The following is a 194,030-nucleotide window of genomic DNA, read 5'->3' as shown; positions in this document are numbered from 1 at the left end:
TATCTGGCGTTGACTTTTGGCACGCTGTTGAGTTCTCAAGGAACGGAAGCTTCCTTCGAGACCGTTTCACCGGCCCCTCCGGGCTTTCCCTTCGTGTTTCCCAGCTTACCGGATCCTCCGGCCGATTCATAATCGGCCGTTTCCCGCTCAGCATTTCGAATTCTGGCGCACCAAAATTCGCCCCACTGGAGGGGTGGACGTAGGTAGTTGGGGTGGCCGCCTGCGGTCGGAAGCGGTGTGAACCACATCTCCGGGCCGTTTTGGCGACTCGGACTACGTTACGCACGCCCGGCGGCCGAGTCAAGCTCGGCCGCCGTTCAAACGTGTTTTTCCGGCCACGTCCCGCCGGAGTCCGGTCGTACCGCGGTCCGGGCGGGGTTCAGCGGACCTCGACGGCCGCCAGGTTGCGCTTGCCGCGACGCAGGACGAGCCAGCGGCCGTGGATGAGGTCGTCCCGCGTGGGCGTGGCGTCCTCGTCCGTGACCTTCGCGTTGTTCAGGTAGGCCCCGCCCTCCTTGATGGTGCGGCGGGCGGCCGACTTGCTCGGCACCAGTTCGGTCAGGGCCAGCAGCTCGGCGATCGGGGCCGGCTCCGTCACCTGGGCGCGGGGCAGCTCGCTGAGGGCGGCGGCCAGGGTGGGCTCGTCGAGCTCGGCGAGATCGCCCTGGCCGAAAAGCGCTCTTGAAGCGGCGATGACGGCCGCGCACTGGTCGGCGCCGTGGACGAGGGTGGTCAGCTCCTCCGCGAGGGCGCGCTGCGCCGTGCGGGCCTGCGGGCGCTCGGCGGTGAGCTGCTCCATCTCCTCCAGCTCCTCCCGGCTGCGGAAGCTGAGCATGCGCATGTAGGTGGAGATGTCACGGTCGTCCTGGTTCAGCCAGAACTGGTAGAAGGCGTAGGGCGTGGTCATCTCGGGGTCGAGCCAGACGGCGCCGCCCTCGGTCTTGCCGAACTTGGTGCCGTCCGCCTTGACCATGAGCGGGGTGGCGATGCAGTGGACGTCGGCGCCGGGCTCCAGCCGGTGGATGAGGTCGAGGCCGGCGGTGAGGTTGCCCCACTGGTCGCTGCCGCCCTGCTGGAGGGTGCACCCGTAGCGCCGGTACAGCTCCAGGAAGTCCATGCCCTGGAGCAGCTGGTAGCTGAACTCCGTGTAGCTGATGCCCTGCTCGGACTCCAGCCGGCGGGCGACGGCGTCCTTGGTGAGCATCTTGTTGACCCGGAAGTGCTTGCCGATGTCGCGCAGGAACTCGATCGCGGACAGCCCGGCCGTCCAGTCGAGGTTGTTGACCATGAGGGCGGCGTTGTCGCCCTCGAAGGAGAGGTAGGGCTCGATCTGGTCCCGCAGCCGGCCGACCCACGCGGCGACCGTCTCCGGGTCGTTCAGGGTGCGCTCGGCGGTGGGGCGGGGGTCGCCGATCTGGCCGGTGGCGCCGCCGACGAGGGCGAGCGGGCGGTGCCCGGCGAGCTGCAGGCGGCGCACGGTGAGGACCTGGACGAGGTGCCCGACGTGCAGGCTGGGCGCCGTCGGGTCGAAGCCGCAATAGAAGGTGACGGGACCGTCCGCGAGCGCCTTGCGCAAGGCGTCCTCGTCGGTGGACAGCGAGAAGAGCCCGCGCCACTTCAGGTCGTCGACGATGTCCGTCACGGCTTCGTGTCTCCTTGGTTCTGCTGTTGGCCGCGCCGAGCTGCTGCTCCGCGCCCTGGCAGGCTACCGCCGCTTGCGCGGGGCGTGCGCGCGGTAAGGGCTCACGGTGGGGTCGCCGTCGATCCAGTAGCGCCAGGGGTGGGCGGCTCCGGCGCCGCCGACGCCGGTGCGCGGGCCGGTGCGGACGGCGGCGGGGTCGGGCGGGGTGCCGGTGAGGATGCGGAAGGGGCCGCCGGGGGCGCAGGCGTCGGCGCCGTTGAGGGCGCGGTCGACGCAGAGGGCGGTGGCGAGCCGGGCCGGGCCCTGGGCGAGGTCGCTGTCCTTGCGCGAGGTGGGGCGGTGCCGGCGGGCGAGGTCGGCGCCGGTGGTGACGCGGCCGGCCCGCAGCAGGATTCCGGCGGCCTTTCCGGCGGGGCCGCAGACGAGGTTCAGGCAGTGCCACATGCCGTAGGTGAAGTAGACGTAGGCGTGGCCGGGCGGGCCGAACATCACGGCGTTGCGGTCGGTGCGGCCGCGGTAGGCGTGCGAGCCGGGGTCGTTGGGGCCGTCGTAGGCCTCGACCTCGGTGAGCCGCAGGTGGATCGGGCCGTCGTCGGTGGTGCGGACGAGGACGCGGCCGAGGAGGTCGGGGGCGATCTCCAGGACGGGCCGGTCGAAGAACGTGCGGTCCAGGGGGGCCTGCTCGGGTGCGGCGATCACGGTCCGGAAGCGTACCGGAGCGGGGTGGAACCACCCCGGGGTGCGCTGCGTTCGTAGTGTTCGCCAAGATCTGTGCACGACACGGCAAAGCGAAGGGGCTGGGTGTCCGTTATGGGCTTCAGGAAGATGATGGCGAGTCTGGGCGCGGGTGGGGCGTCGGTGGAGACCGAGCTGCACGGGGCGGACGTGACGCCGGGCGGGGTGATCCACGGGGAGGTGCGGATCGAGGGGGGCTCGGTCGAGCAGCGTATCCAGGGGCTGTCGGTCGGCCTCCAGGCCCGGGTCGAGGTGGAGACGAAGAACGCGCAGGGCGAGGACACCGAGTACCACCAGAACATCGAGTTCCACACGCAGCGGATCGGCGGGGAGTTCGAGATCCAGCCGCGGGCGGTGCACACGGTGCAGTTCGCGCTGGAGGTGCCGTGGGAGACGCCGGTGACGATGTTCATGGGGCGGCAGCTGACCGGGATGAACGTGGGGGTGACGACGGAGCTGCAGATCGCCCGTGCGGTCGACAAGGGCGACCTGGACCCGGTGAACGTGCATCCGCTGCCGGCGCAGGAGGCGCTGCTGGACGCCTTCGGGCGGCTGGGCTTCCGCTTCCACAGCGCGGACCTGGAGAAGGGGCACGTGCACGGGACGCGGCAGCGGCTGCCGTTCTACCAGGAGATCGAGTTCAAGGTGCCGGAGCAGTACCGCGGGCTCAAGGAGGTGGAGCTGACGTTCGTCGCCGACGGCAACGAGATGGACGTGGTGCTGGAGATGGACAAGAAGGGCGCCTTCACCGGCGGCGACACGCACCGCTCCTTCGTGATGAACATGCAGTCCTTCGATCACACGGACTGGGCGGACTACCTCCATCAGTGGCTGGCCGAGGTGGGAGCGAAGCGGAACTGGTTCTAGGGTTCTACGCTCGGACCGCAGGTTTGAAGTGCGAGACCGACGTGATCGAATCGAGAGGTGTCGAGGTGTCCGAGCAAGCGCGGCGACCGCTCCCCCATGACTTCCACCCGCAGGTGCCGGAGTTCACCGTCGTGAGCGACGAGATGACGCACGGGGGCGTGCTCCCGGACGCGCAGGTCCACGCGGAGGGCAACGTCTCGCCGCACCTGCGCTGGGAGGGCTTCCCGGCGGAGACCAAGAGCTTCGCCGTGACGTGCTACGACCCGGACGCGCCGACCGGCAGCGGTTTCTGGCACTGGGTGCTCTTCGACATCCCGGCGTCGGTGACGGAGCTGCCGCACGGCGCGGGGTCGGGGGACTTCCCGGGGCTCCCCGACGGCGCGGTGCACGCCCGCAACGACTACGGGACGCGGGACTTCGGCGGGGCGGCGCCGCCGCCCGGGGACGGCCCGCACCGGTACGTCTTCACCGTCTACGCGGTCGACCAGGAGAAGCTGGGCGCGGACGCGGGTGCCTCGCCCGCGGTCGTGGGCTTCAACCTGCGTTTCCACACGCTCGCACGGGCGGCGCTGATCGCCGAGTACGAGGTGTCGGGCGGCTGAGCGGCCGCAACCGCCGGCTGCGGTGAGGCCGGTCGCGGCCGGCGGTTAATGCGTTGCACTCCGCGGTCGCCCCACCGCACAGTGGTGGGTGCCCGGTTCGCCCGCGCCCCCGGTCATGCGCCCGGCGGCCCGGCTCGGACAGGGCGGGCCGGCACCGTTCCCACGGGGGCGGCGGGGTGTGGCGCTGGGCGGTACCACGCGCCCCCCGCCGCCTGCCGGGCCCCGGTCGTCCGGACCGGGTGCCCGCGTCGGCCGGTGCGCTCCGGATGCCGGGGATCCACCTCCTCACGGCGTCCGGGGCGCGGCCTTTCCGGGCGTTTCGCGGGGCGTTCCGTTTCTTTGCCGGTGAAGTGTTCCCCGGCTCTTTCCCGTGTTCCCGGTCCGCGGTCGTCTCCTGTTCCCCGAGGGGAAATTGCGTTGTCCGTGCGGGGAACGCACGGGCACAGTGGAGCCACTTCGCCGGAGCGGCGGAGCGGAGCCGGGAGGTGGGCGGGAATGCGTGAGACGCTGGTGCTGAATGCGAGTTTCGAGCCGCTGTCGACGGTGTCGCTGCACCGCGCGGTGGTCCTGGTGATGCAGGACAAGGCCGTCGTCGAGCAGGCGCATTCGGGCCTGCGCTTCCGTGCCGCCCAGGTGGACATCCCGGTGCCGCAGGTGATCCGGCTGTGCCGTTACGTACGGGTGCCCTTCCGACAACGGGCCGCGTGGTCGCGGCGCGGGGTGCTGGTGCGTGACCGCCACCGGTGCGCGTACTGCGGGCGGCGGGCGACGACCGTCGACCACCTGGTGCCGAAGTCGCGCGGCGGCACCGACACGTGGCTGAACACGGTCGCGGCCTGCTCCGAGGACAACCAGCGCAAGGCGGACCGCACACCGGAGCAGGCCGGGATGCGGTTGCTGGCGCAGCCGTTCGAGCCGACGCCGGCGGACGCGCTGCTGCTGGCGCTGGGCGTACGGGACCGGGCGGGGCTGCCGGAGTGGCTGGCCCGTACGGCGTGAGCGCGTGACGGGGGACACGGGGCGGCCGGGCCTGCCGGGGACGGCGGGGCCGGCCGCCTGCGTGTGCGCCGCTACTTGAGGATGAGCTGGACGATGGCCGCGGTGCCCACGACGACGATGAGGCCGCGCAGCGCGGCGGGCGGCAGCCGGCGGCCGACGCGGGCGCCGATGAGGCCGCCGATGGTCGCGCCGGCGGCCACGAGCCCGACCGCGGCCCAGTCCATGTCGGCGACGAAGATGAAGAGCACGGCGGCGACGCCGTTGACCATGGCGGCCAGTACGTTCTTCAGGCCGTTGATGCGCTGCAGTGTCTCGTCGAGCAGCAGGCCCATGAGGGAGAGGTAGAGGACTCCCTGGGCGGCGCCGAAGTAGCCGCCGTAGACGCTGGCGAGGAACATGCCGACGGCGAGCAGCGGGCCGCCGTGCGTGGGGACGGTGGTGCCCTGGCGCTGCCGGCGGGCCTGGACGGCGCGGCTGAGCCGGGGTTGCAGCACGACCAGCACCAGGGCGGCGGCGATGAGGACGGGCACGATGGCGTGGAACGCCTTCGAGGGCAGGGTCACCAGCAGGACGGCGCCGGTGGCGCCGCCGAGCAGGGCGACCAGGCCGAGGCGGATCAGCCGCTCGCGCTGCCCGGTCAGTTCGCGGCGGTAGCCGATGGCGCCGGTGACCGAGCCGGGGACGAGGCCGAGGGCGTTGGAGACGTTGGCGGTGACCGGGGACAGGCCGACGGCGACGAGGACCGGGAAGGTCAGCAGGGTCCCGGAGCCGACGATGGTGTTGATGGTGCCGGCGCCGACGCCTGCGGCGAGGACGGCCAGCGCTTCCAGAGGGGACATGGGGATCTCCGTGGTCGGTGCGCCTCCTCCCCGCCGGTTGGCCCGGTCGAGGGGGGCGCTGTGATCATGTCACAGCGCGGCGCCGCCGTCAGGGGGTGTTCCGTTCCCTGGCGGCCCGGCCGTACGGGCTGGTGTCAGTCCTTGTCGAAGGGCGCGGCCTCGCGGCGGGGTGCCGGGGTGGTGGCGCCCTGGCCGCCGTTGCCGCCGTTCCCGTTGCCGGGGACGCCGGGGAGGTTGACTATGCCGCCGAGGCCCTTGAGGGCGTCGTTGAGCTCGCTGGGGATGATCCAGAGCTTGTTGGCATCGCCCTCGGCGATCTTCGGGAGCATCTGGAGGTACTGGTAGGCCAGCAGCTTCTGGTCCGGGTCGCCGGCGTGGATGGACTCGAAGACGGTACGGATCGCCTGCGCCTCGCCCTCGGCGCGCAGCGCGGCGGCCTTGGCCTCACCTTCGGCGCGCAGGATCTGCGACTGCTTCTCGCCCTCGGCGGTGAGGATCTGCGACTGGCGGACGCCTTCGGCGGTGAGGATCGCGGCGCGCTTGTCGCGGTCGGCGCGCATCTGCTTCTCCATCGAGTCCTGGATGGAGGTGGGCGGTTCGATGGCCTTGAGCTCGACGCGGTTGACGCGGATGCCCCACTTGCCGGTGGCCTCGTCGAGGACTCCGCGCAGCGCGGCGTTGATCTCCTCGCGGGAGGTGAGGGTGCGCTCCAGGTCCATGCCGCCGATGATGTTGCGCAGCGTGGTGACGGTGAGCTGCTCGATGGCCTGGATGTAGCTGGCGACCTCGTACGTCGCGGCGCGGGCGTCGGTCACCTGGTAGTAGATGACGGTGTCGATGTTGACGACCAGGTTGTCCTGGGTGATGACCGGCTGCGGCGGGAAGGGCACGACCTGCTCGCGCAGGTCGATGCGGTTGCGGATGGTGTCGATGAAGGGCACCACGATGTTCAGCCCGGCGCTGAGGGTGCGCGTGTAGCGGCCGAAGCGCTCGACGATGGCGGCGCTGGCCTGCGGAATGACCTGGACCGTCTTGATGAGTGCGATGAAGACGAGCACCACCAGGATGATCAGGACGATGATGATGGGCTGCATGTCCACTCCCCGCACCGGTTGCCGGCGGAAATACCGTGTGACTCCAGTAACTGCGACATGATCGATCTTGGCAGAGCCGCCGCCCGCCGCGGGCCGGTTCGGCGAATTCCCGGCCCGTGGACGGCGGTCGCCCCGCCGGTGCCGTCACATGACGACGGCGGTCGCCCCGTCGATCTCGACGACGTCGACGTGCTCGCCCGGGTCGAAGACACGGCCCTCCTCCAGCGCGCGCGCCGACCAGACCTCTCCGGCGAGTTTGATCCGGCCGTCGGTGCCGCTGTCGACCCGTTCCAGGACGACGGCCTGCCGTCCCTTGAGCGCGTCGATGCCGCTGCGCTGGCCGGCGTGCTGCCGGTTGCGGTAGGCCAGCGGCCGTACGAAGACCAGCAGGGCCACGGAGATCACCACGAAGGTGATGACCTGGGCGACGATCCCGCCGCCCATGCCCGCCGCGGCGGCGCCGCCGAGCGCGCCGACCGCGAACATGGCGAATTCCGGCATTGCCGTGATCACCAGCGGGATGCCGAGTCCCACTGCGGCTATCAGCCACCACACCCATGCGTCCACAGGTCAATCGTAGGGCCCTGGCCGGTGGTTGGGGCAGTACGCGTCGGTGAAAGGCGGGTGCGGGACGTGCGCCGGGTGCGTGCGACGGCGCACGGCCGGGGTCAGGACAGCGGGAGACCGGCGGCGGTGAAGCGGTCGCCGCGGCGCTCGACGACGAGCGGGAGGCCGAAGCACAGGGAGAGGTTGCGGGACGTCAGCTCGGTCTCGATGGGGCCGCCGGCGACGACCTTGCCCTGCCGGATCATCAGCACGTGGGTGAAGCCGGGGGCGATCTCCTCGACGTGGTGGGTGACCATGATCATGGCGGGTGCGATGGGGTCGCGCGCGAGCCGGCCCAGGCGGCGCACCAGGTCCTCGCGGCCGCCGAGGTCGAGGCCGGCGGCGGGCTCGTCGAGCAGCAGCAGTTCGGGGTCGGACATCATCGCGCGGGCGATCAGGGTGCGCTTGCGCTCGCCCTCGGAGAGGGTGCCGAACCGGCGGTCCAGGAAGTCGTTCATGCCGAGGCGGTCGAGGAAGGCGCGGGCGCGGTCCTCGTCGACCTTCTCGTAGCCCTCGTTCCAGGTGGCGGTCATGCCGTAGGCGGCGGTGAGCACGGTCTGCAGGACGGTCTGCCGGCGCGGCATCTTCTCGGCCATCGCGGCGCCCGCCATGCCGATGCGCGGGCGCAGCTCGAAGACGTCGACGCCGCCGAGCTTCTCGCCGAGGACCGAGACGGTGCCGGTGGTCGGGAAGAGGTAGCTGGACGCGACGTTGAGCAGGGTGGTCTTGCCCGCGCCGTTGGGGCCGAGGATGACCCAGCGCTCGCCCTCCGCGACCGACCACGAGACGTGGTCCACCAGAGCGCGTCCGTCGCGGACCACGGATACGTCCACCAGCTCCAGCACATCGCTCATGAGCGCGTTGTCTCCCATTGCAGTCTCGTGATCCCGGTGGTGCCGCTCCGGCACGTCCGCGGAGGTGACCCTCGGGAGAAAACTTACGCCACCGCACGACCGGTCCAGTCCATAGGCTGGGGGCATGCTTGATGAACCACGTTCAGGGCGGCTCACCGCATGGGGAAATGCCCTGCTTGCCGGACTTGCCGCCCCCGACGACGTCGCCCAGCGGATCGTGGCGGGCGACGCGGTGCACCGCATGGCGGACCTGCCCGGGGAGGACGGCCCGGTGGGCCTGACGCTCGGCCTGGGCCGGCTGCGGGCACTCGGCGTGACCGGGCTGCGGCTGGCGCTGCCGGTGGCCGGGCACCCGCTGGGGCTGAGCGGGCCGCCGGACTTCAACGACCTGGCGCTGGAGGCGGGCGAGGCGGTGCTGACCGCGGGCGCGGTGCCGCTGGGCCTGGTGCCGCAGGTGCACGAGGCGGGCCCGGCGGGCGACGTGCACGTCGAGGTGGAGTGGCGGTGCCGTCCGGTGCGGGACGCGCCGCCGGCCGACGTGCCGTCGCTGGGCGAGGCCGAGCGGGAGCTGGCCGAGGCGCTGCGGGACGCGACGGCGGCGCTCACGGCGCTGGACGTGGCGGGCGCCGGCGGGCCGGCCGCGCACGCGGCGCTGGAGGCCTACCGGGCGCGGGCGGAGCGCGGCCGGGAGGTGCTGGCCCCGGGGTACCCGCCGCGGGCGGTGCGGGTGCTGGAGCTGGCGCAGCGGGTCGGCGCGCTGGTGGAGATCGCCGGCGGCGGGCACGGCGCGGCGGTGAGCGCCTCGCAGATCGCGGCGCGCGCGGACCTGCTGCGGCCGGTGGAGCGCACGGCGCGGCGCGCGCAGGTGGCGGCGTACAACGCGTACGTGGAGGAGGCGGAGCGGCGGCGCGGCTGAGCCGTACGCGACAGGTCAGCTCCCGACGCCGTTGCGTACGGCCCACAGGGCGGCCTGGGTGCGGTCGGCGAGGTCCAGTTTCATGAGGATGTTGGACACGTGCGTCTTGACCGTCTTCTCCGAGAGCACCAGCGCGCGGGCGATCTCGCGGTTGGAGCGGCCGTCGGCGATGTGGGCCAGCACCTCGTTCTCCCGGTCGGTCAGGGCGTTGCCGCGGCCCTGCCCCGACCCGGACCCGCCGCCCTGGTCCTGGGACAGCAGCGCGCCGGCCACCTCGGGCTGGAGCAGGACGTGCCCGGCGTGCACGGAGCGGATGGCGTCGGCGAGCGCCACCGGGTCGACGTCCTTGTAGACGTAGCCGGCGGCTCCGGCGCGCAGCGCGGGCACGACGGTGCGCTGCTCGGTGAAGCTCGTGACGATGAGCACCCGCGCGGTGCTGCCGGCGTCGCGCAGCAGCCGCAGCGCCTCGATGCCGTCCGTGCCGGGCATCTTGACATCCATCAGGATGACGTCGGGCCGCAGCTCCCGGGCGCGGTCGACGCCCTCCTGCCCGTCGGCGGCCTCGCCGACGACCTCGATGTCGCCCTGGACCTCCAGGAACGTGCGCAGACCGCGGCGTACGACCTGGTGGTCGTCCACCAGCAGGACACGGATCACGCTGTCAGCCACCGGGCACCTCCAGTTCGATGACGGTGCCCTTGCCGGGCGCCGAGTGCACGCTCAGGCGGCCGCCGACGGCGCCCGCGCGGTCCCGCATGGACACCAGCCCGAAGTGCCGTCCGGCGCTGCGGACGGGTCCGGGGTCGAAGCCGCGGCCGTCGTCGCGGACGCTCAGCAGCGCGCCCTTGCCGCGGCCTTCGAGCCGGACGGCGACCTCGCTCGCGTCGGCGTGCCGCAGCGCGTTGTGCACGGCCTCCTGGGCGACGCGCAGCACGACCTCCTCCTGCGAGGCGGGCAGCGCGCGCACGGCGCGGCATTCGAAGGTGACCTTGGCGGAGTGCACGCGGTTGAGGACGTCGGCCTGGGTGCGGAGCGTGGCCACGAGCCCGTCGTCGTCCAGCGCGGCCGGGCGCAGCTCGACGACGACGGCGCGCAGCTCGTCGGCGGCCTCGGCGGCGAGCGCGGCGACCTCGCGCAGCTGCTCCTTGGCGCGTACGGGGTCGCGGCCGATCAGCGAGGCCGCGGCCTGGGCGGTCAGGCGCAGCGAGAACAGCTTCTGGGACACCGCGTCGTGCAGCTCGTGGGCGATCCTGGCCCGCTCCCCCACGAGCGTCAGCTCGCGGCTGCGCTCGTAGAGCCGGGCGTTGGTCAGCGCGATGGCGGCGTGGTCGGCGAGGATCCGCAGCAGGTCCTCGTCCTGCTGGGTGAAGTGGTGCCGCTCGCCGGGGCGCTTCTCGCACACCTTGTTGGCGAGGAAGAGGGCGCCGAGGATCTCCTCGCCGTCCATGACCGGCATGCCGATGAAGTCCCGCATCACCGGGTGGCGGCGCGGCCAGCCCTCGAAGCTGGGGAAGTCGCGTACGTCGTCGAGCCGCTGCGGGGTGGCCTCGTGCAGCATCGCGGCGAGGATGCCGTGCTGGCGGGGCAGCGGGCCGATCTCCCTCCACTGCTCGTCGCTGACGCCGTCGACCACGAACTGCGCGAAACCGCCGTGGTCGTCGGGCACGCCGAGCGCGGCGTACTCGGCGCTCAGCAGCTCGCGCGCGGAGGCGACGATGGTCTGGAGGACCTCGCGCACCTCCAGCCGCCGGTTCATCGCCAGCACGGCGGCGCTGACCGCCTCGATCCCGCCCCTGGGCGGCCTGTCCGACATGACTCCACCGTACCGGCGGCAGGTCACGGGGTGGATGCGGCGGCGGGCGGAGGGACGCGCGGCACTTTCGGCCTACGCCCTTGTGACCGTGCCGGGTAGGGCGGCCGCCCGACGCGGCGGGCGCCGGCGGGTTCCTACGGTGAGGGCGCGGTTCCGGCAGCAGGCCGGGCCGGCGGCCGCGGGCCGGGGCGACGGCGCTCCGGCGGGCGCGCCGCGGGGCGTCGATCACGAAGCGAGGGCGGAACCATGCCGGTGGCGATCATCACGGGGGCGTCGAGGGGGCTCGGCCGGGCGCTGGCCGCGGAGCTGGCGGGGCGCGGCTGGTCCCTGGTGCTGGACGGGCGGGACGCGGCCGCGCTGCGGGCGGCGGCCGAGGAGCTGGAACGAGACGCGAAGGAAGGCGCGGGCGGTACGGGGGCGGTGGTGCGCGCGGTGCCGGGGGACGTGACCGACCCGGGGCACCGGGCCGCGCTGGTGGCCGGGGCGGTGGCGCTGGGCGGGGTGGACCTGCTGGTCAACAACGCCAGCGCGCTGGGCGCCGAGCCGCTGGTCCCGCTGGCCCGGCTGCCGCTCGCGGGGCTGCGGGAGGCGCTGGAGGTCAACGTGACGGCGCCGCTCGCCCTGGTCCAGGAGGCGCTGCCGGCGCTGCGGGCGGCTTCGGGGGCGGTGCTGAACGTCAGCTCCGACGCGGCGGTGGAGGCGTACGGGGACTGGGGCGGCTACGGGGCGAGCAAGGCCGCGCTGGACCAGCTCTCGGCGGTGCTGGCCGTGGAGGAGCCCGGTGTGCGGGTGTGGGCGGTGGACCCGGGCGACCTGCGGACGGCGCTGTACGCGGCGGCGGTGCCGGACGACCCGGACTTCGAGGCGCGGCCGCTGCCGTCGGAGGTGGCACCGGTGCTGCTGCGGCTGCTGGACCGGGGTGCGCCGAGCGGGCGCTACAGCGCGTCCGGGCTGCGGGGGGCGTGATGGCGACGACGAGCCGCGAGCGTGATACAGCGCATGCGACAAACAGCGTGAAATCGGTTGGTAAAGAAACGCTGCGCGCATCACGAAAGGGTGGTTTTTCGGACATTTCCACCGCGCCGGAGATTCTGCGGGACTTCCGGGTGCCGCCCGAGTCGCTCGCGACGGCCCCGCCGGCCCGCCGGGACGCCGTGCGGCTGCTGGTCGGGGAGCGCTCCACCGGGACGGTCGGGCACCACTCCTTCCGCGAGCTGCCGGGGCTGCTGCGGGCCGGCGACGTCCTGGTCGTGAACACCTCCCGGACGCTGCCGGCCGCGCTCGACGCCGAGCTGGCGGGCGAGCCGGTGGTGGTGCACTTCTCGACCCGGCGGGACGACGGGCGCTGGGTCGTCGAGGTCCGCACACCCGACGGGCGGGGCTCCACGGTCCGCCGCGCGGGAAGTCCCGCGGGGGCCGCGCTGCGGCTGCGCGGCGGCGGCGAGCTGCTGCTGGACCGCCCGCTCGTGGCGGGCGCCGACCGGCTGTGGGTGGCGTCGCCCTCGATGGCCGACCCGGTGCCGCGCCTGCACCGGTACGGGCGGCCCATCCGCTACGGCTACACCGAGCGCGACCAGCCGCTCTCCGCCCACCAGACGGTCTTCGCCCGCCCCTCGCCGGACGGCCGCGGCTCGGCGGAGATGCCGAGCGCCGCCCGGCCCTTCACCGCGCCGCTGGTCACCGAGCTGGTCAGCCGGGGGGTGCAGATAGCGCCGGTCGTCCTGCACACCGGGGTGGCCTCCGCCGAGGCGCACGAGCCCCCCTACGCCGAGCCCTACGCCGTCCCCGCGGCCACCGCGTGGCAGGTCAACGCGGCGCGGGCGGCCGGCGGGCGGATCGTCGCGGTGGGGACGACGGCCGTGCGCGCGCTGGAGTCGGCGGCGGACGGGCGCGGGGCGGTGCGCGCGGCCGCGGGGTGGACGGAGCTGGTCGTCACCCCGGAGCGCGGGGTGCGCGCGGTGGACGGGCTGCTGACCGGGCTGCACGAGCCGGAGGCCTCGCACCTGCTGATGCTGCGGGCGGTGTCGGGGGACGCGCTGCTGGAGCGGGTCTACGCCGCGGCCCTCCACGAGCGTTACCTGTGGCACGAGTTCGGCGACGTGAACCTGCTGCTGCCGTAAAGAGCACCCCAATAAGGATCACATAAAGCACCCTCGCGGTCACCACCAGCGACCCCGGGGGTGCGGCCGTGTGAGGTGACCTACAGGAGCTGGGTCACATACTAAGGAGGTTAGTGGAATAGCACCCCGGAAACCCCACGGGATTTTCACCCCCGAACCGGCCACCCCGGCCCCCCGGCTACGAATACGAATCGTAGCCACCTTCATTGACCCCCGATTTGCGAGCCCTTAAGAATTCTCGGGTCCGCAACCGGAAGAGGTCATTCCATGCAGCTCCCCACGATCCCGAAGATCGGCCGACTGTCCAAGAAGCACAAGATCACGGCGGCCGGTGCCGCCGCCGCGGCTGCTGTTGTCCTGGCCGTCACCGGTCTCCAGGTGACCGGCGGGACCGCTGAGGCCAAGGGCGAGGCGACCGGCTTCTCCGTCGAGAACGGCCAGCAGGTCAAGGATCTCGACGCGCAGGCGGGGCTCGCCTCGCAGAAGGCGATCCAGGAGGACGCCGCGGCGAAGAAGAAGGCCGCGGACGCGCTCGCCGCCCAGCAGAAGGCCGCCGCCGACGCGGCGGCGAAGAAGAAGGCCGCGGACGCCGAGGCCGCGAAGAAGAAGGCTGCCGCCGACGCCGCCGCCCGCGACAGGGCCAGGGCCGCCGCGAACCGCTCCGAGCACCGTGCCGCGGTGAAGCCCGCGCCGAAGAAGGCCGTCAAGAAGCTGGCGCCGAAGAAGGTCGCCGCCGCGGTCCCGGTCAAGAAGGTCGTCTACCCCGACAACCTCGACGGCTGGATCCGCGAGGCCCGCGCCGTCCTGGCCGCGCACGACATCCCGGTGCCGACCTACAACGGCATATACCGCAACATCATCCGTGAGTCCTCGGGCAACCCGAACGCCATCAACCTGTGGGACTCCAACGCGGCCAAGGGCATTCCCTCCAAGGGCCTGCTCCAGACCATCGACCCGACCTTCAACGCGTACCACGTCTCCGGTACCTCGTGGAACGTCTACGACCCGGTCGCGAACATCGCCGCCGCGTGCAACTACGCCTGGCACGTCTACGGCGGAATGGACAACGTCAACTCCGCCTACTGACCGGCGTTCGCGCACAGCCGGATGCGGCACGAAAGGGCGGTGGGACTCCTGCGAGTCCCACCGCCCTTTCACCTGCCGGGAATTCCCGGTTACTTGCGCATCACCTCGGGCTCGTGGCGGCGCAGCAGCCGGGCGACGGCGAAGCCGCAGACCGCCGCCATCGCGAGCAGCACGACGACGTCCAGGGTCCAGGTGCCCGCGCTGTGCTTCCACAGCGTGTCGACCGTCCTGTGCGTCTGGTCCCACGGCAGCAGCGTGTTGAGGTCCGCGGTGGAGCCCGCGCCGGCCACCGCCCAGCGGGCCGGCATCAGCCAGGCGACCTGCTCCATGCCCGGCTTGCCGTAGATCTGGAACAGCACCCCGGTGAACACGATCTGCACGATCGCGTACATCACCAGCAGCGGCATCGTCTTCTCGGCCGTCTTGACCAGCGCGGAGATGATCAGGCCGACCATCATCGAGGTGAAGCCGAAGGCCATCACGACCAGCGTCATCTCGATCGCCGGGTGGCCGTGCAGGATCACGCCCTCGGCGGGCATCTTGTCGCGCGGGGCGAAGCCGATGCCGCAGATGATCGCGCCCTGCAGCGCGGTGATCAGGCCGAGCACGATGACCTTGGACATCAGGTACGCCGAGCGCGACAGTCCGACCGCGCGTTCGCGCTCGTAGATGACGCGTTCCTTGATCAGCTCGCGGACCGAGTTGGCGGCGCCCGCGAAGCACGCGCCGACGGCGACGATCATCAGGATCGTGCCCGCGTCCCGGTTCTGGCCGTGCACCCGCACGGGGCCGTAGCCCAGACCGGCCTTCGCCGGGATCAGCAGGCTGACGATGCCGAGCACGGTGGGCAGGATGAGCATCAGGCCTATGAAGCCGCGGTCGGAGGCGATGACCGACAGGTAGCGGCGGACCAGGGTGCCCAGTTGCGAGCCCCAGCCCTGCGGCTTGGGCGGCCGGGCGGCCTGGTGCGGTATGTAGTGCGCGGCCTGCGGCGCGGCCGAGTCCAGGTCGGCGGCGTACGTCTGGTAATGCTGCGAGCCGCGCCAGCGGCCCATCCAGTCGTAGTCGCGGTAGGTCTCGAACGCGGAGAAGACGTCGGCCCAGTTGTCGTAGCCGAAGAAGTTGAGCGCCTCGTCCGGCGGGCCGAAGTAGGCCACCGCGCCGCCGGGCGCCATGACCAGCAGCTTGTCGCACAGCGCCAGCTCGGCCACCGAGTGGGTGACCACCAGGACCGTGCGCCCGTCGTCGGCCAGGCCCCGCAGCAGCTTCATGACGTCCCGGTCCATGCCCGGGTCGAGGCCCGACGTGGGCTCGTCCAGGAAGATCAGCGACGGCTTGGTGAGCAGCTCCAGCGCGACCGACACGCGCTTGCGCTGACCGCCGGACAGCGCCGTGATGCGCTTGTCGGCGTGGATGTCGAGCTTGAGCTCGCGCAGTACCTCGTCGATGCGCGCCTCGCGCTCGGCCGCCGCGGTGTCGCCGGGGAAGCGGAGCTTGGCGGCGTACCGCAGGGCGGTCTTGACCTGGAGTTCCTTGTGCAGGATGTCGTCCTGCGGGACCAGGCCGATGCGCTGCCGCAGCTCGGCGAACTGCTTGTACAGGTTGCGGTTGTCGTACAGCACCTCGCCCTGGTCCGCGGGGCGGTAGCCGGTCAGGGCGCGCAGCAGCGTCGACTTCCCGGAGCCGGACGGGCCGATCACGCCGATCAGCGACTTCTCCGGCACCCCGAAGGAGACGTCCCTCAGGATCGTCTTGGTCGTGTTGCCGTGCGGCACGGTCACCGACAGGCGGCGCGCGGAGAAGGACACCGCGCCGGTGTCGACGAACTCCTCCAGCCGGTCTCCGACCAGCCGGAAGGTGGAGTGGCCGACGCCGACGATGTCGTTCGGGCCGAGCAGGTGCCGCTGGATCGGCTGGCCGTTGACATAGGTGCCGTTGTGGCTGCCGAGGTCGACGATCTCGTAGCGGCCGTCCGGGTGCGCGCGGAACTCCGCGTGGTACCGGGAGACCTGGAGGTCGGAGACGACCAGCTCGTTCTCCAGCGCGCGGCCGATGCGCATGACCCGGCCGAGGGCCAGCTGGTGGAAGGTCGTCGGGCTGCGGTCGCTGTAGCCCGGACGGCCCGCCTGCGGCTGCGGCGCCCCCTGCGGGGCCGGCGGCTGCTGCGGCCACCCGCCGCCGGACTGCGGCGGCACACCGGGCTGCGGGTACGGAGCGGCGGCCTGCTGCGGCGGGGCCGCTGCCTGCTGGGCCTGCTGGTACTGCGGGTAGCCCGGCGCGGCCTGCTGCTGCGGCGGCGGCGCGTACTGCGGCGGCGCGGCCTGCTGGAAGGCCTGCGGCTGCGGCTGGTGGAAGCCGTGCGGCTGCGGCGCCTGGTAGGCGGGCGGCTGCTGGGCGGCGTGCCCGGCGGGCGCCGCCTGCTGCGGGGCCGGCGCGGCGGAGAAGCTCAGCCGCGGGCCCTCGGTCGCGTTGCCCAGGTTGATCGTGGTGCCCGGACCGAGATCCACGGTCTGGATCCGCTGGCCGTGCACGAAGGTGCCGTTGGTGCTCCCCTGGTCCTCGATCACCCAGCCGCGCTCCGCGCGCCGGATCGTGGCGTGCCGCCACGAGACCCGCGGGTCGTCACAGACGAGATCGCTCTGCGGGTCACGCCCGAGGCTGTAGGACCGGGAGGCATCGAGCGCCCAGGTCCTGCCGTTCAATTCCAGTACGAGTTCTGGCACCCCAAACCCCATTGTTCGTCCCCCGTGTTGTCCCCCGTGCAGAGGAGTCTAGAGATCGCGGACATCGGGAGGAACTATCGCAGGCCCCGGTCTCGTAACAGAAAGCGCCCTCCCGGATCCGTTCCTGCAACCGAATCCGGACGGCACGGCGCGGCGCGCCCCGGCGTTCGGCGCGGAGCGCGGTGGGGCGGGTTCCGTTGCGTTCCCCCGGCGGCCCCCGCACAGTGTCCGGCACGCGGGACGGATGCTGATAGGTGCGCGCGGTGCGGATACGGTGTGAAGACCATGGATGATGCCTCCGACGCCTCCGACGCCTCGCAGACCGCTTCCGCCGCAGCGGTGACGCCCGCCGCCCCCGTGCCGGCGGACGACGTGCCGACGCTGCTGGTCAAGATCTTCGGCAAGGACCGACCCGGCACCACCGCGGGCCTCTTCGACACGCTCGCCGCCTACGGCGTGGACGTCGTCGACATCGAGCAGCTCGTGACCCGCGGCCGCATGATGCTGTGCGCGCTGGTGACCACCCCCGCGCCCGGCACGGGCAGCGAGGGCGACCTGCGGGCCACCGTGCACAGCTGGGCGGAGAGCCTCGGCATGCAGGCCGAGATCATCTCCGGTATCGGCGACAACCGGCCGCGGCGCGAGGGGCGTTCGCACGTCACGGTGCTGGGACGGCCGCTCACCGCGGAAACCACGGCGGCCATAACGGCCGTGATCACCGGCGCCGGCGGGAACATCGACCGCATCTTCCGGCTCGGGAAATACCCGGTGACCGCCGTCGAATTCGCCGTGTCCGGCGCCGAGCCGGTCGCGCTGCGCTCGGCGCTCGCGGTGGCCGGCGCCGCCCGCGGGGTGGACGTCGCCGTGGTGCCGGCCGGGCTGCACCGCAGGGCGCAGCGGCTGGTGGTCATGGACGTCGACTCCACCGTGATCCAGGACGAGGTCATCGAGCTGTTCGCCGCGCACGCCGGGTGCGAGGCGCAGGTGGCGGAGGTCACGGCCGCCGCGATGCGCGGTGAGCTGGACTTCGAGCAGTCGCTGCACGCCCGGGTCGCGCTGCTGGCGGGGCTCGACGTGTCGGTGGTGGACAAGGTGCGGTCCGAGGTGCGGCTGACGCCGGGCGCGCGGACACTCATCCGTACCCTCAAGCGGCTCGGCTACCAGGTCGGGGTGGTCTCCGGCGGCTTCACCCAGGTCACCGACGACCTGCGGGAGCGGCTCGGGCTGGACTTCGCCGCCGCGAACACCCTGGAGGTGGTCGACGGCCGGCTCACCGGGCGGGTGACCGGGCCCATCGTCGACCGCGCGGGCAAGGCCCGGCTGCTGCGCAGCTTCGCCGAGCAGGCCGGGGTGCCGCTGAGCCAGACGGTCGCGATCGGCGACGGCGCCAACGACCTGGACATGCTCAACGCGGCGGGCCTCGGGGTGGCCTTCAACGCCAAGCCGGTCGTCCGCGAGGCCGCCGACACGTCGGTCAACGTGCCCTTCCTGGACACGGTGCTCTTCCTGCTGGGCATCACGCGCGAGGAGATCGAGGCCGCGGACGCGCTGGACGGCCTGCCCACCGACTGACCCGCTACGCTCTCGCCCCGAGGGGGTGGGCCATGCGGCACCGGACGGTCCTCGGCGGTTTCACGGCGGTGGCGCTGGCCGCCGCGCTGTGCGCCTGCGGCGGTGGCGGGGGCGGCAAGAAGAAGGCGGTGCCGCCGCCGTCCCGAGACCGGGGCCCGGTGTGCTCCGGCACCGCCCCGGCGGACGGCGTGCACGTGCTGCGCGGCGGCTCGGTGCCGCTGCCCGGGGGCGGCGGGCGCTCCGTGGAGTATTCCGCGGCCTCCGGTGACGGCGGCACCCGCACCGCCACCCTCCTCGTCGCGCGGTCCCCGGCGGGCCCCGCGGAGCAGACCGAGACGGTGCGGCCCGGTGCGGAGGTGGCCCTGCGGGGACACGCGTACACCGTCGCGCAGATCTGCACCTACCGCGTCGTCCTCGCTCCGCGCGCGGCCGCGGACCGGGCGGCGGCCGCGGCGAAGCCGCCCGTCCTGACGTCGGTGGCGGCGCGCGGGGACCGGGCGGCGCTGCGCTCGCTGTGCTTCTCCACCGACCCCGCCGCCCGCGCCGCGCGCACCGCGGACCTCCCGGCGCCCGGCCGCTCGCTCGTGCTCGGGGTGCACCGGCCGCACGACACCGCGGCCGGCCTGATGGCGGTCGTGAGCTACGCCGACCGGGCGTCCGGATCCGCGGGTCTGGAGGTCTACTGCGCCGGTACGACCGTGGCGAAGTACCCGGCCCTGCGTGCGGGCGACACCGTGGAGATCGGCGGGGTGCTCCTCACCGTCGCGCCCGTCACCTCCGGCACCGCCGTCACGCTCACCGCGCGGGAGGGATGAGCGGCGGCCGCTGGCAGGAACCGGAGGGCTCCCGCTAGGCTCCCCGGCGGGCCGCGGTCACCTGACGGCCCGCCGACAGCACCGCGGGGGAGGCCGGCCATGGGCTACGGGGACGACGATCCGGTCGTGCTGCGGCAGCGGGCGACCGCGCTGCGCGAGCACGCCCGGCAGGCGCGCGCGCTGGCGAAGTCGCTGGGCGGCTGTCTGGACGGCGCGGTCTCCAAGGCCCAGCCGCGGCCCGGGAACGCCCTGACCGGCGGCGCCATGTGGACGGGCCCCTACGCCGACCGCTGCACGACGACGCTGGCGCAGCGGCAGAGCGCGCTGCGTTCCATGGCCACCTCGCTGACGGCGGACGCCGCCCGCTGGGAGTCGGCGGCGGCCGACCTGGAGGACCGGGCGAAGAGCGGGTCCACGACCGGGGCGCCGGCGAACGGAGCCCGATGACGGACTTCCACGGCTTCGACCCTGACGCCCTCACCGCCTTCGCGGGCACCCTCGACGCGCTGGCCGGGCACGCCGCCGGGCTGCACCAGCAGCTCACCACCCTGCTCAACGGCGCCCAGCAGAACCTGCCGCCGGGCCAGAAGGCCTCCCACGACCCCGCCCTGCAGCAGCTCGTCACCGCCGTCCCGGGAATCGTGTGGCCCCCGCTGCCGAACCAGGCACCGGCGCCCTCCGGCCCGAACGCCCCGCTGCCCGCCCGGCTCACCTCCGAACTCGGCACCATGCAGGGCGAGATCAAGCGCCGGATCGCGCAGCTCAAGGGCGTCCGGCTCTTCGAGGCGGCCGGCTACCCGGTGGACGACGCGTCGGTCTTCCTGGACGAGAAGGCACCCGACGGCACGAAGGTCGACGCGGCGCTGAAAGCCCTCCAGGCCCTCCAGCACACCGACTTCGGGGTCAACGGCGACACCGACGACCTCGACCGGCTCGCCGCCACCCTCACCGGGCTCACCTCGGCGGAGCTGGACGCCGTGATCACCCGGGCGTCGCCCGCCGACCTCGCGCACTACAACGAGCTGATGAACGACCACGGCGACTCCGGCTGGAACCCCTTCGACTCCAACGGAGTACCGGCCGACCGGCGCGACGCCACCCTGGACACGCTGCTGTCCCGGCTCGGCCCGGAGAACTTCGACAAGTTCCTCACCGCCTTCCCCTGCGTGCAGCCGGACTTCACCGGCACCGGCGCGTACAAGGACGGCGAGAACCCGCAGAACGGCGTGAACGCCTCCGGGCTGCACTGGGGCGTGCCCACCGACCCGCTCATCGCCGACGGCGTGTCCGTCGACGACATCCACCAGCGGGGCCTGGGCGACTGCTGGTACTTCTCCTCGCTGTGCTCGGTCGCGCAGCGCGACCCGCAGTTCATCCGGGACGGCATCGAGCAGAACGCCAACGGCACGGTGAGCGTGCGGGTCTGGGACCGGGAGGGTAACTTCCGCTGGGTGACGATGACGCCGGACCTGCTGGTCGACGGGGACGGCTACCCGGTGTCCGCGACCGGCAACGGCGACACCTGGCCGGGCTACTACGAGAAGGCGTTCGCGATCGCCTTCGGCGGGGACAAGGGCTACGGCGGCATCGAGAACAACAACCCCGGCAGGTCCGTGCCCTACATCACCGGGCACTCCGGCGGCGACATCAAGGCCGGCGGCTTCCTGGGCATCGGCAGGCACGAGGACAAGAGCATCCCCGACCTGAAGAAGATCTTCGACTCGGGCAGGGCGATCACGGTCCTCACCCCGGACGGCGACGAGGACAACCCTCCCGCGGACCTGCCGGACGGCTACCACACGGACCACGCCTACTACGTGCGCCGCTTCACCGGCGACGGGAAGATCGTGCTGGGCAACCCCTGGGGCAGCCCGTCACCGGAGGTCGTCGTCTCGCAGGAGCAGTTCGACAAATACTTCGTCGATCCGCAGGAGTTCGAGATCCCGTGAGCGATCAGCCGCGCCGCGAGCCCTCCACGCCGCCCGAGGGCACGTATCCGCCGGATCACTGGTCGGTGCGCTGGCACGTGCCGTACTTCGTGCGGCACCGGGGCCGGATCCACCTCGTCGTGGCCCGTACGTCCGCCGGCGCCGCCGCACCGGCCGGGGGTCTGCGGGTCTACCGCGAGGGCGAGACCGTGTCGGACCACCCGGGCCTGGTGGCGGGCAGCACCGTGGACCTGCTGGGCAAGCGCTGGCGCGTCTCACACGTCGAGCACCGGGTCCACATCGTGCTGGAGCGCATGGGCACGGAGGGTGAGGCGAAGCCCAGGCCGTAGCCGTGCCGTCTAGGCCTCGTGCGGCGCCCAGAAGGCGGCGAGCCGGGCGACACCGTGCTCGACGTCCTTCCACTGCCCGGTGAAGGTGAGGACGGCGAAGGCGGCGGTGGGGAAGCCCGCCTGCTTGACACGGGCCAGGGCCGCGCTGTCGGCACTGCCGGTGAGGGCCTCGGTCAGCGTGTGCATACCGGGGTTGTGGGCGACCACCAGCAGGGAGCCGATGTCGTCGGGCGTCCCGTTCAGCAGCGCGATCAGATCGCCGAGGCTCGCCTCGTACAGCCGCTCCTCGTAGACCGTGCGGGGGCGGTGCGGCATTTCGTGGGCGGCGAGCTTCCACGTCTCACGGGTGCGGGCCGCGGTGGAGCACAGGACGAGGTCGGGGGTGATGCCGTCGTCGGCGAGGCGGCGGCCGGCGGCGGGGGCGTCCAGGCGGCCGCGCTCGGCCAGCGGCCGCTGGTGGTCGGGGACGTCCGGCCAGTCGGCCTTCGCGTGCCGCAGCAGGACCAGGGTGCGGGGTGAATCGACGGTCATGCCCCTCAGCTTTCCAGAAAACCCGCAGTCAGGCGCGGGATGGGCGTGATCGGCGGCGGCGCCGCGCCGCAGGTGCGCAGCGGTGCCGGGCCGTCACGCCAGGTGGCCGAGGAGCCCGGACACGGCGCTCGCGGCATGCCCGAACACGTCACCGGCCGGGGCTGCCGCGGCGGTGTCGGCGCGTGCGCCGGTGAGCAGCAGGAGCAGCGCGGCGAAGGCGATCGCCGGAAGCGCGACCGCCCACCACGGCAGCCGGGTCTGCACCGCGCCGGGCGTGCGGCGGCCGGCGGCGGTGCGGGGCGCGGCCGGGGTGTGCCGTGCGTAGAGGTGCGGGGACTGGGTGGTCACGGTGACCGCCTCCGTGGGTGCCGTCGGGCTGCCGGGACGTGCCGGCCGGCGCGGGCCGGCCTGACAACCACGACGCTACGGTCACGCGCCCCCGGTCCCCATCCGGCCGTCCACCCATGTGCCCCTGAGCCTGGCCCCCCATGGATGGTGGGGTTGTCCCCACCCCGGACTCAGGGTCGCCTCAGGGTTGCTGACGGGCGGTCGGCCGCCGGCCCCCGCCGAGGGCACCGCGCGCCACCGGGGGAAGGGTCATCCCATCCGTGCGGCGATGATCGCGACGACGGCGACGAGCGCGGGCACCCCCATCATGAGTCCGAACAGGATCAGCAGCCGGCGCTGCGGCTGCGGGGGATTCGGTTCGAGTACGGGCATGCGACCAGTCTGGCACCGGAGACCCCGCGGGCCGGAAGCGGGGTCACAGTTCGTCCTCGATGTGCCGGTTCCGCCCGGCCAGCACCCCGCAGACGGCCTGCGGTACCGCGAGGGCCAGCATCAGCGCGAGCGGCAGCCCCCAGCCGCCGGAGGCCTGGTTGAGCGCGCCCACCAGGATCGGGCCGGGGATCGACAGCAGGTAGCCCGTGCTCTGCGCGAAGGCCGACAGCCGTACGACACCCGCGCCGGTCCGGGCGCGCATGCCGATCATGGTCAGCACGAGCGGGAAGGCGCAGTTCGCGACGCCCAGCAGCAGCGCCCACGCCCAGGGCGCCGCGGCGGGCGCGGCCCACAGGCCCGCGTAGCCGGCGATCTGGAAGGCGGCGAGGACGAGCACGATCGGCCCCTGCGAGCGCATCCGGGCGGCGAGCGGCGGCAGCACGAACGACAGCGGCACGCCCAGCACCATGGTGAGCGCCAGCAGCAGTCCCGCCTGGTCGGCGGAGATGCCGGAGTCCCGGAAGATCTGCGGCATCCAGCCCATCGTGACGTACGCGGAGGTGCCCTGGAGGCCGAAGAACGCCGCCATCGTCCACGCGGTGCGGCTGCGGGTGATCCGGCCCGGCTCCTCCGCGGCGGGCCGCCCGGCGGCGGGGGCCGGCGCGGCCGGCTGCGGGGCGGCGGCACGGTCGCGCGCCAGCGGGAGCCACACCACGACGGCGACCGCGGCGAGTGCGGCCCACACCCCCAGGCCCAGCCGCCAGCCGTGGCCCATGGCGCCGGTGAGCGGCACGGACAGGGCGGCGGCCAGCGCGGTGCCCAGCGACAGGCCCATCGAGTACAGGCCCGTGACCGGGCCGACCCGGTCGGGGAAGTAGCGCTTGACGATGACGGGCATCAGGACGTTGGCGACCGCGATACCGGCGAGGGCGAGGGCGCTCGCGGCGAGGAAGGCGGCGGTGCCGCCCGCGAACGGGCGCAGGGCCAGACCCGCGGTGACGGCGGCCATGCCGGCGAGGACGACGGCGCCGGGCCCGCGCCGGCGGGCCAGCCGGGGGGCGGCGAAGCCGAAGAGCGCGAAGCAGGCGGCGGGCACGGAGGTGAGCAGGCCCGCCATGGCGCCGCTCATGCCGAGGCCGGAGCGCACCTCCTTCATGAGCGGCCCAAGGCCGGTGACGGCGGGCCGCAGGTTGACCGCGGCGAGCAGCAGCCCGGCGACGGCGAGCCGCCGTGTCCACGCTGCGGACGCCCCATGGGGCGCGGTGCCGCCCGGGCCCCCCGTGGTCCCGGTCCCGGGTGCCCCCGCCGGGGACGTCCGGGTCCCGCGCGCCGCGGAGGGCGCCGCGGTGGCCCCCCGGCGGGCACCGCCAAGGGGCGCATCCGCACCGGATCCGGCCGCCGGGCGGGCGCGGCCGCGGTGGGCCCCGGACACGGAGGCCACCGGGCGGGCCGTGCCGGGCACGTGCCCGGGGTCCCGGCCGGGGTCGTCGGAGGCGGGCAGCGGGCGGGGTTCGTCGTCACGCATGGGTTTCATCATAGAATGATGGGATGAATCTCGGACCCGTGCCCCGTCCCGCCGCGCTCGCCGACCAGGTCATCGCCCGGCTGCGTGCCGAGATCACCTCGGGTGCGTGGCCGGTGGGAAGCCGTATCCCCACCGAGCCCGAGCTGGTCGAACGGCTCGGGGTCGCGCGCAACACCGTCCGGGAGGCGGTGCGGGCGCTGGCGCACAACGGCCTGCTCGACATCCGGCAGGGCTCCGGCACCTACGTGGTGGCGACCAGCGAGCTGGCCGGGGTGATGCAGCGGCGCTTCGCGGACGCCGAACCGCTGCACATCGCCGAGCTGCGCCGGGCACTGGAGGCCTCGGCGGCGGCGCTGGCCGCCGAGCGGCGCGACGACGCGGACCTGCGACAGCTCGACACGCTGCTGGAGCGGCGCGAGCGGGCCTGGGACTCGGGCGACAAGGAGGCCTTCGTGGCGGCGGACGCGACACTGCACCTGGCGGTCGTCGCCAGCTCCCACAACGAGGTGCTGACCGCCCTCTACGCCGACCTCGGCGAGGTGCTCCGCGACTTCCTGCGTGCGGACGTCGGCCCGCGGCTGCGCCCGGAGGACCATCTCGACCACGCCCGGCTGGTCGCCGCGATCCGCGCCGGCGACAGCGAACGGGCCGCGGCCGAGGCCCGCGCCCACGCCTTCCACTGCCGCTTCCGCACGACACCGGGCGCCGCGGCCGGCTGAGCAGCGGGGCGGGGGCGTCCTCCCACGGGACGCCCCCGCGGCGGGCGCTACGCGCCGATGGCGTGCAGGCCGCCGTCGACGTGGACGATCTCGCCCGTCGTCTTCGGGAACCAGTCGGACAGCAGCGCGACCACGCCGCGCCCGGCGGGCTCGGGGTCGGACATGTCCCAGGCCAGCGGCGAGCGGTGGTCCCAGACCCCGGCCAGTTCGGCGAAGCCCGGGATGGACTTCGCGGCCATGGAGCCGATCGGGCCGGCCGAGACCAGGTTGCAGCGGATGTTGCGCTTGCCCAGGTCGCGGGCCAGGTAGCGGGAGGTGGCCTCCAGCGCGGCCTTGGCCGGGCCCATCCAGTCGTACTGCGGCCACGCGAACTTCGCGTCGAAAGTGAGGCCGACGACCGAGCCGCCCTCCTCCGGCATCAGCGGCAGGCAGGCCATGGTGAGCGACTTCAGCGAGAACGCCGAGACGTGCATGGCGGTCGCGACCGACTCGAAGGGGGTGTTGAGGAAGTTGCCGCCCAGCGCGTCCTGCGGGGCGAAGCCGATCGAGTGGACGACGCCGTCGAGGCCGCCCAGCTCCCCGCGGACCACGTCCTCCAGGCCGGCCAGGTGCTCGGCGTTCGTCACGTCCAGCTCGACGACCCTGGCCGGGCGCGGCAGCTTGCGGGCGATGCGCTCGGTGAGGGTGGGCCGGGGGAAGGCGGTCAGGATGAGCTCGGCGCCCTGCTCCTGGGCCAGCTTGGCGGCGTGGAAGGCGATGGAGGACTCCATCAGCACACCCGTGACGAGGATGCGCTTGCCGTCGAGGATTCCGCTCATGTGCTCAGTGACCCATGCCCAATCCGCCGTCAACGGGGATGACGGCTCCAGTGATGTACGCGGCGTCGTCCGACGCCAGGAAACGCACCGCGGCGGCGATCTCCTCCGGCTGCGCGTAGCGGGCCAGCGGCACCTGGGCCATGATGTCCGCGCGCTGCTCGTCGGTGAGCGCCCGGGTCATGTCGGTGTCGACGAAGCCGGGTGCGACGACGTTGAAGGTGATGTTGCGCGAGCCCAGCTCGCGCGCCAGCGAGCGGGCGAAGCCCACCAGGCCGGCCTTGGAGGCCGCGTAGTTCGCCTGGCCGGCCTGCCCGAGCAGGCCCACGACCGAGGAGATCAGCACGACCCGGCCCTTGCGGGCCCGCAGCATGCCGCGGTTGGCGCGCTTGACCACCCGGAAGGTGCCGGTGAGGTTGGTGTCCAGGACGGCGGTGAAGTCGTCCTCGGACATGCGCATGAGCAGCTGGTCGCGGGTGATGCCGGCGTTGGCCACCAGCACCTCGACGTTGCCGTGCGCGGCCTCGACCTCCTTGTAGGCCTGGTCGACCTGCTCGGCGTCGGTGATGTCGCAGCGCACCGCGAGCACGCCGAGGGCGACCAGGTCGGCCGGCGGTTCGCCGGAGCGGTACGTGATGGCGACCTTGTCGCCCGCGTCGGCGAAAGCCCGGGCGATGGCGAGGCCGATGCCCCGGTTTCCTCCGGTGACGAGAACCGAGCGGCTCAACGGATCACTCCTCAGGGTCGAGAATCTCCCTGAGAAGCTATCGGTCGCGGAGCCGATCCGGGGAATCGGCCCCTGACAGGCTGCCCCGGCCCACCCTGTGGGGTTCCTACAGGGCCGGCCGCCCGCCGTCCCTCCCGGGTACGGGCGGCGGCCCGGCGGCGGCTGCGGACGAGCGGGCCGGGCGCGGCCGCCGCGGGGACGGCGCCGGCCGGCGGTTCCGCCGCCGGTGTGCCGGTGCTCGGGGCGGCGTCGCTGGTCGCGGGGGTTTCGCGGCGGCGGTCACGGGCGCGCCGGCACCGTGGACGCGGCGGAGGGCGGGGGACCTCGCGGCGCCCGCGGAGGTCCGCGCGCCGGCCGGCGGACGGGCGGCGCCGGCGGTGGCCGCCCCCGCCGCGGCGGGGGTCTGTCCGAAGACGACATCGGCGCGGCCGTGGAAGGCCCCGGGGCCGTCGCTGCGCCGCCGCACCCGGCGGGCCGGCTGCCGTCCGGTGCGGGGCGGGAGGCCGGCGGCGGAGGCGGGGCGGCCGGACGCGGCGGCCCCGGTGCCGCGGGCTGCGGCGGCGTCGCCGGGGGCGCGGGTGGCCCCGCGGCCGGGCCACGTCAGCGGCCGGGGCCGGTCCGGACCGCGCCGGGGTCCGCGCGCGTCACGGCAGTCGGGCCGCGCGCGCCGGAGGGGCCGACGGCGCGTGACGCGCCCCGCCGGCCCGGGGGGTCCGGTTCAGATGACCGGCCGGCCGCCGCTCGTGGCAGGGGCGGCGGCGGACGGGGCGGGCGGGGTGTGCTTGGTGGAGTACTGGTCCACCGTGACGGTGAGGGACTGGGCGATCTGCCGCAGGTAGGTGAGCAGCCGCTCGGTCTCCTCCTGGGTGCTCTCCCCGCCCTCGTGCTCGCGCAGCTGCTGGAGGACCGCCTCGGCCTGCGCGCGGGCCGCCCGCAGCATGGTGCGGGCCTGCTCGCGGGCGGCGACGACGGTCTGCTCGGCGGACTGCTGGGCGCGGGCCTGCTGGAGGACCGCGTCCACGGTGGGCACCCCGGTGGGACTGCTGCCGTCGCCGATGTTGTTGGCGCGGATCCAGTCCCGGTGCCGCTGCATGTCCGTCCGCAGCCGGTCGTTCTCCTCCATGACCGTGGTGAGCGTCGCCGCGGCCCGGCGCAGGGCGTCGTGCACCGCGTCCTCGCTGTAGCCGCGACGGGTCAGGGGGGCGCGGGGGAAGGTCATCGACCGCAGCGCCTCGGGCGTCACCGGGCGGTCCGCCGGGCGTGCTCCTGTCTCGTTCACGTGTCTCCGATCACCGAGCGTCTTCGAAGTGCAGCAGGTCGTGGGGGACGCCTGCGTTCGCCAGATCGCGCACCGTCGCGGACACCATGGACGGCGAGCCGCACACGTAGAACGAGCGGCCGTGCCATGCGCCGGACCGCAGGACCGGCCCAGCCATGCTGCGGTTCTCGAACGTGCCCGCGTCCAGGCCGACCAGCGGCGTTATTCGAAGCCAGGGGTTGGCCTGCTCGTACTGCCGCAGCGTGGGCAGGTCGTACAGGCCGTGGGCGTCGCGCGCCCCGAAGAAGAGGTCGACCTGGCGCGGCGGTCCCTGCCAGGCGATCTCCTCGACGAGGCCGCGCAGCGGGGCCAGGCCGGTGCCGCCGGCGACGAGCACCAGGTCGCGGCCGGCCGAGGCGCGCAGGGTCAGGCGGTCGCCCACCGGGGCGCCGAGCCGCAGCACGTCGCCCTGCCGCAGCCGGTAGACGATGGCCGGGCTGACGAGGCCGCCGTCGATGGAGCGGACGTGCAGTTCGAGCAGGCCGTCGGTACGCGCCGCGTTCGCCGGGGTGAAGGACCGCCAGGTGCTGGGGAGCATCGGCGTCTCGACCATGACGGACTGCCCGGCGGAGTAGCGCATGGGCTGGTCGAGGCGCAGCGTGACGACCGCGAGGTCGAAGCCGCGCTGCTCGTGCCCGATGACCTCGGCGTTCCACCACGCCGGGTTGACCGCGCCGTCGCTCTCGGCGGCCTGGATCATGGCGCCGGCGACGACGGTGTACGCCTCCGTCCAGCCCTTCTCCAGTTCGGGGGTCCACGCCTCGCCGAGGAAGTAGGCCAGCGTCGCCAGCAGCGCCTGCCCCACCGCCTCGTAGTGCCGCGCCACGACCTGGAAGCGGCGGTGGTCGCGGCCGAGTTGCTGGAGGAAGGGGACCAGCGCGTCCGGGTCGTCGACGTCGGAGACGATCTGGCCGAGGGCGTTGACCAGCCGGTCGCGCTGCATGCCCATGTTGACCGGGAACATCGGCCGGACCTCCGGCGCGATGAGGAACAGATAGGAGTAGAAGTAGCGGGGTACTTCGTCCCCTGACTTGCCGACCAGGGCGAAGGAATCTTTCAGCGCCTGGGAATCGCTCACGACCACCCTCCGGTGGCTGGTGTTTCGGGTGGACCCTGCGGACCGGCGCAGCCGGGCGGCGGCCCGCGGTGGAGCCGCCGTCGGCCGCGTCAGGCCGTAGCCGCCGCTTCCTCGCTGGCGGAGATCATGGTGCTGCTGATGACGCCGTAGACCGCCACCCAGGACTCCTCGATCTCAGGGGTCCAGGCGTCGCCCGCGTAGTGCCGCAGGGTCGCGATCAGGCTGGCGCCGACTGCCGGGTAGTGCTCGGGCAGCGCGCCGTAGCCCGCATGGCGGCGCCCCAGGTTCTGGAGCATGCCGACCAGCGTCTCGGTGTTCTCTATGTTGTTGACGAGGGCGCCCAGGGCCGCCCACAGGCGGTCGCGCTGGTCGTCGATGTGCGGGGCGAAGAGCGGACGCACCCCGGGGTTGTTGGCGAAAAGGTGCTCGTAGAAATATCCGGTCACCTGTGAACCGTGGGGCTCCACGACTGCGAAGCTACTGCGGATCAGGGAGAGGTCTGCGGTCATGGCGGCCGACTCTAGCCAGAGGCGCGGGACTCGAACAAGTTTGGGACAGGTGAACAACCGACTGACCGGTCCTGCATCTTGACAGACCGTTTCGTCTCCGATTTCGCCCACCATTCGCCCATCCATCTGGACAGCTTGCGCAAATGGGGTCGCCGTGGCCGGTGCAATGCTGTGGCGGAGCCGGCCGGCAGCGGGCCATGATTCACTGCGGACAGGCCGATGCGAAGGGAAGTCCGCCGTGCCCCAACAGTTGGACCGTGACGTCGATCCGGCATTCCTCGCGCTCCCGTTGCGCGCGCTGGCCGACGCGGCACTCGCCAGAGCCCGCGCACTGGGCGCCCAGCATGCCGACTTCCGCCTGGAGCGGGTGCGCAGCGCGCACTGGCGGCTGCGTGACGCCCGCCCCGCGGGCAGCTCCGACAGCACCGACCTCGGCTACGCGGTACGCGTGGTGCACGGCGGCGCCTGGGGCTTCGCCTCCGGCGTGGACCTGACGATGGACGCGGCCGCGAAGGTCGCGAGCCAGGCCGTGGCGATGGCCAAGCTCAGCGCGCAGGTCATCGCCGCCGCCGGGTCCGACGAGCGCGTCGAGCTGGCGGACGAGCCGGTGCACGCCGACCGCACCTGGGTGTCGGCGTACGAGACCGACCCGTTCGAGGTGCCGGACGCCGACAAGACCGGGCTGCTCGCGGACTGGAGCGCCCGGCTGCTGGCCGCGGACGGCGTCAGCCACGTGGACGCGTCGCTGCTCGCGGTGCACGAGAACAAGTTCTACGCCGACACCGCCGGCACCACGACGACCCAGCAGCGCGTCCGGGTGCACCCGCACCTCACCGCTGTGAGCGTCGACCCGGACACCGGCGGCTTCGACTCGATGCGCACCCTCGCCCCGCCGGCCGGCCGCGGCTGGGAGTACCTGACCGGCGGCGTGTGGGACTGGGACGCCGAGCTGGCCGAGATCCCCGTCCTGCTGGCGGAGAAGATGCGCGCGCCCTCGGTCGAGGCGGGCGCGTACGACCTGGTCGTGGACCCGTCCAACCTGTGGCTGACGATCCACGAGTCCATCGGGCACGCCACCGAGCTGGACCGCGCGCTCGGCTACGAGGCGGCCTACGCCGGCACCTCCTTCGCCACGTTCGACCAGCTCGGCACGCTGAAGTACGGCTCGCCGCTCATGCACGTCACCGGTGACCGCACCGCCGAGCACGGCCTGGCCACCGTCGGTTACGACGACGAGGGCGTGGCCGGCCAGTCCTGGGACCTGGTCAGGGACGGCGTCCTGGTCGGCTACCAGCTCGACCGCCGCATCGCCCGGCTCACCGGCTTCGACCGCTCCAACGGCTGCGCCTACGCCGACTCCCCCGGGCACGTCCCCGTCCAGCGGATGGCCAACGTCTCCCTCCGGCCCGCACCCGGCGGCCCCTCCACCGAGGAGCTGATCAGCGGGGTCGACCGCGGCCTCTACGTCGTCGGCGACCGCTCGTGGTCCATCGACATGCAGCGCTACAACTTCCAGTTCACCGGTCAGCGGGCGTACCGCATCCGTAACGGCCGCCTCGACGGCCAGGTCAAGGACTTCGCCTACCAGGCCACGACCACCGACTTCTGGGGCTCGATGGAGGGCGTCGGCGGCCCGCAGACGTACGTCCTGGGCGGCGCGTTCAACTGCGGCAAGGCACAGCCCGGCCAGGTCGCGGCGGTCAGTCACGGCTGCCCGTCGGCCCTCTTCACGGGCGTGAACATCCTCAACACGACGCAGGAGGCGGGCCGGTGACTTCCGGAGCGAGCAAGCCGCACGAGATCGTCGAGCGGGCGCTCGACCTGTCGGCCGCGGACGGGTGCGTGGTCATCGCCGAGGAGGAGTCGAGCGCCAACCTGCGCTGGGCGGGCAACGCGCTCACCACCAACGGCGTGACGCGCGGCCGTACGCTCACCGTCATCGCGACCGTCGACGGTGCGCAGGGCACCGCGTCCGGCGTGGTGTCGCGCTCGGCGGTCACCGCGGACGACCTGGAGGGGCTGGTGCGCGCCGCGGAGGCCGCCGCCCGCGAGGCCGGGCCCGCGGAGGACGCGCAGCCGCTGGTGGACGGGGGGCCGCAGGCGGCGGACTTCACCGCGCCGCCCGCCGAGACCGGCTCGGACGTCTTCGCGGCCTTCGCTCCCGCGCTCGGCGAGGCCTTCGGGTCGGCGCGCGCGGGCGGACGGCTGCTGTACGGCTTCGCCTTCCACTCGATGACGTCGACGTACCTGGGCACCTCCACCGGGCTGCGGCTGCGGCACGACCAGCCGACCGGCACCCTGGAGCTCAACGCGAAGTCCCCGGACGCCGCCCGCTCGGCGTGGGCGGGCACCGCCACGCGGGACTTCCGGGACGTCGACCCGCTGGAGATGGACGCCGAGCTGGCGCAGCGCCTCACGTGGGCCGAGCGGCGGATCGAGCTGCCCGCCGGGCGGTACGAGACGCTGCTGCCGCCCTCGGCGGTTGCGGACCTGATGATCTACCAGCTGTGGTCCTCGGGCGCCCGGGACGCCGCCGAGGGCCGTACCGTCTTCAGCAAGGCGGGCGGCGGCACCCGGGTGGGCGAGCGGCTGTCGGCGCTGCCGCTGACGCTGCGCAGCGACCCGGGCGAGCCGGGCCTCGAGGCGGCGCCCTTCGTGGTGGCGCACTCCTCGGGCGACGACGCGTCGGTCTTCGACAACGGCCTGCCCGTCACCCCGGTCGACTGGGTGCGGGACGGCACGCTGCGGCACCTGCCGACGACCCGGCACAGCGCGCAGCTCACAGGGCTGCCGCTCGCGGCGCCCGCGGACAACCTGGTCCTGGAGGGCGGCGGCAAGCAGTCGCTCGCCGAGATGGTCGCCGGGACCGGGCGCGGTCTGCTGCTGACGTGCCTGTGGTACATCCGCGAGGTCGACCCGGCCACGCTGCTGCTGACCGGGCTGACCAGGGACGGCGTCTACCTGGTCGAGGACGGCGAGGTGGCGGGGGTGGTGAACAACTTCCGCTTCAACGAGTCGCCCGTCGACCTGCTGGGCCGGGCCGCCGAGGCGGGCCGCACCGAGCGGACGCTGCCGCGCGAGTGGAGCGACTACTTCACGCGGGCCGCGGCGCCCGCGCTGCGGATCCCGGACTTCAACATGAGTTCGGTGAGCCAGGGGGTCTGACGGCCCCGGGAAGGGGGGGAATGGACGACAGGCGCACGGTCAAGGTGTCGAAGTTCCTGGCACGGGTGCTGCGGCACGAGCCGGAACTGATCGGCGTGGCACTCGACGAGGGCGGCTGGGTGGACGTCGGCGTGCTGCTCGCCGCGTGCGCGGCGCACGGCAGGCCGCTGACCCGGGCCGAGCTGGAGCACGTCGTGGAGACCAACAACAAGAGGCGGTACGCCTTCTCCGGGGACGGCCGGCGGATCCGGGCGAGCCAGGGCCACTCGGTCACCGTGGACCTGGGCCTCGTCCCCGCCGTGCCGCCGGACGTGCTCTTCCACGGCACGGCGACCGTCACCGTGCCGCTGATCCTGCGCGAGGGGCTGCGGCCGATGTCCCGGCAGGACGTCCACCTCTCGGCCGACCGGGAGACCGCCGTCCGGGTGGGCTCCCGGCACGGCCGCCCCGCCGTGCTCGCGGTCGACGCGGCGGGGCTGGCCGCCGCCGGGCACGTCTTCCGGTGCAGCGCCAACGGGGTGTGGCTGAGCGGCCCGGTGCCGCCCGAGCGGCTGCGGCTGCTGCCGTCCTGACCGGGGCGGGCCCGGCCCGCCCCGGTCAGCGCGTCATCGTGCGGCGGCGGCGCTGGTTCGCCTTGTGCGCCGCCCACAACGCGTCGCCGATCGCCACCAGCACGATCGCGCCGACGAGCTGGAGCACGTGCCGGGTCCAGTCGATGCCCTTGGTGTCGCGGACGCCGAGCCAGCCGGCCGCGCCGTTGCCGAGCAGGCCTCCTGCCATACCGCAGAGCACGGTGAGCCACAGCGGAAGCACCTGCTTGCCCGGCAGGATCGCCTTGGCGATCAGGCCGAGCACGAGTCCGACGATGATCGCCCACAGCCAGCCCATAACCGCGCCTCCTCGTTCGCGGGGCGCGGTGCGCCCCCGTGCAGGGTCGTGCAGTGCCGTCAGTCTCCGCCGGGCCGGGCGGTGGCGCATGTCGGGCGGAGGGGACGGGATCGCGCCAAACTCCGGGAAGGCGGCGAGACCGTACATCCGGATGGCGCCCCGCTCTGTGGTGCGCGGCCGGCGGGGCGTACCGTGGTGCGGAGCCGGCACGGCGCGCTGCCAGCCGTGAGCAGCGGAGCCGGGCCCCTGGACTGGGCGGTGGATGGATGCGGAAGCAGGGTGGGTCTGAGGTCTACCGGATCTCCGGGGCGCGGACCGGGCTGACGGAGGACGTGCGCGGGCGGCAGCGGCGCTACATGGTCGCGATGACGATCCGCACCCTGTCCGTCCTGCTCACCGTCATCCTGTGGAACGTCGAACGGCCGCTCGCCTGGGCGATGCTGGTGGTCGGCATGCTGCTGCCGTACGTCGCGGTGGTCGTCGCCAACGCCGGGCGGGAGAACGCCCCGAAGGCGCCCACGACCACGTACGTCCCGCCGCCGAGCGTGCCCGTGCTGGAGGCCGCCCGGGTGGAGCTGGGGGCCGAGCGGGACGCGGCGCCCGTCCCCGAGGCCTGACGGCGGCGGCGCCCGCACGCCTCCCGCACGTCCCCGCGCCTGCGCGCTTCCCCGTACCGGCCCCGGGCCGGTGCCCGGCATGTCCGCGCACGTGAGCGAAACCTCAAGGAAAGCTCAGATCAGTGCTGACGTTCCACTCCACGAGCGCGTCAGTGCATGACATACTGCCTAGGCGCTCCGCATCCCCCGTCGGGGCGACGGACCGACGCCGGGCGGCTCCCCCCGTGGCTGCCCGGCGTCGCCATGTCCGCATCCGGGTGCCCGGGCCCTTGCGTCCGCCGTGCCGGGCGCCCCGGCCCGTGGGGTTTACTGGGTGCCGTGAACGACGAGACGCCGATCTGCTCGGCCAAGGGATGCCGTGTGCCCGCGGTGTGGGTGCTGGCGTGGAACAACCCGAAGCTGCACACGCCGGAGCGGCGCAAGACCTGGCTGGCGTGCGAGGAGCACCGCGAGCACCTGACGCAGTTCCTCGGCATGCGCGGCTTCCTCAAGGACGTCGTGACGCTCGCCGAGTGGGAGAGCCGCCCGGCCGCACAGGCCTGAGCCGCGGCCCGGGGCGCGCGGCCCCGCTCAGCCGCCGATCGCCGACATGGGGCGGTCGGGCTGCAGGAACTCCGGGTCGTCCAGGCCCGAACCCGCCTTCTTGCCCCACATCGCCGCCCGCCACAGCTCCGCCAGCCGTGCGTCCGTGGCGCCCGCGCGCAGCGCCCCGCGCAGGTCGGTCTCCCCGCGGGCGAAGAGGCAGTTGCGCACCTGGCCGTCGGCGGTGAGCCGGGTGCGGTCGCACGCACGGCAGAAGGGACGGGTGACGGAGGCGATCACACCGACCCGCCCCGGCCCGCCGTCCACCACCCAGCGCTCGGCGGGGGCCGAGCCGCGTGCCGCGCCGCCCTCGGGGGCGAGGTCGAAGCGGGTGCGCAGCGCGGCCAGGATCTCCTCGGCGCTCACCATGTCCGCGCGCTGCCAGCCGTGCTGCGCGTCCAGCGGCATCTGCTCGATGAAGCGCAGCTCGTAGCCCTCGTCGAGGGCCCAGCGCAGCAGGTCGGGCGCCTCGGTGTCGTTGACCCCGCGCATCAGCACCGCGTTGACCTTCACCGGCGTCAGGCCCGCGGCGGCGGCCGCGGCGAGGCCGGCGAGGACGTCGGCGTGCCGGTCGCGGCGGGTGAGGGTGCGGTAGACGTCGGGGCGCAGGGTGTCCAGCGAGACGTTGACCCGGTCCAGGCCCGCGTCGCGCAGCGCGGCCGCCGAACGCCGCAGGCCGATGCCGTTGGTGGTGAGCGACAGCCGCGGGCGCGGGTCGAGCGCGGCGCAGCGCTCGACGACACCGGCGACGCCGGGGCGCACCAGGGGCTCGCCGCCGGTGAAGCGGACGTCCGTGACGCCCAGCCGCGTCACCGCGACGGTCACCAGGCGCACGATCTCGTCGTCGGTGAGCACGTCGGGCTTGGCGAGCCACGCCAGGCCCTCTTCCGGCATGCAGTACGTGCAGCGCAGATTGCAGCGGTCGGTGAGCGAGACCCGCAGGTCGGTCGCCACGCGTCCGTGGGTGTCGATCAGCACGGGCTCCGCCCTCCCTCCAGGCACCTGGTTGCGCCGCCGTCCCCTCCAGCCTAGGGGGTGGCGCCGACAAGTCCCCGGCGGCGGCCCGGCCCGTACGGCGAAAGCCCTGGTCGACGCATCCGCGCCGTTCACCTTTACGTGCCGCACGTGAGGTCCGGGCGACACCCGGGCGGCCGCGGTTCGTTGGGCAGGGCACACACCCGTGCCGTCACCGCGCCGCCCCCGGCGCCCCTGCTGCCGCGAGGAGCCCGCCGTGCCGACCCCACCGCCGCCGCCCGCCGGGGAGTCCCCGACGCCGGGGAGCCCACGCCCCCGCCCGTACGGCAGCGTGCGGCTCGCCGCCCCGGTGGCCGCCGTGCCGCCGCCCGCCGGGACACGCGCCGCGGCCGCCGGGCACTGGCCCTACGGGAGCGTGCGGCTGCCGCTGCTGAGCATCGCCGCGCTACGGGCCGGCCGGCGCCGGAGCGGCTGAGGTGCGGCGGAGCACGATGCCGGGCACCGTGAGCACCGCGCCGAAGGCCAGCAGCGCCTGCCCGAGCAGGTAGGTGGCCATGACCCAGGTCCCGTGGCCGGGAAGCAGCGGCCAGTCCGCGAGGTCGGTCGCGATGAGACTGTCGGACAGCAGGAAGAGCAGTCCGCCGGCGCGGGCGAACGGCCCGGCGCCGTACGCGCCCGCGGCCATGGCGGTCAGCAGGACGCTGTAGAGCGCCACCGGGACCCGCATCCCGGCGTCCAGGCCCGGCCAGAGGGCCACCACGAGGGCGGCCCACACCGCGCCGTACGCGGCGCACCGCACGCGCACCGCCGTGCGCGGGCCGCGGAAGGAACCGAGCCGGGTGAAGAGCCGCAGGTAGCAGAGGTGCCCGGCGGCGAAGGAGCCCATGCCGAGCAGGAAGGGCACGGTGCCGCCGACGTCCAGCAGCACGTCCCCGCCGCAGCCGCACAGCAGCGCGGCGACCAGCAGCCGCGGACCGCGCCGGCACTGCACCCACCACGCGAGGGCGGGCATGAGCAGCGGCTTGGTCACCACCCGCAGGACGTCGTAGTGCCCGATGACGGCCGTCAGGTGCAGCACCGCGAGGGCCGAGAACAGCGCGAGGACGCGCGCCGCCCGCTCGGCGCCGGGCTGCGGGGTGTTCTCCGTCACGCCGCCGCCTCCGGGGTGCGGGTCCCGGGGGCGGCCGTGGTGCCGGAGTGCGGTGCCGCAGCGGGGGCGGGAGCGGGGGCCGGGGCCCAGCCGGGGCCGTTGACGAGGTGGCCGAGGCGGTCGCGCCAGCTGGTCGCCCCCGCGAGGTCACGCGCGAGGGCGGCGTATTCGTGGGTGGCGACGCGCAGCGGGTTGTAGGTCGCGATGTTCTTCGTCAGGCCGTAGACGGGGCGCTCGGTCTCGGCGGTGAAGGAGCCGAAGAGGCGGTCCCAGACGATGAGGATGCCGCCGAAGTTGCGGTCGAGGTAGCTGCCCTGCGACGCGTGGTGGACGCGGTGGTGCGAGGGCGTGTTGAGCACGAGCTCCAGCGGGCGCGGCAGCTTGTCGATGCGCTCGGTGTGGATCCAGAACTGGTAGACCAGGCTGACCGACGAGCAGAAGGCGAGCGCCGCCGGGTGCACGCCCAGCGCGACGAGCGGCAGGTAGAACGGCCAGGACGTCAGGCTCGTCCAGGGCTGCCGCAGCGCGGTGGAGAGGTTGAAGCTGCGGCTGGAGTGGTGCACGACGTGGCAGGCCCACAGCAGCCGGACGACGTGGTGCCCGCGGTGCGACCAGTAGTAGGAGAAGTCCTGCGCGAGCAGCATCAGCAGCACCGTCCACCAGTGCACCGGCACCCGCAGCGGGGTGAGCGCGTAGAGGGCGGAGTAGACGGCGACGACCGGGATCTTCCAGAGCGCGTCGGTGACGAGGCTGCCCAGCCCCATGGACAGGCTCGTGGCGGTGTCCCGGCCCGTGTAGCCGGCCGCGTCCTCGTCGGGGTGAATGCGGTAGCTGATCACCTCGACGACGGTGAGCAGCACGAAGGCGGGTATCGACCACAGGACGACATCGGGCAGTTGCGGCATGCGCGCACCATAGAGGCGCGTCCCGGGCGCGCACCAGAGGTGGTTACCGATTAGTACGGACGCGTACGCGTCAACACGCGTCAACTCCGCCACGGCACCGCGCGGTCCCGCCCGCCGGACGGGGACGATCCGCTGTCGGCCCCGCGCCGTATCCTCCTCACCATGCTGGACAACCCCACCGTGCCTCCCCGCCCCACGCCATGGCCCGCGGGCTACCCCGAGGGCTACGCGGTGGTCGACGTCGAGACCACCGGGCTCGGCCGGGACGACCGGATCGTGTCCGCCGCGGTCTACCGCCTCGACGCCCGCGGGGACGTCCAGGACCACTGGTACTCGCCGGTCAACCCGCAGCGCGACCCGGGACCGGTGTGGATCCACGGGCTGACGGCCGCCGCGCTCGCCGACGCCCCGCTCTTCGCCGACGTCGCGGACGAGCTGGCCGAACGGCTCGCGGGCCGGGTGCTGGTGGCGCACAACGCCGTCTTCGACTGGTCGATGCTGGCCCGCGAGTACGCCCGCGCCCGGTCGGCCGCCCCCGTCGAGCAGCGGCTGTGCACGATCGTGCTGTCCAAGGAGCTGCGGCTGCCGCTGGCCAACCACAAGCTGGAGTCGCTGGCCGCGCACTACGGGGTGGTCCAGCGGCGCGCCCACCACGCCCTGGACGACGCCCGGGTGCTCGCCGAGACCTTCCGGCCGAGCCTGCACCTGGCGGCGGCCGCCGGGATACCGCTGCCGCTGCACGCGTGCCGCCCGCTGACCGAATGGGTCGACTCCCCCGTGCCCGCGCCGCGTTACGGGCGGCTGTACGGGTCGGGCCCCCGCTCGGGCTGGCGGCCGGCCCGCAAGCGCCCGCCGTGCCCGTACCCGAACCCGGGGCGGCTGGAGCCGGGCGGGGCGCTGGTGCAGGGGATGCGGGTGGCCTTCTCCGGCGACACCGGGACGGAACGCGAGCTGCTGGAGGACCGGGCCGCCGACGCCGGGCTGCACGTGGCGTCGTCCGTCAGCCGGCTCACCAGCCTGCTGGTCACGAACGACCCGGACTCACCGACCAGCAAGGCGGTCAGGGCCCGGGAGTACGGGACACCGGTGATCGGCGAGCGGGAGTTCACCGAGCTGCTCAAGGCGGTCGTCCCGGCGCGGGACGTGCACGGCTGAGCGGCCGTCCCTGCGTCCCGGCGGCCGTCCGGGTGGCAGCCGGGCGACACTCCGGCGCGCGCGTTGCCCGGGCCGTCCGCGGGCCGCAGCCTGTGCCCCATGGCACGATGCGAAGTCTGCGGAAACGATTATGCGATGACCTTCGAGGTGCACGTGCAGGGCGCGGTGCACACCTTCGACTGCTTCGAGTGCGCCGCCCACCGGCTGGCGCCGATCTGCGAGCACTGCCGGGTGCAGATCCTCGGGCACGGCGTCGAGGCCGACGGCCACTTCTACTGCTGCGCGCACTGCGCGGCCGCGGAGGGCGCCGCCGGCATCGTCGACCACGTCGAGACCACCCCCGCCCCGGCCTGAGGCCCCGGCCACCGGCCGGCGGCCCACCCGCGGCCCGGCGCGGACCCCTACCCGCGGGAGCCCCACGGCCGGGTTGTACCGTCGTGGGGTGTACCGCTTCCTGCTGTCCCGCCAATGGGTCGTCCTCACCCTCGTCGGCCTCGTGCTGATGCCGGTGATGGTCAGACTCGGCTTCTGGCAGCTGCACCGGCACGAGCACCGGGTGGCCAACAACCACCTCATCGCCGCGGCGCTCAGGGCCGCGCCGGTCCCCGTGGAGTCGGTGACCTCCCCCGGCTTCCGGGTACCGCACGAGGACCTCTACAAGACGGTCACCGCGCGCGGCCACTACGACACCGCGCACGAGGTCGTCGCCCGGCACCGCACCGCGGGCAACTCCGGCTCCGACGACTCCTCCGGCGGCGGCGAGCAGGTCGGCTACCACGTCATCACCCCGCTGATCCTGGACGACGGCCGCGCGGTACTGGTCAACCGCGGCTGGATCGCGCCCGGCGACGACCCGAAGGCGTTCCCGAGGATCACCCCGCCGCCGTCCGGCGAGGTCACCGTCGTCGGCCGGCTGCGCCCGGACGAGACCAGCTCCGCCACCGGCATCCGCAACCGCACCGGCCTGCCCGAGCGGCAGATCATGCTCATCAGCGGCCCGCAGGTGAAGGACGCCGGGCACCTGCGGGCGCCGGTCGTCGGGGGCTACCTGGAACTGGTGTCCACCTCGCCGAAGCCCGGTCCCGGCCAGCCCGGGCTCGTCCCCGAGCCGGACCACCGGAGCATCGGCCCGCACATGGCCTACGCGATCCAGTGGTGGCTGTTCACCGCGATGGTGCCCGTCGGCTGGGTGGTGCTGCTGCGCCGGCAGCGCGCCGAGATCCTCGCCGAGCGCGCGCAGCAGGCCGCGGACCCGGCGGAGCCGCAGGAGCCCGAAGGCAGCGTTCCGGTAGCGGTGCGGTAGCCGCACCAGCACACTCGACACCAGGACCGGAAGGCGACGAGGCGGGGCCGTGCCAGGACGTATCGAGGACTACGCGCTCATCGGCGACCTCCAGACCGCCGCACTGGTCGGGCGGGACGGGTCGGTCGACTGGCTGTGCCTGCCGCGCTTCGACTCCGCGGCGTGCTTCGCGGCGCTGCTCGGCGACAAGGACAACGGCCACTGGCGGATCGCCCCGCTGGACGGGGCGCCGGAGCAGTGCAGCGAGCGCTCCTACCGCGGCGACACGCTCGTCCTGGACACCGTCTGGCACACCCCGGACGGCACGGTCAAGGTCACCGACTTCATGCCGCAGCGCGACCACGCGCCCGACCTCGTACGGATCGTCGAGGGGGTGTCCGGCGAGGTCGCCGTGCGCAGCGAGCTGACGCTGCGCTTCGACTACGGCAGCGTCGTGCCGTGGGTGCGCCGCACCGACCACCAGCGGGTCGCGGTGGCCGGGCCCGACGCCGTGTGGCTGCGCACCGAGCCGCCGCTGCCGATGTACGGCAAGGACATGCGCACCTACGCGGACGTCACGGTCGCGGCCGGCGACCGGATCGCCTTCGTCCTGACCTGGCACTCCTCGCACACCGGCAAGCCGCGCCGGATCGACCCCTTCGTCTCGCTGGACCAGAGCGTCGAGGACTGGGAGCGGTGGTCGGCGCAGTGCCGCTACCAGGGGCCGTGGCGGGACGCCGTCCTGCGCTCCATGATCACCCTCAAGGCGCTCACCTACGCCCCCAGCGGCGGCATCGCCGCGGCCGCCACGACCTCGCTGCCCGAGGAGATCGGCGGGGTGCGCAACTGGGACTACCGCTACTGCTGGCTGCGCGACGCCGCCCTGACCCTCAACGCGCTGGTCTCCGGCGGCTTCCTCGCCGAGGCGCAGGCCTGGCGCGACTGGCTGCTGCGGGCCGTCGCCGGCGACCCTGCCGACCTCCAGATCATGTACGGCATCGCGGGCGAGCGGCGGCTCACCGAGTACGAGGTCCCGTGGCTCGGCGGCTACGAGGGCTCCGCCCCGGTGCGGGTCGGCAACGCCGCGGCCGGACAGCTCCAGCTGGACGTGTACGGCGAGGTGCTGGACTCCCTTTACCTGGCCAGGAACAGCGGCCTGCGCGACGAGCCGCACGCGTGGAACCTCCAGCGCGCCCTCATGGAGTTCCTGGAGGGCAAGTGGCGCGAGCCCGACGAGGGCCTGTGGGAGGTGCGCGGACCGCGCCGGCACTTCGTGCACTCCAAGGTCATGGCCTGGGTCGCCGCGGACCGCGCCGTGCGCACCCTGGAGGCGCACCCGAAGCTGCGCGGCGACACCGACCGCTGGCGCTCCATGCGGATGCAGGTGCACGCCGAGGTGTGCGAGAACGGCTACGACGCCGAACGCAACACCTTCACGCAGTCCTACGGCTCGGCCGAGCTGGACGCGGCCACGCTGCTGATCCCGCAGGTCGGCTTCCTGCCGGCGTCCGACCCACGGGTGGCCGGCACCGTCGAGGCGGTCCGCCGCGAGCTGGACCACCACGGCTTCGTCCGCCGCTACTCCCCCGACTCCGGCGGCGTCGACGGGCTGCCCGGCAGCGAGGGCGCCTTCCTCGCCTGCTCGTTCTGGCTCGCCGACGCACTGCACGCCACCGGCCGCACGGACGAGGCCACCGAACTCTTCGAACGCCTGCTGACCGTACGCAACGACGTCGGGCTGCTGGCCGAGGAATGGGACCCGGTCGCCGGGCGCCAGCTGGGCAACTACCCGCAGGCGTTCAGCCATGTCGGCCTGGTCAACACCGCGCTCGCCCTCACCGGCCCCGACGGAAGGACGCCCTGAGATGGACCTCGGACTCAAGGACCGGGTGTACGTGGTGACAGGCGGCGGCCGCGGCCTCGGCCTCGCCGCCGCCCGCGAACTCGCCGCGGAGGGTGCGCGGGTCGTGCTGTCCGGGCGCACCGCGGAGACGGTGGACGCGGCCGCGGCGGAACTGGGCGGCCCCGAGCGGGCGCTCGGCGTCGTCGCGGACAACGCGGACCCCGCGACCGCGGAGACCCTGCTCGCCACCGCCCGCGCGCGCTTCGGCACGCTCGACGGGGTGCTCGTCAGCGTCGGCGGGCCGCCCGCCGGGGCCGCCGCCGACATGACGGACGAGCAGTGGCTCGCCGCCTTCCAGTCCGTCTTCCTCGGCGCCGTACGGCTCGCCCGCACCGCCGCGGCGGCCCTCGGCGAGGGCGGCGTCATCGGCTTCGTGCTCTCCGGCTCCGTCCGCGAGCCCATTCCGGGGCTCGCGATCTCCAACGGGCTGCGCCCGGGGCTCGCCGGTTTCGCCAAGACCCTGGCGGCGGAGGTCGGTCCCCGCGGGATCCGGGTCGTCAGCCTGCTGCCCGCGCGGATCGACACCGACCGCGTACGCGAACTGGACGCGCTCGGCGGCGACGCCGACAGCGCGCGGGCCGCCAACTCCGCGCGCATCCCGCTGCGCCGCTACGGCACCCCCGAGGAGTTCGGCCGCGCCGCGGCCTTCCTCCTCTCCCCGGCGGCCTCCTACCTCACGGGCCTGACGCTCCCCGTGGACGGCGGGGCCCTGTACTCCCTGTGACGGGGGTGCCGACCGGGGCGGGCCTCCGCGGGCCCGCAGCGCACACGGCGGCCCCGCCGGGGATCAGGTGACCCGGGAGGCGCGGTGGCGGACCGGCCTCAGACGGGCCTCGGCCGGCAGCGCGTCGAGGCCCGCGGAGGTGCGGGCGCGGTCGAGGACGCGGGAGTCGAGGCCCGCGACGACGTCCTCCGGGGCGGCCCGGGGGCCGAGCCCGAGCACGAGCCGGGCCCCGGGTGCCCCGCGCCGCCCGACGAGCATCGCGTTCGCCCACTCGACGCCTTCGGCCTCCTCCGCCTCGGCGCGCAGCACGTTCTCCAGCGCGCGGCCGCGCAGCAGCGCGCCCTGGCCGTCGCCGCTGTCGATCCTGACCTGCCGCAGCCGCCGGGTGCGCGTCTGTGCGAGCAGCCACCACAGGCCGGCGAGGAAGAGCACGCCGAGCACGGCGAAGACGACCGGCCACCACCAGCCGTCGGAGCGGTAGCGGGTCCTGCTGCGGGCGGTGAGCAGCACGTCCTTGGGCCCGGTGAAGGGCCACCAGCCCGGCATGGTGAAGCCCCAGTGGCGCTGCAGGTCGAGGCTGCCGACGAGCACCGACAGCCCGACCACCAGCAGGACCAGCCCGGTCAGGGCGAGCAGCACCCGGTTGACGGTCGTCCGCACGGCGCCCTCACCCCTTCTTCTCGGCCCGGTGGAGGTGGATGTGCAGATGCGGCGACCTGGCGAGCCCCAGCTGCCGTACGGCCTCGTCCAGCGCCGCCGTCAGGTCGTCGCGTACCTCTTCCAGCTCGCGGAAGTGGGAGGCCGCGCGGGCCTTGATGCGCCGGCGGCCGACGTCGACGCGCGCCCAGCGCACCCCGGAGACCTCCATCGCCCGGTCACGCAGCACGAGTTCGGCGGCACGCCGGTCGAGCCCGGCGCGGACGCCGCCCGCCCCGTTGCGGGCCATGGGCAGCAGGCCGCGCTCCCCGGGGGTCGCGGCGAGCACGAGCAGCCACAGCCCCAGCGCCGCGCACACGGCGGCGCCGACGATGATCCAGACGTTGTCGAGGTGCCGGGTGGCGAGCTCGTCGGCGAGGGTCTTGCGCCACTGCATCGCCTGGCGGTCGGCGCGCACCGAGGCGATGTCGTAGAGGAAGAGCCCGGTCAGCGCCACTCCCACCGCGGCGGTGAGCGCGGCGGGGATGCGGCGGCCGGCCCAGAAGCGGCGGACCCTGGGGCCCTCTCCGGCACCGGGCAGCCCGGAGGTCACCGCGTAGGGCTCGATGGGGGGCCGCTTGGCGATGCTGAGCCGGGCGCTCTCCTCCGCGGACTCGCTCGGGTCCTGCTCGCGGTATTCGTGACTGCCCTGGCCGCCCTGGCCGCCGCCGCTGTCGCCGCTCACTCCACCCTCCCCTCGTCGCCGTCCGCCGCCGCGGAGTGCAGCCGCTCCACCTCGACGGCCACCTCGGGTACATCCATACCCGTCAGGGACTCGACTCTCCCGGTGACATGGCGGCGGACCGTGCCGCAGACCGCGCCGATGTTGGCCGGGTAGCCCAGTTCGAGGGTCAGCCGGAGCCGCGCGGTGTCCTTGCGCACGGACACCGACGCGTGCGGGCGTGCGTCACGCGGTACGAGCTCGGCGCCCGGCGCGCCGTCGAGGACCTCACCGGCGGCCTGGGCGGCGATCTTGGCGACGACCCGGTCCGCGATACGCAGCGCCCCGCGGTCGGCCGCGGGGAGCTGTCCGGGCACTGCCGATGCCATCAGCGCCGCCGGTCACGGTCGCGGTCGCGGTCCCTGGTGCGGAAGAAGTCCCCCGGCTCGAGGTCCCCGTCGAAGAACTTGCCGGCGACGAAACCGACCGCGCCGAGCAGGGCCACCACGAGGAAGGCGCCGAAGCCGCCGAAATACCCGGCGAACCCCAGTGCCATGCCGGCCGCCAGGCCGATCACCGCCATGCTCATCGTCCGCTCCAGGTCCGTCGTGCCGTTTCGGGGTGCCGGGCAGTCGCCACTACTGGACCCGCTGCTCGCGGTCGTCGTCATCGTCTTCGTCGGGCAGCTTGACGTCGCCCACGGCCACGTTGACCTCGACGACCTCCAGGCCGGTCATGCGCTCCACGGCCGCGACGACGTTCTCCCGCACCGCGCGGGCGACATCGACGATGGAGACGCCGTACTCGACCACGATGTCGAGGTCCAGGGCCGTCTGCACCTCGCCGACCTCGGCCTTGACGCCCCGGGTGACCGAGCGCGTGCTGCCGGGGACACGGTCGCGCACCGCGCCGAACGTCCGGGACAGGCCGGTGCCCATGGCGTGCACGCCCATCACGTCCCGCGCGGCGAGCCCGGCGATCTTCTCGACCACGCCGTCCGCGATGGTCGTACGGCCCCGGCTCGCCGGGTCGCCGAGCGCCTTGCGCGCCGGGCCCCCCGCCGATCCCTTGTCCAGGGTCCGGCCGCCGTCACCTGCGGCCGAGGAGCCCTCGGGCTCCGGCCGGTTGTACTGCCCGCTGTCCGTCATCGCGAGTCGTCCCTTCGTCTGGGCTGCTCCGTGCACCACACTATGTGCGCATGCCCTGACGCGCTCCGGGGATGCGCCCAGCGGGGTCCGCCCGGCCCCCATTCGGGTGTCGGCACAGCGGAAGGCGAGGAGACCTGGTGACCATGGACCGACTGGTCAGGACGGTGCGGGAACAGGTCGCGCTCGGACGCCTGCTGCCGCTGGGTGAGGCATCGGACGCCGCCTGGATCACCGAGAACGCCGCCGCCGCCGCCCTGCGCCGGGTGGCGGACGCGCTGCCCGGCGTACGGCTGGGCGCGCTCGCGGTGGAGCTGGAGGGCGACGGGGCCGACGCGGCGCCAGGAGGCGGGGCGTCAGGAGCCGTGGCGTCAGAAGGCGGGGCGTCAGAAGGCGGGGCGTCAGGAGGCGTGGTGGCCGGGGGCCGGGGCGCCGCACCGGTGGGCGCGCTGCCGTACGGGCCGCTGCGGATCACCGCGGACTTCGCGGCCACGCCGGACGACCCGCTGCCGCGGACCGCGGAGCGGCTGCGGGCCGCCCTGTGGGCGACCGCCCGGGAGGGCGTCGGGATGCCGGTGCACGCGGTCGACCTCGCGGTGACGGGGCTGCTGGACGAGCTGCCCGCGCCGGACGCGGTGATCGAGGGCTTCGTGGTCGAGGGCGAGGGCCCGCCGGAACTCACGGACGGGCCCGCGGACGGGACCGCCGACCGGGTCGCGGCCGCGGCGCTCGCGGTGCCCGGCGTGCTGCGGCTGACGCGGCGGCTGGCGGGCTTCGGCACAGGAGTGCGGGTGCGCGACACCCCGGACGGCCGCCGGGTGCAGGTGCAGCTGGCGGTGGCGGCGGGGTACCGCCCCCACACGGTGGCCCGTGCGGTGTCCGCCGCCGTCGCGGCCGCGGCGGCGGACGGCGCCCCGGGCCCGGTCGCGGCGGCCGTCGTGGTGACCGGTACGCGCTGAGCCGGGCCCGGTGCCGTACGCGAGGGGCGGCGCGGGCTACTCCGCCGCGCCCGCGAGGTCGCGCAGCCGGCGGCCCTGGGCGGCGCGCTCGGCCGCGTACTGGGCGTCCTCGGAGGTCGAGCGGGCGGCGCGCAGCAGGGCCTTGGTCTCGTTGACGGCGTCGCGCGGCGGGGCGAGCAGTGCGGCGGTCAGGTCGGCGACCGCGGCGTCCAGCTCGGCGGCGGGCACGACGAGGTTGGCGAGCCCGGTGCGCTCGGCCTCCTCGGCGTGCACGGAGCGGCCGGTCACGCAGATCTCCAGCGCGCGGCCGTAGCCGACCAGCTCGGCGAGCGGCTTGGTGCCGGTGAGGTCCGGGACCAGGCCCAGGCTGGTCTCGCGCATGGCGAATTGCACGTCGTCCGCGCACACCCGCAGGTCGCAGGCCAGCGCGAGCTGGAAACCGGCGCCGATGGCGTGTCCCTGGACGGCGGCGACCGTGATCAGGTCGGTGCGCCGCCACCAGGTGAAGGCCTGCTGGTACCCGGCGATGGTCGCGTCCAGCTCGCCCGCGTCGCCGCGCCCGAGTGCGAGGAACGACGGCCCGCCGTCGAAGCCCTCGGGCGTGAAAGCCTGCCGGTCGAGCCCGGCGGAGAAGGACGGCCCCTCGGCGCGCAGCACCGCGACCCGTACCTGCCCCGGCAGCTGCCGTCCCGCCTCGGTCAGCGCCTGCCAGAGGGCGGGCGACTGCGCGTTGCGCTTGGCCGGGTTGCACAGGGTGATGGTGGCGACGGTGCCGCTGCCGTCCAGGGCCAGCCGGATTCCGTCGCGTTCGAGCAGGATGGTGTCTTCGGGCATCAGGGACCTCCGAGCGGACCGCGTACGTGATTACCGAAGAGTAACCAACAGCTCGGCACGCAGTCGCGCAGGGTCGGGAGGCGCCCGCCCGTGAGGACCGGGCTCGTCACCCGGTCAGGCTGTGACCAGCCGACCAGCCCGGAAGGGGCGAGGTCAGGCGGTGACGGCCTTCTTGCCCCGCGTCGCTCCGCCGCGACCGCGCAGGGTCACGCCGGACTCGCTGAGCATCCGGTGCACGAAACCGTAGGACCGGCCGGTCTCCTCGGCCAGTGCCCGGATGCTCGCACCGGAGTCGTACTTCTTCTTCAGGTCTGCCGCGAGCTTCTCGCGCGCGGCGCCGGTCACCCGGCTGCCCTTCTTCAGAGTCTCGGCCACCCGTGCCTCCTCCAGGGAAGTGCGCTATGGACTCTCATGATCACCCCTCAGCGCGTTCCTGGCCACCCATTCGACAAGGTCTGTCACGGGACATTCCCCGCGGGAATCCCGCGATAGCCGCCGAAGAACGTTCCGCGGCGGACGTTTTTCGCCGCAGAATTCCCCGCCGTGAAGTCCTCCCGCGCAATAGCAGCAGGTCAGCGGGTGCACGTAAGGTGTTTGCCGACGTCACGCCACTGATCGCCTCCGGAGGCCCGCACCTCGCGCGGGGTGCGCGCGGGTACCAGCCGGACTCACACAGATGACGGACGCGCGGTGGGCCGAATGATCCAACGGGCATGATCATCCGGCCCGCGCGACGCTCGTCGCGCGCGGTCAGGCGAGGGCGACCAGATCCGCGTAGTCCTGGCCCCACAGGTCCTCGACGCCGTCCGGCAGCAGAATGATCCGCTCCGGCTGGAGCGCCTCCACCGCGCCCTCGTCGTGCGTGACCAGCACGACCGCGCCGGTGAAGGTGCGCAGGGCGCCCAGGATCTCCTCGCGGCTGGCCGGGTCCAGGTTGTTCGTCGGCTCGTCGAGCAGCAGCACGTTGGCGCTCGACACGACCAGGGAGGCCAGCGCGAGCCGGGTCTTCTCGCCGCCGGACAGCACGCCGGCCGGCTTGTCGACGTCGTCGCCGGAGAAGAGGAAGGAGCCGAGGATCTTGCGTATGTCCACCAGATCGGTGTCCGGGGCCGACGAGCGCATGTTCTCCAGCACCGTGCGCTCCGGGTCCAGCGTCTCGTGCTCCTGCGCGTAATAGCCGAGTTTCAGCCCGTGGCCGGGCGTCACCTCGCCCGTGTCGGGCTTCTCCACCCCGGCCAGCAGCCGCAGCAGCGTCGTCTTGCCCGCGCCGTTCAGCCCGAGGATCACCACGCGCGAGCCGCGGTCGATCGCCAGGTCGACGTCCGTGAAGATCTCCAGCGAGCCGTACGACTTCGACAGACCGCTCGCCATCAGCGGCGTCTTGCCGCAGGGCGCCGGGTCCGGGAAGCGCAGCTTGGCCACCTTGTCCGAGACGCGCACCGCCTCCAGACCGGACAGCAGCCGGTCCGCGCGCCGCGCCATGTTCTGCGCCGCGACGGTTTTGGTGGCCTTCGCGCGCATCTTGTCGGCCTGCGAATTGAGCGCGGCGGCTTTCTTCTCCGCATTCGCGCGTTCCCGCTTGCGGCGCCTCTCGTCGGCTTCCCGCTGCTGCTGGTACAGCTTCCAGCCCATGTTGTACACATCGATCCGGGAGCGGTTCGCGTCGAGATAGAAGACCTTGTTCACGACGGTCTCGATGAGGTTCACATCGTGGGAGATCACGATGAATCCGCCGCGATACGTCTTCAGGTAGTCGCGCAGCCAGCTGATCGAGTCGGCGTCCAGGTGGTTGGTCGGCTCGTCCAGCAGCAGGGTGTCGGCGTCCGAGAAAAGGATGCGGGCCAGCTCCACGCGGCGCCGCTGGCCGCCGGAGAGGGTGTGCAGCTGCTGCCCGAGGATGCGGTCCGGCAGGCCCAGCGCCGCCGCGATCGTCGCCGCCTCGGCCTCGGCGGCGTAACCGCCCTTGGTGAGGAATTCCGTTTCCAGGCGCGCGTACTTCTTCATCGCGTTGTCGCGGGTGGCGCCCTTGCCGTTCGCCATCCGCTCCTCGTTCTCGCGCATCTTGCGCAGCACGACGTCGAGGTCGCGGGCGCCGAGGATGCGGTCCCGGGCGAGGATGTCGAGGTCGCCGGTGCGGGGGTCCTGGGGGAGGTAGCCGACCTCCCCGGACCGCGCGACGCTCCCCGCCGCCGGCTGGCCCTCGCCGGCCAGCACCTTGGTCAGGGTCGTCTTCCCGGCGCCGTTGCGGCCGACCAAACCGATGCGGTCGCCCTTGGCGACCTGGAAGGAGGCGGACTCGATGAGGATGCGGGCGCCGGCGCGCAGCTCGATGCCGGTGGCGGTGATCACGGGCCCAGTCTACTGGCCCGCTCCCCGTCCTCTTCTGGCCGCCCGGCGGCCGGGGGCCGGGCCCTCCCTGCCCAGGGCGGTCCGCCCCGGGCCGCCCCTCGCGGTGGGACACGCGGCGTTCCCGGCGTCGTGGCTGGTCGCGCGGTTCCCCGCGCTGCCGGTCCGCTGCCCTGCGGGGCGGACGCGCGCCCCCGGGGGTGCCCTCCGCAGGCAGGGCCGGCGTTTTTCAGGGGCGCGGGAATCCGCGCCACCGGCCCCCACGCGCGGAAGGCCGCGCACAGCACCTCCGGGGGCAGCCCGGGGCGCGCGGGCTCAGGGGGTGCCGGTGTGGACCTGGAACGCGGCCTTGCGCATCGCCTTCGCCAGGGCGGGGTCGGGGTGGGCGGCGGCGAGGGCGACGAGCACCTGGACGGTCCGGGGGTGGCCGACGCCGCGGACCTCCTCCAGGAGCCCGCGGACGGAGCCCTGGACCGCGGTGTCGAGATGGCTGACCAGCAGATGGTCCTCGCCGTGGTCCGCGACCGCGGCAGCCGTGTCGACCCACAGCCACGTGGCCTCCTCCCGGGTGAGGAGGCCGGTCGCGGTGTCGGGGTCGTCGCCGTCGAGTTCGGCGAGCCACAGGACCGCGTACGGGCGGAGCACCGGCTCGTCCACGACCGCCCGCACCGCGGGCTCCGCCGGGTCGCCGACGACGCGGAGGGCCTCGAAGGCGAGCCCGCGCAGCAGCGCGTCGTCACCGCGGGCGGTGTCGAGGAGCTCGGCCACGGCGGGCGCGACGGGGCGCGCGGCGAGCCAGGCGCGGTATTCGGCGCGGGCGGGGCCGGGCGAGAGCCGGGAGCAGGCGCGCAGCATGGTCGCGGCGGACTGCTCCATGTGCCCGGCGGGGCCCTGCGCGGCGACGCAGATCTGCTCCAGCTTGACCCACACCGCCCAGCTGCCGAGCGGGGTGAGGGCGACCTCGTCGGGGCGCTCGGGGTCGCGCGGCTGGAGCGCTCCCACGCGGGCGACGGCGTCGAGGGTCCAGTCGAGCAGCGTGGGCAGCGGGTCGCCGGCGCCGTCGGCGGGCGGTTCGTGCCGTTCGGTGCGCAGCTCGGCGACGCGCTGCCGGAGCAGGTCGAGCAGCGTGTCGATCGGGACGGGCCCGTTGGACAGGTGCAGGAAGGACAGCAACTGCGGTGCGGCCTCTATGACTTCGGCGACCAGCGCCGGGTCGGGGCCGGTGCGGTCGCCGGGCAGGAAGGGGTGGGCGAGCGACCACGCATCGAAGAGCGCGACCCAGCCGCGCAGCACCGCGGTGTCGTCGCTGTCCCAGGCGCGCAGCCGCCAGCCGGGTACGGCGGCACCGCCGTGCAGTTCGACGAGGCCGGAGAGCCGGGCGTGGTCCCACGCGGTGCGGATCAGGCGCGGCGTCAGGTCCAGCTCCGCGGCGGCGCGCCGGAGCGCGTCATCGGAGAGTATGCCCGTCGGTCCCGCGGTGCCGGGCCCTGTGCCCGCCCAGCGCGCGAGCCGTACGGCGGCGCCGAGTTCGGCCCGGGCGAGCCGGGCCAGCTCCGGCAGCGGAGGGGTGCCTTCGGGCGGCCGGGCAGGCCGCGACCGGCGCGTTGTCGCGGTCCTGCGGGCCGCGGTGAGCGGCCGCCGGGGAACGAGGCGGAGCGGAGTGTCTCGCGGGCTACGGGACGTCACTTGAGCAGTCTCGTACGTGCGGGCCCAGATTCCCAATCGGGCGGGCCTTCCCGCTGTGACGCGCTCACATGAGCGGGGTGAGGAAGCGCCGCAGCGTCTCCTCGTAGCCGGCCGGATCGGCGTTCCACATCGCGCCGTGCCGGGCCCCGGGGACGGTGTGCAGCACCACCGACTCCGGGTGCCGGGCGGCGAGTTCACGGGAGGCGTCCCAGGGCGCGAGGGTGTCGTCCGGGCCGTGGAGGATCAGGGTCGGGACGGTGGGCGGCAACGGGTCGGCCGGGGCCGCGGCCGCGCGCGGCGGCTGCGCCCGGCGGCCCTCCGCCGCGCGGACCGCGAGCCGGGTCAGCGGCGCGGGCAGGCCGTGCGACGCGGCGGCGGCCCGCACCGTGGCCCGCCAGTCCAGCACCGGCGAGTCCAGCACCAGGCCGGCGACCCGCTCCCGTTCGGCCGACAGCCGCTGGGCGTGCAGGGCCATCGTGGCGCCCACCGACCAGCCGAAGAGCACGATGCGCTCGGCGCCGTACTCGAGGGCGTAGCGCATCCCCGCGTCCAGGTCGCGCCATTCGGCACGCCCCAGGTGGCCGATGCCGTCCGCGGGCCGCGGTGCGCCCGGGTCGCCGCGGTAGCCCAGCACGAGCTGGGGGAAGCGGTGGTGGTGCAGCGCCGGCAGGACGTTCATCGCGTGCTCGCGCGTCGCCCCGAGGCCGTGCACGGTGATCACCCAGGTGCTCCGGTCGCCCGGCAGGTACCAGCCGGGCAGCGGGCCGAGCTCGCCCGGCACGGCGACCTCGGTGAAGTCCAGCCCGAGCGCGGTCCGCGGGTCCCCCCGGTGCACCTGGGGGGTGAGGCGGACGGCGGTGCCCTGGTCGAGGGAGCCGTGCGGGACGGCGAGCAGCTTGCGGGTCACGGTGTACGCCGTGCTCCCGACGACGTCGCCGGCGATGGCGTGCAGGCCGCTGTCCGCGGTGAGGCCGTAGACGCCGCGGCGCGCCGAGGACGCGGTACGGGTGAGGGTGACGCGGTCCTCCGCGACCGCGTGCACGGTCACCGCCCCTTCCGGGGCGGGGCCCTCCGGGGGCGGGCGGAGGGCAAAGCGGGAGCCGTACCGGCCGGCCGCCACGAGGGCGGCCGTGCCCGCACCCAGCACGGTCGTGGTCGTCGCCACGGCGGTTCGCAGTCGCATCCCGTCCAGTGTCGCGCGCGGCGGGGCATGCGGCCAACCGGACGCCGCCGCGCGAGTTTCGGGGCACTGCCCCGGCGCCGCGCGGCGCGGAACGTCCCCGCCCGCCCCGGGGGGGCGGTTCAGTGCGGCTGCCCGTAGGCGGCGAGGGCGGCGGACGCGGCGGCGAGGTCGTCCGCGGAGAGGGTCCGGGGGCGGCCCGCGGAGGTGGCGAGGAGCCAGACGCGGCTCATCCACTCGAGTTGGGCGGTGTGCTCGTAGGCCCGGGTGAGGGTCGCGGCGTGGGCGAGGGTGCCGTGGTTGGCCAGGAGGCACGCCGTGCGCCCGCGGAGCGCGGCGACCGCCCCGGCCGCGAGTTCCTCGGTGCCGTAGAGCGCGTAGGGGGCGACGCGTACGGGCCCGCCGAGCGCGGCGGTCATGTAGTGGACGGGCGGCAGTTCGTCGGTGAGGAGGGTCACGGCGGTGGCGTGCGGCGCGTGCGTGTGGACGATCGCGCCCGCGTCCGTGGCGCGGTAGACGGCGAGGTGCAGCGGCAGCTCGCTGGTCGGGCGCAGTTCGCCGCGCACCTGGCGCCCGTCGAGGCCGACGGCGACGAGGTCCGCGGGGCGCAGCCGCTCGTACGGCACGCCGGTGGGCGTCACGACGACGAGTTCGCCGACGCGCGCGGAGACGTTGCCGGAGGTGCCGACGACGAGGCCGTCGGCCACGCTGCGGCGGGCGGCCGCGACGACCTCTTCCCACGCTTCGGCGACAGCGTCCTGCACGGTGCGTCCTTCCGTTGCCGGGTCCGGGCCCGGGCTCGGTCCCGGTCGCGGCATTGTCGCCGCCCCGCGGCCCGGATCACCGCCCGTATACCGTGACGGTGATCACCCTTGGCGCCGCGTTCACTGACCTGTCATCTTGGCACCACGAGTCCCCTGTCAGTTCACCTTCCGTTCACGAACGGTCCGTACGGTCGGCTCGCCACTGTCCGATCGAACGATTGCCTGGGTCCATGGAACACATGACGCTCCTGATCGGAATCGTCATCGCCACCGCTCTCGCGTTCGATTTCACGAACGGTTTCCACGACACCGCCAACGCGATGGCCACGACCATCTCGACCGGCGCCCTCAAGCCCAGGACGGCGGTGGCCATGTCCGCCGCGCTGAACCTCGTCGGGGCCTTCCTGTCCGTCGAGGTGGCCAAGACCATCTCCGGCGGCATCATCGACGAGTCGGCCGGCGTCAGACCGCAGATGATCTTCGCCGCGCTGGTCGGCGCGATCGTCTGGAATATGCTGACCTGGCTGGCCGGGCTGCCCTCCAGTTCCTCGCACGCGCTCTTCGGCGGGCTGATCGGCGCGACGCTGGTCGCGGTCGGGCGGCACGGCGTGCACGGCGACGCCGTGGTCATGAAGGTCCTCGTCCCGGCGCTCGCCGCCCCCTTCGTCGCGGGCCTCGCCGCCACCGCCGCGACGCGGCTCAGCTACCGGCTGGACCGCAAGGCCGACCCGCGGGCCACGGCCAGGGGCTACCGCGCCGGGCAGATCGCCTCGGCGGGCCTCGTCTCGCTCGCGCACGGCACGAACGACGCGCAGAAGACCATGGGCGTGATCACCCTCGCGCTCATCACCGGCGGGGTCGTCGCCCCGCACTCCGACCCGCCGCTGTGGGTCGTCGTCTCGGCGGGCGCGGCGATCGCGCTCGGCACCTACATAGGCGGCTGGCGGATCATCCGCACGATGGGCAGGGGCCTCACCGACATCCAGCCGCAGCAGGGCTTCGCGGCGCAGACCGGTGCCGCCGCCACCATCCTGGCCTCCTCCCACCTCGGTTTCGCGCTGTCCACCACGCAGGTGTGCTCCGGCTCGGTCATGGGCGCGGGTCTGGGCCGCAGCGGCGCGGTGGTGCGCTGGAGCACCGCGGGGCGGATGGTCGCCGCGTGGGCGCTGACGCTGCCCGCGGCCGGGCTGGTCGGTGCGGGCGCCGCGCTGCTGGCCGACCAGGGCAACTGGGGCGTGGCCGCGGTCGCCGTGCTCGGGCTCGCGGTGTGCGCGGCGATCCGCACGGCGGCGCGCCGCAGGCCCGTCACGCACGCCAACGTCAACGACGAGGCCGCCGGCGCCGTCCCCGAGCCGCAGGGCGCGGTGACCGCGGCCATCGCCGCCGTGATCCCCCCGCCGGCCGGCACCCCGGCCCCCACCGCGACCGTCTGAAGGAGTCCCGCATGAGCATCGACTGGCACGCCCTCGGCTCGGTCCTGGTCGTCACGCTGCTGTCCACCGTCGGCCTGGTCGGCGTCTTCACGCTCGGCGTGGTCGGCCTGTCCCGGCCCGCGGCCGGTCCCGGCGGCGTGGCCGCGCGCGGCGGCGCCTACGCGTGCTTCGCCGCGTGCGCGGCGGCGGTCGCGTGGGGGATCTGGCTGATCGTCGCGAAGTAGCGGGCCCGGCGCGGGCCCGTCCGGCCGTCCCGCGGTGGCGGGGTGTGGACCTCACCACACTCCGTCGCCGCAGGTCAAGGGCGCCTTGACGCGGTCGTCGCGGCCGTGGTGGACTGCCCGGTGCCATACGGCGGCAGGAGAGGAAGTCCGGTGCGAATCCGGCGCGGTCCCGCCACTGTCACCGGGGAGTGCACTCCCGACCCGTACGTCACGGCCGGCTTGCCGGCTGGAAGACCCGGGAGTGCGTAGATCCGGGAGCCAGGAGACTCTCACCGCCGGTCACGTCGAACCAGGGCGCGGACCCTGAGTGAGGACAACAGCCATGCCCGGCGCCATTCCCCCAGCGGTCCGCACCACTCCGTCCCTCCCAGGGGTGACGGCGGTCTGAGCGATGCGTGCCGATCGCACCTACGCGTACGGCGCCGCACTCGGCTTTCTCGGCGATCTCGTCGCGGGTGACCCGCGCCGCGGCCACCCGGTCGCGGCGTTCGGGCGCGCGGCGGGGGCGCTGGAACGCCGGATGTGGCGTGACGGCCGGCCGGCCGGTGCCGTGTACGCGGCACTGTGCGCCGGGTCCGCGGCCTGCGCCGCCGGGCTCGCCGCACGTGCCGCCCGCCGCTCCCGGACCGCCTCCACCGCGCTCACGGCCGCCTGCACCTGGGCGGTCCTCGGCGGCACCTCGCTGGCCCGCGAGGCCCGCACGGTGGGCGCCGCGCTCGACGCGGGGGACCTCGACGCGGCCCGGGCCCGGCTGCCGCACCTGTGCGGGCGCGACCCGCAGCACCTGGACGCCGCCCAGATCGCCCGCGCGGTCGTCGAGTCCGTCGCCGAGAACACCTCCGACGCGGTCGTCGGCGCCCTGGTGTGGGGGGCGGCCGCGGGGCCCGCCGGGCTCGCCGGATTCCGCGCCGCCAACACGCTGGACGCGATGGTGGGCCACCGCTCCCCGCGCCACCTGCGGTTCGGCTGGGCCGCGGCGCGGCTCGACGACGCGGCGGGCTGGCCCGGCGCCCGCCTCACCGCGGCCCTCGCCGTCCTCGCGGGGCCGCACCCGGGCACCGCCTGGCGCACCTGGCGCCGCGACGCCGCCGCCCATCCGAGCCCCAACGCGGGCCCGGTGGAGGCCGCCTTCGCCGGGGCCCTCCGCGTCCGCCTGGGCGGCACCCTCTCCTACGCGGGCCGCACCGAGCACCGTCCCGTCCTGGGCGCGGAGTTCCCGCCCCCGTCGGTGCCCGACATCGAGCGCGCCGTCGCCCTGTCCCGCCGGGTGGCCTTCCTGTCCCTGGCCCTGACCCTCACCGCCCGCTCCCTCCTGCCGCCGCGGCGGCAGGCCCGTGCGAGCGGCCCGGCGGTACCCGGGGCACGGCGGGGGGAGGCGGCGTGAAGGGCCTCATGGTCGCGGGCACCGCGTCGGACGCGGGGAAGAGCGTCGTCACCGCGGGGATCTGCCGGTTCCTGGCGCGGCAGGGTGTGCGGGTCGCCCCGTTCAAGGGGCAGAACATGTCACTCAACTCCTTCGTGACGCGCGACGGCGCGGAGATCGGGCGGGCGCAGGCGGTGCAGGCGCAGGCCGCGCGCGTGGAGCCGTCCGCGCTCATGAACCCGGTGCTGCTCAAGCCGGGCGGCGACCGCAGCAGCCAGGTGGTGCTGCTGGGCAGGCCGGTCGGCGAGATGTCGGCCCGCGGCTACCACGGCGACGGCGGTTTCCAGGGCGAGTTGGTGGACGTCGTCGCCGACTGCCTGGCGCAGCTGGCGCGTTCGTACGACGCGGTGGTCTGCGAGGGCGCCGGGAGCCCCGCGGAGATCAACCTGCGGCGTACCGACATCGTCAACCTGGGCCTGGCGCACCGCGCGAAGCTGCCCGCGCTGCTGGTGGGCGACATCGACCGCGGCGGCGTCTTCGCGGCGTTCTTCGGGACGACCGCGCTGCTGCCGCCGCAGGAGCAGGCGCTGCTCGCGGGCTACGTGGTGAACAAGTTCCGCGGTGACGTGACGCTGCTGGAGCCGGGCCTGGAGATGCTGCGCGGGCTGACCGGCCGCCCGGTGCTGGGCGTGCTGCCGTACGAGCGGGGCCTGGGCATCGACGAGGAGGACGGCCTGCACGTCCGCGAGCACGCGGCGGGCGAGCCGTACGGGCGCGAGACGCTGCGGGTCGCGGTGGTGCCGCTGCCGCTCATGTCGAACTTCACGGACCTGGACGCCCTCGCCGCCGAACCCGGCGTGGAGGTGCGCTTCACCGACCGGCCCGCGGACGTCGCCGCCGCCGACCTGGTGGTGCTGCCGGGCACCCGGGGCACGGTGCGGGCGCTGGAGTGGCTGCGCGCCCGCGGCCTCGCGGCGGCGGTGGAGCGCCGGGCGGCCGGCGGCCGCCCGGTGCTGGGCATCTGCGGCGGCTTCCAGATCCTGGGCGAACGCATCGAGGACGACGTCGAGTCGAAGGCCGGTACGGTCCGCGGCCTCGCGCTGCTGCCCGTCCGGGTGCGCTTCGCCGCCGCCAAGACGCTCGCCCGGCCCAGCGGACGGGAGTACGGCGAGCCCGTCGAGGGCTACGAGATCCACCACGGCGTGGCCGAACTCGGCGCCGGCGGCGAACCGTTCCTCGACGGCCTGCGGGCCGGCGCGGTGTGGGGCACGCACTGGCACGGCTCGCTCGAATCGGACGGCTTCCGCCGGGCCTTCCTGCGCAAGGTGGCCGCGGTCGCGGGCCGCGCCTTCGAGCCCGCGCCGGACACGGACTTCGCCGCGCTGCGCGAGGCGCGGCTCGACCGGCTCGCCGACATGGTCGCCGAGCACCTGGACACCACCGCGCTGCTGCGGCTCATCGAGGACGGCGCTCCCGCCGGCCTCCCCTTCGTCCCACCGGGGGCACCATGACGACCGTTCTGCTGCTGTCCACCGCCGACACCGACCTGCTCGCCGCCCGCGCCGCCACCGGCGGCGGCGCCGACTACCGCATCGCCAACCCCTCCCGGGTGGACCCGGTCTGCGACCTGCCCGGGCTGCTGGCGGGCGCCGACGTCGTCGTGGTGCGGCTGCTGGGCGGGCGCCGGGCGTGGGAGGAGGGCCTCGCGGCGGTCGCGGCGTCCGGGGTGCCGTCGGTGCTGCTGGGCGGCGAGAGCGTGCCGGACGCGGAACTGATGGCCCTGTCGACGGTGCCCGCGGGTGTCGTCGCGGAGGCGCTGCGCTACCTCGTGGAGGGCGGCCCGGCGAATCTGGCGGAGCTGGCGCGCTTCCTGTCCGACACGGTGCTGATGAGCGGCGAGGGCTTCGACCCGCCGTGCGCCATGCCGCAGTTCGGGGTGCACGGCGAGGAGCGTGCCCCCGACCCGGCGCGGCCCACGGTGGCGGTGCTCTTCTACCGGGCGCACGAACTGTCCGGCAACACCGCCTTCGTGGACACCCTGTGCGACGCGATCGAGGCCCGCGGCGCCGATGCCCTCCCGGTGTACTGCGGTTCGCTGCGCGGCGCGGACCCGGCGCTCTTCGCGCTGCTGGGGCGGGCGGACGCGATCGTGGCGACGGTGCTGGCCTCCGGCGGCACGGTCGCCGCGGACGCCTCGGCGGGCGGCGACGACGAGGCGTGGGACGTCGGCGCGCTCGCCGGTCTCGACGTGCCCGTGCTCCAGGGCCTGTGCCTGACCTCCTCGCGCGCGGCCTGGCAGCAGTCGGACGCGGCGCTGTCGCCGATGGACGCGGCGATGCAGGTCGCGATCCCGGAGTTCGACGGGCGGCTGATCACCGTGCCCTTCTCCTTCAAGGAGACCGGCGAGGGCGACGTGCCGGTGTACGTGGCCGATCCGGAGCGGGCCGCGCGCGTCGCGGGCATCGCCGTACGGTACGCGGCCCTGCGGCACACCCCGAACGCGGACAGGAAGGTCGCGCTGGTCTTCACCGCCTACCCGACCAAGCACTCCCGGGTCGGCAACGCGGTGGGCCTGGACACCCCCGCCTCCGCCGTGCGGTTGCTGGACCGGCTGCGGGCGGCCGGCTACGACACCGGGGAACACCCCGAGGACGGCGACGAGCTGATCCACCGGCTGATCGCCGCCGGCGGGCACGACGTGGAGTGGCTGACCGAGGAGCAGCTCGCCGCCGCCCCGGCGCGGGTGCCGCTCGCCGACTACCGGCGCTGGTTCGGCCGGCTGGACGGGGAGCTGCGCGCGTCGATGCTGGAGCACTGGGGCGAGCCGCCGGGCTCGCTCTACGTGGACGGCGACGACATCGTGCTGGCGTCGCTGCGGTTCGGCAACGTCGTGGTGCTCATCCAGCCGCCGCGCGGCTTCGGCGAGAACCCGATCGCGATCTACCACGACCCCGCCATGCCGCCCTCGCACCACTACCTGGCGGCGTACCGCTGGCTCGACCACACCTTCGGCGCCGACGCGATCGTGCACCTGGGCAAGCACGGCACGCTGGAGTGGCTGCCCGGCAAGGGCCTGGGCCTGTCCGCCGGGTGCGCGCCGGACGCGGTGCTCGGCGAGATCCCGCTCGTCTACCCCTTCATCGTCAACGACCCGGGCGAGGGCACGCAGGCCAAGCGGCGCGGCCACGCCACCGTCGTCGACCACCTGGTGCCGCCCATGGCGCGCGCCGACTCCTACGGCGACCTGGCGAAGCTGGAGCAGCTCCTCGACGAGTACGCGCTGGTGAACGACCTGGACCCGGCGAAGGCCCCGGCGATCCGCGGCCGGATCTGGGAGCTGGTGCGGGCCGCCGAGCTGCACCGGGACCTGCACGTCGACGAGCAGCCCGGCGAGGACGACTTCGACGACTTCGTGCTGCACGTCGACGGCTGGCTGTGCGAGATCAAGGACGTGCAGATCCGTGACGGCCTGCACGTCCTGGGCTCAGGTCCCGTCGCCGAGGCGCGCGTCAACCTCGTGCTGGCCGTGCTGCGTTCGGCGCAGGTGTGGGGCGGCAGGGGCGGCGCCGTGCCGGGGCTGCGGGCCGCGCTCGCCGAGCACGTCGGGCTGGTGGAGAAGGAGTTGCTGGCCGCGCCGGGTGAACGGGTCACCGTACCGGCGGCGTTGACCGCGCTCGCGGACGGCCCCGCCCGTACCGCCTCCGACGCCGTCGATCTGCTGGAGCAGGTCGCGCGGCGGCTCGCCGAGGCGATGGAGCGGTGCGGCTGGGCGCCGGAGGCCGCGGCGCCGACCGTACGCGACGTGCTCGGCGCCGACGTCCCCGCCGCGGTACGGGTGCTGGACTTCGCCGCCACCGAGGTCGTGCCGCGACTGGACCGCACCGGTGACGAACTGGACAACGTCCTGCGGGCGCTGCGCGGCGGCTACGTGCCCGCGGGCCCGTCCGGCTCGCCCACCCGGGGCCTGGTCAACGTGCTGCCGACCGGGCGCAACTTCTACTCCGTGGACCCCAAGGCGATCCCGTCGCGGCTGTCGTGGGACGTCGGGTCCGCGCTCGCCGAATCGCTGCTCGCCCGGCACCTCGCCGACCACGGCGCCTACCCGAGGTCCGTGGGCCTGACGGTGTGGGGCACCTCCTGCATGCGCACCCAGGGCGACGACATCGCCGAGATCCTGGCGCTGCTGGGCTGCCGCCCGGTGTGGGACGACGCCTCCCGCCGCGTGACCGGCTTCGAGGTCGTCCCGGCCGCCGAGCTGGGCCGTCCGCGCATCGACGTCACCGTGCGCATCTCCGGCTTCTTCCGCGACGCCTTCCCGCACGTCGTCGCCCTGATCGACGACGCGGTGCGGGCCGTCGCCGAACTCGACGAGGGCCCGGACACCAACTACGTGCGCGCGCACGCCGACGAGGACACCGCCGCGCACGGCGACCGGCGCCGCGCCACCGCCCGCGTCTTCGGCTCCAGGCCCGGCGCCTACGGGGCCGGCCTGCTGCCGCTCATCGACGCCCGCAACTGGCGCTCGGACGCCGACCTCGCCGAGGTCTACGCGGTGTGGGGCGGCTACGCCTACGGCCGCGGCCTCGACGGGCGCGCCGCGCGCGGCGACATGGAGGCCGCCTTCCGGCGCATCCAGGTCGCCGCGAAGAACGTCGACACGCGCGAGCACGACCTCGTCGACGCCGACGACTACTTCCAGTACCACGGCGGCATGGTCGCGATGGTGCGCCACCTCACCGGCACCTCCCCCGAGGCCTACGTCGGCGACAGCGCCCTCACCGACCAGATCCGCACCCGCACCCTCGGCGAGGAGACCCACCGCGTCTTCCGCGCCCGGGTCGTCAACCCCCGCTGGATGGCTGCGATGCGGCGGCACGGCTACAAGGGCGCCTTCGAGATGGCCGCGACCGTCGACTACCTCTTCGGCTACGACGCGACGGCCGGCGTCGTGGACGACTGGATGTACGAGCGGCTCGCCGCCGAATACGTCTTCGACGCGCAGAACGCCGACTTCATGCGGAAGTCCAACCCGTGGGCGCTGCGCGGGATCTCGGAGCGGCTGCTCGAAGCGGCGGACCGCGGCCTGTGGGCGTCCCCGGACCCGGGGACGCTCGCCCGCCTGCGCGAGACCTACCTCGCGCTGGAAGGCGACCTGGAGGGGGAGTCGTGAGCGTGTCCACCGCCGCCGGCGGGCGGCCGCGTCCGGACGGAGGAGGAAGCGTGACGTACCCGTTCAGTGCCCTGGTGGGGCAGGAGGAGCTGCGGCTCGCACTCGTGCTCAACGCCGTCTCTCCCGCGGTGGGCGGCGTGCTGGTGCGCGGCGAGAAGGGCACCGCCAAGTCGACCGCGGTACGGGCGACGGCGGCGCTGCTGCCCCCCGTCCGCGTCGTCCCCGGCTGCCGGTTCTCGTGCGAACCGGGCTCCGCCGATCCCGCGTGCCCGGACGGCCCGCACCCGGCGGACGGGGGCGCGCTGGACCGCCCGGCGCGGCTCGTGGAACTGCCGGTCGGCGCCTCGGAGGACCGCCTCGTCGGCGCCCTCGACCTCGAACGCGCCCTCACCGAGGGCGTGAAGGCCTTCGAGCCGGGCCTGCTCGCGGCCGCGCACCGCGGCATCCTCTACGTCGACGAGGTCAACCTGCTGCACGACCACCTGGTCGACCTGCTGCTGGACGCCGCCGCGATGGGCGCGAGCCACGTCGAGCGCGAGGGCGTGTCCGTCACGCACGCCGCCCGTTTCCTGCTCGTCGGCACGATGAACCCCGAGGAGGGCGAGCTGCGCCCGCAGCTGCTGGACCGCTTCGGGCTGACCGTCGAGGTCGCGGCGTCCCGCGACACCGACGAGCGCGTGGAGGTCGTCCGGCGGCGGCTGGCCTACGACGCCGATCCGGCGGGCTTCGCCGGCCACTGGGCGGCGCGGGAGCAGGAGGTCCGCGAGCGCATCGCGGCCGCGCGGGCCCTGCTGCCCGCGGTGCGGCTCGGCGACGCCGCACTGCGGCAGATCGCGGCGACCTGCGCGGCCTTCGAGGTCGACGGCATGCGCGCGGACATCGTGATGGCCCGCACCGCGACCGCGCTCGCCGCGTGGGCGGGCCGCACGGCCGTGCTGGCCGAGGACGTCCGGCAGGCGGCGCTGCTCGCGCTGCCGCACCGGCGCCGCCGCAACCCCTTCGACGCGCCGGGACTCGACCAGGACACCCTCGACGAGGCGCTCGCCGAGGCCGCGGCGCGGTCCGGGCCCGACGGCCCGGACACCGGCCCCGGCGACGACCCGGACCCCGACGGCGACGGCGACGGCCCCGGCGGAGGAGGCGGCGGCGGAGGCGAGCCCCCGCAGCCCGCGGACGGCCGCGCGGACGCGGGCGGCACGGCGGACCCCTCCCCCGGACCGGGCGGATCCGGCGCGAGCCCCTCCGCGACCGGTGCCGAGAGCGGCTCCGGCTCCCCCCGCGAGCAGCCCGCGGCGGCCGCCGCCACGCCCTTCCGGGTGCGCCCGCTGGCCGTCCCCGGCCTCGGCGAGGGCGCGGCCGGCCGCCGCTCCCGCGCCCGTACCGCCTACGGCCGCACCACCGGCGCGCGGCGCCCGCACGGCGCCCTCGGCACGCTGCACCTGGCCGCGACCGTGCGGGCCGCGGCCCCCCACCAGCGGGCCCGCGGGCGCCGCGGGCCCGGGATCGTGGTGCGCGCGGACGACCTGCGCGAGGCCGTACGCGAGGGCCGGGAGGGCAACCTCGTCCTCTTCGCCGTCGACGCCTCCGGCTCGATGGCCGCCCGGCAGCGGATGTCGGCGGTCAAGGGCGCGGTGCTGTCGCTGCTGCTGGACGCCTACCAGCGGCGCGACAAGATCGGCCTGGTCACCTTCCGCGGCGGGGACGCCGAACTGGCACTCCCGCCGACGTCCTCGGTGGACGCGGGCGCCGCGCGGCTGGAGCGGCTGCCCACCGGCGGCCGCACCCCGCTCGCCGCGGGGCTGCTCAAGGCGCACGACGTGCTGCGCGTCGAGCGGCTGCGCGACCCGGCGCGGCGCGCGCTGCTCGTCGTCGTGACGGACGGGCGGGCCACCGGCGGCCCCGAGCCGGTCGCGCACGCCGCGCGCGCCGCCCGGCTGCTCGCCGCGACGGGCACGGCCGCGGTCGTCGTGGACTGCGAGTCCGGTCCCGTGCGCCTCGGGCTCGCCGGCGCGCTCGCCACCGACCTCGGCGGGGTCGCGGTGACGCTCGACGAACTGCGGGCCGACACGGTGTCGGCCCTGGTCAAGGACTTCCGGAGGGCCGCCTGATGCCGCAGGGACAGCCGGCCTCCGTACCCGACGACGGCCTGACGACGCGGCAGCGCCGCAACCGCCCGCTGACGATCGTGCACACCGGCACCGGCAAGGGGAAGTCGACGGCCGCCTTCGGGCTCGCGCTGCGCGCCTGGAACCAGGGCTGGCCGGTGGGGGTGTTCCAGTTCGTCAAGTCCGCGAAGTGGCGGGTCGGCGAGGAGCGCGCGCTGCGTGTGCTGGGTGCCTCCGGCGAGGGCGGCACGGTGGCCTGGCACAAGATGGGCGAGGGCTGGTCGTGGGTGCAGCGCTCACCGGAGAGCAGCGAGGAGGCGGCGCGCGAGGGCTGGGAACAGGTCAAGCGCGACCTGGCCGCGCAGACGTACCGGCTGTACGTGCTGGACGAGTTCGCGTACCCGATGACGTGGGGGTGGGTCGACACCGCCGAGGTCGTCGCGGTGCTGCGGGAGCGGCCCGGCACCCAGCACGTCGTCGTCACCGGGCGCGACGCGCCCGCCGAACTGGTCGCCGCCGCCGACCTCGTCACCGACATGACCAAGGTCAAGCACCCCATGGACGCGGGCCAGAAGGGCCAGAGGGGGATCGAGTGGTAGCCCGCCTCGTCGTCGCCGCGCCCGCGTCCGGTTCCGGCAAGACCACCGTCGCCACCGGCCTCATGGCCGCGTACGCGCAGGCCGGCCACGCCGTCTCCCCGCACAAGGTGGGCCCCGACTACATCGACCCCGGCTACCACGCCCTCGCTACCGGGCGCCCGGGCCGCAACCTCGACCCCTTCCTGTGCGGCGAGCACCGCGTCGTGCCGCTCTTCCGCCATGCCGCCGAAGGCTGCGACCTCGCCGTCGTCGAGGGCGTCATGGGCCTCTTCGACGGCGCCGCCGGGCGCGGTGAGCTGGGCTCCACCGCGCAGGTGGCGACGCTGCTGCGGGCGCCCGTCGTGCTCGTCGTCGACGCCTCGGCGCAGGCGCGGTCGGTCGCCGCGCTCGTGCACGGCTTCACGACCTTCGACCCGCGTGTGCGGGTCGGGGCGGTGGTCCTCAACAAGGTGGCCTCGCCGCGCCACGAGCGGATGCTGCGCGACGCGCTGGAGGAGGCCGGCGTCCCCTGCGCCGGCGCGCTCCCCCGCGGCGCCGAACTCGCCGTCCCCTCCCGCCACCTCGGCCTCGTCCCCGCCGCCGAACGCGCGGCGGCGGCCCGCGCGTTCGTCCGCGCGGCGGCGGAACGGGTCCGCGAGTCCTGCGACCTCGCCATGCTCCTGGCGCTGGCGCGCACGGCCCCGCCGCCGGCGGCCGCCCCCTGGGACGCGACGGCGGAGGTGGCACCCTCCCCCGCCCGCGCCGCGGCCCCGGACGGCGAGCACGCCGACCCGAACCCGGGGACCGGGGCCGGGGACCGGACCCGGCCCGCCCGCCGCCCGGCGGCCGGGACCGAACCCACCCGCGCCCGCCCCGTCGTCGCCCTCGCCCGCGGCGCGGCCTTCAGCTTCTCCTACGCCGAGCAGGCGGAACTCCTGCACGCCGCCGGGGCGGACGTCGTCACCCTCGACCCGCTCACGGACGAGGCCCTCCCCGCCGGCACCCGCGGGCTCGTCCTCGGCGGCGGCTTCCCGGAGGTCTACGCGGCGGAGCTCTCGGCCAACTCCCCCCTCCGCGAGGAGATCGCCCGCTTCCGCGGCCCCGTCGCCGCGGAGTGCGCCGGCCTGCTCTACCTCTCCCGCGACCTCGACGGCCACCCCATGTGCGGCCGGCTGCCCGCCTCCGCCGCGATGACCGGCACGCTCACCCTCGGCTACCGCGAGGCCGTCGCGCTCGACGGCGACGGGGACGGCGGCGGCCTGCTCGCCGCGCCCGGCACGCGCGTGCGCGGGCACGAGTTCCACCGCACGGCGGTGACCCCCGCGGCGGGCGCCGCGCCCGCCTGGGGCTTCACGCACCCCGAGCGCCGTACCGAGGGCTTCGTGGACGGCGCGGTGCACGCCTCCTATCTGCATCTGCACTGGGCCGGCGAGCCGTCGCTCGCGACCCGATTCGTCGAGAGGTGTGCCGCATGGACCTGAACGAGGCCTCCCGAAGGCGCCTGACCGGCGTCGGGGTCGGGCCCGGCGACCCCGAACTGGTCACGGTCAAGGGCGTGAACGCGCTGCGCGCCGCGGGCGTGGTGGTGGTGCCGGTGATGGACACCGGCGAGACCGGCCGCGCCGAGGCGACGGTCCTGCACTACGTGGAGCCCGCGCGCGTCGTACGCGTCGTCTTCGCCCTGAACGAGCGCGCCGACCGGGCCCGCCGGGAGGCCGCGTGGGACGCGGCGGGCGAGCGCGTCGCCGATCTGCTCCGTACGCACGGCACCGTCGCCTTCGCCACGATCGGCGACCCCAACGTCTACTCGACCTTCACCTATCTCGCCCAGACCGTCGCGGGCCTCGTCCCCGGCCTGGCGGTCGCGACCGTGCCCGGTGTCACGGCCATGCAGGACCTCGCCGCCCGCAGCGGCGCCGTCCTCGCCGAGGGCACCGAGCCGCTGACCCTCGTCCCGGTGACGGCGGGCGCCGCCGTGCTGAAGGCCGCCCTGGAGGGCCCCGGCACGGTGGTGGCCTACAAGTTCGGCCGGCTGGCCACCGAGGTCGCGACCGCCCTCGCCGCCACCGGCCGCACGCCCGACGCGGTGTGGGGCAGTGCGCTGGGTCTGCCCGGCGAGTCCATCCGCCCCGCCGCGGACCTGACGGGCAGCGGCCCGCTGCCGTACCTGTCGACCCTGATCGCCCCCGCCCGGCGGGACGGAAGAGGAGGAAAGCTGTGAACGGGCCCGTGCTCGTCGCCCGCCCCGCGGCCCCGGCGGCAGCCGCACCGCACCCGGGCCCCGCCCCGACGGCCGCGGCCTCGACCCCCGCGGGCGCCGCCCCCGAACCGCCGCACACGGCGTGCGGGCCACGGCCGGCAGCCCCCGGGGCCGGCGCGGCCGCCACCCCGCGCGATGCGCGCACAACCGGTGGGCCGGTCCCGGCGGCAGCCGCGGCCACCGGATCCCGCGCCGCCCGCACGGCGCGCGCCGAGGCCGCCCGGCCCGGCCGGAGCGGGGGTGCCCGGTGAGGGGCAAGGTCACGATCGTCGGGGCGGGGCCCGGGGCCGCGGATCTGCTCACGTTCCGCGCCGCGAGGGCCATCGCCGAGGCGGACGTCGTCATCTGGGCGGCGAGCCTCGTGCAGGAGGCGGTGCTGGAGCACGCGCGGGAGGGGGCGGAGGTCCTGGACTCGGCGGGGATGTCCCTGGAGGACGTCGTCGCCGTGTACGAGCGCGTCGCCCGCGAGGGGCTGCGGTGCGCGCGCGTGCACTCGGGGGACCCGGCGCTGTGGGGCGGTACGCAGGAGCAGGTGGACCGCTGCGCGGAGCTGGGCGTCGAGGTGGAGATCGTGCCCGGCGTGTCGTCCTTCTCGGCGGTCGCGGCGCGCGCCGGCCGGGAGCTGACGATCCCGCGGGTCGCGCAGTCCGTCGTCCTCACCCGGCTGGGCGGCGGCAAGACGCCCATGCCGCCGGGCGAGGAGGTACGGGAGTTCGCGCGGCACGGCACGACGATGGCGGTCTTCCTCTCCGCGGCCCGCAGCGGCCAGCTCGCGGCGGAGCTGCTGGAGGGCGGCTACCCGACGCAGACCCCGGTGATCGTCGCGCACCAGGTGACGTGGCCGGAGGAGCTGCTGCTGCACTGCACGGTGGGCACGCTGGAGGAGACGGTCAAGGCGCACCGGCTCTGGAAGCACACCCTCTTCCTCGTCGGGCCCGCCCTCGCGGCCTCCGGCACGCGCTCGCACCTCTACCACCCGGGCCACTTCCACGGCTTCCGCCGCGCGGACCCCGCCGCCCGCCGCGACCTGCGGGTCCCCCGTGACTGAGGGCGCCTCCGCGCCGCCGGGCGCCGGTGCGCGGGCGGGCGGGGGCCGCGCGGCGCAGGCCGCGCCGGGCGGGGGCGACCCGCGCCCCGCCATGCCGCAGCCCCCGCCGGACCGGGCCGCCGCCCGCGGGCTCGTCACCGTCGTCGGTGCCGGTACGGGCGGGGGCGCGGCCGTCGTCGCAGGGGACGCCGCGCTCGTCGTCGGGGGTGCGCGGCACCTGGCGGCCGCGGAACTGCCCGCCGCCGCGCGGCAGGTGGTGCTCGGGCCGCTCGCACCGGCGCTCGACGTCGTCGGGGAGTACGTCGCCGCCGGGCGGCGGGTGGTGGTGCTGGCGTCGGGGGATCCGGGGCACTTCGGGATCGTGCGGGCGCTGGGCGAGCGGTTCGGGGCGGCGGCGCTCGACGTGCGGCCGTCCGTGCCGTCCGTCGCCGCCGCCTTCGCCCGGGTCGGGCTGAGCTGGGACGACGCGGTCGTCGTGAGCGCACACGGGCGGCCGCTGCGGACCGCGGTCCACGTGTGCCTCGCGCACCGCAAGGCCGCGGTGCTGACCGGCCCCGGCGCCGGGCCCGCCGAACTCGGCGCCGCGCTCGACCGCGCCGGTGCGGACCGGCGGCTCGTCGTGGCCTCCGGCATCGGCTCGGACGGCGAGTCGGTCGTGGCCGTCTCCCCCCGCGAGGCCGCCCGGCGGGAGTGGGGCGGGGCGGTCAGCGTCGTCCTGAGCCTGCGGCCGGGGCTGCCGGCCGGGCCCGCCGTGACCGTCGCGGGCCCGCCGCCCGCGCCCGCGGGCTGGGCGCTGCCCGAGGAGGCGTTCGCCCACCGGGATTCGATGATCACCAAGTCCGAGGTACGGGCGCTCGCCCTGGCCCGGCTCGGGCCGCGTACGGGCGAGCTGGTGTGGGACGTCGGCGCCGGATCCGGCTCGGTGGCCGTGGAGTGCGCGCGGTTCGGGGCGGCCGTCGTCGCCGTCGACAAGGACGCGGACGCGGTGGAGCGGGTGCGGGCCAACGCCGCCGCGCACGGCGTGGACGTCGCGGCCGTGCTCGGCCGCGCGCCCGCCGTGCTCGACGGGCTGCCCGACCCCGACGCCGTGTTCGTCGGCGGTGGCGGGGACGGGGTCGGCGCCGTGGTCGCCGCGTGCGCCGCACGGGCGCGGCGGGCGGTCGTGGTGACGCTGGCCGCGGTCGACCGGGTCGCGGAGGTGCGTGCCGCGCTCGGTGCCGCGGGCTTCGCTGCGGACGGGGTGCTGCTCCAGTCCTCGCGGCTCGCGCCGCTGCCCGGCGGGGTGACGCGGCTCGCCGCCGCGAACCCGGTGTTCGTGCTGTGGGCCGAACGGCGGCCCGGCGAAGAAGAAGGAGCATCCGCGTGATCGGCCTCATCCACGCCACCGCGGCGGGCAGGACCGGCTGCGAGCGGCTCGCCGCCGCCTGGCCCGGCCGCACCCGCCGCTACGACGACGGGCCGGTGGGCGAGCGGCTGGCGGCGGCGTTCGCGGAGTGCGACGCGCTCGTGGTCTTCCTCGCCACGGGGGCGGCCGTACGGCTGCTCGCGCCGCTGCTGGCGTCCAAGTCGGCGGATCCGGCGGTCGTGACGGTGGACGAGGCGCACCGGCACGCCGTCGCGCTCCTCGGCGGCCACGCGGCCGGGGCCAACGCGCTCGCCGCGGAGGTCGCCGCCGTGCTCGGGTCCGTGCCCGTCGTGACGACGGCCACCGACGTGACCGGCACGCCGGCCCTCGACACCCTCCCCTACCCGGCGGAGGGCGCGATCCCCGCGGTGACCCGGGCCCTCCTGGACGGCACGCCCGTGCACCTCCTGAGCCCCACCCGGTGGCCCCTGCCCGCCCTCCCCCTCCTCCCGCTCCCGGAGGGCCCTGGCGGCGGTGACCACGTCGTCGAGGTCACGGACGAGGTGCGGCCCCGCGGGGAGCGGACGGTGTTCGTGAGGCCGCCGTCACTCGTCGTCGGGGTCGGGGGGTCGCGCGGGGTCCCCGTGGAGGAGGTCGTGGGGCTCGTCGAGGGGGCGCTGCGGGATGCGGGGCTGGCCCGGCGGAGTGTGTGGGCGCTGGCGACCGTGGAGGCGAAGAAGGAGGAGGCGGGGATCGTCGGGGCGGCGGGCGAGTTCGGCGTGCCGCTGCTGACGTTCGCGGCGGGCGAGCTCGCCGGGGTCGGGGTGCCGAACCCATCGGACGCGCCGCTCGCCGCGGTGGGGACGCCGTCCGTGGCGGAGGCTGCGGCGCTGCTCGCGGCCGGGCCGGGCGGTGAACTCGTCGTCGAGAAGCGGAAGTCGGCGATGGCCACCGCCGCGGTGGCCCGGCGGCGGCCGCGCGGGCGGCTCGCGGTGGTGGGGCTCGGGCCGGGGGCCCGGGATCTGCTCACGCCGCGGGCGGCCGCGGAGCTGCGGCGCGCGTCGGTGGTCGTGGGTCTCGACCAGTACGTGGCGCAGGTCCGCGACCTGCTGCGGCCGGGCACCCGGATCCTGGAGTCGGGCCTCGGCGCGGAGGAGGCCCGGGCCCGTACCGCCGTGGCGGAGGCCCGCGCGGGGCACGCGGTGGCGCTGATCGGCAGCGGCGACGCGGGCGTGTACGCGATGGCCTCGCCGGCGCTCGCGGAGGCCGCGGACGACATCGACGTGGTGGGCGTCCCCGGGGTGACGGCGGCGCTCGCCGCGGCGGCCCTGCTGGGGGCGCCGCTCGGGCACGACCACGTGTCGATCAGCCTGTCGGACCTGCACACCCCGTGGCCGGTGATCGAGCGCCGGGTGCGGGCGGCGGCGGAGTCCGACCTCGTCGTGACGTTCTACAACCCGCGCAGCCGCGGCCGGGACTGGCAGCTGCCGAAGGCGCTGGCGGTGCTGGCGGAGCACCGCGCGCCGCACACCCCGGTGGGGGTGGTGCGGTCGGCGTCCCGCCCGGGCGAGCAGGTGACGGTCACGACGCTGGAGGGCCTCGACCCGGCGGCGGTCGACATGATGACCGTCGTGACGGTCGGCAACACCGCCTCCCGCGTGGTCGCGGGCCGCATGGTGACGCCGCGCGGCTACCGCTGGCAGTCCCCGCCGCCGCCTCCCCCGTCCGCCCCGCCGCGGCCCGCCGCGCCGCCCCGCCCCGCCGTACCGCCCGTGCCGCCGCGCCCCGCGGGCAAGCCCGTGGGCCCCGCACAGCGGATCGTGCACCCGATCGAGCAGGAGTCGTACCGCATCCTGCGCTCGCGGCTGGACACCTCCGGCCTGCCGCCGCTGCGCCGCGCGGTCGTGGAGCGGGTGGTGCACGCGAGCGCGGACCTCGGATACGCCGGGGACCTGGTCATGGACGAGGCGCAGCTCGCCGCGGCGTACGCGGCGCTGCACGCCGGGGCCCCGGTCGTCGCGGACGTCGAGATGGTCGCGGCCGGGATCACCGGGCGGCGCGTGGTGTGCCGGCTGAAGGACGCCGCGGCCGGGCCGGACGGCCTCACGCGCAGCGCGCACGCGGTGCGGCTGGCCTACGAGGATGCAGGGCCGGGCGCCGTGTGGGTGGTGGGGTGCGCCCCGACCGCCCTGGAGGAGCTGATCGCCCTGGACGCGGCCCCCGCGCTCGTGATCGGCCTGCCGGTCGGTTTCGTGGGCGCGGCCGAGAGCAAGGCGCACCTGCGGGCCTCGGGCCTGCCCGCCATCAGCAACGTCTCGGAGAAGGGCGGTTCCGCGGTGGCCGCCGCCGCGCTCAACGCGCTGCTCTACACCCCCTACCGCACCACCGAGGAGACCGACCAGTGACTTCCGCACCCTCCCCCGCCCTGCTGCTCGTCGGCCACGGCACGCGCGACGCCGCCGGGGCGCAGGCCTTCCGGTCCTTCACCGAGGGGCTGGCCGCCGCGCACCCGGGGCTGGCGGTCGGCGGCGGCTTCATCGAGCTGTCCCCGCCGCCGCTCGCGGACTCCGTCGCGGCCCTGGCCGCCGCGGGCGTACGGGACTTCGCCGCGGTGCCGCTGGTGCTGGTCTCGGCAGGGCACGCCAAGGGCGACATCCCGGCGGCGCTGGCCCGCGAGCAGTTGCGGCACCCGGGGACGTCGTTCGCGTACGGGCGCCCGCTGGGCCCGCACCCGGGGCTGCTGGGCGTCCTGGAGCGGCGGGTGGACGAGGTGCTGGCCGCCGCCGGTACGGAACGGGCGGCGGCCACGGTGCTGCTGGTGGGGCGCGGCTCGACCGACCCGGACGCGAACGCCGAAGTGTTCAAGGCGGCCCGGCTGCTGTGGGAGGGCCGCGGCTACGCGGGCGTGGAGACCGCGTTCGTGTCACTCGCGCAGCCGTCGGTCACGGCGGGCCTGGAACGCTGCGCCCGGCTGGGCGCGCGGACGGTCGTGGTGCTGCCGTACTTCCTGTTCGCGGGCGTGCTGCCGGACCGGGTGCGGGAGCAGGCGGCCGGATGGGCGGCACGCGGCGCGGGCGTGGACGTGCGCTGCGCGGACGTCATCGGGCCGGAGCCGGAGCTCGCGGCGCTGGTGATGGAGCGTTACCGGGAGGCGGTCGCGGGCGATCTGCGGATGAACTGCGACAGTTGCGTCTACCGCGTGGCGATGCCCGGCTTCGAGGACCGCGTGGGCCGCCCGCAGCAGCCGCACCACCACCCGGACGACCCCTCCCACGCGCACGGGCACGGGCATGCGCACTCCCACTGAGAACGGTCCGGACGCCTACGACCTGGACCACCACGGCGACCGCGAGACGGGCGCGGGCCTGGTCGACCTCGCCGTCAACGTCCGCGCCGGCACGCCCCCGGCGTGGCTGGCCGAGCGCATCGCGGGCTCGCTCGCGGACCTGGCGAGCTACCCGGACGGGCGGGCGGCACGGGCGGCGGTCGCGGCGCGGCACGGCCGCGCGGACGCCCGGGAGGTGCTGCTGACGGCGGGCGCCGCGGAGGCGTTCGTGCTGCTCGCCCGGGCGCTGCGGCCGCGCTGCGCGGTGGTGGTGCACCCGCAGTTCACCGAACCGGAGGCCGCCCTGCGGGCGGCGGGCCACGCGGTGCGCCGGGTGCTGCTGCCGGCGGCGGACGGCTTCCGGCTGGACCCGGCGGCCGTCCCGGAACAGGCCGACCTGGTGGTGGTCGGCAATCCGACGAACCCCACGTCCGTCCTCCACCCGGCCGCCACCCTGCGGCGGTTGGCACGCCCCGGGCGGACGCTGGTGGTGGACGAGGCGTTCATGGACGCGGTGCCGGGCGAGCCGGAGTCGCTCGCGGCGGCACGGGACGTACCGGGGCTGCTGGTGCTGCGCAGCCTCACCAAGACGTGGGGGCTGGCGGGCCTGCGGATCGGCTACCTGCTGGGCGGCCCTGAGGCCGTCGCGGAACTGGAGCGGGCCCAGCCGCTGTGGGCGGTGTCGGCCCCGGCGCTCGCCGCGGCGCAGGCGTGCGTGGAGCCCGCGGCGCTGGCCGAGGCGGAGGCGGCCGCTGTGCGGGCGGCGGCGGACCGCGCGCACCTGCTGGCCCGGCTCGCCGCGGTGCCCGGCGTGTCGGTCGCGGGCGCCGCGCCAGCAGCGCCCTTCGTGCTGCTGCGGCTGCCGGACGCGGCGGCCGTACGGGCCCGGCTGCGGGCCGCCGGCTGGGCGGTGCGCCGCGGCGACACCTTCCCGGGCCTGGGCCGGGAGTGGCTGCGCGTGGCGGTACGGGACCGGGCGACCTCCGACGCCTTCGCCGCGGCGCTCACGGCGGCGGTACGCGCCGGGTCCTGACCCCCGTCCCGTACCCGTGCCGGACGCGCCGCCGTCCGCCCCGGGGCGCGTGCCGGCTGCCGGGAGGCTGCGGCCGCCGGCGGACTCCTCCGCGACAGGCCCTAGCCGGCGACGCCCAGCGCCGTGAGGTCCGGTGCGCCGTAGACCTGGTGCTCGTAGACGTTGGTGAGCCTGCTGCTGCGGAAGACCAGGTGCCGTCCGTGGACGAGGGGGACGAGCGCGGCGTCCGACATGACCTTCTCGTCCGCCTCGCGCCAGGCGGCGGTGGACTCCTCCGGGGTGCCGGCGCTCTCACCGCGGGAGAGGACGAGGTTCAGGGCGGGGTCCTTCACGCCGGAGTAGTTGGTGGGGCTGCCGGGGGCGACGAGGGTGCGCAGGAAGCCGCCGCCGTCGGGCCAGTCGGCGGCCCAGGCGGTCATGACCATGCCCCAGCCGTTCTGCTTGATCTTGGTGGGCGAGGCGAGGGCCGTGTAGAGGTCGGCGACGGGGACCTGCTTGACCGTCACCGTGATCCCGGCGTACTTCAGCGAGGCCTGGACCGCCTCCATGGCCGTGACGGTCGCCGGGCTGTTGGCGGCGCCGACGAGCGTGGTGCTGAAGCCGCCGGGCCTGCCGCACACCGTGAGCTGCTCGCGGGCCTTGGCCGTGTCGTTCTTGCCGGTGCTGTCGCCGTACGGGTGGGCGTCGGGGTCGTGGCCGTCGACGGTGGGCGGCAGCATGGTGGTGGCGATGTCGCCGGCGGTCTCGCCGCCCAGTGCGGTGCGGACGGCCACGCGGTCGACGGCGTACTGGACGGCGGCCCGGCACGGCTGCTTGTCGAAGGGCGCGACGGACGTCTGGAGGCTGATGTAGCGGGTGCTGCTGTTGTAGGCGAGGTCGGTCTGGGCGTGCAGCGTGCTGTCGGCCGTGACCTTGGCCTGGCCGGCCGCCGACAGCGCCTGCGACTGCAGGTCGAGGTCGGCGTCGCCGGACAGCAGCGCGTTCTCGACGGCGTCCTGCGCCGGGTAGACGGTCAGGTCGATCGCGTCGGGCAGCGCGGACCGGACGGGGTCGGTGGACTGGTCCCACTCGGGGTTGCGGACCATGTGCAGCGACTTGCCCGCCGAGTAGCTCTCGACCTTGTAGGGCCCGCTGGAGAGCGGCTCGTTGCGGTAGCCGGTGCCGTTCCCGGTGTCGGCCTTGCGCGGGACGGGCGCGCCCATCGGCATCGCCAGCACGTACGGGAAGTCCGCGAAGGGCTGGGCGAGGGTGAAGACGATGGTCCTGTCGTCGGGCGTGGCGACCGACCTCAGGCCGAGCCGCTCGGGGTCGGTGTCCTTGTAGGGGCCGGGGTAGTGCTGGCCCTCGTCGAGGAGTTCGGCGAAGTCCGGGGGGCCCGCGAGGAACACGTCCCGGTCGAAGGTGCGCTCGATGCCGTACTTGACGTCCTTGGACGTGATGGCGCTGCCGTCCTCGTACCGCAGGCCGGACTTGAGGTGGAACGTCCAGGTCCTGCCGCCGTTGGTGACGGCGCCGGTGGTGGTGGCGAGGTCGGGCACGAGCTTGCGCCCGGCGGGGCCGGGGTCGGGGGCGTAGTCGACGAGCTTGCGCTCGAAGAGGCGTTGCAGGTTCCACGACGGCTGGGTGTAGACGATCGCCGGGTCCAGCAACCCGTCCTCGGGATAGGCGGCGGCGAGCCGCAGGGTGCCGCCGGTCCGGTCGGAGGCGTTGACCACGCCGTCCAGGCCGCCGTTGTAGCCGTCGCCGGCCTTGCCGCCGTGCCGGGCCAGCATGGCGGGCCGGGCGGTGGCCGTGCCGGTCGCGGTCGGACGGTGGGTGGACGGATCGGGGGTGGGCCCGGCCTTGTCGTGGTGCCCGCCGCCGAGCGGGCCGTACAGGAGCGTGACGGTCACGCCGACCGCGGCCACGGCCACCGCGGCGACCGCCGTCGTCCAGCGCCGCCGGGCGCGCCGGGCGGGGTCGAACTCCCCCGAGCCGGAGGGCCCGTTGAAGGGCGGCGGGGTGTCCGGGAGGTACGGCGGCGGGAGCGGCACCTGCGGGCGCGGGGCGTAGGCCGGGTGCTCGGCGGGGGTGGGCGGCGGCGGGGTGCCGGGGCCGGGGGCGGCACCGAAGCCGTTGCCGAACGGCGGCGGGGTCGAGGGCGGCGGCGTCGGGGGCGGCGGGGTGCCGGGGCCGGCGGCGTTCTCCCCGGACGTGGCGGCGCCGGACACCCCGTCGGCGGGTCCGTAGGGGGACTTGGGCGGCGCGGCGACGTCCGGCGCGGTGGCCGCGGCGCCGGCAGAGGGCGGGATCGCGGGGCCGGCGAGCAGCACCGTGTGGCCGGCGGAGACCAGCCAGGCGCGCAGCCGGTCCCGGAAGTCCGCCGCGTCGGCGGGCCGGTCGACGGGGTTCTTGGCGAGGGCGGAGAGCACGAGCGCGTCCAGCTCCGGCGGCACCCCGGGGTTGCGCGACGAGGGCGCGGGCGGCGGGGTGTGGACGTGCCAGTACATCAGGTTGATCGGGTTGCCGTCGGTGAACGGCGGCTTGCCGGTGAGGAGTTCGGTGAGGACGCAGCCGACCGCGTAGACGTCGCTGCGGGCGTCGACCTCGGCTCCGTTGATCTGCTCGGGCGACATGTAGCTCGGGGTCCCGATCGCCGAACCGGTCGTGGTGAGCCGGGAGTCGGTGTCCAGCACGCGGGCGATGCCGAAGTCGGCAACCTTGACGACGCCCTCGGGGGTCACCATCACGTTCGCCGGCTTCACGTCGCGGTGGACGGTGCCGTGGATGTGCGCGTGCGCCAGGGCGTCGAGGATGTCGCAGGCGATGCGCACGGCCCGCTCGGGCGGGAAGAACACCTGGCGCCGCAGCATCTGGGAGAGCGTGCCGCCGGGGACGAACTCCATGACGAGATAGGGCACGACCTCCTCGCCGTCGCGTATCTCGTCCTGGTCGTGGACGGTCACGATGCCGGGGTGGTTGAGCGAGCCGGCGGCCTGCGCCTCGCGGGCGAAGCGGCGCCTGGCGTCGGGGTTGTCGGCCAGGTCCGGCAGCAGTGTCTTGACCGCGACGGTCCGGCCCATCCGGGTGTCCTGGGCTCGGTGGACGCGGGCCATTCCTCCCGAGCCGAGCAGCTCGGCCATCTGGTAGCGCCCCGCGAAAAGCCCGTCAGTCATTCCCGCCCCGTCCGCCTGTGCACTCCGGCGCCCGCTGTGTCCGCCGCCCCGCCGACTCACCGCCCGCGGCGGCGGGTTGCGCACGGTGTACGCCGGCCTGCCCCGACCGTGGACGAGTTCCGGCCGCCCGCACAGCCTACGGGGCGGCGCCGGTGGTACGGCGCCGCCCCCGGGGCTTTCGTTCCCCCGTTGTGACCTTGCTATCGCGCAGCGGTGACGTTCGGGCCGCGCGTCAGTCCCGCGGGTCCGCCGCGGCCGTGGCGCGGCGGCGGCGGGCCGTCAGCAGGTACACGCCCGCGCCCGCGGCGATCAGGGCCGCGGCGCCGCCGGCGAGGTAGGGCGTGCCGGAACTCGCGCCGGTCTCGGCCAGGTTGCCGGTCTCCGGGGCCGTGCGGACGGCCGCCCCGGAGGTGCCCGGGCCACCCGCGGTGCCGGCCGTGCCGGAGGCGCCGGTGCTGCCCGCGGAACCGGAGGCGCCGGAGGTGCTGCCGCCCGCGCCGGTGCTCCCGGTGGAACCGGTGGCGCCGCTCGTGCCGCTCCCGGAGGTGCCGGAGGTGGAGCCGGACACGGAACCGGACGTGCTTGCGCCGGTGGTGCTGCCCGATGTGCCGGACGTGGACCCGGTGGTCGAGCCGGACGTCGCACCCGAGGTGGAGCCCGTGGTCGAGCCCGTGGTCGAGCCGGACGTCGAGCCCGAGGTGGAGCCGGACGTCGAGCCGCCGGTGGCGGTGCCGGAGTGCGGGGAGGTGCAGGTGGCCTGCGCGAGCGTGACCTCGCCGCTCACCGCGGCGACGCCCAGGCTCAGCGGGTCGAGGCGCAGTGCGAGCCGCAGCGCGGTGGCCGCGGCGGTGGTGGACGTCGTCGTGGTCTGCGTCAGGTCCAGGCTGACGCGCCCGACGCCGGGGACGTTCAGCTTCGTGGTACCGACCGCGGTGAGGTCGACCCGCTGCCCGAGCACGGTGAGACCCGCGAGCTCGGAGTGCGCGGTGGGGCGGCGGCCCGCCTCGCACGTCGCGGTCGCCGTCACGGCGTCGGCCTTGACCAGCGCCAGCAGCGGCAGGCCCGGCACGTGCACCTGGGCGTGGGCCACGGTGACCTGGCCCTCGGCCTTGTGCGCGTCGGCGGTGGCCGTGGACGTCGCGACGCCGGCCCGCAGGATGCTGATGCCGCGCCCGTTCTCCACGCCCCGGCCGACCGTCACGGTCAGCGCGGTCCTGCGGGCGTCGGCGGGCGCGTGCACGTCGTTGAGGGTGACGTTCACCGGTACGTCGACCGCCTTGCCGAGCAGCGACACGTCCAGGTCCGCGCGCAGCACGGCGGCGCCGGCCGCGCCGCCGTGCGCGTCGCCCGCCGGGGCCGCCTGCGCGGCGGGCGCGAGCACCGCGGCGCCCACGGCGAGGGCGACGGCGGCTCCGGCGGTGGCGGCACGGCGGCGGACGGGCAGCGGGAAGGTGGTGAGGGTGCGGTACATCGGTGCGGGACTCCCACGGAAGACATCGTTGAGCATCGGACTCCCCCCGGCCGTAAGGGCGTTGGGGACAACGGGCCGGGGCTAGGCGAGCAATGCTTACGCACTGGGAGTGAATGCGCGGCTACGCACCGCCAGTTCACCCGGAAGGGTGGTTTCCGGTGAGATCCTCGACGAGCGGGACGGGGAGGTGCGGGCCTGCCGGCCCGCGCGCCCGCGGGGGCGGCCGAAGCGGCGGTGACGTGCGGGGACGCTCCCCGCGAACGGCCGGCGGACGGCCCGCGGACGGCGTCCGGGCGCGCCGGGATGCGCGCCCGCGTGTGCGCGGCGCTCGCGTAACGTGCGGACGAGGACCAGGTCCGCGGTGGGCGGCGGGTGTTCAGCCCACCACGGCGCCCCGCAGGACGACCCGGCGCGGCGCCGCCAGCACCCGGACGTCCGCGCGCGGGTCGGCGTCGTAGACGACCAGGTCCGCCGGGGCGCCCTCCTCCAGGCCCGGGCGGCCGAGCCATTCGCGCGCCTGCCAGGTCGTCGCCGACAGCGCGGCCGTCACCGGCAGGCCCGCGGTGACCAGTTCCTCGACCTCGGCCGCGATGAGGCCGTGCGGCAGGCTGCTGCCCGCGTCCGTGCCGGCGTAGACGGCGATCCCGGCGTCGTAGGCGTTGCGCACGGTCTCGTGGCGGCGCGCGTGCAGGCGGCGCATGTGGTCCGCCCAGCGCGGGTACTTGGCCTCGCCGACGGCCGCGAGGTCCGGGAAGGTGGCGATGTTGACGAGCGTGGGCACGATGGCCACGCCGCGCTCGGCGAGCAGCGGGATCGTCTCGTCGGTGAGGCCGGTGGCGTGCTCGATGCAGTCGATGCCGGCCGTCACGACGTCGTGCAGGGTGTCCTCGGCGAAGCAGTGCGCGGTGATCCGCGCGCCCTCCTCGTGCGCGGCCGCGATCGCCTCGGCGAGCGCGTCCTTGGGCCAGCAGGGCGTGAGGTCGCCCGCCTCCCGGTCGATCCAGTCGCCGACGAGCTTGACCCAGCCGTCGCCGCGCCGGGCCTCCTGCCTCACGTACGCGGCCAGGTCGCCGGGTTCGATCTCGTGCGCGAAGTTGCGGATGTAGCGGCGGGCGCGGGCGATGTGCCGCCCGGCGCGGATGATGCGGGGCAGGTCGGCGCGGTCGTCGACCCACCGGGTGTCGCTGGGCGAGCCCGCGTCGCGCAGCAGCAGCGCGCCCGCGTCCCGGTCGGCGAGCGCCTGCTTCTCCGACGTGCCGGCGGACACCGCGCCGTAGTGGTCGAGGCCGACGTGGCAGTGCGCGTCGACGAGGCCGGGCAGTACCCAGCCGCGGACGGTCACGGCCTCGGCGGCGGGCCGGTCGTACGTGATCCGGCCGTCGACCACCCACAGTTCGTCGGTCGCGTCGTCGGGGCCGGTCAGGATCCGGCCCGTGATGTGCAGCACCTCACCCATGAGGGCACTGTACGGGTCCGGCCGCGCCCCCTAGGCGGCGGGCAGCCGGCTGAAGGCGGCGCGGTAGTCGCTGGGGGTCAGGCCGACACGGCGGGTGAGGTGCTGGCGCAGCGAGTCCGCGGTGCCCAGGCCGCTGGCGCGGGCCACCTGGTCGACCGGCAGCGCGGTGGTCTCCAGCAGCTCGCGGGCCCGCTGGATGCGCTGGTGCAGCAGCCACTGGAGCGGGCTGAGGCTCGTCTCGGCGCGGAAGCGGCGGTTGAGGGTGCGGACGCTGACGGAGGCGTGCCGGGCGAGGTCGGTGAGGGTGAGCGGCTGGTCGAGCCGGGTCATGGCCCAGGCGCGGGTGGCGGCGAAGGAGGTGCCGGTCTCCGGCGGCAGCGGCGTCTCGGTGAACTGCGCCTGCCCACCGCACCGTACGGGTGCCACCAGGGCGTGCCGGGCGACGCTGTTGGCGACGGCGGCCCCGAAGTCGGTGCGGACGATGTGCAGGCACAGGTCGATGCCGGCGGCGTAGCCGGAGGAGGTGAGCAGCTGCCCGTCCTGGACGAAGAGGACGTCGGGCTGGACGTCCACCGTGGGGTAGCGCCGGCCGAACTCGTCGGTGAGCATCCAGTACGTGGTCGCGCGCCGCCCGTCGAGCAGGCCCGCCTCGGCGAGCAGGAAGGCGCCCGAGCAGATGGAGGCGATACGGGCGCCGGCCGCGGCGGCGCGCCGCACGGCCGCGAGGATGCGCGGGTCGGGCTCCTCGCGCGAGCCGGTGCCGGGGAGGATGACGGTGTCGGCGCCCTCCACCGCGTCCAGACCGCTGCGGATGACGACCTCGGTGGCCCCCGTGGTGCCGACGGCCCCGGGGTCGGGGGTGCACAGCTCCACCTCGTAGCCGGGCGCTCCGTCCACCTGCACACGGGCGAAGAGCATGTCGGGGACGGCGAGGTTGAACAGCGACACCGGCGGCGCGGCGATCACCACGACCCGGCGCGGGCGGACGGGAGCCGGGGAGGCCGGGGGTGCGGGCTCGGTGGGCGCCGTGCGGGGCGCGGGTTGTCCGGTCGGTGCGAGCGCGGCGGGCATGGCCGAAACCTCCGGGTGTTTGGCATTGTGGCCACTACTGTAGGGCGCCGCACGGGGCGAGGCTGAGGGGCATGTCCCAGGACCTCACTCCGCACGCCCCGCGTACGGCCTCCCCCGCCGGGAAGCCGGGGCCGGCCGCGCCGCAGGCCGCGCCGGGCCGCGCCATGGCCGCCGCGCTGCTCGGCTTCTTCCTCATCACCCTCGACGCCTCCGTCGTCAACGTCGCCCTGCCGGCGATCGGCGACGACCTGCACGGCGGGCTGTCCGCGCTCCAGTGGGTGGTCGACGGCTACACCCTCGCCTTCGCCGCGCTGATGCTGTCCACCGGCGCCTTGTCGGACCGGATCGGCGCGGGCCGCGCCTTCGCCGGCGGCGTGCTGGTGTTCGCGCTGTCGTCCCTGGCGTGCGGCGTGGCACCCGGTCTCGGCGTGCTCGTCGTGGCCCGCGTGGTGCAGGGCTCGGCGGCGGCGGTGATGCTGCCCTCCTCGCTCGCGCTCGTGCGGCAGGCCCACCCGGACCCGGTCCGCCGCACCCGCGCCATCTCCCTGTGGGCGACGGGCGGTTCGACGGCGGTGGCGCTCGGGCCCGTGGTGGGCGGGGTGCTCACCACGGCCTGGGACTGGCGGTCCGTCTTCTACGTCAACCTGCCCTTCGCCGCCGTGACCCTCGTACTGGCCCGCGGCGCGCGCGGCGAGCGCCGCCCGGCGCCCCTCGACGTCCCCGGCCAGGTCACCGCGGTGCTGGCGCTGGGCGCGCTCACGTACGCGGTGATCGAGGGCGGTACGCGCGGCTGGGCGGCGGCGGGCGTGGCCGTCGCCGCGGGCGCGGCCTTCGTACGGGCCGAGACCCGGCACCCGCACCCCGTCGTCCCGCTGGGCCTGTTCCGCAGCGGCGCCTTCTCCGCCTCGGTGGCGGCGGGCGCGGCGATCAGCGTGGCCTTCTTCGGCATGTTCTTCGTGCTGGGGCTGTACTTCCAGCAGGTGCGCGGCGAGACCGCACTCACGGCGGGCCTGATGTTCCTGCCGATGACGCTGCTCATCTCGACGGTGAACGTCCTGTCGGGCCGTGCCACCAACCGCTTCGGCCCCCGCCTGCCGATGGTCGCCGGCCAGCTCGTGATGGTGGCGGGCCTGCTGGCGCTGCTGCCGGTGGGGCGGCACACCCCGCCGCTCGCGGTGGCGTTCCTGATGGTGCCGCTGGGGGTGGGCGGGGCGCTGGCCGTACCGGCGCTCACCGCGTCGGTGATGGGCGCGGCGCCCGCCGAGCGCGCGGGGGTGGCGGCGGGTGTGCTGAACGCCGCCCGGCAGGTCGCGGGGGCGCTGAGCGTCGCGGTCTTCGGCTCGCTGGTGGCCGGCTCGCGCTTCCTGCCCGGCCTGCGGGAGAGCCTGCTGGTGTCCGCGGCCCTGGTGCTGGCCGCCGCGGCGGCAACGGCGGTGACCCTGCGCCCGCGCGCCTGACCCGCGCCGCCCGCAGGCTCACCCGGCGGCGGGCTCGGGCGCGCGGCCGCGCTCGCGGGCGTCGAGCAGCTCGTCCCAGTGCTCGAAGGCCCAGGCGCAGGCGGCCTCCAGCGGTTCCAGCATGCTGCGGCCCAGGGGTGTCAGCGCGTAGTCCACGCCCTGCCGCGGATCGGCGTGCACGGTGCGGGAGACCAGGCCGCTCCGCTCCAGGCCGCGTAGCGACTGCGTGAGCACCTTCGGGGTGACGCGGTGCAGCGGGACGCGCAGTTCGGAGAAGCGCCGCGGGCCGCCCTCCAGGCAGCGCAGCACCAGGGGCGCCCACTTGTCGCCGAAGCGGAAGGGGAGCAGCGAGGAGGGGCACAGCTCGTCGAAGAGGTCGGCGGGCAGGGGCGGACGGTGCGTCACGGGCTCTCTCCTTCGTCCCCGGGCGGGCGGCCCGCGGGGTCGGCGGTCGTGCGGGGCAGGGCGGGCGTGCGGGCGCTTCGCGGCTCGGCGGTATCCAGGAGGTAACCGCCCCCGCGGCTACCTTTCCCGGGCACACGCTCACACGCGGCACCGCGTAGAGCCCGCCGACTGCAGGAGGTATTCCACCGATGGGCAGCTTCGTCATCTTCGGGGCGGGCGGCCGGGCCGGCCGGCACGCCGTCGCCGAGGCACGCCGCCGCGGCCACCGCGTCACGGCGGTGGTCCGCGACCCGTCCCGCCATCCCGCGCCGGCCGCCGAGGGGGTGCGGCCGGCGGCGGGGGACGTCACCGACCCGGCGTCCGTGGCGGCCCTCGCCGCCGGGCACGACGCCGCGATCAACACCGCGGCCGTGTACGGGGAGGGCACCGACCCGGCGGCCTTCTTCCCCGCGGCCGCCCGGGCGCTGGCCGCGGGTCTGGCCGACGCGGGCGTGCACCGCCTGGTCACCGTGGGCCTGGCCCCCGTCCTCCCCGGCCCGGACGGCGTCCGCCAGCTGGACACGCCCGAATTCCCCGCCCAGTTCCGCCCGTTCTGCGCGGCCCACGCGGCGGGCCTGGACGCCCTCCGCGCAGAGGCGGGCGCGCTGGACTGGCTCTACCTGGCCCCGGCGGGCGACTTCGTCCACGACAGCCCCAGGCCCAGCGGCCGTTACGAGACCCGCCCGCACTCCGACCCGCAGGCCCGTGTCACCTACGCGGACTTCGCCCTGGCCCTCCTCGACGAGGCCGCCGACCCCCGCCACCACCGCACCCACCTCTCGGTGACCTGAGCGGTGGCGGTCACAGGGGCAGCTTGAAGCCCTCGTGGCTCGCCTCGAAACCGAGGGAGGTGTAGAAGCGGTGGGCGTCCGCACGGGACTTGTTGCTGGTCAGCTGGGCCAGTGCGCAGCCCTGTCCGCGGGCGCGGTCCAGTGCGCGGCGGACGAGGGAGCGGCCCAGGCCCGAGCCGCGCAGGTCGGCGCGGACGCGCACGGCCTCGATGAGGGCGCGTTCGGCGCCGCCCTTGCCGAGGCCGGGGACGCGGGTGAGCTGGAGGCAGCCGACGACCTCGCCTGCGGCGTCCACGAGGACGAGGATCTCGTTGCGGGGATCCGCCTCGACGGCGGCGAAGGCCCGCTCGTGGGCGCCGGTGACCTCGACGGCCGCCGGGTCCACCACCCCGTCCTCGCCCGCGAGGAGGGCGAGGACGGCGGGCAGGTCGGCGCGGGTCGCGGGGCGGAGGGCGGTCTCGGGGGTGCCGGGTTCGGGCGCGGTGCTCATGGGCCCGATCCAACCAGGCCGGGTCCCCGCCCCCGGGCCCGGCCCGTGCGGTGGGGGGTGCTCAGCCGCGCTTGCCGTCCACCCGGCGCGGGATGCCCAGCGGGTTGGCGTCCTGCAGTTCGGGGGGCAGCAGGGCGGGCGGGGTGTCCTGGTAGGCGACCGGGCGCAGCCAGCGTTCGATGGCGGTGGCTCCCACCGAGGTGGAGGTGGAGGTCGTGGCGGGGTAGGGCCCGCCGTGGTGCTGGGCGGCGGTCACGGCGACGCCGGTGGGCCAGCCGTTGACCAGGACGCGCCCGGCGAGGGCGCTGAGCCGGGCCAGCAGTCCGGCGGCGGCCCCGCCCGGCTCGGCGGCCTCGGCGGTGCCGAGGTGGGCGGTCGCGGTGAGGTTGCCCGGCAGCCGGTCGAGCACCGCGGCGAGCTCGTCCGCGGAGCCGTACCGCACGACGACGGTCAGCGGCCCGAAGCACTCCTCCAGCAGCACGTCGTGGGCGCCCTCCGCGGCGAGTTCGGCGGCGGAGACGGTCAGGAACCCGGGCCGTACGCCCCGTTCGCCGGCCTCGGCGGGCGCGACGGGCGCGGTCACCGCGGGCAGGGCGGCGCGGGCGGCGGCGCCCGCGAGGAAGTTGGTGCGCATGCGGCCGTCGAGCAGCACGCCGCCGGGGGCCTCGCCGGCGGCGCCGGTGAGCGCGGCGACCAGGCGGTCGCCGCCCTCCCCCGCGGGGGCGAGGACGAGGCCGGGCTTGGTGCAGAACTGGCCGACGCCGAGCGTGAAGGACCCGGCGAGCCCGGCGCCGATCTGCTCGGCGCGCTCGGCGGCGGCGGCCTCGGTGACGACGACCGGGTTGAGGCTGCCCAGCTCGCCGTGGAAGGGGATGGGGCGCGGCCGGGCGGCGGCGGCGTCGTACAGGGCCCGTCCGCCGGGCACGGAGCCGGTGAAGCCCGCGGCGGCGACGAGCGGGTGGCGGACCAGTTCGACGCCGGCGTCGAAGCCGTGCACGAGCACGACGGTGTCGGCGGGCAGTCCCACGGAGACGGCCGCGCCGCGCAGCAGTTCGGCGCACAGCGCGGAGGTCGCGGGGTGGTCGGGGTGGGCCTTGACGACGACGGGGCAGCCCGCGGCGAGCGCGCTGGCGGTGTCGCCGCCGGGCACGGAGAAGGCGAGCGGGAAGTTGCTGGCGGCGTAGACGGCGACGACGCCCAGCGGGATCTTCATCCGGCGCAGGTCGGGCCGCGGGATGGGCTCGGCGCCGGGGTCCGGGTGGTCGATGATCACGTCGAGGTAGGCGCCCTCGTCGACGACGTCCGCGAACGTCCGCAGCTGGAAGGCGGTACGGGCGAGTTCGCCGGTGAGCCGGGGCACCCCGAGTGCCGTCTCGGCGTCGGCCGCGGCGATAACCCGCTCTCCCGCCTCCTCCAGCGCCCCGGCGGCGGCACGCAGCAGCCGGGAGCGTACGCTTCGGTCGGCGAGCGCCGGGAGCGCGGCGGCCGCGGCGCGTACGGCGGCGTCCACGTCCTCGGCCGTGGCCTCGACGGCGACCTGCTCGCGCTGCTTCCCGCTCCGGGGGTCGACGCTCCAGACTGGTACTGCCACCGGGACAACCTCCACGTTTTTCCGTCACGCACGGCACCGCACGCCGCTGTACGACGCGGTACGGCGCTGCCGCACCGACACGTTGTTCTCTATACTGAACGACGTCTTCAGATGTGAACCTGCAAGGGGAGCCTACGTCCGCGGCTCCCGGCCGAACAAGAGGGGTCGAGCGCATGGCTGCTGCCGAGGGAGCCGGTTCCCAGGTCAAGTCCGCGGTCCGCACGGTGGAGCTGCTGGAGTTCTTCGCGGGGCGGCCGGGCATGCACAGCCTCGCCTCCGTGCAGGAGTCGGTCGGCTACCCGAAGTCCAGCCTCTACATGCTGCTGCGCACCCTCGTCGACCTCGGCTGGATCGAGACCGACGCGACGGGCACGCGCTACGGCATCGGCGTGCGCGCGCTGCTGGTCGGCACGTCCTACATCGACGGCGACGAGGTCGTGGCCGCCGCCCGGCCCACCCTGGACCGGCTGTCGGACGACACCAGCGAGACCATCCACCTCGCGCGCCTGGACGGCACCAGCGTCGTCTACCTCGCCACCCGGCAGTCGCAGCACTACCTGCGGCCCTTCACCAGGGTCGGCCGCCGGCTGCCCGCGCACTCCACCTCCCTCGGCAAGGCGCTGCTCGCGACGTACACCGACGACCAGGTGCGGGCGCTGCTGCCGGAGACGCTGGAGCCGCTCACCGAGCACTCCCACACCGACCGCGAGAAGCTCATCGAGGAGCTGGCGGTCATCCGCGAGCAGGGCTTCGCGGTGGACCGCGAGGAGAACACCCTGGGCCTGCGCTGCTTCGGCATCGCGGTGCCCTACCGCACCCCCGCGCGGGACGCGGTGAGCTGCTCGGTACCGGTGGCGCGGCTCACGACCGCCCACGAGCAGATGATCAAGGACGCGCTGTTCGACGCGCGCGACCGGCTGCTGCTGGCCACCCGCCACCTCTGACGGCCGCGGGGGCGCGGTCCGCGCGCCGAAACCCGTCCGGCCGGCGGTGCCCCCTTCGTGGGAACGGCGGGGCCTCCCGGACACGGCCCCGATCCCCGGCCGTAGGCTCGCGACCATGGAGATCATGACGAACGGGAACGACGAGGGCGCCGCGGCCGGTCCCCCGGCGGGCGACGTCGCGGAGTGGGTCGCCCGGCGCGCGTCGTCCTTCGGCGCTGTCGCCGCGGAGTACGACGAGCACCGCCCCGGCTACCCGTCCGAGGCGGTGGCGTGGGCCCTCGCGCCCGTGCTGGCGCGGCGCGGCGGCGGCCCGCTGGACGTGCTGGACCTCGCGGCGGGCACCGGCAAGCTGACGCGCGAGGCGCTCGCGCTCGGCCACCGCGTCACGGCGGTCGAGCCGGACGCGGAGATGCTGGGCACGCTGCGCGAGCGGCTGCCCGGGGCCACGGCGCTGCCCGGCGCGGCCGAGCGGATACCGCTCGCGGACGCCTCGGTGGACGCGGTGGTCGTGGGCCAGGCCATCCACTGGTTCGACCAGGAGCGCGCGCTGCCCGAGATCGCCCGGGTGCTGCGGCCCGGCGGGGTCCTGGCGACGCTGTCCAACGCCGACGACGACCGGGTGGGCTGGATCGCGGGCCTGGGCGAGATCTCCCCGAGCCAGGTGTCCTTCCTCGGCTGGGAGAAGAAGCCGCAGCGCGCCATAGAGCCGCACCCCGCCTTCTCCGCGGCGGTGGGCGCCGACTTCCCGCACGTGATGGTGCGCACCGCCGAGACGCTGGCCGCGACGGCCGCGACCCACTCCCACCTGCTGGTGATGGAGCCCGGGCAGCGGCAGGCCGCCGTGGCGCGCATCCTGGCCTACCTCAGGTCCCGCCCGGAGACGGCCTCCGGCGAGTTCGAGCTGCACCTCGTGACCCGCGTCCAGCGCTGCGAGCGCGCGGCGGTCTGACGGCGTGCCGGAAGGCGGGCGCGCGGCCCGCTCCCCGGGCCGCGGGGCCCCCGTCCGGGCGGCCCCGGCGGCAGCGCCCCGCGCACGCTCCATCACAACGCGTTCACCAGCGGTTACCGCCGGGAATCCGTGATTCCCAACCTCTGCCCAGAGCCTCTTCTCGCTGCTACGCTCTCGCCGCGCCGTGGCGGGGAGGTCCGGGCAGGAAGAGGTGACCGTGGGCACTGCCGTCGACGACGATTCCGCCGCGTTCCACGCGTTCTTCGAACGGCACTACGCCGAACTCGCCCGGCTGGCACACCTGCTGACGGGCGAGGCGGACGCCGCCGACGACCTCGCGGCGGACGCGCTGGTGGCCCTGTGGCGCCGCTGGGACCGGGTCAAGGCGACCGAGCACCCGGTGGCGTACGCGCGCGGCGTGGTGGCCAACCTCGCGCGCTCCCGCATCCGCAGCGCGGTGCGCGAACGGCGCCGCGTCGCCCTCTTCTGGTCGCAGCGCACCGAGCGCACCGACGGGCCCGACCTGCCGGCCGTACTGGACCTGCGGGAGGCGCTGCAGCGGCTGCCGTTCCGCAAGCGGGCGTGCGTGGTGCTGCGGCACGCGTTCGACCTGTCGGAGCGGGACACGGCCGACGCGCTGGGCATCTCGGTGGGCACCGTCAAGAGCCAGACGTCACGCGGTATCGCGGAGTTGGAAAGGCTGCTGCAACCCCGGACATCCGAGACCGGTACGGTGCAGGGACGGGATCCGTCGGCCGCGAGCGGTACGGCGGGCCCGGCACGACTGCCGCGCACCGGACGGCCGGACACCCCGGTCGGTGCGGCGGGCGGCTCCCCGGGCGACATGGGCCCGGGGACACAACTGCTGGGTGCGGCGGGTCATGTGGCTCGTGCTCGTACTCGTACGGGACGGGGACTGTGATGACCGATCTGCCGGAGCGGCTGCGGGAGGCCGCGCACGCCCACCGGCCCGACAGGGAGCGCATGCTCGCCCGCGTCGAGCACGCGATGGCCGCGGACGGCACCGGGAACGACGCGCCGGAGTCCGGTGCGCGCGGCCACGACCGGCCCGCGGCGGCGCCGTGGATGCGGGTCACCGCGGTGACCGCGGCCGTGGCGGGCGCGATCGGCATCGGCGGCCTCGCGGTGGGGGCCGTCACGGGGACGGGCCAGCCGGGCCACTCCACCGTCACGTCGGACAGCGCCGACCCGGCGCAGCCCTCCCCGGCCGCCTCGGACACCGCGGGCACCAGCGAGCACCGGGTGCCCGTGCAGCGGCACTCCACGACGGCCCCCGCGCACCGCAGGACGCCCGCGCCGCACACCACGGCGGGCCGCAGCACGACCGCCTCGCCGCCCCTCCAGGCACCGCCGCCGAGCATCCCCGGCTCGCCCCCGCAGACCACCGGCGCGCCCTCGTCGGGCTCGGGCCTGCCGCAGGGCAGCGGCCCGCTGCGGTCCAACGGCGTGCTCGGCTCGAACAGCGACGCGTACTGGACCGAGAGCGACGTGACCCTGACGTCGCAGCAGCCGATCACCTCGCTGACGGTGGAGCTGAGGATCGCCAGGGTCAACGGCGAGACGTACTCGGCGTCGTGGACCAACGCCACGCAGGTGGGCGTCCAGGTGTCGACCGAGGCGGACTACATCGTCTACCGCTGGACGCTGGCCGCCGGGCAGACCCTGCCGGCCGACACGTACACCTTCGCCGGGCAGTTCACCCACGACCCGGGCAAGGGCGGCACGGACGGCGACCGCTACACCGCCACCGTGGGCTACGCGTCCGGTGGTTCGGTGACGGTCGGCGGCGGTTTCTGACCGCCTGAGCGGCTGAAAGGCGCGCGTTCCGGGGGTGTGCGGCGCGTCCGGCGGCACGTGCCGGAAGGTGTGGACGGCGCAAGTGGGGCGCCGGGAAATCTGCCGGAAATATTTTGTCGATCCGCGGCAACCTCCCGTGCCCCGGCGGCGACTTGGGGGTGCACGGCCCAGCACGCTTCCCCCTCAGGAGAAGCTCCGGGGCGCGGCGGTACCCCCATGATCGCCGCTCCCCGGCATCCCCCGCCCTGCACACGATCAACCCGTGTGCAGGGCGGCGCGGGCCGCCGCGAGATCCGCCTCGCTCGCCAGCCCCGCGTGGTACAGCCGCAGTTGGGTGGCGCCCAGCTCGGCGGCGTGCGCCGCGTCGGCGGCGAGCGTGCCGGGGCTGCCGCCCATGCCGGAGACCACCGTGAAGTTGGCGGCCACCACCGTGTCCGGCCCGGCGTGCGCGGCGACGGGCCCGAGCACCGCCGCGCGGCCCGCGGCGCCGGCCGGACCGCCGGGGCAGGGCAGCACGAGACCGTCCGCCTGGGCCAGGATCCGCGGGACGTCCACCCCGGCGTTGGCACCGCAGCGGTACGGCACCGGGTCGGCGTGCAGGAGCACCTGGAAGCCGGGCGCGGCGGCGGCGCGCACCGCGGCCACGGCCTGCTCCTGGAGCGAACCGGCCGTCCGCGTACGCCACGTCAGCGTCAGTTCGGTCCACCGCGGGCCCAGCAGCGCCTCGATGCCCTCCGCCGCCTCGGGCCGCCCGGCCCACACGGGGACGAGCGCGGCCCGCACGGCGGCGGCGAGTTCGTCCGGGTCGGCCCCCAGCCCGGCGTAACCGGCGCGGCAGGACGGGCAGAAGCACAGCGACATCAGGTACTGCGCGGCGTCGCCGAGCGGCACCCCGCCGATCTTGTCGTGCGCGTGCAGGTGCGCGAGCCCGTACCAGCCGAGCGACTCCAGCTCGGTGCCCGCGGCGCCGGGGCGCACGGCGGCCTCGGCGGCGAGGTCGAGCAGGTAGCCGCGGACGGCGGGCTGCGCGATGCAGGGCGCCCACGGGTAGCGGTCGCCGTAGGCGTTGACGACGGAGGTGTCCGGATACTCGGCGCCCAGGCGGGAGTTGTGCGCGAGCACGACCCAGGTGTGCACCTCCAGGCCCGCCTCCGCCAGCGCCTTCGCGGCGCTTCCCCACGCGTCGCCGGGCGCCCAGTCGCCCGCCGGGTAGGGCGCCGGCTCCCGGCCCTGCCAGCGGCGTTCGTCCGGCGGGTAGAGCACGGCGGAGTGCGCGGCGGTGACGACACGGTGCCGCGGGTGGCGCGGGGTGAGCGCGCGGGTGGAGTGGTAGGCGGCGGCGAGGGTCACCTGCGCGACGCCGAGGCCGGCGATGCGTGCGGCGGCGTCCGGGTCGCCGTTGACGTCCCAGGGGTAGACGAAGGCGGAGGCGCGCATGTCAGCACTCCTCCAGCAGGGCCGTACCGCGTGCGACGAGTTCGGCCAGTTCCCGGACGTGCGCGGGCGCCGGTTCGCTCAGCGGCGGCCTGACCTCCCCGACGTCCAGGCCGCGCAGCCGTACCCCGGCCTTGACCAGCGAGACGGCGTAGCCGCGGCCCTTGCCGCGCAGGTCGGCCAGCGGGCGGTAGAAGCCGTCGACGAACCGGCCGACGGTGGCGTCGTCGCCGGTGGTGAGCGCGCGGTGGAAGGCGAGGGCGATCTCGGGCGAGAAGGCGAAGACGGCCGAGGAGTAGAGGGTGACGCCGAGGCCGCGGTAGGCGAGGCCGGTGAGCTCGGCGGTCGGCAGGCCGTTGAAGTAGCGGAAGCCGTCGCCGGGCAGTTCGGTGCGCACGGCGCTGATGATGCGCTGCATCAGCTCCAGGTCGCCGTAGCCGTCCTTGAGGCCGATGATGTTGGGGACCCTGGCCAGCTCGACGACGGTCCCGGGAGTGAAGACGGCGTTGTCGCGCTGGTAGACGATGACGTCCAGCCGTGTGGCGGCGGCGAGTGCGGTGTAGTGCCGCAGCAGGCCCTCCTGGTCGGGGACGACCAGATAGGGCGGCATGGCCAGCAGCCCGTCCGCGCCCGCCCGTTCGGCGAGGGCGGCGTACTCGGCGGCGAGCGCGGTGCCGTACCCGGCGCCCGCGAGCACCGGGACGCGCCCGCCCGCCGCCTCGACGGCGGCGGCCACGCACGCCCCGAACTCGGTCGGCGTCAGGGCGTGGAATTCGCCGGTGCCGCAGCAGGCGAACACGGCCGCCGCGCCGGCGTCCACCCCCGCGCGCACATGGGCGCGGAAGACGTCGAGGTCCGGGGCGCCGTCCGGGCCGAAGGCCGTCACGGGGAAGAACAGCAGGCCGTCGAGGCGCTCGGCGAGTGAGGGTGCGGTCATCGGGTCCCCTTGGAGGTCCGGATCTGTGCGCTCATCCGACCTGTGCGCTCATCTGATCCACGTCCATACTCATGAACGCTGCCACGCTAGGCGAGCATCCGCGCGCGGGTCAAGCCGACGAGCGCAGGTCAGAGAGGCCGCGGGGAGGCACCGCCGAGGCAAAAGTCGTCCATATACATGAATCACGGCCACGGATATACTCGGCGGGGCGCCGCCGGAGGCCTCCCGTCCGCGCCGGCCCCGCGTACCGCACCGCCCCAGGCCCCAGCGGCCGGTGAGACCGAGGAGAGACCCGACATGCCCGCTCCCCGCACCATTCTGCTCACCGGCGCCGCCGGCGGCCTCGGCACCCTCATGCGCGGCCTGCTCCCGTCCTACGGCTACGAGCTGCGGCTGCTGGACATGCTCCCGGTCGAGGGCGAGCCCGGGGCGATCACCGCCGACCTCGCCGACACCGGGGCGCTGCGCGAGGCCGTCCGCGGCGTCGACGCGATCGTGCACCTCGCGGGCATCTCCCTGGAGTCCACCTTCGACAAGATCCTCAAGGCCAACATCGAGGGCACCTACAACCTCTACGAGGCCGCGAGGGCCGAGGGCGTGCGGCGCGTCGTCTTCGCCTCCAGCAACCACGCGGTCGGCTACACCCCCCGCCCGCGAGACGGCGACCCGCTCATCCCGATCGGCACCCCCCGCCGCCCCGACACCTTCTACGGCCTGTCCAAGTGCTTCGGCGAGGATCTGGCGCAGCTCTACGCCGACCGGCACGGCATCGAGACCGTCTCGATCCGCATCGGCTCCTGCTTCCCGCGCCCCACCACGGTGCGGGCCCTGTCGGTGTGGATGAGCCCCGCCGACTGCGCCCGCCTGCTGCACGCCGCCCTCACCGCCGACGTGACCGGCCACACGGTGGTCTACGGCAGCTCCGCCAACACCCGCCTGTGGTGGGACCTCGCCCCCGCCCGCGCCCTCGGCTACGACCCGCAGGACGACTCCGAGGTCTTCGCGGCCGGGATCGTCGCCGAGCAGGGCGAGCTGGACCCGGACGACCCGGCGCACGCCAACCTGGGTGGCGCCTTCTGCACCGAGCCGCCCGTCTGGCCGCACTGAGGCCCCGCCAGGCCCCCGGCGGGCCTCAGCTGTTCGGCGTCAGCGTGTTGGTCCAGGTGTGGGTTCCCTCACCGAGAGCGAACTCGTCGAAGCCGCTGTACGGGAGGTAGGCCACACCGCCGGTCGAGACGTTCTCGAGGCGGCAGTAGCTGTAGTAGAGGAACTGGTCCAGCGTCGGGCCGGTGAGGGCGCACTGCCAGTCGTAGTCGCCGGCGGCCAGCACCAGGGTCCGCGCGGGATCCTGGACGACGGTGTCCATGCTCTCCCTCCAGGTGTAGGTGGCGCCCTTCAGGGTGATCCGGCGCGGACCGGCGGCGGGGAGCTTCACGGAGATCGAGTCCCCGGTGATCGTCACCGACCGGCTGATGGTCGCGGGAACGCCGGCCGCGGAACTGGGCTGGGCGGCGACCACGACGGTCGCGAGGGACGCGACGGTGAGCGAGAGCGCCACCGCCGAAACACGCAGGGACTTCACATGTCCTCCGATGCAGGAGCCACGAATTCGCGCCAAGGCTAGGGAGTGCCCGGAACCGGCGAACAGGCCGTTCCCGGCCACGCGGCCGTCCGAAAACGGCTGCGGAAGCGGACGGAAGGAGTCCGTGACCAGCGGCCGTCCTCCGCGGCGGCCGCGGCCGGCCGAAAACGGAATGCCCCGGCGTCCGGGGCGCATTAGGCTCCCGGGCATGTTCTTCATGCATCAGCTCTACGGCTGACGCGGGGCGGGCCAGCGCCCGCTCCCCGTCGCACACCCGCGTGCGCGCGGCCCGCTCCCGGGACGACCGGTCGAGGGGGGCGGCGTGCGGGTGTGCCGTACCCGTCCGCCGTAGACCTGAAGCGAGTTGATCACCCGTGTCCCGTCGCCGTGCCCATGTCGCGATGATCGGTGTCCCCATCGTCAGCCACGTCCTGCCCGGTCTCGCCGTCCTCCGCGAGCTGGTCGCGCGCGGCCACCGCGTGACGTACGCCAACGACCCCTCCGTGGCCGGCCTGGTCACGTCCGCCGGCGCCGAGCTGGTGCCCTGCGCCTCCGTCCTGCCCGTCGCCGACAACGCCTGGCCCGAGGACCCCGTCGCCGCGATGGGCCTCTTCCTCGACGACGCGGTGCAGGCCCTGCCCCGGCTGCGCGCCGTGTACGACGCCGACCCGGCGGACGTGTACCTCTACGACATCGGCGCCTACGCCGGGCGCGCCCTCGCCGAGGCGCAGGGGCGGCCGCTCGTGCAGCTGTCGCCGACGTTCGTCGGCTGGGACGGCTACGAGGAGGACGTCGCCGTCCACGTGCGGCAGCTGCCGGGCGCCGACGCCTACCACGAGCGGTTCGCCCGCTGGCTCGCGGGCTGCGGGGCGGCCACCACCGGGGTCGACGCCTTCGTCGGCCACCCCGCGAAGGCGCTCGCGCTCATCACCCGCGCGATGCAGCCGCACGCCGACCGCGTCGACACCCGCGCGGTGACCTTCGTCGGCCCGTGCTTCGACCTCGCGCAGGAGACCGGCGCCTGGAGCCGGCCGGCGGGCGCGGCGAAGGTGCTGCTGGTCTCGCTGGGCTCGGCGTTCACCCGGCAGCCGGAGTTCTACCGGCGGTGCCTGGCGGCGTACGGCGGCCTGCCCGGGTGGCACGTCGTCCTGTCGATCGGCCGGCACACCGACCCGGCCGGCCTCGGCCCGGTCCCGGCGAACGTCGAGGTGCACCCGTGGGTCCCGCAGCGGGCGGTGCTCGCCCAGGCCGACGCCTTCGTCACGCACGCCGGCATGGGCGGGTGCAGCGAGGGGCTGGTCGCGGGAGTGCCCATGATCGCGGTGCCGCAGGCCGCCGACCAGTTCATGAACGCCGACCGCCTCGTGGAGCTGGGCGTCGCCCGCCGCCTCGACACCGCCGACGCCACCCCCGGGGCCCTGCGCTCGGCCCTGCTCGCCCTGACCTCCGATCCCGCGGTCGCCCGCCGCTCGGCCGTCCTGCGGGCCGCGGCACGGTCCGAGGGCGGCGCCTCCCGGGCCGCCGATCTCGTCGAGGCGATGCTGAACTGACGCGCACGACACGCCCCGACGGCCCGGGGGAACCCCCGGGCCGTCGGGCAGACTGCGTAATCGACCGGGCAATGGTGCACCCGGACGGGGAGAGCGAAAGGACGGGGGTTCGGTGATGTGGCGTGGAGTGACGGCCGTTGAGGTGCCGCCACCGGACAGGTTCGACTGGTTCGTGGAGACGGTCTCCAGCGCCCTGATGCCGTCCGCCTTCTCCGCCCGGGACCCGGCCGGCTTCCACGCCGAGGGGGCGTTCCTGGACCTCGGCACCGCGCAGCTGTCGCGCTTCGCGTTCTCGCCGCTGCACTCCCGGCGCACCCCCGCGCTGATCCGCCGCGGCGATCCCGAGCAGTACCAGCTGGGGCTGGTGACCCGGGGCTCGGCCTGCTACGCGCAGGGCGCCGGTGAGGCGAAGCTGCGCGCCGGGGACATGGTGCTGTGGGACACCTCACGGCCCTACGAGTCCCGTTCGGGCCTGGACGGCGGCAGCGTCGAGGCGCTCGTCCTCCAGATACCCAAGGCGGCCATGCCGCTGGCCGGCCGTCAGGTCGAGCGGCTGCTCGCCCGCCGCGTGGACGGCGGCGCGGGGATGGGGGCCGTGCTGGCGCAGTTCCTGGCCGCCGTGGCGGGGAACGGGCCGGGCGTACGGCCCCAGGACCTCGGCAGGCTCGGCGGCGTGGCGGTCGAGCTGGCCGTCTCGTGCCTGGTCCAGCAGCTCGGCGGGGAGGCGGAACCGCCGGACGCGGCCCGCACCCACGTGCTGCTGCGCCGTATCGACACCTTCATCGAGCAGAACCTCGCGGACCCCGGCCTCACCCCGCGGGCCGTCGCCGAGGCCCACCACATCTCGCTGCGCCGCCTCTACACGCTCTTCCAGGAGCGCGCCGCGCACGCCCACGGCCCGGGCGCGGCCGGCGGCGCCGAGGGCGTGGCCGCCTCGATACGCCGCCGCCGGCTGGAACGCTGCCGCGCCGACCTGGCCCGCCCGCAGCTGCGCCGCCACCCCGTCCACGTCATCGCCGCCCGCTGGGGCTTCCCCAACGCGGCGGCCTTCAGCCGCGCCTTCCGCGCCGCCTACGGCACGACCCCGCAGGCCTACCGCGCGGCGGCGGCGGAGTCCTGGTCCTCGTGCGCGTGACGTCCCGGACGCCTGCACGCATCGTCAAGGAGCCCTGCGCGCGCGGCACATAACCGCGGCCTGCGCGCACCTAAACTCGTGACCGCCGGGAAGCGGCCACGCGCCAGGGCGTGGACACCGCGGCTCCCGGCGGGAAAACGGGCAGAGCACGACGAAAAGGAACTCCCTCGGCACATGGACATCCTCCACCGCGGTAACACTGGACCTGGTCGGTGCCTCCGTCGTCAGCAGTGCTGGGACCACTGCGGCCGGCAGCAACGCGCGGCGGACCGGCCCCGACGACAGCCGGCACGTCGTCCACCCGCCGTACCGGGCGGGGCGCGGCGGCGACGGGACATCCGGGGAGCCGCGCTCCTCCACCCGCGGCACTGACACCTGCCTCCCGGACCGGAAGCGCCGGCGCCCCACGGGCGCGGCACGTCCTGCCTCCACGGGACGGCCCGGCCGTCCGCGGCGTCCCGGCGACGCGGGCTCCCGCACCCCGGCCCCGCGCCCCGCTCCCGCCCCCCGGGAGCGGGGCGCGGTCCACACCAGGCGCCCGGCGGGGCCCTGCGGCTCCGGCCCGGGCCGTGCGGCAGCGGCTCCCGGGGGCACACCCGGACGGGTGCGGGTAATGGAACCGCAAAGGCGGGCCGGGCGTTAATGCGGACATGACCGCAATGACCCCCGGCTCGAATGTGCCGCTGCCCGTGCCCCGCGTGACCGTCGAGGTCGGCGCGCCGGTGCGGCTGGACGTCTCGGGCCTGCTGCTCACCGCCGACGGCAAGGTGCGCTCCGACGACGACTTCGTCTTCTACAACCAGCCGCAGGGCGGGCCGGGGGTGACGCACCGCGCGCGCGGGGGCGGCGCACCCGACGCCATCACCGTGGACACCGCACTCGTGCCGCCCGGCATCGAGAAGATCGTCGTCACCGCGAGCATCGACGGCGGCGGCGCCTTCTCCGGGACGACCCCGACGGCCACCGTGCGCGGCGCCGACGACGGCGCCGTCGTCGCCACCTTCTCCCCCGCCGGGCTCGGGCCGGAGACGGCCCTGGTCGTCGTCGAGATCTACCGCCGCGGCGGCGCCTGGAAGGTGCGGGCGGTCGGGCAGGGGTACGCGAACGGCCTCGCGGGCATCGCCACCGACTTCGGCGTCAGCGTCGAGGAGGCCCCGGCGGCCGCCCCGCCCGTACCGCAGAGCCCGCCGCCGCCCTCGGGCCCCGCGGCCGCGCATCTGCCGCCCCCGCCGTCCGCGCCCCCGGCGGCACCCCCCGCCGCCCCCGCCCGGATCAGCCTCGACAAGGGCCGCGTCAACCTCCGCAAGAACGAGACCGTCTCCCTCGTCAAGGCCGGCAAGCCGCTGCTCTCCTCCGTCCGGATGGGCCTCGGCTGGGAGCCGGCCTACGGCGGCCCGGCCATCGACCTGGACGCCTCGGTCATCGTCTACGGCCCGCAGCGCAACCACCTGGAGACGTGCTACTTCGGGCACAAGAAGGCGCAGAAGGGCGCGATCAAGCACTCCGGCGACAACCTGACGGGCCACGGCTCGGGCGACGACGAGACGATCGTCGTCCACCTCGGCCGCCTCCCGCAGGACGCGACCGGCCTGGTCTTCACGGTCAACTCCTACTCCGGGCAGACCTTCGACGGGGTCGCCAAGGCGTACTGCCGGCTGCTGGACGACTCCACCGGCGAGGAGCTGGTGCGCTTCGACCTCACCGGCAGCGAGCCGCGCACGGGCGTGCTGATGGCCAAGCTCGTCCGGCAGTTCTCCGGCGAGTGGGAGATGACGGCGCTCGGCACCTTCGCCGACGGTCAGACCGCCAGGGCCCTCGTCCAGCCGGGCGCCGCGGCGCTCTGACGGCACGCGCCGCGCGCCCGGCGCGTCCCGGCGAGCCCCGCGGAACGCGGGTGCACCCGGCCGCTCCTGACGCGCCGCCAGGCCTACCGGACGGTCCGGTTCCACTTACGGAACTGGACCGTCCGGTTGTGCGCCGGGCGCTGGACACCGCCCGTAGTGTCATGGCCACCTAAATTTTACCGCTGAGCATCTACCCGCATAGAACCCGGGCCGGGACGCTGGTGTGAGCACACCCCCTCACCCTCGACCCCCTAGCCACGGGAGCGCTCAGCCATGTCCGCACACCGTCTCGCCCACCGCGTGGCCGCCACCGCCGGCACCGTCGCGCTCGCCGCGACCGCCCTGCTGGCCGGCGGCGGCAGCGCCTCGGCCGCCCTGCCCACCCCCATCGCCGCCTCCACCGCCCGCACGTACCTCTCCGGAATGCCGGCCACCGCCGAGACGCACGCCTCGACGTACGACCGGAACCTCTTCCCGACCTGGATCACCATCTCGGGCACCTGCGACACCCGCGAGTACGTCCTGAAGCGGGACGGCAGCGGCGTGACGACCGACAGCTCCTGCAAGGCCACGTCCGGCACGTGGAAGAGCGTCTACGACGGTGCGACCACGACCGACCCGTCCACCTTCGACATCGACCACCTGGTGCCGCTCGCCGAGGCCTGGGGCTCCGGCGCCTGGGCCTGGACCACCGCACAGCGGCAGGCCTTCGCCAACGACGTGACGCGCCCGCAGCTGCTGGCCGTCTCCGCGTCCGCCAACCGCTCCAAGGGCGACAGCGACCCGGCCGAGTGGCTCCCCCAGGCCTCGTACCGGTGCACCTACGCGCGCGCCTGGGTGCAGGTCAAGCACTACTACGGCCTCACCGTGGACAGCGCCGAGAAGTCGGAGCTCAGCTCGGTACTGAGCGGCTGCTGACACGCGCGGAAACGTCACGGCTGCCCCGGCGGCGTACCCGGGGCGGGCCGTGGCGCCCGCCGCCGGCGGCCTCACGGCACGAGCACGACCTTGCCGCGGTTCGCCCGGGCCTCGATCACGGCGTGCGCCCGCGCCGCGTCGGCGAGCGCGAACTCCGCGTGCACCGCGGGCCGCAGCGCTCCCGCCGCGAAGAGCCGCCACAGCTCCTCCACCCAGCCCGCGTAGCGCTCCGGCGTGCTCCGGGCCACGCGCGCGATCTGGAAGCCGATCACCGACCTGCCGTCCACCAGCAGGTCGTACGCCTCGATGGTGCCGCCGCCCGAGCTGTACGCGACGAGCCGGCCGCCGGGCGCCAGCGCGCGCACCGCGGGGCCCAGCAACTCCCCGCCGACCGCGTCGAGAACGGCGTCGTAGGGCCCGCCCCAGCCCTCGCCCCCGTACACCGCCACCTCGTCGGCGCCGAGGGAGCGCACGAAGCCCGCCTTCGCCGGGTCGCCCACCGCCCCCACGACGCGCCCCGCGCCCCGCAGCCGGGCGAGCTGCACGGCGAGATGGCCGACACCGCCGGCGGCCGCGGTGACCAGCACCGACTCGCCCTCCGCGAGCCGCGCGGCCTCCAGCACCCCGAGCGCGACCACCCCGCTGCGCACCAGCGCCACCGCGTCCCGCGCCGTCGCGGCGGACGGAATCCGTACCGCCGTCGGGACACCGAGCAGCGCGTAGTCGGCGTAGCCGTGCCCGAAGCAGAGGCCGGTCACGCGGTCGCCAGGCGCGAAACCGGTCACCCCCTCGCCCGCCCGGACGACCTCGCCCGCGATCTCGCCGCCGAGCGCGACGGGCGGGCCGCCCGCGCGCACCTTGCGCACGACGGGGAGCGTGACGCCCACCGCCGCGACCTTCACGAGCAGTTCGCCGGCCGCGGGCTCCGGGACCGGGACCTCCTCCAGGAAGAGCCCGCCGTCCGGCGTGCCGCCGTCCTCGTACCGTATGCGCCGCATGCGTGACCGACCCCCGCCGTCCCGGTGAGTTTTCATTGGAGATCCCAACGATAAGCGCGCGATCATTGGGATGTCCAATGTTTTCTCGTATGCTGCCCGTCATGACGGAGAACCCGCAGGCACCCAGCCGCATCCGCGGCCTGCCCAGCTGGCTGCTCGGACGGGCGGCGGCCCGCGGGCGGGCACTGGTCGCGGAGGCACTCGCGCAGCACGGCATGCGGATGTGGCACCACGTGGTGCTGTCGGCCGTCGCCGACCTCCAGCCCGTCGCGCAGGCCGAGTTGGGCCGGGCTGTCGCGCTCGACCCGAAGGACGTCGTCGGGGTGCTCAACGACCTCCAGGCGGCCGGACTCGTCGTCCGCGCTCCCGATCCGGCGGACCGCCGCAAGAACGCGGTGCGCCTCACGGCCGCGGGCGAAGAGCGCCTGGCCGCCTGCACGGCGGCCGGCCGGGAGGCCAACGACCGGCTGCTGGAACCCCTTTCGGCGGCCGAGCGCGCCCGGTTCCTGGACATGCTGCGGCGCGTCAGCGGCGTGGACTGAGCCCCGGGCGGGACGGCGCACGGCCGCCCCGGCGTCGAACGCCGGGGCGGCCGTGGACGGTTCGGCGACCGGGGTCAGCGCTCCGCGCGCTGACGGCGCCAGGGGCCGGTGATGGCGACCATGATGCCGGGGGTCTGGATGTTGGCGAAGAGCGTGTCGCCGTCGGGCGAGAAGGTCACACCGGTGAACTCGCTGAACTCCGGCTCCTCCTCGGTGCCGATGTTGAGCTCGTTGCGCGCCAGCGGGTAGGTGCGGCCGTCGTCGAGGGCGCCGAACAGGTGCTGCACGCCCTCGCCGTCCTCGGCGATGACCAGGCCGCCGTACGGCGAGACGGTGATGTTGTCCGGGCCGTCGAAGGCCCCGTCCTTCTCCGGCGCGGCGTTGACGCCCAGCAGCACCTTGAGGGTGAGCGTGCGGCGGGCCGGGTCGTAGAACCACACGGCGCCGTCGTGCTGCACCGGGCTCTCCGCGCGCGCGAACGACGACACCACGTACGTGCCGCCGTCCGCCCACCACATGCCCTCCAGCTTGCGGGCCCGGGTGACCTGGCCCTCGGCGAACTGCTTGCGCACCGAGGTGGTCCGCGCGTCGCGGTCCGGGACGTCCACCCAGTCCACGCCGTAGCGGGTGCCGATCACGGTCGCGCGCGACAGGTCGTCGACGAAGTGGCCCTTGGCGTCGAAGCAGCGGAAGGCCTGGAGCACGCCGTCGGTGTCACCGAGCGTCGCGAACCGGCCGCGGCCGTGGTGGAAGCCCTGCGGCGGAGTCCAGCGGTAGAGCAGCCCGTTGGGGTTAGCGGCGTCCTCGGTGAGGTACACGTGGCCACGCTTGGGGTCCACGACGACGGCCTCGTGCGCGTAACGCCCGAGCGCCTTGATCGGCCTGGGGTTGCGGTTGGCGTCCCGGTCGTGCGGGTCGACCTCGAAGACGTAGCCGTGGTCCTTGGTCATGCCGTTCTGGCCGGCCCGGTCCTCGGTCTCCTCGCACGTCAGCCAGGTGCCCCAGGGGGTCGCGCCGCCCGCGCAGTTGGTGGACGTGCCCGCGATGCCGACCCACTCGCTGACCGCGTCCGCGTGCCCCCTGCCGCGCCCGCCCTCGTCGCCGCGCCAGTGCCGGGGCACCTCGACGACCGTGCAGCCGCCCGCGGCCGCGGGGTCGTACACCAGGTCGGCGGCGTGCGGCACCGGGTGCGCGGCCTTCGCCAGCGGGCCGCCGATCTCGTGGTTGTTCACCAGCAGCGTCGCGCCGCGGCTGCCCGCGAAGGCGGCGGTGCCGTCGTGGTTGGAGGGCGTCGTCTCGCCCGACTCCAGCGTCGTCGTCCCCGTACGGGTGACGACGCGGTACGAGAAGCCGGCCGGCAGTGCGAGCAGCCCCGCCGGATCCGCCTGCAGCGGCCCGTACCCCAGCTCCGGGGCGTGGCCGTGGCTGTCCGGCCCCTGGCCGTCGTGGCCGTGCGCGTCCGACGCGAGCGCGCCGGGGGCGGTGGCCAGCACGTCGACGGCACCCGCCAGGGCGATGCCGGCGCCGGTGGCGGCCGAACGGTGAACGAAGTCTCTGCGGCTGAGCGGCACGGTGGTCCCCTTGTCTCGCCTACACGGCGCCCGCGCGCCGCGTTCTGCGTATGCGGCCGCCACGGTTCCCGCCGGGGGCCAACGCCCGGTGAACGCCGGGCGTCCGAGGGGGGTCGGCTCCATGGTGGGACCAAGAATTCGCAAAGGGCGCTTCAAATGCCCGCCCCCACGGCACCATTGCCGCGCCGGGCAGGCACCAGGGGCGCGGCTGCGCCGCGGGGCACCCTCAGGAGCGCGGGGAACGGCGCGGGCAACCCACCACCGGCCGGTGGCCCGGCTCCAACCGGACCGCCCCCGCCGGTCGGCGACGACCTGCGCCCCGGTGGGGGCTTGGCGCGCAGTTCCCCGCGCCCCTGAGGGTTGCCCGGCGGCGCAGCCGCAGCCCTGGAGGCGGGCCCGCGGTGCAGCCGCGGGTGGAGCGGCCCGCCCCCCGGCGCGGAGGTCAGCGGGCGTCGCGCGAGCGGGCCTTGAAGGCGGCCTTGCGGGCCGCCTTCGCGGCGCGGCGGTCCGGGTGGAGCTGGCCCATCGCCTCCAGGACGTCCGCCGTGGCGGGGTGGTCGACGCGCCAGGCCGCGTCGAAGAAGCCGTCGTGCCGGGCGACGAGATCGGCGACCAGCTCGGAGAGCAGCTCGTGGTCGTCGCCCGCGGCGAGCTGCGCGGCGAGGGTGTCGACGGTGAGCCAGTAGACCATGTCCGGGTCGGGCGCCGGGACGTCCGTCGCGCCGCTCTCGGTGAGCCACACGCGGGCGAGGCCGCCGAGCTGCCGGTCGTCGAGGACCTCGCGCAGCGCGGGCTCGGCCTCGGCGCCGACGAGGGTGAGCGTCTGCTGGCACATCAGCCGCCGGGAGGGCGCGCCGTCGTCGTCGCCGCGGGCGGCGGCGAGGAGTTCGCGGGCCGCTTCGGCGGGCTTGCGGTCGGCGAGCCAGCCCTCCGCCTCGGCGCGGGCGAGCTGGTCGGGGTAGCCGGCGAGCGCGTCGAGGAGTTCGGTGCCGGGGGCACCGGCGAGGTCCCCGACGAGGGGGGCGGACGCGCCGGCGTCCAGCAGGAGCTGCCGCAGGCCGTAGAGGCCGAGCGGGGTGAGCCGGACGAGCCCGTAGCGGGAGATCTCGTCGGGATCGAGGTCCCCTGCGGGCTCGGGGAGTCCGGGCTCGTCCTCGTCCTCGATGAGGGCGTCGTCGAGCGGCTGGTAGTCGACGAGGCCGGTCGGGGCGAGCAGCCGGAAGTGGTCGTCGAGCCGCAGCATGACCTCGGTGACCTCTTCGAGGACGGCGTCGCTGGGCTGCTCCATCTCGTCGGGCACGACGAGGGAGGCGGCGAGGACGGGCAGCGGTACGCCGCCCTGCACGGACTCGGTGCCGTCGTCGAGGGCCGCGAGGGTGTAGAGGTTGGCGAGGGCCGTGTCGAGGAAGTCCGCCTCCTCCTCCGGGTCCCAGTCGGGCCGTTCGGCGGGCGGCTCGCCCTCCTCGGCGCCGTAGAGGGTCTCCAGGTCCGGGGCGGCGGCCTCGGCGAGCGCGGATTCGGCGGTGGCGAGCCAGACGTCGAGGACCTCCTGCACGTCACCGGCCGCGACGGCGTCGAAGGACTCGCCCGGCACCGCCCGTCCGGCGGCCTCGCCCTGCGGGGTGGACTCCTCCGCCTCCTCGTCGATGTCCAGGGCGAGCAGCCCGGAGTCGACGGCCGCGGCCCATGCCTGCGCCGTCTCCCCCAGCGTGTCGGGATCCTCCGCGGACAGCCCCAACTGCCCGGCGGCCACGACGAGATCGGCCTCCAGCAGCTCCCCCGTCGCGTCCACCACCCGCTCGGGCGCCGCCCACCGGGCCAGCCGGAGCGCCCTCTCCAGCAGCGGCACGTCCAGCGCCGAGCGGGCGAGGTCACCCGCGGGAAGCAGCCGCACGGGCGGCAGGACGAAAGGACTTGCGGACATCGGGACGGCTCCCCTTCGGCGTTCGGCCACATCTGCGGCGGCGACCCGCACCGCCCTGCTCCCCCTCAGCCTAGGGGGTGCGGCCGCCCGGACCCGCCCTCCCGCCGCGGCCGCGGCGTTCCACGGCCGTTCGGGGGGGCGGGGCCGTGCGAACGGCCGGCGGGTCAGTTGTGGGCGTGCAGGGCCGCGTTCAGTCCGCCCCAGGAGCCGGTGCGCGGCAGGACCTCGACCTTGCCGGTGGTGGAGTTGCGGCGGAAGAGGAGGTTGTCGGCGCCGGACAGCTCGACGGCCTTGACGATCTCGCCGTCCGGGAGCGTGACGCGGGTGCCCGCGGTGACGTACAGGCCGGCCTCCACGACGCAGTCGTCGCCGAGCGCGATGCCGAGGCCCGACTCGGCGCCCAGCAGGCAGCGCTCGCCGACCGAGACGATCTGCGTGCCGCCGCCGGACAGCGTGCCCATGATGGACGCGCCGCCGCCGATGTCCGAGCCGTCGCCGATCACGACGCCCTGCGAGATGCGGCCCTCCACCATCGACGATCCGAGCGTGCCCGCGTTGTAGTTGCAGAAGCCCTCGTGCATCACGGTGGTGCCGGACGCGAGGTGCGCGCCGAGCCGGACGCGGTCGGCGTCGGCGATCCGCACGCCGGACGGGACGACGTAGTCGGTCATGCGCGGGAACTTGTCCACGCCGTACACCGCCAGGTGCAGGCCCTCGGCGCGCGCCGCGAGCCGGGCCGCCTCCAGCCGCGGCACCGGGACGGGACCGATCGACGTCCAGGCGACGTTGGCCAGGACGCCGAAGATTCCTTCCAGATTCTGCTGGTTCGGGCGGACCAGGCGGTGGCTGAGCAGGTGCAGCCGCAGGTACGCGTCGTGCGCGTCGAGGGGCTTGTCGTCCGTGGACGCGATGACGGTGCGGACGGCGACCACCTCGACGCCGCGGCGCGGGTCGGGGCCGAGAGCGGCGGGCGCCGCGCTCCCCAGGGCCTCGGCGGCCTCGTCAGCGGTCAGCCGCGTGGTCCCCGCCGGGCCCGGCTCGCCGGTGAGCTGCGGGGCGGGGTACCAGGTGTCGAGCACGGTGCCGTCGTCGGCGACGGTCGCAAGTCCGACGCCGAAGGCGCCGGAGGCACGGGAGTCATTCATACCCCGACGCTAGCGCCTGCCTTTCCCTTCCCGGCACCCGGCCCGCCGTGACCTGGCCTTCCCGGGCCCTGGCCCCGCCCGCGGGGCTGCCCCTTCCCCGTCGCCGCGGCCGGCCCGCCGCAGCGGCGCAGGCCGCGGCACCCACCGCACGGGGCGGCGCGGCGCCGTCAGGACGCGCCGAAGCGGGTGCGGTACGCCGACGGTGACAGGCCCGTCACCCGGCGGAGCACGTCGCGGAGATGGGCGGCGGTGCCGAGGCCGGCGCGGCGGGCGACGACGTCGAGGCGGCGCTCGCCGCGTTCGATGAGGCGGCAGGCGAGGGCCACGCGCTCACCGGTGAGCCAGGCGAGCGGCGTGGTGCCGAGCTGCGCCCGGAAGCGGCGGTGCAGCGTCGCGGGGCTGACGGCGGCGCGCGCGGCGAGATCGGCGACGGTCAGCGGCGTGTCGAGGCGTTCGAGGGCCCACGCCAGGACGGGTCCGAGCGAGTGGTCGCGCAGCTCGGGCACGGGGCGTTCGACGAACTGGCGCTGGCCGCCGTCCCGGTGCCCGGGGAAGACGAGCCGCCGGCTGACCGCGTTGGCGATCTCCGCCCCGTGGTCGCGGCGGACGAGGTACAGCCCGAGGTCGAGGGCCGCGGCGCTCCCCGCCGCGGTGAGGATGTCGCCGTCGTCGACGTAGAGCACGTCGGGTTCGAGCCGTACCGCGGGGAAGCGGGCGCGGAAGAGGTGGGCCCAGCGCCAGTGCGCGGTGGCGCGGCGCCCGTCGAGGATGCCGGCTTCGGCCATGGTGAAGGCGCCGCTGCAGAAGCCGACGACACGTGCTCCGCGTGCGTGGGCGCGGCGTATCGCGTCGAGCACGGCCGCGGGCCGCGGCGCCTCGACGTCGGGCCGGTTGGGCACGACGAGCGTGTCGGCCGTGTCGGCGGCGGCGAGCCCGCGGACCCCGCCGAGCGTGAAGAAGCCGTCCCGCATGCGGGTGTGCGGCTGGGCCGCGCAGATCGCGAAGTCGTAGAGTTCGCGGCCGAGTTCGGGCCTGGGCAGGCCGAAGATCTCGATGGCGCAGCTGAGTTCGAAGGGGTTGGAGTTCTCGTCGACGAGGACGACGACCCGGTGCGAGGATCCTTGCGGCATGTGCGATTCCTAGCACTGCCGCGGGGGCGCGCGCTGCAGAAGGATGATCCGCATGACGACTGAACCCGTCGCGCTCGCCGCGGCACTCGCCTCTTTCGACGACCTGTGGAGCCCGCGGATCGTCACCCGCGTCAACGACTACGACGTGCGCGTCGCGAAAGTGCAGGGCGTGCACGTGTGGCACGCGCACCACGACACGGACGAGTTGTTCCTGGTCCTGGACGGGGAGCTGCACATCGCGCTGCGCGAGGAGGCGGGCGAGCGCACGGTGGTGCTGCCCCGGGGGTCGGTCTTCACCGTGCCCCGGGGCGTCGAGCACTGCCCGTCCTCCGCGGAGGGGGCGTCGATCATGGTGCTGGAGCCCACCGGCACGCTCACGGTGGGCGACAGCCACGAGGAGGTGCCGGACCACGTGGACGTCACGACCGGCCGCCCCCTCGCCATGTGACGGTCAGTACCGCGCGGCCGGCGGCGTCTCCTGCCACGCCGCCGCCTGCCCGGGCCCGGCTCCCAGGACGGCGCAGCGCAGCCAGTGCTCGCCGGCGGGGAGGCGGGCCAGCAGGGTGGGGATGGCGGTGCGGCGGGCCAGCACGTTGGTGCCGGGGAGGGGGTCGACGACGTGGCCCTCGCGCGGGGCGGTGCCCGGTGCGGGCAGGTCGGCGAGGCCGCTGAGGTCGCCCGCGGGCCCGGCGGCCAGCGCGCGGCCGGGGCCGGTCTCGCGGCGCGTGCCCGTGCCGTCGCGGTCGACGGCGAAGCCGGCTTCCGCGGTGTGCAGGGCGCGCCGGGTGCGGATGCGGTGGGTGCGCAGGTGCCAGGGGCCGGCGGCGGTGAGCCAGGTGGTGATCTCGACGTCGGCCCAGGGCCGCCAGGTGCTGCGGACGGTGCCGTCCTCGACGAGGGCCTCGGGCTCCTCGCACGTCTCGCGCACCCGGAAGTGCACGGGCTCGCCCTCGTCGTCGCTGACGGCGAGCACCGAGTCGTACGCCCCGTGGACCAGGCCGAGGTCGCCTGCCGGGAGGCTGAAGCCGAAGCGGGTGGAGTAGGCGAATTTGGAGTACTTCGCGGGGCCGCCGCGCGCCCAGGTGTTGTGCTGGCGCCCGCTGAGCAGCGTGACGTCCCCGCCGGAGCGGGAGAGGACCGCGCCCGCGGGCGGCTGGACGAGCGTGCCGGGCAGGTCGTCCGGCAGCGGCTGCTCGTCGGCGGTCCAGAAGGGGTCGGCGGCGGGCAGCGCGAGCGGGAGGAAGGCCTTCATCGCCCAGTACGGGGACGCGGGCCCGTTGTACTGCTCGGCCACGGCGGGCTGCGGGTAGCCGTAGCCGATGCTCAGCAGCCCGTCCGGCGCGATGTCGGCCGAGCGGCCGCGCCACCAGCGCACGTGCCGCATCAGCAGGCCCTTGACCTCGCCCGCGGGCAGCGCGTCGGAGCCGGAGTAGGCCAGGGCGCCCCAGAAGGAGCCCTGCGCGAAGCGGTAGACGAGGCTGCGCCCGAACGGCACGGCGGAGCCGTCGTCGGCGAACCAGTGCCGGAAGCCCCGGGCGAACTCGCCGGCCCGCTGCCGGAAGCGGGCGGTGCGGGCGGCGTCCTCACCGCCGGCGAGGGCGGCGTAGACGAGGCCGTAGAAGTGCATGGCCCAGGGGATGTAGTAGTCGCGCTGCGGGGTGGGGCCGTCGGCGTACCAGCCGTCGTCGAGCGCGTAGGTCTCCAGCCGGTCGAGGCGGGCGTACCGGGCGTCGCGGTCGTGGGCGTAGCCGACCCGGTCCAGGCCGAGCGAGACCATGACGGGGAAGAAGTTCCAGTTGTTGTCCGGGGTGCGGGCGTCGACGAAACGGGCGAGCCAGGCGCCCGCACGGTCCTTCTCGGCGCCGCTGAGCGGGTCCCAGAGCTTGTCGGGGGCGAGGGCGAGCGCGAAGCCGAGGGCCGCGGACTCCACCGTGCGCTGGTCGATGTCCTGCGGCTCGCCCCAGTACTCGGGGTGTGCGGGGTCGGTGCCCGCGGCGAGGCCGCGCGCCCACAGCGCCCAGTGCGCGAAGTCGCCGCCGCCCGCGGCGAGCGGGGCCAGGCCCCACAGCGGGCGGGCGTAGCCCTCGAAGTCGGCGGCGGTGTCGGGGTGGTGCGCGATGTTGACCCCGAGCCGGATCCGGGCCCCGCCCGGAGCGGCGTAGGGCGGCAGCGCGTCCGCCAGCTCCCGCGCGTAGTCCTGCATCTCTGCGCGTGCCGACGCGCCGCCCGTACCGCCGCCCATGCTGACCGCCGCTCCCGACATCGATGTTGCGACAACTTTCGCAACCGCTTCCGCCCACGTCAACGCCCTGCGGGGAGCGCGTGGGCACCTCCGCGGTTTCGCCGCCCCCGCGCACCCGGGAACGCGCTGAAACCGCGCTGAATCCGGGGGGCGGCAAGGTCTGCGGCAACGACGGCGAGGGCCCCCGCGGGGGCGGCGGAAGGGGGGCACGAACTGTGACCGGACTGCGAACGATCCGTCGGCACGCGGCGGCCTTCGGGCGCTTCGCGGGGCTCGGCACCGCGGTCACCCTGGCGGCCTCGACGGCCCTGGTCCTGCTGTCGCACCGGATCCCGTGGATGGCGGCGAACGCGCTGACGACGGTGGTCTCCACCGTGCTCGCCACCGAGCTGCACGCCCGTGTCTCGTTCGGCCACGGCCGACCCGGCGTGGCCGTCCACCTCAAGAGCGCGGCCACCATGGCCGCCGGCTGGCTGGCCACGTCCGCGGCGGCCGGCTCGCTGGCCCTGCTCCGGCCCGGCGCGGGGGTCGTGCTCCAGCAGGCGGTGTACCTGTCGGCCACCGCGCTCGTCGGGATCGGCCGCTACCTCGTGCTGCGGCTGGCGGTGTTCGCGGACCGCGCCCCCGGGGTCCCCGCCGGGGACACCGGGTCGCGGGCCGCCTACGGCGCGGTGGCGTGACGGGGACGCGGCCGCGGGACTCCGGGTACGCACGAGGGGCGGGAACGCTCACCCGGCGGGCGCGGCGGGCTCAGACGTTGAAGCCCAGGGCGCGCAGCTGCTCGCGGCCGTCGTCGGTGATCTTCTCCGGGCCCCACGGCGGCATCCAGACCCAGTTGATCTTCAGGTCGGCGACGATGCCCTCGGTCGCCGTCTGGGCCTGCTCCTCGATCACGTCGGTGAGCGGGCAGGCGGCGGACGTGAGGGTCATGTCCAGGGTCGCGACGTTGGAGTCGTCGACGTGGATGCCGTAGATGAGGCCCAGGTTGACCACGTCGATGCCCAGCTCGGGGTCGACGACGTCGTACAGCGCCTCGCGGATCTCTTCCTCGGAGGCCGGCTTCAGCGCGACCTCGGTGCCGTCAGTCATGCGGTCTCCTCGGGGGTGGTGCCGGACAGGGCCTGCGCCGTGGCGTCCTTCCAGGCCATCCAGCTCAGCAGCGCGCACTTGACCCGCGCCGGGTACTTCGAGACGCCGGCGAACGCGACCGCGTCCTCCAGCACCTCCTCCATCGCGTCGTCCGGCTCGATCTGGCCGCGGGACTGCATCAGCTCCAGGAAGGTCTCCTGGATCTTCCGCGCCTCGGCCAGCTCCTTGCCGACCAGCAGGTCGTTGAGGACGGACGCGCTGGCCTGGCTGATGGAGCAGCCCTGGCCCTCGTACGAGACGTCGCCGACGACGTCGCCGTCCATCCGCACCCGCAGGGTGATCTCGTCACCGCAGGTCGGGTTGACGTGGTGCACCTCGGCCTGGCCGTCGCGCAGCCCGCGGCCGTGCGGGTGCTTGTAGTGGTCCAGGATCACGTCCTGGTACATCGAGTCCAGCTTCACAGCAGCACCGCCATCACCCGAAGAAGTTCCGGACCTGCTCCAGCCCGTCGACCAGGGCGTCGACCTCGGCCGGGGTGGAGTACAGATAGAACGACGCTCGCGTGGTCGCCGGAATTCCGTAGCGCAGGCACACCGGCCGTGCGCAGTGGTGGCCGACCCGGACGGCGATGCCGTGCTCGTCGAGCACCTGGCCCACGTCGTGCGGGTGGATGTCGCCGAGCGTGAAGGAGATCGCCGAGCCCCGGTCCTGTGCGGTGTCGGGGCCGATGATCCGCAGCGACGGCACCTCGCGCAGCCGTTCCAGCGCGTACTCGGTGATCGCGTGCTCGTGCGCGGCGATCTTGTCCATGCCGATCGCGCTGAGGTAGTCCACGGCCGCGCCGAGCCCGATGGCCTGGGCGATCGGCGGGGTGCCGGCCTCGAACTTGTGCGGCGCGGGCGCGTAGGTGGAGGAGTGCATCGAGACGGTCTCGATCATCTCGCCGCCGCCGAGGAAGGGCGGCAGGTCCTCCAGCAGCTCCTGGCGGCCCCACAGCACGCCGATGCCGGTCGGGCCGACCATCTTGTGGCCGGTGAAGGCCACGAAGTCGGCGCCGAGCGCCTGCACGTCCAGCGCCATGTGCGGGGCGGCCTGCGAGGCGTCGATGAGCACGAGCGCGCCGACGTCCTGGGCGCGGCGCACGATGGCCTCGACCGGGTTGACGGTGCCGAGGATGTTGGACACCAGCACGAAGGAGACGATCTTCGTCTTCTCGGTGATGACCTGCTCGATGTCGGACAGGTCGAGCCGGCCGTCGTCGGTGAGGCCGAACCACTTCAGCGTCGCGCCGGTGCGCTGCGAGAGCAGCTGCCACGGAACGATGTTGGAGTGGTGCTCCATCTCGGTGATGACGATCTCGGTGTCCCGGTCGACCCGGTACGGCTCGTCCGCCCAGCCGAGCATGTTCGCGACCAGGTTGAGCGACTCGGAGGCGTTCTTGGTGAAGATCACCTCGTCGCGGCTGGGCGCGTTGACGAAGGCGGCGACCTTGTCGCGCGCGCCCTCGTACAGCGCGGTGGCCTCCTCGGCGAGCACGTGCACGCCGCGGTGGACGTTGGCGTTGGACCGCTCGTAGTACGCGTTCAGCACGTCGAGCACCTGGCGCGGCTTCTGCGAGGTCGCCGCGTTGTCCAGGTACACGAGCTTCTTGCCGTCGTGGACGACCCGGTCGAGTGCCGGGAAGTCCTTGCGGATCGCCTCGGTGTCGAGGAGGCCGGGCAGGGGCCGCCGGGTCGGCGGAGGGAGTGTCACGCTGCAGCGCCACCCTTCACGTAGGACTCGTAGCCCTCTTCCTCCAGCTTGTCGGCCAGCTCGGCGCCACCGGACTCGGCGATGCGGCCGGCCGCGAAGACGTGGACGAAGTCGGGCTTGATGTACCGGAGGATGCGCGTGTAGTGGGTGATCAGCAGCGTGCCGACCTCCCCGGACTCGCGGACCCGGTTGACGCCCTCGGAGACGATCCGCAGCGCGTCCACGTCCAGGCCGGAGTCGGTCTCGTCGAGGATCGCGATGTGCGGCTTGAGCAGCTCCAGCTGCAGGATCTCGTGGCGCTTCTTCTCACCGCCGGAGAAGCCCTCGTTGACGTTCCGCTCGGCGAAGGAGGGGTCCATCTGGAGCCGCTCCATCGTCTCCCTGACCTCCTTGACCCACGTGCGCAGCTTGGGGGCCTCGCCGCGGATGGCGGTCGCGGAGGTGCGCAGGAAGTTGGAGACGGAGACGCCGGGGACCTCGACCGGGTACTGCATGGCCAGGAAGAGGCCGGCGCGGGCGCGCTCGTCGACGCTCATCGCGAGGACGTCCTCGCCGTCGAGGGTGACGGTGCCGCCGGTGATCGTGTACTTGGGGTGGCCCGCGAGCGAGTACGCGAGGGTGGACTTGCCGGAGCCGTTGGGACCCATGATCGCGTGGGTCTCCCCCTGCTTCACGGTCAGGTCGACGCCCTTGAGGATCTCCTTGGTGGAGTTGTCGGCCTCGACGGTGACGTGCAGGTCGTGGATTTCAAGCGTGGCCATGGGTGACTCAGGACTCCTGGGTGACGGAGACGAGCACGTCGTCCCCAACGATCTTGACGGGGTATACGGGCACGGGCCGCGTGGCGGGCAGCCCGGAGGGCTTGCCGGTGCGCAGGTCGAAACGGGACCCGTGCAGCCAGCACTCGATCTGGCAGTCCTCGACCTCGCCCTCGGAGAGCGAGACGTTGGCGTGCGAGCAGATGTCGTGGATGGCGTAGACGTCGCCGCCGGTGGAGACCACGGACACCGGGGTGCCGTCGACCTCGACCCGGCGGGGGACGTCCTCCTCCAGCTCGGCGAGCTTGCAGACGGCGACGTACGCCTCGGTGGCGGTCATCCGACGGACGCCTCCAGCTCCGCGTCGATCTTCGCCATCAGCCGCTCCTCCAGATCGGCCAGGCCGATCTGCTGGACCAGCTCGCCGAAGAAGCCGCGCACCACCAGGCGGCGCGCCTCCTGGCTGCGGATGCCGCGGGACTGGAGGTAGAAGAGCTGCTCGTCGTCGAAGCGGCCGGTCGCGGAGGCGTGGCCGGCGCCGACGATCTCGCCGGTCTCGATCTCCAGGTTCGGCACCGAGTCGACGCGGGCGCCGTCGGTGAGCACCAGGTTGCGGTTGAGCTCGTAGGTGTCGGTGCCCTCGGCGGCGGCCCGGATGAGCACGTCGCCGATCCACACCGCGTGCGCGTCCTGGCCCTGGAGGGCGCCCTTGTAGGCGACGTTGGACCGGCAGTGCGGGGTGTCGTGGTCGATGAAGAGCCGGTGCTCCTGGTGCTGGCCCTCGTCGGTGAAGTACAGCCCGTAGAGCTCCGCCTCGCCGCCGGGGGCGCCGTAGACGACCCGCGGGTGGAGGCGGACGACGTCGCCGCCGAAGGTCACGACGACGGACTTGAAGCCGGCGTCGCGGCCGAGGAGCGCGGTGTGCTGGGCGGCGTGCACGGCGGTGTCGTCCCAGTCCTGCACGGACACCACGGTGAGCTTGGCGCCGTCGCCGACCAGGTACTCGACGTTGGCGGCGAAGGTGGTGTCGCCGGTGTGGTCGATGACGACCACGGCCTCGGAGAAGGCGCCGACCTCGACGACCTGGTGGCCGAAGGCCGTGCCGCCCTCGCCGTGGACGGCGATCCTGACCGGCTCGGTCAGGACCGTGTCCTTGGGGATGCTGACGACCGAGGCCTTCTCGAAGGAACTGAACGCCTGCGCGGCGACCCGGTCGACGGGCTTGCCGGCGCGGCCGACCCGCGGGTCGGTGCGGTCCACGGTCTGCACCGTGACACCTTCGGGCGCGGTCACCTCGACGCGCAGGGCGCCGGTGGCCTCGGCGGTGCCGTCGTGCAGCCCGCGCAGCCGTTCCAGCGGAGTGAAACGCCACTCCTCCTCGCGGCCGTGCGGCACCGGGAAGTCGGCCACGTCGTAGGACGGGGCCGCGCTGACCCGGGCGTCGGCGGGCTGTCCCACCGTGATGGCACCGTCCGTGGTGCTGCCCGCAGGGGTGATGTCAGCCATGGCTAGTCGTACAGCTCTCTTTCGGGAGGAACTCGGGAACGTCGTCGGTGGGGTGCGGGGGCGGGCCGGCCGTCAGCCGACGGCGCCTTCCATCTGCAGCTCGATCAGCCGGTTCAGCTCCAGGGCGTACTCCATCGGCAGCTCCTTCGCGATCGGCTCGACGAAGCCGCGCACGATCATCGCCATGGCCTCGAACTCGGTCAGGCCGCGGCTCATGAGGTAGAAGAGCTGGTCGTCGGAGACCTTGGAGACGGTCGCCTCGTGGCCCATCGACACGTCGTCCTCGCGGACGTCGACGTACGGGTAGGTGTCCGAACGCGAGACGGTGTCGATCAGCAGCGCGTCGCACAGCACGTTGGACTTCGATCCCGCCGAGCCCTCACCGATCTCGATGAGGCCGCGGTAGGAGGTGCGGCCGCCGCCGCGCGCCACCGACTTCGACACGATGTTGGAGGACGTGTTGGGCGCCATGTGCACCATCTTGGCGCCGGCGTCCTGGTGCTGGCCCTCGCCGGCGAACGCGATGGACAGCGTCTCGCCCTTGGCGTGCTCGCCCATCAGGTAGACGGCCGGGTACTTCATGGTGACCTTGGAGCCGATGTTGCCGTCGACCCACTCCATGGTCGCGCCCTCGTAGGCGACGGCGCGCTTGGTCACCAGGTTGTAGACGTTGTTCGACCAGTTCTGGATCGTCGTGTAGCGGCAGCGGCCGCCCTTCTTCACGATGATCTCGACGACGGCCGAGTGCAGCGAGTCGGACTTGTAGATCGGCGCGGTGCAGCCCTCGACGTAGTGGACGTACGCGTCCTCGTCGACGATGATCAGCGTCCGCTCGAACTGGCCCATGTTCTCGGTGTTGATGCGGAAGTAGGCCTGGAGCGGGATGTCGACGTGCACGCCCTTGGGGACGTAGATGAACGACCCGCCGGACCACACCGCGGTGTTCAGCGACGCGAACTTGTTGTCACCGGCCGGGATGACCGTGCCGAAGTACTCCTGGAACAGCTCCGGGTGCTCGCGCAGCGCCGTGTCGGTGTCCAGGAAGATGACGCCCTGGCTCTCCAGGTCCTCGCGGATCTGGTGGTAGACCACCTCGGACTCGTACTGCGCGGCGACACCGGCGACCAGGCGCTGCTTCTCCGCCTCCGGGATGCCGAGCTTGTCGTAGGTGTTCCTGATGTCCTCGGGCAGGTCCTCCCAGGACTCGGCCTGCTTCTCCGTGGACCGCACGAAGTACTTGATGTTGTCGAAGTCGATGCCCGACAGGTCCGAGCCCCACGTGGGCATGGGCTTCTTGCCGAACAGCCGCAGGCCCTTGAGCCGCAGCTTCAGCATCCACTCCGGCTCGCCCTTCTTCGCGGAGATGTCCCGGACCACGTCCTCGGACAGGCCGCGCCGTGCGGACGCGCCCGCGATGTCGGAGTCGGCCCAGCCGTACTCGTAGTTGCCGATGCCTTCCAGCTCCGGGTGAGTGGTCTCCGTGGGAGCAGTCATGCGGGGTTCCTCCCGGACGTGCGGGCTGTTGCCTGATCGGTGTGGGTCTGCGGTGCGGCGGCGGGGGCCGCCTGGCCCTGCGGATTCTGCGGGGCCTGCGGGGCCCTGGGCACGAAGGTCGTGCACACGCCGTCGCCGTGGGCGATGGTGGCCAGCCGCTGGACATGGGTCCCGAGCAGCCGGGAGAAGACTTCCGCCTCCGCCTCGCACAGCTCGGGGAACTGCTCGGCCGTGTGGGCGACCGGGCAGTGGTGCTGGCACAGCTGCTCCCCGGCGGGGCCGGAGTCGCTGTTGGTCGTGGTGGTGGTCGCCGCGTAGCCGTCCGCGGACAGCGCGCGGGCCAGCGCCCGGGTGCGGTCCTCGGGGGCCGCGGCCTCGACGGCGGCGCGGTAGCGCTCGGCCTGCGCGGCCACACGGGCCCGGGCGAAGGCCGACACGGCGGCCTGCCCCTCGGCCCCGCCGCCGGCGGTCTCGGCGATCCAGCGCAGTGCGTCGGCCGCGAGGGCGTCGTAGGCCTGGTCGAAGGCGTCCCGGCCGCAGTCGGTGAGGGCGAAGACCCTGGCCGGACGGCCGCGGCCGCGCTGGCCGTAGACCCGCCGCTCGCGGGGCTCCACCACGTTCTCCGCGACGAGCGCGTCGAGGTGGCGGCGGACGGCGGCCTGCGTGAGGCCCAGCCGCTGCGCGAGGTCGGCGGCGGTGGACGGCCCGTGGTCCAGGATGGAGCGGGCGACCCGGTTGCGGGTGCGCCGCTCCCCGGTCGTCTGCTCCTCCGCCGCCCCCTGAGCGGCACCACCGACGTATTTCACAAAGACATTGTTGCGTAATTCGTCAGGCCCCGGCAAGCCGCCCCGGCACCGGGCGCGGTGTGCTGCATCACTTAGGGTCACCTAATTCCGCCCCGCGGCCGGATCCGCTCCCGCGGCTCCCTAGACTCGTCCCATGCGAAACGCGTCCGGGGTCCCTGCTGTCGAGGTGGCCGGTCTGGTCAAGCGGTACGGGGCCAGGGCCGCGGTCGACGGTCTCGACCTCGTGGTGCCGCGCGGCTCGGTGACCGCCGTGCTCGGCCCCAACGGCGCGGGCAAGACCACCACCGTCGAGGTGTGCGAAGGCTACCGCCGCCCGGACTCCGGAAGCGTACGCGTCCTCGGACTCGACCCCGTCACCGAGGGGGCCGCGCTGCGGCCGCGGATCGGCGTGATGCTCCAGTCCGGCGGCGTCTACCCCGGCGCCCGCGCCGAGGAGATGCTCCGGCACACCGCCGCGCTGCACGCCCGTCCGGTGGATCCGGCGCTGCTCATCGAGCGGCTCGGCCTGGAGTCCTGCGGCCGCACCGCCTACCGCCGGCTGTCCGGCGGCCAGCAGCAGCGGCTCGCCCTCGCCATGGCCGTCGTCGGCCGCCCCGAGCTGGTCTTCCTCGACGAGCCCACCGCGGGCCTGGACCCGCAGGCCCGCCGCGCCACCTGGGACCTGGTGCGCGAGCTGCGCGCCGACGGCGTGAGCGTCGTCCTGACCACCCACTTCATGGACGAGGCCGAGCAGCTCGCCGACCAGGTCGTCATCATCGACGCCGGCCGCGCGATAGCCCGCGGCACCCCCGAGGAGCTGTGCCGCGGCGGCGCCGAGGGCACCCTGCGCTTCACCGGCCGCCCCGGCCTGGACCTCGGCTCGCTGCTCAAGGCGCTGCCCGACGGCACCGCCGCCGCCGAGCTGGGGCCCGGCAGCTACCGCGTCGAGGGCCACGTCGACCCGCAGCTGCTGGCCACCGTCACCTCCTGGTGCGCCCAGCACGGCGTCCTGCCCGAGGGCCTCGCGGTCGAGCGGCGCACCCTGGAGGACGTCTTCTTGGAACTGACCGGCAGGGAGCTGCGCGGATGACCGCCACCACGAGCACCACGGACACCGCACCGGACGCCCCGCACGCCGGCATGTTCGCACCGCGTCCCGGCCCCGCCGCCACCGCCGCGATGATCCGCGCGCAGGCCGTGCTGGAGACGAAGATGCTGCTGCGCAACGGCGAGCAGCTGCTGCTCACCGTCGTGATCCCGGCGCTGCTGCTGCTCGTCTTCTCCTCCGTCGACGTCGTCGACACCGGTGCGGGCAGGTCCGTCGACTTCCTCACCCCCGGCGTCCTCGCGCTCGCGGTGCTCTCCACCGCCTTCACCGGCCAGGCGATCGCCACCGGCTTCGAGCGGCGCTACGGGGTGCTCAAGCGCCTCGGCGCCTCCCCGCTGCCGCGCTGGGCGCTGCTGGCCGCCAAGACCTGCTCGGTGCTGGTCACCGAGATCCTCCAGATCGTGCTGCTGACGGTGATCGCCTTCGCGCTGGGCTGGTCCCCGCACGGCAACCCGCTCGCCGTCGTCGTGCTGCTGCTGCTCGGCACCGCCGCCTTCTCCGGCCTCGGCCTGCTCATGGCGGGCACGCTGCGGGCGGAGGCCACCCTGGCCGCCGCCAACCTGGTCTTCCTCCTGCTGCTCATCGGCGGCGGGGTCGTCGTGCCGATGGAGAAGTTCTCCGGCCCCGTGCAGTCCGTGCTCCAGCTGCTGCCGGTGTCGGCCCTCTCGGACGGCCTGCGCGACGTCCTGCGGGACGGCGCCGCGACACCCTGGGCCGACCTCGGCATCCTCGCCGTCTGGGCCGTGGCCGGGACGGCGGCGGCGAGCCGCTTCTTCCGCTGGGAGTAGCCGCCGCGGGCCCCCTCGTGAAAACACGCACAAGGAGGCGCCTACCATGGCTTCGTGCCGAAGCTGCCCGAAATCGCGCGAAACCCGCTCGCCTTCATCGCCGCCAGGTGGACCCCGGACCCCGTGACGGTCCGCCGGGCGACCCTGGCCGCCCTGGTGATGTCCGTGGTCATCGTGATCACCGGCGGCGCGGTCCGGCTGTCCGCCTCCGGCCTGGGCTGCCCGACGTGGCCCACGTGCAGCGGCGACAGCCTGCTCGGAAACCGCGAGATGGGCATCCACCACGCCATCGAGATCAGCAACCGCATGCTGACCTACGTGATGTGCGCCGCGGTCGGCTGGGCGATCGTCGCCGTCCGCGCGATGGAGCCCCGCCGCACCGGCCTCTACCGGCTCGCGTGGGCGCAGTTCTGGGTCGTCGCCGGCAACGCGGTGTGGGGCGGCCTGACCGTCCTCACCAAGCTCAACCCGTACGTCGTCTCGCTGCACTTCCTGCTGACCGCCGCCCTCATCACGGTGGCCGTCCTGACCTGGCAGCGCGCCGCGGAGGGCGACGCCCCGCCCCGCCCCCTGGTCGGCAAGCCGGTACGCCAGCTGGGCCTGGTGCTCGCGGGCGCGTCCGCCGTCCTCGTCGCCGTGGGCACCCTCGTCACGGGCGCGGGCCCGCACCCCGGCGACACGAGCGGCAAGTACAGGCTCCAGCGCATCGACGTCGACTGGCGGACCATCGCCCAGCTGCACGCCGACTTCGCCTGGGTCGTCGTGGGCCTGACCGTGGCCCTCTGGTTCGTCCTGCGCGCCGTCGACGCCCCCCGGGGCCCCCAGCGCCGCGTCACCGAACTCTTCGCCGTCCTCATGGCCCAGGCCGTGATCGGCTACGTCCAGTACTTCACCCACCTCCCCCCGGTCCTCGTCGACCTCCACATGTTCGGCGCGTGCCTCATCTGGATCGCGGTGCTGCGCGTCCTCCTCGCGATGCGCGAACGCCCCGTCTCCGAGCCGGGTGCGGCCCCCGCCCCGTCCGCACCGCAGCCCGCCGAGGCCGAGGCCGAGGCCAGCCTCCTGGGCTGACGCCTCTCCCGCCCCGCACGGCAGGCCCCACCGGCGGGAGCACCGCGCGAAGGGCGCCCCGGAGCGCGGCCTCACCCGGCCGGCAGGCCGAAGACGCGCCGGGCGTTCCCCGCACGGACCAGCGCGGCGACGCGCCCCGCGTCGGAGGCGGACCACTCCCCCGCCGCGACCCGCGCCGCGGCGAGGGCGTCCAGCTCCGCCGAGAACCCCCGCGCCGCCGCGACGTACAGCTCGGCCAGTCCCACCGCGCCGCCGGCGTAGAGCACCTTGCCGAAGGGCGCGCAGCCGAGCACGGGGCCCGGATCCCCGCGCACCCCCACGTAGACGTGCGCCAGCTCCTCCGCGAAGCGCGCCGCGGCGGCCCCGTGGGCGGGCCCCGGCAGCAGCACGAGATCGGCGCCCTCCCCCGCGGTGGCCCGCAGGAACCCGGCGGCCGCGGCCGGCCCCGGCCCCTCCTGGCGGTGCCGCAGCACGAGCGGCAGGCCCTCCGCCACCGCCTGCCACGCGAGGTGCCGCAGCATCAGCGGCTCCGCCGGGCGTGAGCCCACCCGGCGGGAGGCCAGCCACCGGGCGGCGGCGTTCCGCAGCTCCGCGGGCGGCGGCGGCCCGGACGCGGCGCCGGGCCCGCCGCCCAGCCCCTCCGCCGCGCAGGCGAACCCCACCGCGCCCAGCGCGGCGCCCCGCACGGACTCGGCGAGATTGGCCAGAAAGCCCCCTGCCGTGCCGGAGGTGTCGGCCACCTGCTGGGCCAGCTGCTCCAGCCGCACGATCTCGTACGCGGCCGCGCCGCCCGCCGCCCCCAGCTCCCCGGGCGGCACCAGGTCGCCGGGCTCCCCGGTGTCGACGAGGTACGTGCCGATGCCGGTGCCGCGCAGCAGCCGCCGTACGGACTCGTACGCGCCCAGCTCGCGGCGCCTGGCCAGATACCGTGCCGGGGAGCAGTGCGGTTCGAGGCCCAGCAGGGGCGGGCACCAGCGGCGTACGGCGAAACCGGCGGGGCTGTCGAAGAGCGTGGTGAACGGCGCTGCGGCGCCCGGCAGCCACGTCTCGAAGGCGCCGATGCCGAGCTCGGCGGGGTGCACCCCGTGGCCGTACGCGTCCACCAGGTGCCCCCGCTGGAGCGCCCGCGCCCCGGCCATCGCCGCCCCCTCGCCGCCTGCCCGCCCGCCATGACCCCGTCATGGTCCTCACGGCAGGTGACAGCGTCAGGTGCCGGACCCGCCGCCGATCTGAATTCCGGCCATCCTGCGCCACTCGTACGGCCCGGTCCTCACACGGCCCGCGAGCTCGCCCCCGAAGTCCTCCGCCAGGGTGAGCCCGGCGGCGGTGACCGCCTCGCGGGCGGCCTCGTACCCGGGCGCGACGAGGTCGCCCCAGGCACCGTCCTGCCCGACCAGCACGATCCGCGCGCCGCGCGCGCCGATGTACTCCACGGTGGCCTCGGCGCCCCCGTGCCTTTGCGCGAAGCGCGCCGCCTGCCGGGCGAGCCGCGCCGTCCCTCTGCTCTCAGCCATGCGGCACATGCTACTCGCCGGTAGCAACTTCTGGCCCTCCCCCTTCCCCAGGGAGAGCGCGCGTTTCCCGGGGCGCGGGCCGGACACCGGCCCGCGGGGTCTCCCGGTCCGGTCCGGACCACCGCCCAGTCCCCGGCACCCCCGGAAGTCACTCGCCCGGCGCAGCCGCAGCAGCCGCAGCCGGCAAACGCCGCGGCGGCGGGAGGGGTCAGTGGAGGAAGGGGTCGACCGCCACGGCGACGAAGAGCAGCGTGGCGTACGTGATCGACCAGTGGAACAGCCGCATCTCCTTCAGCTTCGGCCCGGTCACACCGGCCTTCGCCCGCGAGTGCAGCGCGTGCGCCTCCTTCAGCCAGAAGCCGCCGAGCAGGACCGCCACCACGGGGTAGAACCAGGACGTCTCGCCCAGCGGCCACCACAGGGTGAGGGAGGTCAGGACCATGACCCAGCTGTAGATCACGATCTGCCGGGCCACGACCTGGTTGCCCGCGACGACGGGGAGCATCGGGACGCCGACGCGCTCGTAGTCGTCCTTGACCTTCATGGACAGCGGCCAGTAGTGCGGCGGCGTCCAGAAGAAGAGGACGAGGAAGAGCACGAAGGGCGCCCAGCCGAGCTCGTTGCGCACGGCGGACCAGCCGATGAAGACCTGGAGGCAGCCGGCGACCCCGCCCCAGACGATGTTCTGGGCCGTGCGGCGCTTCAGGCCGAGGGTGTAGACGAAGACGTAGTAGAGGATCGCGGTGAGCGACAGCCCCGCGGACAGCGGGTTGACCAGGAGCGCGAACCAGACCGTGGAGACCACGGCGAGGGTGATGCCGAAGACCAGGCCCTCGCGCGGCGAGACGAGCCCGGTGACGAGCGGCCGCTGCTCCGTGCGGTGCATCATCGCGTCGATGTCGCGGTCGATGTACATGTTGAGCGCGTTGGCGCCGCCCGCGGAGAGGTAGCCGCCGATCATGGTGGCGACCACGAGCCACAGGTCGGGCACCCCGCCGGCGGCCAGGAACATGACCGGAACCGTCGTGATGAGCAGCAGCTCGATGATCCGCGGTTTCGTCAGTGCCACGAACCCCATGACACGGGCCGGAAGCGGCCGATGCACGGGGCCTGTCGCGATGACCCCCGCGGGTCGGGTTTCGACGGCCGTCACGAACACCCCAAGGAGATGAGTCCAGCAGGCCGGCGGACACCTGGCCCCGCCTGCTGCACCAGCGGGCCGGCCACGGTGCGGCCTGCGCGTACCACGCCACTCTAGACGTAGGGAATACCCCGTCTGCTTCCGGGGTCGGTCGTGTTGCCCGGGCGGGGCCGCGGTCGCGGATCGGCGCCCGTTATCGGGCGTTCCTCCCGGCTTCTCCGACGTTCGTACGTGGTTCCTACGCCGCCCAACCAGGGCATATGAACACTCACCGGTATTCGGGAGGCGAACGCGGGCGTACGGGGGCAGGATCGAAATGGTGAGCGCGCTCGGCGGTAGGCTCAGCGGCGTCGGGTAGGCACACGTCACCGGCGCGTTCGACATTGTTGAGAGGAGCCCTGACCCAGGGTGAGCAAGCAGCCGACCACCGCAGACCTTGACTGGACCGAACTGGACCGGCGGGCCGTTGACACCGCCCGAGTCCTGGCCGCCGACGCCGTGCAGAAGGTCGGCAACGGCCACCCCGGCACCGCGATGAGCCTGGCCCCGGCCGCGTACCTGCTCTTCCAGAAGGTGATGCGGCACGACCCCGCCGACGCCGACTGGACGGGCCGCGACCGCTTCGTGCTGTCCGCGGGCCACAGCAGCCTCACGCTCTACACCCAGCTCTACCTGGCCGGCTACGGCCTGGAGCTGGCGGACCTGGAGGCCTTCCGGACGTGGGGTTCGCGGACCCCCGGCCACCCGGAGTACGGCCACACCACCGGCGTGGAGACCACCACCGGGCCGCTGGGCCAGGGTGTCGCCAACGCGGTGGGCATGGCGATGGCCGCCCGCTACGAGCGCGGCCTGTTCGACCCGGACGCCGCCCCCGGCACCTCGCCGTTCGACCACACCATCTGGGCGATCGCCGGCGACGGCTGCCTCCAGGAGGGCATCTCCGCGGAGGCGTCCTCGCTGGCCGGGCACCAGAAGCTGGGCAACCTGGTGCTGCTGTGGGACGACAACCACATCTCGATCGAGGGCGACACCGAGACCGCGGTCTCCGAGGACACCCTCAAGCGCTACGAGGCGTACGGCTGGCACGTGCAGCGCGTCGCGCCGCTGGAGAACGGCGACCTCGACCCGGAGGGGCTGTACGCCGCGCTGCTGGCCGCCAAGGCGGAGACGGAGCGGCCGTCCTTCATCGCGATGCGCTCGATCATCGCCTGGCCCGCGCCGCACGCGCAGAACACCGAGGCCGCGCACGGCTCGGCGCTCGGCGAGGACGAGGTGCGCGCCACCAAGGAGGTGCTCGGCTTCGACCCCGACCGGCACTTCGCGGTCGAGGACGAGGTGATCGCCCACACCCGCGCGGTCGGTGAGCGCGGGCGCGAGGCCCGGGCCGAGTGGGAGAAGTCCTTCGCCGCCTGGCGCACCGCCAACCCGGAGCGCGCGGCGACCTTCGACCGGGTCGCGGCGGCCGAGCTGCCCGCGGGCTGGGAGGACCACCTGCCGGTGTTCGAGACCGGCACGTCGGTCGCCACCCGTGCGGCGTCCGGCAAGGTGCTGGAGGCGCTCGGCGCGGTCGTGCCCGAGCTGTGGGGCGGCTCGGCCGACCTCGCGGGCTCGAACAACACCACGATCGACAAGACCTCGTCGTTCCTGCCGGCCGGCAACCCGCTGCCGGAGGCCCAGCCGTACGGCCGCACGATCCACTTCGGCATCCGCGAGCACTCGATGGCCGCCGAGATGAACGGCATCACGCTGCACGGCAACACCCGCGTCTACGGCGGGACGTTCCTGGTCTTCTCCGACTACATGCGCAACGCGGTGCGGCTGTCGGCGCTCATGCACCTGCCGGTGACGTACGTGTGGACGCACGACTCGATCGGCCTCGGCGAGGACGGCCCGACGCACCAGCCGGTCGAGCACCTGGCCTCGCTGCGCGCCATCCCGGGCCTGAACGTGGTGCGCCCGGCGGACGCCAACGAGACGGTCGTGGCGTGGCGGGAGATCCAGAAGCGCTGGACGAAGGAGTTCGGCAAGGGCGCGCCGCACGGCCTGGCGCTCAGCCGGCAGGGCCTGCCGACGTACGACCGCAACGACGACGCGGCGCGCGGCGGCTACGTGCTCTTCGAGGCCGAGGGCGGCCCCGCGCAGGTGATCCTGATCGCCACCGGTTCCGAGGTGCAGCTCGCCGTGGGCGCGCGCGAGGAGCTCCAGGCGGCCGGCATCCCGACCCGTGTGGTGTCGATGCCGTGCGTGGAGTGGTTCGAGGAGCAGGACGAGGCGTACCGGGACGGCGTGCTGCCGCCCTCGGTGAAGGCCCGGGTCGCGGTCGAGGCCGGCATCGCGCTGACCTGGTACCGCTACGTGGGCGACGCGGGACGCGTGGTGAGCCTGGAGCACTTCGGTGCCTCGGCGAGCGCGGGCGTGCTCTTCCGCGAGTTCGGGTTCACCGCGGAGGCGGTGGCCGCAGCGGCCCGGGAATCTCTCGCCGCCGCAGATCGCTGACGCAGGTAACACGACACATCAGGAGATGCAATTCCCATGACAGACGCACTCAAGCGCCTCTCCGACGAAGGCGTCGCGATCTGGCTGGACGACATGTCCCGCAGGCGTATCACGACCGGCAACCTGAGCGAGCTGATCGACCAGTCGCACGTGGTCGGCGCCACCACCAACCCGGCCATCTTCCAGAAGGCCATCGTCGGTGACGCGCTCTACGACCCGCAGCTCACCGACCTCGCCGCGCGCCGGCTGACGCCGGACGAGGCGGTGCGCATGATCACCACCGCCGACGTGCGGGACGCGGCGGACGTCTTCCGCCCGATCTTCGACGCGACGAACGGCCGTGACGGCCGGGTGTCGATCGAGGTGGACCCGCGGCTGGCGCACGACACCCGGGCGACGATCGCCGAGGCCAAGCAGCTCGCGTGGCTGGTCGACCGGCCGAACACGCTCATCAAGATCCCGGCGACGAAGGCCGGCCTGCCGGCGATCGCGGACGTCACCGCCCGCGGCATCAGCGTCAACGTCACGCTGATCTTCTCGCTGGAGCGCTACCGCGAGGTCATGGACGCCTACCTGACCGGTCTGGAGAAGGCGAACGCCTCGGGTCTGGACCTGTCGAAGATCCACTCGGTGGCGTCCTTCTTCGTCTCGCGCGTCGACACCGAGATCGACAAGCGCCTGGAGAAGATCGGCACGGACGAGGCCAAGGCGCTCAAGGGCAAGGCCGCGGTGGCGAACGCCCGGCTGGCCTACGAGGCGTACGAGGAGGTCTTCGGCTCCGACCGCTGGGCCGCCCTGGAGAAGGCCGGCGCCAACCGGCAGCGCCCGCTGTGGGCCTCCACCGGCGTGAAGGACCCGAGCTACCCGGCGACGCTCTACGTCACCGAGCTGGTCGCGCCGAACACGGTCAACACCATGCCGGAGGCCACCCTGGAGGCGACCGCCGAGCAGGGCGAGGTCACCGGGAACACGATCGCGGGCACGTACGAGCAGTCGCGTGCCGAGCTGGCCGCGATCGCGGCGCTCGGCATCTCGTACGACGACGTGGTCCAGCTGCTGGAGGACGAGGGCGTCGAGAAGTTCGAGACGGCCTGGAACGAGCTGCTGGACTCCACCCGGTCGGAACTCGAACGGCTCGCTCCCTCGGAGGCCTGAGGTGACCTCTGCGACCGATGAGGCGGACGCGCGCGGCAACAACCCGCTGCGCGATCCGCTGGACCGGCGGCTGCCCCGCATCGCCGGTCCGTCCGGCCTGGTCATCTTCGGCGTGACGGGCGACCTGTCGCGCAAGAAGCTCATGCCGGCCGTGTACGACCTCGCCAACCGCGGGCTGCTGCCGCCGGGCTTCGCGCTCGTCGGCTTCGCCCGCCGGCAGTGGGAGAACGAGGACTTCGCGCAGGAGGTGCACGACGCCGTCAAGGAGCACGCGCGCACGCCCTTCCGCGAGGAGGTCTGGCAGCAGCTGGCCGAGGGCTGCCGCTTCGTGCAGGGCGACTTCGACGACGACACCGCCTTCGAGACGCTGAAGTCCACGATCGAGGAGCTGGACAAGGCACGCGGTACGGGCGGCAACTTCGCCTTCTACCTCTCCGTGCCGCCGAAGTTCTTCCCCAACGTGGTGCAGCAGCTCAAGAAGCACGGGCTGTCGCAGGGCACCGGCGACTCGTGGCGGCGCGCCGTCATCGAGAAGCCGTTCGGCCACGACCTGGCGAGCGCCCAGGAGCTCAACCGGATCGTGCACGACGTCTTCCCGCCCAACGAGGTCTTCCGGATCGACCACTACCTGGGCAAGGAGACGGTCCAGAACATCCTGGCGCTGCGCTTCGCCAACACCATGTACGAGCCGATCTGGAACCGGTCCTACGTCGACCACGTCCAGATCACGATGGCCGAGGACATCGGCATCGGCGGCCGTGCCGGGTACTACGACGGCATCGGCGCGGCCCGCGACGTGATCCAGAACCACCTGCTCCAGCTGCTGGCGCTCACGGCGATGGAGGAGCCCGGCTCCTTCCACCCCAAGGCGCTCACGGCGGAGAAGCTCAAGGTGCTGGGCGCGGTGCAGCTGCCCGACGACCTCGGCAAGCACACCGTGCGCGGGCAGTACGCGCACGCGTGGCAGGGCGGCGAGGAGGTGCTCGGCTACCTGGAGGAGGAGGGGATCGACCCCAAGTCCAAGACCGACACCTACGCGGCGGTCAAGCTGACCATCAACAACCGCCGCTGGGCCGGGGTGCCGTTCTACCTGCGCACCGGCAAGCGGCTGGGCCGCCGGGTCACCGAGATCGCGGTGATCTTCAAGCGCGCGCCGTACCTGCCGTTCGAGACCGGGGCGACGGAGGAGCTGGGGCAGAACGCCCTGGTCATCCGGGTCCAGCCGGACGAGGGCGTCACGGTGCGGTTCGGCTCGAAGGTGCCGGGCACCTCCACCGAGGTGCGGGACGTGACGATGGACTTCGCCTACGGCGAGTCCTTCACCGAGTCCAGCCCGGAGGCGTACGAGCGGCTCATCCTGGACGTGCTGCTCGGCGACGCCAACCTCTTCCCGCGGCACCAGGAAGTGGAGCTGTCCTGGAACATCCTCGACCCGATCGAGGCGTACTGGGACAAGCACGGCAAGCCCGCGCAGTACGCGGCGGGCACCTGGGGCCCGGCCGAGGCGGACGAGATGCTCGCACGAGACGGCAGGAGCTGGCGCCGGCCATGAAGATCGACCTCACGGACACCACGTCCGCACGCATCAACGCCGGGCTGATCGACGCCCGGCGTGCCAGCGGCACCCCCGCGGTGGGCATGGTGCTGACGCTGGTCATCGTCACCGACGAGGGCAGCGCCTACGACGCGCTGCGGGCGGCGCACGAGGCCTCGCGCGAGCACCCGTCGCGCATCCTCGCCGTCATCAAGCGCCCCGGCCGCTCCCCCCGGGAGCGGGCGGGCGCCCGGCTCGACGCCGAGGTGGTCGTGGGCGACGAGGCCGGCACCGGCGAGACGGTCGTGCTGCGCATGCACGGCGAGCTGGCCAACCACGCCGAGTCCGTCGTGCTGCCGCTGCTGCTGCCGGACGCCCCCGTGGTGTGCTGGTGGCCCGACCAGGCGCCGGAGAACCCCGGCAAGGACCCGCTCGGGCGGCTCGCCCAGCGCCGGATCACCGACGCGGCCTCCGCGGAGGACCCGGTCGGCTCGCTGGCGGTACGCGCCGAGGGCTACATGCCCGGCGACACCGACCTGGCGTGGACACGGGTCACGCCGTGGCGCTCCATGCTGGCGGCGGCACTGGACCAGAAGCACTCCCGGATCGTCTCGGCGGCCGTCGAGGGCGAGGCGTACAACGCGAGCACCGAGCTGCTCGCGCTGTGGCTCGCCGACCGGCTGGGCGTCGAGGTCGAGCGCAAGGTCTCGGACGGGCCCGGCATCACCGGGGTCCACCTGTTCACCGAGGCCGGCGACATCTGCCTGGACCGCGCCGACGGGCGGCTCGCCGAGCTGTCGGTGCCGGGCCAGCCGGACCGGCACGTGGCGCTCAAGCGGCGGGAGACCTCGGAGCTGATCGCCGAGGAGCTGCGCCGGCTCGACCCCGACGACATATACCGCGCGACGGTGGAGTTCGGCGTCAAGCACCTCGTGGGCGCCGGGGCCTCCGCCAAGTCCGGCAAGGAGGCCGGGACGGCCGCCAGGAGCGCGTCCGGGGCGACCCCGTCGCCGTCGAAGAAGGCGGCTCCGGCCGCCGGGTCCGGCAAGGCGGCGAATTCGAAGTGAGCGCTCCCCAGGTCGTCGTCCACCGCGACACGGAACTGATGGCCGAGGCCGCCGCGGCCCGGCTCGTCACCCGGATCGCGGACGCGCAGGCCGCCCGCGGCACCGCCTCGGTGGTGCTCACGGGCGGGCGCAACGGCAACGCGCTGCTCGCGGCCCTCGCCCGGTCCCCCGCGCGCGACGCGGTCGACTGGGCGCGGCTCGACGTGTGGTGGGGCGACGAGCGCTTCCTGCCGGACGGCGACCCGGAGCGCAACGTCACGCAGGCCGCGGCGCTGCTCGACGCCGTCCCGCTGGACCCCGCCAGGGTCCACCCGATGGCGCCCTCGGACGGCCCCCACGGCTCCGACCTCGACGCGGCGGCCGCGGCCTACGCGGCCGAACTGGCCGCCGCGGCGGGCCCGGAGGACCACGCGCGGGTGCCGGCCTTCGACGTGCTCGTGCTCGGCGTCGGGCCGGACGCCCACGTGGCGTCGCTCTTCCCGGAGCACCCCGCCGTCCGCGAGGACGTCCGCACGGTCGTCGGCGTCCACGGCTCGCCGAAACCGCCGCCGCTGCGCATCTCCCTGACGCTGCCGGCGATCCGCGCGGCCCACGAGGTCTGGCTCCTGGCCGCCGGTGAGGACAAGGCCGGGGCGGTCGCCCTCGCCCTGTCGGAGCCGGGCGCGCTCCAGGCCCCCGCCTCGGCCGCGCGCGGCCTGACCCGCACGCTGTGGCTGCTGGACCGCTCCGCGGCGGCGAAGCTGCCGAGGGAGCTGTACCCGCCCGTCTGAGCCGGGGCGCTCCGCACCGGGTGCGCGGGGGCCCGGGTACCAGCCGGCGGTCCGGCACGGACCGCACCGCCCCTCCGGGACGGTCACGACCCGCAGGCGGCGGGTACCCGGCCGCAGTACCCCCGCGCCCCCGGCCCGGCAGCCCGAGACTCAGCGCCCCCGCAGCTCGCGGTACCCGGCCACCACGTGGCCCGGGCACCCGCCGGCACGGACCGCACCGCCCCTCCGGGACGGTCACGACCCGCAGGCGGCGGGTACCCGGCCGCAGTACCCCCGCGCCGCGGGCCCGGCAGCCCGGAACTCAGCGCCCCCGCAGCTCGCGGTACCCGGCCACCAGGCGGCCCGGGCACCCGCCGGCACGGACCGCACCGCCCCTCCGGGACGGTCACGGCCCGCAGGCGGCGGGTACCCGGCCGCAGTACCCCCGCGCCCCCGGCCCGGCAGCCCGGGACTCAGCGCCCCCGCAGCTCCCGGTACCTGGCCACCAGGTGCGCGGTGCTCGGGTCCAGACCCGGCACCTCGGCTCCCTCGGCCAGCGCGGGCTCGATCCGCTTCGCGAGGACCTTGCCGAGTTCGACACCCCACTGGTCGAACGAGTCGATGTTCCAGATCGCGCCCTGCACGAACACCTTGTGCTCGTACAGCGCGACGAGCTGCCCCAGCACGGACGGCGTCAGCTCGGTCGCGAGGATCGTCGTCGTCGGGTGGTTGCCGCGGAAGGTCTTGTGCGGGACGAGCTCCTCGGGAACGCCCTCCGCACGGACCTCCTCGGGCGTCTTGCCGAAGGCGAGCGCCTGGGTCTGGGCGAAGAAGTTGGCCATCAGCAGGTCGTGCTGGCCGGTCAGCGGGCCGAGTTCGGCGACCGGGCGGGCGAAGCCGATGAAGTCCGCGGGGATGACCTTCGTGCCCTGGTGCAGCAGCTGGTAGTACGCGTGCTGGCCGTTGGTGCCGGGCGTGCCCCATACGACGGGTCCGGTCTGCCAGTCCACCGGGCGGCCCTCGCGGTCGACGGACTTGCCGTTGGACTCCATGTCGAGCTGCTGGAGGTAGGCGGTGAACCGCGCCAGGTAGTGGCTGTAGGGCAGCACGGCGTGCGACTGGGCGTCGTGGAAGCCGCCGTACCAGACGCCGAGCAGGCCCAGCAGCAGTGGCGCGTTGCGCTCCGGCGGGGCGGTCCTGAAGTGCTCGTCGACCAGGTGGAAGCCGGCCAGCATGTCGCGGAAGGCGTCGGGGCCGATCGCGACCATGAGGGAGAGCCCGATGGCCGAGTCGTAGGAGTAGCGGCCGCCGACCCAGTCCCAGAACTCGAACATGTTGTCGGGGTTGATGCCGAATTCGGTGACCTTCTCGGCGTTCGTCGACAGGGCGACGAAGTGCTTGGCCACCGCCTCGTCCCCGGCGCCGAGCCGGCCGAGCAGCCAGCTCCGGGCGGCCGTGGCGTTGGTGATGGTCTCGATGGTGGTGAAGGTCTTGGAGGCGATGACGAACAGCGTCTCGGCCGCGTCCAGGTCGCGTACCGCCTCGTGCAGGTCGGCGCCGTCGACGTTGGAGACGAAACGCACCGTCAGGTCGCGGTCGGTGTACGCGCGCAGCACCTCGTAGGCCATCGCCGGGCCGAGGTCGGAGCCGCCGATGCCGATGTTGACGATGTTGCGGATCCGCCGGCCGGTGTGGCCGGTCCACTCGCCGGAGCGGACGCGGTCGGCGAAGACGCCCATCTTGGTGAGGACCGCGTGCACGCCGGGGACGACGTTGTGGCCGTCGACCTCGATCGTCGCGGACTGCGGGGCGCGCAGCGCGGTGTGCAGCACCGCGCGGTCCTCGGTGGTGTTGATCTTCGCACCGCGGAACATCGCGTCCCGCAGCTCCTGCACCCCGGTCGCCGCGGCCAGTTCGCGCAGCAGCGCCAGCGTCTCGTCGGTGACCAGGTGCTTGGAGTAGTCCAGGTGGAGGTCCCCGACCTGGAGGGTGTAGCGCTCGGCCCGGCCGGGGTCGGCGTCGAACAGGTCCCGCAGGTGGGTGCCCGCCGTCTCGTCGCGGTGCTTGGCGAGCGCGTGCCACTCCGGGCGCTGGTCGAGACGGATACGGCGGGCGCCGTCCTGCGCGTTGGTTTCGGACATCAGTCCACTTCTCCTCGTCCTCGCTGCGGGATCAACGCTAGTTGATGACGCGGCGGAACGCGGGCCCGGCACCCGGTGCGGCCTGCGGTGACCCGATGTCAGGCGGCTCAGAAGCCGCCGCGGTGGATGCGTCCGGCGTAGTGCTCCTCCAGCACCGCGTTGCGCTCGAAGCCGCCGGGCAGGTTCGCCGAGACGTACACGGGCGCGGTCACGCCCTCGGCGGTGAGCAGGCCCACCGCCTCGGCGACGACCATCTGCACCAGCAGCGCGGAGGTGATGGTGGACACCCCGCCCAGCGCGCCGCCACCGGGCAGCGGCAGCAGCGCGTCGCCGGCCGGGGCGCAGTTGTCGAGGACGGCGTCGGCGAGGTCGGCGAGCCTGCGGCCGGAGGGGTGCAGGGCGGGCACCGCCCGGGTGTGGGTGAGCGAGGTGAGCGCGACCAGCCGGTGGCCGGCCTCCTTCACGTGCAGCGCCATGTCGACGACGGAGTTGTTGACGCCCGAGTTGGAGACGATCACGAACAGGTCCTGCGGGCGCGGGGTGGCCAGCTCGTACAGCCGCTTGGCCAGGCCGGGCGAGCGCTCCAGCAGCGGGTCGGCGAGCACCGAGCGGTCGTCGCCGCCGCGCAGCACGAGGTCCGACAGTCCGATCCGGTTGGTGGGGATGAGGCCGCCCGCGCGGCCGACGATCTCCAGCACGGTGGCCTGCGAGTGGCCGGTGCCGAAGCCGTGGATCACGCCGTCCGCGGCGACGCAGTCGGCGAAGAGCCGCCCGGCGGCGGCGACCGCGTCCTTGTTGGCCTCGACGGCGCGCTCGACGGCGGCCCGGCCGGCGTCGGCGAACGCGGCGGCGCTGATCTGTGCTTCGGCCATGGCGGGACCCCTTTGCGTACGGAAGGCGTGCGGTGCTCGGGCGGCGCCCGGGCGGGGGACGCCACGACTGCGTGATCTTCGGTTCAGTGAACCGGGAACACGCCTTCATGATGGAACAGCCAACCGGCCGCGGCCGTCAAGGGTGCAGCAGCCGCGCCAGCGCCACCGCACCCGCCGCCCCGTCGGCGACCGGGTGGACCCGCACGCCGGTGCCGGCCAGCAACGCGCCCACCCGGTCCAGCAGCGGGCCGCCGGGGCCGAGCAGGCCGCCGCTGAGCACCAGCGGCTCCCCCGCCCGCGGCCGCAGCGCCCGCACGCTCCCGGCCAGCAGCTCCGCCGCCCGCCCCAGCAGCCCCGCGGCAACCGCGTCCCCCGCACCCGCCGCTGCCACCACCAGCGGGCTGAGCAGCGCCAGTTCGACCGGCGCCGCCGCGTGGACCCGTACGACGACGCCCTCCGCGGCCGCCTGCGCGGGCGGCCCCCCGGGGTCCCCCCACCCGGGCGCGTCCGGCGTCACGGGCACGCCGTAGTGCCCCAGCACCGCGGGGACCAGCGAGGTGGCCGGGCCGCGGCCGTCGAGGGCGGCCAGCGCGGCGCGGACGGCCTGGGCGCCGAGCCAGAAGCCGCTGCCCTCGTCGCCGAGCAGCCAGCCGTGGCCGTCCGCGACCAGCGTGCGCTCCCCCGCGGTGACCCGGGCCGCGACCGCGCCCGTGCCGGCGATGAGCACCAGCCCGTCGCGCGGGGCGCCCGGTGCGGCGGCGAGCGCGACCTCCGTGTCACCGCCGACCTCCACCGCCTCCGGCGCCATGCCGGTGGCCGCGAAGGCGTCGTCCAGGCACGCGAGCACCAGGTCGAGGCCGCGGTCGGGCCCGAGGCCGGGGGCCGCGCCCGCGAAGCCGCCGTGGACCGCGCCGACCCGGGCGCGCGCGGCGGGCGGCACGGCCTGCGTGAGGGCCGCGGTCAGGTGCGCCGTCAGCTCGGCCCGGCCGACACCGAGCGCGTTGCCGGGCCCGCCCGCGCCGCTGCCGAGGACGGCGCCGCCCGGTTCGGCGGCCGCGAGGACGGCCCGGGTGCGGGTGCCGCCCGCGTCGATCCCGACGACGAGCCGCCGGTTGTAGATTTCGTTCATCGCCACGCATGGTGGTTGACGGATTCACCGCGCACAAGCCCGCGCGGCGTACCGCGCGTCCGGGGACCGCCGCCGGCGGCCGGGAGGACCAGAAAGGCGCAGCCATGATCACCGCACTGATCCGCTCCGAGCTCCCCCGGATGTCCGACTCGCTGCGCAAGGTCGGCGAGGCGGTGCTCGCCGACCCGGCGGCGGCCGGCCGGGGCTCGGCGGCCGAGCTGGGGCGCCGCACCGGGACCTCGCAGGCGACCGTGACGCGCTTCTGCCGGGCGCTGGGCCTGGAGTCGTACCAGCAGCTGCTGATCGGCCTGGCGCAGGAGCAGGGCCGCAGCCAGGCGGCGCCCGAGGGGGCCGGGAGCGCCCGGCTGGCGGCGCTGGGCCCGAGGATCGGCCCGGAGGACGATCTGGAGCATGTGATAGCCGTGGTCGCACAGGCGGATCTGCGGGCCATGCAGCACACCGCCGACCGGTTGGACCGGCAGGGACTGGAAAGGGCCGCCCAGGCCCTCTCCAGGGCCCGCAGGATCGACGTCTACGGCGTCGGCGGCTCGGGGATCGTGGCGCGCGAGGCGCAGGCCCGGCTCTTCGGCATCGGCTGCGCGGCGCACGCGTGGACGGAGGTGCACACCGCGGAGACCTCCGCGGCCCTGCTGACGCCCGCCGACACCGCGCTCGCCGTCTCGCACTCGGGGACCACCCGCGAGGTGCTGGAGCCGCTGCGGCTGGCCGCCGACCGCGGTGCCTTCACCGTCGCGGTGACCGGCGACCCGCGCTCCCCCGTCGCGCAGGCGGCGGACGTCGCGCTGACGTCCTTCTCCGGCGAGACGAGCTTCCGGCGCGGCAACTTCGGCACCCGGCACTCGGTGCTGCTCATCGTGGACTGCCTGTACGCGCGCGTGGCACAGCTCACCTACGAGCGCGCGACGGCGTCCATCGCGCTGACGGCCCACATCGCCGACGCGCACACCGCGGGCCGGCCGCGGCGCCGCTGACGACGGCCGGCGGCGCGTGCCGTCGCCCGGCCGCCGGCGGTGTCAGATCTCGCCGCGCAGCTTCGCCAGCGCCTCGGCGAGGATCGCCTCCCCGTCCGCCGCCGAGCGCCGCTCGCGCACGTAGGCGAGGTGCGTCTTGTACGGCTCCGTCCGCGGAGGGGCCGGGGGGTTCTCCTCGTCCTGCCCGGCGGGGAAGCCGCACCGGGGGCAGTCCCACGTGTCGGGGATCTGAGCGTCGCTGGCGAAGCTCGGCTGGGTCTCGTGCCCGTTGGAGCACCAGAAGGAGATGCGGAGACGCGGCGCGGACTCGCCGCGCTCGGCCTCTCCCATCGGCCCCGCTCCGACCCGACTGCCACGGATCGCGTTGCCACTTGCCACGGTCGTAACTCCCTGCGTGATGGTGCTGCGAGGTTCGCCAGTTTACGGGGACCTTACGTGCCGTCCAGTGGCAGGCACACGACCGCCCCCCGGAGGCGTTCCCTCATAGTAAGCCGCAGGGGCGACGAGGCGTCAGTTCCCTGTGGACGGGCGGGAGTCGCCGCGGGGGGCGTCGGGTGCCGCGGTGAGAAGGCCGGTTCCTACTTGTACTTCATCACCAGACCGAGAACGACGATGCACGCGAACCACAGCAGGCCGATGACGACGGTGATCCGGTCGAGGTTGCGCTCGGCCACGGACGAGCCACCGACGGAGGACTGCATGCCGCCGCCGAACATGTCCGACAGGCCGCCGCCCTTCCCCTTGTGCATCAGCACCAGCAGCAGAAGCAGCAGGCTGAGGATGATGAGGGCGATGGAGAACCCGATTTCCACGGCTGGACCAACTCTCTCGACTACAGGACAACGGCACGGGGCCGAGCCGTGTGGATTCCCGGTTCGGCCCCGCCAGGGTACTTCACAGTGCCGCGGACCTCACTGGTCCCGGAAGCGGACGATCCTCACGAACTCCTCCGCGTCCAGCGCGGCACCGCCGACGAGCGCGCCGTCCACGTCCGGCTTCGCCATGATCGCGGCGACGTTGCCGGCCTTGACCGAGCCGCCGTACTGGATGCGGATCGCGTCCGCGGTCGGCTGGTCGTACAGCTCCGCCAGCCGTGCCCGGATCGCGCCGCAGACCTCCTGGGCGTCCTCGGGGGTCGCGACCTCGCCCGTGCCGATCGCCCAGACCGGCTCGTAGGCGACCACGATGGACGCCGCCTGCTCCGCGGTGACGCCCTTGAGGGCGCCGTCGAGCTGCGCCAGGGTGTGCGGCACCTGCTCGCCCGCCTTGCGGACGTCCAGGCCCTCACCGACGCACAGGATCGGCGTGAGGCCGTTCCGGTAGGCGGCCTTCACCTTGGCGTTGACGATCTCCTCGTCCTCGCCGTGGTACTGCCGCCGCTCGGAGTGGCCGATGACCACGTAGGCGCACTTGAGCTTGGACAGCATCGGCCCGGAGACCTCGCCGGTGTAGGCGCCGGAGTCGTGCGCCGACAGGTCCTGCGCGCCGTACTTGATCCGCAGCCTGTCGCCCTCGGCCAGCGTCTGCACCGAGCGCAGGTCGGTGAAGGGGACGAGCACGGCGACCTCGACGGCGTCGAGGTCCTTGTCGGTCAGTGCGAAGGCGAGCTTCTGGACGTGCGCGATGGCCTCGAGGTGGTTGAGGTTCATCTTCCAGTTGCCCGCCATCAGCGGGGTGCGGCTCTGCTCGGTCACGTGGTCAGTCCTCCAGTGCCGCAAGACCCGGCAGGGTCTTGCCTTCCAAATACTCCAGGCTCGCGCCGCCGCCGGTGGAAATGTGGCCGAAAGCCTTCTCGTCGAAGCCCAGGATGCGGACGGCCGCGGCCGAGTCGCCGCCGCCGACCACGGTGAAGGCCGGGGAGTCGATGAGCGCCTGGGCCACCGCGCGGGTGCCCTCGGCGTAGTCCGGGTGCTCGAAGACGCCCATCGGGCCGTTCCAGAACACGGTCGCGGTGTCCGCGAGCTTGGCCGCGAAGAGCTTGCGCGACTCCGGGCCGATGTCCAGGCCGATCAGGTCGGCCGGGATGCCGTCCACCGGCACGGTGGCCGGGGAGGTCGGCGCCTTGGCCTTCAGGTCGGGGAACGCGGTGCTGCCGACGACGTCGACGGGCAGCACGAACTCCACGCCCTTGGCCTTGGCGCGCTCCAGGTAGTCCTGCACCGCGGGGATCTGGTCCTCCTGCAGCAGGCTGCTGCCGACCTCGTGGCCCTGGGCCTTGAGGAAGGTGAAGACCATGCCGCCGCCGACCAGGATGCGGTCGGCCTTCTCCAGCAGGTGGTCGATGACCCCGAGCTTGTCGGAGACCTTGGAGCCGCCCAGTACGACCGCGTACGGCCGCGCGACCTCCTCGGTGAGCTTCCTGAGCACGCCGACCTCGGTCGCGATGAGCCCGCCGGCGGCGTGCGGCAGCCGGGCCGGCAGGTCGTAGACCGAGGCGTGCTTGCGGTGCACGGCACCGAAGCCGTCGCCGACGTACGTGTCGGCGAGCGCCGCGAGCTGGTCGGCGAACGCGCCGCGCTCGGCGTCGTCCTTGCTGGTCTCGCCGGCGTTGAAGCGCAGGTTCTCCAGCAGCGCGACCTGGCCGTCGGCCAGGCCGTCCACGGTGGCGGCCGCGCTGTCACCGACGGTGTCGGCCGCGAACGCGACATCCCTGCCCAGCAGCTCGCCCAGCCGCTTCGCCACGGGCGCGAGCGAGAACTGCGGGTCGGGCGCGCCCTTGGGGCGGCCCAGGTGGGAGGCGACGATCACCCGCGCGCCGGCCTCGGCGAGCTTGGTGACGGTCGGTACGGCGGCGCGGATCCGGCCGTCGTCGGTGATGGTCTCCCCGTCGAGCGGCACGTTCAGGTCGGCGCGGACGAAGACCCGCTTGCCCGCCACCTGCCCCTCGCCGATGAGGTCGTCGATCGTCTTCATCTTCTGCGGTCACTCCGGTCTGCCGGCCCGGCCGTTCGGCCGGGTCTGCCTGGGTCTGCCTGGGTCTGCACTGTCTGCGTGCGGGGGCACCGGCACGGCGACAGGGCCCGGCGCGGGCGCTCCGTCGCGCCCGGCCGGACCCTGTCGCTCATCTCCGCGGTGCCGTGTCGGCTGTGCCGTCTGCTGCTGCCGTCCGGCAGGTCAGAGCTGGCCGCCGACGAAGACCGTCAGGTCCACCAGGCGGTTGGAGTAGCCCCACTCGTTGTCGTACCAGCCGATGACCTTGACCGTCTTGCCCTGCGCCATGGTCAGGGACGAGTCGAAGGTGCAGGAGGCCGGCCAGTTCACGATGTCCGAGGACACGATCGCGTCCTCGGTGTACTCCAGGATGCCCTTGAGCTGGCCCTCGGCGGCCTTCTGGAAGGCGGCGTTGACCTCGTCCTTGGTGACCTCGCGGTCGAGGTCGACGACCAGGTCGGTGACCGAGCCGGTCGGGACCGGCACGCGCATGGCGATGCCGTCCAGCTTGCCCTTGAGCTGCGGGATGACCAGCGCGGTGGCCTTCGCGGCACCCGTGGTGGTCGGGATGATGTTCTCCGCCGCCGCGCGGGCGCGCCGCAGGTCCTTGTGCGGGAAGTCCAGGATCCGCTGGTCGTTGGTGTACGCGTGGACCGTGGTCATCAGGCCCTTGACGATCCCGAAGTTCTCCAGCAGCACCTTCGCCATCGGCGCCACACAGTTCGTCGTGCAGGACGCGTTGGAGATGATGTGGTGGTTGGCGGCGTCGTACTTGTCCTGGTTGACGCCCATCACGATGGTGATGTCCTCGTCGGTGGCGGGCGCCGAGATGATGACCTTCTTGGCGCCGCCGGCCAGGTGCTTGCCCGCGTCCGCGGCCTTGGTGAAGATGCCGGTCGACTCGACGACGATGTCGACGCCCAGCTCGCCCCACTTCAGCGCCGCCGGGTCGCGCTCGGCGAGCACCTTGATGGTCTTGCCGTCCACCGTGATGGAGTCGGCGGTGTGGGTCACCTCGGCCTTGAGGCGGCCCAGGATGGTGTCGTACTTCAGCAGGTGTGCCGTGGTCGCGGTGTCACCCAGGTCGTTGACAGCCACGATCTCGATGTCCGCGCCCTGCTCCAGGGCGGCGCGGAAGAAGTTACGACCGATGCGGCCAAAGCCGTTGATGCCTACCCGGATCGTCACGAACCGATCTCCTCGCTCAGTCGCCGGAATCCGTTCCGGCTGCGAAATATGGGATGTCCCCGACCACGTCCGACCCTACCTCGCCCGTGTCGCCGGAGTGACATTGCCCATCCCTGGCCGAGCGTTTTCCGCTCCCGCGGGGGTCGCGCGCCCTCCCGCCGCGCGCCGGAGGGCGTCCGCCGCCGCGCGCGGGACGCCCCCGGAACACCCGCCGCCCTGCGCGGGGGCCGCTCAGCCCACCATCTCGTCGGTGAGACTGGCCTCGGTGCCCGGGAGACCGAGGTCGGACGCCCGCTTGTCGGCCATCGCCAGGAGCCGGCGGATACGGCCGGCGACCGCGTCCTTGGTGAGCGGCGGCTCCGCGAGGGAGCCCAGCTCCTCCAGAGAGGCCTGCTTGTGGTCCATGCGGAGCCGGCCCGCGGCCGCGAGATGCTCGGGCACCTCGTCGCCGAGGATCTCCAGGGCCCGCGCGACCCGCGCGCCCGCCGCCACCGCCGCGCGGGCGGACCTGCGCAGGTTCGCGTCGTCGAAGTTGGCGAGCCGGTTCGCGGTGGCCCGCACCTCGCGCCGCATGCGGCGCTCCTCCCAGGCCAGGACGGAGTCGTGCGCGCCCAGCCGGGTCAGCAGCGCGCCGATCGCGTCGCCGTCGCGCACGACGACGCGGTCGACGTTGCGCACCTCGCGGGCCTTCGCCGGGATCTGCAGCCGGCGGGCGGCGCCGACCAGGGCGAGCGCGGCCTCCGGTCCGGGGCAGGTGACCTCCAGCGAGGAGGAGCGGCCGGGCTCGGTGAGCGAGCCGTGCGCCAGGAAGGCGCCGCGCCACGCGGCCTCGGCGTCGCAGGTGGCGCCGGAGACGACCTGCGGGGGCAGCCCGCGGATGGGGCGCCCGCGGCCGTCGACCAGGCCCGTCTGGCGGGCGAGCTGGTCACCGCCCGCGACGACCCGGACGACGTACCGGCTGCCGCGGCGCAGCCCGCCGGGGGCCATCACGACCAGGTCGGAGGAGTGGCCGAAGATCTCCAGGATGTCCTTGCGCAGCCGCCGCGCGGCGATGCCGGTGTCGAGTTCGGCCTCGATCACGATCCGGCCGCTCACCAGGTGGAGCCCCCCGGCGAAGCGCAGGATCGACGACACCTCCGCCTTGCGGCAGCAGGTCCGGGTGACGGGAAGCCGGGAGATCTCGTCCTTCACCGCTGCCGTCATCGCCATGGGCCGATCCTTCCACGCATACGAAAAATCCGGTCATACGCGGCGGCCAACAACTCCGGGTCGTGCCGCGGCCCGTCGGGGGCGGCGACCGGGGCCAGCTCGACCGTGCCGCCCAACCGCAGGGCGGCCTCGTCGAGGCTTTCACGGTCGGGCACGGCGGCCTCGTCGGCGAGAACCACGTCGATGGTGAGTTTAGGGGCGTGTCGCCCCAAAACCTCCAAGTGACGCTGCGGAGAAAATCCGGCGGTCTCGCCGGGCTGCGGCGCCAGGTTGAGCGTGAGCACCCGCCGCGCCCTGGTCGTCATCAGCGCGTCGGCCAGTTCGGGCACGAGCAGGTGCGGGATGACCGAGGAGAACCACGAGCCGGGCCCGAGCACCACCCAGTCGGCGTCGAGTACCGCCTGCACGGCCTCCGGTACGGCCGGCGGGTCGGCCGGCACCACCATGACCTCCTGCACCTCGCCGGGGGTCAGGGCCACGGTGGCCTGCCCGCGGACGGTGCTGACGGCGTCGGGCGCGGCCGGGTCGTGGCCGCGTACGGTCGCGTGCAGGTCGAGCGGGACGGCGGACATCGGCAGCACCCTGCCGTGCGCGCCCAGCAGCCGGCCGACCCACTCCAGCGCGGCGACCTCGTCGTCGAGCTGCTCCCACAGGGCGACGATGAGCAGGTTGCCCACCGCGTGGCCGTGCAGTTCGCCGCCGCTGGCGAAGCGGTGCTGCACGACCTGCGACCAGGTCCTCCCCCACTCGTCGTCGCCGCACAGGGCGGCCAGCGCCTTGCGCAGGTCGCCGGGCGGCAGCACGCCCATCTCGGTGCGCAGCCGCCCGCTGGAGCCGCCGTCGTCGGCGACCGTGACGACGGCGGTCAGATCGCCGGTGATCCGGCGCAGGGCGGCGAGCGAGGCCGCCAGCCCGTGGCCGCCGCCGAGGGCCACCACCTTGGGCGGCACGCCGCGCCCGCGGCCGGCCGCGTTACGACCGGTGCGGCGGCCGTGACGCCGCCCCGCCATGATCACTCGCGCCCCATGTCCCGATGCACCGTCACCGTCTCCACTCCGTCCGCCGCCAGCCGCTGGGCCAGCCGTTCCGACATCGCCACGCTGCGGTGCTTGCCGCCCGTGCAGCCCACCGCGATCGTCACGTACCGCTTGCCCTCACGCCGGTAGCCGGAGGCGATGATGTGCAGCAGCTCGGCGTAGCGGTCGAGGAACTCCTTGGCGCCCGGCTGGTTGAACACATACGTCGCCACCTCGTCGTTGAGCCCGGTGAAGGGCCGCAGCTCCGGCACCCAGTGCGGGTTGGGCAGGAAGCGGCAGTCCACCACCAGGTCGGCGTCCACGGGCAGGCCGTACTTGAATCCGAACGACATCACGGTGGCCCTGAGTTCCTGCTCCTCCTCGCCGGCGAACTGTGCGTCGAGCTTCGCGCGCAGTTCGTGCACGTTGAGGCTGGAGGTGTCGACCACCAGGTCGGCGTCGCCGCGCAGCTCGCGCAGCAGGTCGCGCTCGGCGTTGATGCCGTCCACGATGCGGCCCTGGCCCTGCAGCGGGTGCGGGCGGCGCACCGACTCGAAGCGCCGCACGAGCGCCTCGTCGGAGGCCTCCAGGAAGATCACCCGGCGCTTGACGTGCTTGGCCTCCAGATCGGCCAGCGACTCGCGGAGGTTGTCGAAGAACTGCCGTCCCCGGACGTCCACGACGACCGCGATGCGCGCCACGTTGCCCTGTGAGCGCGCGCCGAGGTCGACCATGGTGGGGATGAGGGCGGGTGGCAGGTTGTCCACCACGAACCACCCGAGGTCCTCCAGGCACTTTGCCGCGGTGCTGCGGCCGGCTCCGGACATCCCGGAGATGATCACCAGTTCGGGGATCGCCTGGGCCGGCTGGCCGGTCTCGCCCGGTACGGCGCTGGTCATACGCACAGTGTCCTTCTCGGGGACCCGCTCGGGGCCCTTCTCGGTTTCCTGCTCACTCATGTGCTCTTCCCCCGTGGGTCGCGCCCGGACGGCACCGGCTCGGCGCCGGCGGCCGGGCGGCCGTCGTCTTCGATGATCTCCCCGGTCGCGGTGTTCACCGCGGGTGCGGCCGGGGCCGCCGACGCCAGGGCCCCCGCGACCGTCTCCGCCGTGCGGCGGCCGATCCCCGGGACCTGGCAGATCTCCTCCACCGTCGCCGCCCGCAGCCGCTTGAGCGAACCGAAGTGCTTCAGCAGCGCCTGCTTGCGGGTCTCGCCGAGACCGGGCACCTGGTCGAGGGCGCCGGCCTTGAGCGTCTTGGTGCGCTTGCTGCGCTGGTAGGCGATCGCGAAGCGGTGGGCCTCGTCACGGACCCGCTGGAGCAGGTAGAGGCCCTCACTGCTGCGCGGCAGGATGACCGGGTCCTCGTCGTCCGGGACCCAGACCTCCTCCAGGCGCTTGGCCAGGCCGCACACGAAGACGTCGGCTATGCCCAGCTCGTCCAGCGCCCGGCGGGCGGCGGCGACCTGCGGCCTGCCGCCGTCCACGACGACGAGCTGCGGCGGGTACGCGAACTTGCGCGGGCGGCCGGTGTCCGGGTCGATGGGCCCGGCGGCCTGCTCGGCGCCGCTCCCGGTGTGCCCGCCGTCCGCGGCGGGCTCGCCGTCCGCCGCCGCGTCCGCGTCCTGCGGCTGCTCGGGCTCCCACTCGCCGGTCTTCTGCCGCTCCTGGAGGTAGCGGCGGAAGCGCCGGGAGATCACCTCGTGCATGGAGCGGACGTCGTCCTGTCCCGCGAAGGACTTGATCTGGAAGCGGCGGTACTCGCTCTTGCGGGCCAGCCCGTCCTCGAAGACCACCATCGAGGCCACCACGTCGTCGCCCTGGAGGTGGCTGATGTCGTAGCACTCGATGCGCAGCGGCGCGGTGTCCAGGTCGAGCGCGGCGGCGATCTCCTCCAGGGCGCGCGAGCGGGTCGTCAGGTCCGAGGCGCGCCGGGTCTTGTGCAGGGCCAGCGCCTGCTGCGCGTTGCGCTGCACGGTGGCCATCAGGTCCTTCTTGTCGCCGCGCTGCGGGATGCGCAGGCTCACGTGCGAGCCGCGGCGGTCCGCCAGCCACTGCGCCAGCGGCTCCACGGGGCTCGGCAGCGCCGGGACCAGCACCTCCTTGGGCACGCCGCCGCTGCCGCCGGACTGACCGGCGTCGCCGCTCTCGTCGCCGTAGAGCTGCTGCAGGGCGTGCTCGACCAGATCCGCGGTGTCGACCGCCTCGACCTTGTCGGTGACCCAGCCGCGCTGGCCGCGCACCCGGCCGCCGCGGACGTGGAAGATCTGCACGGCGGCTTCGAGGTCGTCCTCGGCGACGGCGATCAGGTCGGCGTCGGTGGCGTCGGCGAGCACCACCGCGTTCTTCTCCATGGCGCGGCGCAGCGCCTCCAGGTCGTCGCGCAGCCGGGCCGCCTGCTCGTACTCCATGGCCGCGGCGGCGTCCTTCATCCGCTGCTCCAGCCGCCGGGTGTACGTGCCGGTGTGGCCGGCCATGAAGTCGCAGAACTCCTCGGCCAGTTCGCGGTGGTCGGCGGGGCTGATCCGGCCGACGCAGGGTGCGGAGCACTTGTCGATGTAGCCGAGCAGGCAGGGCCGGCCGATCTGCGCCGAGCGCTTGAACACCCCGGCGGAGCAGGTGCGGACGGGGAAGACCCGCAGCAGCAGGTCGACGGTCTCGCGGATCGCCCACGCGTGCGCGTACGGGCCGAAGTAGCGCACGCCCTTGCGCTTGGGGCCGCGCATGACCTGGACGCGCGGGAACTCCTCGTTCATGGTGACGGCGAGCGACGGATAGCTCTTGTCGTCGCGGTACTTGACGTTGAAGCGCGGGTCGAACTCCTTGATCCAGGAGTACTCGAGCTGGAGCGCCTCCACCTCGGTGGCGACCACCGTCCACTCCACCGACGCCGCCGTCGTCACCATGGTGGCGGTGCGCTGGTGCAGGTTGGTGATGTCCTGGAAGTACGAGGACAGCCGCTGGCGCAGGCTCTTCGCCTTGCCGACGTAGATCACCCGGCCGTGCTCGTCCCGGAATTTGTAGACCCCGGGAGAGTCGGGGATCTGGCCCGGCTTCGGTCGGTAACTGCTGGGGTCTGCCATGCCTCCCACCCTACTGGCGGGATGCTGCCCACCGGGGTCAGGCTCGGGCTCCCGGAACCGGGCGATCCGGATTCCGGGAGCGGGCCGGACCGCCGGTCAGCCCGCGGGTCCCGCCGTGATCGTGCCGCCCGCCACCGTGACGTGGACGGCGGGCAGCGGCCTGGTCGCCGGTCCCTGGACCACGGCCCCGGTCTCGGCGTCGAACTGGCTGCCGTGGCAGGGGCAGGACACCGTGGTGCCCTCCACCTGGTCGACCACGCAGCCCCGGTGGGTGCACACCGCGCTGAAGGCCCTGAAGCTGCCCTGCCGCGGCTGCGAGACCACCACCTTGTCCTCGCGGTAGAGCCTGGCACCGCCGACCGGCACGTCACCGGACGGGCCGAGCGCGACGGGCGTGGTGGGCCCGGACGCCCGGCCGGTCCTGCCGTCGCACGCCGCGAGGCCGGCCCCGGCCGCGCCGGCGGCCCCGGCGAGGGCCGCCCCGCGCAGGACCGTACGGCGGCGGGGCGGCAGCGGCCCGGCGGCCTCTTCCGTGCCCGCGGGGTGGCCCGTGCCCTGCTCCGTGCCCATCAGGCCTTGGCCGCCTTCTTGCGGGCCGCGGTGGTCTTCCTGGCCGCCGCGCTCTTGGCCGCCGCCCGCTTCCTGGGCTGGGGCACGGCCGCGTCGCTGACCCGGTCGGCACCCAGCACGTCCCGCAGGAACTTGCCGGTGTGGCTGGCCGGGACGCCGGCGACCTCCTCCGGGGTGCCCTCGGCGATGACCAGGCCGCCGCCGCTGCCGCCCTCGGGGCCCATGTCGATGACCCAGTCGGCCGTCTTGATGACGTCGAGGTTGTGCTCGATGACGATCACCGAGTTGCCCTTGTCGACGAGGCCGGAGAGCACCTTGATGAGCTTGCTGATGTCCTCGAAGTGCAGACCGGTCGTGGGCTCGTCCAGGACGTAGACCGTACGGCCGGTGGAGCGCTTCTGCAGCTCGGAGGCGAGCTTGACGCGCTGCGCCTCGCCGCCGGAGAGCGTCGGCGCGGACTGGCCGAGCCGGACGTAGCCGAGGCCCACGTCGTTGAGGGTGCGCAGGTGGCGGGCGATGGCCGGCACCGCCTCGAAGAAGTCCAGCGCCTCCTCGATGGGCATGTCCAGCACCTCGGCGATGGACTTGCCCTTGTAGTGCACCTCCAGGGTCTCCCGGTTGTAGCGCGCACCGTGGCAGACCTCGCACGGCACGTACACGTCCGGCAGGAAGTTCATCTCGATCTTGATGGTGCCGTCGCCCGCGCAGTTCTCGCAGCGGCCGCCCTTGACGTTGAAGGAGAAGCGGCCCGGCAGGTAGCCGCGCACCTTCGCCTCCATCGTCTCTGCGAACAGCCGCCTGACGTGGTCGAACACCCCGGTGTACGTCGCCGGGTTGGACCGCGGGGTGCGGCCGATGGGCGACTGGTCGACGTGCACGACCTTGTCCACCTGGTCGTCGCCGTCGACCCGGGTGTGCCGGCCGGGGACGCTGCGCGCGCCGTTCAGCTCGCGTGCCAGGTGGGTGTAGAGGATGTCGTTGACCAGCGTGGACTTGCCGGAACCGGACACGCCCGTGACGGCGGTGAGCACGCCGAGCGGGAAGGACACGTCGATGTCCTGCAGGTTGTGCTCGCGCGCGCCGTGCACCGTCAGCCGCCGCTTGCGGTCGATCGGGCGCCGCACCTCGGGCGTGGGGATGACCCGCTTGCCCGCCAGGTACTGCCCCGTCAGCGACTCGTCGTTGACCAGCAGCTCCTTGAGGGAGCCGGAGTGGACGACCTTGCCGCCGTGCTCGCCCGCGCCGGGGCCGATGTCGACGACCCAGTCGGCGGTCTTGATGGTGTCCTCGTCGTGCTCCACGACGATCAGCGTGTTGCCCAGGTCGCGCAGCCGCACCAGGGTCTCGATCAGCCGGTGGTTGTCGCGCTGGTGCAGGCCGATGGACGGCTCGTCCAGCACGTAGAGCACGCCGACCAGGCCGGAGCCGATCTGGGTGGCGAGCCGGATGCGCTGCGCCTCGCCGCCGGACAGGGTGCCGGCCGCGCGGTTGAGCGACAGGTAGTCCAGGCCGACGTCGACCAGGAAGCGCAGCCGCTCGTTGACCTCCTTAAGCACCCGCTCGGCGATCTTGCGGTCCCGCGCGTCGAGCGTCATCGCGCCGAGGAACTCCGCGCAGTCGCTGATCGACATCGCCGCGACGTCGGCGATGGAGCGGCCCTGCACCGTGACGGCGAGCACGATCGGCTTGAGCCTGCTGCCCTCACAGGTCGGGCAGGGCACCTCGCGCATGTAGCCCTCGAAGCGCTCGCGGCTGGAGTCGCTCTCGGAGTCCTGGTGGCGGCGCTTGACGAACGGGATCGCACCCTCGAAATGCGCGTTGTAGGCACGCTCGCGGCCGTAGCGGTTCTTGTACGCGACGCGGATCTCGGACTTGTGCCCGTAGAGCAGCGCCTTCCTGGCGCGCGCGGGCAGGCCGGCGAACGGGATGTCGGTGCGGAAGCCCAGCTCGGACGCCAGGCCGTCGACCAGCCGCTCGAAGTAGCCCTTGGACATGCCGCCCGTCCACGGCGCGATGGCGCCCTCCTGGAGCGTCTTCTGGTCGTCGGGGACGACGAGCTCCGGGTCGACCTCCATGCGCGAGCCGATGCCGGTGCAGTCGGGGCAGGCGCCGAAGGGCGAGTTGAAGGAGAAGGAGCGGGGCTCCAGCTCCTCGAAGGACAGGTCGTCGTACGGGCAGTACAGGTGCTCGGAGAACATCCGCTCGCGCTGCGGGTCGTCCTCCGGCAGGTCGACGAAGTCCAGGATGACCATGCCGCCGGACAGGCCGAGGGCGGTCTCGACGGAGTCGGTGAGCCGGCGCTTGGCGGAGTCCTTGACCGTGAGGCGGTCGACGACCACCTCGATGGTGTGCTTCTCCTGCTTCTTCAGCTTCGGCGGATCGGTGAGCTGGATCGTCGTGCCGTCCACCCGGGCCCGGCTGTAGCCCTTGGTCTGGAGATCACCGAAGAGGTCGACGAACTCGCCCTTGCGCTCGCGCACCAGCGGGGAGAGCACCTGGAAGCGGCTGCCCTCCTCCAGCTCCAGCACCTTGTCGACGATCGCCTGCGGCGACTGCCGGGAGATCGGGCGCCCGCACTCGGGGCAGTGCGGCTTGCCGATCCGGGCGAAGAGCAGCCGGAGGTAGTCGTAGACCTCGGTGATGGTGCCGACGGTGGAGCGCGGGTTGCGGGACGTCGACTTCTGGTCGATCGAGACGGCCGGCGACAGGCCCTCGATGAAGTCGACGTCCGGCTTGTCCATCTGGCCGAGGAACTGCCGGGCGTAGGAGGACAGTGACTCCACGTAGCGGCGCTGGCCCTCGGCGAAGATCGTGTCGAAGGCCAGCGAGGACTTGCCGGAGCCGGACAGCCCGGTGAACACGATGAGCGAGTCCCGGGGCAGCTCCAGCGAGACGTTCTTCAGGTTGTGCTCGCGAGCGCCACGGACGATGAGTCGATCGGCCACGCCAGTGCGCACCTTTCCTAGAAATCGGGGGAGAGTCGTCACCCCCCAATCAGCCTAAACGGGGAGCCCACGGCATTTCTTCCTGTCGCGGAGGTTGCGACACACCGACCATATAGCACGTGCATTCGATTTACGGGACGGTGCCGCCAGGTTCACCCGATCGTGTGGCGGGCGTCGTGGCCCCCGCCCGCGGGCATACGGAAACCTGATGCCGTACCCGAAGCCTGCCCGACACCACTGACAACGCCGAGTCCCCGGGAGTGCCCGTGACCGTCCAACGACCCGATCCCGAGCGCGATGCGGCCGAGGTCGCGGAGGCCACGTCCGAGCTGCTCGGCACCGCCGCGACGCTCTCGTCGGCGGATCTCGCGGAGCCCTCGCTGCTGCCGGGCTGGACCCGCGGCCACGTGCTCGCGCACGTCGCCCGCAACGCCGACGCGCTGGTGAATCTGCTCACGTGGGCCCGGACGGGCGAGGAGACCCCGATGTACGCCGACGCGGCCGGCCGCGACCGCGACATCGAGGCGGGCGCCGGCAGGACCCCGGAGGAGCAGCTCGCCGACCTGCGGGAGTCGGCGGACCGCTTCACCGCGGCCTGCGCCGCCCTCCCCCCGGCCGGCTGGGCGGCGCAGGTCGCGATGCGCTCGGGCCGGGTCGTCGCGGCGGCCGAGATCCCCTGGCGGCGGCTGGTCGAGGTGCGGCTGCACCACGTCGACCTGGACGCCGGGCACGGCACGGAGGACCTGCCCGACGGCTTCACCGTCCGCGGGCTGGCCTGGGCCGTCGACGGGCTCGCGGCGCACGAGGGGGTGGCCGCGGTGCGGCTGCGCGACACCGGCTCCGGCGCCGAGTGGGACCTGGGCGCCGCCGGGGAACCCGAACGGACGGTGGCGGGCCCGGCCAGGGCGCTGCTGGCCTGGGTCAGCGGGCGCGGCACCGGCGACGGGCTCGACGTGGATCCCGCCGGAGCCGCCCTGCCGGTGCTCCCACCGCTAGGCTGACGCCATGGCCTACAGCGGACAGGTGACGGTGGGCGGGCCCGCCGACGTGCACGAGCTGACCGACCTCATCATCAGCAAGGTCGCGGTCGGCGCGATGGAGAACAACGCGTATCTGCTGCGCTGCCGGGCGACCGGCGAGCAGCTGCTGATCGACGCGGCCGCGGAACCCGCGACGCTGCTGAGCCTGGTCGGCGACGACGGTCTCGCCTCGGTGGTCACCACCCACCGGCACCAGGACCACTGGCAGGCGCTGCGCGAGGTCGTGGACGCCACCGGGGCGCGTACGTACGCCGGCCGGGCGGACGCGGACGGCATCCCCGTCCCGACCGACGTGCTCGTGGACGACGGCGACACGGTGACGGTCGGCAGCGTGACGCTGACCGCCCGCCACATCGTCGGCCACACCCCGGGCAGCATCGCGCTCGTCTACGACGACCCGCACGGCCACCCGCACGTCTTCACCGGCGACTGCCTCTTCCCCGGCGGCGTCGGCAACACCTTCGGGGACGCGGTGGCCTTCACCTCGCTCCTGGACGACGTGACGGAGAAGGTCTTCGGCGCGCTGCCGGACGAGGCCTGGGTCTACCCCGGCCACGGCAACGACACGACGCTGGGCGCCGAGCGCCCGCACCTGGCGGAGTGGCGCGAGCGCGGCTGGTGAGCCGCCCGCGCCGTCCCCGCCGCCCGGGGGCACGCGCGCGGCGGTAACGGCCGCGGGCCGCGCGCGCCCCGCCGTCCGCCACGGGCGGCGGCTCACCCTCCGGCGGCCGCCCGTCGGGTGCCGCGGGCCGGCGTCAGCGGCGGCGGCGCATCCGCTCACCGACCTCGCCCTGGTCGGTCTCCCACCAGGGCCTGGTCATCTCGGGTATGGCCGCGGGCGCGGCGGCGGGAGCAGCCGGGCCCGCCGGGGCGGGGGCAGGGGCCGGGGCGGCCGCCGCGGCGAGGGCCTCGCGGTCGAGGCGCGCGTCCAGTTCGGCGGTCCTGAGGCGTTCCGCCCGCCACCATTCCAGGAAGACCAGCAGGATGAAGGGCAGCCCGACGAGTTCGGCGAGCGTCAGCATCAGCCCGCCGCCGAGCATCTGGTCGTGCTCCGGGCTGGGCCCCCAGGTGCGCGGGTGGGCGGTGTACCAGTGCCCGGCGATCACGCTGCCGCTGGTCATCACGACGATGCCGGGCACCGAGTCGAAGAGCCCGTCGAGGAAGACGAGCGCGGCCCGCACCGGGTGCGTGCACCAGCGCGGCAGGAGTTCCTGACGGCTGAGCATGGGCAGCACGAACAGGCTGCCGGTGAGCAGCAGCTGCAGGTGCATGAGCTGCCGCACCGCCGGGTTCCCCAGGGCGGTGGCGAAGTAGGGCGTGAAGTAGATGGTCAGCTCGGAGGCGAGCACCAGCAGCGAGCTGACCAGCGGGTAGGTGAGCGCGCGCACCGGACGGGAGGAGAAGGCCCGGTGCAGCCGCCCGCGCGGGTCGGCGAGGCCGAGGGGGTCGCCGAGCGCGAGGCCCAGCGGCGCGAAGAGGTCCAGCAGGATGTTCTGCACCGCGGCGGGCCAGAAGAGCACCCGGTCGTAGACGGCGAGCGAGGACATGGTCGCGACCACCAGGGTGCCCAGCCCCAGGACACAGAAGGCGGCGGTCCGCCACAGCGGCCACCGCTCCCCCGCGCGCAGCCGGCGGCGCACCCCGTAGGCGTAGCCGGCGCCGAGCAGCAGGACGAAGGCCAGCGCGATGCCGTCGAGCTGCCAGGCTTCCAGGTACCGCGCCCCGGTCAGCGCCGGGAGCGCCTGGGAGTCCGCCACATCCGCACCTTTCCGCCGTTCGCTACGGGGTCACGGTAGACCCCGGCGGACGGCGGGCGGTGCGCAGGCCGGCCGTCAGGCGTCGACGCGCTGGTCGGGGGCGGGTGCGGGCGTGTCGCCGCGCCCCTCCTCCGGCCCGGCCCCCGGTGCCGCGGCGGCGTCGCGGGCGGCGCGGCGTGAGGCCAGCAGGCTGGTGGCGGTGGTGGCGGCCAGGACGGCGACGATGACGCCCAGCGAGACCGGCACCGAGATCTCCGGGACGTGCACGCCCTGCTCGTGGAGCGCGTGCAGCAGCAGCTTCACGCCGATGAAGCCGAGGATCACCGACAGCCCGTAGGACAGGTGCACGAGCTTCTTGAGCAGCCCGCCGATCAGGAAGTACAGCTGGCGCAGGCCCATCAGCGCGAAGGCGTTGGCGGTGAAGACGATGTACGGGTCCTGGGTCAGACCGAAGATCGCCGGGATCGAGTCCAGGGCGAAGAGCACGTCGGTGGTGCCGATCGCGAGCATCACGACGAGCATCGGGGTGATCAGCCGCCTGCCGCCCTCGGTGACCACCAGGCGGGTGCCGTGGTAGCGGTCGGTCGCGGGGACGCGCTTCTCGACGGCCTTCAGCAGCCGGTTCTCCTCGAACTCCTCCTCCCCGGAGCCGGAGCCGGAGCCGCCGCGGGCCTCGGCGATCAGCTTCCACGCCGTCCAGATCAGGAAGGCGCCGAAGAGGAAGAAGATCCACGAGAAGCTCGCCAGGAGCGTGGCGCCGGCGGCGATGAATCCCGCGCGCAGCACCAGTGCGACGAGCACGCCGATCAGCAGCACCCGCTGCTGGTAGCGCGAGGGCACCGCGAATTTGCCCATGATCAGGACGAAGACGAAGAGGTTGTCGACACTGAGCGACTTCTCGGTGATGTAGCCGGCGAAGAACTCCCCGGCCGGTTTCCCGCCGCCGAAGAGCAGCAGGCCGAGGCCGAAGAGCCCGGCGAGGACGACCCACACGGCGGTCCACAGGCCCGCCTCGCGGATGGTCACGTCATGGGGTTTGCGGCCGATCAGGAAGTCCGCGCCGATGAGCGCGCACAGGCCGGCGATGGTCAGCACCCAGAGGGCGAGGGAGACGTCCACAGGTCCTCCGACGGGATGGATTGCCGCGCGGTACGCGCGGCGTCCGGGGACACCGCGGGTACCACGAACAGCGGCACGTCAAAGAACCGTACACGAATACCCAAGAAATGGTAAACAGATCACCAAGTGCCCAGGTCAGGGGCCATACGCCGGGCGGGCAGCGGCAACCCTCCCCAGCACGTCCGTGAGCACCCGGCTGCCCGGCGGCACCATCGCCGGCTCGTACGTCCAGGCGTGCCCCACCCAGGGGTCGCACAGGTGGTCGCTGGGCAGCGGGGTCAGCCGCAGCAGCGAGCGCCACAGCGGGTCGAGCACCGGGCCGTACGCCGCCGCGTCCTCCCGGTCGGCCACCACCAGCAGGTGCACGCCCGCCGAGGGGCCCTCGTCGGCGAGGTAGCGCAGCTGGTTGACCGACCGGTCGTCGAAGCCGTACGGGAACTCGTTGACGATCAGCAGCTGCTCGGCGGTGTCGAAGCCGGGCGGCAGCTCGTCGGCGACCCCGCCCCGCCGGGCCATCTGGATCAGGTCGACCCGCTCCGTCAGCCGGGTCAGCAGCCCGCTCACCCCCGCCACGCCCCCGGCGGGCGGCGGCAGCACCAGCGCCCCGCCCGCGTACAGCGGGGCGAAGGCGGCGGCTCCGGAGCCGGCCGGGTCCAGGGCGTGCACGGCGAAACTGCCGACCGGGTGCGACGCGAGCAGCCGGGCCGCGATCGACACCGCGGTGTCCATCGCCGCCCTGCGGTGCTCGGCGCTGTCGATCCACAGCCCCCGCTCCAGCGGCAGCCGGGACAGCAGCGGGATGCGCAGGTCCGGCACCTCGGGCAGGCTCAGGCTGCCCAGCCGCACGGCGAGCGGCAGCTGGGCGGGCACCCGGTAGGCGTGCCAGGCCGGATTCTCCCAGCCGGCGAACTCCGGCGGCAGCGCCGGATCGACCACCTCGGCCTCCGCCGCGAGCTGCGCCAGGTCGCGGTCCAGCACCTGCCGGGCCTGGTCGACCAGCGCGGCCTGCCGGGCCTGCGCCTCCTCGCGGGCCGCCTCGGCCGCGGGGCCGCCGCGGGTGCGCGGGTCGGCGAGCAGCCGGTCGAGCTCCTGCTCGAAGCGGGACTGCGCGAAGTCGGTGGCGCTGCGGTAGGCGGCCACGGAGCGTGCCAGGTCCTCGAACATGCCCCAGACCTGGTTGTAGAGCCGCTCCTCCATCGAGCGCCCCGGCGCGTCCCCGGCCACCGGCACGTGGGGCGCCCCGGCGGGCGGTGCGGGCGGGGGCGGCGGCACCTGGCCGCCGTTCCGCGGCGGGGCGGCGGGCGGCTGCTGCGGGGCGCGGCGCCGCGGGTGGCTGTAGTCGACCTTGCCACCGGACGGGCCCGGCGAGGTGCCGGAGGCGCCGGACGCCGGACCGCCCGCGGGCGCCCCTCCGCGCTGGCCGGCGGCGGGCGGCGGCGGGGCGACGGAGCGGGCCTGCTCGCGGTCCACCGCGGCGTGGACGGCGCCCGCGACACCGGCCGCGTCCGGCACCCCCTGGTCCAGCAGCAGCGCGGGCAGGCCGCCCTGGTAGCCCTGGCCCACCGCCCGGACCTTCCACGCCGCCTGCCGCCGGTAGAGCTCGACGGCCAGCAGCGCGGTCTCCGGGCCGAGCCCGGTGATGCTGAAGCCGGCGACGGCCGTGCCGTCCGGCAGGGTGACCGCGAGCCGCGGGGTGGGCGCGGCGCCGAAGTCGGCGGGCGCTCCCGGGCGGGCGGCGGCGCCGGGCAGCGCGAGGAGCACGTGCACCACGTGCACGGACGGCGGCATCGCGCCGAGGTCGACGGCGAGGCGGTGCTCCGCGGCGGCCTGCCGCGGCACCTCGACTCCCTCCAGATGCGGCTCGCCGGGGTGGGCGAGCCACGGCCGGTCGGCGATGACGCGCCCGGCCTCGTCCCCGAGGGTGACGGCGGCCACCACGGGGGTGCCTGCCGTGACCCGGATCTCCAGCCGGTTGTCGGGCAGCGGATGGTTCTGCCCGCGGACCAGTTCGGCCGTCATGACCGCCGCCCCCGTCTTCCTGTGTAGTGAACTGCCCGGGCCCGCAGGCCGCGGGCGGTGACCTCGTCCGCCGCCGGCCCCCCGGCCGGCCGGTGCGGCATGTCCGGGCACCCCCGTACGGGGACCCGGACGTGCCGTCAGAGCGCGGGAAGGATGGCCGGGATGAGGTCCTGGAACGTACGCCCGTTGGCCGGGGTGCCGATCGCGGTCATCGACCAGCCGCCCTGCCCGCGCTGCACCTTCGCCATGATCTGCGCGGTGTAGGCGCCGCCGCCGGTCAGCGTGTAACGGGCCAGCTCCTGGCCGTTGGTCTCGTCCACCAGGCGGCAGAAGGCGTTCTGCACCTCGGCGAAGGTCTGGCCGGTGAAGGAGTTCACGGTGAAGACGATCTGGTCGACGTGCACGGGCACCCGCGCGAGGTCGACGATGATCGACTCGTCGTCGCCGCCCTGGCCGGCGCCGCCGACCAGGTTGTCACCGGTGTGCCGGACCGAGCCGTCGTCGCTGGTCAGGTGACGGAAGAACACCACGTCGACCGGCTGCTTGTCGGCGAAGAGCACCGCGGAGGCGTCGAGATCGATCTCCCGGGTGCGGCTGCCGAACAGTCCGCGACGCGGCGCCGCCTGCCAGCCCAGCCCCATCCTGACCGCCGTCAGCAAGCCCCCGTCGGACTTGCTCAGGCTGATCTTCTGGCCCTTGGTCATGTTGACCGTCACGGTCCTGCCCCTCTCACCCGTCACCTGACTGTGCGGTTGTTGCCCCGCACCCTAACAAGACGCCGCCCGACCGTATCCCGGTTCGTCCGAGCCCTCCCAGCGCGGCGATTCCCACCCCACTCAGGCCATTCCGGCATCCCGCATCTGGCGCAGTTCCTTCTTCAGATCGCCCAGTTCGTCCCGGATCCGGGCGGCGACCTCGAACTGCAGCTCCGCGGCCGCGGCATGCATCTGGTCGGTCAGCTGCGCGATGAGGTCGGCCAGCTCCTCGGCGGGCATCGCGCCCTTGGCGTGCTTCCCGCCGCCCTTGCCGGACAGGCCCGGCACGGGCGCCTTGCCGCGCGAGCGCTGCCGTCCGGAGCCGAGCAGCTCCTCGGTGTCGGCGTCCTCCCGGGCGAAGGAGTCGAGGATGCCGGCGATCTTCTTGCGCAGCGGCTGCGGGTCCACCCCGCGCTCGGTGTTGTACGCGATCTGCTTGGCGCGGCGGCGGTTGGTCTCGTCGATCGCCCGCTCCATGCCCGGCGTGATGCGGTCGGCGTACATGTGCACCTGGCCGGACACGTTACGGGCGGCGCGGCCGATGGTCTGGATCAGCGAGGTGCCCGACCGCAGGAAACCCTCCTTGTCGGCGTCCAGGATCGCCACGAGGGACACCTCGGGCAGGTCCAGGCCCTCGCGCAGCAGGTTGATGCCGACCAGCACGTCGTACTCGCCGGCCCGCAGCTCCTGGAGCAGCTCGACGCGGCGCAGCGTGTCGATGTCGCTGTGCAGGTAGCGCACCTGGATGCCCAGCTCCAGCAGGTAGTCCGTGAGGTCCTCGGCCATCTTCTTGGTGAGCGTGGTGACCAGGACCCGCTCGTCGCGCTCGGTGCGCAGCCGGATCTCGTGGACGAGGTCGTCGATCTGGCCCTCGGTGGGCTTGACGATGACCTCGGGGTCGACCAGGCCCGTCGGCCGGATGATCTGCTCGACCACGCCGTCCGTGGCGCGGGACATCTCGTACGTCCCCGGGGTCGCCGACAGGTAGACCGTCTGGCCGACCCGGGTCAGGAACTCCTCCCACTTCAGCGGGCGGTTGTCCAGCGCGGACGGCAGCCGGAAGCCGTGGTCGACGAGGGTGCGCTTGCGCGACGCGTCGCCCTCGTACATCGCGCCGATCTGCGGCACGGTGACGTGCGACTCGTCGATGACCAGGAGGAAGTCCTCCGGGAAGTAGTCGATGAGGGTGTCGGGGGCGCTGCCCGCCTCGCGGCCGTCGATGTGCCGCGAGTAGTTCTCGATGCCGGAGCAGGTGCCGATCTGCCGCATCATCTCGATGTCGTACGTGGTGCGCATCCTCAGCCGCTGGGCCTCCAGCAGCTTGCCCTGCTTCTCCATCTGCGCGAGCTGCCCCTCCAGCTCCTTCTCGATGCCGGCGATGGCGCGCTCCATGCGCTCGGGACCGGCCACGTAGTGCGTGGCGGGGAAGACGTAGATCTCCTGGTCCTCGGTGATGACCTCGCCGGTGAGCGGGTGCAGCGTGTAGAGGGCCTCGATCTCGTCGCCGAACATCTCGATCCGCACGGCGAGCTGCTCGTAGACGGGGAAGATCTCGACCGTGTCGCCGCGCACCCGGAAGGTGCCGCGGGTGAACGCCAGGTCGTTGCGCGTGTACTGCACGTCGACGAAGCGGCGCAGCAGCTGGTCGCGGTCCACCACGTCCCCGACGCGCAGCCGCACCATCCGGTCGACGTACTCCTGCGGGGTGCCGAGGCCGTAGATGCAGGAGACGGAGGCGACCACGACGACGTCCCGTCGTGTCAGCAGGGAGCTGGTGGCGGAGTGCCGGAGCCTTTCGACCTCCTCGTTGATCGAGGAGTCCTTCTCGATGTAGGTGTCCGTCTGCGGGACGTAGGCCTCGGGCTGGTAGTAGTCGTAGTACGACACGAAGTACTCGACCGCGTTGTTCGGCAGCAGCTCGCGGAACTCGTTCGCGAGCTGGGCCGCGAGGGTCTTGTTCGGCGCCATCACCAGGGTGGGGCGCTGGAGCCGCTCGATCATCCAGGCAGTCGTGGCGGACTTTCCCGTGCCCGTCGCGCCGAGGAGCACCACGTCCTGCTCGCCGGCCCGGATCCGGCGCTCCAGGTCGTCGATGGCCGCCGGCTGGTCGCCGCTGGGCTGGTAGGGGCTGACGACCTCGAAGGGCGCCACACTGCGTTCGATGTCTGAAACGGGCCGCATGGGTCCACGGTACGACCCGCCACCGACAATCGGCCGCGGGCGCGGGGCGGCGCCCCCTGCGGCGGGGCGCGGCGGGTCCGGGCGCGCACGGTGCCGGGGCCCGCTGTCGTACCCCGCCCCTAGGGCGTGTCCGCAAAGTCCCGCCTGGCACACGGCGCCTGGCACGCACGCTCGCCACGTTGTCGGGCTCGTCCGAGTAGGCCCACTACGAGGACGACCCTCCGCCTTGCGATCGCACGCACCAGACACCGTCTGCCCCGCCCTCCGGGCGGACGACGGGACTTTGCGGACACGCCCTAGGCTTGCGGGCATGACGAGCGCTGCGTGGACGGTGTACGACGCCCCCATCGGGCCGCTGCTGCTGATGGCGACCGGGGAGGGCCTGGTCCTGGTCGTCTTCCGGGCCGACGCCGCGACGGCCGCGCGGGCCGTCGAGGCGGCCGGGCGGCGGCTGGGCTGCGAGCCCGTCGAGGACGCGGAGCGGCTCGCGCCCGTCGCCGCGCAGCTCGACGACTACTTCGCCGGGCGGCGCACGGGCTTCGACCTGCCGCTGGACTGGTCGCTGGTCACCGGCTTCCAGCGGCGGGTGCTGCGCGAGCTGGCCACCGGGGTGCCCTACGGCGCGGTGGTCGGCTACGGGGAGCTGGCCGACCGGGTCGGCGAGCCGGACGCCGCCCGCGCGGTCGGCGCCGCGATGGGGGCCAATCCGCTGCCGGTCGTCGTGCCCTGCCACCGGGTGGTCGAGAGCGGCGGCGGCATAGGCGGCTTCGGCGGCGGCCTGGAGATCAAGCGCTCGCTGCTGGCCCTGGAGGGGGTCCTGCCCGCGCCGCTGTTCTGACGCCGCGGGCGCGGGAGCGCCCCGCCCGCGTAGCCCCCGCGCACGCGCGGGCTACTGGACGCGGCCCGGGGCCCGCAGCTCCGGGGCCTGGCGGAGGATCTCCAGCTCCAGGTTCTGGAGCGCGGGGCTCGGGGAGATGCCCAGGTCCTCCACCATGCGCTGCTGGTGGGCCCGCAGCACCGACAGCGCGTCGGCCTGCCGTCCGGCGCGGTAGAGCGCGAGGCTCAGCAGCTCGCAGCCGTACTCCCGCAGCGGGTGGGCCTGGGTGAAGGCCACCAGCTCGGGCACCGCCAGCTCGTGGTTGCCGATCGCGATCAGGGTCGCGCAGCGGCCCTCGACCATCGACAGCCGCACCTCCTCCAGGCGTACGGCCTCGGGCGTGACGGGCGCGGCCGTGGCGACCTCCGCGTAGGCGTCGCCCCGCCACAGCGCGAGTCCCGTCTCGAACTCGCGCAGCGCCCGCTGCGTGTCGCCCCGGTCCAGGGCCTGCCACCCGGCGGTGGCGCACTCCCCGAAGCGGTGGGCGTCGACCTCGACGGCCCGCAGGTCGAGCAGGTAGCTGCGGCCGCGGGTGCACAGCACGGTGGCGGGGGTGCGCGGCGCCCGGTGCGGTTCCAGGGCGCGGCGCAGGTTGGCGATGTAGGCGTGCAGGGAGGTGATCGCGGACTGCGGCGGGCGGCCCGCCCACAGCGACTCCACCATGACGTCGACCGAGACGGGCTGGCCCACCTGGCTCACCAGCAGCGCGAGGGCGGCGCGCTGCTTGGGCGCTCCCAGGTCCACCCAGCGACCGCCGACGGCCGCCTCGATGGGGCCGAGCACCCGGAACTCGACCTTGCCCGCGGCGCCGGCCGCGGGGCCCGCGCCGCCGTCCCCGGCGACCGGTCCCGTCCCGGGCCGCCCGGCGGGTACCGGCAGGCCGGCCGGGCCGGGGAACCCGGCGGGCCCGCGGGCGCCGGGGACGGCGGGCGCACCGGGGCCGCCCTGGCCGGGAGACGTGTCGTCGGGCCCCGCCGTCCCGCCCCGGAAGGCCGTGGCCGTCCCCGCGGCGCCCCCCCGGCCGTCCCGCTGCCGCGGCAGGATGTCCAGCTCCAGCGCCCTGCTGACGTAGCCCTTCAGCGTCTCGTTGGCGCGGCGGAGCTCCCGGACCTCGCGTTCGAGTTCCGCGATGCGCTGCGCGCTGCCCGCCGCCGCCTCGGCGGCGGTGTCGCGGCGGATCTCTTCGTCCATCGTCTCTGCACGCATGGAATCAGCCCCCGTAAGTCCGTGTCCGGGCATGCCCCGGACGGCGCATGCGGATGCCCCCGCCCCCGGTCCCGGCGGCGCGGGGCGCGCGCCGGGACCGGGGCGGAGGGGTCGCTCACCGGCCGCTGAGCGAGGGAACCGTGCCGACGCCGCCCTCGGCGGGCTGGGCGTCGTCGCGGCGGTGGAAGAGCGCGCTGGGCCACCACATCCACCGGCCGGTGTCCAGGGTGAGCGCGGTGACCAGCACGGAGCGGACCACGATGGTGTCCAGCAGCACCCCGAAGGCCACCGTGAAGCCCAGTTCGGCGGCGAAGACCAGCGGCAGCGAGCCCATCGCCCCGAAGGTGCCGGCCAGCACCACACCGGCCGAGGTGATGACGCCGCCGGTGGTGGACAGGGCGCTCAGCGCGGCACGCCGGGTGCCCAGCGCCGCCGTGTCCTCGCGGATGCGGGTGACGAGGAAGATGTTGTAGTCGATGCCGAGCGCCACCAGGAACACGAACGCCAGCAGCGGGAAGGACGCGTCCGCCCCGGCGAAGTGGAAGAGGTGGTTGAACACCAGGCTGCTCACGCCGAGGGTCGCGCCGAACGACAGCAGCACGGTGGCCATCAGCAGCAGCGGGGCGACGAGCGCGCGCAGCAGCACGCACAGGATGAGCAGCACCACGGCCAGGACGAGCGGGATGACGACCTTGTCGTCGCGGGTCGCGGCGTCCTCGGTGTCGACCATGATCGCGGTGCTGCCGCCGACCTGCGCGTCGGCGCCGTCGATGGCGTGGACGGTGCTGCGGATCCGGTCGACGGTGGACAGCGCGGCGTCGCTGCTCGCCTCGTCCTTCAGCTGCGCGAGCACCACCGCCTCGTCGCCCTTGGCGATCGGGGCGCCGACGCGGGCGACCCCGGAGACCGCGCCGACCGCCTCCTTGACCCGGTCGGCCGCCGCGGCCGAGGCGGCGATGTAGACGGGGTCGCCGTCGCCCGCCGGGAAGTGCTGGGCGCGCAGCTGCTCGCCCACCGCCATCTGCGGCTTGCTCGTGAACTGGTCCTTGTTGGCCAGGCCCGAGGCCCGGAGTCCGAAGACTCCGGCGCACAGCGCGAGGAGCACCACGACGGTGCCGGTCCACACCAGCCGCGGGCGGCCGGAGATGCCCGCGCCGACGCGGGCCCAGACACCGTCCCTGTGCACGGCCGCGGCGCCGAGGACGGGCTTCTTCGGCCAGAAGACCCAGCGTCCGCACGCGACCAGCAGCGCGGGCATGAGGGTGGTCATGGCGAGCAGTCCCACGGCGACGCCGATGGCGCAGGCCGGGCCCATCCCCGCGGTGGAGTTGAGCCGGGCGAGCATCAGCAGCAGCAGGCTGACGGACACGGTGGCGGCGCTCGCGACGATCGCCGGACCCGAGCGGTAGAGCGCCTCGGCCATGGCCTTGTGCCGGTCCTCCTCGCGCAGCAGCTCCTCCCGGTAGCGGGATATGAGCAGCAGCGCGTAGTCGGTGCCCGCGCCGAAGATGAGCACCACGAGGATGAAGCCGGTCTGTTTGTTGATGACCAGTCCGGCATGCTGCGCGAGCAGGTAGATGAGGCCCTCGGCGGCCACGAGGGCGACGCCGACGGTGATCAGCGGCAGCAGCGGCAGCCAGGGGCTGCGGTAGGTGAGCAGCAGGATCGCGACGACGACGAGCGCGGTGATGGTGGTGAGCACGCCGCTGCCGCCGAAGGCCTTGATCGAGTCGGCGCCGTAGCCGACCGGTCCGGCGACGTGGAAGCCCAGGCCGGCGGGGTTCTTGTCACCGATGTCCTGCATCGCGTCGACGACCTTGCCGAGGCCGTCCCAGCCGGACTTGTCCTTGTGCACCTGGACGACGGTCTGGATGGCCTTGCCGTCGTCGGACCTCACGGGCTCCTGGAGCGGGCCCTCCACGTTGTGGATGTGCTGGAAGGCCCGGGCGTCCGCCTGCGCCTTGGCCATGTCGGCGTCCGTGACGCCGCCCGCGCGGTCGTAGAGGACGATCGCGGGGACGGCGTCGGCGGGCATCAGTTTCTCCACCCGGTCGACGACCGCGGTGGACTCCGCGTTGCCGGGCAGCCAGGCGGAGTTGTCGTTCTGCTCGGCGTCGGAGAGCTTGCCGGCCAGCATCATCGCGGGAACCAGCAGGACGACCCAGATGGCGATGACTACCCACTTGCCCACCCTTCCGCTGGGCAAGGCGGCCAGTTTTCGCATCATGCCGGTTCCTCCGTGTTCTGTGGGGGCGTGGGGATTCTCAGGGTGCCGGGCGGCCCTGACAGGGTGTCAGGATCCCGGACGGGGCTCGGCCCGTCACCGCACTTCCTGGAGCGCGCTTCGCGGGTCCAGTACCCGCGCGCGGAAGTGCCCATAGGCGAGCAGCACGGGAATGTCGGTGAGCAGCGGGAAGTGGTAGGCGAAGGGGCGCGGGCCGACCATGTCGGGCGGTCCGCCGTAGCCGCCGTCCGCCTCCTGCCGGGCCAGCAGCCAGCGCATGCCGCGGCCGACCGGGCGGGGGTCGTCGGCGTAGCACAGGGTGATGAGGCCGTAGGCGGTGCTGATGTCGTCGCTGGGGTCGCCGGGCTGCATGCCCCAGCCGCCGTCCGCGTTCTGCGTGGCGCGGACGGTCTGCTCGACACGGGCGGCCATGGCGGCGGCGCGGATGTCGTCGGGCCCGGCGGTGCAGGCCGCGAGGCGGACCCGGAAGAGGCTGTGCAGGCGGCTGCGGCTCCAGCCGGGTTCGAAGCCGCCGTCCGCGTCCTGGACGCCGGCGAGGTAGGCCAGCGCCCGGGTGCGCGCCGCCTCGGTCGCCGGGTGCGGGGAGAGCGCGCAGACCGCGGCGGCGGTCATGCACGGCTCGGAGGAGGCGCCGCCGACGTACGTCGGGAAGCCGCCGTCCGCGTTCTGGACGGCCAGCAGCGCGTCCACGCCGCGGCGGATCGAGCCGGCGTGCGTGACGGGGTCGACGGCCTGGAGGAACTCCAGGGCGCAGGAGGTGTCGTCGACGTCGTTCTGCGCGACGATCGGGGACATCGACCAGCCGCCGGAGAGCGTGTTGCCGCGGGCGAGCGCGGCGGGCGCGGCGCCGCCCTGGTGGACGGCGAGCATGCCGGCCATCCGGCGCAGCAGGGCGGGGTCGGCGCCGGCCGCGTGCAGGGCCAGGCCGCCGGTGGAGGTGCACCAGTTGTGCATCTCCAGTACGAACGGGAAGCCGCCGTCCGGGCGCTGGTGGAGCAGCAGCGTGTCCAGGCCGCGCCGCACGGTCTCCTCGTGGCCGGGCTCCCCGGCGAGCGCGTTGAGCACCAGCAGGTGCATCAGGGCGTAGCCCTCCCACACCGCGGCGCCGGGGTCGGTGGCCAGCAGCGTCTGCAGGGCGGCCTCGGTGCTGCGGTCGCGCACACCCATGGCGTGGGCGATGACCAGCGTGATGGACGCCTGCTGGACGGCGGCCCAGGAGTGCAGCGGGTCGGTGGGGACCGCGCCGCCGCCGGGGAGTTCGGCGTCGGCCGGCAGCGGGCAGCCGAGCACGGACAGCACGGCGTAGACCATGAGCCGGCGGCGGACGGAGATGAAACCGGGCGCGGCGGCGAGGACGCCGGCCGCGAGGGTGTCGACGAGGGTGCTGTCGCCCCCGGCGTCCCGGCCGGCGGCGCGGGCGACGGCCAGCGAGGCGAGCACCTTCTCCAGCCGGTCCGGCGACTCCTGGTGGGCGCGCAGGTAGCCGAGCAGGCGGTCGCGGGCGGGCGAGGTGTGGCCGGTGCGGGTCATGAGGGACAGCGCGAGGGCCGATTCGAGGACTCTGCTCTCGCAGTGCTCGCGTATCGCGCCGTCGGCGTCGGTCCTGCTGCTGATGTACGCGGTGAGCCGGGTGGTGGCCCGGCGCACCTCGTCCGCGTCGATCCCGTCCGGCAGTTGCAGCGGGGCCGGGCGCGCGAGGTCGGCAATCTTCATGGAGTGCTCCTGTCTGGGCCGGACCGGGCCGGTGGATGGGCTGGGGGCGTGGGAAGGGCCCGGCCCCGCCGGAGGGTCCTGGCGTGGCGGAGCCGGGAGCCGGTCAGCGCACGCTCTGCGCGAACCGGAAGACCTGGTGGGGGTCGTACTTCCGCTTGACCTGCGCCAGCCGGGAGTAGTTCTCGGCGTAGTAGGAGCTCTGCCAGTCGGGCAGCCGGGGGTCGATGAAGTTCTGGTACGTCTCCCCGGTCGAGTACGGGTCGATCGTCGCGAAGCCGCCGTCGACGAAGGTGTACGCGGCGGCCTTTGACTCCTCGGAGACCGGCGCGACGGCGTTGGAGGTGAGGTAGCTGACGGAGAAGAGCGCGTCGCGGTGGACGTACGCGGTGGCGTCGCGGGCGACGGTGTTGGCCTTGCCGCCCAGCGCGGAGATCTGGAGCTGGCGCATCTGGCCGGCGTAGCGGTGGTCGTCGAAGGCGGCCAGGGCCTCGGCCCAGCCGTCGCGCGGCATGTCGCCCGCCTCGAACAGCCGGCTGCGCCAGGCGCCGAAGGCGGGGCGCTGGATCTGCCCGCCGCCGGTGTCGGCGCGGTGGCACTGCTGCACCGTCAGCTCGGTGCAGGAGTACAGCTGCATGAGCACCTGCCGGTAGGGCGCGGTGAACTGCTGCCGGAAGACGGTGGGGGTGCCGACGAGCGAGACGAGCCGGGCGATCTCGGCGTCGAAGGCGGCGCCGGTGTCGACCGAGGCGAGGAAGACCGAGGCCGTCGGCACGGTGCCGGGGCCGGCGTCGGTGAGGGTGACGTTGACGCCGCTGCCGATCGACCAGGGCGCGTCGGGCAGCCACCGGGCCCAGCCGTCGAGCATGTCCAGCGCGTGGTCGAAGGTCCACACCAGGTTGATCGCGGCCACGTCGGTGAGCGGCGAGGGCGTGACGTCGTAGCCGGTCACGATGCCGAAGTTGCCGCCGCCACCGCCGCGCAGCGCCCAGAAGAGGTCGGGGTTGCAGTGCGGGGAGGCGGTGACGGTGCTGCCGTCGGCCAGCACGACCTGCGCGGAGTTCACCTTGTCGGCGGCGATGCCGATGCTGCGGGTGAACAGGCCCATGCCGCCGCCCTGGAAGAACCCGCCCGCGGCGACGGTGGGGCAGTAGCCGCCGGAGATGCCGAGGCCCTGCGGGGCGAGGGTGTCCATGATGTCGACGAGCTGGGCGCCGGGGCCGATGTGGACGGAGTCCTTGCCGAGCGCGACGGTGTTGAGGCCGGCGACGTCGATGACGAGCCCGGGCGTGGTGGAGTAGCCGCCCGCGCTGTGGCCGCCGCTGCGCGCGGCGACCTGGATGCCGTTCACCTGGGCGAAGGACAGGCACGCGGCGACGTCGGCGGCCGAGACGCAGTACGCGACGGCCTGCGGGCTGGTGGCGTCGAACTGCACCTGGTAGAGCTGCTTGGCGCGCTGGTAGTCGGCGTCGCCCGGGAGCACGAGGTGCCCGCGCAGCCGGTCGGCGAGCCGGCTCCACGGGGTGCCGCCGGTGCGGGCGCCGGCCGTGGACCGGGGACGGGCCTGGGCCTGGGTGGCTCCGGCGACGGCCGTGGCGGCCACCGCGGCACCGCCGGTCCCGGCGAGGAACGATCGTCTGTTGATCATGGTGCTTCTTCCGTGGTCGTCAAGCGTGGTCGTGGGACGACGGCCGGTCGTACGGCTGGGCGTGCCGCCCGCCGTGCGGCCGGGTGCGGGTCCGGCAGGACGCCCGCGGGGGGCGTCCTGCCGGACCGTGCGGCGCGGGGTCCGGGCGCCGCCGGCGTGCTCAGGCCTGGTGGCCGAGAACGGTGGTGAGTGCCTCGGTCAGGGCGCCCGCCGGGTCCTCCGCGGCGCCGGCGGCGCGCCAGGCCACGTGCTGGTCGGGACGGACGAGGACGGCGCCCGCGGGGTCCGTCTCACGCAGCCGCTGCCAGGTGCCGTCCGCGTCGGCGGCGTCGGCGCCCTCGCCGATCCCGACGACCGTCACCGGGACCGAGAGCTTGTCGGCCACCAGCGCGGCCGCCTCCGCCCACGCCGCGCCGTCCGGGCCGGTGAGCAGCAGGAAGCCGTTGCCGGTGCCGACCAGGTCCTGCGTGGACACGCGCGCGCCGTCCTGCTCGACCCAGGCGTGCGGCAGCAGGTGCCCGGGGCGGGTGGTGGGCGTGTACGTGTCGCCGAGCGGCGCCGGCAGCGGCGGCCGGGTGCCGTCCGGGACGACCGCGCCCTGCAGGTAGGCGAAGCCGTTCTCGACACCGATCGCCTGGCACTCGCCGCGGTGCGTCGCGAAGATCTCCGCGGCCCGTGCGCGCTGGGCGGCACCCATGGGGCTGGGCGCGAAGTAGCCGAAGAAGACCGGCGTACGGCGCTCCGGCGGCACGTGCGGGCCGATGCCCACGGCGGCGTCGATGACGACCTGGTGGTGCGCGGCGGCGGACATCGCCCAGCCCAGGTTGAACTGGCCGACCGGGCGGCGCTCGGCCTCGTAGGTGTCGAGCAGCGTGTCGGGGGCGCTGCCGGACAGGACGGCGGCGAGCTTCCAGGCCAGGTTGTGCACGTCCTGGATACCGGTGTTGAGGCCCAGGCCCACGGCGGGCGGCTGGCGGTGCGCGGCGTCGCCGGCCAGGAAGACCCGGCCCTTGCGGTAGGTCTCGGCGATGACGGCCTCGACCGTCCAGCTGGTGACCTCGTGCAGCGTCAGCTCCAGCTCGGGCAGGCCCAGGATCTCCCGGATGCGGGCGGTGACCGCCTGCTCGTCGTTCCGGTCCAGTCCCATGAGGGGCAGGTGCAGGCCCCACTCCTCGCAGTTCCTGCCCCAGGTCGGGCCCATCTCGATGAGCGCGCTGGACAGGTCGGCGCGGTAGGGGTTGAGGAACCAGGTGATGACGGTCCCCTCGTTCCAGTACTGCGACAGGTCCGCGGAGAAGTACGCCGTCGTCGCGTCGAAGAGCGCCGGCAGGCCCTCCATCTTCACGCCGAGGGCGGGGCCGACGGTGCGGCCGGCGTCGGCGGCGATGACGTAGCCCGCCTTGACGGTCGTGGTCTCCCCGCTGTCGGCGGAGCGGATCTCGGCGGTGACGCCGTTGCCGTCCTCGTCCTGCGCGAGCGAGACCAGCTCGTGGCCGAACAGGATGCGGTCGGGGTTGCGGGCCTCGGCGTGCCGGCGCAGGATCGGCTCCAGGCGCAGCTGCGGCAGCTTGGCCGGCAGCACCGGGCCCGCGGCCTCGTACGACTCGCGCAGCGCGCCGCCGCCGAAGGCGTCCATCTCGTGGATGACCTTGCCGTCCAGCGGGCCCTGGCCGGTCAGTGTGGTCTGCCAGCGGACCTTGCCGAACTGCTCGGGCGAGGCGCCGATCTCCAGGACGTCGTCCGCCAGGCCGTGCTGCCGGAAGATCTCCATGGTGCGCTGGTTGACGTAGTGCGCCTTCGGCAGGCGCGAGGTGTCGGCGCGGCGCTCCACCAGCAGATGGCCCACGCCGTGGTCGGACAGGAAGACGGAGGCGGACAGGCCGGAGCCGCCGCCACCCACGATCAGTACGGGAACTTCTACGGTGGCCAAGGGATTTCGTCCTTCCGGAGGCACGGCCCGGGGCGGGCGGAGGCGTGCGGCGCCCGCCGGGCCGTGGGAGGTGCGGGGATAACGGGAGGCACCGGGGAGCGGTGCGGAGCACCCCTCGGGGGTGCGGGGAGCGGGACCGGACGTCCCACCGGGTCCTGACCGGGTGTCACGCCCGGTCCTGACCGGGTGTCACACCGGGTCCGGGAGGGCCCCCTCGGACAGCTGCATGATCTCCGGCACGCCGGAGCCCCAGCGGTAGTAGGACTGGAGCTTGTAGTACTCGCCGTCCGGCTGCGAGGCGACCGCGTAGACGAACTTCGTGGTCGGGTCCGCGGCCCGCACGTGCTGGACGAACAGCGCGATCCGCTCGTCGAGTTCGACCGGCAGGGAGGCGGGGTCGGTGGTCGCCACGGCGAAGCTGATCCGCTCGATCCGCGGGTTGTCCCAGCTGAGCGTGACGTAGACGCCGAAGATCTCGCGGCCGAGGCGGAGCATCTGCTCGCTGGGTTCGGCCTGGTCGATCTCGCGCAGCATCGCCTGGAGGGCCTCGGGGGCGATACCGCCCTCCGGGGGCTCGCCGAAGTAGATGTTGACGGTCCGGTGCCGGTAGTCGATGCCGAGCAGGCCCACGGTGTCGCCGAGGCCGTGCCGCTCGATGAAGTCCAGGCTCTTGCCGAGGCTGGGCGGCATCGAGGGGATGGCGGCGAGCTTCGCGACCTCCTGGAGGCCGGTGCGCGGCAGCACGATCCAGATCTTCTTGAACCCGCCGACGACGCCGAAGTCGATGCCGTAGCCGTCGATCGGGCACGTGCCGCGGATGTCCCCGAGCAGCCGGGAGACGGGGTGGTCCGTCTTCTCCAGCAGCCCGCTGCCGACGGCGAGGTCGTACGGGTCGGTGTCCTGCGGCACGGTGAACCGGCAGTCCAGCTCGCCGGCCCGGCCCGCGCCCGTCGACACCCGGAACGCGACGACGGCCTGGGCGAGGTCCCCGCCGTACAGGTCGAGGATGCGCTGCACCCGGTCGTGCGGGTAGTCCACTTCCAGGATCCCGGCCGCTTCCTCGATGGCCGAGTGCAGCGCCTGCGCGGCGCTCTCCTGACTCTTCACAGCCGCCTCACTCATGGCGGTCACCATCCATGGGCTTCATGGCCGTCAGCCTCTGCCATGCTTCTTGATCAGGGCTCTTGCGGGACTTGCCGCCGGCTTGGCGAGGGTGGGGATACCGGTTCGGGCGCGGTGTCATCGGGGAAGTTCCTTCCGGGGCAGTGCGGCGGCGTGCAGAAGGACCAGCGGGTGGAAGCGGTAGCGGTCCTCGCCGAGGGCGGGGCCGCCGGGCTCGGAGGTGAGCAGGCACGCGTCGACCAGCTCCTCCAGGGCGTCCTCGGGTTCGTCCAGGCCGATGACCTCGCCGGCCAGCCGGGCGGTGAAGGGGCCGGAGCCGACGGCCGCGAGCCACGGCAGCACGGCCGCGGTGCCGGGGCTCAGCCGGGACAGCGCCCGGTTGAGGGAGCGGGTGAGTTCGAGGTCGCCGTAGGAGAGCGCGGCGAGCCGGGTGCGGGGGTCGGCGAGCTGCGCGGCGAGCCGGGCGACGGGCCAGTGCGGGCGGGCGGCGAGCCGGGTGCCGGCGATGCGCACCGCGAGCGGCAGTCCGGCGCAGTAGCGCACCAGGTCGCGGGCGGCGGGCAGTTCGGCGCGGATGCGCTGCTCGCCGACGGTCTCGGCGAGCAGCGCGACGGCGTCCTCGTCGGCGAGCGGCTCCAGCGAGACGGTGGCGGTGGCGGGCACGGTGACCAGCCGGCGGCGGCTGGTGACGAGCAGCGCGGTGTCCGGGCTGGCCGGCAGCAGCGGGGTGAGCTGGGCGTCGCTGTGGGCGTCGTCCAGCACGACGAGCAGCCGGGAGGACGCGGTACGGGCGCGGTAGCGGCGCACCAGGTCGCTGAGGTCGCGGCCGGGGCCCTGTCCCGTCTCGCCGAGCGCGGACAGCAGCTCGGCGAGGACGTCGGCGGGCGGCCGGGCGGCTCCTTCGGCGTCCTGGAGGTCGGCGTGCACCACGCCGTCCGGGAAGGCCCGGGCGCAGGAGTACGCGACCTCGGCGGCCAGCGCGCTCTTGCCGCTGCCCGGCATGCCGGTGACGAGCGCGGCGCGCAGCCGGGCGGTGGGCCCGGCGGAGCGGCGCAGCAGCAGGGACCTGAGGCGGGCGGCCTCGGTGGTGCGGCCGGTCACGGCGCCGTCCCGGACCGGCAGCACCACCAGCGGCCGGCGCTGCGCGGTGCTGCTGCCGCCCTCGCCGCGCAGGATGCGCAGGTAGGCGCGGCTGAGCTGCTGGCCGGGCACCACGCCGAGCTGCTCGTCGAGGATGCGGCGGCCCTCGCCGTAGACCTGGACGGCCTCGGCCTGCCGGTCGGAGCGGTGCAGTGCGGTGATCAGGTGGGCGCGGAGGTTCTCCTCCATGGGGAAGCGGGCCACCAGGGAGAGCAGTTCGGGCACCAGCGCGCGGTGCCGGCCGAGGGCCAGATCGGCCTGGATGCGGCGTTCCAGTGCCTCGGCGCGCAGGAATTCCAGCCGCGGCCGCTCGGACTGGAGCAGGTGCTCGGTGACGTTGTCCAGGGCGTGCCCGCTCCAGCAGTCGAGCGCGCTGCCGAGCAGCCGGCCCGCCTCCTCGTAGCGGCTCTCCTTCAGCGCCCGGCGGCCCATGCGGTCGAGCCGTTCGAAGGAGAAGAGGTCGACTTCGGCGTCGCGGACGTCGAGGACGTATCCGGGGCCTTTACGCGAGATCTGCACCGGCTGCCCGAGGACTTTCCGCAGCCGTGACACGTAGGTGTAGATCTGGGAGTTCGAGGTGGGCGGCGGCGTGTCCCCCCACAATGCGGTGCTCAGCCGGCCGTCGGCGACCAGCGTGCCGCGGGCGAGCAGGAGCACGGCGAGTACGGTGTGGATTTTCGTTCCGGGCAGCGGGACCGCCCGGCCCCCCCTGCACACGGAGACCGGGCCCAGCAAGCGGAATTCGAGTGACCCGTTCGTTCCGCCGCGGTCGGCCTCCGTGATCCCCTCGGCGGGCGCCTCGGCCACGCCGGCGATGTTCGGCACAGTGCATTCCCCATCCCATGGATGTCCCCGTACGAAATTGCCTCCGCAACCTATCCAGCCGCCCTATTACCGCATTATCGAGTCGATTTCGAGTGGCCGAAATCGCCGGGAAATCATGCCAAAAGCGACCCGCCCTAAGGTGATCCCAGAAATGCTGCACAAGGAAACTGTCGGACAAAACGGGGAGTCAGACATGCGCAAGTTCCGTACCGTCGCAGCCGCGTTCACCAGCTCCGCACTGCTGTTTCTGTCACTACTCGTCGCCCTGAACGTCCTGAGTGCCGGCACGGGCACCAACGATCTGCCGTGGACGTGACCGGACGGCGGTAGCAGCAAAATCCGGCGGAATATGCCCCGGCGGCAGGCGCAGGAAATTCAGCAGCCGCTGAGCAGGCGGGCGAGCTCCAGCCCCTCGATGGGGCTGTCGGCGCCGTGGGACTCCAGGACCTCGCGCAGCCGGCCCGCACGCCGCACCCACACCGGTGCGTTGAGCGAGCGGAACTCCTGCTGGGCCCACGCCAGGGGCGCATCGGCGCCCGTTCCGCCGCAGAGGGCCTCCGCGCAGGCGAGGTTGGTGGTGATCCGGGCCTGGAGGAAGCGGTCGTTGACCTCTTCGGCGGCCCGCAGGGCGCGCAGCAGGCTGGCGCGCGCCTTGTGCGGCTCGTTCTGACGCCACTGCGCCTCGCCGAGCACGCACAGCGCGTGGGCCTCCCCCAGCCGGTCACGCTGGCCGCGGGTGAGGCCCACGACGTCGTGGCACACCCTTTCCGCCTGGGCCGACTGCCCGGCGCTGAGCAGCGCCTCGGCGAGCCGGTAGAGGTTCTGGGTGCGGCTGCGCAGCGACCCGGCCTCGTAACTCACCTCGATCGCCTGGTTGCTCAGCTCCACCCCGCGCTCGGGGTTGCCCTGCTCGATCTCGATCTGCGCGAGCAGGCCGAGCGCGTGCGAGAGGCCCGAGGAGTCGCCGGCCTGCCGGAAGAGCACGAGCGACGCCTCGCAGTAGCGGGCGGCCTCGGCCAGCTCGCCGCGGAAGCGGGCGCACACCGCGAGGTTGCGCCGCACGATGGCGCGGCCCTGCGTGTCGTCGGTCCCCTCCAGCAGGTCCAGGGCGGTCAGCAGCCGCTCGCGCGCCTCGTCGTAGCGGCGCTGGTAGATCGCCAGGGTGCCCAGCGAGCGCAGCATGGTGCCGGCCCCGTGGGTGTCGCCGGCGCGCTGCGCGCCCTCCAGGGCGCTGTCGGCGACGCGGCGCCAGTCCTCCAGGTAGTTGCGGGTCTCGAAGAAGGGCACCGAGCCGATGGCGAGCACCCACGCGCGGCCCTCCTGGCCGTCCCGCGCGGCCTGCGCCACCAGCGCGCCGAGCGCCTCCCGCTCTCCCTCGAACCACTCGATGGGGTCGGACACCAGCTCGCTCACCGCGGCGCCCGGCAGCTCCTGGAGGTGCGCCGGGACGTGCGGGGCGACCTCGCCCTTGCCGTACAGCTGCTCCTGGGCGGCGTAGACGAGCGTGAGCATGGCGGACAGCACCCGGTCGAGGGTCTGCCCGCGCTCCTGCGCGCCGTCCTCGGCCAGGCAGCGCTCCTGCGCGAACAGCCGCATGAGCTCCGGGATGCGGAAGCGCGTGCCGCCGCCGCGCGCCGGGCAGCGCTCCAGCAGCTGCGCGCCGGCCAGCTGGTGCAGCAGCTCCTCCGACGCCCCCGGGGTGACACCGAGGACGGGCGCGCCGATCCACGGCGGGAAGTCGGGCACGTCGAGCACGCTCAGCTGCCGGTAGAGGCGCGCGGCCTGCACCGACAGCGCGCGGTAGCTGAGCCACAGGCTGGAGCGCACCCCGCTCTCGCCGGGGCTGACGACGTCCAGCCGCTCCCGGCGGTCCTCCATGCGCGCGACCATCCGGCGCAGCGACCACTGGTGGTCGGACAGCAGCCGGGTGGCGACGATGCGCAGCGCCAGCGGTAACCGGTCGCACAGGTCCACCAGGCGCCGCGCGGCCGCGGGTTCGGCCGCCACCCGCTGGTCGCCGATGGTGGCGGCGAGCAGGTTGAGGGACTCGGTCGTGCTCATCCCGTGCAGCTCGATACGGACGGCGGCCACCGCGCCGGCCAGGCCGTTGAAGGGGTCCCGGCTGGTGAAGAGGGCGCGGGCGGGGCCGCGGCCGGGCAGCAGCGGGCGGATCTGCTCCAGCGAGCCGGCGTTGTCCAGGACGATCAGCAGCCGCTTGCCGTCCAGGGTGCTGCGGTAGAGCGCCGCCCGGTCCTGGAGGCCCTCGGGGACCGACGTGCCGGGGACGCCGAGCGCGCGCAGCGCCCGGTCGAGGGCGGCTTCGGGGGTGACCCCGCCCTGCGCCCGCAGGCCCTGCAGGTCCAGATAGATCTGGCCGTCCGGGAAGCGCTGGGCGACGCGGTCGGCCCAGTGCTGGGCGAGCGCGCTCTTGCCGACGCCGGCGGCCCCGCAGATCGCCGCGATGCGCACCGGCAGGCCGCCGCCGGGTCCGAGCGCGGGCTGCACGAGCCGGCCCAGCAGTTCGAGTTCGGCCTCCCGGCCGACGAACGGCTCGGGCGGCAGCGGCAGCTGCCGCGGTACGGAGGGGGCGGCGGCGGGTGCCGGGGCGGGCTCGGGCGGCGCGCTCACGGCGGGCGGCGCGGGCGCGGCCACGGCGGCGGGCGCCGGGGCGGGGGGCCGCACCGGCGCGGGGCCGTCGCCCTCCAGCACGGTGCGGTGCAGCTCCTGGAGTTCGGCGCCGGGCTCGACGCCCAGCTCGGCGATGAGGACGCGGCGCCCCTCGCGGTAGCAGCCGAGCGCCTCGGAGCGGCGGCCGGACAGGTGGTAGGCCTGCATGAGGACGGCCCGGGCGTGCTCGCGCAGGGGGTGCTCGGCGACCAGCGGTGCCAGGCTCTCAACGACCGCGCGGTAGCGGCCCTGCCGGAGCTGGACGGCCGCGTACTCCTCGGCGAGGTCGGCCTTCAGCTCCGTCAGCCGGCGCACCACCTCGGTGAGGGAGCCGCCGTCCATGCCGTCGAGCACCGGGCCGTCCCACAGCGCGAGCGCGTTCTCGAACCGGTCCGCGGCCGCGTCCGGGTCGCCCGCCTCGGCTGCCGCCCCCGCGGCGGCAGCCGATTCGTACAGGTCGACCACGTCGACGTAGTGGCCCTCGGTGTGCAGCACGTAGCCCGGCGGCACGGTCTCGATGAGGCCGTCGACGCGGGCCTCGTCACGGAAGGTCTTGCGCAGCGCGGAGACGCAGATGGCGATCTGGTTGCGGGCGGTGGCCGGGGGATCGCTGTGCCAGACGGCCTCGGCCAGGGAGTCGACGGAGACCACACGCCCCGGGGTGAGCAGCAGCACGGCCAGAATCGTTCGCTGCCGCGCGCTGCGCAGTTGCAGCGACCTGCCGTCCGCGCTCACTTTGAGCGGGCCCAGCACCTGAAACGATAGCCGGGTCGTCACACCGTCCCCTTCCCGGGGCGCACGCGCACCCCGTCCCCCACGGGAGACATTGCAGAGCCATTCTGCGTACAACTTTTCGTCTCGACAACACAATTGGGCCACTTCACGCTACGTGCCGGTCAGCCAACCCGCTCCCTGCGCATCTTCCAGGAACCATAACTTCCCGTCACCCGATGGCCGGGACCTTTCGGTCATCCGGCGTCCCGCCCGCAGCCGGGCGGCGATCTCCCTGCGCAGCCGCTCCCCCGCGCTGCCGTTCGCCAGGACGACCAGACCGCTGCCGGCGCGCAGCCGCAGCGTCGAGACCGCGTAGTGGCCGGGCGGCGCGCCCTCGTGGCCGAACTCCGTGTCGGAGGCCAGGACGTCGACCATCGTGCCGAGCCCGTAGAGATCGTCCGGGCTCGGGGTGAGCATGCGGGCGGCGGTGTCCGCGGCGAGCAGCGCGAGGGGGGCGCCCTGGGCGGAGCGGCGCACCTCCAGCGCCACCTTGGCCAGGTCGGCGGCGGTCGTCCACAGGTCGGCGGCGCCCGCGCCGCCGCCGGCCGGCAGCGGGCGGCCCTCCGCGTCGTGGCCGGCGCGCGCGGCAGGGGCACCGGTCCGGCCGGCGCTGCGCGGCGGCGGGCCGCCGAAGCAGCTGTCGTCCAGGCCCAGCGGCCCCAGCACCAGCCGCCGCATCAGCATGCCGAACGGCTCGCCCGTGATCTCCTCCAGCAGCGCCGCGAGCAGGCCCGCGCCCGCCTCGCCGAAGCGGTTGCCGAGCAGGTCCGCGGGCGTGGGCCGGCGCGCGGCGCCGCGCCGGCCGCCGGCGGCGGGCGCGGTGTCCGAAGCGGTGTCCAGGGCAGCTTTCAGGGCAGCGTTCAGGGCGGTGTCGAGGGCGGAGTCCAGGGGCGCGTCCAGGTCGAGCAGTTCCTCGTCCACCAGCCGCAGCACCCCCAGCGCCGTGACGTGCCGGCTCAGGCCCCCCGCCGGGAAGGCGGTGCGCGGGGTGACCGGCCGGCCCTCCCCGTCGCTGCCCGCGGCCTCGACGGCGACCAGGCCGCCCGCGTCGAGCACGGCCACGGAGGCGCCCGGCACCCGGCACTCCGCGAGCAGCTCGGCGAGCGGCCGGCCGCCGAAGGCGATGTGCCGCCCGCTCCGCGCCGCCCTGCGCGGGGCGTCCAGCAGCGGGCCGCCGGGCCGCGGCAGCGCCGCGACGTCCACCCGCCCGTCGGCGGCCCGCGGCACCTCGCCCAGCAGCGCGAGGCTCGCGGGCACCAGGTGGTCCGGCAGCAGCCGCCGGCAGTGCGCGGCCAGCGCGGCCGCGTCCAGCCCCTGCGCCCCGGACCGCGGCACCACGTAGGCGGCGAGCCGGACGTCACCGGAGGCCGCCCGCACCCCGACGACGACCGCCTCGTCGACGCACGGGTGGTCGTACAGCGCCTCCTCGGCCTCCGCCGGGTCGGCCCGGTGGCCGCCGATCCACACCTGCCGGTCGGTGCGGCCGAGCGGCTCGGCCGCCCCCGCCGCGGTGCGCCGCACCAGCTGCCCGGTACGGAACATCCGGGCGCCGGGCGGGCCGTACGGGTCGGGCAGGAAGCGCTCGGCGGTGAGCGCCGCGCGCCCGACGTAGCCCAGGGCCACCCCGGGACCGGCCACGTACAGTTCGCCGATCTCGCCGGCCGGGACCTGCCGCCCGTCGCCGTCGAGCACCCGGATGCGGCTGTCCGCGCCCGAACGCACGGGATCCGGGCAGCTGCCGTACGACGTCTCGGCCGAGCCGTACGCGGGGAGCAGCCGCCCGCTGCCCAGGAATTCGGCGAGCCGCGCGGTGGCGGGCCCCGGCGGGCTGCCGCCGGCGACGACGAAGGTGCCCGCGAGGGCCGCGACCGCGGCGGCGCCCGACTGCCGGACCAGCAGGTCGAGATGGCCCGGCGTCAGGTGCAGGAAGGCGAACGGGCCGGCCGCCGCGAGCCACTCCCCCAGCTGCGCGAGGTCCAGGGCCTGCGGGGCGAGCACCACCCGCTGGCCGGCCGCGAGCGGCGCCCACAGACCGGTGGCGGTCATCTCGGAGGCGACCGAGCAGAAGACGGCCGTGCCGCCCGTGCCCCCGCCGGCCAGCTCCCGCTCCGCCCAGGCCACGTGGTCCGCGAGCCCGCGGTGCGTGACGGCCACGGCGTAGGGGCGGCCGGCGACCGTGGGGGCGTGGGCCACCAGCGCGACGTCGTCCGGCTCCGGCGGCTCCGCGGCGCAGGCGCCCGAGGTGTACGCGGCGAGCGCGGCCACGACCTCCGGGTCGTCGGCGTACAGCACGGTGCCGTCGAAGCCGTCCAGCCCGTCCGCCCCGTGGGCGAGTTCGGTGACCAGCACACGCGCCCCGGCGTCGGAGAGCAGCAGCCGCAGCCGCGCGGCGGGGAAGTCCGGGTCCAGCGGTACGCAGCCGGCGCGGGCCCTCCACGCGCCCAGCGTCACCGCGTGCAGGTCGGCGCCCCGGCCGAGGAGCACCCCGACCAGGGCGCCGCGCCCCACGCCGCGCGAGCGCAGTAAGCGGGCCCAGCGGTCGGCGGCGGCGTCCAGGCCGCCGAAGGTGAGGGTGAAACCGTCGCCCTCCACGGCGACCGCCCCGGGCTCGCGCCGCGCCCGCAGCGCGAACCGTACGGGAAGCGGCTGCCTACCGCTCCCGGCGGGCGCGGCGGACCCGGGCGCCGCGGCACCGCCGGGCGCGGGAGAACCGGGCGCGGAAGAACCGGGCGCCCCGGGGGCGGCGGGCCCCTCAGGACCCGGCACCACCGGGCCGGCGGGCTCCGGGGGGACCGGCGCCCCGGGAGCGGCGGGCGGTGGCGGCCCGCCGTGCGCCGGGGGCCGGGTGTGCGGCGGGCGCTCCGGCGCCGTGCGCAGGCTCAGCGGGCGCAGGTCCTTCCACACCTCCTGGATGTGCGCCAGGCACCGCTCCCGTGGTCCGGTGGTCCCCTCCGCGTGCCAGCCGGCGGGCAGTTCACGGTCGATCCACCAGATCGAGTGCTGCCCCTCGCCGTTGAGCACGACGCGCCGGTCCGCGGGGTCGGCGGTCTGCTGTTCTGACAAGGTCACTCCTGTCGGATCCATGGACGCCCGCCGGCCCGGCGGCCGGCGGGTGGGTCGGGGGTGGGGCGGCGGGTACGGGGCACGCGCGTGCGGCCGGACCGGGATCCGGCCCGGTCCGGCCGCGGGGGAAGGCGCCCGGCGTCGGACGGTCAGGGGCGTCCCGGCAGTTCCTCCTCCAGCCGGCGGGACAGTTCGACGCGCCGGGTCTTGAGCGTCGCGGTGCGCGGCAGTTCGGCCAGCGGGATCTGCACCGGTTCGGCGAGCTGCGGGTAGGCGGCGGTGGCGGCCCGCCAGCGGTCCCTGTCGAGCGGCTCGTCGCGGTGGGTGCACACCACCGGGACGGCCTGGGAGTCGGGGCCGGGCACGACGACGAGTTCGGCCAGCTCCTCCAGCCTGTCGAGGATGTCGTCCTCGACCTCCAGGTTGCTGCCGACGCCCTCGATCGTGTCGAACTCCCGGTCCAGCATGTGCAGGCAGCCGAAGCGGGTGCGGTAGCCGACGTCCCCGGTGCGCCACCAGCCGTCGTGCACGTTCTCGTCGTAGCGGTCCTGCTCGCCGTGGTAGGTCTTGGCGATGCCGTCCCAGCGGACGTCGATCCAGCCCGGGTTGGCCTGCGAGGGGCGCTTCCCGTCCCGGCCGACCACCCGGACCTTCGCGCTGCCGGGCAGCGCGAAGCCCATGCAGCGGCCGTCCATCCGGTGCGCGAACCTGCGGAAGTACGGGCGGCCGGCGGCCGGGCCGACCTCGCTCTGGCCGTAGATCTGGAAGAACTGGGCGCGCTGCGCGGAGGAGTGCAGCAGCCGCCGCACGGTCCGCGGGTGGATCGCGTCGAAGGTGCTGCTGAAGTACTTGACCGAGGCGAAGGGCCTGCGGCTGTCCCCGGTCAGCTCCTCCCAGGCCAGGAAGGAGTTGGGCAGCGCCTCGACGAGCCAGGGGCGGTGCCGGAGGAAGAAGTCCGCGACGGCGTCCGGCCTGCCGTCGTTCACCGCGAGCACCGGCATCCCCTTGAGGAAGCACAGCGACAGCGCCGCGAAGGTCCGGGAGTGGCCGAAGGGGATGTGGACGGCGACGGTACCGCGCTTGCGCATCATCCCGAGCAGGAAGAGCTGCGGGCGCAGCCGGGTGCGCATGGTGCGCGGGGTGTGCACGACGAGCTTGGGCAGGCCGGTGGTGCCCGAGGTGTGGGTGATCATCGCGGGCTCGTCCAGGCCGCGCAGCACCGGCTTGAGCGGGATGCCGCCGTCGAGGTCGGCGAGCCGGGTCGCTTCCGAGCCGGTGTCGCCGATGCCGATGACGCCCCGGGTCAGCCCGGCGAGGTCGACGCCGTCCTCGGTCAGGGAGCGCAGCTTGGGCGCGTCGGTGATCAGGTGCGGCCGGTCCAGCCGGGCCATCAGGGCGGACAGCGCCGGGGAGTCCAGGTGGTGCGAGAGCATGACGGGCACCGCGCCGGTGCGCTCCACCGCGGTCGCGAGAAGCCACAGGTCGAAGTTGGGTGCCTTGCAGACCACCACGTGGCCGCCGGGCCGCACGCCGGCCGCGGCGAGCCGGTTGGCGAGGTCGGCCGCGTGGCCGGCGAGCTCCGCGACCGTCAGCCGGCGGCCGGCGCCGGGCAGCGCGTCGAGGTCGTGGTCGAGCGTGACCGGCGTGCCGCCGCGGACGAGTGCGGCCCGCTCCGGCACGACGCCGAGGTAGAGGCCGGTCCTGTGCAGCGACTCCTGGTCCGGTGCGCTGCGCGTTCCGGAGTCCAGCTTGTCCAGCAACGTGCTTCCCATCAGATCTCCCTCCGGGCCCGCTTCGTTCCGGTCGGCAGCGGACGGCGGTTCGGTGTTCTCGGGTGCCGGTGAAGCACAGCGTCCTGCACCGGACTTGGTGCCGAATGTGCGCCCGCGCAGTTCCGGGCGGCGCTGCGGCCGGGCGGCTGTGCGGAAGCGGGCGGGGGGCGGCGTACGGCGCTGTACGGCACCCGGTCAGCGGTCGCGGTAGGCGACCATGTCGGCGAGCTCCTCCAGTCGCAGCCGCCAGCCGGGGGGCAGCGGGGAGTCGGCGAGGGCCCCGTAGGCGTCGGCGACGAGCGCGTCGATGTGCTCCTCGACGTCCGCGCGGACACCGGAGGCGAGCAGCGCGGCGCGCAGCTCGGCCGGATTCCAGTCACTGTGCCGGCTGTCCTCGACGAGCCGTGCGACCTGCGGGTCCTTGGCCGCCGCCAGGGCGGTCAGCAGCGTCATCTTGTGCTCGTCGAGATCGAGCCCGGTCGGCTTGCCGGTCGCCGCCGACTCGCCGAAGGCGTCGAGCAGGTCGTCGCGCAGCTGGAAGGCCTCGCCGGCGGCGACGCCGTACGCCTCGAAGACCGCGTCGAGTCCGGGGCGGCCGGCGACGGCCGCGCCGAGCGCGAGCGGCCGGTGGATGGTGTAGCGGCCGGACTTGCACACGGCGACCCAGCGGGCCAGCCGGGTGTCGGGCTTGACCTCGGCGGCCAGCGCGATGTCCAGCTGCTGGCCGACGATCATCTCGGCGACCAGTTCGTGCCACACCCCGGCGGCGGCGCCGGTCAGGGTGCCCGCGAGCCGGTTGGCGTAGGCGAGCGCCAGGTCCCCGGCGAGCATCGCGACGCCCTCGCCGTACCGGCGGGACTCCCCCGCCCAGCCGCGCAGCGCGTGCACGTCGGTGTACCGGGCGTGGACGGTCGGCACGCCGCGCCTGCTGGGCGAGTTGTCCATGATGTCGTCGTGGATGAGCGCGAAGGCGTGCAGCAGCTCCAGGGCCGCGGCCGCGTCGACGACGGTGTCCTCGGAGCCGCCGGACGAGCCGCCGCCCGCCGCGAGGTAGCCGGTGACGCAGAACAGCGGGCGCAGCCTCTTGCCGCCCGCCGCGACCAGCTCCGCCACGGCCCCCACCGGTACGGCGACGCGCGCGTCCACCTCGCTCCAGCGGGCCGCCTCGGCGCTCAGCAGTTCCTCGACCCGCCGGTCGACACGGGCCAGCAGCTTCTCGCAGGTCTCCTGCTCGCCGGCGTCCCGCTGCGCGGTCGCCGCTTCCGTCAGGACTCGTCCCAGGGCGGACGGCATGGTTTCCCCCTCATCCCACCACGTGCTGGATTCCGTTCGGGTGCAGTCGTCCGGACGTGCTCGGCGGACCGCTGAGTCGGATTCTCGGCAGGCCCGCTTGCAGCGGTCTTCGTGGCGGGTTGGCCCCGGCTTGGCGGCCGCGGCGCCAATCGCGCGACCAGTGGCCGACAAGCTGCCGCCGGGAGGGTCGGCCAGGGCGCGGCTGCGCACGCGGAGCGCTCCGCCGCCCTTTCTCCGCGCGGGCCCGCCCGCATCGAACCCGAGGGAAGCGACATCACATGAGCGGTCTCATCCTTCCGCCCGGCCACGGCCGCAGGCTCGTCACCAAGGCGCAGGACGTCACCTTCAAGGCCACCGCCGCGGACGGTTCCGTCGTCTCCGTCTTCGAGGTCGTCGTGCCGCCGGGGTTCGACGTCGGCGCGCACGTGCACGCCAACTCGCAGGAGTTCTTCTACGTCCTGGAGGGCGAGCTGCAGCTGCTCGCCTTCGAACCCACCCAGCGGACCGGGGACACCTGGCACGACTGGACGTCCGAGGACGGCGACACCGCCGTCCGCGCGGCCGAGGGCGCCTGCATGTTCGTGCCGCCGAACACCCCGCACGCGTTCCGCAACGCCTCGGACCGGCCCGCCCGGATGCTCTTCCACAACTACCCCTCGCCCGACCACGAGCTGTACTTCGAGGAGATCGTCGAGATCTTCGCGGCGGGCAGGACGGTCGACTCCGGCGCGGTGGAGGACATGCGCAAGCGCTACGACGTCCAGCAGATCACCCCGCTCCGCTACACCCCGCCCACGGCGTGACGCCACACGAAAGGTCGGCACTGATGAGCAAGGACAGCATCCCGCTGGTGCACCCGAGTCTCGGCGAGCGGGAACTCGCCGCCGTCGCCGAGGTGTTCGCCTCCGGCTGGCCGGCCGGCCAGGGCCCGCGCGGCAAGGCCCTGGAGGCCCTGCTCGCCGAGCGGTACGGCGTCGGCGACGCCGTCGCGGTGAGCAACTGCGGGGCCGCGCTCCACCTGGCCATGCTGGCGCTCGGCGTGGAGCCCGGCGACGAGGTGATCGTCGCCGACTACACCTTCCCCGCCCCCGCCCACGCCGTGCGCTACGTCGGCGCGACCCCGGTCTTCGCGGACGTGCGCCCCGACACCGGCACCGTGGACCCGGCCGCCGTCGAGGCCCTCATCGGGCCGCGCACCGTCGGCATCATCGCGGTGGACACCCTCGGGATGCCCGCCGACTACACCGAGCTGATGGCGCTGGCCGGCGCGCACGGCCTGTTCGTCGTGGAGGACGCGGCCTGCGCGGTCGGCGCGACCTACCAGGGCCGCCCGGCGGGCTCGCTCGCCCCCGTCGCGTGCCTGTCCTTCCACGGCCGCAAGGGCGCCACCAGCGGCGAGGGCGGCGCGCTGCTCGCCGCCGACCCGGTGATCGGCGCGGACGCCCGGCTGCGGTCGTCGTTCGGCATCGGCAGCATCTACGACCAGGCGCAGGTCGTCGGCCTGCCGATCCCGGTCTTCACCGACATCGGCTACAACTACAAGCTGTCCGACATCGCCGCCGCCATCCTCCAGGTGCAGCTGGACCGGGTCGACGAGCTGCTCGGGCGGCGCAACCGGGCGGCCGCCGCGTACGCCGAACTGCTGGGCGGCGAGGAGCTGCTGACGCTGCCGCACGTGCCGGCGGACCGCACCCACGCCTGGCAGTCCTACCTGGTGACCCTCGACCCGCGGGTGGACCGCGCCGGGGTCGCGGCCGCGCTGCGCGCCCAGGGCATCGGCTGCGGCCAGGGCGCCTGGGCCACCCATCTGCAGCCGGTCTACAGCTCGGACCGCAGCTGCCCGGTCTCCGCCGACCTCTTCGCGCGCAACCTGGCCATCCCGATGCACGCCGAGCTGACCGAGGACCAGGTCGAGCAGGTCGCGCACACGCTGCGGGCGGAGCTGAAGAACAACCTGCGCGCGAGCTGACGCGCACACCACGGCGAAGCCCGGCCGGAGGAATCCTCCGGCCGGGCTTCGGCGTGCGCGCGGCCGCGGTCAGCGGGCGAGCACCAGGACCGTCGGGGAGGCGGTCTCCACGAAGCGGACGTCCTCGAAGCCCGCGGCGGTCAGCCACGCGCGGTAGTCGCTGCGCCGCCAGGTGCTGCCGTGCCGGGACTTGATGAGCATCTCCCCGGCGAAGGTCAGCGCGAAGGGCGGGCCGCTGCGGTCGTCGTCCACCACGTAGTCGGAGACCACGAGCGTCCCGCCGGGCCGCAGCGCCCTGCGGATCCGGGTGAAGACCTCCTGGTTGTCCTCGGGGCCCTCCTGGTGGGCGATGTTGGAGTACACCACCACGTCGTGCTCGCCGTTGCCGAAGTCGACGGTGTGGAAGTCGCCGTCGACGTGCTCGACCCGGTCGCCCACGCCCTTCTCGGCCAGCAGCCGGCGGGCGATCGCGTTGATCGGCGCCCAGTCGATCTGGGTGGAGCGGGCGTCGGGGTTGAGCGCGAGCCAGATCGCCGAGCAGATGCCCGAGCCGCCGCCGATGTCGAGGATCGACAGCTTGCCGGCGTCGGCGAGGGCGAGCTCCTCGGCGGCGATGTGCGCGACGGGCACGGACTGCGCCGCGATGGCCTGCACCAGGTTCTCCCAGTGCGGGTTGTCGGCGACCTCGACGACGGCGTTCGACGTCGGGCCGCCGGCGCGTACGGCGTCGGGCAGCGTCGCCATCGAGCCGATGTGGCCCAGCTTCAGCTCGGCGAAGCCGGTGAGCGACGCGGGCCTGCCCTCCACCAGGAACGCCGATGCCTCCGGGGTGTTGCGGTAGCGCCCGCCCTCCACCACGACCACGTCGAGCGCGACCAGGCCGTCCAGCAGCGCCTGCGCGCCGCGCGGCGCGATCCCGGCCCGCTCGGCGAGCTGCCCGGCGGTGCCGGCGCCCTCCTCCAGGTGCGTGAAGACCCGGTACCGCGCCGCGGTGCCCATGATCCCGGTGGCCCAGTAGCCGTTGATCAGCCGCATGATGCGCTGCGAGTCGGGGCCGCCGTGTGCCGCGCCGCTCATGAGATCCTCCCCGCGTACGGGAGCGACGCGGCCACGCCGGCCAGCTCCGCGGTGTCGTCGATTGCCGTGCCGTCGTGCACGGTGCCGTCCGTCCAGGTGCCCAGGGACATCTCGGCGGTGATGCCGGGGCCGAAGCCGGCGATGACGCCGGTGGCACCGGTGGCCAGCGGCCGGTCCTCCTCGAACCGGCGGCGCAGCGCGTCGAGGACGACGGCGCTGGCGATGTTGCCGTACTCGGTCAGGGTGGTCCAGCTGTGCCGGAAGACCGTGCGGTCGACCTCCAGGAACTTGGCGAGGTCGTCCAGGATGCGCGGACCGCCGGCGTGGATGATGTAGAAGTCCAGGTCGGAGGCGTTCCAGCCGTGCCCGGCGGCGAGCTGGCGCAGCACCGGGGCGAGCGGCTCCATGGTGCCCGGCACGCGCTTGTCGAGCTGGAAGTGGAAGCCGGTGTCCCGCACCGCGTAGGAGATCCAGTCCTCGGTGTTCGGGATGAGGTACGACGCGTTGCGCTCCAGCCGCACCCCGCTGACGCCCGCGTCACCGTGCCCCCGCACCACGGCGGCCGCGACCGCGTCGCCGAACAGCCCGTCCGACAGCAGCGAGCCGACGTCGTCGGCGGACGGCTGGTAGCACAGCGAGCACAGTTCGCACGAGACGATCAGCACATTGCTGTCGGGGTGCGCCACACAGAAGTCGTGGGCGCGGTTGATGGCCGCGCCGCCCGCCGCGCAGCCGAGCTGGGCCATGGGAATCTGCCGGGTGTCGAAACGGAAGCCCATGGTGTTGATGAGCCACGCGGTGAGCGAGGGCATCATGAATCCGGTGCACGACACGTAGACGATCGCGTCGATGTCCTCGGCCCGCAGGCGCGCGTTGGCGAGCGCCTCCTCGACGACCTCGGGGCACCGCTTCTTCGACTCGGCCTCGTAGATCTTGTTGCGTTCCTCGAAACCCGGGTGCTCCAAGGTCTTCTCGATGGGCTGCACGATGTGCCGCTTGCGCACGCCGGTGTTCTGTATCAGCCGGAGCGCAAGCGGAAGCTGCGGCTTTCCCGCATGGGCTTTCCTGGCGAATTCCAGGGTCTGCTCCATGGTGATGGTGTATTCCGGTACGCGCACCGCTGGCTTGCACAAGATCGGCATGTCCGGCGCCTGCCTCTCAGAAATGGAAGACATTCCCCTGCCTCTGGCCTCTGCCCTCAGACCCCTGCCCTCTGTTTTTGGCCGTGTCAATGTCGTACGGCCGGCTAGCCCGCGCCTTGGCGCCGACTTGCCGTCGCCGGCCGGTATCCCGTGTCCGGCGGGGGCGGAGGGAGGAGGGAGGGGAGGGCAGCACGACGCGGCGCCCGCCGGATCTCTCCGGCGGGCGCCGCGTCGTGACGGGGTACGGCCTGCGGGCTACTCCTCGAAGCGGGCCGCGGCCAGGTAGTCCGGCCGCGGGTCGAGGGCCGCGGCCAGCCGGAAGTGCCGCTGGGCCTCGGCGGCGCGGTCGGCCCGTTGCAGGGTGCGGCCGAGCGCGAAGTGCGCGAAGGCGTTGTCCGGCTCGCGCTCCAGGACGACCTGGAATTCCAGCTCCGCGGGCCGCAGCTGCGCGGCCAGGAAGAAGGCGCGGGCCCGCAGCAGCCGGGCCGCGGTGTTCTCCGGGTGGGCGGCGATGACCGGGTCCAGGAGCTTCACCGCGCCGCGCGGGTCGCGCGCCGCGAGGAGCTGCTCGGCGGCGCGGAAGTCGATCACATGGGTTTCCGGGGTGCGCTCGGGCACAGTCCGCCTCCCTGACATCGGGCACGGGGACGAATGATCGTCGGGACAGACATACCCAACACGCCGACCGGCAACCGCATTCCCGGCGCCCGCGCCGCGCTCCGTGGCGGTCCCACGGCGGGCTCAGGGGTGCTGCGCGTCCTCACCGCCGCGCCCGGCGGCCAGCCGCGCCCGCAGCTGCGCCCACACCGCCGCGACCTGCGGCTCCAGCGCCTCCAGCGGGCCGTTGTTGTCGATCACCAGATCGGCCACGGCCAGCCGGTCCTCCCGCCGGGCCTGCGCCGCCATCCGCGCGCGCGCCTCGTCCCGCGTCATCCCGCGCAGCCGCACCAGCCGCTCCACCTGCGTGTCCGGCTCCGCGTCCACCACGACGACCAGGTCGTAGAGCGGGGCGAGGCCGTTCTCGGTGAGCAGCGGGACGTCGTGGAGCACGATGTCGTCGGGCCCGGCGGCCCGCTGGAGTTCGGCGGAGCGGGCGCCCACGAGCGGGTGCACGATCGCGTTGAGCGCCTTGCGGCGCTCCTCGTCGGCGAAGACGATCGCGCCGAGCCGCGGCCGGTCGAGCGAGCCGTCCGGCGCCAGCACCCCGGTCCCGAACTCCTCGACGACGGCGGCGAGACCCGGCGTGCCCGGCTCGACGACCTCGCGGGCGATCCGGTCGGCGTCCACCAGGATCGCCCCGTAGGACGCCAGCAGCCGCGCGACCTCGCTCTTGCCGGCGCCGATCCCGCCGGTCAGCCCCACTGTCAGCATGCCGGCCAGCCTATCCGGCCCCTCCCGCGGGGTGTCAGCGCCCGCCGTCGTCCTCGCGGTCGGCGAGGAAGCGCTCGAACTCCGCGGCCAGGTCGTCGGCCGAGGGCAGGTCGACGGGCTCGGCGATGAGGTTCTCCCGGCTGTCCATGCCGGCCACCGCGTCGTACTGGCTCTCCAGACCGCGCACCACCGAGACCAGCTCGCCGTCGCCCTCCGCGACCTGCCGGTCGATCTCGACGCGTACGGTGTGCGCCTCGTTCCGCAGCGCGTGCGCGATCTCCGGCAGCACCAGGCCGGTGGCCGCGGTGACCGCCTCCAGCACGGCGAGCGCCGCGTCCGGGTACGGCGAGCGCGCCAGGTAGTGGGGCACGTGCGCGGCGACGCCCAGCACGTCCCGCCCGGCCTCGGCGAGCCGCAGCTCGATCAGCGCGGCCGCGCTGCCGGGGACCTGTGCCTCGTCGAACCACGCGCGGTGGCCGGGCACCAGGTCGACCCGGTTGCCGTGCGGAGTCAGGCCGACCGGCCGGGTGTGCGGCACGCCCATCGGGATGCCGTGGAAGTTGATGGCGATACGGACGCCGAGCCGCTCGATGACCTGGAGCACCGCGGATGCGAAGCGCTCCCACTCCACGTCCGGCTCGGAGCCGGTGAGCAGCAGGAAGGGGGTGCCGGTGGTGTCGCGCACCAGGTGGAGGTCGATCGTCGGCGGTTCGTAGGACGACCAGTGGTCGCGCTCGAACGTCATGAGCGGGCGGCGGGCCCGGTAGTCGACCAGCCGGTCCGCGTCGAAGCGGGCGACGAGCTGGTTGTCGAGCCGGTCGAGCAACTGCTCGCTGATCTGCTGTCCGGCCTCCCCGGCGTCCATGAACCCCTCGAAGTGGTAGAGCAGCACCGGTCCGGTGTCCCCGACCGCCTCGTCGACGGCCTCGGCCCCGCCCGGCACGTACTCGTACAGCCCTTGCGGATCCAGCACGATGATCGTCCTCCTCGTTATCTGTCACCACAACGAACAACTCCGGTCCGCCATTCCCGCCGCGCCCGGGGCGGCGGCCGGTGAACGCGGTGCGGCCCCGCACCCCCCGGGAGGGGTGCGGGGCCGCGGTGGCCTGGGGCGTCAGCCCTGGGCCGCGGTCAGCTCTGGCCGCCGGCCAGCTTCTCGCGGAGCGCGGCGAGCGCCTCGTCGGAGGCGAGGGCACCGGAGTTGTCGTCCGACTCCGAGGAGTACGAACCGCCGGAGCCCGCACCGCCGGCCGCCGGAGCGGCGCTGCCGGCCTCGGCAGCGGCCTGCTCGTCGGCCTCGCGGGACTTGATGACCTGGGCCTGGTGCTGCTCGAAGCGGGCCTGGGCCGTGGCGTACTGGGCCTCCCACTCCTCGCGCTGCTTCTCGTAGCCCTCGAGCCAGTCGTTGGTCTCGGGGTCGAAGCCCTCGGGGTAGATGTAGTTGCCCTGCTCGTCGTACGACGCGGCCATGCCGTAGAGCGTCGGGTCGAAGTCGACCGAGGCCGGGTCGGCGCCGAAGGACTCGTTGGCCTGCTTGAGGGACAGCGAGATGCGGCGGCGCTCCAGGTCGATGTCGATGACCTTGACGAAGATCTCGTCGTTGACCTGGACGACCTGCTCCGGGATCTCCACGTGGCGCTCGGCCAGCTCGGAGATGTGGACCAGGCCCTCGATGCCCTCGTCCACGCGGACGAACGCACCGAACGGGACGAGCTTGGTGACCTTGCCGGGCACGACCTGCCCGATCTGGTGCGTACGGGCGAACTGCTGCCACGGGTCTTCCTGCGTCGCCTTCAGCGACAGGGAGACGCGCTCGCGGTCCATGTCGACGTCCAGGACCTCGACCGTGACCTCCTGGCCGACCTCGACGACCTCGGAGGGGTGGTCGATGTGCTTCCAGGACAGCTCCGAGACGTGCACCAGACCGTCGACACCGCCGAGGTCCACGAACGCACCGAAGTTGACGATGGAGGAGACGACGCCGGAGCGCACCTGGCCCTTCTGCAGGGTGGTGAGGAAGGTCTGGCGGACCTCGCTCTGGGTCTGCTCCAGCCAGGCACGGCGGGACAGGACCACGTTGTTGCGGTTCTTGTCCAGCTCGATGATCTTGGCCTCGAGCTCCTTGCCCACGTAGGGCTGGAGGTCGCGCACGCGGCGCATCTCGACCAGGGACGCCGGGAGGAAGCCGCGCAGGCCGATGTCGAGGATGAGACCACCCTTGACGACCTCGATGACGGTACCGGTGACGATCCCGTCCTCTTCCTTGATCTTCTCGATGGTGCCCCAGGCGCGCTCGTACTGGGCGCGCTTCTTCGAGAGGATCAGGCGGCCTTCCTTGTCCTCCTTCTGGAGGACGAGGGCCTCGATCTCATCGCCCACGGCGACGACCTCGTTGGGGTCGACGTCGTGCTTGATGGACAGCTCGCGGGAGGGGATGACACCTTCGGTCTTGTAACCGATGTCGAGCAGGACCTCGTCCCGGTCGACCTTCACGATGACGCCGTCGACGATGTCGCCGTCATTGAAGTACTTGATCGTCTCGTCGATCGCCGCGAGGAAGGCTTCCTCGTTGCCGATGTCGTTGACCGCCACCTGCGGGGTGGTACGAGGGGCCTCGGTGCTGCTCGTCATTAGGGAAAGGACTCCGGTACGGACAGTAAGTCGTAGGTACTGCTACGCCGAAGCCTTTTTCGGTCCCACCACGGCTCCGGCCGGCCCAAGGGGGCCAGAAGGATCTGCGGCGGTGTCGAGCGTGGCCTGCTCCGTCTGAGGCGCGCAGGCTAGCAGCGCAACTTGTAGCATACGGGGGCAGCCGGGCACGGTCAATGCACGAAGAGCCCACCGGGCGCGTAACGAACCAAACCGGCGTAAGCCACCCGTCCGCAGGTCTTTTCAGAGAGTACGACGACTGCCGCCATGATCCAAGGACCCGAACCCGAAGCGACCCGGCGCAGCGCGGGGACCACGGAGAGCAGCCGGGCCAGCCGCGGCTGGTGGGACAGCAACGCCGACGACTACCAGCGCGAGCACGGGGACTTCCTCGGCGACGCCCGCTTCGTCTGGGGCCCCGAGGGGCTCGACGAGGCGGAGGCCGGCCTCCTCGGCCCCGCCGCCGGACTGCACGGCAAGGCGGTCCTGGAGATCGGCGCGGGCGCCGCCCAGTGCTCACGCTGGCTGGCCGCGCAGGGCGCGCGGCCCGTCGCGCTCGACCTCTCCCACCGCCAGCTCCAGCACGCCCTGCGCCTCGCCGGGGACGCCCCCGCGACCGCGGCGGTGCCCCTCGTCGAGGCCGACGCCGGCTTCCTGCCCTTCGCCGCCGCCTCCTTCGACCTTGCGTGCTCGGCGTACGGGGCGCTGCCCTTCGTCGCCGACGTCGCCCGCGTGCACCGCGAGGTCCGCCGGGTGCTGCGCCCGGGCGGCCGCTGGGTCTTCTCCGTCACCCACCCCGTGCGCTGGGCCTTCCCCGACGAGCCGGACGAGGAGGGCCTGACGGTCTCCGGCTCCTACTTCGACCGCCGCCCCTACGTCGAGCAGGACGAGCGCGGCATCGCCGTCTACGTCGAGCACCACCGCACCCTCGGCGACCACGTCCGCGCGATCACCGCCTCGGGCCTGCGCCTGGTCGACCTGGTGGAGCCGGAGTGGCCCGACTGGAACACCGGGGAGTGGGGCGGCTGGTCCCCGCTCCGCGGCCGCCTGCTGCCCGGCACGGCCGTCTTCGTGTGCGAGGCGGAGTGAGCGGGGCCGCGGCGTGAGCGGGGGCCTGCCGGGCGCGGGCTTCGCCGTACGCGCCGAGGGGCGGGGACTGCCGGTCGCCGCGGTCGTGCCCGAGCTGCTGGAGGCGCTCGGCCGGGAGGGCCGCGCGGTGCTGGCCGCGCCGCCGGGGACGGGCAAGACGACGCTGGTGCCGCTGGAGCTCGCCGCGGCGGGCGGCGGTCGGGTGGTCGTCGCCGAGCCGCGGCGGATGGCGGCGCGGGCGGCCGCGCTGCGGATGGCGTGGCTGCTGGGCGAGCGGGTCGGCGGCAGCGTCGGCTACACCGTGCGCGGCGAGCGGAGGGTCTCGGCGGCGACCGCGGTCGAGGTGGTCACCACGGGTGTGCTGCTCCAGCGGCTGCAGCGCGACCCGGAGCTGGCGGGTGTCGGCACCGTCGTCCTCGACGAGTGCCACGAGCGGCACCTCGACGCGGACACCGCGATGGCCTTCCTGCTCGACGTGCGCGCCACGCTGCGCCCCGAGCTGCGGCTCGTCGCCGCGTCCGCGACGACCGACACCGCGGCGTGGTCCGCGCTGCTCGGCGGGGCACCCGTCGTCGAGGCGGCGGGCGTCCTGCACCCGGTCGCCGTACGGTGGGCGCCGCCGCCGCGCCCGGTACGGCCGCCGCACGGCATGAGCGTGGACCCCGCGCTGCTCGCCCACGTCGCCGCGGTCGTCCGCACCGCCCTCGCGGAGACGGAGGGCGACGTGCTGTGCTTCCTCCCCGGCACCGGGGAGATCGCCCGGGTCGCCGGGATGCTCGGCGGGCTCGGCGCCGACGTGCTCCAGCTGCACGGGCGGGCGCCGGCCGCCGTGCAGGACGCCGCCCTCGCCCCGGGCGGGCGGCGCCGGGTGCTGCTCGCCACGTCGGTGGCCGAGTCCAGCCTGACCGTGCCGGGTGTGCGGGCGGTCGTCGACAGCGGCCTGGCGCGCGAGCCGCGTACGGACCACGCCCGCGGGCTGGGCGCGCTCACCACGGTGCGGGTGTCGCGGGCCGCCGCCCGGCAGCGCGCCGGACGCGCCGGGCGGGAGGCGCCCGGCACGGTCTTCCGCTGCTGGTCGCAGGCCGAGCACGACCGCCTGGCCCGGCAGCCCGAGCCGGAGATCGCCCTCGCCGACCTCACCGGCTTCGCACTCCAGGCCGCCTGCTGGGGTGAGCCCGACGCGACGGGCCTGGCCCTGCTGGACCCGCCGCCGCCCGGGGCGCTGGCCGCCGCCCGCGCCACGCTGCGCACGCTGGACGCCGTCGACGCCGCGGGCCGCGCCACCCCCCGCGGCCACCGCCTGGCCCGCCTCGGCCTCCACCCCCGGCTGGCCCGCGCCCTCCTCGACGCCGCCCCCGAGATCGGGCCCGCCCGCGCCGCCGAGATCACCGCCCTCCTCTCGGAAGAGGTCCCCGCCGCCTACGGTCCCGACCTGACCGCCGCCTGGCACACCGCCCGCCGCTCGGCCGACCCCTACGCCCCCCGCTGGCGCGCCGAGACCCGCCGCCTGGAGGCGGCCCTCCGCGCCGAGGGCGCACCCCCCGGCGGCGAGCCGCCGGCGGCTGCCCCGGGCGGCGCCGCGAGGACCGCACCCGCCGCGCGGGGCGCGAGCGGGCCCGCGGCGCCGGGACGCACCACGGAGGCCGGCGGCCGGGGACTCGGGGACGACGCCGCCGCGGGGCTCGTCGTCGCGCTGGCGTTCCCCGAGCGGCTGGCGCGGCGGCGCCCGGGGGGCGGGTACCTGATGGTGTCCGGGACCGCCGCGGACGTCGGGGACGCGCTCGGCGGCGCCGAGTGGGTGGCCGTCGCGGTGGCCGACCGGGCGGCGGGGCGGGCCGCGGCGCGGGTGCGGCTCGCCGCGGTGGCCGACCGGGCGACGGCCCGGGACGCCGCGCGGTGGGCCCTGGAGGCGTACGAGGAGGTGCGCTGGGCCCAGGGCGACGTGGTGGCCCGGCGGGTGGAGCGGCTCGGCGCGGTGGAGCTGGAGTCGGCGCCGCTGCGCTCCCCCGACCCCGCCGCCGTGCGCGCCGCCCTCCTCGACGGGCTCGCCGCCGAGGGCACGGCGCTGCTGCGCTGGTCCCGGGAGGCCGTGGAACTGCGGCAGCGGATGGCCTTCCTGCACCGCGTGCTGGGCGGGCCGTGGCCGGACGTCGCCGAGCAGGCCCTGCTGGAGCGCGCCCCCGAGTGGCTCGGCCCCGAGCTGGCGACCGCCCGCCGCCGCGCCGACCTGGAGCGTACGGACGCGGGCCGGGCCCTCCCGCGGCTGCTGCCCTGGGCCTCGGGCGAGGCGGCGCGCTTCGCGGAGCTGGCGCCCGAACGCCTGGAGGTGCCGAGCGGCTCACGTGTCCGCGTCGACTACACGGGCGAGCAGCCCGTCCTCGCGGTGAAGCTCCAGGAGATGTTCGGCCTCGCGGACACCCCGCGCGTCGCGGGCGTCCCCGTCCTGGTCCACCTGCTCTCCCCCGCGGGCCGCCCCGCCGCGGTGACCGCCGACCTCGCGTCCTTCTGGCGCACCGGCTACCCCGCCGTCCGCTCCGAACTCCGCGGCCGCTACCCCCGCCACCCCTGGCCCGAGGACCCCGCGACCACACCCCCCACCCGCCGCGCCAACCCCCGCCGCGCCTGAGAGCCGTGGGCCCGGTGCGCGGCGGCCCGCCCCGCCGGGCCGCTCAGGGGCCCTCCCGGGGCGGCGGCGCGGTCCCCCGCGCGCCGAGGCGGGCGGGCGAGGGCTCGCCGGTCCCCGGGGAGAGCCGGCCGCGTCTCCTCCGTCCTGTCCACGCGCGGGTGACGTGGTCCCGGGCGGGGGACGACAGCGCTCGCACAGCCGGTGCCCGCCCGCGGTGAGGTGCGCACCTGCCTGCTCCGGAACGCCGTGCCCCCTGTCGGGGTAACCCGCCTCCCAGCGGGCCGGGGGGTGCAGTCCGCCGCGGGGCCGGTGGGCGGCCCTGCGCGTCTGCGCACGCTCCTGACCGGCGGCGCTCCTCCCGCGCGGGACCGCCCCGCCGGCGGGGCAGGCGCTGCCGGGGCGCGGGGGAAACGGCGCGGGGGCCCCGCGCGCCTGCGCCCGGCTCCGGCGGGGACGCCCGCAGTCCTCCGCGCCCTCAGTCCTCCGAGGACCCCGCCGTCCCGGTGGTGGCCGTCCCGGCGGCGGAGGGAGAGGGAGAGGCCGAGCCGGACGGCGTCTCCTCCGGTGTCGGCGTCGCCGTGCCGCACGGGTCGTCCGCCGGAGCCTCGCTGCCCGAGGGCTCCGGGGTCGGCGTCCCGGAATCGGTCGGCGTGGGCGTCGGCGACTCGCACACCGGCGGCGTCGTCGGGTCACCCGGATCCGTCGGGTCGCCGCTCGGCGGGGTCGTCGGGTCACCCGTGCCGTCGCCCGGCGGCGGGGTCGTCGTCCCGCCGTCGGTGGGCGGCGGCGTGGTGGTCCCGCCGTCGGTGGGCGGCGGGGTCGTCGTTCCCCCGTCCGTGGGCGGCGGCGTCGTGGCTCCGCCCCCGGGCTCGACCGGCTTGGTCGACTCGCCGCCGCTCCCCGCCGCGGGCGGCGTGGTGCCCGGCTTGCCCGGCGTGCCGGGCTTCCCGGGTGCGGCCGGTGCCTGCGGCGTACCGGGGCTGTCGGGTACGGAGACGGCCCCGCCCCGCCGGAAGTGGTCGTACCAGGCGCGGACCAGCGTGAGATAGGCCTGCGAGTGGTTGTAGCCGAGGATCGCCCGGTCCATCTGGGCCGGCACCGCGAGATCCCGCCCGTCGGCGCACAGGTAGTGCGCGGCGGCGAGCGCGGCGTCGTAGATGTTGTCGGGGTCGTCCACGCCGTCGCCGTTGCCGTCCGCGCCCCAGCGCTCCCACGTCGAGGGGATGAACTGCATGGGCCCGACCGCCCGGTCGTGCACCGGGTCCCCGTCGTAGCGCCCGCCGTCCGTGTCGCTGATGTTCGCGAAGCCGTTGCCGTTGAGGACGGGGCCGAGGATCGGCTTCCAGGTGGTGCCGTTGGCGTCGACGGCGCCGTGCCGGGCCTGGTTGGACTCGACCTGGCCGATGGCGGCGAGGAGTTCCCACGGCAGGTGGCAGCCGGGGTTGCTCTCGGCGACGGAGGCCTCGGCGCGCCGGTACGCGGCGAGCACGGTCGCGGGCAGGCCGGAGCCGTCGGTGGGGACGTTCACCGAGGGACCGCCGGGGACTCCCGGCGTCGGGGAGACCAGCGGCGGCCCGGTGGGGGTGTTCAGCGGCGGCATGTCGGTGATGTAGGGCGTGTCACCGTCGATGGCCGGCCCGGACGGTGGGGCGACGGCCGTCTGCTGCTCGGTGTGCGCGGGGGCGGCGTGGGCGACGGGGAGGAACCCCGGTGCCTGTGACGCGCTGAGCGCCGCCATCGCCGCGGCGGCAACCGCTGTGCCCGCCGCTCCCCTGCGTAGCCTTCGGCCGTAACGCCGCGCTGCCATAGGGTGCTTCCCCTCCCAGGTGCGGAGTGCGCCGTCTCCGGCGCCACAACTCCGCCGACCCTACGGCAACTTGCGACACGTGACCACCGTGCGGACGTACTCAAAATGTGCGCAATCGGGCGCGGCCGGTTTGTCACCACCAGCCGTTCTCCCCCCGGCCACCCCGTGGTCGCCGGCCGGGTGGGGTCGCGCGCCGGCGCGCGGCCCCACCCGGCCGCGGCCTCAGTGGGCGGCGGACTCCCAGTCCGGCCCGACCCCCACCGACACGTCCAGCGGCGCGCGCAGCGGATAGGCCCCGGCCATCTCGCGGCGTACCAGTTCCTCGACCGCGGCCCGCTCGCCGGGGGCGATCTCCAGCACGATCTCGTCGTGCACCTGGAGCAGCATGCGGGACGCGAGCTGCTCCTTGGCGAGCGCCTCGTCGACGCGCAGCATCGCGAGCTTGACGATGTCCGCGGCCGAGCCCTGGATCGGCGCGTTGAGCGCCATGCGCTCGGCCATCTCGCGGCGCTGCCGGTTGTCGCTGTTGAGGTCGGGCAGGTAGCGGCGGCGGCCGAGCAGCGTCTCGGTGTAACCGGTGCCGCGGGCCTCCTCGACGACCCGGTGCAGGTAGTCGCGCACGCCGCCGAAGCGCTCGAAGTACGTCTCCATCAGGGCACGTGCCTCGCCGGCCTCGATGCCGAGCTGCTGCGACAGGCCGAAGGCCGACAGCCCGTACGCCAGGCCGTACGACATGGCCTTGATCTTGCGGCGCATCTCCGCGTCGACCGCGTCCCGCCCGACGCCGAAGACCTGGGAGCCGACGGTGGTGTGCAGGTCCTCGCCGGAGGTGAAGGCGGCGACGAGGCCCTCGTCCTCGGACAGGTGGGCCATGACGCGCAGTTCGATCTGGCTGTAGTCGGCCGTCAGCAGCGACTCGTAGCCCTCGCCGACGACGAAGCCGCGGCGGATGGCCCGGCCCTCGTCGGTGCGGACCGGCACGTTCTGCAGGTTGGGGTCGGTGGACGACAGCCGGCCGGTGGCGGCGACGATCTGGCTGAAGGTGGTGTGGATCCGCCCGTCCGGGGCGACGGTCTTGACCAGGCCCTCGACGGTGACGCGCAGCTTGGCCTGCTCGCGGTGCCGCAGCATGATGGCCGGCAGGTCGTGCTCGGTCTGCCCGGCCAGCCACAGGAGCGCGTCGGCGTCGGTGGTGTAGCCGGTCTTGGTCTTCTTGGTCCGGGGCAGGCCCAGCTCGCCGAACAGCACCTCCTGGAGCTGCTTGGGCGAGCCGAGGTTGAACTCGTGCCCCACCGAGGCGTGCGCCTCGCCCACCGCGTGCTGCACGGCCGCCGCGAACTGCTGCTCCAGGCCCTCCAGATGGGCCCGGTCGGCGGCGATACCGGCCCGTTCCATCCTGGCCAGCAGCGCGGACGTCGGCAGTTCGAGGTCGTGCAGCAGCTCGGCGGCGCCCACCTCGGGCAGCCGGGCGCCGAAGACCTCGCCGAGGTCGAGCACGGTGCGGGCCTGGACCATGAGGGCGCTCGCGGCGGCCGCGCCCTCCTCGTCCCCCTCCTCACCGAAGGCGAGCTGGCCGCTGCCGGTGTCGACCGGGGCCAGCTCGCGGCCCAGGTACTCCACCGACAGCACGTCGAGCGCGAAGGAGCGGCGGCCCGGCTTGATCAGGTAGGCGGCGAGCGCGGTGTCCATGGACACCCCGTCGATCGTCCAGCCGTGCTCGGCGAAGACGCGGGCGGTGTTCTTGGCGTTGTGCAGCACCTTGGGGCGGGCGGGGTCGGCGAGCCAGCCGGCGAAGGCCCGCTCGTCGGTCTCGTCGAGCTGCGCCGGATCGAACCAGGCGGCGTCCTCCGCGGTCGCCAGCGCGATCTGGGTGACGCTGCCGGCGCCCAGCGCCCAGGTGTCGACGCTGGCGAGGCCGACCGGCACCCCGCTGTGGGCGGCGAGCCAGTCCGGCAGGTCGCCGGCGGCCAGCACCGTGCCCTCGACGGCGACGCCCTCGGCGATCTCGGCCTCCTCCTCCTGCGCGCCGGGGTCGGCGGCGAAGAGCCGCTCGCGGAAGTTGGCGTGGCGGAACTCCAGCACGTCGAGCACGCCGGTGACCGCGTCGCGGTCGTACGGCACCCGCTCCAGGCCCTCGGGGCCCACGGGCAGTGCGACGTCCTTGACCATCTCCGTCAGCCGCCGGTTGAGCTTGACGGCCTCCAGGTGCGCCCGCAGGGCCTCCCCGGCCTTGCCCTTGACCTCGTCGACCCGCTCGACCAGCGCGTCGAAGGAGCCGAACTCACTGATCCACTTCGTCGCCGTCTTCGGCCCCACGCCGGGGATGCCGGGCAGGTTGTCGGACGGGTCGCCGCGCAGCGCCGCGAAGTCCGGGTACTGGGCCGGGGTCAGGCCGTACTTCTCCTCGACCTTCGCCGGGGTGTAACGCGTGAGCTCCGACACGCCCTTGGTCGGGTAGAGCACGGTGACGTGGTCGCTGACGAGCTGGAAGGAATCCCGGTCGCCGGTGACGATGAGGACCTCGTAGCCCAGCTGCTCGGCCTGGGTGGCGAGGGTGGCGATCACGTCGTCCGCCTCGAAGCCGTCGACGGCGAAGCGCCTCACTCCCATGGCGTCCAGCAGCTCGCCGATCAGCTCCACCTGGCTGCGGAACTCGTCGGGCGTCTTGGTGCGCGTCGCCTTGTACTCCGGATACTCGTCGAAGCGCCAGGTCTTGCGGGAGACGTCGAAGGCGACCGCCAGGTGCGTCGGCTGCTCGTCACGCAGCGTGTTCGACAGCATGGACGTGAAGCCGTAGATCGCGTTCGTCGGCTGCCCCGTGGCGGTGCTGAAGTTCTCCACGGGCAGCGCGTAGAACGCCCGGTACGCCAGCGAGTGCCCGTCCAGCAGCATCAGGCGGGGGCGGTCGGTCGTCGTCTTCGATGCTTTCGTTGCCACGTGAGCGATCCTCCCACGCGCCACCGACAATCCCGGATTCCCCCGGAGCCGGCCGCGCGATCCGTGCCGCCCGGCGCCGAACGGTGGGAGGATCGCCCGTATGGCGAAGAAGGCTCCGCAGGGTGATCCCGTCCAGGACGCGCCGCACGTCGGCGCGCCGAAGAAGGCCGCCGCCGGGTTGCCGGCGGTCGGGCACACGGTGAAGGTGGCCGGGGCGCAGATGGGCGCCCGGCGGGCGGCGCTCACCCTGCTCAAGGTCAACCAGAAGGACGGCTTCGACTGCCCGGGGTGCGCGTGGCCGGAGCCCGACCACCGGCACACCTTCGAGTTCTGCGAGAACGGCGCCAAGGCCGTCGCGGAGGAGGCGACGCTGCGCCGCGTCACGCCCGACTTCTTCGCCGCCCACCCCGTCGCCGACCTCGCCCGGCGCAGCGGCTACTGGCTCGGCCAGCAGGGCCGCATCACCCAGCCGATGTACCTCGCGGACGGCGCCGGGACGTACGAGGCGGTGCCGTGGGAACGGGCCTTCGAGCTGATCGCCGAGG

General features: G+C 74.5%; 168 protein-coding genes, 2 pseudogenes and 1 riboswitch (1 of these 171 cut by a window edge). Of the genes and pseudogenes, 72 read left to right on the top strand and 98 right to left on the bottom strand.

Translation table 11 applies throughout. The annotated features are described in order from the left end of the window. Window positions 1-379: 379 nt before the first annotated feature. Both tyrS and ACH4SE_RS26585 read right to left on the bottom strand, forming a co-directional pair. A complete protein-coding gene (gene tyrS, locus ACH4SE_RS26590; RefSeq protein ID WP_398545986.1) occupies window positions 380-1,642 on the bottom strand; it encodes a tyrosine--tRNA ligase in 1,263 nt (420 codons plus the stop codon). 63 nt (window positions 1,643-1,705) lie between these two features. Beyond that, on the bottom strand, window positions 1,706-2,341 hold the full coding sequence (locus ACH4SE_RS26585; RefSeq protein WP_398545985.1) for a DNA-3-methyladenine glycosylase: 636 nt from the start codon (window positions 2,339-2,341) through the stop codon (window positions 1,706-1,708). A gap of 111 nt (window positions 2,342-2,452) precedes the next feature. On the opposite strand from ACH4SE_RS26585, the gene ACH4SE_RS26580 reads away from it, so the two are divergent. The 3 genes from ACH4SE_RS26580 (at window position 2,453) to ACH4SE_RS26570 (ending at window position 4,845) form a co-directional block, all read left to right on the top strand. Beyond that, entirely contained in the window at window positions 2,453-3,244 is a 792-nt protein-coding gene (locus ACH4SE_RS26580) for a sporulation protein (RefSeq protein WP_398545984.1), read from the top strand. A 65-nt stretch (window positions 3,245-3,309) separates the two neighbouring features. Continuing rightward, on the top strand, window positions 3,310-3,846 hold the full coding sequence (locus tag ACH4SE_RS26575) for a YbhB/YbcL family Raf kinase inhibitor-like protein (protein WP_398545983.1): 537 nt from the start codon (window positions 3,310-3,312) through the stop codon (window positions 3,844-3,846). 495 nt (window positions 3,847-4,341) lie between these two features. After that, window positions 4,342-4,845 carry an HNH endonuclease gene (locus ACH4SE_RS26570; protein ID WP_398545982.1) on the top strand — a complete coding sequence of 168 codons (504 nt, stop codon included), beginning with the start codon at window positions 4,342-4,344 and terminating at the stop codon, window positions 4,843-4,845. 71 nt (window positions 4,846-4,916) lie between these two features. Here the strand turns inward: ACH4SE_RS26570 and ACH4SE_RS26565 are convergent, their stop codons facing one another. The 4 genes from ACH4SE_RS26565 to ACH4SE_RS26550 all read right to left on the bottom strand — a co-directional run bounded on the left by ACH4SE_RS26565 (window position 4,917) and on the right by ACH4SE_RS26550 (window position 8,238). Further along, complete coding sequence (locus ACH4SE_RS26565; RefSeq protein WP_398545981.1) at window positions 4,917-5,684, bottom strand: sulfite exporter TauE/SafE family protein; 768 nt, start codon at window positions 5,682-5,684, stop codon at window positions 4,917-4,919. A 134-nt stretch (window positions 5,685-5,818) separates the two neighbouring features. Beyond that, the gene (locus tag ACH4SE_RS26560; protein WP_398545980.1) at window positions 5,819-6,778 is read right to left on the bottom strand and encodes an SPFH domain-containing protein; all 960 of its coding nucleotides are present in this window, start codon (window positions 6,776-6,778) and stop codon (window positions 5,819-5,821) included. Between the two features lie 144 nt (window positions 6,779-6,922). Beyond that, the gene (locus ACH4SE_RS26555; protein WP_398545979.1) at window positions 6,923-7,345 is read right to left on the bottom strand and encodes an NfeD family protein; all 423 of its coding nucleotides are present in this window, start codon (window positions 7,343-7,345) and stop codon (window positions 6,923-6,925) included. Window positions 7,346-7,446: 101 nt separating this feature from the next. After that, window positions 7,447-8,238, bottom strand: coding sequence for an ABC transporter ATP-binding protein (locus ACH4SE_RS26550; RefSeq protein ID WP_398545978.1), 792 nt, complete (start codon window positions 8,236-8,238; stop codon window positions 7,447-7,449). A 124-nt stretch (window positions 8,239-8,362) separates the two neighbouring features. Between ACH4SE_RS26550 and ACH4SE_RS26545 the strand changes: the two genes are divergently transcribed. Then, window positions 8,363-9,154 (top strand): hypothetical protein, encoded by a 792-nt coding sequence (locus ACH4SE_RS26545; protein ID WP_398545977.1) that lies wholly within the window; start codon window positions 8,363-8,365, stop codon window positions 9,152-9,154. A gap of 15 nt (window positions 9,155-9,169) precedes the next feature. Here the strand turns inward: ACH4SE_RS26545 and ACH4SE_RS26540 are convergent, their stop codons facing one another. After that, window positions 9,170-9,823, bottom strand: coding sequence for a response regulator (locus ACH4SE_RS26540; protein WP_398545976.1), 654 nt, complete (start codon window positions 9,821-9,823; stop codon window positions 9,170-9,172). Beyond that, on the bottom strand, window positions 9,816-10,967 hold the full coding sequence (locus ACH4SE_RS26535; RefSeq protein ID WP_398545975.1) for a GAF domain-containing sensor histidine kinase: 1,152 nt from the start codon (window positions 10,965-10,967) through the stop codon (window positions 9,816-9,818). The genes ACH4SE_RS26540 and ACH4SE_RS26535 overlap by 8 nt, the downstream gene beginning before the upstream one ends. Window positions 10,968-11,213: 246 nt before the next feature. Between ACH4SE_RS26535 and ACH4SE_RS26530 the strand changes: the two genes are divergently transcribed. The 3 genes from ACH4SE_RS26530 to ACH4SE_RS26520 all read left to right on the top strand — a co-directional run bounded on the left by ACH4SE_RS26530 (window position 11,214) and on the right by ACH4SE_RS26520 (window position 14,173). Further along, complete coding sequence (locus ACH4SE_RS26530; protein WP_398545974.1) at window positions 11,214-11,933, top strand: SDR family NAD(P)-dependent oxidoreductase; 720 nt, start codon at window positions 11,214-11,216, stop codon at window positions 11,931-11,933. A 140-nt stretch (window positions 11,934-12,073) separates the two neighbouring features. Continuing rightward, on the top strand, window positions 12,074-13,087 hold the full coding sequence (locus ACH4SE_RS26525; RefSeq protein WP_398545973.1) for an S-adenosylmethionine:tRNA ribosyltransferase-isomerase: 1,014 nt from the start codon (window positions 12,074-12,076) through the stop codon (window positions 13,085-13,087). A gap of 267 nt (window positions 13,088-13,354) precedes the next feature. After that, window positions 13,355-14,173 carry a transglycosylase SLT domain-containing protein gene (locus ACH4SE_RS26520; RefSeq protein ID WP_398545972.1) on the top strand — a complete coding sequence of 273 codons (819 nt, stop codon included), beginning with the start codon at window positions 13,355-13,357 and terminating at the stop codon, window positions 14,171-14,173. An 89-nt stretch (window positions 14,174-14,262) separates the two neighbouring features. Here the strand turns inward: ACH4SE_RS26520 and ACH4SE_RS26515 are convergent, their stop codons facing one another. Further along, window positions 14,263-16,908: an FHA domain-containing protein gene (locus ACH4SE_RS26515; RefSeq protein ID WP_398545971.1), complete on the bottom strand. Its 2,646-nt coding sequence runs from the start codon at window positions 16,906-16,908 to the stop codon at window positions 14,263-14,265. A gap of 273 nt (window positions 16,909-17,181) precedes the next feature. Here ACH4SE_RS26515 and serB point away from each other — a divergent pair, with 273 nt between their 5' ends. The 5 genes from serB to ACH4SE_RS26490 all read left to right on the top strand — a co-directional run bounded on the left by serB (window position 17,182) and on the right by ACH4SE_RS26490 (window position 21,561). Next, window positions 17,182-18,468: a phosphoserine phosphatase SerB gene (serB, locus tag ACH4SE_RS26510; RefSeq protein ID WP_398545970.1), complete on the top strand. Its 1,287-nt coding sequence runs from the start codon at window positions 17,182-17,184 to the stop codon at window positions 18,466-18,468. A 32-nt stretch (window positions 18,469-18,500) separates the two neighbouring features. Then, on the top strand, window positions 18,501-19,283 hold the full coding sequence (locus ACH4SE_RS26505) for a hypothetical protein (protein WP_398545969.1): 783 nt from the start codon (window positions 18,501-18,503) through the stop codon (window positions 19,281-19,283). Between the two features lie 99 nt (window positions 19,284-19,382). Further along, entirely contained in the window at window positions 19,383-19,730 is a 348-nt protein-coding gene (locus ACH4SE_RS26500) for a hypothetical protein (protein ID WP_398545968.1), read from the top strand. Then, a complete protein-coding gene (locus ACH4SE_RS26495; protein WP_398545967.1) occupies window positions 19,727-21,232 on the top strand; it encodes a C2 family cysteine protease in 1,506 nt (501 codons plus the stop codon). The genes ACH4SE_RS26500 and ACH4SE_RS26495 overlap by 4 nt, the downstream gene beginning before the upstream one ends. Beyond that, complete coding sequence (locus tag ACH4SE_RS26490) at window positions 21,229-21,561, top strand: hypothetical protein (RefSeq protein ID WP_398545966.1); 333 nt, start codon at window positions 21,229-21,231, stop codon at window positions 21,559-21,561. The genes ACH4SE_RS26495 and ACH4SE_RS26490 overlap by 4 nt, the downstream gene beginning before the upstream one ends. Before the next feature lie 9 nt (window positions 21,562-21,570). On the opposite strand, the gene ACH4SE_RS26485 is transcribed toward ACH4SE_RS26490, so the two are convergent. The 4 genes from ACH4SE_RS26485 to ACH4SE_RS26470 form a co-directional block, all read right to left on the bottom strand. Next, window positions 21,571-22,092 carry a SixA phosphatase family protein gene (locus ACH4SE_RS26485; protein ID WP_398545965.1) on the bottom strand — a complete coding sequence of 174 codons (522 nt, stop codon included), beginning with the start codon at window positions 22,090-22,092 and terminating at the stop codon, window positions 21,571-21,573. 93 nt (window positions 22,093-22,185) lie between these two features. Continuing rightward, window positions 22,186-22,440, bottom strand: coding sequence for a hypothetical protein (locus ACH4SE_RS26480; protein WP_398545964.1), 255 nt, complete (start codon window positions 22,438-22,440; stop codon window positions 22,186-22,188). A 249-nt stretch (window positions 22,441-22,689) separates the two neighbouring features. Continuing rightward, window positions 22,690-22,812, bottom strand: a complete 123-nt coding sequence (locus ACH4SE_RS26475; protein WP_267965252.1) for an SGM_5486 family transporter-associated protein — start codon at window positions 22,810-22,812, stop codon at window positions 22,690-22,692. Between the two features lie 43 nt (window positions 22,813-22,855). Next, window positions 22,856-24,337, bottom strand: a complete 1,482-nt coding sequence (locus ACH4SE_RS26470; protein WP_398545963.1) for a CynX/NimT family MFS transporter — start codon at window positions 24,335-24,337, stop codon at window positions 22,856-22,858. 23 nt (window positions 24,338-24,360) lie between these two features. Here ACH4SE_RS26470 and ACH4SE_RS26465 point away from each other — a divergent pair, with 23 nt between their 5' ends. After that, window positions 24,361-25,056: a FadR/GntR family transcriptional regulator gene (locus ACH4SE_RS26465; protein ID WP_398545962.1), complete on the top strand. Its 696-nt coding sequence runs from the start codon at window positions 24,361-24,363 to the stop codon at window positions 25,054-25,056. Window positions 25,057-25,103: 47 nt separating this feature from the next. Here the strand turns inward: ACH4SE_RS26465 and fabI are convergent, their stop codons facing one another. The 5 genes from fabI to ACH4SE_RS26440 form a co-directional block, all read right to left on the bottom strand. Next, complete coding sequence (gene fabI, locus ACH4SE_RS26460) at window positions 25,104-25,874, bottom strand: enoyl-ACP reductase FabI (RefSeq protein ID WP_398545961.1); 771 nt, start codon at window positions 25,872-25,874, stop codon at window positions 25,104-25,106. Window positions 25,875-25,878: 4 nt separating this feature from the next. Continuing rightward, the gene (fabG, locus tag ACH4SE_RS26455; protein WP_398450263.1) at window positions 25,879-26,598 is read right to left on the bottom strand and encodes a 3-oxoacyl-[acyl-carrier-protein] reductase; all 720 of its coding nucleotides are present in this window, start codon (window positions 26,596-26,598) and stop codon (window positions 25,879-25,881) included. A gap of 718 nt (window positions 26,599-27,316) precedes the next feature. Next, complete coding sequence (locus ACH4SE_RS26450) at window positions 27,317-27,877, bottom strand: DivIVA domain-containing protein (RefSeq protein ID WP_398545960.1); 561 nt, start codon at window positions 27,875-27,877, stop codon at window positions 27,317-27,319. 10 nt (window positions 27,878-27,887) lie between these two features. After that, window positions 27,888-28,994, bottom strand: a complete 1,107-nt coding sequence (locus tag ACH4SE_RS26445) for a globin domain-containing protein (RefSeq protein WP_398545959.1) — start codon at window positions 28,992-28,994, stop codon at window positions 27,888-27,890. A gap of 89 nt (window positions 28,995-29,083) precedes the next feature. Then, a complete protein-coding gene (locus ACH4SE_RS26440; protein ID WP_398545958.1) occupies window positions 29,084-29,503 on the bottom strand; it encodes a globin domain-containing protein in 420 nt (139 codons plus the stop codon). A 238-nt stretch (window positions 29,504-29,741) separates the two neighbouring features. On the opposite strand from ACH4SE_RS26440, the gene ACH4SE_RS26435 reads away from it, so the two are divergent. Genes ACH4SE_RS26435 through ACH4SE_RS26425 form a run of 3 tightly spaced genes read left to right on the top strand, consistent with a single transcriptional unit; the run spans window position 29,742 to window position 33,240 of the window. Then, entirely contained in the window at window positions 29,742-31,277 is a 1,536-nt protein-coding gene (locus tag ACH4SE_RS26435) for a TldD/PmbA family protein (RefSeq protein WP_398545957.1), read from the top strand. Then, the gene (locus ACH4SE_RS26430) at window positions 31,274-32,668 is read left to right on the top strand and encodes a metallopeptidase TldD-related protein (RefSeq protein ID WP_398545956.1); all 1,395 of its coding nucleotides are present in this window, start codon (window positions 31,274-31,276) and stop codon (window positions 32,666-32,668) included. Before ACH4SE_RS26435 ends, ACH4SE_RS26430 begins: the two co-directional genes overlap by 4 nt. Window positions 32,669-32,688: 20 nt before the next feature. Beyond that, on the top strand, window positions 32,689-33,240 hold the full coding sequence (locus tag ACH4SE_RS26425; protein WP_398545955.1) for an RNA 2'-phosphotransferase: 552 nt from the start codon (window positions 32,689-32,691) through the stop codon (window positions 33,238-33,240). A gap of 25 nt (window positions 33,241-33,265) precedes the next feature. Here the strand turns inward: ACH4SE_RS26425 and ACH4SE_RS26420 are convergent, their stop codons facing one another. After that, window positions 33,266-33,556 carry a GlsB/YeaQ/YmgE family stress response membrane protein gene (locus ACH4SE_RS26420; protein WP_398545954.1) on the bottom strand — a complete coding sequence of 97 codons (291 nt, stop codon included), beginning with the start codon at window positions 33,554-33,556 and terminating at the stop codon, window positions 33,266-33,268. A 266-nt stretch (window positions 33,557-33,822) separates the two neighbouring features. Between ACH4SE_RS26420 and ACH4SE_RS26415 the strand changes: the two genes are divergently transcribed. Both ACH4SE_RS26415 and ACH4SE_RS26410 read left to right on the top strand, forming a co-directional pair. After that, window positions 33,823-34,173: a DUF3099 domain-containing protein gene (locus tag ACH4SE_RS26415; RefSeq protein ID WP_398545953.1), complete on the top strand. Its 351-nt coding sequence runs from the start codon at window positions 33,823-33,825 to the stop codon at window positions 34,171-34,173. Between the two features lie 318 nt (window positions 34,174-34,491). Continuing rightward, window positions 34,492-34,716: a hypothetical protein gene (locus tag ACH4SE_RS26410; protein ID WP_398545952.1), complete on the top strand. Its 225-nt coding sequence runs from the start codon at window positions 34,492-34,494 to the stop codon at window positions 34,714-34,716. A gap of 27 nt (window positions 34,717-34,743) precedes the next feature. Here ACH4SE_RS26410 and moaA read toward each other — a convergent pair whose 3' ends face one another. Continuing rightward, window positions 34,744-35,733: a GTP 3',8-cyclase MoaA gene (gene moaA / locus ACH4SE_RS26405; protein ID WP_398545951.1), complete on the bottom strand. Its 990-nt coding sequence runs from the start codon at window positions 35,731-35,733 to the stop codon at window positions 34,744-34,746. A gap of 253 nt (window positions 35,734-35,986) precedes the next feature. On the opposite strand from moaA, the gene ACH4SE_RS26400 reads away from it, so the two are divergent. Next, window positions 35,987-36,205 carry a hypothetical protein gene (locus tag ACH4SE_RS26400; protein WP_398545950.1) on the top strand — a complete coding sequence of 73 codons (219 nt, stop codon included), beginning with the start codon at window positions 35,987-35,989 and terminating at the stop codon, window positions 36,203-36,205. Here ACH4SE_RS26400 and ACH4SE_RS26395 read toward each other — a convergent pair. Together ACH4SE_RS26395 and ACH4SE_RS26390 are read right to left on the bottom strand one after the other, a co-directional pair. Further along, entirely contained in the window at window positions 36,176-36,880 is a 705-nt protein-coding gene (locus ACH4SE_RS26395) for a lysoplasmalogenase (protein WP_398545949.1), read from the bottom strand. The genes ACH4SE_RS26400 and ACH4SE_RS26395 overlap by 30 nt on opposite strands. Beyond that, window positions 36,877-37,785: a sterol desaturase family protein gene (locus tag ACH4SE_RS26390; RefSeq protein WP_398545948.1), complete on the bottom strand. Its 909-nt coding sequence runs from the start codon at window positions 37,783-37,785 to the stop codon at window positions 36,877-36,879. The genes ACH4SE_RS26395 and ACH4SE_RS26390 overlap by 4 nt, the downstream gene beginning before the upstream one ends. Window positions 37,786-37,947: 162 nt before the next feature. On the opposite strand from ACH4SE_RS26390, the gene ACH4SE_RS26385 reads away from it, so the two are divergent. The 5 genes from ACH4SE_RS26385 (at window position 37,948) to ACH4SE_RS26365 (ending at window position 42,849) form a co-directional block, all read left to right on the top strand. Next, window positions 37,948-38,940 (top strand): DEDDh family exonuclease, encoded by a 993-nt coding sequence (locus ACH4SE_RS26385; RefSeq protein WP_398545947.1) that lies wholly within the window; start codon window positions 37,948-37,950, stop codon window positions 38,938-38,940. 99 nt (window positions 38,941-39,039) lie between these two features. Beyond that, on the top strand, window positions 39,040-39,294 hold the full coding sequence (locus ACH4SE_RS26380; RefSeq protein WP_398545946.1) for a hypothetical protein: 255 nt from the start codon (window positions 39,040-39,042) through the stop codon (window positions 39,292-39,294). 88 nt (window positions 39,295-39,382) lie between these two features. Further along, a complete protein-coding gene (locus ACH4SE_RS26375) occupies window positions 39,383-40,243 on the top strand; it encodes an SURF1 family protein (RefSeq protein ID WP_398545945.1) in 861 nt (286 codons plus the stop codon). A 49-nt stretch (window positions 40,244-40,292) separates the two neighbouring features. Then, window positions 40,293-42,086: a glycoside hydrolase family 15 protein gene (locus tag ACH4SE_RS26370; protein WP_398545944.1), complete on the top strand. Its 1,794-nt coding sequence runs from the start codon at window positions 40,293-40,295 to the stop codon at window positions 42,084-42,086. Between the two features lies 1 nt (window position 42,087). Next, complete coding sequence (locus ACH4SE_RS26365) at window positions 42,088-42,849, top strand: SDR family oxidoreductase (protein WP_398545943.1); 762 nt, start codon at window positions 42,088-42,090, stop codon at window positions 42,847-42,849. A gap of 63 nt (window positions 42,850-42,912) precedes the next feature. Here the strand turns inward: ACH4SE_RS26365 and amaP are convergent, their stop codons facing one another. The 5 genes from amaP to ACH4SE_RS26340 all read right to left on the bottom strand — a co-directional run bounded on the left by amaP (window position 42,913) and on the right by ACH4SE_RS26340 (window position 45,354). Beyond that, the gene (gene amaP / locus ACH4SE_RS26360) at window positions 42,913-43,509 is read right to left on the bottom strand and encodes an alkaline shock response membrane anchor protein AmaP (protein WP_398545942.1); all 597 of its coding nucleotides are present in this window, start codon (window positions 43,507-43,509) and stop codon (window positions 42,913-42,915) included. A 7-nt stretch (window positions 43,510-43,516) separates the two neighbouring features. Continuing rightward, window positions 43,517-44,113: a DUF6286 domain-containing protein gene (locus tag ACH4SE_RS26355; RefSeq protein ID WP_398546002.1), complete on the bottom strand. Its 597-nt coding sequence runs from the start codon at window positions 44,111-44,113 to the stop codon at window positions 43,517-43,519. Between the two features lie 113 nt (window positions 44,114-44,226). Beyond that, the gene (locus tag ACH4SE_RS26350) at window positions 44,227-44,595 is read right to left on the bottom strand and encodes an Asp23/Gls24 family envelope stress response protein (protein WP_398545941.1); all 369 of its coding nucleotides are present in this window, start codon (window positions 44,593-44,595) and stop codon (window positions 44,227-44,229) included. Next, window positions 44,595-44,795 (bottom strand): hypothetical protein, encoded by a 201-nt coding sequence (locus tag ACH4SE_RS26345; protein ID WP_031522979.1) that lies wholly within the window; start codon window positions 44,793-44,795, stop codon window positions 44,595-44,597. The genes ACH4SE_RS26350 and ACH4SE_RS26345 overlap by 1 nt, the downstream gene beginning before the upstream one ends. 49 nt (window positions 44,796-44,844) lie before the next feature. Next, complete coding sequence (locus ACH4SE_RS26340) at window positions 44,845-45,354, bottom strand: Asp23/Gls24 family envelope stress response protein (RefSeq protein WP_398545940.1); 510 nt, start codon at window positions 45,352-45,354, stop codon at window positions 44,845-44,847. 143 nt (window positions 45,355-45,497) lie between these two features. Here ACH4SE_RS26340 and ACH4SE_RS26335 point away from each other — a divergent pair, with 143 nt between their 5' ends. Continuing rightward, on the top strand, window positions 45,498-46,310 hold the full coding sequence (locus tag ACH4SE_RS26335) for a nucleopolyhedrovirus P10 family protein (RefSeq protein WP_398546001.1): 813 nt from the start codon (window positions 45,498-45,500) through the stop codon (window positions 46,308-46,310). A 36-nt stretch (window positions 46,311-46,346) separates the two neighbouring features. Here the strand turns inward: ACH4SE_RS26335 and ACH4SE_RS26330 are convergent, their stop codons facing one another. From ACH4SE_RS26330 to ACH4SE_RS26305, 6 genes are all read right to left on the bottom strand, one after another. Continuing rightward, window positions 46,347-47,144 carry an enoyl-CoA hydratase/isomerase family protein gene (locus tag ACH4SE_RS26330; protein WP_398545939.1) on the bottom strand — a complete coding sequence of 266 codons (798 nt, stop codon included), beginning with the start codon at window positions 47,142-47,144 and terminating at the stop codon, window positions 46,347-46,349. Between the two features lie 153 nt (window positions 47,145-47,297). After that, entirely contained in the window at window positions 47,298-47,519 is a 222-nt protein-coding gene (locus ACH4SE_RS26325) for a helix-turn-helix domain-containing protein (protein ID WP_031522969.1), read from the bottom strand. Between the two features lie 375 nt (window positions 47,520-47,894). Continuing rightward, window positions 47,895-49,493 (bottom strand): ABC-F family ATP-binding cassette domain-containing protein, encoded by a 1,599-nt coding sequence (locus tag ACH4SE_RS26320; protein WP_398545938.1) that lies wholly within the window; start codon window positions 49,491-49,493, stop codon window positions 47,895-47,897. A 312-nt stretch (window positions 49,494-49,805) separates the two neighbouring features. Further along, window positions 49,806-51,176, bottom strand: a complete 1,371-nt coding sequence (locus tag ACH4SE_RS26315) for a hypothetical protein (RefSeq protein ID WP_398545937.1) — start codon at window positions 51,174-51,176, stop codon at window positions 49,806-49,808. A 64-nt stretch (window positions 51,177-51,240) separates the two neighbouring features. Next, window positions 51,241-52,359, bottom strand: coding sequence for an alpha/beta hydrolase (locus ACH4SE_RS26310; protein ID WP_398545936.1), 1,119 nt, complete (start codon window positions 52,357-52,359; stop codon window positions 51,241-51,243). 119 nt (window positions 52,360-52,478) lie between these two features. Then, on the bottom strand, window positions 52,479-53,174 hold the full coding sequence (locus ACH4SE_RS26305; RefSeq protein WP_398545935.1) for a class II aldolase/adducin family protein: 696 nt from the start codon (window positions 53,172-53,174) through the stop codon (window positions 52,479-52,481). A 176-nt stretch (window positions 53,175-53,350) separates the two neighbouring features. On the opposite strand from ACH4SE_RS26305, the gene ACH4SE_RS26300 reads away from it, so the two are divergent. The 15 genes and pseudogenes from ACH4SE_RS26300 to cobC all read left to right on the top strand — a co-directional run bounded on the left by ACH4SE_RS26300 (window position 53,351) and on the right by cobC (window position 73,004). Beyond that, window positions 53,351-54,553, top strand: a complete 1,203-nt coding sequence (locus tag ACH4SE_RS26300; RefSeq protein WP_398545934.1) for an anion permease — start codon at window positions 53,351-53,353, stop codon at window positions 54,551-54,553. 11 nt (window positions 54,554-54,564) lie between these two features. Further along, window positions 54,565-54,777 carry a hypothetical protein gene (locus tag ACH4SE_RS26295; RefSeq protein ID WP_398545933.1) on the top strand — a complete coding sequence of 71 codons (213 nt, stop codon included), beginning with the start codon at window positions 54,565-54,567 and terminating at the stop codon, window positions 54,775-54,777. Window positions 54,778-54,915: 138 nt separating this feature from the next. Continuing rightward, window positions 54,916-55,046, top strand: a riboswitch (cobalamin riboswitch). Window positions 55,047-55,168: 122 nt separating this feature from the next. Then, complete coding sequence (locus ACH4SE_RS26290; protein ID WP_398545932.1) at window positions 55,169-56,161, top strand: cobalamin biosynthesis protein; 993 nt, start codon at window positions 55,169-55,171, stop codon at window positions 56,159-56,161. Window positions 56,162-56,169: 8 nt separating this feature from the next. Beyond that, window positions 56,170-57,651: a cobyric acid synthase gene (locus ACH4SE_RS26285; RefSeq protein ID WP_398546000.1), complete on the top strand. Its 1,482-nt coding sequence runs from the start codon at window positions 56,170-56,172 to the stop codon at window positions 57,649-57,651. Further along, a complete protein-coding gene (gene cobN / locus ACH4SE_RS26280) occupies window positions 57,648-61,310 on the top strand; it encodes a cobaltochelatase subunit CobN (protein WP_398545931.1) in 3,663 nt (1,220 codons plus the stop codon). The genes ACH4SE_RS26285 and cobN overlap by 4 nt, the downstream gene beginning before the upstream one ends. Before the next feature lie 50 nt (window positions 61,311-61,360). Further along, window positions 61,361-63,418 (top strand): putative cobaltochelatase, encoded by a 2,058-nt coding sequence (locus ACH4SE_RS26275; RefSeq protein WP_398545930.1) that lies wholly within the window; start codon window positions 61,361-61,363, stop codon window positions 63,416-63,418. Then, a complete protein-coding gene (gene cobO / locus ACH4SE_RS26270; protein ID WP_398545929.1) occupies window positions 63,418-64,014 on the top strand; it encodes a cob(I)yrinic acid a,c-diamide adenosyltransferase in 597 nt (198 codons plus the stop codon). The genes ACH4SE_RS26275 and cobO overlap by 1 nt, the downstream gene beginning before the upstream one ends. After that, window positions 64,008-65,474 (top strand): cobyrinate a,c-diamide synthase, encoded by a 1,467-nt coding sequence (locus ACH4SE_RS26265; RefSeq protein ID WP_398545928.1) that lies wholly within the window; start codon window positions 64,008-64,010, stop codon window positions 65,472-65,474. Before cobO ends, ACH4SE_RS26265 begins: the two co-directional genes overlap by 7 nt. Continuing rightward, a complete protein-coding gene (gene cobI, locus ACH4SE_RS26260) occupies window positions 65,465-66,214 on the top strand; it encodes a precorrin-2 C(20)-methyltransferase (protein ID WP_398545927.1) in 750 nt (249 codons plus the stop codon). The genes ACH4SE_RS26265 and cobI overlap by 10 nt, the downstream gene beginning before the upstream one ends. 286 nt (window positions 66,215-66,500) lie before the next feature. Then, window positions 66,501-67,301, top strand: coding sequence for a precorrin-4 C(11)-methyltransferase (gene cobM, locus ACH4SE_RS26255; protein ID WP_398545926.1), 801 nt, complete (start codon window positions 66,501-66,503; stop codon window positions 67,299-67,301). 91 nt (window positions 67,302-67,392) lie between these two features. Next, window positions 67,393-68,667: a precorrin-6y C5,15-methyltransferase (decarboxylating) subunit CbiE gene (gene cbiE, locus ACH4SE_RS26250; protein WP_398545999.1), complete on the top strand. Its 1,275-nt coding sequence runs from the start codon at window positions 67,393-67,395 to the stop codon at window positions 68,665-68,667. Next, window positions 68,664-70,353 (top strand): annotated as a pseudogene (gene cobJ / locus ACH4SE_RS26245) (precorrin-3B C(17)-methyltransferase); the annotation flags it as partial. The gene cbiE and the pseudogene cobJ, both read left to right, overlap by 4 nt. A gap of 92 nt (window positions 70,354-70,445) precedes the next feature. Next, complete coding sequence (locus ACH4SE_RS26240) at window positions 70,446-71,051, top strand: precorrin-8X methylmutase (protein WP_398545998.1); 606 nt, start codon at window positions 70,446-70,448, stop codon at window positions 71,049-71,051. Next, entirely contained in the window at window positions 71,048-71,953 is a 906-nt protein-coding gene (locus tag ACH4SE_RS26235) for a sirohydrochlorin chelatase (protein ID WP_398545925.1), read from the top strand. The genes ACH4SE_RS26240 and ACH4SE_RS26235 overlap by 4 nt, the downstream gene beginning before the upstream one ends. Beyond that, the gene (gene cobC, locus ACH4SE_RS26230; protein WP_398545924.1) at window positions 71,937-73,004 is read left to right on the top strand and encodes an Rv2231c family pyridoxal phosphate-dependent protein CobC; all 1,068 of its coding nucleotides are present in this window, start codon (window positions 71,937-71,939) and stop codon (window positions 73,002-73,004) included. Before ACH4SE_RS26235 ends, cobC begins: the two co-directional genes overlap by 17 nt. Before the next feature lie 101 nt (window positions 73,005-73,105). Here the strand turns inward: cobC and ACH4SE_RS26225 are convergent, their stop codons facing one another. The 4 genes from ACH4SE_RS26225 to ACH4SE_RS26210 form a co-directional block, all read right to left on the bottom strand. Beyond that, complete coding sequence (locus ACH4SE_RS26225; protein ID WP_398545923.1) at window positions 73,106-76,159, bottom strand: ABC transporter substrate-binding protein; 3,054 nt, start codon at window positions 76,157-76,159, stop codon at window positions 73,106-73,108. Between the two features lie 232 nt (window positions 76,160-76,391). Continuing rightward, window positions 76,392-77,630, bottom strand: a complete 1,239-nt coding sequence (locus tag ACH4SE_RS26220) for an SCO1860 family LAETG-anchored protein (protein ID WP_398545922.1) — start codon at window positions 77,628-77,630, stop codon at window positions 76,392-76,394. 376 nt (window positions 77,631-78,006) lie between these two features. Further along, window positions 78,007-79,086 (bottom strand): amidohydrolase family protein, encoded by a 1,080-nt coding sequence (locus tag ACH4SE_RS26215; RefSeq protein WP_398545921.1) that lies wholly within the window; start codon window positions 79,084-79,086, stop codon window positions 78,007-78,009. Window positions 79,087-79,116: 30 nt separating this feature from the next. Then, a complete protein-coding gene (locus ACH4SE_RS26210; RefSeq protein WP_398545920.1) occupies window positions 79,117-80,157 on the bottom strand; it encodes a GlxA family transcriptional regulator in 1,041 nt (346 codons plus the stop codon). A gap of 71 nt (window positions 80,158-80,228) precedes the next feature. Here ACH4SE_RS26210 and ACH4SE_RS26205 point away from each other — a divergent pair, with 71 nt between their 5' ends. Beyond that, window positions 80,229-81,614, top strand: a complete 1,386-nt coding sequence (locus ACH4SE_RS26205) for an MFS transporter (RefSeq protein ID WP_398545919.1) — start codon at window positions 80,229-80,231, stop codon at window positions 81,612-81,614. Window positions 81,615-81,632: 18 nt separating this feature from the next. On the opposite strand, the gene ACH4SE_RS26200 is transcribed toward ACH4SE_RS26205, so the two are convergent. After that, a complete protein-coding gene (locus ACH4SE_RS26200) occupies window positions 81,633-82,019 on the bottom strand; it encodes a winged helix-turn-helix transcriptional regulator (protein ID WP_398545918.1) in 387 nt (128 codons plus the stop codon). A 188-nt stretch (window positions 82,020-82,207) separates the two neighbouring features. On the opposite strand from ACH4SE_RS26200, the gene ACH4SE_RS26195 reads away from it, so the two are divergent. Beyond that, window positions 82,208-82,849: an NAD(P)-dependent oxidoreductase gene (locus ACH4SE_RS26195; RefSeq protein WP_398545917.1), complete on the top strand. Its 642-nt coding sequence runs from the start codon at window positions 82,208-82,210 to the stop codon at window positions 82,847-82,849. Between the two features lie 10 nt (window positions 82,850-82,859). On the opposite strand, the gene ACH4SE_RS26190 is transcribed toward ACH4SE_RS26195, so the two are convergent. Then, entirely contained in the window at window positions 82,860-83,339 is a 480-nt protein-coding gene (locus ACH4SE_RS26190) for a GNAT family N-acetyltransferase (protein WP_398545916.1), read from the bottom strand. A 61-nt stretch (window positions 83,340-83,400) separates the two neighbouring features. After that, window positions 83,401-84,930, bottom strand: coding sequence for an aldehyde dehydrogenase (NADP(+)) (locus tag ACH4SE_RS26185; protein WP_398545915.1), 1,530 nt, complete (start codon window positions 84,928-84,930; stop codon window positions 83,401-83,403). A 173-nt stretch (window positions 84,931-85,103) separates the two neighbouring features. On the opposite strand from ACH4SE_RS26185, the gene ACH4SE_RS26180 reads away from it, so the two are divergent. The 4 genes and pseudogenes from ACH4SE_RS26180 (at window position 85,104) to ACH4SE_RS26165 (ending at window position 88,641) form a co-directional block, all read left to right on the top strand. After that, window positions 85,104-85,874 carry an IclR family transcriptional regulator gene (locus tag ACH4SE_RS26180; RefSeq protein WP_398545914.1) on the top strand — a complete coding sequence of 257 codons (771 nt, stop codon included), beginning with the start codon at window positions 85,104-85,106 and terminating at the stop codon, window positions 85,872-85,874. A 115-nt stretch (window positions 85,875-85,989) separates the two neighbouring features. After that, on the top strand, window positions 85,990-86,823 hold the full coding sequence (locus tag ACH4SE_RS26175) for a class I SAM-dependent methyltransferase (RefSeq protein ID WP_398545913.1): 834 nt from the start codon (window positions 85,990-85,992) through the stop codon (window positions 86,821-86,823). A 217-nt stretch (window positions 86,824-87,040) separates the two neighbouring features. Beyond that, window positions 87,041-87,571 (top strand): annotated as a pseudogene (locus ACH4SE_RS26170) (SigE family RNA polymerase sigma factor); the annotation flags it as partial. Window positions 87,572-87,744: 173 nt separating this feature from the next. Beyond that, window positions 87,745-88,641 (top strand): hypothetical protein, encoded by an 897-nt coding sequence (locus ACH4SE_RS26165; RefSeq protein ID WP_398545912.1) that lies wholly within the window; start codon window positions 87,745-87,747, stop codon window positions 88,639-88,641. Between the two features lie 255 nt (window positions 88,642-88,896). On the opposite strand, the gene ACH4SE_RS26160 is transcribed toward ACH4SE_RS26165, so the two are convergent. Together ACH4SE_RS26160 and ACH4SE_RS26155 are read right to left on the bottom strand one after the other, a co-directional pair. After that, window positions 88,897-90,078, bottom strand: a complete 1,182-nt coding sequence (locus tag ACH4SE_RS26160; RefSeq protein ID WP_398545911.1) for a hypothetical protein — start codon at window positions 90,076-90,078, stop codon at window positions 88,897-88,899. 1 nt (window position 90,079) lies between these two features. Further along, complete coding sequence (locus tag ACH4SE_RS26155) at window positions 90,080-91,012, bottom strand: 5-dehydro-4-deoxyglucarate dehydratase (RefSeq protein WP_398545910.1); 933 nt, start codon at window positions 91,010-91,012, stop codon at window positions 90,080-90,082. Window positions 91,013-91,309: 297 nt separating this feature from the next. Between ACH4SE_RS26155 and ACH4SE_RS26150 the strand changes: the two genes are divergently transcribed. Further along, window positions 91,310-92,119 carry an NAD-dependent epimerase/dehydratase family protein gene (locus tag ACH4SE_RS26150; protein ID WP_398545909.1) on the top strand — a complete coding sequence of 270 codons (810 nt, stop codon included), beginning with the start codon at window positions 91,310-91,312 and terminating at the stop codon, window positions 92,117-92,119. Between the two features lie 25 nt (window positions 92,120-92,144). On the opposite strand, the gene ACH4SE_RS26145 is transcribed toward ACH4SE_RS26150, so the two are convergent. After that, window positions 92,145-92,594 (bottom strand): hypothetical protein, encoded by a 450-nt coding sequence (locus tag ACH4SE_RS26145; RefSeq protein ID WP_398545908.1) that lies wholly within the window; start codon window positions 92,592-92,594, stop codon window positions 92,145-92,147. Window positions 92,595-92,995: 401 nt separating this feature from the next. On the opposite strand from ACH4SE_RS26145, the gene ACH4SE_RS26140 reads away from it, so the two are divergent. The 4 genes from ACH4SE_RS26140 (at window position 92,996) to ACH4SE_RS26125 (ending at window position 98,041) form a co-directional block, all read left to right on the top strand. Then, window positions 92,996-94,144 (top strand): macrolide family glycosyltransferase, encoded by a 1,149-nt coding sequence (locus ACH4SE_RS26140; RefSeq protein WP_398545907.1) that lies wholly within the window; start codon window positions 92,996-92,998, stop codon window positions 94,142-94,144. 127 nt (window positions 94,145-94,271) lie between these two features. Further along, entirely contained in the window at window positions 94,272-95,279 is a 1,008-nt protein-coding gene (locus tag ACH4SE_RS26135) for a helix-turn-helix domain-containing protein (protein ID WP_398545906.1), read from the top strand. 650 nt (window positions 95,280-95,929) lie between these two features. Further along, window positions 95,930-97,123, top strand: coding sequence for a TerD family protein (locus tag ACH4SE_RS26130; protein WP_398545905.1), 1,194 nt, complete (start codon window positions 95,930-95,932; stop codon window positions 97,121-97,123). 273 nt (window positions 97,124-97,396) lie between these two features. After that, the gene (locus tag ACH4SE_RS26125) at window positions 97,397-98,041 is read left to right on the top strand and encodes an HNH endonuclease family protein (protein WP_398545904.1); all 645 of its coding nucleotides are present in this window, start codon (window positions 97,397-97,399) and stop codon (window positions 98,039-98,041) included. Window positions 98,042-98,112: 71 nt separating this feature from the next. Here the strand turns inward: ACH4SE_RS26125 and ACH4SE_RS26120 are convergent, their stop codons facing one another. Further along, window positions 98,113-99,039 (bottom strand): zinc-binding alcohol dehydrogenase family protein, encoded by a 927-nt coding sequence (locus tag ACH4SE_RS26120; RefSeq protein WP_398545903.1) that lies wholly within the window; start codon window positions 99,037-99,039, stop codon window positions 98,113-98,115. Between the two features lie 101 nt (window positions 99,040-99,140). Between ACH4SE_RS26120 and ACH4SE_RS26115 the strand changes: the two genes are divergently transcribed. Next, window positions 99,141-99,581 (top strand): MarR family winged helix-turn-helix transcriptional regulator, encoded by a 441-nt coding sequence (locus ACH4SE_RS26115; RefSeq protein WP_398545902.1) that lies wholly within the window; start codon window positions 99,141-99,143, stop codon window positions 99,579-99,581. A gap of 74 nt (window positions 99,582-99,655) precedes the next feature. On the opposite strand, the gene ACH4SE_RS26110 is transcribed toward ACH4SE_RS26115, so the two are convergent. The 4 genes from ACH4SE_RS26110 to ACH4SE_RS26095 all read right to left on the bottom strand — a co-directional run bounded on the left by ACH4SE_RS26110 (window position 99,656) and on the right by ACH4SE_RS26095 (window position 105,351). Continuing rightward, window positions 99,656-101,152 carry an alkaline phosphatase PhoX gene (locus ACH4SE_RS26110; RefSeq protein WP_398545901.1) on the bottom strand — a complete coding sequence of 499 codons (1,497 nt, stop codon included), beginning with the start codon at window positions 101,150-101,152 and terminating at the stop codon, window positions 99,656-99,658. 442 nt (window positions 101,153-101,594) lie between these two features. Beyond that, on the bottom strand, window positions 101,595-103,076 hold the full coding sequence (locus ACH4SE_RS26105; RefSeq protein ID WP_398545900.1) for a hypothetical protein: 1,482 nt from the start codon (window positions 103,074-103,076) through the stop codon (window positions 101,595-101,597). 164 nt (window positions 103,077-103,240) lie between these two features. Then, entirely contained in the window at window positions 103,241-104,221 is a 981-nt protein-coding gene (dapD, locus tag ACH4SE_RS26100; RefSeq protein ID WP_398545899.1) for a 2,3,4,5-tetrahydropyridine-2,6-dicarboxylate N-succinyltransferase, read from the bottom strand. Window positions 104,222-104,388: 167 nt separating this feature from the next. Next, entirely contained in the window at window positions 104,389-105,351 is a 963-nt protein-coding gene (locus tag ACH4SE_RS26095; RefSeq protein WP_398545898.1) for a helix-turn-helix domain-containing protein, read from the bottom strand. 52 nt (window positions 105,352-105,403) lie between these two features. Between ACH4SE_RS26095 and ACH4SE_RS26090 the strand changes: the two genes are divergently transcribed. Then, complete coding sequence (locus tag ACH4SE_RS26090) at window positions 105,404-105,799, top strand: cupin domain-containing protein (RefSeq protein WP_398545897.1); 396 nt, start codon at window positions 105,404-105,406, stop codon at window positions 105,797-105,799. 3 nt (window positions 105,800-105,802) lie between these two features. Here ACH4SE_RS26090 and ACH4SE_RS26085 read toward each other — a convergent pair whose 3' ends face one another. After that, window positions 105,803-107,614: a DUF2264 domain-containing protein gene (locus ACH4SE_RS26085; RefSeq protein ID WP_398545896.1), complete on the bottom strand. Its 1,812-nt coding sequence runs from the start codon at window positions 107,612-107,614 to the stop codon at window positions 105,803-105,805. 194 nt (window positions 107,615-107,808) lie between these two features. On the opposite strand from ACH4SE_RS26085, the gene ACH4SE_RS26080 reads away from it, so the two are divergent. Beyond that, window positions 107,809-108,273 carry a hypothetical protein gene (locus ACH4SE_RS26080; protein WP_398545895.1) on the top strand — a complete coding sequence of 155 codons (465 nt, stop codon included), beginning with the start codon at window positions 107,809-107,811 and terminating at the stop codon, window positions 108,271-108,273. 70 nt (window positions 108,274-108,343) lie between these two features. Here ACH4SE_RS26080 and ACH4SE_RS26075 read toward each other — a convergent pair whose 3' ends face one another. The 8 genes from ACH4SE_RS26075 to ACH4SE_RS26040 form a co-directional block, all read right to left on the bottom strand. Beyond that, on the bottom strand, window positions 108,344-108,682 hold the full coding sequence (locus ACH4SE_RS26075; RefSeq protein WP_031520951.1) for a metal-sulfur cluster assembly factor: 339 nt from the start codon (window positions 108,680-108,682) through the stop codon (window positions 108,344-108,346). Next, complete coding sequence (gene sufU, locus ACH4SE_RS26070) at window positions 108,679-109,143, bottom strand: Fe-S cluster assembly sulfur transfer protein SufU (protein WP_398545894.1); 465 nt, start codon at window positions 109,141-109,143, stop codon at window positions 108,679-108,681. Before sufU ends, ACH4SE_RS26075 begins: the two co-directional genes overlap by 4 nt. Window positions 109,144-109,156: 13 nt before the next feature. Further along, window positions 109,157-110,404 (bottom strand): cysteine desulfurase, encoded by a 1,248-nt coding sequence (locus ACH4SE_RS26065; RefSeq protein WP_398545997.1) that lies wholly within the window; start codon window positions 110,402-110,404, stop codon window positions 109,157-109,159. A 26-nt stretch (window positions 110,405-110,430) separates the two neighbouring features. After that, window positions 110,431-111,195, bottom strand: a complete 765-nt coding sequence (sufC, locus tag ACH4SE_RS26060) for a Fe-S cluster assembly ATPase SufC (protein ID WP_398545893.1) — start codon at window positions 111,193-111,195, stop codon at window positions 110,431-110,433. A 7-nt stretch (window positions 111,196-111,202) separates the two neighbouring features. Further along, entirely contained in the window at window positions 111,203-111,532 is a 330-nt protein-coding gene (locus ACH4SE_RS26055; RefSeq protein WP_398545892.1) for a non-heme iron oxygenase ferredoxin subunit, read from the bottom strand. Next, the gene (gene sufD / locus ACH4SE_RS26050; protein ID WP_398545891.1) at window positions 111,529-112,698 is read right to left on the bottom strand and encodes a Fe-S cluster assembly protein SufD; all 1,170 of its coding nucleotides are present in this window, start codon (window positions 112,696-112,698) and stop codon (window positions 111,529-111,531) included. Before sufD ends, ACH4SE_RS26055 begins: the two co-directional genes overlap by 4 nt. A gap of 72 nt (window positions 112,699-112,770) precedes the next feature. After that, a complete protein-coding gene (gene sufB / locus ACH4SE_RS26045) occupies window positions 112,771-114,192 on the bottom strand; it encodes a Fe-S cluster assembly protein SufB (RefSeq protein ID WP_398545890.1) in 1,422 nt (473 codons plus the stop codon). Continuing rightward, window positions 114,189-114,998 carry a helix-turn-helix transcriptional regulator gene (locus ACH4SE_RS26040; protein WP_398545889.1) on the bottom strand — a complete coding sequence of 270 codons (810 nt, stop codon included), beginning with the start codon at window positions 114,996-114,998 and terminating at the stop codon, window positions 114,189-114,191. The genes sufB and ACH4SE_RS26040 overlap by 4 nt, the downstream gene beginning before the upstream one ends. 133 nt (window positions 114,999-115,131) lie before the next feature. On the opposite strand from ACH4SE_RS26040, the gene ACH4SE_RS26035 reads away from it, so the two are divergent. Genes ACH4SE_RS26035 through ACH4SE_RS26025 form a run of 3 tightly spaced genes read left to right on the top strand, consistent with a single transcriptional unit; the run spans window position 115,132 to window position 117,944 of the window. Next, a complete protein-coding gene (locus ACH4SE_RS26035; protein ID WP_398545888.1) occupies window positions 115,132-116,067 on the top strand; it encodes an ABC transporter ATP-binding protein in 936 nt (311 codons plus the stop codon). Then, a complete protein-coding gene (locus ACH4SE_RS26030) occupies window positions 116,064-116,873 on the top strand; it encodes an ABC transporter permease (protein WP_398545887.1) in 810 nt (269 codons plus the stop codon). The genes ACH4SE_RS26035 and ACH4SE_RS26030 overlap by 4 nt, the downstream gene beginning before the upstream one ends. Before the next feature lie 54 nt (window positions 116,874-116,927). Further along, a complete protein-coding gene (locus ACH4SE_RS26025) occupies window positions 116,928-117,944 on the top strand; it encodes a heme A synthase (RefSeq protein WP_398545886.1) in 1,017 nt (338 codons plus the stop codon). Window positions 117,945-118,015: 71 nt separating this feature from the next. Here ACH4SE_RS26025 and ACH4SE_RS26020 read toward each other — a convergent pair whose 3' ends face one another. The 3 genes from ACH4SE_RS26020 to ACH4SE_RS26010 all read right to left on the bottom strand — a co-directional run bounded on the left by ACH4SE_RS26020 (window position 118,016) and on the right by ACH4SE_RS26010 (window position 120,611). Further along, window positions 118,016-119,083, bottom strand: a complete 1,068-nt coding sequence (locus ACH4SE_RS26020; protein ID WP_398545885.1) for an amidohydrolase — start codon at window positions 119,081-119,083, stop codon at window positions 118,016-118,018. A gap of 66 nt (window positions 119,084-119,149) precedes the next feature. Continuing rightward, a complete protein-coding gene (locus ACH4SE_RS26015) occupies window positions 119,150-119,458 on the bottom strand; it encodes a hypothetical protein (RefSeq protein WP_398545884.1) in 309 nt (102 codons plus the stop codon). 208 nt (window positions 119,459-119,666) lie between these two features. Next, window positions 119,667-120,611 carry a heme o synthase gene (locus tag ACH4SE_RS26010; protein WP_398545883.1) on the bottom strand — a complete coding sequence of 315 codons (945 nt, stop codon included), beginning with the start codon at window positions 120,609-120,611 and terminating at the stop codon, window positions 119,667-119,669. Between the two features lie 396 nt (window positions 120,612-121,007). Between ACH4SE_RS26010 and tkt the strand changes: the two genes are divergently transcribed. From tkt to pgl, 5 genes are read left to right on the top strand one after another with little or no spacing between them, the layout of a single operon-like run. Next, window positions 121,008-123,095 (top strand): transketolase, encoded by a 2,088-nt coding sequence (tkt, locus tag ACH4SE_RS26005; protein ID WP_398545882.1) that lies wholly within the window; start codon window positions 121,008-121,010, stop codon window positions 123,093-123,095. 36 nt (window positions 123,096-123,131) lie between these two features. Then, a complete protein-coding gene (tal, locus tag ACH4SE_RS26000) occupies window positions 123,132-124,250 on the top strand; it encodes a transaldolase (protein WP_398545881.1) in 1,119 nt (372 codons plus the stop codon). 1 nt (window position 124,251) lies between these two features. Further along, window positions 124,252-125,802, top strand: a complete 1,551-nt coding sequence (zwf, locus tag ACH4SE_RS25995; RefSeq protein WP_398545880.1) for a glucose-6-phosphate dehydrogenase — start codon at window positions 124,252-124,254, stop codon at window positions 125,800-125,802. After that, window positions 125,799-126,851: a glucose-6-phosphate dehydrogenase assembly protein OpcA gene (gene opcA / locus ACH4SE_RS25990; protein WP_398545879.1), complete on the top strand. Its 1,053-nt coding sequence runs from the start codon at window positions 125,799-125,801 to the stop codon at window positions 126,849-126,851. Before zwf ends, opcA begins: the two co-directional genes overlap by 4 nt. A 38-nt stretch (window positions 126,852-126,889) precedes the next feature. Further along, window positions 126,890-127,621 carry a 6-phosphogluconolactonase gene (gene pgl / locus ACH4SE_RS25985; protein ID WP_398545996.1) on the top strand — a complete coding sequence of 244 codons (732 nt, stop codon included), beginning with the start codon at window positions 126,890-126,892 and terminating at the stop codon, window positions 127,619-127,621. A gap of 452 nt (window positions 127,622-128,073) precedes the next feature. Here the strand turns inward: pgl and pgi are convergent, their stop codons facing one another. The 3 genes from pgi to ACH4SE_RS25970 all read right to left on the bottom strand — a co-directional run bounded on the left by pgi (window position 128,074) and on the right by ACH4SE_RS25970 (window position 131,742). Continuing rightward, the gene (gene pgi, locus ACH4SE_RS25980; RefSeq protein ID WP_398545878.1) at window positions 128,074-129,741 is read right to left on the bottom strand and encodes a glucose-6-phosphate isomerase; all 1,668 of its coding nucleotides are present in this window, start codon (window positions 129,739-129,741) and stop codon (window positions 128,074-128,076) included. 107 nt (window positions 129,742-129,848) lie between these two features. Then, window positions 129,849-130,613 (bottom strand): sugar isomerase domain-containing protein, encoded by a 765-nt coding sequence (locus ACH4SE_RS25975; RefSeq protein ID WP_398545877.1) that lies wholly within the window; start codon window positions 130,611-130,613, stop codon window positions 129,849-129,851. A gap of 136 nt (window positions 130,614-130,749) precedes the next feature. After that, window positions 130,750-131,742: a BadF/BadG/BcrA/BcrD ATPase family protein gene (locus ACH4SE_RS25970; RefSeq protein WP_398545876.1), complete on the bottom strand. Its 993-nt coding sequence runs from the start codon at window positions 131,740-131,742 to the stop codon at window positions 130,750-130,752. A 104-nt stretch (window positions 131,743-131,846) separates the two neighbouring features. On the opposite strand from ACH4SE_RS25970, the gene ACH4SE_RS25965 reads away from it, so the two are divergent. Continuing rightward, window positions 131,847-132,734, top strand: coding sequence for a MurR/RpiR family transcriptional regulator (locus ACH4SE_RS25965; RefSeq protein WP_398545875.1), 888 nt, complete (start codon window positions 131,847-131,849; stop codon window positions 132,732-132,734). 42 nt (window positions 132,735-132,776) lie between these two features. On the opposite strand, the gene ACH4SE_RS25960 is transcribed toward ACH4SE_RS25965, so the two are convergent. From ACH4SE_RS25960 to uvrA, 11 genes are all read right to left on the bottom strand, one after another. Beyond that, window positions 132,777-133,112, bottom strand: coding sequence for an RNA polymerase-binding protein RbpA (locus tag ACH4SE_RS25960; RefSeq protein WP_078862516.1), 336 nt, complete (start codon window positions 133,110-133,112; stop codon window positions 132,777-132,779). Window positions 133,113-133,312: 200 nt separating this feature from the next. Continuing rightward, a complete protein-coding gene (gene secG, locus ACH4SE_RS25955) occupies window positions 133,313-133,546 on the bottom strand; it encodes a preprotein translocase subunit SecG (protein ID WP_031521006.1) in 234 nt (77 codons plus the stop codon). Between the two features lie 99 nt (window positions 133,547-133,645). After that, window positions 133,646-134,401: a triose-phosphate isomerase gene (gene tpiA / locus ACH4SE_RS25950; protein WP_398545995.1), complete on the bottom strand. Its 756-nt coding sequence runs from the start codon at window positions 134,399-134,401 to the stop codon at window positions 133,646-133,648. A 31-nt stretch (window positions 134,402-134,432) separates the two neighbouring features. Beyond that, on the bottom strand, window positions 134,433-135,647 hold the full coding sequence (locus ACH4SE_RS25945) for a phosphoglycerate kinase (protein WP_398545874.1): 1,215 nt from the start codon (window positions 135,645-135,647) through the stop codon (window positions 134,433-134,435). A 201-nt stretch (window positions 135,648-135,848) separates the two neighbouring features. Continuing rightward, window positions 135,849-136,853 carry a type I glyceraldehyde-3-phosphate dehydrogenase gene (gap, locus tag ACH4SE_RS25940; RefSeq protein ID WP_398545873.1) on the bottom strand — a complete coding sequence of 335 codons (1,005 nt, stop codon included), beginning with the start codon at window positions 136,851-136,853 and terminating at the stop codon, window positions 135,849-135,851. Window positions 136,854-137,084: 231 nt separating this feature from the next. Beyond that, window positions 137,085-138,062 (bottom strand): DNA-binding protein WhiA, encoded by a 978-nt coding sequence (whiA, locus tag ACH4SE_RS25935; protein ID WP_398545872.1) that lies wholly within the window; start codon window positions 138,060-138,062, stop codon window positions 137,085-137,087. Next, a complete protein-coding gene (gene yvcK / locus ACH4SE_RS25930; RefSeq protein WP_398545871.1) occupies window positions 138,053-139,072 on the bottom strand; it encodes a uridine diphosphate-N-acetylglucosamine-binding protein YvcK in 1,020 nt (339 codons plus the stop codon). The genes whiA and yvcK overlap by 10 nt, the downstream gene beginning before the upstream one ends. Before the next feature lie 2 nt (window positions 139,073-139,074). Continuing rightward, window positions 139,075-139,977: an RNase adapter RapZ gene (gene rapZ / locus ACH4SE_RS25925; protein WP_398545994.1), complete on the bottom strand. Its 903-nt coding sequence runs from the start codon at window positions 139,975-139,977 to the stop codon at window positions 139,075-139,077. Between the two features lie 56 nt (window positions 139,978-140,033). Further along, window positions 140,034-142,160, bottom strand: a complete 2,127-nt coding sequence (gene uvrC, locus ACH4SE_RS25920; protein WP_398545870.1) for an excinuclease ABC subunit UvrC — start codon at window positions 142,158-142,160, stop codon at window positions 140,034-140,036. Window positions 142,161-142,256: 96 nt separating this feature from the next. Continuing rightward, window positions 142,257-142,730: a Rieske (2Fe-2S) protein gene (locus ACH4SE_RS25915; protein ID WP_398545869.1), complete on the bottom strand. Its 474-nt coding sequence runs from the start codon at window positions 142,728-142,730 to the stop codon at window positions 142,257-142,259. Continuing rightward, window positions 142,730-145,675, bottom strand: coding sequence for an excinuclease ABC subunit UvrA (uvrA, locus tag ACH4SE_RS25910; RefSeq protein ID WP_398545868.1), 2,946 nt, complete (start codon window positions 145,673-145,675; stop codon window positions 142,730-142,732). The genes ACH4SE_RS25915 and uvrA overlap by 1 nt, the downstream gene beginning before the upstream one ends. 266 nt (window positions 145,676-145,941) lie before the next feature. Here uvrA and ACH4SE_RS25905 point away from each other — a divergent pair, with 266 nt between their 5' ends. Then, on the top strand, window positions 145,942-146,676 hold the full coding sequence (locus ACH4SE_RS25905; RefSeq protein ID WP_398545867.1) for a maleylpyruvate isomerase family mycothiol-dependent enzyme: 735 nt from the start codon (window positions 145,942-145,944) through the stop codon (window positions 146,674-146,676). A 4-nt stretch (window positions 146,677-146,680) separates the two neighbouring features. After that, window positions 146,681-147,337 (top strand): MBL fold metallo-hydrolase, encoded by a 657-nt coding sequence (locus tag ACH4SE_RS25900; protein ID WP_398545866.1) that lies wholly within the window; start codon window positions 146,681-146,683, stop codon window positions 147,335-147,337. Window positions 147,338-147,470: 133 nt separating this feature from the next. Here ACH4SE_RS25900 and ACH4SE_RS25895 read toward each other — a convergent pair whose 3' ends face one another. The 5 genes from ACH4SE_RS25895 to uvrB all read right to left on the bottom strand — a co-directional run bounded on the left by ACH4SE_RS25895 (window position 147,471) and on the right by uvrB (window position 154,546). Beyond that, complete coding sequence (locus tag ACH4SE_RS25895) at window positions 147,471-148,472, bottom strand: cytochrome c oxidase assembly protein (RefSeq protein WP_398545865.1); 1,002 nt, start codon at window positions 148,470-148,472, stop codon at window positions 147,471-147,473. A 75-nt stretch (window positions 148,473-148,547) separates the two neighbouring features. Then, window positions 148,548-149,591, bottom strand: coding sequence for a TerC family protein (locus ACH4SE_RS25890; protein WP_398545864.1), 1,044 nt, complete (start codon window positions 149,589-149,591; stop codon window positions 148,548-148,550). 135 nt (window positions 149,592-149,726) lie between these two features. After that, window positions 149,727-151,610, bottom strand: coding sequence for a TerD family protein (locus ACH4SE_RS25885; RefSeq protein ID WP_398545863.1), 1,884 nt, complete (start codon window positions 151,608-151,610; stop codon window positions 149,727-149,729). Window positions 151,611-151,747: 137 nt separating this feature from the next. Beyond that, complete coding sequence (locus ACH4SE_RS25880; RefSeq protein ID WP_398545862.1) at window positions 151,748-152,326, bottom strand: TerD family protein; 579 nt, start codon at window positions 152,324-152,326, stop codon at window positions 151,748-151,750. 120 nt (window positions 152,327-152,446) lie between these two features. Then, window positions 152,447-154,546, bottom strand: coding sequence for an excinuclease ABC subunit UvrB (gene uvrB, locus ACH4SE_RS25875; protein WP_398545861.1), 2,100 nt, complete (start codon window positions 154,544-154,546; stop codon window positions 152,447-152,449). A 310-nt stretch (window positions 154,547-154,856) separates the two neighbouring features. Between uvrB and ACH4SE_RS25870 the strand changes: the two genes are divergently transcribed. After that, window positions 154,857-155,384, top strand: coding sequence for a methylated-DNA--[protein]-cysteine S-methyltransferase (locus tag ACH4SE_RS25870; RefSeq protein WP_398545860.1), 528 nt, complete (start codon window positions 154,857-154,859; stop codon window positions 155,382-155,384). A gap of 51 nt (window positions 155,385-155,435) precedes the next feature. Here ACH4SE_RS25870 and ACH4SE_RS25865 read toward each other — a convergent pair whose 3' ends face one another. From ACH4SE_RS25865 to ACH4SE_RS25835, 7 genes are all read right to left on the bottom strand, one after another. Next, on the bottom strand, window positions 155,436-156,629 hold the full coding sequence (locus tag ACH4SE_RS25865; RefSeq protein WP_398545859.1) for a BTAD domain-containing putative transcriptional regulator: 1,194 nt from the start codon (window positions 156,627-156,629) through the stop codon (window positions 155,436-155,438). A 115-nt stretch (window positions 156,630-156,744) separates the two neighbouring features. Continuing rightward, window positions 156,745-158,856, bottom strand: coding sequence for an MMPL family transporter (locus tag ACH4SE_RS25860; RefSeq protein ID WP_398545858.1), 2,112 nt, complete (start codon window positions 158,854-158,856; stop codon window positions 156,745-156,747). A gap of 93 nt (window positions 158,857-158,949) precedes the next feature. Beyond that, window positions 158,950-160,587 carry a prenyltransferase/squalene oxidase repeat-containing protein gene (locus ACH4SE_RS25855; RefSeq protein ID WP_398545857.1) on the bottom strand — a complete coding sequence of 546 codons (1,638 nt, stop codon included), beginning with the start codon at window positions 160,585-160,587 and terminating at the stop codon, window positions 158,950-158,952. A 103-nt stretch (window positions 160,588-160,690) separates the two neighbouring features. Then, the gene (locus ACH4SE_RS25850; RefSeq protein ID WP_398545856.1) at window positions 160,691-162,232 is read right to left on the bottom strand and encodes an FAD-binding oxidoreductase; all 1,542 of its coding nucleotides are present in this window, start codon (window positions 162,230-162,232) and stop codon (window positions 160,691-160,693) included. 160 nt (window positions 162,233-162,392) lie between these two features. Further along, a complete protein-coding gene (locus ACH4SE_RS25845) occupies window positions 162,393-164,162 on the bottom strand; it encodes an FAD-dependent monooxygenase (RefSeq protein ID WP_398545855.1) in 1,770 nt (589 codons plus the stop codon). A gap of 189 nt (window positions 164,163-164,351) precedes the next feature. Continuing rightward, window positions 164,352-165,284: an aromatic prenyltransferase gene (locus ACH4SE_RS25840; protein WP_398545854.1), complete on the bottom strand. Its 933-nt coding sequence runs from the start codon at window positions 165,282-165,284 to the stop codon at window positions 164,352-164,354. 117 nt (window positions 165,285-165,401) lie between these two features. Further along, window positions 165,402-167,249 (bottom strand): BTAD domain-containing putative transcriptional regulator, encoded by a 1,848-nt coding sequence (locus ACH4SE_RS25835; RefSeq protein ID WP_398545853.1) that lies wholly within the window; start codon window positions 167,247-167,249, stop codon window positions 165,402-165,404. A gap of 151 nt (window positions 167,250-167,400) precedes the next feature. Between ACH4SE_RS25835 and ACH4SE_RS25830 the strand changes: the two genes are divergently transcribed. Beyond that, complete coding sequence (locus tag ACH4SE_RS25830) at window positions 167,401-167,565, top strand: hypothetical protein (RefSeq protein WP_398545852.1); 165 nt, start codon at window positions 167,401-167,403, stop codon at window positions 167,563-167,565. A gap of 59 nt (window positions 167,566-167,624) precedes the next feature. Here ACH4SE_RS25830 and ACH4SE_RS25825 read toward each other — a convergent pair whose 3' ends face one another. From ACH4SE_RS25825 to ACH4SE_RS25810, 4 genes are all read right to left on the bottom strand, one after another. Beyond that, the gene (locus ACH4SE_RS25825) at window positions 167,625-170,693 is read right to left on the bottom strand and encodes a BTAD domain-containing putative transcriptional regulator (protein WP_398545851.1); all 3,069 of its coding nucleotides are present in this window, start codon (window positions 170,691-170,693) and stop codon (window positions 167,625-167,627) included. 108 nt (window positions 170,694-170,801) lie between these two features. Next, window positions 170,802-173,753, bottom strand: a complete 2,952-nt coding sequence (locus ACH4SE_RS25820; protein ID WP_398545850.1) for an AMP-binding protein — start codon at window positions 173,751-173,753, stop codon at window positions 170,802-170,804. Window positions 173,754-173,902: 149 nt separating this feature from the next. Beyond that, on the bottom strand, window positions 173,903-175,525 hold the full coding sequence (locus ACH4SE_RS25815) for a class I adenylate-forming enzyme family protein (protein ID WP_398545849.1): 1,623 nt from the start codon (window positions 175,523-175,525) through the stop codon (window positions 173,903-173,905). 195 nt (window positions 175,526-175,720) lie between these two features. Then, window positions 175,721-176,818: a polyprenyl synthetase family protein gene (locus tag ACH4SE_RS25810; RefSeq protein ID WP_398545848.1), complete on the bottom strand. Its 1,098-nt coding sequence runs from the start codon at window positions 176,816-176,818 to the stop codon at window positions 175,721-175,723. 278 nt (window positions 176,819-177,096) lie between these two features. Here ACH4SE_RS25810 and ACH4SE_RS25805 point away from each other — a divergent pair, with 278 nt between their 5' ends. Then, window positions 177,097-177,621, top strand: coding sequence for a cupin domain-containing protein (locus ACH4SE_RS25805; RefSeq protein ID WP_398545847.1), 525 nt, complete (start codon window positions 177,097-177,099; stop codon window positions 177,619-177,621). A gap of 23 nt (window positions 177,622-177,644) precedes the next feature. Next, window positions 177,645-178,787 (top strand): DegT/DnrJ/EryC1/StrS family aminotransferase, encoded by a 1,143-nt coding sequence (locus ACH4SE_RS25800; protein WP_398545846.1) that lies wholly within the window; start codon window positions 177,645-177,647, stop codon window positions 178,785-178,787. Window positions 178,788-178,856: 69 nt separating this feature from the next. On the opposite strand, the gene ACH4SE_RS25795 is transcribed toward ACH4SE_RS25800, so the two are convergent. From ACH4SE_RS25795 to rpsA, 6 genes are all read right to left on the bottom strand, one after another. After that, window positions 178,857-179,864 (bottom strand): class I SAM-dependent methyltransferase, encoded by a 1,008-nt coding sequence (locus ACH4SE_RS25795; RefSeq protein WP_398545845.1) that lies wholly within the window; start codon window positions 179,862-179,864, stop codon window positions 178,857-178,859. Further along, a complete protein-coding gene (locus tag ACH4SE_RS25790; RefSeq protein WP_398545844.1) occupies window positions 179,861-181,006 on the bottom strand; it encodes a type III polyketide synthase in 1,146 nt (381 codons plus the stop codon). Before ACH4SE_RS25790 ends, ACH4SE_RS25795 begins: the two co-directional genes overlap by 4 nt. A 255-nt stretch (window positions 181,007-181,261) precedes the next feature. After that, on the bottom strand, window positions 181,262-181,624 hold the full coding sequence (locus ACH4SE_RS25785) for a tetratricopeptide repeat protein (RefSeq protein ID WP_398545843.1): 363 nt from the start codon (window positions 181,622-181,624) through the stop codon (window positions 181,262-181,264). 123 nt (window positions 181,625-181,747) lie between these two features. Next, window positions 181,748-182,377: a dephospho-CoA kinase gene (gene coaE, locus ACH4SE_RS25780; protein WP_398545842.1), complete on the bottom strand. Its 630-nt coding sequence runs from the start codon at window positions 182,375-182,377 to the stop codon at window positions 181,748-181,750. Window positions 182,378-182,411: 34 nt separating this feature from the next. Beyond that, window positions 182,412-183,350: a PAC2 family protein gene (locus tag ACH4SE_RS25775; RefSeq protein ID WP_398545841.1), complete on the bottom strand. Its 939-nt coding sequence runs from the start codon at window positions 183,348-183,350 to the stop codon at window positions 182,412-182,414. 158 nt (window positions 183,351-183,508) lie between these two features. Next, window positions 183,509-185,008, bottom strand: coding sequence for a 30S ribosomal protein S1 (gene rpsA, locus ACH4SE_RS25770; protein ID WP_398545840.1), 1,500 nt, complete (start codon window positions 185,006-185,008; stop codon window positions 183,509-183,511). A 285-nt stretch (window positions 185,009-185,293) separates the two neighbouring features. Here rpsA and ACH4SE_RS25765 point away from each other — a divergent pair, with 285 nt between their 5' ends. After that, on the top strand, window positions 185,294-186,115 hold the full coding sequence (locus ACH4SE_RS25765; protein ID WP_398545839.1) for a class I SAM-dependent methyltransferase: 822 nt from the start codon (window positions 185,294-185,296) through the stop codon (window positions 186,113-186,115). Between the two features lie 13 nt (window positions 186,116-186,128). Continuing rightward, a complete protein-coding gene (gene hrpB / locus ACH4SE_RS25760) occupies window positions 186,129-188,741 on the top strand; it encodes an ATP-dependent helicase HrpB (protein WP_398545838.1) in 2,613 nt (870 codons plus the stop codon). 475 nt (window positions 188,742-189,216) lie between these two features. Here hrpB and ACH4SE_RS25755 read toward each other — a convergent pair whose 3' ends face one another. Further along, window positions 189,217-190,548, bottom strand: a complete 1,332-nt coding sequence (locus tag ACH4SE_RS25755) for a lytic murein transglycosylase (RefSeq protein ID WP_398545837.1) — start codon at window positions 190,546-190,548, stop codon at window positions 189,217-189,219. Window positions 190,549-190,770: 222 nt separating this feature from the next. Continuing rightward, a complete protein-coding gene (gene polA / locus ACH4SE_RS25750) occupies window positions 190,771-193,440 on the bottom strand; it encodes a DNA polymerase I (protein WP_398545993.1) in 2,670 nt (889 codons plus the stop codon). Window positions 193,441-193,585: 145 nt separating this feature from the next. On the opposite strand from polA, the gene ACH4SE_RS25745 reads away from it, so the two are divergent. Continuing rightward, window positions 193,586-194,030, top strand: partial view of an FdhF/YdeP family oxidoreductase gene (locus tag ACH4SE_RS25745; protein ID WP_398545836.1) — the 5' portion only. 1,859 nt of this gene lie beyond the right edge of the window; the window shows 445 of its 2,304 coding nt (coding positions 1-445); it begins with the start codon at window positions 193,586-193,588; the stop codon falls past the right edge of the window.

This window comes from Streptomyces sp. NPDC020983 (assembly GCF_044333485.1).
Taxonomy (GTDB): Bacteria; Actinomycetota; Actinomycetes; order Streptomycetales; family Streptomycetaceae; genus Actinacidiphila.
Note: the sequence above shows the minus strand (reverse complement) of the source record. Positions and strands in the feature narration are given on the sequence as shown.

Coding starts and splice junctions, on each gene's coding strand:
- ACH4SE_RS26220 (WP_398545922.1), bottom strand. CDS start 77,630: ATGTACCGCACCCTCACCACCTTCCCGCTGCCCGTCCGCCGCCGTGCC.
- ACH4SE_RS25860 (WP_398545858.1), bottom strand. CDS start 158,856: ATGATGCGAAAACTGGCCGCCTTGCCCAGCGGAAGGGTGGGCAAGTGG.
- ACH4SE_RS26300 (WP_398545934.1), top strand. CDS start 53,351: ATGGAACACATGACGCTCCTGATCGGAATCGTCATCGCCACCGCTCTC.
- ACH4SE_RS26310 (WP_398545936.1), bottom strand. CDS start 52,359: ATGCGACTGCGAACCGCCGTGGCGACGACCACGACCGTGCTGGGTGCG.
- fabI (WP_398545961.1), bottom strand. CDS start 25,874: ATGAGCGGAATCCTCGACGGCAAGCGCATCCTCGTCACGGGTGTGCTG.
- opcA (WP_398545879.1), top strand. CDS start 125,799: ATGAAGATCGACCTCACGGACACCACGTCCGCACGCATCAACGCCGGG.
- ACH4SE_RS26190 (WP_398545916.1), bottom strand. CDS start 83,339: ATGAGCACCGCGCCCGAACCCGGCACCCCCGAGACCGCCCTCCGCCCC.
- serB (WP_398545970.1), top strand. CDS start 17,182: ATGGATGATGCCTCCGACGCCTCCGACGCCTCGCAGACCGCTTCCGCC.
- ACH4SE_RS26035 (WP_398545888.1), top strand. CDS start 115,132: ATGCGAAACGCGTCCGGGGTCCCTGCTGTCGAGGTGGCCGGTCTGGTC.
- ACH4SE_RS26125 (WP_398545904.1), top strand. CDS start 97,397: ATGTCCGCACACCGTCTCGCCCACCGCGTGGCCGCCACCGCCGGCACC.
- ACH4SE_RS26085 (WP_398545896.1), bottom strand. CDS start 107,614: ATGTCGGGAGCGGCGGTCAGCATGGGCGGCGGTACGGGCGGCGCGTCG.
- ACH4SE_RS26535 (WP_398545975.1), bottom strand. CDS start 10,967: ATGTCGGACAGGCCGCCCAGGGGCGGGATCGAGGCGGTCAGCGCCGCC.
- ACH4SE_RS26520 (WP_398545972.1), top strand. CDS start 13,355: ATGCAGCTCCCCACGATCCCGAAGATCGGCCGACTGTCCAAGAAGCAC.
- ACH4SE_RS26415 (WP_398545953.1), top strand. CDS start 33,823: ATGCGGAAGCAGGGTGGGTCTGAGGTCTACCGGATCTCCGGGGCGCGG.
- ACH4SE_RS26495 (WP_398545967.1), top strand. CDS start 19,727: ATGACGGACTTCCACGGCTTCGACCCTGACGCCCTCACCGCCTTCGCG.
- polA (WP_398545993.1), bottom strand. CDS start 193,440: ATGCTGCTGGACGGGCACTCGCTGGCGTACCGGGCGTTCTACGCGCTG.
- cobO (WP_398545929.1), top strand. CDS start 63,418: ATGCCGCAGGGACAGCCGGCCTCCGTACCCGACGACGGCCTGACGACG.
- ACH4SE_RS25815 (WP_398545849.1), bottom strand. CDS start 175,525: ATGGGAAGCACGTTGCTGGACAAGCTGGACTCCGGAACGCGCAGCGCA.
- ACH4SE_RS26565 (WP_398545981.1), bottom strand. CDS start 5,684: ATGTCCCCTCTGGAAGCGCTGGCCGTCCTCGCCGCAGGCGTCGGCGCC.
- ACH4SE_RS26090 (WP_398545897.1), top strand. CDS start 105,404: ATGACGACTGAACCCGTCGCGCTCGCCGCGGCACTCGCCTCTTTCGAC.
- ACH4SE_RS26500 (WP_398545968.1), top strand. CDS start 19,383: ATGGGCTACGGGGACGACGATCCGGTCGTGCTGCGGCAGCGGGCGACC.
- pgi (WP_398545878.1), bottom strand. CDS start 129,741: ATGTCCGAAACCAACGCGCAGGACGGCGCCCGCCGTATCCGTCTCGAC.
- ACH4SE_RS25945 (WP_398545874.1), bottom strand. CDS start 135,647: ATGAAGACGATCGACGACCTCATCGGCGAGGGGCAGGTGGCGGGCAAG.
- ACH4SE_RS26380 (WP_398545946.1), top strand. CDS start 39,040: ATGGCACGATGCGAAGTCTGCGGAAACGATTATGCGATGACCTTCGAG.
- ACH4SE_RS26115 (WP_398545902.1), top strand. CDS start 99,141: ATGACGGAGAACCCGCAGGCACCCAGCCGCATCCGCGGCCTGCCCAGC.
- uvrC (WP_398545870.1), bottom strand. CDS start 142,160: ATGGCAGACCCCAGCAGTTACCGACCGAAGCCGGGCCAGATCCCCGAC.
- ACH4SE_RS26505 (WP_398545969.1), top strand. CDS start 18,501: ATGCGGCACCGGACGGTCCTCGGCGGTTTCACGGCGGTGGCGCTGGCC.
- ACH4SE_RS26330 (WP_398545939.1), bottom strand. CDS start 47,144: ATGCCCGAAGACACCATCCTGCTCGAACGCGACGGAATCCGGCTGGCC.
- ACH4SE_RS26075 (WP_031520951.1), bottom strand. CDS start 108,682: ATGACTGACGGCACCGAGGTCGCGCTGAAGCCGGCCTCCGAGGAAGAG.
- ACH4SE_RS26345 (WP_031522979.1), bottom strand. CDS start 44,795: ATGAGCATGGCGGTGATCGGCCTGGCGGCCGGCATGGCACTGGGGTTC.
- ACH4SE_RS25840 (WP_398545854.1), bottom strand. CDS start 165,284: ATGAGTGAGGCGGCTGTGAAGAGTCAGGAGAGCGCCGCGCAGGCGCTG.
- sufB (WP_398545890.1), bottom strand. CDS start 114,192: ATGACTGCTCCCACGGAGACCACTCACCCGGAGCTGGAAGGCATCGGC.
- ACH4SE_RS26195 (WP_398545917.1), top strand. CDS start 82,208: ATGGGCAGCTTCGTCATCTTCGGGGCGGGCGGCCGGGCCGGCCGGCAC.
- ACH4SE_RS25755 (WP_398545837.1), bottom strand. CDS start 190,548: ATGGCAGCGCGGCGTTACGGCCGAAGGCTACGCAGGGGAGCGGCGGGC.
- sufD (WP_398545891.1), bottom strand. CDS start 112,698: ATGGCTGACATCACCCCTGCGGGCAGCACCACGGACGGTGCCATCACG.
- ACH4SE_RS26120 (WP_398545903.1), bottom strand. CDS start 99,039: ATGCGGCGCATACGGTACGAGGACGGCGGCACGCCGGACGGCGGGCTC.
- ACH4SE_RS25970 (WP_398545876.1), bottom strand. CDS start 131,742: ATGAACGAAATCTACAACCGGCGGCTCGTCGTCGGGATCGACGCGGGC.
- ACH4SE_RS26140 (WP_398545907.1), top strand. CDS start 92,996: ATGATCGGTGTCCCCATCGTCAGCCACGTCCTGCCCGGTCTCGCCGTC.
- ACH4SE_RS25975 (WP_398545877.1), bottom strand. CDS start 130,613: ATGGCCGAAGCACAGATCAGCGCCGCCGCGTTCGCCGACGCCGGCCGG.
- ACH4SE_RS26335 (WP_398546001.1), top strand. CDS start 45,498: ATGGACCGACTGGTCAGGACGGTGCGGGAACAGGTCGCGCTCGGACGC.
- ACH4SE_RS25865 (WP_398545859.1), bottom strand. CDS start 156,629: ATGCGTGCAGAGACGATGGACGAAGAGATCCGCCGCGACACCGCCGCC.
- ACH4SE_RS26530 (WP_398545974.1), top strand. CDS start 11,214: ATGCCGGTGGCGATCATCACGGGGGCGTCGAGGGGGCTCGGCCGGGCG.
- ACH4SE_RS26285 (WP_398546000.1), top strand. CDS start 56,170: ATGGTCGCGGGCACCGCGTCGGACGCGGGGAAGAGCGTCGTCACCGCG.
- dapD (WP_398545899.1), bottom strand. CDS start 104,221: ATGAATGACTCCCGTGCCTCCGGCGCCTTCGGCGTCGGACTTGCGACC.
- ACH4SE_RS25810 (WP_398545848.1), bottom strand. CDS start 176,818: ATGCCGTCCGCCCTGGGACGAGTCCTGACGGAAGCGGCGACCGCGCAG.
- ACH4SE_RS26210 (WP_398545920.1), bottom strand. CDS start 80,157: ATGCCCGCCGCGCTCGCACCGACCGGACAACCCGCGCCCCGCACGGCG.
- ACH4SE_RS26165 (WP_398545912.1), top strand. CDS start 87,745: ATGACCGATCTGCCGGAGCGGCTGCGGGAGGCCGCGCACGCCCACCGG.
- ACH4SE_RS25795 (WP_398545845.1), bottom strand. CDS start 179,864: ATGAGCGGCGCGGCACACGGCGGCCCCGACTCGCAGCGCATCATGCGG.
- ACH4SE_RS26290 (WP_398545932.1), top strand. CDS start 55,169: ATGCGTGCCGATCGCACCTACGCGTACGGCGCCGCACTCGGCTTTCTC.
- ACH4SE_RS25900 (WP_398545866.1), top strand. CDS start 146,681: ATGGCCTACAGCGGACAGGTGACGGTGGGCGGGCCCGCCGACGTGCAC.
- ACH4SE_RS26030 (WP_398545887.1), top strand. CDS start 116,064: ATGACCGCCACCACGAGCACCACGGACACCGCACCGGACGCCCCGCAC.
- tpiA (WP_398545995.1), bottom strand. CDS start 134,401: ATGGCGGGCAACTGGAAGATGAACCTCAACCACCTCGAGGCCATCGCG.
- ACH4SE_RS25800 (WP_398545846.1), top strand. CDS start 177,645: ATGAGCAAGGACAGCATCCCGCTGGTGCACCCGAGTCTCGGCGAGCGG.
- ACH4SE_RS25765 (WP_398545839.1), top strand. CDS start 185,294: ATGATCCAAGGACCCGAACCCGAAGCGACCCGGCGCAGCGCGGGGACC.
- yvcK (WP_398545871.1), bottom strand. CDS start 139,072: ATGGCGGGGCGGCGTCACGGCCGCCGCACCGGTCGTAACGCGGCCGGC.
- ACH4SE_RS26365 (WP_398545943.1), top strand. CDS start 42,088: ATGGACCTCGGACTCAAGGACCGGGTGTACGTGGTGACAGGCGGCGGC.
- ACH4SE_RS26225 (WP_398545923.1), bottom strand. CDS start 76,159: ATGACTGACGGGCTTTTCGCGGGGCGCTACCAGATGGCCGAGCTGCTC.
- ACH4SE_RS26560 (WP_398545980.1), bottom strand. CDS start 6,778: ATGCAGCCCATCATCATCGTCCTGATCATCCTGGTGGTGCTCGTCTTC.
- ACH4SE_RS26385 (WP_398545947.1), top strand. CDS start 37,948: ATGCTGGACAACCCCACCGTGCCTCCCCGCCCCACGCCATGGCCCGCG.
- ACH4SE_RS26570 (WP_398545982.1), top strand. CDS start 4,342: ATGCGTGAGACGCTGGTGCTGAATGCGAGTTTCGAGCCGCTGTCGACG.
- ACH4SE_RS25915 (WP_398545869.1), bottom strand. CDS start 142,730: ATGGGCACGGAGCAGGGCACGGGCCACCCCGCGGGCACGGAAGAGGCC.
- ACH4SE_RS25805 (WP_398545847.1), top strand. CDS start 177,097: ATGAGCGGTCTCATCCTTCCGCCCGGCCACGGCCGCAGGCTCGTCACC.
- cbiE (WP_398545999.1), top strand. CDS start 67,393: ATGCCGCAGCCCCCGCCGGACCGGGCCGCCGCCCGCGGGCTCGTCACC.
- rpsA (WP_398545840.1), bottom strand. CDS start 185,008: ATGACGAGCAGCACCGAGGCCCCTCGTACCACCCCGCAGGTGGCGGTC.
- ACH4SE_RS25830 (WP_398545852.1), top strand. CDS start 167,401: ATGCTGCACAAGGAAACTGTCGGACAAAACGGGGAGTCAGACATGCGC.
- ACH4SE_RS26390 (WP_398545948.1), bottom strand. CDS start 37,785: ATGCCGCAACTGCCCGATGTCGTCCTGTGGTCGATACCCGCCTTCGTG.
- ACH4SE_RS26350 (WP_398545941.1), bottom strand. CDS start 44,595: ATGGCATCGGCAGTGCCCGGACAGCTCCCCGCGGCCGACCGCGGGGCG.
- whiA (WP_398545872.1), bottom strand. CDS start 138,062: ATGGCGATGACGGCAGCGGTGAAGGACGAGATCTCCCGGCTTCCCGTC.
- cobN (WP_398545931.1), top strand. CDS start 57,648: ATGACGACCGTTCTGCTGCTGTCCACCGCCGACACCGACCTGCTCGCC.
- ACH4SE_RS26305 (WP_398545935.1), bottom strand. CDS start 53,174: ATGCCGCGACCGGGACCGAGCCCGGGCCCGGACCCGGCAACGGAAGGA.
- ACH4SE_RS26175 (WP_398545913.1), top strand. CDS start 85,990: ATGGAGATCATGACGAACGGGAACGACGAGGGCGCCGCGGCCGGTCCC.
- ACH4SE_RS26160 (WP_398545911.1), bottom strand. CDS start 90,078: ATGCGCGCCTCCGCCTTCGTCTACCCCTGGGACGTCAACGGCGACCCG.
- ACH4SE_RS26015 (WP_398545884.1), bottom strand. CDS start 119,458: ATGGCTGAGAGCAGAGGGACGGCGCGGCTCGCCCGGCAGGCGGCGCGC.
- ACH4SE_RS26440 (WP_398545958.1), bottom strand. CDS start 29,503: ATGACCGCAGACCTCTCCCTGATCCGCAGTAGCTTCGCAGTCGTGGAG.
- ACH4SE_RS26475 (WP_267965252.1), bottom strand. CDS start 22,812: ATGCCCGTACTCGAACCGAATCCCCCGCAGCCGCAGCGCCGGCTGCTG.
- ACH4SE_RS26205 (WP_398545919.1), top strand. CDS start 80,229: ATGTCCCAGGACCTCACTCCGCACGCCCCGCGTACGGCCTCCCCCGCC.
- ACH4SE_RS26295 (WP_398545933.1), top strand. CDS start 54,565: ATGAGCATCGACTGGCACGCCCTCGGCTCGGTCCTGGTCGTCACGCTG.
- rapZ (WP_398545994.1), bottom strand. CDS start 139,977: ATGACCAGCGCCGTACCGGGCGAGACCGGCCAGCCGGCCCAGGCGATC.
- sufC (WP_398545893.1), bottom strand. CDS start 111,195: ATGGCCACGCTTGAAATCCACGACCTGCACGTCACCGTCGAGGCCGAC.
- cobI (WP_398545927.1), top strand. CDS start 65,465: ATGGACCTGAACGAGGCCTCCCGAAGGCGCCTGACCGGCGTCGGGGTC.
- ACH4SE_RS26485 (WP_398545965.1), bottom strand. CDS start 22,092: ATGACCGTCGATTCACCCCGCACCCTGGTCCTGCTGCGGCACGCGAAG.
- ACH4SE_RS25870 (WP_398545860.1), top strand. CDS start 154,857: ATGACGAGCGCTGCGTGGACGGTGTACGACGCCCCCATCGGGCCGCTG.
- ACH4SE_RS26550 (WP_398545978.1), bottom strand. CDS start 8,238: ATGAGCGATGTGCTGGAGCTGGTGGACGTATCCGTGGTCCGCGACGGA.
- ACH4SE_RS26420 (WP_398545954.1), bottom strand. CDS start 33,556: ATGGGCTGGCTGTGGGCGATCATCGTCGGACTCGTGCTCGGCCTGATC.
- ACH4SE_RS26580 (WP_398545984.1), top strand. CDS start 2,453: ATGGGCTTCAGGAAGATGATGGCGAGTCTGGGCGCGGGTGGGGCGTCG.
- ACH4SE_RS26470 (WP_398545963.1), bottom strand. CDS start 24,337: ATGCGTGACGACGAACCCCGCCCGCTGCCCGCCTCCGACGACCCCGGC.
- ACH4SE_RS25850 (WP_398545856.1), bottom strand. CDS start 162,232: ATGATCAACAGACGATCGTTCCTCGCCGGGACCGGCGGTGCCGCGGTG.
- ACH4SE_RS26020 (WP_398545885.1), bottom strand. CDS start 119,083: ATGGCCGGGGCGCGGGCGCTCCAGCGGGGGCACCTGGTGGACGCGTAC.
- ACH4SE_RS25790 (WP_398545844.1), bottom strand. CDS start 181,006: ATGCCGATCTTGTGCAAGCCAGCGGTGCGCGTACCGGAATACACCATC.
- tal (WP_398545881.1), top strand. CDS start 123,132: ATGACAGACGCACTCAAGCGCCTCTCCGACGAAGGCGTCGCGATCTGG.
- ACH4SE_RS26465 (WP_398545962.1), top strand. CDS start 24,361: ATGAATCTCGGACCCGTGCCCCGTCCCGCCGCGCTCGCCGACCAGGTC.
- ACH4SE_RS26515 (WP_398545971.1), bottom strand. CDS start 16,908: ATGGGGTTTGGGGTGCCAGAACTCGTACTGGAATTGAACGGCAGGACC.
- ACH4SE_RS26095 (WP_398545898.1), bottom strand. CDS start 105,351: ATGCCGCAAGGATCCTCGCACCGGGTCGTCGTCCTCGTCGACGAGAAC.
- ACH4SE_RS25855 (WP_398545857.1), bottom strand. CDS start 160,587: ATGAAGATTGCCGACCTCGCGCGCCCGGCCCCGCTGCAACTGCCGGAC.
- ACH4SE_RS26055 (WP_398545892.1), bottom strand. CDS start 111,532: ATGACCGCCACCGAGGCGTACGTCGCCGTCTGCAAGCTCGCCGAGCTG.
- coaE (WP_398545842.1), bottom strand. CDS start 182,377: ATGCTGACAGTGGGGCTGACCGGCGGGATCGGCGCCGGCAAGAGCGAG.
- ACH4SE_RS26180 (WP_398545914.1), top strand. CDS start 85,104: ATGGCTGCTGCCGAGGGAGCCGGTTCCCAGGTCAAGTCCGCGGTCCGC.
- ACH4SE_RS26425 (WP_398545955.1), top strand. CDS start 32,689: ATGGACGACAGGCGCACGGTCAAGGTGTCGAAGTTCCTGGCACGGGTG.
- cobC (WP_398545924.1), top strand. CDS start 71,937: ATGCGCACTCCCACTGAGAACGGTCCGGACGCCTACGACCTGGACCAC.
- ACH4SE_RS25885 (WP_398545863.1), bottom strand. CDS start 151,610: ATGACGGCCGAACTGGTCCGCGGGCAGAACCATCCGCTGCCCGACAAC.
- ACH4SE_RS26215 (WP_398545921.1), bottom strand. CDS start 79,086: ATGGGTGAGGTGCTGCACATCACGGGCCGGATCCTGACCGGCCCCGAC.
- ACH4SE_RS26155 (WP_398545910.1), bottom strand. CDS start 91,012: ATGACCGCACCCTCACTCGCCGAGCGCCTCGACGGCCTGCTGTTCTTC.
- ACH4SE_RS25965 (WP_398545875.1), top strand. CDS start 131,847: ATGATCACCGCACTGATCCGCTCCGAGCTCCCCCGGATGTCCGACTCG.
- ACH4SE_RS26545 (WP_398545977.1), top strand. CDS start 8,363: ATGCTTGATGAACCACGTTCAGGGCGGCTCACCGCATGGGGAAATGCC.
- ACH4SE_RS26130 (WP_398545905.1), top strand. CDS start 95,930: ATGACCGCAATGACCCCCGGCTCGAATGTGCCGCTGCCCGTGCCCCGC.
- uvrB (WP_398545861.1), bottom strand. CDS start 154,546: ATGCGGCCCGTTTCAGACATCGAACGCAGTGTGGCGCCCTTCGAGGTC.
- ACH4SE_RS26340 (WP_398545940.1), bottom strand. CDS start 45,354: ATGACGGACAGCGGGCAGTACAACCGGCCGGAGCCCGAGGGCTCCTCG.
- ACH4SE_RS26150 (WP_398545909.1), top strand. CDS start 91,310: ATGCCCGCTCCCCGCACCATTCTGCTCACCGGCGCCGCCGGCGGCCTC.
- pgl (WP_398545996.1), top strand. CDS start 126,890: ATGGCCGAGGCCGCCGCGGCCCGGCTCGTCACCCGGATCGCGGACGCG.
- ACH4SE_RS26105 (WP_398545900.1), bottom strand. CDS start 103,076: ATGTCCGCAAGTCCTTTCGTCCTGCCGCCCGTGCGGCTGCTTCCCGCG.